At 34.7% G+C, this 195,205-nt stretch carries 191 protein-coding genes, 1 tRNA gene, 1 other RNA gene, 7 pseudogenes, 5 riboswitches and 1 other annotated feature (1 of these 206 running past the window's edge); of the genes and pseudogenes, 167 read left to right on the forward strand and 33 right to left on the reverse strand.

Annotation, left to right across the window (positions count from 1 at the left end; translation table 11 throughout):
- A protein-coding gene (locus BUB48_RS03505) for a DUF3810 domain-containing protein (RefSeq protein ID WP_073024628.1) crosses the window boundary here: on the reverse strand, positions 1-652 show its 5' portion. Its footprint begins 419 nt before the window's first position; the window shows 652 of its 1,071 coding nt (coding positions 1-652); its start codon is at positions 650-652; its stop codon lies beyond the left edge, outside the window.
- Positions 653-806: 154 nt separating this feature from the next.
- Between BUB48_RS03505 and BUB48_RS03510 the strand changes: the two genes are divergently transcribed.
- From BUB48_RS03510 to sdaAA, 4 genes are all read left to right on the forward strand, one after another.
- Positions 807-3,260: a sugar phosphate nucleotidyltransferase gene (locus tag BUB48_RS03510; protein ID WP_139249900.1), complete on the forward strand. Its 2,454-nt coding sequence runs from the start codon at positions 807-809 to the stop codon at positions 3,258-3,260.
- A gap of 156 nt (positions 3,261-3,416) precedes the next feature.
- Entirely contained in the window at positions 3,417-11,411 is a 7,995-nt protein-coding gene (locus tag BUB48_RS03515; protein WP_073024630.1) for a GH36-type glycosyl hydrolase domain-containing protein, read from the forward strand.
- Positions 11,412-11,460: 49 nt separating this feature from the next.
- Positions 11,461-12,117: an L-serine ammonia-lyase, iron-sulfur-dependent subunit beta gene (sdaAB, locus tag BUB48_RS03520; protein ID WP_073024632.1), complete on the forward strand. Its 657-nt coding sequence runs from the start codon at positions 11,461-11,463 to the stop codon at positions 12,115-12,117.
- Positions 12,118-12,128: 11 nt separating this feature from the next.
- Positions 12,129-13,004: an L-serine ammonia-lyase, iron-sulfur-dependent, subunit alpha gene (gene sdaAA, locus BUB48_RS03525; RefSeq protein ID WP_073024633.1), complete on the forward strand. Its 876-nt coding sequence runs from the start codon at positions 12,129-12,131 to the stop codon at positions 13,002-13,004.
- A gap of 115 nt (positions 13,005-13,119) precedes the next feature.
- Here sdaAA and BUB48_RS03530 read toward each other — a convergent pair whose 3' ends face one another.
- The gene (locus BUB48_RS03530; protein WP_073024635.1) at positions 13,120-14,040 is read right to left on the reverse strand and encodes an ECF transporter S component; all 921 of its coding nucleotides are present in this window, start codon (positions 14,038-14,040) and stop codon (positions 13,120-13,122) included.
- Positions 14,041-14,185: 145 nt separating this feature from the next.
- A riboswitch (THF riboswitch) is annotated at positions 14,186-14,300 on the reverse strand.
- 418 nt (positions 14,301-14,718) lie between these two features.
- On the opposite strand from BUB48_RS03530, the gene BUB48_RS03535 reads away from it, so the two are divergent.
- From BUB48_RS03535 to gap, 9 genes are all read left to right on the forward strand, one after another.
- Positions 14,719-17,775 (forward strand): AAA family ATPase, encoded by a 3,057-nt coding sequence (locus BUB48_RS03535; RefSeq protein WP_073024637.1) that lies wholly within the window; start codon positions 14,719-14,721, stop codon positions 17,773-17,775.
- Positions 17,776-17,798: 23 nt separating this feature from the next.
- Positions 17,799-18,209, forward strand: a complete 411-nt coding sequence (locus tag BUB48_RS03540) for a C-GCAxxG-C-C family (seleno)protein (protein ID WP_073024639.1) — start codon at positions 17,799-17,801, stop codon at positions 18,207-18,209.
- Between the two features lie 427 nt (positions 18,210-18,636).
- Complete coding sequence (locus BUB48_RS03545) at positions 18,637-20,673, forward strand: urocanate hydratase (RefSeq protein WP_073024641.1); 2,037 nt, start codon at positions 18,637-18,639, stop codon at positions 20,671-20,673.
- A gap of 5 nt (positions 20,674-20,678) precedes the next feature.
- Positions 20,679-21,953: an imidazolonepropionase gene (gene hutI / locus BUB48_RS03550; protein ID WP_073024643.1), complete on the forward strand. Its 1,275-nt coding sequence runs from the start codon at positions 20,679-20,681 to the stop codon at positions 21,951-21,953.
- Positions 21,947-22,564, forward strand: coding sequence for a cyclodeaminase/cyclohydrolase family protein (locus tag BUB48_RS03555; protein WP_073024645.1), 618 nt, complete (start codon positions 21,947-21,949; stop codon positions 22,562-22,564). Before hutI ends, BUB48_RS03555 begins: the two co-directional genes overlap by 7 nt.
- 91 nt (positions 22,565-22,655) lie before the next feature.
- The gene (locus tag BUB48_RS03560; RefSeq protein WP_073024998.1) at positions 22,656-23,366 is read left to right on the forward strand and encodes an ABC transporter ATP-binding protein; all 711 of its coding nucleotides are present in this window, start codon (positions 22,656-22,658) and stop codon (positions 23,364-23,366) included.
- Positions 23,363-25,738, forward strand: a complete 2,376-nt coding sequence (locus tag BUB48_RS03565) for a COG1361 S-layer family protein (protein WP_073024647.1) — start codon at positions 23,363-23,365, stop codon at positions 25,736-25,738. Before BUB48_RS03560 ends, BUB48_RS03565 begins: the two co-directional genes overlap by 4 nt.
- Positions 25,731-27,062: an ABC transporter permease gene (locus BUB48_RS03570; RefSeq protein ID WP_073024649.1), complete on the forward strand. Its 1,332-nt coding sequence runs from the start codon at positions 25,731-25,733 to the stop codon at positions 27,060-27,062. The genes BUB48_RS03565 and BUB48_RS03570 overlap by 8 nt, the downstream gene beginning before the upstream one ends.
- Positions 27,063-27,246: 184 nt before the next feature.
- The gene (gene gap / locus BUB48_RS03575; protein ID WP_073024651.1) at positions 27,247-28,260 is read left to right on the forward strand and encodes a type I glyceraldehyde-3-phosphate dehydrogenase; all 1,014 of its coding nucleotides are present in this window, start codon (positions 27,247-27,249) and stop codon (positions 28,258-28,260) included.
- Between the two features lie 105 nt (positions 28,261-28,365).
- Here gap and BUB48_RS03580 read toward each other — a convergent pair whose 3' ends face one another.
- A complete protein-coding gene (locus BUB48_RS03580; RefSeq protein WP_073024653.1) occupies positions 28,366-29,724 on the reverse strand; it encodes an alanine/glycine:cation symporter family protein in 1,359 nt (452 codons plus the stop codon).
- A gap of 263 nt (positions 29,725-29,987) precedes the next feature.
- Between BUB48_RS03580 and BUB48_RS03585 the strand changes: the two genes are divergently transcribed.
- The gene (locus tag BUB48_RS03585) at positions 29,988-30,872 is read left to right on the forward strand and encodes a sensor histidine kinase (protein WP_175548344.1); all 885 of its coding nucleotides are present in this window, start codon (positions 29,988-29,990) and stop codon (positions 30,870-30,872) included.
- Positions 30,873-30,997: 125 nt separating this feature from the next.
- Entirely contained in the window at positions 30,998-31,978 is a 981-nt protein-coding gene (locus BUB48_RS03590) for a dipeptidase (RefSeq protein WP_073024657.1), read from the forward strand.
- On the opposite strand, the gene BUB48_RS03595 is transcribed toward BUB48_RS03590, so the two are convergent.
- Genes BUB48_RS03595 through BUB48_RS03605 form a run of 3 tightly spaced genes read right to left on the reverse strand, consistent with a single transcriptional unit; the run spans position 31,968 to position 39,150 of the window.
- A complete protein-coding gene (locus BUB48_RS03595) occupies positions 31,968-33,017 on the reverse strand; it encodes a flavodoxin family protein (RefSeq protein WP_073024659.1) in 1,050 nt (349 codons plus the stop codon). The two genes, BUB48_RS03590 and BUB48_RS03595, sit on opposite strands and share 11 nt — an antisense overlap.
- A 2-nt stretch (positions 33,018-33,019) precedes the next feature.
- A complete protein-coding gene (locus BUB48_RS03600) occupies positions 33,020-34,264 on the reverse strand; it encodes a lactate/malate family dehydrogenase (RefSeq protein WP_073024661.1) in 1,245 nt (414 codons plus the stop codon).
- Positions 34,265-34,284: 20 nt separating this feature from the next.
- The gene (locus BUB48_RS03605; protein WP_139249901.1) at positions 34,285-39,150 is read right to left on the reverse strand and encodes a nicotinate-nicotinamide nucleotide adenylyltransferase; all 4,866 of its coding nucleotides are present in this window, start codon (positions 39,148-39,150) and stop codon (positions 34,285-34,287) included.
- Between the two features lie 190 nt (positions 39,151-39,340).
- Here BUB48_RS03605 and BUB48_RS03610 point away from each other — a divergent pair, with 190 nt between their 5' ends.
- The 11 genes from BUB48_RS03610 to BUB48_RS03660 all read left to right on the forward strand — a co-directional run bounded on the left by BUB48_RS03610 (position 39,341) and on the right by BUB48_RS03660 (position 47,545).
- On the forward strand, positions 39,341-40,123 hold the full coding sequence (locus BUB48_RS03610; RefSeq protein WP_073025000.1) for a nitroreductase family protein: 783 nt from the start codon (positions 39,341-39,343) through the stop codon (positions 40,121-40,123).
- A 13-nt stretch (positions 40,124-40,136) separates the two neighbouring features.
- Positions 40,137-40,991: a bifunctional 5,10-methylenetetrahydrofolate dehydrogenase/5,10-methenyltetrahydrofolate cyclohydrolase gene (locus BUB48_RS03615; RefSeq protein ID WP_278308940.1), complete on the forward strand. Its 855-nt coding sequence runs from the start codon at positions 40,137-40,139 to the stop codon at positions 40,989-40,991.
- A 317-nt stretch (positions 40,992-41,308) separates the two neighbouring features.
- Positions 41,309-41,442, forward strand: a riboswitch (cyclic di-AMP (ydaO/yuaA leader).
- A 6-nt stretch (positions 41,443-41,448) separates the two neighbouring features.
- Complete coding sequence (locus BUB48_RS18790; protein ID WP_084524341.1) at positions 41,449-42,381, forward strand: peptidoglycan-binding protein; 933 nt, start codon at positions 41,449-41,451, stop codon at positions 42,379-42,381.
- Between the two features lie 120 nt (positions 42,382-42,501).
- Positions 42,502-43,584, forward strand: coding sequence for a DNA polymerase IV (locus tag BUB48_RS03625; RefSeq protein WP_073024664.1), 1,083 nt, complete (start codon positions 42,502-42,504; stop codon positions 43,582-43,584).
- Position 43,585: 1 nt separating this feature from the next.
- Positions 43,586-44,641 carry an S-methyl-5-thioribose-1-phosphate isomerase gene (gene mtnA / locus BUB48_RS03630; protein ID WP_073024666.1) on the forward strand — a complete coding sequence of 352 codons (1,056 nt, stop codon included), beginning with the start codon at positions 43,586-43,588 and terminating at the stop codon, positions 44,639-44,641.
- Positions 44,642-44,656: 15 nt separating this feature from the next.
- On the forward strand, positions 44,657-45,601 hold the full coding sequence (locus BUB48_RS03635) for a D-2-hydroxyacid dehydrogenase (protein ID WP_073024667.1): 945 nt from the start codon (positions 44,657-44,659) through the stop codon (positions 45,599-45,601).
- Positions 45,602-45,760: 159 nt separating this feature from the next.
- Positions 45,761-45,958 (forward strand): hypothetical protein, encoded by a 198-nt coding sequence (locus tag BUB48_RS03640; protein WP_073024669.1) that lies wholly within the window; start codon positions 45,761-45,763, stop codon positions 45,956-45,958.
- Between the two features lie 263 nt (positions 45,959-46,221).
- A non-coding RNA gene (ssrS, locus tag BUB48_RS03645) (6S RNA) lies at positions 46,222-46,400 on the forward strand.
- A 93-nt stretch (positions 46,401-46,493) separates the two neighbouring features.
- Complete coding sequence (locus BUB48_RS03650; protein WP_084524343.1) at positions 46,494-46,679, forward strand: spore coat associated protein CotJA; 186 nt, start codon at positions 46,494-46,496, stop codon at positions 46,677-46,679.
- Positions 46,680-46,696: 17 nt separating this feature from the next.
- Positions 46,697-46,969: a spore coat protein CotJB gene (locus BUB48_RS03655; protein ID WP_073024672.1), complete on the forward strand. Its 273-nt coding sequence runs from the start codon at positions 46,697-46,699 to the stop codon at positions 46,967-46,969.
- A 3-nt stretch (positions 46,970-46,972) separates the two neighbouring features.
- On the forward strand, positions 46,973-47,545 hold the full coding sequence (locus BUB48_RS03660; protein WP_073024674.1) for a manganese catalase family protein: 573 nt from the start codon (positions 46,973-46,975) through the stop codon (positions 47,543-47,545).
- Between the two features lie 45 nt (positions 47,546-47,590).
- Here the strand turns inward: BUB48_RS03660 and BUB48_RS03665 are convergent, their stop codons facing one another.
- Positions 47,591-47,896: a hypothetical protein gene (locus BUB48_RS03665; RefSeq protein WP_073024676.1), complete on the reverse strand. Its 306-nt coding sequence runs from the start codon at positions 47,894-47,896 to the stop codon at positions 47,591-47,593.
- A 151-nt stretch (positions 47,897-48,047) separates the two neighbouring features.
- Positions 48,048-48,238, forward strand: a riboswitch (cobalamin riboswitch).
- An 88-nt stretch (positions 48,239-48,326) separates the two neighbouring features.
- Between BUB48_RS03665 and cobT the strand changes: the two genes are divergently transcribed.
- From cobT to BUB48_RS03700, 7 genes are all read left to right on the forward strand, one after another.
- The gene (cobT, locus tag BUB48_RS03670; RefSeq protein WP_073024678.1) at positions 48,327-49,394 is read left to right on the forward strand and encodes a nicotinate-nucleotide--dimethylbenzimidazole phosphoribosyltransferase; all 1,068 of its coding nucleotides are present in this window, start codon (positions 48,327-48,329) and stop codon (positions 49,392-49,394) included.
- A 9-nt stretch (positions 49,395-49,403) separates the two neighbouring features.
- Positions 49,404-49,964, forward strand: a complete 561-nt coding sequence (cobU, locus tag BUB48_RS03675) for a bifunctional adenosylcobinamide kinase/adenosylcobinamide-phosphate guanylyltransferase (RefSeq protein ID WP_073024680.1) — start codon at positions 49,404-49,406, stop codon at positions 49,962-49,964.
- Positions 49,965-49,968: 4 nt separating this feature from the next.
- Complete coding sequence (cobS, locus tag BUB48_RS03680) at positions 49,969-50,718, forward strand: adenosylcobinamide-GDP ribazoletransferase (protein ID WP_073024682.1); 750 nt, start codon at positions 49,969-49,971, stop codon at positions 50,716-50,718.
- The gene (gene cobC / locus BUB48_RS03685; protein ID WP_073024684.1) at positions 50,718-51,311 is read left to right on the forward strand and encodes an alpha-ribazole phosphatase; all 594 of its coding nucleotides are present in this window, start codon (positions 50,718-50,720) and stop codon (positions 51,309-51,311) included. The genes cobS and cobC overlap by 1 nt, the downstream gene beginning before the upstream one ends.
- Positions 51,312-51,392: 81 nt before the next feature.
- The gene (gene cbiB / locus BUB48_RS03690) at positions 51,393-52,340 is read left to right on the forward strand and encodes an adenosylcobinamide-phosphate synthase CbiB (RefSeq protein ID WP_073025008.1); all 948 of its coding nucleotides are present in this window, start codon (positions 51,393-51,395) and stop codon (positions 52,338-52,340) included.
- Between the two features lie 3 nt (positions 52,341-52,343).
- A complete protein-coding gene (locus tag BUB48_RS03695) occupies positions 52,344-53,405 on the forward strand; it encodes a pyridoxal phosphate-dependent aminotransferase (protein WP_073024686.1) in 1,062 nt (353 codons plus the stop codon).
- 58 nt (positions 53,406-53,463) lie between these two features.
- On the forward strand, positions 53,464-54,840 hold the full coding sequence (locus BUB48_RS03700; RefSeq protein WP_073024688.1) for a hypothetical protein: 1,377 nt from the start codon (positions 53,464-53,466) through the stop codon (positions 54,838-54,840).
- Between the two features lie 98 nt (positions 54,841-54,938).
- On the opposite strand, the gene BUB48_RS03705 is transcribed toward BUB48_RS03700, so the two are convergent.
- Entirely contained in the window at positions 54,939-56,105 is a 1,167-nt protein-coding gene (locus BUB48_RS03705; RefSeq protein WP_073024690.1) for an MFS transporter, read from the reverse strand.
- A 235-nt stretch (positions 56,106-56,340) separates the two neighbouring features.
- On the opposite strand from BUB48_RS03705, the gene pckA reads away from it, so the two are divergent.
- On the forward strand, positions 56,341-57,918 hold the full coding sequence (gene pckA, locus BUB48_RS03710) for a phosphoenolpyruvate carboxykinase (ATP) (RefSeq protein WP_073025010.1): 1,578 nt from the start codon (positions 56,341-56,343) through the stop codon (positions 57,916-57,918).
- Positions 57,919-57,975: 57 nt separating this feature from the next.
- Here pckA and BUB48_RS03715 read toward each other — a convergent pair whose 3' ends face one another.
- Positions 57,976-59,085 (reverse strand): M20/M25/M40 family metallo-hydrolase, encoded by a 1,110-nt coding sequence (locus BUB48_RS03715; protein ID WP_073024692.1) that lies wholly within the window; start codon positions 59,083-59,085, stop codon positions 57,976-57,978.
- Between the two features lie 155 nt (positions 59,086-59,240).
- Complete coding sequence (locus tag BUB48_RS03720; protein ID WP_073024694.1) at positions 59,241-60,305, reverse strand: glycosyltransferase family 4 protein; 1,065 nt, start codon at positions 60,303-60,305, stop codon at positions 59,241-59,243.
- 230 nt (positions 60,306-60,535) lie between these two features.
- Here BUB48_RS03720 and BUB48_RS03725 point away from each other — a divergent pair, with 230 nt between their 5' ends.
- From BUB48_RS03725 to BUB48_RS03735, 4 genes are all read left to right on the forward strand, one after another.
- The gene (locus tag BUB48_RS03725) at positions 60,536-61,651 is read left to right on the forward strand and encodes a YncE family protein (RefSeq protein WP_073024696.1); all 1,116 of its coding nucleotides are present in this window, start codon (positions 60,536-60,538) and stop codon (positions 61,649-61,651) included.
- Positions 61,652-61,672: 21 nt separating this feature from the next.
- Positions 61,673-62,680: a YheC/YheD family protein gene (locus BUB48_RS03730; protein WP_073024698.1), complete on the forward strand. Its 1,008-nt coding sequence runs from the start codon at positions 61,673-61,675 to the stop codon at positions 62,678-62,680.
- Positions 62,681-62,853: 173 nt separating this feature from the next.
- Positions 62,854-63,003, forward strand: a complete 150-nt coding sequence (locus tag BUB48_RS17955) for a hypothetical protein (RefSeq protein ID WP_175548345.1) — start codon at positions 62,854-62,856, stop codon at positions 63,001-63,003.
- Between the two features lie 75 nt (positions 63,004-63,078).
- A complete protein-coding gene (locus BUB48_RS03735; protein ID WP_073024700.1) occupies positions 63,079-64,365 on the forward strand; it encodes a glycoside hydrolase family 18 protein in 1,287 nt (428 codons plus the stop codon).
- A gap of 150 nt (positions 64,366-64,515) precedes the next feature.
- Here the strand turns inward: BUB48_RS03735 and BUB48_RS03740 are convergent, their stop codons facing one another.
- Together BUB48_RS03740 and BUB48_RS17960 are read right to left on the reverse strand one after the other, a co-directional pair.
- A complete protein-coding gene (locus BUB48_RS03740; protein ID WP_073024702.1) occupies positions 64,516-64,752 on the reverse strand; it encodes an ATP-binding protein in 237 nt (78 codons plus the stop codon).
- 12 nt (positions 64,753-64,764) lie between these two features.
- Positions 64,765-64,917 (reverse strand): hypothetical protein, encoded by a 153-nt coding sequence (locus tag BUB48_RS17960; protein ID WP_175548346.1) that lies wholly within the window; start codon positions 64,915-64,917, stop codon positions 64,765-64,767.
- Positions 64,918-65,620: 703 nt separating this feature from the next.
- Between BUB48_RS17960 and BUB48_RS03745 the strand changes: the two genes are divergently transcribed.
- The 6 genes from BUB48_RS03745 to BUB48_RS03770 all read left to right on the forward strand — a co-directional run bounded on the left by BUB48_RS03745 (position 65,621) and on the right by BUB48_RS03770 (position 72,652).
- The gene (locus BUB48_RS03745; RefSeq protein ID WP_073024704.1) at positions 65,621-67,546 is read left to right on the forward strand and encodes a DUF1538 domain-containing protein; all 1,926 of its coding nucleotides are present in this window, start codon (positions 65,621-65,623) and stop codon (positions 67,544-67,546) included.
- A gap of 20 nt (positions 67,547-67,566) precedes the next feature.
- Complete coding sequence (locus BUB48_RS03750) at positions 67,567-67,911, forward strand: P-II family nitrogen regulator (protein WP_073024706.1); 345 nt, start codon at positions 67,567-67,569, stop codon at positions 67,909-67,911.
- A gap of 180 nt (positions 67,912-68,091) precedes the next feature.
- Entirely contained in the window at positions 68,092-69,045 is a 954-nt protein-coding gene (locus tag BUB48_RS03755) for an ornithine cyclodeaminase family protein (protein ID WP_073024708.1), read from the forward strand.
- A gap of 436 nt (positions 69,046-69,481) precedes the next feature.
- The gene (locus BUB48_RS03760; RefSeq protein ID WP_073024710.1) at positions 69,482-70,207 is read left to right on the forward strand and encodes a pseudouridine synthase; all 726 of its coding nucleotides are present in this window, start codon (positions 69,482-69,484) and stop codon (positions 70,205-70,207) included.
- A 72-nt stretch (positions 70,208-70,279) separates the two neighbouring features.
- A complete protein-coding gene (locus tag BUB48_RS03765; RefSeq protein WP_073024712.1) occupies positions 70,280-71,305 on the forward strand; it encodes an ArsR/SmtB family transcription factor in 1,026 nt (341 codons plus the stop codon).
- A 165-nt stretch (positions 71,306-71,470) separates the two neighbouring features.
- Positions 71,471-72,652 carry an O-antigen ligase family protein gene (locus tag BUB48_RS03770; RefSeq protein ID WP_073024714.1) on the forward strand — a complete coding sequence of 394 codons (1,182 nt, stop codon included), beginning with the start codon at positions 71,471-71,473 and terminating at the stop codon, positions 72,650-72,652.
- Here the strand turns inward: BUB48_RS03770 and spoVB are convergent.
- Complete coding sequence (spoVB, locus tag BUB48_RS03775) at positions 72,610-74,160, reverse strand: stage V sporulation protein B (protein ID WP_073024722.1); 1,551 nt, start codon at positions 74,158-74,160, stop codon at positions 72,610-72,612. The two genes, BUB48_RS03770 and spoVB, sit on opposite strands and share 43 nt — an antisense overlap.
- Before the next feature lie 124 nt (positions 74,161-74,284).
- Complete coding sequence (locus BUB48_RS03780; protein WP_073024724.1) at positions 74,285-76,339, reverse strand: S-layer homology domain-containing protein; 2,055 nt, start codon at positions 76,337-76,339, stop codon at positions 74,285-74,287.
- A 135-nt stretch (positions 76,340-76,474) separates the two neighbouring features.
- On the opposite strand from BUB48_RS03780, the gene sigI reads away from it, so the two are divergent.
- Positions 76,475-77,218 carry an RNA polymerase sigma-I factor gene (gene sigI, locus BUB48_RS03785; RefSeq protein ID WP_073024726.1) on the forward strand — a complete coding sequence of 248 codons (744 nt, stop codon included), beginning with the start codon at positions 76,475-76,477 and terminating at the stop codon, positions 77,216-77,218.
- Positions 77,211-78,287, forward strand: coding sequence for an anti-sigma factor domain-containing protein (locus BUB48_RS03790; protein ID WP_073024729.1), 1,077 nt, complete (start codon positions 77,211-77,213; stop codon positions 78,285-78,287). The genes sigI and BUB48_RS03790 overlap by 8 nt, the downstream gene beginning before the upstream one ends.
- Before the next feature lie 112 nt (positions 78,288-78,399).
- On the opposite strand, the gene BUB48_RS03795 is transcribed toward BUB48_RS03790, so the two are convergent.
- Positions 78,400-79,443, reverse strand: a complete 1,044-nt coding sequence (locus BUB48_RS03795) for a M42 family metallopeptidase (protein WP_073024731.1) — start codon at positions 79,441-79,443, stop codon at positions 78,400-78,402.
- Positions 79,444-79,573: 130 nt separating this feature from the next.
- Between BUB48_RS03795 and BUB48_RS03800 the strand changes: the two genes are divergently transcribed.
- Positions 79,574-79,996: a thioesterase family protein gene (locus tag BUB48_RS03800; protein ID WP_073024733.1), complete on the forward strand. Its 423-nt coding sequence runs from the start codon at positions 79,574-79,576 to the stop codon at positions 79,994-79,996.
- Between the two features lie 8 nt (positions 79,997-80,004).
- Here BUB48_RS03800 and BUB48_RS03805 read toward each other — a convergent pair whose 3' ends face one another.
- Positions 80,005-80,721, reverse strand: a complete 717-nt coding sequence (locus BUB48_RS03805) for a LexA family transcriptional regulator (RefSeq protein ID WP_073024735.1) — start codon at positions 80,719-80,721, stop codon at positions 80,005-80,007.
- Between the two features lie 197 nt (positions 80,722-80,918).
- A riboswitch (cyclic di-AMP (ydaO/yuaA leader) is annotated at positions 80,919-81,054 on the forward strand.
- A 128-nt stretch (positions 81,055-81,182) separates the two neighbouring features.
- Between BUB48_RS03805 and BUB48_RS03810 the strand changes: the two genes are divergently transcribed.
- Positions 81,183-81,806 carry a GNAT family N-acetyltransferase gene (locus tag BUB48_RS03810; protein ID WP_073024737.1) on the forward strand — a complete coding sequence of 208 codons (624 nt, stop codon included), beginning with the start codon at positions 81,183-81,185 and terminating at the stop codon, positions 81,804-81,806.
- 50 nt (positions 81,807-81,856) lie between these two features.
- Here BUB48_RS03810 and BUB48_RS03815 read toward each other — a convergent pair whose 3' ends face one another.
- On the reverse strand, positions 81,857-82,057 hold the full coding sequence (locus BUB48_RS03815) for an alpha/beta-type small acid-soluble spore protein (RefSeq protein WP_073024739.1): 201 nt from the start codon (positions 82,055-82,057) through the stop codon (positions 81,857-81,859).
- A gap of 271 nt (positions 82,058-82,328) precedes the next feature.
- On the opposite strand from BUB48_RS03815, the gene clpB reads away from it, so the two are divergent.
- From clpB to BUB48_RS03870, 13 genes and pseudogenes are all read left to right on the forward strand, one after another.
- Positions 82,329-84,923 carry an ATP-dependent chaperone ClpB gene (gene clpB, locus BUB48_RS03820; protein ID WP_073024741.1) on the forward strand — a complete coding sequence of 865 codons (2,595 nt, stop codon included), beginning with the start codon at positions 82,329-82,331 and terminating at the stop codon, positions 84,921-84,923.
- 116 nt (positions 84,924-85,039) lie between these two features.
- Positions 85,040-85,381, forward strand: a complete 342-nt coding sequence (locus tag BUB48_RS03825) for a cupin domain-containing protein (RefSeq protein ID WP_073024743.1) — start codon at positions 85,040-85,042, stop codon at positions 85,379-85,381.
- 17 nt (positions 85,382-85,398) lie between these two features.
- Positions 85,399-86,355 (forward strand): RluA family pseudouridine synthase, encoded by a 957-nt coding sequence (locus tag BUB48_RS03830; RefSeq protein WP_073024745.1) that lies wholly within the window; start codon positions 85,399-85,401, stop codon positions 86,353-86,355.
- Between the two features lie 238 nt (positions 86,356-86,593).
- Positions 86,594-86,761: a hypothetical protein gene (locus BUB48_RS17970; RefSeq protein ID WP_175548347.1), complete on the forward strand. Its 168-nt coding sequence runs from the start codon at positions 86,594-86,596 to the stop codon at positions 86,759-86,761.
- Positions 86,762-87,369: 608 nt separating this feature from the next.
- Entirely contained in the window at positions 87,370-87,615 is a 246-nt protein-coding gene (locus BUB48_RS17495; RefSeq protein ID WP_084524347.1) for an ATP-binding cassette domain-containing protein, read from the forward strand.
- 210 nt (positions 87,616-87,825) lie between these two features.
- Positions 87,826-88,206, forward strand: a pseudogene (locus BUB48_RS17500) (hypothetical protein); the annotation flags it as partial.
- Between the two features lie 141 nt (positions 88,207-88,347).
- Positions 88,348-88,566: a hypothetical protein gene (locus BUB48_RS03840; RefSeq protein ID WP_073024747.1), complete on the forward strand. Its 219-nt coding sequence runs from the start codon at positions 88,348-88,350 to the stop codon at positions 88,564-88,566.
- A 288-nt stretch (positions 88,567-88,854) separates the two neighbouring features.
- Positions 88,855-89,127 (forward strand): annotated as a pseudogene (locus BUB48_RS19030) (ABC-2 family transporter protein); the annotation flags it as partial.
- Between the two features lie 109 nt (positions 89,128-89,236).
- A pseudogene (locus BUB48_RS19035) lies at positions 89,237-89,908 on the forward strand (ABC-2 family transporter protein).
- Positions 89,909-90,018: 110 nt separating this feature from the next.
- A pseudogene (locus BUB48_RS18450) lies at positions 90,019-90,260 on the forward strand (IS982 family transposase); the annotation flags it as partial.
- Between the two features lie 236 nt (positions 90,261-90,496).
- Entirely contained in the window at positions 90,497-91,909 is a 1,413-nt protein-coding gene (locus BUB48_RS03860) for a Na+/H+ antiporter NhaC family protein (protein WP_073024755.1), read from the forward strand.
- A complete protein-coding gene (locus BUB48_RS03865; RefSeq protein ID WP_073024757.1) occupies positions 91,875-92,756 on the forward strand; it encodes an RluA family pseudouridine synthase in 882 nt (293 codons plus the stop codon). The genes BUB48_RS03860 and BUB48_RS03865 overlap by 35 nt, the downstream gene beginning before the upstream one ends.
- Before the next feature lie 2 nt (positions 92,757-92,758).
- Entirely contained in the window at positions 92,759-93,658 is a 900-nt protein-coding gene (locus BUB48_RS03870) for an RluA family pseudouridine synthase (RefSeq protein WP_175548349.1), read from the forward strand.
- Here the strand turns inward: BUB48_RS03870 and BUB48_RS03875 are convergent.
- The 3 genes from BUB48_RS03875 to BUB48_RS03885 form a co-directional block, all read right to left on the reverse strand.
- Positions 93,641-94,021, reverse strand: coding sequence for a DUF4363 family protein (locus BUB48_RS03875; protein WP_073024761.1), 381 nt, complete (start codon positions 94,019-94,021; stop codon positions 93,641-93,643). The two genes, BUB48_RS03870 and BUB48_RS03875, sit on opposite strands and share 18 nt — an antisense overlap.
- On the reverse strand, positions 94,018-94,713 hold the full coding sequence (locus tag BUB48_RS03880; protein ID WP_073024763.1) for a DUF421 domain-containing protein: 696 nt from the start codon (positions 94,711-94,713) through the stop codon (positions 94,018-94,020). The genes BUB48_RS03875 and BUB48_RS03880 overlap by 4 nt, the downstream gene beginning before the upstream one ends.
- Before the next feature lie 107 nt (positions 94,714-94,820).
- Positions 94,821-95,240, reverse strand: a complete 420-nt coding sequence (locus tag BUB48_RS03885; protein WP_073024765.1) for a CBS domain-containing protein — start codon at positions 95,238-95,240, stop codon at positions 94,821-94,823.
- Between the two features lie 129 nt (positions 95,241-95,369).
- Between BUB48_RS03885 and BUB48_RS03890 the strand changes: the two genes are divergently transcribed.
- The 6 genes from BUB48_RS03890 (at position 95,370) to BUB48_RS03915 (ending at position 98,647) form a co-directional block, all read left to right on the forward strand.
- Positions 95,370-95,936, forward strand: coding sequence for an RNA polymerase sigma factor (locus BUB48_RS03890; protein WP_073024767.1), 567 nt, complete (start codon positions 95,370-95,372; stop codon positions 95,934-95,936).
- Between the two features lie 2 nt (positions 95,937-95,938).
- Positions 95,939-96,358: an anti-sigma factor family protein gene (locus BUB48_RS03895; protein WP_073024769.1), complete on the forward strand. Its 420-nt coding sequence runs from the start codon at positions 95,939-95,941 to the stop codon at positions 96,356-96,358.
- A gap of 13 nt (positions 96,359-96,371) precedes the next feature.
- Positions 96,372-97,037, forward strand: a complete 666-nt coding sequence (locus BUB48_RS03900; RefSeq protein WP_073024771.1) for a hypothetical protein — start codon at positions 96,372-96,374, stop codon at positions 97,035-97,037.
- Positions 97,038-97,082: 45 nt separating this feature from the next.
- Entirely contained in the window at positions 97,083-97,478 is a 396-nt protein-coding gene (locus BUB48_RS03905) for a GerW family sporulation protein (RefSeq protein ID WP_073024773.1), read from the forward strand.
- A 331-nt stretch (positions 97,479-97,809) separates the two neighbouring features.
- A tRNA-Val gene (locus tag BUB48_RS03910) sits at positions 97,810-97,886 on the forward strand.
- A 266-nt stretch (positions 97,887-98,152) separates the two neighbouring features.
- Entirely contained in the window at positions 98,153-98,647 is a 495-nt protein-coding gene (locus BUB48_RS03915; protein WP_073024775.1) for a GNAT family N-acetyltransferase, read from the forward strand.
- A gap of 445 nt (positions 98,648-99,092) precedes the next feature.
- Here BUB48_RS03915 and BUB48_RS03920 read toward each other — a convergent pair whose 3' ends face one another.
- Positions 99,093-99,380, reverse strand: a complete 288-nt coding sequence (locus BUB48_RS03920; RefSeq protein ID WP_139249902.1) for a winged helix-turn-helix transcriptional regulator — start codon at positions 99,378-99,380, stop codon at positions 99,093-99,095.
- Positions 99,381-99,526: 146 nt separating this feature from the next.
- Between BUB48_RS03920 and BUB48_RS03925 the strand changes: the two genes are divergently transcribed.
- Together BUB48_RS03925 and BUB48_RS03930 are read left to right on the forward strand one after the other, a co-directional pair.
- Positions 99,527-100,330 (forward strand): class I SAM-dependent methyltransferase, encoded by an 804-nt coding sequence (locus BUB48_RS03925; RefSeq protein WP_073024777.1) that lies wholly within the window; start codon positions 99,527-99,529, stop codon positions 100,328-100,330.
- Positions 100,331-100,667: 337 nt separating this feature from the next.
- Positions 100,668-100,943 (forward strand): hypothetical protein, encoded by a 276-nt coding sequence (locus BUB48_RS03930; RefSeq protein WP_139249903.1) that lies wholly within the window; start codon positions 100,668-100,670, stop codon positions 100,941-100,943.
- A gap of 203 nt (positions 100,944-101,146) precedes the next feature.
- Here the strand turns inward: BUB48_RS03930 and BUB48_RS03935 are convergent, their stop codons facing one another.
- The 5 genes and pseudogenes from BUB48_RS03935 to BUB48_RS19045 form a co-directional block, all read right to left on the reverse strand.
- On the reverse strand, positions 101,147-101,950 hold the full coding sequence (locus tag BUB48_RS03935; protein ID WP_175548350.1) for a CAP domain-containing protein: 804 nt from the start codon (positions 101,948-101,950) through the stop codon (positions 101,147-101,149).
- A 30-nt stretch (positions 101,951-101,980) separates the two neighbouring features.
- A pseudogene (locus BUB48_RS19040) lies at positions 101,981-102,238 on the reverse strand (leucine-rich repeat protein); the annotation flags it as partial.
- Positions 102,157-103,371 carry a hypothetical protein gene (locus BUB48_RS03940; RefSeq protein WP_073024784.1) on the reverse strand — a complete coding sequence of 405 codons (1,215 nt, stop codon included), beginning with the start codon at positions 103,369-103,371 and terminating at the stop codon, positions 102,157-102,159. The gene BUB48_RS03940 and the pseudogene BUB48_RS19040, both read right to left, overlap by 82 nt.
- A 1,069-nt stretch (positions 103,372-104,440) precedes the next feature.
- Positions 104,441-105,028, reverse strand: a complete 588-nt coding sequence (locus tag BUB48_RS03945) for an N-acetylmuramoyl-L-alanine amidase family protein (protein ID WP_073024796.1) — start codon at positions 105,026-105,028, stop codon at positions 104,441-104,443.
- Between the two features lie 192 nt (positions 105,029-105,220).
- The gene (locus tag BUB48_RS19045) at positions 105,221-105,367 is read right to left on the reverse strand and encodes a BhlA/UviB family holin-like peptide (RefSeq protein WP_084524369.1); all 147 of its coding nucleotides are present in this window, start codon (positions 105,365-105,367) and stop codon (positions 105,221-105,223) included.
- A 489-nt stretch (positions 105,368-105,856) separates the two neighbouring features.
- Here BUB48_RS19045 and BUB48_RS03960 point away from each other — a divergent pair, with 489 nt between their 5' ends.
- A complete protein-coding gene (locus BUB48_RS03960; protein ID WP_073024799.1) occupies positions 105,857-106,444 on the forward strand; it encodes a hypothetical protein in 588 nt (195 codons plus the stop codon).
- A 232-nt stretch (positions 106,445-106,676) separates the two neighbouring features.
- On the opposite strand, the gene BUB48_RS19050 is transcribed toward BUB48_RS03960, so the two are convergent.
- Positions 106,677-106,892 carry a transposase gene (locus BUB48_RS19050; RefSeq protein ID WP_139249911.1) on the reverse strand — a complete coding sequence of 72 codons (216 nt, stop codon included), beginning with the start codon at positions 106,890-106,892 and terminating at the stop codon, positions 106,677-106,679.
- Between the two features lie 193 nt (positions 106,893-107,085).
- Between BUB48_RS19050 and BUB48_RS03970 the strand changes: the two genes are divergently transcribed.
- The 27 genes and pseudogenes from BUB48_RS03970 to BUB48_RS04095 all read left to right on the forward strand — a co-directional run bounded on the left by BUB48_RS03970 (position 107,086) and on the right by BUB48_RS04095 (position 126,160).
- A complete protein-coding gene (locus BUB48_RS03970) occupies positions 107,086-108,609 on the forward strand; it encodes a methyl-accepting chemotaxis protein (protein ID WP_073024801.1) in 1,524 nt (507 codons plus the stop codon).
- A 403-nt stretch (positions 108,610-109,012) separates the two neighbouring features.
- The gene (locus BUB48_RS03975; RefSeq protein WP_073024803.1) at positions 109,013-109,270 is read left to right on the forward strand and encodes a hypothetical protein; all 258 of its coding nucleotides are present in this window, start codon (positions 109,013-109,015) and stop codon (positions 109,268-109,270) included.
- A 71-nt stretch (positions 109,271-109,341) separates the two neighbouring features.
- Entirely contained in the window at positions 109,342-109,713 is a 372-nt protein-coding gene (locus tag BUB48_RS03980) for a hypothetical protein (RefSeq protein WP_073024805.1), read from the forward strand.
- Positions 109,685-109,984: a hypothetical protein gene (locus tag BUB48_RS03985; RefSeq protein ID WP_073024807.1), complete on the forward strand. Its 300-nt coding sequence runs from the start codon at positions 109,685-109,687 to the stop codon at positions 109,982-109,984. The genes BUB48_RS03980 and BUB48_RS03985 overlap by 29 nt, the downstream gene beginning before the upstream one ends.
- Positions 109,985-110,345: 361 nt before the next feature.
- Positions 110,346-111,203 (forward strand): aminoglycoside phosphotransferase family protein, encoded by an 858-nt coding sequence (locus BUB48_RS03990; protein WP_242944154.1) that lies wholly within the window; start codon positions 110,346-110,348, stop codon positions 111,201-111,203.
- Between the two features lie 511 nt (positions 111,204-111,714).
- Complete coding sequence (locus tag BUB48_RS03995) at positions 111,715-112,254, forward strand: flavodoxin domain-containing protein (protein WP_073024811.1); 540 nt, start codon at positions 111,715-111,717, stop codon at positions 112,252-112,254.
- A 491-nt stretch (positions 112,255-112,745) separates the two neighbouring features.
- Entirely contained in the window at positions 112,746-113,201 is a 456-nt protein-coding gene (locus BUB48_RS04000; protein WP_073024813.1) for an MBL fold metallo-hydrolase, read from the forward strand.
- Between the two features lie 395 nt (positions 113,202-113,596).
- Positions 113,597-113,776, forward strand: coding sequence for a DUF4177 domain-containing protein (locus BUB48_RS04010; RefSeq protein ID WP_073024817.1), 180 nt, complete (start codon positions 113,597-113,599; stop codon positions 113,774-113,776).
- A 33-nt stretch (positions 113,777-113,809) separates the two neighbouring features.
- The gene (locus BUB48_RS04015; RefSeq protein WP_073024819.1) at positions 113,810-114,244 is read left to right on the forward strand and encodes a GNAT family N-acetyltransferase; all 435 of its coding nucleotides are present in this window, start codon (positions 113,810-113,812) and stop codon (positions 114,242-114,244) included.
- Positions 114,245-114,372: 128 nt separating this feature from the next.
- Complete coding sequence (locus tag BUB48_RS04020; protein ID WP_073024821.1) at positions 114,373-114,927, forward strand: histidine phosphatase family protein; 555 nt, start codon at positions 114,373-114,375, stop codon at positions 114,925-114,927.
- A 103-nt stretch (positions 114,928-115,030) separates the two neighbouring features.
- On the forward strand, positions 115,031-115,180 hold the full coding sequence (locus BUB48_RS17975) for a hypothetical protein (RefSeq protein WP_175548352.1): 150 nt from the start codon (positions 115,031-115,033) through the stop codon (positions 115,178-115,180).
- On the forward strand, positions 115,158-115,472 hold the full coding sequence (locus BUB48_RS17510) for an HD domain-containing protein (RefSeq protein WP_084524356.1): 315 nt from the start codon (positions 115,158-115,160) through the stop codon (positions 115,470-115,472). Before BUB48_RS17975 ends, BUB48_RS17510 begins: the two co-directional genes overlap by 23 nt.
- A 688-nt stretch (positions 115,473-116,160) precedes the next feature.
- Complete coding sequence (locus tag BUB48_RS04030) at positions 116,161-116,670, forward strand: AAA family ATPase (RefSeq protein ID WP_073024823.1); 510 nt, start codon at positions 116,161-116,163, stop codon at positions 116,668-116,670.
- A gap of 99 nt (positions 116,671-116,769) precedes the next feature.
- The gene (locus BUB48_RS04035) at positions 116,770-117,246 is read left to right on the forward strand and encodes an NUDIX hydrolase (protein WP_073024825.1); all 477 of its coding nucleotides are present in this window, start codon (positions 116,770-116,772) and stop codon (positions 117,244-117,246) included.
- A gap of 96 nt (positions 117,247-117,342) precedes the next feature.
- Positions 117,343-118,014, forward strand: a complete 672-nt coding sequence (locus BUB48_RS04040; RefSeq protein ID WP_073024827.1) for a hypothetical protein — start codon at positions 117,343-117,345, stop codon at positions 118,012-118,014.
- Between the two features lie 140 nt (positions 118,015-118,154).
- Positions 118,155-118,739, forward strand: coding sequence for a class I SAM-dependent methyltransferase (locus BUB48_RS04045; protein ID WP_073024829.1), 585 nt, complete (start codon positions 118,155-118,157; stop codon positions 118,737-118,739).
- Positions 118,740-119,196: 457 nt separating this feature from the next.
- A riboswitch (guanidine-I (ykkC/yxkD leader) is annotated at positions 119,197-119,299 on the forward strand.
- Between the two features lie 54 nt (positions 119,300-119,353).
- Entirely contained in the window at positions 119,354-119,674 is a 321-nt protein-coding gene (sugE, locus tag BUB48_RS04050) for a quaternary ammonium compound efflux SMR transporter SugE (RefSeq protein WP_073024830.1), read from the forward strand.
- A 91-nt stretch (positions 119,675-119,765) separates the two neighbouring features.
- Positions 119,766-120,473, forward strand: coding sequence for a B3/B4 domain-containing protein (locus BUB48_RS04055; RefSeq protein WP_073024832.1), 708 nt, complete (start codon positions 119,766-119,768; stop codon positions 120,471-120,473).
- A 16-nt stretch (positions 120,474-120,489) separates the two neighbouring features.
- Positions 120,490-121,185, forward strand: a complete 696-nt coding sequence (locus BUB48_RS04060) for a radical SAM protein (RefSeq protein ID WP_073024834.1) — start codon at positions 120,490-120,492, stop codon at positions 121,183-121,185.
- An 83-nt stretch (positions 121,186-121,268) separates the two neighbouring features.
- Entirely contained in the window at positions 121,269-121,400 is a 132-nt protein-coding gene (locus BUB48_RS18795) for a hypothetical protein (protein WP_278308941.1), read from the forward strand.
- 35 nt (positions 121,401-121,435) lie between these two features.
- Positions 121,436-122,173, forward strand: a pseudogene (locus BUB48_RS04065) (damage-control phosphatase ARMT1 family protein).
- A 272-nt stretch (positions 122,174-122,445) separates the two neighbouring features.
- Positions 122,446-123,087: a (Fe-S)-binding protein gene (locus BUB48_RS04070; RefSeq protein ID WP_139249905.1), complete on the forward strand. Its 642-nt coding sequence runs from the start codon at positions 122,446-122,448 to the stop codon at positions 123,085-123,087.
- A 26-nt stretch (positions 123,088-123,113) separates the two neighbouring features.
- Positions 123,114-123,683 (forward strand): bifunctional transcriptional activator/DNA repair enzyme AdaA, encoded by a 570-nt coding sequence (locus BUB48_RS04075; protein WP_073024836.1) that lies wholly within the window; start codon positions 123,114-123,116, stop codon positions 123,681-123,683.
- Positions 123,683-124,159, forward strand: a complete 477-nt coding sequence (locus tag BUB48_RS04080; RefSeq protein ID WP_073024838.1) for a methylated-DNA--[protein]-cysteine S-methyltransferase — start codon at positions 123,683-123,685, stop codon at positions 124,157-124,159. The genes BUB48_RS04075 and BUB48_RS04080 overlap by 1 nt, the downstream gene beginning before the upstream one ends.
- Positions 124,146-124,748 carry a DNA-3-methyladenine glycosylase family protein gene (locus BUB48_RS04085; RefSeq protein WP_073024840.1) on the forward strand — a complete coding sequence of 201 codons (603 nt, stop codon included), beginning with the start codon at positions 124,146-124,148 and terminating at the stop codon, positions 124,746-124,748. The genes BUB48_RS04080 and BUB48_RS04085 overlap by 14 nt, the downstream gene beginning before the upstream one ends.
- A 139-nt stretch (positions 124,749-124,887) precedes the next feature.
- Complete coding sequence (locus tag BUB48_RS04090; RefSeq protein ID WP_073024842.1) at positions 124,888-125,646, forward strand: hypothetical protein; 759 nt, start codon at positions 124,888-124,890, stop codon at positions 125,644-125,646.
- A 46-nt stretch (positions 125,647-125,692) separates the two neighbouring features.
- Positions 125,693-126,160 carry a GNAT family N-acetyltransferase gene (locus BUB48_RS04095; RefSeq protein WP_084524357.1) on the forward strand — a complete coding sequence of 156 codons (468 nt, stop codon included), beginning with the start codon at positions 125,693-125,695 and terminating at the stop codon, positions 126,158-126,160.
- Positions 126,161-126,355: 195 nt separating this feature from the next.
- Here BUB48_RS04095 and BUB48_RS04100 read toward each other — a convergent pair whose 3' ends face one another.
- Complete coding sequence (locus BUB48_RS04100; RefSeq protein WP_073024844.1) at positions 126,356-127,471, reverse strand: aminopeptidase; 1,116 nt, start codon at positions 127,469-127,471, stop codon at positions 126,356-126,358.
- 214 nt (positions 127,472-127,685) lie between these two features.
- Here BUB48_RS04100 and BUB48_RS04105 point away from each other — a divergent pair, with 214 nt between their 5' ends.
- Entirely contained in the window at positions 127,686-128,414 is a 729-nt protein-coding gene (locus tag BUB48_RS04105) for a zinc dependent phospholipase C family protein (protein ID WP_073024846.1), read from the forward strand.
- A gap of 106 nt (positions 128,415-128,520) precedes the next feature.
- On the opposite strand, the gene BUB48_RS04110 is transcribed toward BUB48_RS04105, so the two are convergent.
- Positions 128,521-130,278, reverse strand: coding sequence for a B12-binding domain-containing radical SAM protein (locus BUB48_RS04110; RefSeq protein WP_073024848.1), 1,758 nt, complete (start codon positions 130,276-130,278; stop codon positions 128,521-128,523).
- 188 nt (positions 130,279-130,466) lie between these two features.
- On the opposite strand from BUB48_RS04110, the gene polX reads away from it, so the two are divergent.
- The 56 genes from polX (at position 130,467) to BUB48_RS04390 (ending at position 188,037) form a co-directional block, all read left to right on the forward strand.
- The gene (gene polX / locus BUB48_RS04115; RefSeq protein WP_073024850.1) at positions 130,467-132,185 is read left to right on the forward strand and encodes a DNA polymerase/3'-5' exonuclease PolX; all 1,719 of its coding nucleotides are present in this window, start codon (positions 130,467-130,469) and stop codon (positions 132,183-132,185) included.
- The gene (gene nth / locus BUB48_RS04120; RefSeq protein WP_073025016.1) at positions 132,175-132,837 is read left to right on the forward strand and encodes an endonuclease III; all 663 of its coding nucleotides are present in this window, start codon (positions 132,175-132,177) and stop codon (positions 132,835-132,837) included. The genes polX and nth overlap by 11 nt, the downstream gene beginning before the upstream one ends.
- A 243-nt stretch (positions 132,838-133,080) precedes the next feature.
- Positions 133,081-133,407 (forward strand): hypothetical protein, encoded by a 327-nt coding sequence (locus tag BUB48_RS04125; protein ID WP_073024852.1) that lies wholly within the window; start codon positions 133,081-133,083, stop codon positions 133,405-133,407.
- Positions 133,394-135,340 carry a V-type ATP synthase subunit I gene (locus BUB48_RS04130; RefSeq protein ID WP_073024855.1) on the forward strand — a complete coding sequence of 649 codons (1,947 nt, stop codon included), beginning with the start codon at positions 133,394-133,396 and terminating at the stop codon, positions 135,338-135,340. The genes BUB48_RS04125 and BUB48_RS04130 overlap by 14 nt, the downstream gene beginning before the upstream one ends.
- 17 nt (positions 135,341-135,357) lie before the next feature.
- A complete protein-coding gene (locus tag BUB48_RS04135; protein WP_073024856.1) occupies positions 135,358-135,837 on the forward strand; it encodes a V-type ATP synthase subunit K in 480 nt (159 codons plus the stop codon).
- Positions 135,838-135,858: 21 nt separating this feature from the next.
- Entirely contained in the window at positions 135,859-136,416 is a 558-nt protein-coding gene (locus BUB48_RS04140) for a V-type ATP synthase subunit E (protein WP_073024860.1), read from the forward strand.
- 10 nt (positions 136,417-136,426) lie between these two features.
- Positions 136,427-137,428 (forward strand): V-type ATP synthase subunit C, encoded by a 1,002-nt coding sequence (locus BUB48_RS04145; protein ID WP_073024862.1) that lies wholly within the window; start codon positions 136,427-136,429, stop codon positions 137,426-137,428.
- A complete protein-coding gene (locus BUB48_RS04150; protein ID WP_073024864.1) occupies positions 137,421-137,729 on the forward strand; it encodes a V-type ATP synthase subunit F in 309 nt (102 codons plus the stop codon). Before BUB48_RS04145 ends, BUB48_RS04150 begins: the two co-directional genes overlap by 8 nt.
- Before the next feature lie 16 nt (positions 137,730-137,745).
- Positions 137,746-139,509, forward strand: a complete 1,764-nt coding sequence (locus tag BUB48_RS04155) for a V-type ATP synthase subunit A (RefSeq protein WP_073024866.1) — start codon at positions 137,746-137,748, stop codon at positions 139,507-139,509.
- Positions 139,502-140,890: a V-type ATP synthase subunit B gene (locus BUB48_RS04160; protein WP_073024868.1), complete on the forward strand. Its 1,389-nt coding sequence runs from the start codon at positions 139,502-139,504 to the stop codon at positions 140,888-140,890. The genes BUB48_RS04155 and BUB48_RS04160 overlap by 8 nt, the downstream gene beginning before the upstream one ends.
- A complete protein-coding gene (locus BUB48_RS04165) occupies positions 140,891-141,532 on the forward strand; it encodes a V-type ATP synthase subunit D (protein WP_073024870.1) in 642 nt (213 codons plus the stop codon). It begins immediately after the preceding gene.
- 161 nt (positions 141,533-141,693) lie between these two features.
- Complete coding sequence (lgt, locus tag BUB48_RS04170) at positions 141,694-142,428, forward strand: prolipoprotein diacylglyceryl transferase (RefSeq protein WP_073024872.1); 735 nt, start codon at positions 141,694-141,696, stop codon at positions 142,426-142,428.
- Between the two features lie 200 nt (positions 142,429-142,628).
- Entirely contained in the window at positions 142,629-143,060 is a 432-nt protein-coding gene (gene mraZ, locus BUB48_RS04175) for a division/cell wall cluster transcriptional repressor MraZ (protein ID WP_073024874.1), read from the forward strand.
- A 17-nt stretch (positions 143,061-143,077) separates the two neighbouring features.
- Positions 143,078-144,019: a 16S rRNA (cytosine(1402)-N(4))-methyltransferase RsmH gene (gene rsmH, locus BUB48_RS04180; RefSeq protein ID WP_073024876.1), complete on the forward strand. Its 942-nt coding sequence runs from the start codon at positions 143,078-143,080 to the stop codon at positions 144,017-144,019.
- Between the two features lie 17 nt (positions 144,020-144,036).
- On the forward strand, positions 144,037-144,531 hold the full coding sequence (locus tag BUB48_RS04185) for a hypothetical protein (RefSeq protein ID WP_073024878.1): 495 nt from the start codon (positions 144,037-144,039) through the stop codon (positions 144,529-144,531).
- A 30-nt stretch (positions 144,532-144,561) separates the two neighbouring features.
- Entirely contained in the window at positions 144,562-146,535 is a 1,974-nt protein-coding gene (locus BUB48_RS04190) for a stage V sporulation protein D (protein ID WP_242944160.1), read from the forward strand.
- A 169-nt stretch (positions 146,536-146,704) separates the two neighbouring features.
- On the forward strand, positions 146,705-148,162 hold the full coding sequence (locus BUB48_RS04195; protein ID WP_073024882.1) for a UDP-N-acetylmuramoyl-L-alanyl-D-glutamate--2,6-diaminopimelate ligase: 1,458 nt from the start codon (positions 146,705-146,707) through the stop codon (positions 148,160-148,162).
- 10 nt (positions 148,163-148,172) lie between these two features.
- Positions 148,173-149,555 (forward strand): UDP-N-acetylmuramoyl-tripeptide--D-alanyl-D-alanine ligase, encoded by a 1,383-nt coding sequence (locus BUB48_RS04200; RefSeq protein WP_073025020.1) that lies wholly within the window; start codon positions 148,173-148,175, stop codon positions 149,553-149,555.
- Positions 149,548-150,525 (forward strand): phospho-N-acetylmuramoyl-pentapeptide-transferase, encoded by a 978-nt coding sequence (mraY, locus tag BUB48_RS04205; protein WP_207648316.1) that lies wholly within the window; start codon positions 149,548-149,550, stop codon positions 150,523-150,525. Before BUB48_RS04200 ends, mraY begins: the two co-directional genes overlap by 8 nt.
- A 19-nt stretch (positions 150,526-150,544) precedes the next feature.
- A complete protein-coding gene (gene murD / locus BUB48_RS04210) occupies positions 150,545-151,909 on the forward strand; it encodes a UDP-N-acetylmuramoyl-L-alanine--D-glutamate ligase (protein ID WP_073024884.1) in 1,365 nt (454 codons plus the stop codon).
- Positions 151,909-153,021 (forward strand): stage V sporulation protein E, encoded by a 1,113-nt coding sequence (gene spoVE, locus BUB48_RS04215; RefSeq protein WP_073024886.1) that lies wholly within the window; start codon positions 151,909-151,911, stop codon positions 153,019-153,021. Before murD ends, spoVE begins: the two co-directional genes overlap by 1 nt.
- A gap of 5 nt (positions 153,022-153,026) precedes the next feature.
- On the forward strand, positions 153,027-154,130 hold the full coding sequence (gene murG, locus BUB48_RS04220; protein WP_073025022.1) for an undecaprenyldiphospho-muramoylpentapeptide beta-N-acetylglucosaminyltransferase: 1,104 nt from the start codon (positions 153,027-153,029) through the stop codon (positions 154,128-154,130).
- Between the two features lie 120 nt (positions 154,131-154,250).
- Complete coding sequence (murA, locus tag BUB48_RS04225) at positions 154,251-155,507, forward strand: UDP-N-acetylglucosamine 1-carboxyvinyltransferase (RefSeq protein WP_073024888.1); 1,257 nt, start codon at positions 154,251-154,253, stop codon at positions 155,505-155,507.
- A 63-nt stretch (positions 155,508-155,570) separates the two neighbouring features.
- Positions 155,571-156,281 (forward strand): cell division protein FtsQ/DivIB, encoded by a 711-nt coding sequence (locus BUB48_RS04230; RefSeq protein ID WP_073024901.1) that lies wholly within the window; start codon positions 155,571-155,573, stop codon positions 156,279-156,281.
- Between the two features lie 16 nt (positions 156,282-156,297).
- Entirely contained in the window at positions 156,298-157,014 is a 717-nt protein-coding gene (locus tag BUB48_RS04235; RefSeq protein WP_073024903.1) for a DUF881 domain-containing protein, read from the forward strand.
- A 1-nt stretch (position 157,015) separates the two neighbouring features.
- Positions 157,016-157,744, forward strand: a complete 729-nt coding sequence (locus BUB48_RS04240; protein ID WP_073024905.1) for a DUF881 domain-containing protein — start codon at positions 157,016-157,018, stop codon at positions 157,742-157,744.
- Positions 157,741-158,088, forward strand: a complete 348-nt coding sequence (locus BUB48_RS04245; RefSeq protein WP_175548353.1) for a small basic family protein — start codon at positions 157,741-157,743, stop codon at positions 158,086-158,088. Before BUB48_RS04240 ends, BUB48_RS04245 begins: the two co-directional genes overlap by 4 nt.
- Positions 158,089-158,244: 156 nt before the next feature.
- Positions 158,245-159,327 carry a cell division protein FtsZ gene (gene ftsZ / locus BUB48_RS04250; protein ID WP_073024906.1) on the forward strand — a complete coding sequence of 361 codons (1,083 nt, stop codon included), beginning with the start codon at positions 158,245-158,247 and terminating at the stop codon, positions 159,325-159,327.
- A 140-nt stretch (positions 159,328-159,467) separates the two neighbouring features.
- Entirely contained in the window at positions 159,468-160,007 is a 540-nt protein-coding gene (locus tag BUB48_RS04255; protein WP_073024907.1) for an N-acetylmuramoyl-L-alanine amidase family protein, read from the forward strand.
- Positions 160,008-160,135: 128 nt separating this feature from the next.
- Positions 160,136-161,062: a sigma-E processing peptidase SpoIIGA gene (spoIIGA, locus tag BUB48_RS04260; RefSeq protein ID WP_073024909.1), complete on the forward strand. Its 927-nt coding sequence runs from the start codon at positions 160,136-160,138 to the stop codon at positions 161,060-161,062.
- Positions 161,040-161,789: an RNA polymerase sporulation sigma factor SigE gene (sigE, locus tag BUB48_RS04265; RefSeq protein ID WP_073024911.1), complete on the forward strand. Its 750-nt coding sequence runs from the start codon at positions 161,040-161,042 to the stop codon at positions 161,787-161,789. Before spoIIGA ends, sigE begins: the two co-directional genes overlap by 23 nt.
- Positions 161,790-161,920: 131 nt before the next feature.
- Complete coding sequence (gene sigG / locus BUB48_RS04270) at positions 161,921-162,694, forward strand: RNA polymerase sporulation sigma factor SigG (protein WP_073024913.1); 774 nt, start codon at positions 161,921-161,923, stop codon at positions 162,692-162,694.
- 323 nt (positions 162,695-163,017) lie between these two features.
- Entirely contained in the window at positions 163,018-163,257 is a 240-nt protein-coding gene (locus BUB48_RS04275; RefSeq protein WP_073024914.1) for a YlmC/YmxH family sporulation protein, read from the forward strand.
- A gap of 141 nt (positions 163,258-163,398) precedes the next feature.
- Positions 163,399-163,866 (forward strand): transcriptional regulator NrdR, encoded by a 468-nt coding sequence (gene nrdR, locus BUB48_RS04280; RefSeq protein WP_073024921.1) that lies wholly within the window; start codon positions 163,399-163,401, stop codon positions 163,864-163,866.
- Between the two features lie 69 nt (positions 163,867-163,935).
- Positions 163,936-164,156: a binding site (T-box leader), on the forward strand.
- A gap of 77 nt (positions 164,157-164,233) precedes the next feature.
- On the forward strand, positions 164,234-164,887 hold the full coding sequence (gene epsC / locus BUB48_RS04285) for a serine O-acetyltransferase EpsC (protein ID WP_073024923.1): 654 nt from the start codon (positions 164,234-164,236) through the stop codon (positions 164,885-164,887).
- A gap of 67 nt (positions 164,888-164,954) precedes the next feature.
- A complete protein-coding gene (gene pgeF / locus BUB48_RS04290) occupies positions 164,955-165,779 on the forward strand; it encodes a peptidoglycan editing factor PgeF (protein ID WP_084524361.1) in 825 nt (274 codons plus the stop codon).
- 8 nt (positions 165,780-165,787) lie between these two features.
- Positions 165,788-166,507 (forward strand): winged helix-turn-helix domain-containing protein, encoded by a 720-nt coding sequence (locus tag BUB48_RS04295; protein ID WP_073025027.1) that lies wholly within the window; start codon positions 165,788-165,790, stop codon positions 166,505-166,507.
- Positions 166,507-168,258: a two-component system histidine kinase PnpS gene (gene pnpS / locus BUB48_RS04300; protein ID WP_073024924.1), complete on the forward strand. Its 1,752-nt coding sequence runs from the start codon at positions 166,507-166,509 to the stop codon at positions 168,256-168,258. The genes BUB48_RS04295 and pnpS overlap by 1 nt, the downstream gene beginning before the upstream one ends.
- Before the next feature lie 306 nt (positions 168,259-168,564).
- Complete coding sequence (locus tag BUB48_RS04305; RefSeq protein WP_073024925.1) at positions 168,565-169,389, forward strand: phosphate ABC transporter substrate-binding protein; 825 nt, start codon at positions 168,565-168,567, stop codon at positions 169,387-169,389.
- A 25-nt stretch (positions 169,390-169,414) separates the two neighbouring features.
- A complete protein-coding gene (pstC, locus tag BUB48_RS04310) occupies positions 169,415-170,263 on the forward strand; it encodes a phosphate ABC transporter permease subunit PstC (protein WP_073024926.1) in 849 nt (282 codons plus the stop codon).
- 34 nt (positions 170,264-170,297) lie between these two features.
- Positions 170,298-171,119 carry a phosphate ABC transporter permease PstA gene (pstA, locus tag BUB48_RS04315; RefSeq protein WP_408631037.1) on the forward strand — a complete coding sequence of 274 codons (822 nt, stop codon included), beginning with the start codon at positions 170,298-170,300 and terminating at the stop codon, positions 171,117-171,119.
- Between the two features lie 7 nt (positions 171,120-171,126).
- Complete coding sequence (gene pstB, locus BUB48_RS04320; RefSeq protein WP_073024927.1) at positions 171,127-171,879, forward strand: phosphate ABC transporter ATP-binding protein PstB; 753 nt, start codon at positions 171,127-171,129, stop codon at positions 171,877-171,879.
- A 25-nt stretch (positions 171,880-171,904) separates the two neighbouring features.
- Positions 171,905-172,561 carry a phosphate signaling complex protein PhoU gene (gene phoU, locus BUB48_RS04325; protein WP_073025043.1) on the forward strand — a complete coding sequence of 219 codons (657 nt, stop codon included), beginning with the start codon at positions 171,905-171,907 and terminating at the stop codon, positions 172,559-172,561.
- Between the two features lie 129 nt (positions 172,562-172,690).
- Positions 172,691-174,010, forward strand: coding sequence for a DUF512 domain-containing protein (locus tag BUB48_RS04330; protein WP_073024928.1), 1,320 nt, complete (start codon positions 172,691-172,693; stop codon positions 174,008-174,010).
- 15 nt (positions 174,011-174,025) lie between these two features.
- Entirely contained in the window at positions 174,026-175,342 is a 1,317-nt protein-coding gene (der, locus tag BUB48_RS04335; RefSeq protein WP_073024929.1) for a ribosome biogenesis GTPase Der, read from the forward strand.
- A 17-nt stretch (positions 175,343-175,359) separates the two neighbouring features.
- Positions 175,360-175,962 (forward strand): glycerol-3-phosphate 1-O-acyltransferase PlsY, encoded by a 603-nt coding sequence (gene plsY, locus BUB48_RS04340; protein ID WP_073024930.1) that lies wholly within the window; start codon positions 175,360-175,362, stop codon positions 175,960-175,962.
- An 11-nt stretch (positions 175,963-175,973) separates the two neighbouring features.
- Complete coding sequence (locus tag BUB48_RS04345) at positions 175,974-177,008, forward strand: NAD(P)H-dependent glycerol-3-phosphate dehydrogenase (protein WP_073024931.1); 1,035 nt, start codon at positions 175,974-175,976, stop codon at positions 177,006-177,008.
- A gap of 92 nt (positions 177,009-177,100) precedes the next feature.
- Positions 177,101-178,579, forward strand: a complete 1,479-nt coding sequence (spoIVA, locus tag BUB48_RS04350; RefSeq protein WP_073024940.1) for a stage IV sporulation protein A — start codon at positions 177,101-177,103, stop codon at positions 178,577-178,579.
- Positions 178,580-178,765: 186 nt separating this feature from the next.
- Positions 178,766-179,728 carry an NAD-dependent epimerase/dehydratase family protein gene (locus tag BUB48_RS04355; protein ID WP_139249906.1) on the forward strand — a complete coding sequence of 321 codons (963 nt, stop codon included), beginning with the start codon at positions 178,766-178,768 and terminating at the stop codon, positions 179,726-179,728.
- Positions 179,729-179,730: 2 nt separating this feature from the next.
- Complete coding sequence (locus tag BUB48_RS04360) at positions 179,731-180,804, forward strand: NAD-dependent epimerase/dehydratase family protein (RefSeq protein ID WP_207648317.1); 1,074 nt, start codon at positions 179,731-179,733, stop codon at positions 180,802-180,804.
- 37 nt (positions 180,805-180,841) lie between these two features.
- Positions 180,842-181,621, forward strand: coding sequence for a sugar phosphate nucleotidyltransferase (locus BUB48_RS04365; RefSeq protein WP_073024947.1), 780 nt, complete (start codon positions 180,842-180,844; stop codon positions 181,619-181,621).
- Positions 181,605-182,468: a putative nucleotide-diphospho-sugar transferase gene (locus BUB48_RS04370; protein ID WP_175548356.1), complete on the forward strand. Its 864-nt coding sequence runs from the start codon at positions 181,605-181,607 to the stop codon at positions 182,466-182,468. The genes BUB48_RS04365 and BUB48_RS04370 overlap by 17 nt, the downstream gene beginning before the upstream one ends.
- A gap of 20 nt (positions 182,469-182,488) precedes the next feature.
- The gene (locus BUB48_RS04375) at positions 182,489-183,847 is read left to right on the forward strand and encodes a UDP-glucose dehydrogenase family protein (RefSeq protein ID WP_073024951.1); all 1,359 of its coding nucleotides are present in this window, start codon (positions 182,489-182,491) and stop codon (positions 183,845-183,847) included.
- A gap of 1,009 nt (positions 183,848-184,856) precedes the next feature.
- Entirely contained in the window at positions 184,857-185,411 is a 555-nt protein-coding gene (locus BUB48_RS04380) for a LemA family protein (protein ID WP_073024953.1), read from the forward strand.
- 8 nt (positions 185,412-185,419) lie between these two features.
- Positions 185,420-187,102, forward strand: coding sequence for a DUF2207 family protein (locus BUB48_RS04385; protein WP_073024955.1), 1,683 nt, complete (start codon positions 185,420-185,422; stop codon positions 187,100-187,102).
- Between the two features lie 26 nt (positions 187,103-187,128).
- Positions 187,129-188,037: a DUF4428 domain-containing protein gene (locus BUB48_RS04390; protein ID WP_073024957.1), complete on the forward strand. Its 909-nt coding sequence runs from the start codon at positions 187,129-187,131 to the stop codon at positions 188,035-188,037.
- Between the two features lie 206 nt (positions 188,038-188,243).
- Here BUB48_RS04390 and BUB48_RS04395 read toward each other — a convergent pair whose 3' ends face one another.
- From BUB48_RS04395 to BUB48_RS19055, 3 genes are read right to left on the reverse strand one after another with little or no spacing between them, the layout of a single operon-like run.
- Entirely contained in the window at positions 188,244-188,705 is a 462-nt protein-coding gene (locus BUB48_RS04395) for an ImmA/IrrE family metallo-endopeptidase (RefSeq protein WP_073024958.1), read from the reverse strand.
- Between the two features lie 8 nt (positions 188,706-188,713).
- Complete coding sequence (locus BUB48_RS17980; RefSeq protein WP_175548357.1) at positions 188,714-188,890, reverse strand: hypothetical protein; 177 nt, start codon at positions 188,888-188,890, stop codon at positions 188,714-188,716.
- Positions 188,891-188,893: 3 nt separating this feature from the next.
- Positions 188,894-189,043 carry a helix-turn-helix domain-containing protein gene (locus tag BUB48_RS19055; RefSeq protein WP_084524362.1) on the reverse strand — a complete coding sequence of 50 codons (150 nt, stop codon included), beginning with the start codon at positions 189,041-189,043 and terminating at the stop codon, positions 188,894-188,896.
- 18 nt (positions 189,044-189,061) lie between these two features.
- On the opposite strand from BUB48_RS19055, the pseudogene BUB48_RS04405 reads away from it, so the two are divergent.
- The 13 genes and pseudogenes from BUB48_RS04405 to BUB48_RS04455 all read left to right on the forward strand — a co-directional run.
- Positions 189,062-189,385: pseudogene (locus BUB48_RS04405) on the forward strand (baseplate J/gp47 family protein); the annotation flags it as partial.
- A gap of 167 nt (positions 189,386-189,552) precedes the next feature.
- Positions 189,553-189,873: a phage tail fiber protein gene (locus tag BUB48_RS04410; RefSeq protein WP_073024962.1), complete on the forward strand. Its 321-nt coding sequence runs from the start codon at positions 189,553-189,555 to the stop codon at positions 189,871-189,873.
- Between the two features lie 25 nt (positions 189,874-189,898).
- Positions 189,899-190,381, forward strand: a complete 483-nt coding sequence (locus BUB48_RS04415; RefSeq protein WP_073024963.1) for a putative phage tail protein — start codon at positions 189,899-189,901, stop codon at positions 190,379-190,381.
- Between the two features lie 30 nt (positions 190,382-190,411).
- The gene (locus BUB48_RS04420; RefSeq protein ID WP_073024965.1) at positions 190,412-190,651 is read left to right on the forward strand and encodes a hypothetical protein; all 240 of its coding nucleotides are present in this window, start codon (positions 190,412-190,414) and stop codon (positions 190,649-190,651) included.
- Positions 190,648-191,376, forward strand: a complete 729-nt coding sequence (locus BUB48_RS04425) for a phage tail protein (protein WP_073024967.1) — start codon at positions 190,648-190,650, stop codon at positions 191,374-191,376. Before BUB48_RS04420 ends, BUB48_RS04425 begins: the two co-directional genes overlap by 4 nt.
- Positions 191,376-191,945 (forward strand): hypothetical protein, encoded by a 570-nt coding sequence (locus BUB48_RS04430; protein WP_073024969.1) that lies wholly within the window; start codon positions 191,376-191,378, stop codon positions 191,943-191,945. The genes BUB48_RS04425 and BUB48_RS04430 overlap by 1 nt, the downstream gene beginning before the upstream one ends.
- Positions 191,946-191,956: 11 nt before the next feature.
- Positions 191,957-192,238 carry a hypothetical protein gene (locus BUB48_RS04435; RefSeq protein ID WP_073024971.1) on the forward strand — a complete coding sequence of 94 codons (282 nt, stop codon included), beginning with the start codon at positions 191,957-191,959 and terminating at the stop codon, positions 192,236-192,238.
- Positions 192,238-192,363, forward strand: a complete 126-nt coding sequence (locus BUB48_RS17735) for an XkdX family protein (RefSeq protein WP_139249907.1) — start codon at positions 192,238-192,240, stop codon at positions 192,361-192,363. The genes BUB48_RS04435 and BUB48_RS17735 overlap by 1 nt, the downstream gene beginning before the upstream one ends.
- Before the next feature lie 257 nt (positions 192,364-192,620).
- Positions 192,621-192,980, forward strand: coding sequence for a phage holin family protein (locus tag BUB48_RS18800; RefSeq protein WP_278308943.1), 360 nt, complete (start codon positions 192,621-192,623; stop codon positions 192,978-192,980).
- Complete coding sequence (locus BUB48_RS04445; RefSeq protein ID WP_073024975.1) at positions 192,964-193,701, forward strand: N-acetylmuramoyl-L-alanine amidase; 738 nt, start codon at positions 192,964-192,966, stop codon at positions 193,699-193,701. Before BUB48_RS18800 ends, BUB48_RS04445 begins: the two co-directional genes overlap by 17 nt.
- Positions 193,698-194,006, forward strand: a complete 309-nt coding sequence (locus BUB48_RS04450) for a phage holin, LLH family (RefSeq protein ID WP_084524365.1) — start codon at positions 193,698-193,700, stop codon at positions 194,004-194,006. The genes BUB48_RS04445 and BUB48_RS04450 overlap by 4 nt, the downstream gene beginning before the upstream one ends.
- Positions 194,007-194,290: 284 nt before the next feature.
- Positions 194,291-194,446: a hypothetical protein gene (locus tag BUB48_RS17985; RefSeq protein ID WP_175548358.1), complete on the forward strand. Its 156-nt coding sequence runs from the start codon at positions 194,291-194,293 to the stop codon at positions 194,444-194,446.
- 3 nt (positions 194,447-194,449) lie between these two features.
- Complete coding sequence (locus BUB48_RS04455; protein ID WP_073024979.1) at positions 194,450-194,659, forward strand: MerR family transcriptional regulator; 210 nt, start codon at positions 194,450-194,452, stop codon at positions 194,657-194,659.
- A 292-nt stretch (positions 194,660-194,951) separates the two neighbouring features.
- Here the strand turns inward: BUB48_RS04455 and BUB48_RS04465 are convergent.
- Positions 194,952-195,205 (reverse strand): integrase core domain-containing protein (locus tag BUB48_RS04465; RefSeq protein ID WP_139249908.1); only part of this gene is annotated, 254 nt, incomplete at its 5' end.

Consider the following 195,205-nt stretch of genomic DNA (forward strand, 5'->3'; position numbering starts at 1 on the left):
TCACATTAGCTTCAATAGTAAAGGGTATAAAGATTCCGGCTATGCCTGCATAGGACATAAGCTTTGAAGCCATGACAATTTTAGGTTTTCCATAATTGCCTTTAAATACAGGATACTTTTTTGCTATGTTATCATATATTTTATAGGCATTTGATACTGCATATCTTTTACCTTGTGACAATTCCATAACACCTCTGGAATTCTCCTTCACATCATCTCTGTATGTGTTGGCTTTGTCTATAAGATAAATGCATAATTCCTTCAAATCTTCTTTTGTATATTCCCCATTAGTTAGGTTTAAGGATTGGGATAGGGGTAGTCTATAATAATTCAAACCCCATAATGAAACAAACATGAAAAACAATATGCTGAGTACTGCCACAATTTCTTTTATGAGCTTAAATATCATAGGTTTATTTACTGCGATGATGGATAATAATAATTTTATAAGTGTAATTATGCACCAAAGAAAAAATATATAGAATACAAGTTCTGCTAAAGAAAAGGGAAAGATACCTGTTATTTTGCTCAACGGCTGGCTTATGAACTTGTATATTCTTCTTGAGTATATATTTTCAATAATATTAGGATAAAATTTTGCTGCATAAATCAGCGCAAGAGATATAGGAATTAATACTGCTGTCCATAACATATATTAAACTCCTTCCAGAAAGTCTTCAAAGATTATTATAAACTATACTCATATCATTGTGTTCAAATTCTATGAATATATCCAGCCATAAGGCATAAAATATTTATTGACTTTATTTACTGCAAAAGGAGTGATAAATATTAAGGCTGTAATAATGGCTGGAGGCAAGGGTACAAGATTAAGACCGTTGACATGTGGTATACCTAAGCCAATGGTTCCCGTATTCGATAAACCAGTTATGGAATATACAATTCAATTGCTAAAGGATAAGGGTATACATGACATCGGGGTGACGGTTGCGTATTTGCCACAGGTCATTATGGATTATTTTGGAGATGGAAGCGGTTTTGGAGTAAAACTCAAATATTTTATAGAGGATACACCCTTGGGTACCGGCGGAAGCGTAAGGAATACTGGGGATTTTCTTAATAGTACTTTTGTCGTCATCAGTGGTGATGCTCTTACAAACTTGGACTTGACAAAGACTTTGGATTTCCACAAAAATATGAAATCCAAAGCAACACTTGTTTTGAAAAGGGAGCCAGTACCTATCGAATATGGAGTTGTAATAACAGATAGCCAAGGACTGATAACCCGATTTTTGGAAAAGCCTAGCTGGGGAGAAGTCTTCAGCGATACTGTGAATACGGGCATATATATATTGGAACCTGAAGTCATGGAATACTATAAGCCTGGTGAAAGTTTTGACTTTAGCAAGGATTTGTTTCCAAAACTTCTTAGAGACAAAGTGCCCATGTATGGATATGTAACAGATGATTATTGGTGTGATATTGGGGACTTGGCATCTTATAGACAAGTCCATTTCGATATATTGGATGGTAAAGTTAATTTAGCATTGGAAGCTACTGAATTTCAAAAGGGCATCTGGCTGGCTGAAGGAGCACAAATAAGAAGAAGTGCAACTTTAGTTCCACCTGTTTACATCGGAAAAAATACAATAATAGAAGACAATGTGCTCATAGATTCCTATTCGGTCATATCACAAAACTGTAGGTTAGGTTCAAATAGCAAAGTGAAAAGAAGCGTGCTTTGGAAGAAGATTCATGTAGGGGAAAACTGCGGAATAAGCGGAGGAGTGATATGCTCCAATTCTCTTATTAAAAACAATGTTGATATATATGAAAATTCTGTAATAGGCGAAAACACAACCATACTTGAAGGATGCATAATAAAGCCTGATGTAAGGATATGGCCTGGCAAAAAGATATATGAGAATACAATTGTGAATCACAATATAATATGGGGTACAAAGGCTACAAAGAATATATTTGGTTCCAGAGGAATATCCGGTACTTTGAATTTGGAGTTATCACCGGAACTATGCTCCAGCCTTGGTTCTGCATTTGCGGCAGCTATGGGAAAGAATGCAACTTTGGTTGTAGGAAGCGACAGCAATCCTCAATCCTATATTGCAAAAAGCTCTCTTATTGCAGGCATTCTGTCTGTGGGAGGTCAGGCAATAGTGTTGGATAACTCTATAATATCTATGACACGGTTTGGGGTTGCTTATCATAGAGCCAATGGAGGTGTGCACATACACACTTCCAATGAAAAACCTTGTAGAACATATATTGAATTTTTCGATGAAAAGGGAATAAATATCTCCAGAAGCAAGGAAAGAGAAATCGAAAACTTGCTTAATCAGGATGATTATGATAGATGCAAAGCGGAAGATATAAAGGACATTATGAGGATGGAGAACTTCCAGGAAATATTTATAAGGCAAGGATTGGAAAGGATTCAAAATTTGGATGGTATCAGAAGAAAAAATTTCAAGATAGTGCTAGCTTCCCACTCAGAAAATACAACAGCTATAGCTTATAAATATCTGCAAAACTTAGGTTGCAGCATAAGCTTAGTCTGGGGAAGAGCTGACAATATCATTGACTCCGGTATATATAAGTACATGGCCGGCTTTGTTACAAGGAAAAAGGCAGATTTAGGAGTCATAATAAATGAAAACGGTGAAAGTCTGACACTTATCGATGAAAGAGGAAGGGTGGCTAAAGAAGAAGAGTATCTTCTATTGACTGAATTGGTGGCCATAAAAGGTTATGGTGCAAAACATTTGGTTTTCCCTCATGCATTTCCGGGAGCAGCGGAGGAAATAGCAAAAAATAACGGGGTTAAAATATATAGAACCTCCTCAACACCGGCGGAAATAATGAAGAAAATGATGGAGTTGGGAGATGGAACCAATAATCCTTCTATTCAATTTATACTGAATAATAACGGGGTTTGGGCCATAGGACATATCATCGAATACATGGTTAAAGAAAATACAAAAATCAGCAAGTTAATTGACTCTATACCTGAATATTATTACCTCAAAAAGGAAATAAATTGTGATTGGAAGGATAAGGGAAGGATTATAAGAGAAATTGCCTTTGGTGCCAATCAGGAAGACATTGAACTTATAGAAGGTGTAAAGATTAAAGATTCAAGAGGATGGGCTTTGGTGTTGCCCGATAATGAAAGGCCCGTGTTCAACATATATGCTGAAGGTTATTCTCAAGAAATGGCTCAAGAGTTATCTGCAGACTTAAGTGAAAAGATTAACTTGTTGTTAAGAAATCAGAGGCTGTAAGCCTTTGATTTTTTGTAAAACCATAGGATATATATACTTTAATATGAATTTCCCCAATTAGTTACAAGAAAGGCTTCCTTAGTTATAGAAGATTTACAGTGGAAGTCTTTCTTACAATAAGCAGCAGTCTTTGATTTGGAGAGGTGTAGTGTTTATATGAATGATATAGACATGATTAAAGATGTTATACTTAGTAAAGAAGATCTGCTAGATCATGGTTACCACTTGGGACAAAAGCATATTCTAAAAAAGCGAAAAACATCAACCAGAATGCTAAAAAAGAGGTTAATGGAAAACTATCAAGCAATACTTGAAATCTACAAGGAGCTTGATAGATTAGCCAAGGAGAACAAAGACATGGCGCCGGCTTCTGATTGGTTGCTGGATAACTTTTATAAGATTGAAGAACAAGTAAAGGATGTAATGTTGAATATTCAACAAGAAAGGTATTATAGGCTCAATACTCTTGCTTCAGGGTATCTTATGGGATATCCAAGGGTATATGCCTTAGTACTGGAATATTTTTCACATACCGATGGAAGTATGGATACAAGCTTGTTTATAGACTTCATTAAAGCTTATCAAACTGTACAGATACTATCGATATCCGAAGTATGGGCATTAGCGCTGATGACAAGGATAGGACTGGTAGAGAATATTAAAATAATATGCAATGATGTTTTTAAAGCCCAGATCCAATGGAATAAAGGGGAGGAACATATAAAACTAAAAAGAGATGAACTACTAAATGCAATAGACAATAATTTTGAAATTGAAGGTCGGCTAAACACATCCTATTTGGAGCATTTGCTTGCTCTTTTGAGAAGAACAGGTTCCGAACATGGAGAAATCTTGGATTATATAGAAGGGAAACTTGAAGAGTATAATACCAACATACAAGATTTGGTCCAGTATGAGCATAAAAAATATGCTGTAAGAAAAGTATCAATAGGAAATTCCATTACAAGTCTCCATGCCATATCAACTTTGGATTGGAACTATATATTTGAATCAATATGTGTGGTAGAGGAGATGCTTTCCAAAGACCCGGCAAACATTTATACATCTATGGATTTTGAATCAAGAGACTACTATAGAAAAATAATATCAGAAATATCCGGAAAACACGGTATATCTGAAACAAAGGTAGCAAATGGAGCCGTAAATCTTTCTAAAAAAGCAATGAAGCTGAATGAGCCTTTTAAGAAAACCCATGTTGGTTACTATTTAATTGATGAAGGCAGAAAGGAATTGTATCAGGAACTGAACATTAAGTCAGAAGAAATCAGGCTTAAGTCCATGAAACCGTATTTGGCATCTGTAGTATCTTTTTCAGTGTTGTATATAATATTGACTGTTTGTTTATTGGGAAAGGGTTTACGCTTTGGTGATATAGTTTTGTTGTGCACTTTGCTGCTAATTCCTGCTTCTGAGATAGGAGTAAGTTTGACCAATTATGTGTTCATGAAGTTATATAAACCGACCTTTCTACCTAGGCTTGAATTTGCCCATGGTATACCTGATGAATCAAAGACTATTGTCATAATACCAGCACTTTTAAGCAGCAAAAATGCTGCAATGGAGTTAATAGAAAAGATGGAAGTATACTATCTGGCCAATAAGGATAAAAATCTGTTTTTTGGTTTGATAGGTGATTTCAAAGACAGCGATAGGGAGAATAATCCAGAGGATGAATCCATTGTAGAAGCTGCTATGGAAGGCGTTAAGATTTTAAATGAAAAGTACAAAGAAGGTAGGACTATTTTTTACTATTTTCACAGAAAGAGAGAGTTCAATGACAAACAGAACAAATGGATGGGTTGGGAGAGAAAAAGAGGAGCCATAGTGCAGTTTAATGACTTATTATCCGGAAGAGAAAGCAATTCCTTTGTGTATAAGTCATCAGGTGTGGATGAATTGAAGGATATCAAATATGTAATAACCATCGATTCAGACACAAATCTAATTATGGAAAGTGCAGCAAAGCTTATAGGAACCATTGAACATCCTTTGAACAAACCGGTTTATGATAAAGAGAGAGGTATTGTGACAGAAGGTTATGGCATAATCCAGCCAAGGATAGGAGTAGATGTTGAAGATTCAAATAAGACGCTGTTTTCACAAATTTTCGCCGGTGATGGAGGTATTGAACCTTATACTACAGCGGTATCAAATATATATCAAGATGTTTTTGGGGAGGGTATATTCACAGGAAAAGGTATTTATGATTTATCAATGTTCAATGAAGTAACCAAAGAAAAGATTGAAGATAATACCATACTGAGCCATGATTTACTGGAGGGAAGCCTACTTAGGACAGGTTTAGCGGGGGATATTGAGTTAATAGACGGTTTCCCCGGAAAATATCTATCTCATGCTTCAAGACAGCATAGATGGACAAGAGGAGATTGGCAACTGATAAAATGGATAACGGGGAAAAATCCGTTGACATCACTATCGAGATGGAAGATGGTGGACAATCTGAGAAGAAGCATGATACAGCCTTCTATATACCTATTGCTTCTATTAGGCATCCTTTGTTTGCCATGTTCCGTAATGAAACTGATTCTTGTTCCAATATTTTTATTTCTGTTTCCAAATTTGCTGTGGCTCATTTCTATTATTGAAAGAAAAAGCAAGGATACAAGACAGTATATGCAATTGCTGAAAAAAACTGTTTATCAACTTTTTTTCCTTATGGCATTCTTGCCCTACAACGCATATATGATGATGGATGCAGCAATAAGAAGTTTATATAGAGTTTTTTACTCTCATAGAAACATGTTGGAGTGGGTGACTGCAGCAGATGCTGAGAAAAAGCTCAAGTCAGACCTGAAGGGATATTATATTAAAAGCAAATGCACTATAGTATTGACATTGATTTTTGCTGTAGTTGTGACTATAAAGCAGGTCTTTGATGTGGCTGCCGCTATTCTCCTGGGTCTATGGATATTATCGCCTTACATAGCCTATAAAGCCAGTGAAGATGTTAAAACTCAAAAGCCTGCTCTAACTGACGAAGATAGGGAGAATATACAAAGAATAGGAAGAAAGACTTGGGCTTACTATGAAGAATTGGTACGCGAGGAGTTTAATTATCTCCCACCGGATAATTACCAGGAATATCCGCCTAAAGGAGCCGCACCAAGAACTTCACCCACCAATATAGGATTATATCTTGTATCTACTCTTGCTGCCGCAGACTTGGGCTATATCAATGCAATACAGATGTTGGAAAGAGTAGAAAATACATTGAATACCATTGAGAAGTTGGACAACTGGAAAGGTCATTTATATAACTGGTACGACATTAGAACATTGGAGGTTCTAAGGCCACTCTATGTTTCCACTGTAGACAGTGGTAATTTCATATCCTATTTGATTCTTTTAATGCAAGGACTGGAGGATTATATTGATAAAATTGACAATCCGGAAAAAATCAAGGATATCATCAGCAGGATAGAGGTTATTATTGAAAGAACAGAATTCATTCATTTATATGACAAAAATAAGAACCTGTTCTCGATAGGATATGATGTGGAAAAAGAGAAATTAACTAATTCATATTATGATTTGCTGGCTTCTGAAGCCAGAACCACAAGTTATGTGGCAACAGCAAGGAGAGAGGTCCCATTGAGACATTGGAGAAAGCTAGGAAGAGCTTTGACCTGCATTGGAAAAAACAGGACTTTGGTGTCCTGGACTGGAACCATGTTCGAATATTTCATGCCTGCATTGATAATGAGAAAATTTGATAATACCATATTTGACGAAACCTATAAGGGGGTGCTTCAGGCACAGAAAGAGTATGGTAATAGAAACAATGTGCCATGGGGTACGTCAGAATCAGGATATTATACCTTTGATTTGGACCTTAACTATCAATATAAGGCCTTCGGTGTACCTGATTTGGGTTTAAAAAGGGGTTTAATTGAAGATGTAGTTATATCTCCATACTCAACTGTGATGACAGTCAATTTTGACCCAAAAGGTGCATCTAAGAATCTTAAGAAGCTCATAGAGTTAGGGTTGGAAGGAAAGTATGGATTATATGAGGCTGTGGACTTCACGGTTAAGAGAATTCCTATGGAATCCAAGTTCCAGATAATCAAAAGCTATATGGCTCACCATCAGGGAATGAGTTTGCTTGCCATATGCAATTTTCTCAAGGATGATATCATGATTAGAAGATTCCATAGTCATCCATTGATAAAAGCAGGAGAAGTATTGCTTCAGGAGAGGATTCCGGAGAACATTATCATTACCAAAGAATATAAGGAAACAAGTCAAGACATAAATCGACAGAAAAACTTATATAAAGAAGGAGTTAGAAACTACAGTTCGGTTGAAGTATTACCTCCACCTTGTCAAATACTCACAAACGGCAGATATTCAGTTTTGTTAAACAATAGAGGGGGAGGATACAGCAAACTTGATGGGATTCTCATAAACCGCTGGCGTAACGATGCTATAGAAGGAGGTTATGGGAATTACATTTTCGTGAGAAATATAACCACTGATAAGGTATGGTCAACAACATGGGAACCCTTCAATGATGACCCGGATGGATATAATGTAGCCTTTTATCAGTCAAGAGCTGAGTTTATAAGGATTGATGATGATATAAAGACTGTTACTGAGGTATTTATATCACCAGAAGACAATGTGGAAATAAGAAGGGTTAAGATAGAAAACCACGGTAAAGAGCCGGTGACATTGGAAGTAACCAGCTACATTGAAGTGGTTTTGACTACTGAAGCAGCAGATATAGCTCATAGAGCCTTTTCAAACCTTTTTGTAAGAACAGAATATTTGGAAGAGTACAATAGCATTATGGCAGTCAGAAAGCCAAGGGAGGGCCATGGACAGGAATGGTGGGCTTTCCATAGTTCATTGACAGATGACTCTGGGCTGGAAAATGTGGAGTACGAAACAAATAGAGCTAATTTCATAGGTAGAGGAAGAGACATCGCTAAACCTATAGCTTTATGCCAGTCGTTGACAAATAGTTCTGGAACTGTTCTTGATCCAATAATGAGCATAAGGCGAGTTATAAAAATAAAGGCCGGTGGGCATGGAGAAGTTTCATTTGTAACGGGATGTGCCAACTCCAAGGAAGAAATTCGAGAAATGATAGCAAAATACCAAGAAGCATCGGCCATAGATAGAGCCTATGCTTTGGCAATTACCAGAAGCCAAGTTGAAGGAGCTTATTTAAATCTTGATGCAAATGATATCGTTGGCTTTGAAAAGCTCATTGGGCATCTGGTTTATGGCAGCCCTACAAGAACTTTGCATAAGGAATATATAATTAAGAACAAAAAAGGACAGCCATCTCTATGGCCTTTCGGGATTTCAGGTGATTTGCCTATTATGCTTATAAGCATAAGCGATGAAAGGGACATACCCATCCTCAAGCAGGCCATTAAAGCCCATGAGTTCTTGCGAATAAAAGGGTTTATCATGGACTTAGTGATATTGAACATGGATGAAAGCAGCTATCTTCAACCTTTGAGAACTGCTATAACCAATGCTGTGGAAGGAAGCCATGGTAAACATTTAATAGGCAGACCAGGAGGGGTGTCCATTGTAAATGCAGTGAACATTTCACAAGAAGATAAGGAACTCTTGATAGCTGCATCTACTTTGGTATTTAAGGCTGAAGCCGGTTCAATAGAAAAACAGCTTGTGGATATAGAAATAAAAAGAAAGAAGAGAAGAAATACTATTGATTTATTGAATAACAAAAAATCTGATATTCCTAGATTGAAAAATCTTTTGCTGTTTAATGGCTATGGTGGGTTTAGCCCTGACGGTAGTGAATACATAATGAATCTAAAGAAGGATCTCAACACTCCTGCACCTTGGATTAATGTGGTGTCAAACCCGAACTTTGGATTTATAATCTCAGAAAGAGGCGGAGGTTATGTTTGGGCAGAAAACAGCAGAGAATATAAGCTTACTTCTTGGACCAATGACCCCATAAGCGATAAACCCCAAGAAAAGATTTATTTAAAGGATGATGAAATGGGTATTATATGGTCATTTAGCCCAGAATCAGAAGAAAATATGGAAACATGGACTGTGACCCATGGGTGGGGTTATACAATTCTCAATAAGGATTGCAATGGTCTAAGTCAACAATTAGAAATGTTCGTACCTTGGAAAGAAAAGATTAAGATAAGCATGTTAAGGTTGAAGAATAAAGATGGCAGAAAGAGAACATTGAGGCTTTGCTATTATATGGAGCCGGTGCTTGGGGTAAGTCCAAAGGAAACCAAGCAGCATATAATCGTAGGATATGATTCAGATATAGATGGATTGATAATGAAGAACGGATACAATATTGATTTTCCGGGAAGATTGGCATATATGTCCTCCTCGGAACCCATTATAGAGTATAAGACCAATAAGCTGGAATTTCTTGATTTATTGGAGGAAGCCTCGGAAATTGATTTGAGCATAGGCTATGAACCCTGTGGTGCCATTGAAATAGAGATCACTCTGGGGCCGGAAGAAGAAAAAGTCATGGCCTTTTACTTAGGTCAGAGCAACAGCTATAGTGATATAAAAAATATTATGGATAAATATAAGGATGTATCAGTCGTTGAAGCAGAGTTGGAGAATGTGAAGAGAAACTGGAGAGATATGACTGGTAGAATCAGTGTGGAAACCCCGGATAAATCAATGGATATCATGCTTAATGGATGGCTTATATATCAGACTATAGCGTGTAGACTATGGGGAAGATCCGGGTTCTATCAGTCCGGAGGAGCCTTTGGTTTCAGAGATCAGCTCCAGGATGCCATGAACATAGGCATGATAATGCCGGAATTGTTAAAGCAGCAAATATTGCTCCATTGCAGTCATCAATTTGAAGAAGGAGATGTGCTTCATTGGTGGCATCCAGTAACAGAAGAAAAGGGTGTAAGGACAAGATTCTCAGATGACTTATTGTGGCTTCCCTATGGGGTTATACAATATATCAGATATACAGAGGATAGAAGCATTCTGGACATAGAAATTCCATATGTTAAAGCCGAACCTTTGAAGGAAGGGGAGGATGAACGATATGGAGTAATCCAGAAATCATCAATGACAGGAACTGTATATGAACATTGTGTCAAGGCCATAGATAGAAGTTTGAATTTTGGGGATCATAAACTGCCACTGATGGGCTCTGGAGATTGGAATGACGGAATGAATCTTGTTGGGAATAAAGGAAAGGGAGAAAGTGTATGGCTTGCTTTCTTCTTATATGAGATACTCATGGATTTTGTGCCCATTTGTGAGTATAGGCAGGATATTGAAAGAATGGCACAATATAAGAAGACCATGGAAAATATTAAAGAAGCAATAGAGGAAAATGCATGGGACGGTCAGTGGTATAGGCGAGCATATTTCGATGATGGAACTCCTTTGGGGTCATCAGAAAATAAAGAATGCATGATAGATTCCATTGCTCAAAGCTGGTCCGTAATGTCAGGAGCCGCTTCTCCTGAAAGAGCAGCCATGGCTATGGAGTCGGTGAAAAGGCATTTGGTGAAGGAAGAGGAAAGCATGGTGCTGCTGTTTACTCCTCCCTTTGACAAAACCAACCATAATCCCGGATATATAAAATCCTATGTTCCTGGGGTAAGGGAGAACGGAGGACAGTATACCCATGGGGCCGTATGGACCATATGTGCTTTTGCACAGATGGGAGATGGAAATATGGCTTATAAGATATTCCACATGATAAATCCCATAAACCACGCTCGTACCCCCATTGAATGTTCTTTATACAAGGTGGAACCTTATGCAGTGGCAGCGGATGTATATTCAGCTAATCAACATGTGGGAAGAGGTGGATGGTCTTGGTATACTGGAGCTGCTGGATGGTTATACAAGGCAGGAATCGAATATATACTGGGAATAAAGATAAGGGGAAAAAGATTGGTTATAGACCCATGCATTCCGACATACTGGGAAGGCTATAAGGTGGTTTATAATCACTTTGGAACCATATACAACATAATGATATCAAATCCAAGTAATATTTCGAAAGGTGTCCTGTCCATCACCTTGGATGGTAATGCTATAGTTGGAAATTCCATAGAAATTGCTGATGATAAGAATATTCATCAAGTGAATGTAATAATGGGTTGTTAAAGATAATATGGAATGATATTATAAATGAGAAAGAGGTGAGATTAACTGTATGAATTTGTTTGATATAATTGGCCCGGTTATGATAGGACCATCCAGTTCCCATACTGCCGGAGCTGCTAGATTGGGGAAGCTAGCCCGCAATATATTTGGAGAGGATTTTAATAAGGCAGATATAACACTATACAATTCTTTTGCAAAAACCGGTCAAGGGCATGGCACTGATAAAGCCATTGTGGCAGGAATTTTGGGAATGGATCCTGATGATGAAGATTTGAGAAATGCCATTGATTTAAGCCATGAATCCGGAATAGAAGTAAATTTAATTTTAGAGGAAAGCAAACGAGAGTTGCATCCAAACACTGCTAAGATAATACTATATGGTAAAGATAAAACGATGAGTATAACAGGTTGTTCTCTAGGTGGTGGCAGAGTCATGATACAGGATATAGATGGTTTTAAAACCGAGTTTACAGGCGAGTTCAATACAATTATATCTGTACAGAGGGATAAACCTGGCATCGTAGCATATGTTACATCGTACTTGGCCCAAAAAAACATCAATATAGCTCAAATGAAGCTTTCCAGAAGATCAAAAGGAGATATGGCCTTGATGATCATTGAGACTGACGAAACACCACCAAAGTCTGTTAAAGAGGACCTGGAAAAACATGAAGGAATATATAAAATAGTAATATCAACAATTTAAGGAGGATTAACATGTCTCTGTATACTATGAGGCAGATTATTGAATTAGCTGAAGAAAAAGGTTTGAAGATTTCTGATGTAGCTTTGGAGTTGGAGAGTAAAGAAAGTGGATTATCAATAGATGAAATAAAAAAGAGGATGGCCTATAATTACGAAATAATGAAAAATTCTGTTTCACATGGCATAAGTCAGGTAATGCCTTCTGTAAGCGGACTAACAGGTGGAGAAGGATATAGATTGTGGCATGAAAAGGAGAAAGGATTATCCGGCGAAACCATATTAAAAGCATCCTCAAGAGCCATGGCAGTATCCAATGTAAATGCTTCCATGGGGAGAATCGTTGCTGCACCCACCGCCGGTTCCTGTGGAATAATTCCCGGTGTAATGATGACAGTGGCAGAGAAGCTGGGTAAATCTGAGGATGAAATTGTCAATGCACTGATTACAACTGCAATTGTAGGAAAGATTATTGCCCAGAATGCAACTCTTGCAGGAGCAGAAGGAGGATGTCAAGCTGAATGTGGTTCTGCATCTGCCATGGCAGCGGCGGCAGCAGTAGAGCTGGCAGGTGGTACACCCTCTCAGGCAGGTCATGCAGCAGCTATAGCCCTAAAAGGTATTATGGGACTTGTATGCGATCCTGTAGCTGGATTGGTAGAGGTACCATGCATTAAAAGAAATAGCTTTGGTGCAGCTCAAGCCATATTGGCGGCGGATATGGCCATGGCAGGCATCGAAAGTGTAATACCCGTAGATGAGGTCATCAAGGCAATGGGTGAAGTAGGGCGCTCTTTGCCGGTAGAACTTAAAGAAACGGCTATGGGAGGTATTGCAGCCTCAAAAACCGGCAAGATGTTGGAAGAGAAGCTTATGAAAAAAGAGAATTAGACAAAGAAAAATAATAAAATCACCCAGCAAAGCTGCATATATGCTGCTTTACTGGGTGAATAACTTTTTGCATAGTTAGATAGCAAAAGGAAAAATGTAATGTTGATACATTATTTTACATATTTTTTGAACTGTATTTTGATTCCATGGATGGTCTTTTAATTAATCCATTTAAACTTTGTTGTTTGCTAAAAACTGCTAATAATGTAGCAACAAAATATGCTTTTACCGTATTGCCCAGAACCTCTTCAATTATGCGCGGAATCCAAATCAATGCAAATGGAAGGGCTTTCCATGCAGAATAAATTGTTTCACGCAAAATGACTGTATTAAGGGTCGTTACAATCAATCCAGAACCAATCATGGCAATAAGAAGTTGAGGTATTAGTCCTTCACGCGTATCTGCAAAGAATTTCTTTGATATAAAAAAATCAGCTATTAGCAAAAAAATTCCTAGAACTGCACTACCGATAATCCCTGATGTTACAAGTTTGATGTAGGTTGACAGATTCATAGATGGGTTTTTCATATTAATTGTTCTTTTAATAAGCATTTTGCTTATTAAATGCATTTTGTCTATATTGATGTTTTCTTTTTGAACATGATTGTAGAAATCACTATTAACCCCGTCGGCAGATAAAAACACAATATTGGATATTCCAATTAATAGTAAAATACCAGAGAAAATTCCTACTATAATTCTCATATTTCTGCTGTTTTTATTCTGTAGACTTATCCATAAGGCTCCTCTGATAAATCCACCGGCAGCTGCAACCAGTGTCATGAGAGGTAAATAGGTTCCCATGGGTTTTAATATATAGCCTAAAAAGTCAGATAGTCCGGAAACGATGGCACCATATATGGGACCAAATAATATGGAAGGCATAATAGAGAAAATGCCTGAAATTCCTATACTCATTCCGTTTTGTCCAAACAAAGGTATATAAAAGGAAAATGATGTTTTCAATACCAGTGAAATACTGAGAAACACAGCAGAAATTGTGATACGGCGTAAGTATAAAGATGATTTTTCCAATTTAACTTCTCCTTTCTAGAAATGAAATATCTGATAGAAAGTTATTGTTAATCGGGATTGCTATGTTATTTTCATAAAAACACCTCCTGTTATGCAACACAGCTACATAACAGGAGGTATAATAATTACACCACTTCTCCTATGTAGCAGCGGGATGCAAACCTTGTACCGTAAGCTTGTAAAGCTTTTCGTCCTTCTGACGACTCCCTATTCAGAAGGCACTACAAATCAATGATTCACGCACAAAGTTCTACTCTGCTTACGAATCTAGATTTTCAGTAAGGAACAATAAGAAAACCATGAATCAAAGCATCACGCCTAGATGGTAGTTTCTAAGATGCCATACTTTGATGCCATACCTTTATGTAGTTAAATCCATTTCTGTCATTAATATGGCAATATTATACTATCACACGTTGTATATAGTGTCAAGCCACAGAACAATAGGAGATAGTGTCTACTAAAATTATGGGCATTACTTATACATAGAATTCTTAAAAATAGTGGCTAAGGAGGCTACTGAGAGGTATAATATAGCTGTGTTCTTATATGAAAACCCGTTTCTATTCATTATAGTTTTCATTTGTTACTATATAGCATTGATAAGGTTTTTTGGACAAGACTCATGGAATAATGCCATCTGAGTATTGTGAATGAAATATGCCGGGAGGTGGCTTTATGGACCATTTAAGCGTAAGGCTCTTTAGTACCCCAGCTGTGTTTAAGGGAGAAAAAAGAATTGTTTTTCCAAGCAGAAAAATTGAGGCTTTATTTTACTATGTTTTCGTAAATAAAGAAGCAACGCGAGAAGAATTAGCCAGCTTATTATGGCCTGAGGCCGACCAGCAAACCGGAAGAAAAAATGTACGAAATGGCCTTTACTATATGAAAAAGACCATTGATATGGATGCAATCATATCACCCAATAAATCAATAGTGATGTTTAATTCTAATGTTAAAGTGGATTCTGACATAGAAAAGCTTTTAAGTGATGATGAATGGATTGATGCTTATACAGGAGATTTTCTTCAAGGATTCATTGTAAAAGATGAAGAAGCTCTGGAAAATTGGATACTTGAATCCAGAGAAAAGTATAGAAGTATTTATGTTCAGAAACTATATGAAAAAATAAAAAGAGATTTTAAAAGCAGAAAATATGAAAGTGTAGAGAAGTGTGCAAGGAGGCTTATTGAAGTAGATGAGTATGATGAAAAGGCTTATAGAGTGCTGATTAAGGTTCTTGCTGAAATGAGCATGTATAGCAAGGCTGTAGACGTATACGACAAGCTCTATGAGAAATTAAAAAAGGATTTAGGTATTGTTCCAGATGTAAAAACCAGAACTTTATATAATAATGTGAAAAAAAAGAGAAGTAATATTGAAATATATGAAATAAAAAAAGATAAAAAAATATTTTACGGAAGACAACAAGAACTGTTCATACTGAGTAGCAATTACATAAATTTTTATAATGGTGATGGCTATAGCTCAGTAATGGTTGTAGGAGAAGCTGGAATAGGGAAAACCACATTGAAAGATAAATTTCTTGAAATGATAGAAAAGAACGATATTTTTATATTGGAGTCAAACTGTTATCAGGCTGAAGAAGAATTCCCTTTAAGACCTTGGTCAGGAATTTTGACTAAAGTTGCCGACATAGTGGAGGAAAAAAATGTTAGAATTCCATCTTCCTTGGGCAAAATAATTCAATCTTTTTTCCCTTCGATAGGATTTAATGAAGAAAAATCTGAGGATCATTTGGATTCTGAAGAAAATATATTAAAACAGAAGTTGGTGGAAGAATCAATAATCAGCTTGATTAAGCAAATCTCAGGTATTAAGAAAACTATCATTATATTTGATGATATACAATGGATGGATAATTTGAGCCTGAAACTCTTAGCAGGTATGATGCTTCATCTTGGAAAAGAAGTTTTTTTTCTGATTACATGCAGAAACGGTTTTTCTCAGAGAATAGCTAATTTTATAGCAGATATGATCAGATATGGCAGAATGAAGAAGGTAGAACTCCGGAGGTTTACGAAAGAGGAAGTCATTGATTTTGCAAAGAAAGCACTGCCACATCATTCTTTTAAGGATGATATATATGAAAAAATATATAAAGAAACTGAAGGCAATACCTTTTTTATAGTAGAATATATAAACTCGTTGCGCGAAAACCGTGAAATGGATATAACGTCTGCAAGGATAAATGACATACTAAAAAGCAGATTTATCGGAGTAAGTGAAGATGGATTTAAAATACTCAACATAGCATCTGTTTTTTTCGATGACATATCTTTGGATATTCTTGCCGAGATAAGTGGTATGGACAAGTTGAAACTCTTGGATATACTTGATGATTTGATGAAAAGGTTTATTATAAAAGAATCAAATAATAAAATTAATCCATCATTCATGTTTACCCATCAGAAGCTGAGGGAATTTATATACAATATGCAATCTGCAAGCCGCAGGCAGATTCTGCATAACAGAATCGGAAGATTATTCGAAAATGATTTGACGGGAGATAACAAGGATATAGCGATATACCCCAAATTGATTTATCATTTTTCAAAATGTGGGGATATCGAATCAGCTTTAAAATACAGTATAAAATTAGCAAGTTTTTACCTTGACATAAACCATGAACTTTTTCCCATACTTTATGATGGAAACGGGCAAAGTGCAAATAACTCTTTCCTAAGTTATGAGGACAGCTGTAAATATTTAAGCAACATAGAAGAGCAATTAGCCAAGCTAAAGGAAATGCATGTTGACACATCGGAGGCCAAAAAGCTGGAGGTAGCCTTTTATCATATGAAAGGCAGATATCTAATTAGACATGGACAGTATGAGCAAGGTATTGAGCTCATAAAAGAGATGATTGATAATTCTCTTAGTATCGGAGATATAGGTTATGTTTTAAAAGGATATAGACAGTTGACTTACTATGGTATACAGACGAGAGATATGAAGGTTATGAAAGATAATATAGAAATAGGACTGAATATGGCCAAAGAATATGGATTCGATGCAGATGTATGTATGTTCCTAAGATTATATGGGCTTTATAAAATTATGATTAAGGATTATTACCATGCAGAAGACTTGCTTAATCAGTGTATTGATAAGTTTTATTTCATTGAAAACTCAGAGGATAAATACTGTATGCATATTGCTGCAGCATACAGCTATCTAGGAGATATAAGAAGATATAACATGAAATTTGAAAAGGCTTTGGAATATTATGATATAGCCATATCATTATGTGAGCATAAAATGGAAGGAGGCAGCTTGGCAGTATTCTGCACAAACGCGGGACAGGCAGCCTATGACACAGGAGACTATATCAGAGCAAAAAGCTATTTTCTCAGGGCTTTTCAAATATATAATAAAGTTGACTCTATATGGGGCAGAGCTATAGCAGAGGGATATATGACTCTTATTCTGATAGCTGAGGGCCATTACAAAGAGGCGTTGGAAAGCTTGAAAAGAGCAGATTTATACTCAAGACAAATTAAGAACCCTTATGAAATAGGACTTATATATAGAATAAAAGCAGAGATCAAATATAGGATGGAAAAAAACAGTCAACTGAGCGATGTTTTTTATGATTATCTTCATTTTGACTTAAAGACTTATTGTGAAGAAGGTATCAAATTTCTGGAATGTGGAAATGATGCCTATCAGATAGAAATCTTGAATATGTTCATGAACAACTATGATGCATGAAATGTAGGAGAAAGGGAGATAAAATGTTACTGGATGCAGTAAAAAAGTATTATAATAAGGATTATGACTTGAATTGTGCAGAAGCAATTCTATATGCTGCCAATGAAACATACAAGTTGAATTTAGATAAAAATGCCCTGAAAACCATGGCTGCCTTCGGAGGAGGTATGGCAATTGAAGAAACCTGCGGCGCATTGACAGGTGCATTGGCCGTATTGGGGATATTATTTGTAAAGGATAAGGCTCATGAAAGCGATAGAATAAAAGAACTGGCAAAGGAATTTTTTAAAAGATTTCAATCCAAGCTATCCACCGATAACTGCAAGAAGTTGAAAGAGCTTTATAGGAATGATGAGGAAAGATGCAGCTATATTGTTTTTAATGCTGCAGAGATATTGAATGAGATGATTTTAGAGGAAAATTGCATAAATTGAGAAGGCTTCCTTGGTTGTTATAAATGCTTCCAAAGGAAGCTTTTCTTATAATGCTAGGAAAGTATAAATTTTTAATTTATACTTTCCGTAAAAGCATTTCAAGAAAGGTTTCCTCGATTGTTATAAATGTTTCCAAAGGAAGCCTTTCTTATTGTTAAGGAAACAGACTTTCATTCACAATTAAGAAGCAATCTGCATCGGAAGGACTTGGATGGGAGCAAGAGTTTTGTTTGACGATTTAATGACGTTTCATGTTTATAATAAAATATAAAATCAATTGATTTAACTTATATCTTATAAAATTGAAAAAATGGTATAATATTCAGTAGAGGCTTTTTCAATCATTTAAATTAAGTCACTCCTAATGGTTCATCTTATCTATGGATTACTCAAACATTTAAATAATATGGTATATGGAGGGGTTATCATGATTACAAATCTTGACATTTCTAAGGCTATGACAATTAAGCTGGATGACGAGCTGCCGGAGATGCCTACTTTTGTAGAAGGCATAAGGAGAGCACCGGATCGTGGTTTTACATTGACACCGGAGCAAGCAGAAATCGCTTTAAAGAATGCTCTACGTTATATTCCTGAGAAATATCATGAAAAACTTGCGCCTGAATTCATGGAAGAATTGGTTACAAGGGGTAGAATTTATGGTTACAGATTTAGACCCCAAGGCAGGATTTATGGAAAGCCAATTGACGAATACAAAGGCAATTGCATAGAAGGCAAAGCCTTCCAGGTTATGATAGATAATAACTTGGATTTTGAAGTTGCTCTATACCCCTATGAACTGGTTACCTATGGTGAAACAGGTCAGGTATGTCAAAACTGGATGCAGTACAGACTCATAAAGAAATACCTGGAAGTAATGACAGATCATCAAACATTGGTAATAGAATCAGGCCATCCATTGGGATTGTTCCATTCAAAGCCTACTGACCCAAGGGTTATAATTACAAATGCTCTAATGGTAGGAATGTTTGACAATCAAAAGGATTGGCATTATGCTATGCAGATGGGTGTAGCAAATTATGGTCAAATGACAGCAGGGGGCTGGATGTATATAGGGCCTCAGGGAATAGTACATGGTACATTCAATACAATTTTGAATGCAGGAAGGAAAAAGTTGGGTATAGGACCTAATGAAGACCTGAGAGGATATCTGTTTGTTACATCAGGCTTGGGTGGGATGAGCGGTGCTCAGCCTAAAGCAATAGAAATAGCCAACGGAGTTGGAATAATAGCAGAGGTTGACTATTCAAGGATAGAAACAAGATATAAGCAGGGATGGGTAAGCAAGATAACCTCAGATATTGAAGAGGCATTTAAGATAGCTCAAGAATATATGGAAAAGAAAGAACCCATATCAATTGCATACTATGGAAATATTGTTGATTTGTTGGAGTATGCTGTAAAGAACAATATCCATATACATCTGCTATCTGACCAGACTTCATGCCATGCTGCTTATGAAGGAGGCTACTGCCCACAGGGAGTTACCTTTGAAGAAAGAACCAGACTGTTGAAAGAGGACAGAGAAACCTTCAAGAAATTGGTAGATAAGAGCTTAAGACGCCACTTTGAGCTTATAAAAGAGCTTGTTGACAGAGGAGCCTACTTCTTTGACTATGGCAACTCCTTCATGAAAGCCGTATATGATGCAGGAGTTAAGGAAATTGCAAAAAACGGTGTGGACGAAAAAGATGGGTTCATTTTCCCATCCTATGTAGAAGACATAATGGGACCGGAACTTTTTGACTATGGCTATGGACCATTCAGATGGGTATGTTTAAGCGGTAAACATGAAGACCTCATTAAGACTGATAAAGCAGCTATGGAATGCATAGATCCCAATAGAAGAGCTCAGGACAGAGACAACTGGGTATGGATAAGAGATGCGGAAAAGAATAATCTTGTAGTCGGAACTCAAGCAAGAATACTTTATCAGGATGCTTGGGGCAGGACAAAGATAGCTCTCAGATTCAATGAAATGGTTAGAAATGGTGAGATAGGTCCTGTAATGCTCGGCCGTGACCACCATGATGTAAGCGGTACCGACTCTCCATTTAGAGAAACGTCAAATATCAAAGACGGAAGCAATATAATGGCAGATATGGCTGTTCAATGCTTTGCCGGAAATGCGGCAAGAGGCATGAGCTTAGTGGCACTTCATAATGGTGGAGGAGTAGGTATCGGAAAATCAATTAATGGTGGCTTTGGATTGGTTTTAGACGGCAGTGAAAGGGTTGACAACATTATAAAAGATGCAATGCTTTGGGATGTAATGGGTGGAGTAGCCAGAAGAGCATGGGCAAGAAACGAGAACTCCATTACAACATCCATTGAGTATAATATGACACAACAAGGAAAGGATCACATAACATTGCCCTTTATAGCAAATGATGATCTCGTAAAGGATACTGTAAAAGAAGCATTTAAAAAGATAAAGAGGTAGAAATTATGAAGGAAAACAGTCTAATTATAAAAAACGCTTCAGAACTTGTTACCTGTAGTGGGTTTAAAGCAAAGCGCGGCAAAGAAATGTCTGATATACATGTTATAGAAGACGGAGCTGTTGTGATAGAAGAAGGTATAATAAAGGCAGTAGGAAAGACTGATGAGATATTGAAGCAGCATGATGAGAAAAGCTATCAGGTCATAGATGCTTCGGGCAAAGCTGTATTGCCGGGTTTTGTGGATTCCCATACCCATTTTGTGTTTGGTGGTTATAGGGCAGAAGAATTTTACTGGAGGCTTAGAGGAGACAGCTACATGGAGATAATGCAACGAGGCGGAGGTATTGTAAACTCTGTAAAGGCTACCAAAGAAGCTTCCATGGAAGAATTAATTAAGACCGGCAGTGAAAGACTTGACTCAATGCTTTCTTTTGGTGTAACTACAGTAGAGGGCAAAAGCGGTTACGGACTGGATATGGAAACAGAGATAAAACAGCTTAAGGTTATGGAAGAGCTAGATAAGAATCATCCTATAGATATTGTAAGGACATTTATGCCTGCTCATGCCACTCCTGTAGAATATAAAGGCAAAACTGACGAGTATGTAGATCTTATTATCAATGATATGATGCCCAAAGTGGCAGAATTGAAGCTGGCAGAGTTCTCAGACGTTTTCTGCGAGAAGAATGTATTCTCCATAGAGCAAACCAGAAGGATACAACAAAAGGCAAAGGGGTTGGGATTTAAATTAAAACTCCATGCAGATGAAATAGTTCAGTTTGGCGGCGCTGAGCTGGCTGCAGAGTTGGGTGCTGTATCGGCAGATCATCTGCTGCAAGTATCTGATAAGGGTATCCAGGATATGGCAAGGCAAGGAGTTGTGGCTACCCTTCTTCCCTGCACCGCTTTCAGTCTGAAAGAAAGCTTTGCACCAGGCAGGAAAATGATAGATATGGGATGTGCTGTAGCTCTTGCAACAGATTTTAATCCTGGAAGCTGTTTTACAGAATCCATAGCATTGACATTTGCTTTGGCTACATTACAGATGAATATAAGATTGGAAGAGGCTATCACAGCTTTAACCATAAATGCAGCAGCCGCATTGGACAGAGCAGGAGAAATTGGAAGCCTAGATCCGGGTAAGAAAGGCGATGTGCTGATACTTGAGTTCCCTTCATATAAATTTATTCCTTATCATATTGGAGTAAGCACTGTAGAGAAGGTAATAAAGAAAGGAAAACTAGTCTTTGATAAGAAGAATGGAGGAAGGATATGTTAGCTGATAAAACTGTAAAAGAGTTTCTTCAAGAGACGGCATCAAGCGCACCTGTACCAGGAGGTGGAAGTGTAGCAGCCTTGAGCGCAGGTCTTGCTGCTGCTTTGACAGCTATGGTAGCAAATCTTACAATAGGCAAGAAAGGCTACGAAGGCCTTGAGGAAGAAATGGAAAGGATTGCAAAAGAAGCAGAGCAATACAGGGATAAGTTTATAGAATATATTGACAAGGATTCTGAATCCTTTAACCAGGTTATGGCAGCCTTTAAACTTCCTAAAGAAACAGAAGAAGAAAAGGAAATAAGGAAGGAAATGATACAAAGAAGTTATAAAACTGCTGCATTAGTACCATTGGAAGTAGCCAGAAACGGATTAAAAATCATGGATATAATCGAAATAGTTGTGGTTAAGGGAAACAAGAATGCAGTTACTGACGGAGCTGTAGCTGCAATGATGGCAAGAACAGCTACCCTTTCTGCTTTATACAATGTAAAGATCAATTTAGGTTCCATAAAGGATACGGAGTTTGTTGAAAAGGTATCAAAAGAAGTCGTTGAAATAGAAGAAAAAGTGGTAAAAGTTGAAAAGGAAATATTGGGAAAAGTTGCTCTATAAAATTAAAACCCAGATTTATGTCTGGGTTTTAATTTTATGAATCTTTTTGCCAATTTTTTTCGTCTAAATATATTTGATTGGGGGTGATATTATAGAATCCATAATTACAATAAAAGATGTAAGCAAAATCTATAGAGTAGGTACAGAAAAAGTAGTTGCTTTGGAGTGCATCAATCTGGAAATTCCCAAGGGAGAAATCTGCTGCATACTTGGTACATCAGGATCCGGTAAATCGACATTGCTGAATCTTATGGCTGGCCTTGAGAGGCCTACCACAGGCAGCATCGTGATTAAAGGAAAAAATATTGAGAAGATGAGCGAAAACGGTTTGGCAAGATTCAGACAAAAAAATGTAGGTTTTATTTTTCAATCATATAATTTGTTGCCCTCATTGACTGCTTTGGAAAATGTGAGTCTGCCTTTGGTTTTTAGAGGAGTAAGCAAAAAGATCAGAAATCAGAGAGCAAAAAAATTGTTGGAACAAGTCGGATTAGGAACCCGTATGAATCATAAGCCGAATCAGATGAGCGGCGGTCAGCAACAAAGAGTAGGTATAGCCAGAGCTTTTGTAGCCAATCCGGACATTATTTTTGCCGATGAGCCTACAGGAAATCTTGATTCTAAAACAACTGTGGAAATAATGAATCTGATTACTAATCTTGCAAGAGAGAATAATCAGACGTTGATCATAGTAACTCATGATGTCAATATAGCAAAATATGCAGATCGTATAGTATATATTTTTGACGGAAACATAAAGAAGATAGAAAAGACGGTTAAAGTAGAGGGGGAAGTAATTTGAGAAAAGGGTTAGCTGTAATTATGATTTTAGCCTTGATGATGCAGATAGTATCTTTGGGAATAGTGTTTGGCGATGAGGAAGATAGCTTAAGTATGAGTTGGGATGGTGTAATCAGAGATAAAAATAGTAAAAGCATAAGCACAATCTATGAAAATGATCATTTTTCTATAGATATTCAACTAAAGGTAAAAGGTAATGTTGACACTGATAGCTTGTATATATCTTTTGAAAATAGCTCTTCGTATAAGCTTACTTCATCAAAGCCGGGGGAAGAAAGGCTTTATAAAGCTAAGAAAGATAAAAACACTTTAGATTTAATTTATTTGGGTGGGGGAGAAACTAATCTTTCATTAACAGCCTATGACAATAATGGAAATTATGCTTATCTAAATATTGAGTTGCCTGTATCTGATAGTTCATCAACACCATCATCAACCAGTCGCAACATTCCTAAGCTTGTTATTGCAGGAGGTACCAGCATACCGATTATAAATGCTGGCGAAGAAGCTACCATTCGAATACCATTGGAAAATATATCCTCCACAGCAGCAAAAAATATCCAGGCCACGTTGGAGCTAGATTCGGTGGATAGTCCTTTTGAAATAGAAAAACTAAGTTTAACATATCACATAGATAGAATAAACGGTAAGAAGACCGATGATGCAATATTTGTGGTAAAAGTGGCTGACAATGCGTCAGAGAAAATATATCCTTTAAAGCTGAAGCTAGTTTACTATCCCTTGTCAGGGAAAGATCCGGAAACAGATGAATATACCATCAATGTTCGCGTGCAAAATGCTAAAAAACCTCCAAAACTTGTATTATCCGCTGTTGGTTATGGAGATGAACCTCTTATAGCAGGGGAACAGCGAAAATTAACAGTAGTTCTTAGAAATAATGGAACATTAGAGGCTAAAGATATTAAGGTTAAGCTTCAAGGGTTGAAGACAGATGGCTTTACTTTGCATAATTCTCCTGATATAAAGCAGATACAGGATCTTGAAGGCAACAAGGTAATACAATTAGAGTATGTATTGATTCCTTCAATTAATATGGCTACAGGAAACCATGAGCTGCAACTTAAGGTAGACTATAAGGACAACAAAAAGACCGACTACTCAGAGGAGTTTACTTTCTTTCTGCCTGTAAAAGGTATGGATACTGCCGTATCAGATATAAAGATAGAGAACATACAAGCTCCTCAGGAAGAGATAAAAGCAGAAGAGAATTTCAAAATATCCTTTGATGTTGTAAATTACAATGACATTGAAGCTGATGGAGTAAGAGTCAGTCTCGTTACTGATAAGGAAATTATAAGCAAATCTTTGAATATACAAAGCTTAGGCAAATTAGCAAATAATGAAAGAAAACGAGTGGAGTTTGAACTATACGCTACATCCGAAGCAGTTACAAAGAACTATCCTATACAGATAAATGTGGAGTTTGAGAGCGGTGTAGGAGAAAAGAAGTCAAAAAATACAATCAGTCAGTATGTAGGTGTGTTCGTTGATAGAGGGAATACCAAGGGAACTCCAAGGATTATTGTGGATAGATATAATGTGGAGCCTTCAATCATAAAGGCAGGAGATATTTTTCAGCTTACCATGTCTTTACTGAATACAAGTTCCTATGCAACGGTAAGCAATATTAAAGTGTCATTGGTAAGCGATGACGGAGTATTCAGTCCCGTAAACAGCAGCAACACCATATACATAGACAGTATCGGCCCAAAGGAAAGCATCCAGAATGTGTTCACATTGACTCCTAAGCGGGATGCAGAGCATAAAACCTATGGTATATCAGTGAACATTGATTACGAAGATGAAAAGGGAAATCAATTAAGCTCAAAGGATATGATCAGTGTATCTGTAGTACAACAAGTCAAGTTGGTGTTGGGCGATGTAAGCATGCCTTTTGAGGTATATGTGGGACAAACCTTCCCTGTTTCAATAGAGTTTTATAATATGGGAAAAACTACTTTGTACAATTTGATGATAAAAACAGAAGGAAACTTTACAACACAAAATTCTAATTATTATGTAGGAAATTTTGAATCAGGAAAGACAGAATATTATGATGTAGGCATAACAGCAAATGAACCCGGACCTATAAATGGCAGAATTGTGTTTACTTATGAAAATGCCGTTGGAGAAGTATTCGAGGAAGTCAAGGAGTTTCAAACTAATGTAATAGAAATTCCGATGGAGCCAATGCCGGACATTGGAATGGAAGAAATGCCTGAGGAAAACAAAATAATTAATATAGCGAAGAGTCCGTATTTTATAGGAGGTTCAATATTATTAGCAGTTGGTATTTTCTTCGTCGGAAGGAAGATATATAAAAAGAAGAAAGGTATGACTTTCGATGAATAGCATTGATGTTATCAGCATGGGTCTCAGAAACATGTGGAGGAGGAAGACCAGAACCATACTTACTGTATTAGGTGTTATTATCGGTACTTCCTCCATAGTAATTATGCTGTCTTTAGGAATAGCAATGAATGAGAATTTTAAAAAAGAAGTTGAAAGCATGGGAAGCCTCAATATTATTGAGGTAAGCAGAAATTATGGAATGCGGGAAGGAGGATCCACCAAGGAGGTTAAACTGGATGATAAGGCTATAGCCAAGATAGGTGCTATTGAAGGCGTGGAAGCAGTTACGCCTTTGGAATTCACATATTGGAAGTTTGGAGCCGGGAAATATGTCGGACACGTCAGCGTAATAGGCATAGACACTAAGGTGATGGATAAGTTTAATTTTGAGATTGAAGAAGGTAGGCTTTTAGATGAGTCAGATACCAATGCAGTAGTATTTGGGTCCTATATACCTGAAATGTTTTATAATCCTAAATCAAGCTATTACTATGATAGCTCTTCTTCAGTGAAGCTAATCAGTGATAAGCTTATTATGACAATGAATATGGACTATGGTGAGAGAAGAAGCAGGCAGAGCAGCAGTAATACAGAAAAACTGCCCGAGTACAAGGTCAAGGGTGTAGGAATATTGAAGCAGAGTGCTGGAGAGACGGACTATAATGCATATATGAATATAAAGTACCTGAAAAAAATACAGGAGGAAAGCAACAGAGCTCGGTCAAGGAACTCAAGGGGATGGGACTATGGGGAGTCATCTTCCGACAGCTATAATAATGCCATGGTCAAAGTAAAGGATATAAATAATGTAAAAGAGGTACAAGAAAAAATAAAGGACATGGGTTTTAATGCCTTTAGTTTAACAGATATATTGGAATCCATGCAAAAAACCTCTGCAAGCATACAGGCTATACTAGGAGGTATTGGGGCAGTTTCTTTGCTGGTTGCAGCATTGGGTATTACCAATACCATGATAATGTCCATATATGAGAGAACCAGAGAAATTGGTGTTATGAAGGTGCTAGGAGCCGAACTGGGTTCCATTAGAAGGTTGTTTTTATTTGAGGCAGGATTGATAGGGTTTATGGGTGGCATTCTCGGCATAGGATTTAGTTTAGCTGTTTCATTAATTTTGAATAAGGCTGGTTTGTCATTAGGAAATTTTTTCGGTTATATGGGAGAAGGAAGCAAGGTTTCTGTTATACCATTATGGCTTATGTTGGCTTCTGTAGCCTTTGCAACACTGATAGGTTTGGTTTCAGGATATTATCCCGCTAGAAGAGCTATGAAACTTAGCGCTCTTGAAGCTATAAAAACTGAATAATATATCAAAAACTAAAGAATCATAATGATATAGTAATATAAATCCGGGCCATATTTCAGAAAAGTATGTGGTTATACTTGACAATAGTATATCATATTGTTATAAATAGTATAGCACATTAAATAGAAAACACATTATGTTGCACAATTATATGTTTACATAATCTTAGATTGGAGGATAATATATGGGTATTAAAGTTGCCTTAAATGGCTTCGGAAGAATAGGGAGAATTGTTACTCGCATTATAGCGGAAAAGTGGGATAATAGTGAGTTGGAGTTAGTAGCTATTAATGCCAGAGCTGATGTAGGTACTCTGGCTCATCTATTGAAATATGATTCTGCCTATGGAAGGTTCAATGGAACCGTAGAAGCTCTGGAGGATGCAATGGTCATAAACGGCAAAACTATTAAGGTATTATCGGAAAGTGATGCCAAAAACCTTCCGTGGAAGGATATGGGAGTTGACATCGTGATTGAGTCCACAGGAGCTTATACAAAAAGGGATAAAGCCATGGAGCATATACATGCAGGTGCAAAAAAAGTTGTTATAACTGCTCCTGGAGTAGATGAAGATGCAACTATAGTAATGGGAGTAAACGAAGAAATATATGATCCCAAAAATCATGCAATAATATCCAATGCTTCCTGTACTACCAACTGTCTGGCTCCTGTTGCAAAAGTATTGGATGAAAAGTTTGGCATTGAACATGGACTAATGACCACAATTCACTCCTATACAAATGATCAAAGGATATTGGATAAAACTCACAAGGATCTGAGAAGAGCCAGATCTGCAGCAGAGTCAATAATACCTACAACTACAGGTGCAGCCAAGGCAGTAGGAAAGGTTCTTCCACAATTAAAAGGAAAACTTAATGGATTTGCATTGAGGGTTCCTACACCTACAGTATCAATTACTGATCTTGTGTGCAACTTTAGAAATGACGTTACTGTAGAAGCAATAAATGCAGCTTTGAAAGAGGCTTCAGAAGGTTCTTTGAAGGGAATTCTGGGTTATTCGGAAGAACCACTTGTTTCTATAGATTACAAAGGGGATGACAGATCCTCAATAATAGATGCATTATCAACCATGGTAATGGGAGACAGGATGGCAAAAGTAGTAGCCTGGTATGATAATGAATGGGGATATTCCTGCAGAACAGTAGATTTAGTAGAGTATATAGCAAAAAGAATGTAACTTAAAAAGACATCTGGAATGTCCAGATGTCTTTTTTAAATAAAATAACCCCAAAGTCTCAATAAGACTTTGGGGTTATTTTATTTAAAAGGTATGTTAATGGAGTTATTTCAGATTGCCCAATTTATCATATTTTGATTCATAATCATTGAGAGACTTAACTACCAAGGATACCATACCTAGCAATGCTATTAGGTTTGGTATTACCATTAGTCCGTTAAACATGTCTGCCAGTTCCCATACTATAGGTACATTCATTGTAGTACCAAGAACAATGAACAAGAGTACCATCATTCTATATATAGGAAGACTCTTCTTTCCGAACAAGAATTTCATGTTGGCTTCTCCCAAGAAGTACCATCCAACTATTGTTGTGAAGGAGAAGAACAATAGACATATTGCTATGAAAGGATTACCGAAACTTCCAAAACCTCTAGCAAAGGCTTCTTGAGTCAGAGCTATTCCGGTTAATCCTGAATCTATAGATCCTGTCATGAGTATAACCAGGGCTGTGAATGTACATACCACAAGGGTATCAATTATAACGCCCATAATAGCTACTAGACCTTGTTGTGCAGGATGATCTACCTTTGCTACAGCATGAGCATGAGGTGTAGATCCCATACCTGCTTCATTGGAGAACAATCCTCTGGCTATACCATATCTGAAAGCTTCTTTTACAGTGGCACCTATTAAACCGCCAGTGGCAGCAGCCGGATTAAATGCTCCCTGTATTATCATCTTAAAGGCTGGCAATATCATAGTGAAGTTCTTTAATATGATAATTAAGCCACCTATAATGTACATCAAAGCCATAAAAGGAACAACCATTTCTGCAAAGGAAGCTATTCTGCTGATACCGCCGAAAACTATTAATCCAACTAAAACAGCAATAATTATTCCTGTTGCAATATTCGGTATACCAAAGGCGGATTTAAAAACCTCCCCTATAGAATTGGATTGAACCATGTTTCCAACAAAACCAAGGGCGATAACTATTGTAACTGCGAAGAATCCTGCTAGGAATTTGCTTCCAAAACCTTTTTTTATATAATATGCAGGTCCACCTGTGATTTCTCCGTCTATTTTTTCTGTATGTGTTTGTGCAAGCACAGCTTCTGCAAATATAGTTCCCATACCGAAAAATGCACTAATCCACATCCAGAATACAGCGCCTGGTCCACCGGAAGCTATGGCTGTAACAACACCTGCTAGGTTGCCTGTACCAACCTGAGCTGCTACTGCTGTAGCTAGAGCCTGGAAGGATGATATTCCATCACTGTCTTTGCTCTTATCTTTCTTAAATATACCTCCGAAGGCCTGTTTGAATATGTTTTTAATTCTTCTGATCTGCAGGAACCTCAATTTAAAGGTGAAAAGTATGCCAGTTCCTAACAATAGAAATAGCATTATAGGTCCCCATAAAACTCCGTTGATTTGTTTGACGATTGACAATAAATCCATATAATTCCCTCCTTGTATTGCATGAATAATGCATGATAGATGTAATCTATGATTACACAAAATAATATAGATGTTTTCTATATTATACAATATTGTTATTATATTAACAATTTATAGAAGTCGAATATTATCGGATTTATCCTAATATTTAGCAATATATTTTGCTAATGCTTCATTTTTAGCAGTAATTTATCTAATCATTGGCTCAAAATAAAAATACAGGTATATTTTAATAAATATTGGACATATATATGAAGGGATATATGAGTTTGAAGGCAAGGAGGAATAAGATGGTACAAGCTGCTACAGTTATCTTATATTCATTGTATATAGGAATTATGGCATATATAATCGTCAAAAATTATGAAAATGCTAGAAGGCTTAAAGAAACAAGCGAGAGATTTCTATTGGCAATTCACGATATAAAAAATTACAGTACTAATATAGATGCAACTGGTCAATTGCTTAAAGCGGCTGTTAATAGCAAGTATGGGAGTTTGGCAGCAGATAATTTATCTAGTCACATAGATGTAATAATAGGTAATTGTAAAGAAATGAATGGCTTAATAGAAAGTTTTTCAAGAACCATTAAGTTATGGGAATATAGTGATAAAGGGAATCAAGTCTATGAAGATGTTGTATCGTTGATTGATGAAGCAGTCAAGCTTAGCAAATATTATGCTAAGAAGAAGAATGTCCAATTGGAGGTCAAATCAAGGTGGTCCGAGAAACTTGTTGAGTTGGATAAGATTAAGTTTATAAGAATACTATCAAATCTTATTATGAATGGAGTAAAGTATTCCAGCGAAAATGGAAGGGTTTTAATATCAATGGATGAAGATAATGATTGGATAAGAATTCATGTAAAGGATAATGGAAAGGGCATGAACAAGCAAGAGTTAAGCAGGGTTTTCAAAAAGCATTATAGGGGCAATAGTAAAACGGATGAAGCAGATATTAGTTTTGGAATAGGATTATATGGGTCTAAACAGTTAGCAAGAAGCATGGATGGAAGGATTGAAGCAAAAAGTGTAGAAGGAGAGGGTAGCGAGTTTACACTTATTCTGCCTTTGAAATCTATACATAGAAAAAATATATTGGGCATCACTATACCAAACAAAATACTTAATAAAAAGACTTCTGTATGATATGATACCTCCAAGTAGATAGCAAGATTATCTACTTGGAGGTATCATGTTTTTTATATATCTCTTTTACTTAAGTAATTTATGATTTAATATTATAGTGAATAGAACATATTAGGAGGTATAACATGTATATATTTGATGCTCATTCAGATATTTGGATGAAATCACTGGAGGAAAGAAGGAATGGTAACTGGGACTATTTCATGAATACTCATTTTCCAAAACTTCAAAAAGGGAAAGTATCCGGAGGTATATTTGTAGTATATACAAGAACAGATGAGAAAGTAGATTCGGTCCGCTACTTATGGAAAGAGGTGGGGGGAGTAATGGAAGAAGTAAGATATCTAAAGGAGAATGAAGCTCCTATTGATTTTGTAACGACATATAGAGAAATTGAAGATGCAATTAACAAGGGACATTTCTTTGCATTGATGGGAATAGAAGGATTAAAGGGCATAGAGGATAATATCGAAGAAATACATACATTGTATAACTTGGGTTTCAGACATGCCAGCTTAACCTGGAACGAGGAAAACCATCTGGCTGCAGGAGCATCCAATGAGAATAATGATAAAGGCATTACTCCTATGGGAGAGAAAGCAATTAAACTCATGGAAAAATTAGGCATGATACTGGATGTATCTCATCTTAATGAAAAAAGTTTCTGGGATATTACAGAGATATGGAAAAAACCTATAATAGCTTCCCATTCAAATTCAAAGGCATTATTACAGCATAGAAGAAACATAACTGACGAACAGGCTAAAGCAATAGCCAAATCCGGCGGTGTAATAGGAGTCAATGCTTGCGGAGAGTTTTTGCATAAAGATAAGCCAAGTATAAACTGTTACTTGGACCATATTGACCATTTTGTAAAGGTTGCAGGTCTGGAGGCTGTGGGAATAGGTTTTGATTTCTGTGATTTCCTAAGTGATGGCTCTTTGGGAGATGATGAGGATATAAGCCATAATGTTATGGGCTTGGAAAATGTAGCATATGCTGCTGATGTGTTAGAAGGTTTAAAATCAAGAGGTTACAGCACATCAGACATAGAAAGAATAGCCCATGGAAACTTCTTAAGAGTTCTAAAGGAACTTATATCCTGATAGATTCTATTACATTTAAGGCATATTTTTGTGCCATAGCTTCTATTTCTGGCACATTATATATGGAACCAGGATCGTTTGCCGTTGACATAATGACGAAATAAGGGGGCAGCCTGAATCCTTTATTTATATTCAATGAACCAATAAGCTGCCTGGCCACAGAATCGCTTCCTGAGTTGCCTGAAACAATTACTGAAAATATATATTTGTCATAGAAACTTAACTGCCTGTATAGGGCAGTTATTCTATTTATGACCGCCATAATATTTGCTGAGACAGAGTCGTTGTAATTTGGACAAACCCACATTATTGAGTTTGATTTCTCAATGGCAGGATAAATTTCTTCCACCATTACTCCGCCATAAAAGCAACTTTTCTGTTTGCCAAAATGTATGCAAGTATTAAAGGAGCAGCCGGCACAATCTTTCACATGACCGTTTTCCACATGCTGCTCCATTATGCTCCATTTATCAGAGAGGTGTTGCTTTATCATATTCCATAGGGCCAATGTATTTGAAGTGGATTTTGAACTTGCATGAAGAACCAGCATATTTGGATTATCAAAGCAAGGTTGTTTGTCGCTAAAAAACCTCTGACCTAATTTTTGGCACTGAAGCAGACATATTTCTTCTAGTGAATGATTCAGTGTTTTTTGCCAGGTTTTAAAGTTAAGCAGATTTGCTGTGGCTTCCACTACCGGATGTCCCATAAAGGAACATCCGAGCATGTTGCATTGGAAGATGATATTCTGAGCAGTCCATTTGGTGTTTAACTCGTTTGGACTATGAATGAGAAGTATTGCTTGGGATGACTCCATGCTGTCATTTCCCCTAGTTTTCAGCTCTGATAGGATTTGTGCTATTGAATTATAGAATCCAGCCCCATCCAGTTCTAAAGCAAATATGATCTTTGATTTTGTTAGATCGGGAAGAGCTTTTGAACTTGTGATGAATTCAGCATCATTTTCTCCCAAAGTGTACTGTATCATCTTTTCCAGCATAGAGGATCTCATATCAGAGGCTACTACATAAGTATTCATTATTACATACCACCCAAACTATTATAGGATTCCTTTATCCTTTCAATCAAATCATCAGGCATATTAAGCCTTTCCAATTCGGTACCGCTTTCATTGAGCCTGTTGCGGCAGCCAAAGTATGTTCCGCCAAGATATACGGCACTGTAATGCCATTGGCCTCTTATGGTTGCTAATATAGATAGTGCTCCGGAAGACAAGGCCGGCGCAATATATGGTTTGAAACCAACGTTACGAACTTCCATATTTGAGTTTAATGCTTTGCCAGTAAGCATAATAGATGTGTTATTGTCATAACATTTTATGTTGTCTGCTATAACAAGACCTTTACCGTGAGGACCATAGGCTCTTCCATATTTCTCAAAGCTATGGCCTAAGCCCATTTTTTTTGCGTGATAAGCTGCTCTTGCTCTCATTACTCCAAGACCATAGCCTCGGATTTGATCTGGACCGAGACCTTCATAATCCATTTGACCGTTGGAGTTTATATTGCTTTCAATAAAGGCTTTTTTGCATAGCAAATCTACGGGATCAGATACTACAGCAAATATGCCTTTGAATTTCCCCTGTCTTGCTAGTTTTGCATACTCACTTATTATTTTGCTATTGGCTTCATACTGGGCCATGCGTACATCCGATTGAGAGTTGGAGAGAGGTGGAACTCCCGCGCTGACTGCAAATACAAACATATCACAATCAAATAGGCTATCTTTATCTGTATATACAACTTCCGGCTGAATTGAATTTTCATCTGGATATAATATTTGTCCAGCTTCCATAAGCCATCTGTCAACTTTATTGGAGTCGATATCATATATGCCTATTTTTTCGATAACGTCGCCCCCCATAAGTCTCAATCCTGTAAGCAAAATACCGCCTACATCACCTAATCCCACAATATTTATTCTCCATTTGTCCCTATGTTTTTCTTCCAATATGTGCTGCCAATTGGGATATTGGGTATTAATCCACATGATTTGCCTACATTCTATTTTCTCAATAAGCCATTGAGGAAGCTCATTTCCATATTTGGCATTTGGCATAGTCAATAAACTTATATCTTCTTTAGTAAAATCAAAGAAAGATGTATGGGAAAGGCACCAGGCTCTGTTGAATTTGCCTGGTTCATTTTCTGTTAAGTAATATATTATGCCTTCTTCTTGCATTGCATCTTCTTCTGATATATCATTTCCTAGACCATACTTGCTATTGGATATTATTATCTTATTCATATATCTGTAAAAGTACATATATTAACCCCCTCACTTTGTTATTCCAGACACTTTCGCAGTCTTTTTAATAGTTCCAGATCATTTTTAAGATAATGGGAAGGGCTCATGTTTAAATCGTATTCCATATCCTTGCCTTGATCGGGACATCTTGGAGTAGTAAACACATGTCCCATTGAATACAATGTAAGTTTTCTTTCGTATAAGTCCTGGTATTCCTTTTCCAAGACCGATAGAATATCCATTGAATTTTCGATGGATACCTGGGATAAGTTATATATTGCCTCCTTGTTGGTGTTCTTTATAAATGATGGAGCAGCATAGGGCAAAATATAGTTTATGGAAGGCAGCAGATTTCTTTTTGGATAATAGCCTCTCCACAGGGCATCACCGCCGATAAATGGATACATTGCATTTTCATTGAACCAAAGCCTTAGCTTTGGTATATAATATGCACAATCAACTTCCCTATTTTGTGAATCCATTATTTCTTTTCCTCTGGCAGACAGTATTCCCACGATGATTTTCTGTATGTTGACATTTTCTTCTTTCAGTATGGGATCAAGAGCTTTAATCCTATATCCCTTATGAAGCAAATCATCTACCAAAATTACAGGCCTTCTGAAGGATTGTATCATCCTTACCTGAGATTTTAAGTCAAGATAATAGGGGAAGGCGTCAATCCTATAGCTAATCATATCGGGATTAAAGTATTTTTCTGTATGCATTGATTTTGTAACTGTGTTAGGAATAATATGTTTGTTTAATATCTGCCCGAAGGGCACACATACGCAAGGTCCCAGTACCCTAGGAGTTTGAGGTTCAATGGGTACATTGTTTTCCATGCATATTTTTCTTATTAAGGTCTCGTGAACCATATTTCTGTCAATGGAAAGAACCAGATGTCCTGGGTATAGTTTTGTAAGAGCTTCCTGAAGCTTAGCTCTGGATTTTTTAAGGACTTTTTGAAAAGCCTTATTATATTTAAATGGTTCCTTAATCACCGTTTCCAAATCAAGACTCAATACACAGGGATTGCTCATGTTTACACAGAAGACATTTGAGGTAGATTGAGAAGGAACAGGAATGAATCCCTGAAGCCTTAGCGTTTCATATATATCTTCTTGGGAACCTTCCGCAATAATGCTTCTGTAGATGCAATATTCATAACCTCTGGAAATACAGTATGTCAGTGCTTCTGTAAGGAGTATCTGGTTTAAATCTCTGAATTTGTCATCTTTTGCCGAAACTAATGTATCTATTACAACAATAGGACCGATGGAGTTTTCACGAATGTATTGGGTTATATCTTTATCTCCAAAATCTCTATATAACGTGCTCACATTAGTATCATGGAATATTACAAACCCCAGATTTCTGTTGTTATCATCAATGTCCTTAAGCATCAGTACATTGATTTTTACTTCATTTGATAACTTGATTATTTCATTGATGGACTCGGAAGGGCTTTTGTACAACATTTTATAAATATCTGATAGTATCTGGTCTGTAACTTCCGATGTCACCTTGATATCGATGGATAGTGTCTGAAGAAGCTGTTTATCAGTAGGCTGCCGCTGATAAAAGCCGTTCTCATATATGTATTTCTGCACTAATGGGTCAATTAGCATGGAAATATCTCTGTTTTTGTCTATGTTGTTTCTTATTTGAGTTGAACTGATATCTTCATATTGTGGAGGTAAGGATAACATGACGATATCTCCATCAATGTTTTTTAGTTTTTGATGCAAGGTATCCTTATTATTATCATTTGTTGAGATTCTTCTTTCAAAAATAATATGGTTGAAGCTGTGGATTGAATTTTTGGTCTTTTCATTTGCATATGCGGAAGCATTTCGTATTACATCACTACCTGCAACAATATATACTTCTGTTTCATTAAAGCTTTCTCTAAGAAAAGCAAGATTGTCCGGATTTGCAAGATTGATTGGATATTCGTCTGGGAATAGATATATATCCTTTTCATCTGCAATGGACATGGATATAATATTGCTTCTAAGCAAATGAGGAAGAGTTTGCTTGGACCAGGAAAACTCATCCACAGCAAGATATACCTCATAGCCCATATCACGAATGGTTTTTGCAATTTCCTTATGACTCAAGGAGAAGGGGTCAAAGGTGCCCGGGAAAAAGGCAATTTTATTGGGCTTAGGAATTGCAATTTCACCAAAATTATATATATATTCAGATATAAATCTATATATGCATTGGATACCTGCTGAATAGGTTAGGAACAACAATTCATCTGATGAAGTATCAGACAGCATTGTCAGTATCTTTTTCGCAGTTATTTTAAATATTTCATATTTTTTATGAATATCGTAGTGCTCAGAACCAAATATTTCATTGCCCAGAACCTTGAAAGCTATCTGTTTTATTTTGTTATCAAAATGACCGATTCCGTTCAGCAATATGCCAATAAGTTTTACTAATCTATTCCAATGAGCTTTTTCAGTTTCTTCATATTTGCCAATATAATTCTCATAATTGATTATGGATATGCCTATGGTTCTTAAAAGCAATGTGCTAAGTTGACTGGAAGAAAGCTTTATTTTATCCGACAAATCCTGTATTAACTCGTCCAGTTCTATGGGTTTCAATGTAAGAATCAACTGACCAAGGTATTGTGGAATATATTCAGCGTATTTATAACCATCAATCTCCAGAGCTCTTAACAATTCTATGGCAACTTCGTTCTTCTGTTCTGGTGACAAATGGGGCATAAGGCTTATCAATGTATCTCCTGCCTTGTTTCTTACTATTTCCCAGTAGCTTACCTTTAATATATTGCAAAGGTGCAATGCAGTATGTAGACCTCTGGCACCAGGATTTAACAGCGTATAGTCTAGTAAAATGTCTATGTTTATTTTTTTCATAATCCATTCCGTAGCTGACTTGAGATTATTTAAAAATAAATCAGATATTATGTTTTCGTTGTCTATGATGAGATTATGTTTTGTTTCAAGTCTCAATAGACGGCATATCTTATTCATAATATAGTTTTCTGAAGGAATTGACGAAGCATAAGAATTTTTCAATATAAATTTCTTTAACTTGTTAGAAAAGTTTTTATCCTTCCAATTGCTTAATATCATGAAGCAAAGCTCAGCAGAAGAAAGTCTTACTGCATCCTTTTCTGAATGAAGACATGAAAGAGCATAGTCATATACCAAGCCAATTTTTTCATTCTTTGCAGATGAGGAAGGCAGTTGCTTTGCAGTCTCTAGTTTGTACATGATTTTATCAATATCCTGGGGTTCATACTTTTCATATAGCATAAGGATTATATTTATAAAGGATTCTTCTTGATCTTTTTTGCAATGAGCCAAAAGAGACTTCGTCATTCGGCTCAGAGAGTAGCCTATCCAGGTCTTATGCATAGATATTACTTTGTAGCCAGGATCTAGAAAGAGATTTAGATATTTTTCCAGCAGTTTTGTTCCTGTAAACTCAGGATTTTCTAATATTGCACCTTCAGGGATTTCTTTCCTGAAGGGTTCATCGAAGGAGGCAATTAGCTGACCAATAAGCTCAGCACAATGCTTCCTGATGTCGTCTTCTGGATGTATCAGATTATCATATAGGAATTTCAGTGTAATGAGTTTTTGTTTTTGAGTCAAATACATAGAGTAGGTTTCAAAAATCCTAAGATAGACTCTTAAGTCCTGCCAATCTTTTTTGCTTCTGGCTTCTTCCAGAATGTTATTAAGGGACGCTTCATCCCTTAATCTATACATCATGCTGATATTATGTTTTATGGATAGATATTTGATGTTTTCTATTATTTCATTGCCTTGGAGAAGTGAATGATAAACCTTCTCTTTTTTTGGAGGTTTCAGAGGTAGTGGAGTATCCGGATTTATGGATATACCCAGATGAATTAAATAGTCCTCAAAATCCTTTAGTTTGCCATAAACCCTTTTATATCTTTTAAGTTTTTTATCATCTACATTCTGAAGCTTGTTCAAAATTACGCCAAAGGATTCATCCAGATTAAAAATATGCATTTTGGGTTTTCCCTCGGATTCCATATTTTTTACTCTGAAATCGGAATAAATAAGTAGGAGGGATTCAATGGGCAAATTTTCTAATTCCAAATCCCAGGTAGAATGATTGACAGCTATATGCCTTATATACGTAAGACCTTGTTTTTTTAACCATTGATCCGTGTAGTAATAGTGCAACACGGGCACTTTTTTCAATTCTTTTTCCGTGCAGCCGAATTTGCCTATATCGTGAGCTGCTGCACCACCGGATACTCTTCCTAAGTCCACAGGTTCTCCCAGCATTTTTAGTTGGCGACCTATATAAGTGGCTATATAATGGACACCGCATACATGATCTATGGTGTTATAGCCCAAGTGCTCGTAAGCAAGTTTCATAAGCTCATAAATATAGTCTGATTTATATGCTTTAACAAATCTGTTATATTCTGCAGGATCTTCAAGTTGGTTCTGCTCTTCCAAAGTAAGAAATGTAAGAGGATAACGGCTCATAAATGTATTATCTTTGGAATTTTTCTGCTCCTCTGAAACTATCCTCAGAATTTTTAGATAAAGGGTGGCAGCTTTGACAGTTTTATCATCTGCTTTAAAATAAGAAGCATTAGGGAAAGATTTGCTTAAACAATATTGATAGAATATCTCAAGCCATTCATCAGTAGTTTTACTGCATTGGCATATTTCATTCAACATATTTTCAGAAAGCTTTAATACAGCTTTGCAGCTAAAATCCTGTTCTGCAAAAATGAGGTCGATATTGTTTTTGAAAGCAAGTGAATTAATATGGCTTTTTATGAAAGAACTGGCAAAGCCATTTTTGTTTAGCCATCTGGTGTTAAGCAGTGACATTGAAATTTTACTGTGAAGATTTGATGAAAGGGACATATTAAGCAACCTCCCATGTAAATCGAGGATTAATGTATTAATAGTAATTATATGTATTTTTATTATGTTTGTACAGAATACTGTGACAAATTTTGCTGTATTATAGATTGCATTGTTGCTATGTATTTCTATGAAAATCAGAAGGAATGAAATGTTTAATGTAGAATATTATTGCAAAGGAGGTATAGAAATGAATAATGTTATTGATGTGATGATGAATAGAGTATCTTTGAGAAAGTATGATGAAAGACTTGTAGCAAAAGAACACATTGACATCATATTGGAATGTGCCATGAGAGCACCTACGGCAGGAAATATGATGTTGTATTCCATAATTAAAGTGGAGGATCAAAAGAAAAAAGATGTGCTTAGTAAAACTTGTGATAATCAACCTTTCATAGCTAAAGCCCCTTTAGTTTTAATTTTTTTGGCGGATTATCAGCGATGGTATGACTATTACATTCATTCTCAAGTATCTGACTATTGCAAATCAAAAGGAGTAAAATTTGAGGGCCCCAGTGAAGCAAATCTAATGCTTGCCACCTGTGATGCCATAATTGCTGCACAAAATGCGGTTATTGCAGGCGAGGCTCTTGGTATTGGTTCCTGCTACATTGGAGATATAATGGAAAATTACGAAACCCATAGGGAATTGTTTAATTTACCAAAATGGGTATTTCCTGTTGGGATGCTCTGCATGGGTTATTATCCTGAAGGTTATAATAAGGTTAAGAGGGAAAGATTTGATGAAAAGTACATCGTATATACTGATACATATGATGAAAGTTATAAAGATAACATCAAAGATTGCTTTAAGAATATAGAAAGGCGCTTTAATGAAACAAACGAATTTGGCGCTAAAAACATGGGACAAGTGCATTATGCAATTAAAACAGGGGCCGAATTTTCAAAAGAAATGGCAAGATCAGTGAAAGTGGCATTAAAAAACTGGAATAGTGAGATTATAGAATAAGGAGGCATAAAAATTGGGACATGTGCTGAATTGCAAAGAAGCCGCAAAAGTTTTTCTTGATAATATTAAGATGGAAAGCGAAAAGCTTAGAGAGAAAGGAGTTAATCCTTTATTGGCCATTGTGAGAGTTGGAAAAAGAGAAGATGACATAGCCTACGAAAAAAGCATCCTGAAAAATTGTGAAAAAGTCAATATAACAGGACAAGTCCATGAATGTGATGAAAACATTGACATGGAGAGTTTTACAAAACTTATTCAAGGATTAAACCAGGATAGGTTTGTTCATGGTATATTGGTTTTTAGGCCTCTCCCAAAGCATTTAGACGAAAATGTTATTAAACATATAATAGATCCAAATAAAGATGTGGATTGTATGAATCCATTGAATTTTGCCAGGATATTTGAGGGAGATTTGGACGGATACTTGCCATGTACTCCTGCAGCGGTTATGAATATAATAAAGTACTTTAATATAGATGTAAAAGGCAAAAAAGTGGTGGTTTTGGGAAGAAGCATGGTAGTTGGAAAACCTTTGGCCATGATGTTACTTAAGGAAGATGCTACTGTGACCATTTGTCACTCAAAGACGGAAAATCTGAAAGAAGTGGTGTCAAGCGCCGATATCGTTGCCGCTGCCATAGGAAAAGCAAAGTTTATTGGAAGTGATTACATAAAGAAGGATGCCATTGTAATAGATGTGGGAATAAACGTGGATGATAATGGGAACTTGTGCGGCGATGTAGATTTTGAAGCAGTAAAGGAAAAAGCATCTTTAATCACTCCGGTTCCAGGCGGTGTTGGTTCTGTTACTACATCTGTTTTGCTTAAGAATGTTATAAATGGCGCAAAGAGGATTCATAAATCATAACATACAAGAAAGGTTTGTTTGTGAACCTTTCTTTTTTCTATAAGACATAGGAAAGTCTAAATTTTTAAATTATACTTTCCATAAAAACTTTTCTTATAGCAAAGTATAAATCTGCCTCAAAAACCTTTCTTGTGCATAAACTTACATTATTATGCACTATAAATGTAATAATGTGGGAAGTATCTTTAAATAAGGATTATGTAATATCTGGCTATTAATTATTATAGATTATTAGAACCTTTGAAATCACTAACTTCATAACAATCGAGCTCCTTCTTTGACAAAGTTGGACATACACGTTATAATGCTATTTATGTAAACCAAACTTGCTGAATCCCAGCTTTGCTGGGTACGGAGGAACCAATCAGAGGGGTTAATCCAAGTAAACTTGGTAGGAAACCTTCTTTCCCGAGCCCGTCAGCTAACTTCGGAAGCATAATAGAAGGAGTGAATACTTATGAAAACAATATTGAAAAAAGTTTCGGTTTATGCAACTGTAGCAGGATGCATAGCTATCCTGACAATGGGTGTAAATGCAGATACGTTAATAAAAACAGGCTCAAGAGGAAGTGAAGTATACACAATTCAAACAAAATTGAAGAATTGGAGTTATACCAATGCAAATCCTGATGGAATCTTTGGAAACAATACCAAAGAAGCAGTGAAATATTTCCAGAGAAAAAATGGACTAACTCCCGACGGAGTGGTTGGTTATTTGACATTATCAAAGCTGGGAATGGCTAATGTGAACTCCACATTGAAAAGCGGAAGCAGAGGGGATGCTGTTAAAAAACTTCAATCAGCATTAAATAATAAAGGCTACTCTGTTGGAATTGCAGACGGAGTTTTCGGAAGCAAAACTTATAATGCTGTTGTAGCTTTTCAGAAAGCAAACGGTTTAACACCGGATGGTATTGCAGGTCCCATAACTCAGACTAAATTATATCTTTCAACAACCACAACAACAGCGGCTACAACGGCTTCAACAGCAGCTTCCAGGGGGACAACCTCAAGAGAACAGATGGCTACAGATCTTTACTGGCTGTCAAGAATAATAAATGCAGAGGCAGAGGCTGAACCATATAAAGGAAAAGTTGCAGTGGGCAATGTAATAATGAACAGAGTAAATTCATCTTATTTCCCTAATACAATAAAAGGTGTTATTTTTGAGTATTATCAAGGAATACCACAGTTCAGTCCCGTTGCAGATGGAACGATATATAATGAACCCAATGCAGAAAGTATTGCTGCTGCAAAAGAGGCACTAAACGGTTCAAGACCTGTAGGAAACAGCACATACTTTTTCAATCCTGCCAAATCAGCAGGAACATGGATAGTGAAGAACAAAACTTATGTTACCAAAATAGGTAATCATGTGTTTTATAAATAAAGACAGACAATACGGACAAGGTAAAAGCCTTGTCCTGTTTTTTGCTTTCATTTTAGTTGTATGAAGTTAAATGATTTAGTATACTTTTATTAACAATAATCTCTGAGCAGGTGCATTGAATTGGACAAGAGAGTGATAATACATGTGGATATGGATGCATTTTTCGCTTCAGTGGAGCAAGTGGATAATCCAAAGCTGAAGGGTAAACCTGTAATAGTGGGTGGCGATGGACCACGAGGTGTTGTAAGTACATGCTCCTATGAGGCTAGAAAATATGGGGTACATTCTGCCATGCCAATGTTTATTGCAAAGCAATTATGTCCAAAGGGCATCTATCTGCCGGTTAGGCATAACAGATATTCAGAAGTGTCTAAAAAGGTTTTTGAAATTCTTCATTCCATTACAGATTTAGTTGAAGCTGTATCAATCGATGAAGCATATCTGGACATAACCAATTTGAATGAGAATCCCATACAAATAGTAAATATAATAAAGAAAAGGATAAAGGGAAGACTTGGATTAACACTTTCTGCAGGTATATCATATAATAAATTCTTGGCTAAGATTGCTTCAGATTGGAACAAGCCAAATGGCCTTAAAGTCATAACGGAGGATATGGTGCCGGAGATTCTAAAGCCTTTGCCAATTAGCAAGGTCCACGGAATAGGAGAGAGATCCATTGAGAGATTGAATGAAATAGGCATATACACCATAGAACAGCTTCTTAAACTTACAGAGGACCAGATGATATATTATTTTGGGAAATATGGCATTGAAATATATAATCGTATAAGAGGAATCGACAACAGACTGGTATCCACCGAAAGGGAGATGAAATCCATAGGAAGGGAGACAACCTTCCCAAGTGACACATCTGATAAGGAGATATTAAAAGAAGTATTGACGGATTTCGCAGAAGAGTTGACAAATTCCTTGTTGGAAGAATCCATATATGCCAAGACCATTACAGTAAAGATCAAGACTCAGGACTTTAAGACCCATACAAGAAGCAAAACTCTAAAGGATTATACCAATAGCTTTAAGGAAGTGAAACAGACTGCCTTTGAAATATTGGACAATTATAATATAGATAAGGGTATCAGGCTCATAGGCTTATCCTTATCAAATTTTACCAATGTAAGGTATCAGCAATTGTCCATATTTGATTGGGTAGTAAATATAAAAGGAAAAGAGGAGGTATAGAGTGGATAATTCACAGGACTGCGTTCTTTCTATAAAATGGGAGAACGATAATCTAGTCATATTGGACCAGACAAAGCTGCCTGAAAAGGTGGAGTACATAACTTTACAAACTATAGAAGAAGTATGGGATGCAATTTATAAGCTGAAAGTAAGGGGAGCCCCTGCAATAGGCATTGTAGCAGCTTATGGATTGTATATATCCGTCAGAAACTCCAAGGCTGCAGATTTTGAAAGCTTTTACCAAGAATTGAGGAAAAACTCGGATTATGTTGCCTCATCAAGGCCAACGGCTGTAAACCTTTTCTGGGCTTTGAAGCGTATGGAGAAAAGAGCTTTAGACAGCAAAAACAAAACACTGGAAGAGATTAAGATGGATTTATTGAATGAAGCCCATGCCATAAGAGATGAAGATGAAGCCATGTGCAAATCCATAGGTGAGAATCTGCTGACATTGCTGAAGGATGGCATGACTATTCTTACCCATTGCAATGCAGGCGGCTTGGCAACTGCAAGGTATGGTACAGCTTTGTCACCAATCTTCCTTGCAAAGGATAAGGGATGGAATATTAAGGTTTTTGCAGATGAGACAAGGCCTTTGCTTCAAGGAGCCAGGTTAACTGTATGGGAGCTTATGCAATATGGTGTGGATGTAACATTGATATGCGACAATATGGCCGCTCATGTCATGAGCAAAGGATGGATCGATGCAGTTATCACAGGCTGCGACAGAGTGGCTGCAAATGGAGATGCAGCCAATAAGATTGGTACATATGGCTTGGCAGTGCTGGCTAAAGCTCATAACATTCCATTTTATATAGCTGCACCAAGTTCCACAATAGATATTGATACTCCAGATGGTGGCAAAATAGTAATTGAAGAAAGAAGCGAAGAAGAGGTGAGCTGCGGTTTTGGAAAGAGAACTGCTCCAATAGGTGTCAAGGTGTACAACCCTGCATTTGATGTGACGCCAAATCATCTTATCACCGCAATAGTTACAGAAAAAGGCATTTTAAGACCCCCTTATAAAGAAGCCATTGAAATAATATTGAAGAAATAAATAAGGAGGATGCTGATGAAGAAGGTTTTGATTTATCACAAGGTGTCAGGAAGACATCTGGAGTACATGAGGGATAAACACCCGACATATGATTTTTATGTTTGTACTCAAAAAAGTGATATGGAAAAGCATATTGTAGATGCAGATGTATTGATATCCTTTAAGTGCAGTGAAGAAATGCTTGATATGGCACCTAACATAAAGTGGTTACAAGCATTAAGTGCAGGTGTAGACAGCTTTCCTTTGGAAAAAATCAAAAAAAGAGGAATAATCCTCACCAATGGCAGAGGTATTCATAAGATACACATGTCAGAATATGCCATTGGGGTTCTTATAATGCTGGCGAGAAACTTCCACATAATGTTTAAGAATCAAAAGAGCCAAAAATGGGATAGCTCAGTTCATCAAGGAGAAATCAATGGGGCTACATTGGGAATATTAGGCTTAGGGAGCATAGGCAAAGAGATTGCAAGGAAGGCAAGTTTACTGGGAATGCATGTTATAGGTGTTAAGAGTGCTTCCACGGATGTGCCCTATGTTGAAAAGGTATACAGTCAGGAAGAAATGTATGAAGTATTCAGACAGAGCGATTATATCATAAACCTTCTACCAGGTACCAAGAATACGGAAATAATAATAAACAAGAAATATTTTGACCTTATGAAAGAAGATGCATGCTTCATAAACATGGGAAGAGGAAGCACAGTAAATGAACAAGATTTTATCGATGCTCTTAAATCTGGAAAAATAAGATATGGAGTATCCGATGTGTTTTATCAGGAACCTTTACCGGAAGACAGCCCTTTCTGGAATCTTGATAACCTCATAATTACTCCTCATATATGCGGCCAATCAGATAGATATTTTGACAGAGCATTGGAAATCATTGAACCAAATCTCTTAGCCTTTGAAGGAAAAGGAGAGTTTGTGAATTTGGTAGATTTGGATAGAGGATATTAAGAATTGCTATGAGTTGTGAATTTGGGTTAGCATTGGTATTTTAAAAATAAATGAAGATAATTATTCGCCAAATCACTTTCTTATAGGAATAAAAATGTACGTAAAGGAGATGGGGATCGGAACAGGACTTATTACAATACAGTTGAAGTCGCTGCATTTTTGCTGAAGAAGTATAAATTAAACAATGATTATATATACAGGTATTATTATATAACAGGTAAGGATTGTTCGAAGATAATGTTGGACCACAAGGAATGGCAAATTTTTAAATATAAAGTATCTAAACAGATGGATGAAGTTAAACTTGATATTAATAAAGAACTGTTCATCATTGATAAAATTGCAAAAATAACATGATATGCACTTATTAGAAATATATTTGGAATTATTGAGGCTAATGTTTAATGAGTTCAGAAGAAAAGGATAATGTATATTTGAACATAAGAGAAAAAGATTTTTCAAATAAAATATGTAAAATTCCTTAATGTTTTGATTTTGAAACATGGTGGCAGTATAAAAAGCAGAGAAATTGTTATATTAAATATAAAGAGAAATATTTACAACTTGGCTTATATTGATTTTTATGGATGACTTATTTATACTATAACTATAGATATTAGATTTACCTGAGATGTTAGTCAGGGATAAAACCTTAACCTACAGATAGAATACGGGAGCTTGGGTACCATTATGGAAATCGAGCCTTCTTTAAAAGTTGGTGGATTGAAGTAGTGGTCAGAGCACCCACCTGTGTGAGTGCAGGTGTAAGGTTTATATCTGACGGCATTTTGGGTCATAAGTCAGCAGGCGTAAGCCTGCTGTTTTGTTTTTTGTAGCAAAGCTTTCACCTCCTGAATAATATGGTATGGAGATCTGTTAAGGAGGGAGATAGATGAAAAAGTACAATATGCATGTTTCACCTCAGATGATGGGACCAGGTTTCAAACTGGCCAGAGCCTATGTTCCATTCCAGGTAATGGACAAAATTTATGAACCTTGGAAAGGACTTATGAGGGGTACAATCTTTCCTGAACTCTACGACCCATACCCGAAAAAAAAGAGATCTGAGGAAGATTAAAAAGGGAGGTTTATATAATGAAAATAAGTAAGGATAGGCTTGAGCTTCTAAAGGAGATAATGGCTCTGGATTTTTCCTTAATTGAGCTGAATCTATATCTTGACACTCATCCCGAAGATGAAAAAGCTCTCATGGTCTTTAAGCAGTATAGCTGCAAGTCGAGAGAATTAAAGGAAAAGTATGAGAATCAATTCGGTCCACTGACTGCTTCCAATGGAGCCAACAGAGAATGGAAGTGGATAGAAGATCCATGGCCATGGGAAATTGACTATGAGATGGGGGGAAGATAATATATGTGGATATATGAAAAGAAGCTACAATATCCGGCATGGGTTGAAGGCGGCGATTTGAATATAGCAAAGTTGCTGTTTGCCCAATATGGAGGACCAGACAGTGAACTTTCAGCAGGTATCAGGTACCTTACACAAAGAACTACAATGCCAATACCACAGGCAAAGGCTATATTAACAGATATTGGCACTGAAGAATTAGCCCATTGGGAAATTATAGGTACTTTGATACACAAAATAATAGAAAAGGCTACTCCAAAGCAATTAGAAGAAGCGGGAATAGGTCCGCATTATATCCAACACGGCAAAGACCTTTATCCACATGATGCTGCTGGTGTGCCTTGGACCGCAGCATATATACAGGCCCTTGGAGACCCAATAACAAATTTGCATGAAGACATGGCAGCAGAGCAAAAGGCAAGGACCACCTATGAGCATTTGATTCAATCAACCAATGATAAAGGTGTTATTGAAACCCTGAGCTTCCTGAGACAAAGAGAAGTTGTTCACTTCCAGAGATTTGGTGAGGCTTTAAGATTGGTTCAAGAGTATTTAGACAGAAAAATGTATTATTAATAAATCCGGCTGAGGGAGCCGGATTTATTAATTTATTTTTAATTTTTAGCATTTGCAACGATTGCTTGATTCTAGAACTTCATCCAGTATGGTTTCGCAATCTACTATTACAGTGCATATGCAATGAACATCTACAAATTTAAACTTATCATGGTAACGGAATACTGCCAAATCGCCTATTACTGCTACTAGGCATACATCTTCTAAAATACAGTCTTCGCATGTATCCAGTATGATTGTTACTCTATTATTTTCATCCTTTGCCAGCATGCAAAGCAGCTCTCTTATGTTATCTGGGAAATTCTTGATTTTAAATTCTCTACATTCTTTTTTGCAATAATCTTTGCCCATATACCATTCACCTCCTAATTTTAGGTGTCACTCACCTCTAATATCATAATATCTTTTGATGCTTAAAGTGTTACTGGTCTGTGGAAAATTTTCGGATTCAGAGAGAATAGGTTATGACATTGACAGTCCTTTTCAATAACATTATAATGAACTCAATAGAATAAGTTTTGGTGCCTTGGGATATTATACGTACCGAGGTTAAAAGGGAAAGCAGTGAGAAGCTGCTGCAGCCCCCGCTACTGTATATGGGGATGAAATCCAACTTAGCCATTGGGAGACCGAGAAGGCTGGAGAGTAAGATGAACCATGAGCCAGGAAACCTGCCAAATGCTATGTTCAACCTTCGGAGGGAGGGGATGATTGATTATGCATATTCCCACACTTCTGGTGTGGTTTTTTGTTTTATTTTTAGATTGAGGAGAGGATTGATTTGGATAATCTGGAGAAGATATTGTCGGACATAAAGGGAGCCGATGAAAATAGCAAAGCAAAAGCAAAAGAGAGATTGGATAATTTGGCGAAGCCTTTAGGAAGCTTAGGACATCTTGAGAGCATAGCAATAAAGATTTCCGGGATAACAGGAAAGCTTGATAATCCTATGAAAAACAGGCATCTTATTATCATGTCTTCCGATAACGGTATTGTGGAGGAGGGAGTAAGCTGCTGCCCTCAGAATATAACACTCATTCAAACTATAAATATGTTGAGGGGGATTACAGGAGTTGGAGTGTTGGCTAAACATGCAGGGGCAAAGCTTAAGGTAGTAGATATAGGAATCAATGCAGATGTGGAGTACCCAGGGTTATATAATAAAAAAATAAGAAAAGGTACATGGAATATTTCAAAGGGACCGGCCATGACAAGAGAAGAAGCCATAAAATCCATAATGATAGGTATAGAAATGGTTGAAGAGTCTGTAAGAGAAGGGGCAGAAGTTCTAGGTACTGGAGAAATGGGCATAGGAAATACCAGCACTAGCAGTGCAGTATTAATTGCTTTTACGGGAGCAGATGCTGATATGGTGGTAGGAAAAGGTGCAGGACTTACAGAGGAAGCCTATGAAAATAAAAAGAGAGTGATAAAACAGGCTTTAGAGATTAATAATCCTGATAAGAATGACCCCATTGACGTTCTAGCAAAGGTTGGAGGTTTTGATATAGGTGGTATGGCAGGATGCTTTATAGGAGCAGCTTATTACAGGATCCCCATACTGATAGATGGATTGATATCTGCTGCTGCAGCTTTGCTGGCCTACAGGTTGAATCCTTTAGTTGTGGATTACATGTTTCCCACCCATTGCTCTGCAGAGCCTGGATATAAGAGGATTATGGAAGAATTAAAGCTTCAGCCAATGCTCAATCTGGACATGAGGTTAGGAGAAGGAAGCGGCTGTGCTGTTGCTTATGATATCTTAGATGCTGCCAATGATGTAATAACCAAGATGGCAACCTTTGAGGAAGCCACCATCGTAAATGATTTTTTGGTTGATATAAGGTAGGGAGAAATTATGGGAAAATGCGTTCTTATAACCGGAGGTGCCAGAAGCGGTAAAAGCAGATTCTCAGAGAAATTGGCAGCGGAATATGGAGATAAGGTGATTTATATTGCTACTGCCGTGCCTTTTGATAGTGAAATGAAAGATAGAATAAAAAAGCATAGAGAATCGAGAAACAAAGCATGGTTTACTGTAGAAACCTATAGAGATGTTCAAGATGTCATATATAGATATGAAGAAGATTATAGTTGTTTTTTGCTGGATTGTATAACAGTAATGGTTACCAATCAATTAATGGAATATTTTAATTATGATTTGGAGAACGCAACTATAGAAGACTACAACAAGGCTGAGGAAAGTATAAAAGAACAGATCATGGCCATGCTGAATGCCATAAAGGCATCTTCTGCAGATGCCATATTGGTTACCAATGAAGTTGGTTGGGGAATCGTTCCTGAGAATCCAGTGGCAAGGGCATTTAGGGATATTGCAGGGAGAATGAATCAAATCATTGGAGAAAGGTCAGACGAGGTATACTTAGCTGTATCAGGCATACCCATCAGGATTAAGTGATGATATGAGAAGTTTGATATTGATGATGCAATTTTTTACCAGGATACCTATCAAAATAGACATAAGTGCTAAAGAAGAAGACTTTTCAAAGGGTATAGTTTTTATGCCTCTTGTTGGGTTAATTGTTGGATTATTTAACTATGGCATATATTCTGTTGCCGATCATTTTCTAGGCGAAACTCTTGCTCTGGTTTTTTGGTTTGCAGCAAATATATTTATTACAGGTGGCATACATCTGGATGGCCTTGGGGATACCTGTGACGGTTTGTTTTCAGCCAGAGACAAGGAACGCATTCTGGAGATAATGAAGGATAGCAGGATAGGTACCAATGGAGTCATTGCCATAGCATTGGATTTTACATTTAGATTGAGCATCTTGTCAGCCATGCCATACAAGGATATGGGAATTGCAATAATTTTAGCCCCTATGGTTGCTAAAACTCTTGTTCTATTGCTTATGGGTATATCAAAATATGCAAGAGCTAATGGTGGCATGGGAGGACTTTTTTATTCTCACATGTCCATAAAAAGGCTTATCCTTGGTATTTCATCAGGCATTATAATGATTTTGCTTTTTGGTTCTTTGAAAGGCCTTGTAGCGATGATAGGTAGCACTGTCATAATAATGGCCTTTAGAAATTTTGTAATATCAAAAATAGACGGTATGACAGGTGATACTTTGGGAGCTGCCAGTGAACTGGCTGAAATAAGCTTTATGATGTTTATATATGTTTTGGAAAGGAATATATTCTAATGCTAAAGTTATATATTATAAGGCATGGTGAGACGGATTTAAATAAGCCTGGAGTTTTTTTTGGCAGTAAAGATATAGAATTGAATGAAGCAGGAAAAAGGCAATGCAGGGAGCTAGAAAAGGCTATGGAAAACATCGAGTTGGATGTTATCCTCTCCAGTCCCTTAAAAAGATGCATGCAAACGGCTCAAGGAATTGCTTCCACCAAAGGTTTAAAAGTAGATATTGTTGAGGAAATGAGAGAGATGGACTTTGGCCTGTGGGAAGGATGCCACTATCATGATGTTGCCAGACTTTACCCAGATGATTGGAAAAAAGGTATAGATGATTGGAAAAACATGTCTCCTACAAAAGGAGAATGTTTTAGAGATTTTTATTTTAGGGTAAAAAATGCTCTTGAAAAAATCATTAGAATTTATTATGGAAAAAATGTGGCACTCATAACCCATGGAGGTTGTATGAGAGTCATGATTTCAGCATTGTTAGGGCTTAAAGAAGACGGATTCTGGAATTTTTATTTTGAACATGGAAAATACAGCCTATTGGAAATAGAACAAGGCCACTGCACCATAAAGAAAATAAATTGCATTTGAAGGATAATGGGTAAAATCGACTAAGCAAGGAGTAGTATGAAAATGAGTAAAATATTTGGATTTTGGAGGCATAGATAGATGATTAAGATCTGGATTGCAAACATAATGGATCTGATCTTTGGTGATCCCTATAATATGCCTCATCCTGTAAGGGTTATTGGTTCATATATAAGTTGGTTTGAAAAGATAATAAGAAAGATATGTAGAAGCGACAGCGCTTTAAAAATAGCAGGAATTATCCTTACAATTTCAACTGTGGCAATAGGCTATGGAACAATATATTTTATATTGAAGTTTTCAATGAGAATTGGCCTATGGCTAAACTTTATGCTAAGCGTTATTTTTATGTATTATTGCATAGCAGGAAAGTGCCTTCAAAAGGAAGCATACAAAATAATGAGTGTGTTATTCCAGGATAACTTGCCTGAGGCGAGAAAGTTATTGTCCTATATAGTTGGAAGAGATACAGGTAGGCTCGATGAAGAGGGTATAGCCAGAGGGCTTATAGAAACAGTATCTGAAAACACAAGCGATGGCATCATAGCTCCTCTTTTTTATATGTTTATAGGAGGTCCGCCATTGGCAATGGCATATAAAGCCATAAATACACTGGATTCTATGGTGGGATACAAAAATGATAAGTATAAGGATTTTGGATGGGCTTCAGCGAAGCTTGATGATATTGCTAATTATATACCTGCTCGTCTTACAGCTATTTTTATGGTGGCAAGCGCATTTATTTTAGGTAAGGATTATAAAAATTCCTTTAGGATTGTTTTGAGGGACGGGAGAAAGCATTTAAGCCCCAACAGTGGTTATCCTGAGGCAGCAGTTGCGGGAGCTTTAGGAATAATGCTTGGAGGAGCTAATTATTATTTTGGTAAGCTTGTAGTTAAACCCACTATTGGTGATAAATCAAAGGTTATAGAGGCTAAGGATATAAAACATACGGTAAAGATTATGTATGTCAGTTGGCTTATGGCTTTAATACTCTTTTCAATCGCAGCTTACCTACTAAAGGGGATATAAAGTATGAGTTTTCATGGTGGTAATATATATGATTATAATAATATAATATATGATTTTAGTGCAAACATAAACCCGGCAGGTGTTCCTGAAAGCTTTAAAAAAGCTCTAAGGGATAACATGGATGTGTTTGCCAGATATCCTGACACTGAGTACAGAGCTTTGGTGAGGAGCATAAAAGATTACTTATCTTTGGATGATGATGCCTATGTGTTGCCAGGGAATGGGGCTGTTGATCTCATATATTCTATTTTAGACAGCATGGATTATAATAAGCTTTTTACAATGGGGCCTACCTTTTCTGAATATAGGAAAGCAGCTATAAAATATAATATCCGGTATGAGGAAGTTTTCTGCTATAATCATGATTTTTCTAAAATAGATATTGAATTATTTTTAAACATAGTTGAAGAAAGATCCATAATTATTTTATGCAACCCAAACAATCCCACAGGTTTTTTAATTGATATAGCAACCCTTGCTTACATAGCTGCTCAGTTAAATGAAAAGAACTCAATTTTGATAATTGATGAAGCATTCATTGAATTTACTGATGATTATCCGCATAGTTCATTTTTATCAAAGATGTATGATTTTGGAAATGTTGTTTTAATAAGGGCGGCCACAAAATTTTTTGGTATGCCGGGTATAAGGTTAGGTTATGCTATAACATGCAACAGGGCAATATGGGAAAGAATAAAAAAAATCCAACAGCCTTGGAGCGTCAATGCAGCAGCAGTTATTGCAGGTAGCTGTATTTTCGGAGATAAGGATTATATATCCAAATCCCATGAGTGGATAAAAGAGGAGAGATTATATCTGTACAATGAGTTATCTAATTTAAAAGGGCTAGAAGTTTATTCGTCAAAAGCAAACTTCCATCTTCTTAAGATAACTGAGAAAAGTATGGATGCTTATAAGTTAAGAAATGAGTTGGTGAAACATGGTATTTTAATAAGAACTCCTGATGGATTTTCTTATTTAACGTCTAATCATTTTCGACTTGCCGTGTTGGATAGAAAAGCCAACAGTTTTTTGTTATCTGTTCTGTATGAGGTTTTATTGTAGCAGTTGTATGAATCTCCGAATACTATGGTATTATCATAGTTTTCGGGGAGTGATGTAAATGTCCATAACTGCAGCACATTGGATTTATTGTATTATGGTTCTGGTCATATTGGGTTTCATGTTGGCTAGAAAAGAAACTATAATTCCGTGCATTGTAGGAGTTTTTCTAATTGGTTTAGTGGCGAAAGGTTCCATAAGTGGTGCCGCAAGAGCCATATTTGATTCATTTATTGTTGCCGGTATTGAATTGATCAGTGTTATAATGATTATTTCAGTTATTGTTGCTATGGCGAAACTGTTAGAGGAAATAGGTGCCAATTACTTAATGGCAGCTCCTATAGCAAAGATAATAAAAACTCCTGATGCAGCTTTTTTTACAATAGGTATAGTGATGTTGCTAGCATCATGGTTCTTCTGGCCTTCACCAGCTACAGCATTGATTGGTGCAGTTCTGCTGCCTGTTGCCATAAGAGTTGGCTTACCGGTTATAGGGTTTGCTGTAGCAATGAATATTTTTGGTCATGGTATTGGATTGTCAACAGATTTTATAATCCAGGGAGCCCCTACTATAACTGCAACATCTGGAGGGGTTCCGGTAGTTGATGTTATGTATGAAGGAATACCCCTTTATGTTGTTATGGCTGTTGTAACAGTGTCAACTTCATATATAATCCTTAAAAAAGATATAAAAACTGGAAACATTGTTAAACCACAAGTGGAAATGTATAGTGTGGAAAATACGATAAAACATCCTAAGATTGCAAAATGGGCTGCAATACTTGTACCTATATTGTTTTTGCTGGATATTGCTGCCATGTTTGCCTTTGATCTGGTGGGAGGAGATGCTACAGCTCTTGTAGGCGGCACTGCTGTCATTGTACTTTGTGTTTTGTGCGTATCCCTATATAAGAAGGAAGCTTTAGAGAAGATTGCAGAGTATATCAAAAAAGGTTTTGCTTTTGGAATGGAGATATTTGGGCCTATTTTACCTATTGCAGGCTTTTTTTATCTAGGAGAAGTAGGACCTTTTACAACTGTATTTGGAGATTTTCTTCCTGAAGGTTCAATGGGTATACTATCGGATATGGGACTTCTTCTTGCATCCAGCGTGGCTTTGAGTAAGCCTATTGCAGCTATTCTTGAAACTGCTGTAGGTGCAATAACAGGCCTTGATGGTTCTGGTTTTTCTGGCATGAATTTAGCCGGATCCATCGCAAAAGTGTTCGGTACAGCTATTAATGTCAACATAGCAAGGTTATGTGCGCTGGGACAGATAGCAGCCATTTGGACTGGAGGTGGCACAATCATACCATGGGCTGTTATTCCGGTTGCGGCAATAACAGGAATAAAACCTGCGGATATTGCAAGAAAAAATCTGTTGCCTGTTATTATAGGATTTGTGGTGACAACCATAGTAGCAATATTTATATTATAATGCATAGGAAAGCATATATTTCTTAAATTTATACTTTCCATTGAATGTACTTCAAGAAAGGCTTCCTTGTTTTTAAATGATAATATATGAAGCCTTTCTTATAATGAGGAAGGGCTACTTCCTCTTTTTTTCTTTAATGTCAAGGCAATCAATAAAGCAGTGAAGCATATGACAGACATAATTTGGTACAGAGTGAATATGCCGAATCTTTCTATGATAATTCCTCCACCCATGTTTCCTATAAGAGCTCCAGCTCCAAAAATTAAAGCTGACATTAATGCTATGCTGAAAGATCTAGCTTCAGATGGTATTATGCTAGACATGTAATCTAAGGCTCCTGCCATAAAAAGCGGGAAGGTAAAGCCTTGGAGAAACTGAATAGCTATTATAAAAGAAACATTATTCCAAAGGGTGCATAAGAAAAAACGCAATGAGAATATCAACAGTGATAATAAATAGGTATTTATAGAACCGATTTTGTTAATAATCTTGCTTGATATAAAGAAAATCGGTATCTCGGACATTGCTATTACAAACCATAGTAATCCAAGATTCTGTGTATTTCCTCCTGTTTCCTGCAGCAGGACACCAACATAACTGCTGTTTGCACCATATGAAATGCTTGCTATTGTTACAGAAAGTAAGAACACTAACAGACTTATGTTTCTTAATACTTGCAAAGGTTGGGCTTTGCTTTTTTCTTCTCTGGGAGTTTCATCTTTAAAATTCAATCTGCATAAAGAAAATACTGCAAATATGCTAAAAATTGAGTATAAATAAAAGGCTATGTTGATAGATGTTCTTGCGATGATAATACCCAATAAAAATGAGGATATGGCATAACCTGCAGAGCCCATCAAACGGACTTTTCCAAACTTTATATTATTGTACTTATATATAATCTTATAGCATAAGGAATCCATAAGAGAAGATATACAGCTTTGAAAAGCTACGAAAACTACGGTTGATAGTATGATAAATCTATATTCATAAGACTGAACAAGAAGTACAATAGCAATTGCGCTGGCGATAATAGAAATATATAATGACTTCTTAATGTTTAAATATTTATCTGTTATATAGCCCCACACAGGTTGACATAAGACATTAACTAAAGAGTTTAAGGCAAAAACAAATCCCATCTGAACATAAGAAAGCTTACGATCTTGCAAATATAATAATAAAAATGGGCTGTAACAAGCTAAACACCAATAGGCAGAAAAATATAAGCATGATAGTTTTATGTAAATAGAATTATTTTTCAATTATTATCACCTCATTAAGTCATGAAATAATTATAACAGATGAATTTCATAAGATAAATATAAAATCTGCTAAAATTGGTATTTTAATCATTAGATATATTTTTCAACCCTGATAATTATATAAATATTATTAAAAAGTATAGCACAAATATTTAATTATGATATAATATATAAGGTGAAAATACAAATATTAGCTTTTTAGGGGGTAAAAAACTTGAACAGGCTATATGCTTCTATGGATGGAGTAGAAATTCAGTGTAGCAAGATACATTATAATTTGCCTATAAAACAATTGATTGATGTTGCAGTTGAAAAAGAAGGCTGTGTTATTGCCAGCAATGGAGCTTTATGTGTAAACACAGGGAAATACACAGGAAGGTCACCTGAGGATAGATTTATTGTGGACACACCATCTGTTCATGAACATGTAAATTGGAACAAAGGCAATATACCCATGACAAAAGAGAATTTTGACAAACTGTTTTCAAAGGTTTTAGATTATATAAAATCAAAAGAAGTATTTTTATTCGATGGTTTTGTGGGGGCAGACAAGGAATATAGGATGCCCATAAGAGTCATAAATGAATTTGCATTTCAGAATTTATTCTCTCAACAAATGTTTATTAAACCGAAGAAAGAAGAACTGGAAAACTTTCAACCAGAATTTACTGTTTTTGCAGTTCCTGGGCTGCAGGCGGATCCAGCAGTAGATGGAACCAGGTCTGAAGTTTTTATTGTACTTAATTTTGAGAAGAAGGTAGTACTCATAGGAGGTACAAAATATTGCGGTGAAATAAAGAAATCTATTTTTACGGTAATGAATTATCTTCTTCCATTCAAAGGTGTTTTACCTATGCACTGCTCTGCAAATATGGGCAAAAACGGTGATGTAACCTTGTTTTTCGGATTGTCTGGAACAGGAAAAACCACATTATCTGCTGATGACGATAGAAAGCTCATAGGCGATGATGAACATGGCTGGACAGATAAAGGGGTTTTTAATTTTGAGGGAGGATGTTATGCAAAATGCATAAAACTATCTAAAGAAAATGAACCTCAAATATGGGGAGCAATCAGAGAAGGAGCATTGCTGGAAAATGTGGTAATCCATGAAGTTACTGGAGAGCCGGATTATGATGATGACAGGTACACAGAGAATACCAGAGCTGCATTCCCTGTTGAGCATATAGACAATGCAGTACTTGAGGGTATGGGTGGCATACCAAAGACTATAATATTTTTGACCGCTGATGCCACGGGAGTTCTTCCACCTATATCAAGGCTAACAAAGGAGCAGGCCATGTATCACTTTATGTCCGGTTATACCAGCAAGCTGGCAGGAACGGAAAGGGGAATAGTAGATCCTAAGGCTACATTCTCAGCTTGCTTTGGAGCTCCATTTATGCTTCACAGGCCTCAGGTTTATGCTCAGTTATTAGGAGAGAAAATTGATAAATATAATGTAAAAGTGTTCCTTGTTAATACAGGTTGGGCAAGCGGTTCTTATGGAATAGGAAGCAGAATGAAGCTAAAATATACAAGAGCCATGGTAAGGGCTGCTATAAACGGTGATTTAGATAATGTAGAGTATATTACTGACCCCATATTCCATCTTGCAATACCTAAGGAATGTCCTAATGTACCAAATTTAGTTTTAAATCCGCCAAACACATGGTATAGTATTGACGAATACTACAGAAAGGCTAACAGTTTGGCAGAAAGCTTTAGAAGCAATTTCAGACAGTTTAAGGATGTTCCGGAAAGCATACTAATCGGTGAACCAGAAAAGATGCTGGAAGAGTATATAATATAACAAAGGAATAATATAAAAGGGATGAGTATGATGGAGAGTCGTACCCATCCCTTTATTCTACTTAATTTCCTGTATAAGTTTTTCAATGAGCAATGCGGTTTTTTCAAGACTGTCTATGGTTATGAATTCTTCAGTGCTGTGAGAGTTGGTCATTCCTATTCCAAGAGTGACTGCCTTTATGCCTGACTTGTTTAATATGTTTGTATCACTACCTCCACCTGTTGATTTAGGTTTATAGTCTATACCTGCATTTTTCATAGCGGACTCAACAATTTTCAATATTGGGTCATCCAAATCTATTGAAAAGGCATCATAGCAATCTTGAATATCTATATCAAGTTTAGCGTTTTCTGTGTTGCATGCATCTTCAAGACATTTGATCATATGCTTGACCTGATTATTCAGTTTCTGAACATCGAGGCTTCTTGCTTCTGCTTCCATTTCTACTAAATCACATACAATATTGGTTGAATGACCTCCTCTGATTATTCCTACATTAGCTGTTGTTTCTTTATCTATACGACCTAACTTCATATTGCTTATGGCTTTTGCTGCTATTGCTATAGCATCTATACCTTTTTCGGGATTGAGGCCTGCATGGGCAGCCTTACCTTTTATATAGGCATTTATCAGCTTCTGTGAAGGTCCCTGTATAATAACAGTTCCAACTTCGCCGCTGCTGTCGAATACAAAGGCATGCTTAGATTGAAGCCTTGAATGATCCAGATATTTTGCCCCCAAGAGGCCGATTTCTTCACATATGGTGAATACTACTTCAATGGGACCATGGGGAATATTGCTTTCTTTTATATACGTAACAGCTTCTAATATTGTTGCAATACCTGCCTTGTCATCTGCTCCAAGTATGGTGCTTCCATCGCTTCTTATGACACCATCTGTTACTTGAGGTTTAATGTTGAGACCAGGATTAACTGTATCCATGTGGGCAGAAAGCATAATGGGAGGTACATTTTTAGTGCCTTTCAGCTTGGCTATTAGATTTCCAGAGTTGGAACCTGCCTTTTTGTCAGCATCATCTATGTATGTTTCAAATCCTAACTTTTCAAGTCTGCCTTTCAGTTCAAGGGCTATGTATTTTTCATCTTTGCTTACGCTATTGATTTTTATAAGATCCAAAAATGTGTTTATCAATCTTTCTGAATTCACAGAAGTCCCTCCTAGTTTTATATTCTAACTTAATTTATTATTGATTATTTCTATTTATGCTATGTATTTCCTCCATAAATATAGCAGGGTCTGTTGCATAATCAGGATTTTGCAACAGACCCTTAAGATATTATTGATAAGTTAATGTGATATCATTATCTTTGCTTTCGGGAATGTATTTCAAGAGCTCTTTGATATACGTTATAAGTTTCTTTTGCCATTGTTCTTGCATCAAAATGCATTTCTGCTATTCTTCTTGCAGTTTTTTTTGCTTTTGAAAGTTCTTCACGGTTTCTATGGAAAAATAGTATATCTTTCATAATCAGTGAAACATCATGTTCGGCATATCCATGTTTTAATGAACCGCTAAGCTGAGGCATTTTACCTTCTTCAAACCAATCTTCTCTGACTATGCCTCCATATCCTTGACCAACTAAAATTCCAACATTTCCACAGGCCATAGCTTCCCTCAAAGCTCGGCCACGAGCAAAAACAATATGGCTGCGACAAAGGTAAGGTAATGGATCATGTACCCAACTGTAGTTTTTCAAACCACCAACATCTGCGCCTACAGCATGCCCAATAATCTTTGCATCTACATTTATTCCCTTTTTTTTCAGTATTCGAACTGCTCTGGTAAGGTATTGGGCACCCTGTGATGCTTCACCATTAGTTCTGCCCATCCAGATAATTCGCAAGGGTCCTTTGACACTAATGTTATCCAATGGCTTATAGTGTTCTAGATCAATACCATTGAAGATAATCTGGATCTTATCCTGATAGTCACTGCCTGCTGACTTTGCAACCTCGGGTCCAATTGCAATAATACAGGCTGCTTTTCTCATTGAGATTGGATGAAGCTTACTCCAATTTAACGAACTATGGAGGGTTATAACAAATGGTATATCAAATTTATCCGATACTTTCATTGCTGCAGAAAAAACCAAGGGAGAATGGGCATGTACCAGAGATATATTCATATCACTGATTTTATCCAACAAATCATCATCAGATTCATAAAAAAAATGCTCTATTCCTTTTAGAGACTTCATCATAGCCTGTAGATCCGCATCAGTTAATTTAAACTTATTTATGGTTCTTTCATTATGAATAAAACCTATAACAGCTTCTACACCAAGTCTTTGAAGATATATGGCCAGTTCACGGACATGGGTGTATACACCACATTTCGCAATGATGGACAACAGTAAAACTTTCATGTATGTCACCTCTCTTGATAATATTAATATGCGGAAATACATGCTATGGGACCAGTAACTCTTATCAAAATGAAAACATATTGTATTTTAAATTATTTTACTAGAGGTTGCATATATGACAGAAAGCCAGTAACTCTTGTCTTATTAGAGACATAATCTATTATAGAGAAAGTGATGATAAAAGCATACATAGGTTAGGATATTGAAATATCATTAAGGAGATGTATGTTATGGGTGTGTCAGGATGTTTATGTGCAGAGTTGTTAGCAGGAATTGATGAAGGCAGCGCAATTGAGATAAAGACTTCATGTGATACTTTTGTAGGCAACTTGGTAGGAAATATAACAGGAAATGTAGTTCAACTGATAAAGGCGGATAATACGATAATTAACATCTGCTGTAAAGATATATGTTCTATCAGAAAACTGCCAATTTTGCCATTAGCCTATGTTGCTATTTTTGATGGTAGTAACGGAAATACTGTTGATGTAATCAATACTAATACTGATACAGTTATAAAAACCATTACTGTAGGAAGAGGACCAACAAGAGTGGCAGTTACTCCTGATGGGTCTAAAGCTTATGTGGTTAATAACATAGATCGTACTGTGTCAGTTATAGATACCTTAAGCAATAGTGTTATATCGGTGATACCAGTAGGTGACAACCCTCAAGGAATAGCTATCACCCCTGATAATACAAAAGCTTATGTAGCTAATCATGTTAGCAATACACTTTCGATTATAAATGTAGCTGATGACATAGTAACAGGTACAATCAGTATGGATTCCCCCTTTGATATAGCCATCACACCAGATGGTACAAGAGGGTATGTGGTTAACTTAGATAATAATAGTGTTACTGTTATAGATATATCAATAGATTCAATAATTGATACCATAACCTCTGTCGATGGAATAGGTGACAACCCAAGTGCAATAGCTATTATGCCAGACGGTACTAAAGCTTATGTGATCAATTCGGGCAGTGATAATGTATCTGTCATTGACTTAGCAACCAATACGGTTATCGATACTATTATGGTAGGGGATTTGCCTCGTGCAGTAGCCATCACACCCGATGGAACGAAAGCATATGTATCAAACGGATTTAGTAATAGTATATCTGTTATTGACACAGCAACCGATACGGTAGTTATTACAATTATGCTAGGGGATCCGCCTGATCCATTGGCAATAACACCCGATGGAGCCAAAGTATATGTGTCTTTGCAATCCACTACAAATGTTGCCATAATTGGGGTTATAGACAATTTATTACATGGTACCATAACAGTTGGAAATGAACCTATTGGTATAGCTATGGGTTTTGTGGCTGTGTCATAAAAAAATAGGTGGAACTTTGAAATGAAGAAGTATTTAGTAGGATTATTATGCAATAATTTAGCACCTATTAATTATTATAATTTAGCCGAAGATTTATCCATTGAACTTATTAAGTTCACAAGAAGTGGAATAGACTGGGAAAAACAAGAGATTAAAGGAATAATGTTCAATAGTGGTAAATGGGAGGAAAAAGTAACAAGATTCCCTGATTCTATATATAATCGTTGCTATACAAGTTCCACTGTAACTACTGATAAGTTAGAAAAAGTAATTGGTAGTGGAAAGGTTTTTAATAGCTTTACTAGATTTGATAAGTATAAAGTCTATTCAATTCTAAAAGAAAGTGGCTTAGAAGATTTAATGCTCCCTACATATCAATATACCAGGGAGCATTTGTTGAGTATGCTTCATGAGGAAGGAACTGTGCTGATGAAACCAGTAAAAGGTGCTATGGGACATAAAATACTCAGGTTTACCTTTCAGAGCAATGAATATAAAGTTTATATTCAAACATTTTATTCTGTTAAAATTATTAAAAGTGCTGATGATTTAATCATATTTATAGATAAACAATGCACCCCAGAAAAATATATAATTCAGCCTTTTATCTCATTTGCTTCAATAGATGGGCATGTATTCGATATGCGAATGCTTGTACAGAAGAATAAAAAGGGAGTCTGGAATATTACAGCAGATATGAGCAGAGTAGCCTATAGAAATTTCTTTATAACCAATCTAACCTATGATGTTCTAAGAATTCATGAAGTTTTTGAGAATGCTGGCTTTGATAAAACTATTTTACTTGAATTAAGAGATATTAGCATACGAGTAGCTGAAATTCTTGAAGAAAAATTATGCTTTTTAGGTGAAATCAGTGTGGATTTTGGAATCGAATCCAATGGCAAGTTGCGGATTATCGAAGTGAATGGCAAGCCTGAAAAGACGGTGTTTGGCCGAATAAGTGATGAAGCATTGCAGAAGGTGTTTATAACACCTTTGGAATACGCTGCCTATCTGGCAGAAAACTAGTAATACTTGTCTCATTACCAGTGTATATGTTCTAAAAGAATATTGAAAATTAGCAGAAGTTCATTGATGATTTTATGTCATACGGAGTTGAATTATGGGTTGTGGAACACAATATCATTTATCGGACAAAGAGGCTATAGTAGTGTAGCAATTATTTCAGACGGTACTGAATTATGGCGCTAAAGTATATGTGTCAATACAGTACAAATGTAACCTTAGTTGATGTTGTAGATGATTCAGCACGTGGTGCTGTAACAGTTGGTTCAGATCCAACTGGTATAGCTATTGGCATGGTGCCTGTTATAGAGATAATTGACTATTAATCCTTTAACAGTTTTTCGTATGATGAATATTATGATAATAAGGTCCACCAAGAATTATTGTTAGGGGATGTTAAAATGACTGTTTATGTGGTTAAAAGAGGAGATACTCTATGGTCCATTGCCAGGCAATTTGGAGTATCGATAAATGCGATAGTTGAAACCAATGGCATTGAAGACTTGTCTCATTTGGTGGTTGGTCAGTCATTAGTTATACCTAAAGAGGCACGAAACTACATCATCAGGCCAAGAGATTCCCTGTGGAGTGTAGCAAGAAGGTTTGGGACCACCGTTGAAAGGCTTGCCGAGTATAACAGAATATCAAATCCGGCCTTGATTTACCCGGGATTGGAAATTAGGATACCAAGCGAAAATAAGAACTATGGATATATGGAAATCAATGCATATGTAGAGCTTGAGGCAGGAGCAGCAGCTGTAGGATATGTAGAAGAAGTAGCACCGTATTTGACATATATAAGTTCCTTTAGTTATCAGGTTAATGAAGACGGCACATTAAACAATATAAATGATGAGGCCATGATTCAAACAGCAAGGAACAATAATATAGCATCGTTGATGATAATAACCAATTTAAGAAACGGTAATTTTGACACCCAGCTTGCCCATATAATTCTTAGTAATGAAACTATACAGCAAAATTTAATAAATAATGTGTTGGCTATAATGAGAAATAAGGAATATTATGGGTTAAACATAGATTTTGAAAGAGTAGCCCCAGCTGATAGACAGCTCTATAACAGCTTTTTACGAAGAATTACAGACCAGCTTCATAACAGTAATTTCATTGCATCTACAGCTCTAGTGCCCCAAAATACAGACGTTACAGCGGGTGCCTGGCATGGTGCCCATGATTATAGAGCCCATGGAGAGATAGTAGACTTTGTAATATTGATGACCTATGAATGGGGATGGTCGGGAGGACCGCCTATGGCAGTAGCACCAATAAATGAAGTTAGAAAAGTTTTAAATTATGCTGCTTCAGTAATACCAAGGAATAAGATTTTAATGGGAACACCACTGTATGGATATGATTGGTCACTGCCTTACACACCCGGAGGAGAATGGGCGAGAAGAATAAGCCCCGATGAAGCTGTAAGGTTGGCTGCTAATGTTGGTGCAGAAATTCAATTTGATGAAACTGCCAAATCACCTTATTTTAATTATAGAGATGAAAATGGTGTAGAACATGTTGTATGGTTTGAGGATGCAAGAAGTATGAAAGCCAAAAATGAAATGGCAGCAAATATGGGACTTAGAGGCATAAGTTATTGGGTGTTAGGAGAATCCTTCATACAAAACTGGGCTTTGCTTGATAATATGTTTAATATAGTTAAGGTAATATAGTTGTCAGTGCCATATAATAAATAGTAAGAAATGCATATGAATAGATTGGCAGAATAAAAGCATAAGCTTCTCTAAAGTGGTAGTTCTAAACTGAAAAAGACAAAAAAATCGTCAGAGGCCAAAGTTTGTGGGAGTGATGAAAATCTACGATTAAATTAGAGTATCTGCACTCCCTTTTAATATAGTCAAAAGTAAAGTAAGCGACATATCAGTATGAGTGGGTTTCTGAAATATGATTTTTACTTCCTTATCCATGTCAATGCCTTTGTCGCATATAGATACTTCAGCATGACTTCCGTTGGATTTGGATGTCATTTCAATGTCGGTACTTTCCGGACTGAATTTTATTGCATTCTCTATTAGATTTACCCATACATGGCTCATCATTTTTTACTTGCATTAATCTGAATAGTTCAAAGATTGATTTACAACTCCAGACGCTTTTTCTATCTGGGGATTTAAGAGAAGGATTGCCTTGCGGATCTGCTCATCTAAAAAGAAGGCAGACTTATCAAGAAGCATATCTGTGTTTTCCACATTTGATAAAAGCATTATGTTGCTGAACATCCTCGTCAAGCGTTCAGTTTATTCAATGATGATATCTGAGTATTCTTCTCATTGCTTTTCTGTAAGCGTACTTTTCTTAAGTTGTCTTGCAAAACCTCTGATAGATACAATGGACGTTTTGAACTCCTGTGAAATATTGCTTATGAAGTCGCTGCGGAGTTTTTCAATGCCCCCAAGTTCTGTTGTCATCTCATTAAAGCTGATGGTCAATCGGTTTATTTTACGGGAATCTTTGAACTGGAACCTTTATATTAAAATTCCCTAAAGGAACCTCATAGCATGAATTAAAAGTGAGAGAAATCCAGATGAATCCATTCGGAGCTTAAGGGAGGGGGTTCTATGTATTATTATTTTACTATTCATGCTTGTTCTGACACCGTTGTTATTTGGTATGTGGGTACAACATAAGGTTACAGCTACATATAATAAATGTAGCTGAATTTTGATGGAAATAAACCTGATTATTACCAATAATTTTTACATGATCATTGCTATAAGGCACAGAGATAGCTGTTGATAAATAACATTTTGCAATAACATGGGAAAGTACTAAGTTCTTCTAATCATCATATAAGTCATGTTCTCTGTTGTTGTGCACATTGTTAGTTAAGTATCTGTGAAATCCTAAAGTTCGAGTTAATAGGGCTGTATTCTAGGTTTAGAATTTGGTGAAATTTCAGGAGGTAAAATGAAAACGATTAGAGTATTAAAAGAAACATTTTTATCAACCATTCCACTTGCTGTTATGATAATAGTTGTATGTGGGTTTATAGCACCCATGGAAAGTGCATTAGACTATTTTAAACTGGTTGTTGGTTACGTCAGCGTGATTTTAGGGCAAACGCTTTTTCTATTAGGTCTGGATATCAGTATTCTTCATATCGGCAAGTTAGTGGGAAAATCGCTTATAAAACTAAGAAAACCAGCATATATAATATTTTTAGGTTTCTTGTTCGGTCTTATTGCTACAGTTGCAGAACCGGCTCTGGCTGTTCTGGCTCGACAAGCAAACATGATCATGCCTGTCATTAACAGTAATGTGTTGATTTTGGTTTTTTCTGCCGGCATTGGTATGTTTTCCGGCTTTGCGTTGCTCCGTATAATGAAAGATATAAATATTAAAGCTGTGTTTACCCTATTGTATATTCTTCTGTTTCTGACCATTATATTCGTTCCTGTAGAATTTGTCGCCTTGGCTTTCGATGGAAGTGGTGCTACCACTGGCGATGTATCTGTGCCATTCATCTTGTCTCTTGGTATGGGTGTTTCCTCCACCATGTCAAAACGAAAGACAAATGATGACGCCTTTGGTATCATCGGAATAGCATCGGTAGGTCCCATTTTAGCGGCGTTTATCTATGGTATCATTCTCAGGGCATTAAACGGAGGTAATCTTCCTCCAGCAGGCATGTATGATCCGGGTGCGGCTGAAAGCTTTGCTAAAATAATTATATCCAATCTTGGTGAAGTAGCTCTGGCACTGCTCCCAGTACTTATCTTTTTCCTCCCGTTCCAAATTTTCTTGGTGAAGCTGCCCAAAATGGAGTTCATTAAGATTATGCTTGGGTCTGTTATTGTCTATATCGGTCTGATTATTTTTCTGTCAGGCATTGATTTTGGATTTGCTTTTGCAGGAAAGTATATAGGAGGGATATTTCTTGATATGAATCGTCCTGGATGGTTTAAATGGTTGCTGCTTTTGATCGGTTTTGTGCTCGGTGCAGCCATCACGCTGTCGGAGCCGGCAGTTACTGTATTGGCAGATCAACTAGAAGAAATAACTAACGGCCATATTAAGAAGATGACCATACGTACAACACTGGCGATTGGTATTGGGTTTGCCTCACTGTTGGCACTTATAAAAATTCTGACGCAAATAAACATCCTTTGTTTCCTGGTACCGCTGTATGCACTTGCTATCATCATGATGAAATTCACTTCTCCATTGTTTGTAGGTTTAGCTTTTGATTCTGGTGGGGTTACGGGCGGTGCACTTACTTCTGCGTTTCTCACACCGCTCACATTGGGGGTAGCTCAGGGAGTTGGTGCAATGGTCGGTATAAATGCACAATCTATATTGACCAGCGGTTTCGGAGTTATTGGATTTATATCAGTTACGCCTTTGATTGCAATACAGGCATTGGGAATTGCATATGAACTACGTCAGAAAAGGTATCAAAAACTTGCTGAAGAAGATGAGTTTATGGATCTTAAACCGCTGTTTCAAGAAGAGAATGTACCTGAGCACATATATGTTGGAGAAATGGCACAATTAAGTATAAGCATAAGCAGTTCAACAACAAAAAAGAAGTCAATAGGAATCGCCTTTTGGGTAATAATCGCTGGACGTAAAACAAAGGATGCTCTGTTGTCAGCCCTTTTGGAAAAGAATGCACATCTAGCCAATATAATATATGGCAGAGGCACTGCTGAGGCTAGTTATCTGCAAAATGTCCTTGGATTAGTTCCGGAGGAACAAAAGACGATGATATTGTGTTTGCTACCTGACAATAAATCTGATGAGGTAAAGGAAATGCTAGAAGAAAACTTTCATTTTGACCAACCCAACACCGGTATCGCATTTACCATACCTATCGAGCATTTGTCGTTTTAGTGAAGGGAGGATGATAAATCATGGAAAACGGCAGTAAAATGAAGGCCCTTTTTATTATTATAAATGCCGGATATGCAAATGAGGTTGTGAGTTTGCTGCGTGAGGCAGGTGCTAAAGGGGCAACCATTTTAAATTCCCGTGGAGAAGGAGTGCAACATGAGTATTTTATGGGCATTACAGTAGATTCCGAAAAAGAATTGATTGTTTGTGTAGTGGAGGAAACTACTGCGGAAAAGGCTATGATAATGATGAAAGAAAGGAAGGGCGTGCAACCCCATGTCCGAAGCGTTTGCTTTACCATGCCTATTGATACAGTAGTCGGTCTCAATATGCCTTTTCTGAATCCGGCAGATGATAAAGAATAAAATGAATTTTTGAGGACTTAAAATATGTAATTACTACTTAACATCTGAAATACTCAATGCCTGAACAAAAGGATTTTCTAGCTTTTTGTCGAATATAGTGGAAAGTGATGGTAGGAAATGTTCAAATCCTTGTACATATTCCTACTAACATTGACAAAAGATTAAGAAAAGGTGATAAAAGTGATATATCTTAATGAGAAAGCTCTGTTTGACTTGGCAGATTACAATGAGTTGATTTCTGTTATAGAAAAATCTATGAGTGTCTATGAAGAAAAGCGATTTGTTATGCCCGATAGAATAAGCGTTTCTAATGGAAATGAAACATATCTGTATATGCCTTGCTTTACAGATGAAGTTAAAGGTACCAAAATACTTACAATATATCCTAATAATGCGCAAATAGACATCCCCACAATCCAAGGGGTAGTGCTTTTAAATGACAACCGCACTGGTAAAATAAGGTGCATAATGGATGGAGCAGCTTTAACAGCATTAAGGACTGGTGCTGTAGGAGCTGCAGGCATAAAGCATACCACCAATGAAAATTGTCAGGCTTTAGGTGTTGTTGGTACTGGAGTTCAAGGCTTCTATCAGTGTGTGTTTGCTGCCAAGGTGCGTGATATTAAGAAAATAAATGTATTCAATAGAAGTGTTGCTAAGGCAGAGGCATTTAAGCAGAGATTAAATCAGGTATTAGGCAATACCGAAATAAATGTATGTGATAATACAGAAAAGCTCATAGAGGCTTCAGAAATAATTATAACTGCAACAACAAGCTTTGAGCCTGTTCTGCCTGATGACGGGAGTTTGCTTGTAGGCAAGCATTTTATAGGCATTGGTTCTTATAAACCTCAGATGAGAGAGTATCCTAAGGCACTGTTTGATGTAGTTGAAAGAGTGTTTGTAGATATTGACTATGCCAAGGAAGAGAGTGGAGATTTATGCAAGCCTCTTGAGGAACACTGGATTTCTGAAGATAAGATAAGCACTCTGGGCTCAATAATAGGAAAAGAAAAACCAGAATATGGAACAACCTTATACAAATCGGTAGGAGGAGCAATATTCGATGTTTATGTAGGAGATTATTTTATGAATAAGGCTGAAAAAAATGGCATAGGTCAGATTCTTTTTTAGTTAGATAATAAATGCCACACATTTTATGCTTTGGAGAAAAACAACAGAAAATATACAAATATAAGCATATAAAAACTGATAGCTCCCTTTATGGTATGCAGAGAAAGCAATAAAACTGTTTACTGTAAGGAGGAGCATATTTTATGGGATGAAAAAGCTAAATTTCAATTGATGATAAGTTAAAACATACCCTAATTTGTTTTTAAAGAAAAGAATCAATAATTCTATTGCTTCTATGATTGGGGTTAATGAATTAGCTTTAAGAAGGTGAATATGCAAGTTGGGTGCCCATGTTTTAAATTTTACAGTGTTTAAAATAATTTGCTTATGTAAAATCAGTAAAACCTCTTTTCTGTTATTATTTAAAATCCATTGGAGGAATTGTTGTGAAGTTGTTGAACATACTAAGTATATTCATATGCTACGGAGGGTTAATATGGGCGAGCTTCAGAGATTAGACAAAGTGCTGGCAAATTTGGGTTACGGCAGTAGAAAAGATGTAAAGAAAATGATAAAAAACGGTGCTGTAGAGATTGAAGATATTGTTGCAGTGGATCCAGAGATAAAAATAGATCCAGAAACACAAACAATTAAGGTAAATGGAAGAAAGATAGAGTATAGAAAATATATTTATTTGATGCTCAATAAGCCACAAGGCGTAATAACTGCCACAGAGGATAGGAGACTCCATACAGTATTGGACTTGATAGATGAAGAGTACCTTAAATTCGAGCCCAGTCCTGTAGGGAGATTAGATAAGGACACAGAAGGATTGCTGCTGCTGACAAATGATGGAATGTTGAATCATAATCTGACATCACCACGAAAGAACATAGATAAGGAATATTATGCTGAAATAAGCGGCAGAGTTGGTGTAAAAGATATAGAAGACTTCAATAGAGGAGTTTTATTGGACGATGGATACAAAACAATGCCTGCAGATCTAAAAATATTAGAGGAATCAGAAGTATCAAAAGTAATTATTACGATAAAAGAAGGAAAATATCATCAGGTGAAAAGAATGTTTGAAGCTGTTGGGAAAAAGGTCATATATCTTAAAAGATTGAGCATGGGTAATCTAAAATTAGATGAAAATCTAAGACCTGGTGAATATAGAGAACTTACAGAGCAGGAAATTGAAGGTTTAAAATCTCTGATATAATCAACTATTGTATAGAAAGTTTTTTGATGATATTATTATATTAGACAAGTGTCGAATTAAGGGGGTGTTGTTGTGCCGCTTGAAGTATATGGTGATTTAGAGTCTCCAGTAGTAAAGGTCTTTTATTCATCTGTTATTGAGTTGATATGTGCTGTTCATTTGCTTACTGATCCTGCACATCATCAATATGAAATCAAGTGGGCGGAAGAAATGCTTTCTGTTCTAAGTGAGGACGAGCTTGATGCATTGCAAAGTATAAAGTACTATCCAGCGGGAGGCATTGAATTTCTTAATTATGTACTTGAGACCAAGGAGCATTTCAGCATAGAAAGATTCATTAATTATATAGAAAGTACCGATGAAACAGACTTCTTCTTTTACCTGCTCAATGAAGGCATTGATAAAGACAAGATTCATAAAGCCTTTATTAGCAAAAATGAAAGATATAAGATTCAAGAAAAGATTAAATGGATTGTTGAAGATAACATATTAATGTATTTTTTTGACAAGCCTTGTGAAATTAAGAGCAAAGCATTAAAAATTCTTAAAGCCATTTATGAGAAAGGGTTTCAAGACAGGTTCCAGAAAAACAAAGACAGACTAGAAGATGGAGTGGATTATGTTAATAGCTTTATTGATAAAGACAATATAGAGATGGCCTTAGAAAAAGTTACTGGAAAGCCTAAAAAGCTTTTTACGGGTTTTAAGGAATATTACATAATACCTTCTTATTTTGTTTCTCCAAGGCTTATTAGAGTTTATTCAGACGAGAAGCTATATATGGTTTTTGACTGCAGGCTTACAAGGGATAAGAAGGAGGCACTTCTGGAAGAGCTTTCTAATATGCTAAAGGTAATTGATGATAAGTCTCGCATGGAGATACTGAGAATATTAGTTAACAGCAAAAGCTATGGTAAAGCGCTGTCTGATATGATTGGCATTTCAACACCTACAGTATCCCACCACCTTGAGGTACTGAAGCAGGCTGGGCTTATTAAAGAAGAAAAAATAAGAAATATAAAATACTTCTATGCGGATAAAGACCAGTTGAAGAGTATTATTGATGATATCAATAAATATTTTTTTAGTGCGGAATAATAGGAATTCAAAGGCTTCCAATGGAAGCCATTATTATTGTGCGGAAAACCTGCTATAGTTTTGCATATAAAAAGAAGCTATGGGAAGTTTTACTGTTATTCATAGCGGGTGCTAATGATAGGAATCAATTTCTTAATACATTATTTACACTAGGAAGGCAATAAAATGGAAAAAATCATTACTTTATGTATAATGGTAACAATGGCATCTGGAGTTTTGATGCCTCCCCTTGGCTTTTTGTCAGTGTTGGGAGTATTGATACTTTTTATCATATGGGATCAGACCAATGGAATACTACGTAACATTGTTCTTAACAAGCAACTAGTTATATTTCTAATATTTATGTTTATATCTGTGTTTTTTTCAAATTTGAAGTATTCAAGTATAGCTTTTTTCATCATATTAATATTAGAAATTCTATATTATTCAATGGTTATATACTATATTAGCAAAAAAGGAGTAAACAGTTTGTTCAATGCTTTGAACTACATTGCCATTATAGCTTCATCATATGGCATATATCAATTTATTTCGGGAAAGCTGCAAGTAAATAAGCATTGGACAGGATATAGTGAATCCTTATCATCAATATGCAGGGTTTATTCTACCTTATACAATCCTAATGTGTTTGCTGCCTATTTAGTCATTTCCATCTGCTTTATTATATGTTGGATTATTACTATGGACAAAAGCCATTTAAAGAATGTGTCATTGATACTTTGCTCAATTTCGTTGATATTTACATATTCTAGAGGAGCCTTTGTTTCTTTGTTGGCTGCATTAATAATCGTATATTTGATTAAGAGAGATAACAGGCTGATTATATATGGTGTCTTGATGATTATGTTCTTTGTAATATTCAATAATGGTACAGCATACGAAAGGATAGATATAGCCAATATAAACAAAGACAGCAGCAGTCTATATCGGTTGGAAATATGGAGAACCAGCTTCCGTATATTTATGGACAATCCCATATTTGGTAATGGAATAGGCACATTATGGTATTCCATAAGCAATATGTCAAGCAGGTTATGGGGTGTTATATATCATGCCCACAACTTATTATTGCATTTTGCTGCGGAAACAGGGGTTCTAGGTTTAATATCCTTTTTGTGGATTTTTGAGAATCTCACTACAACATCCTATAAAGCTGTTAAGAACACTGAAGACAGTATTGTAAAATTTGTTGCTCTAAGCACTATAGGAAGTTGTACTGCAATAATGGTTCACGGTTTGATCGATGCCACCGTGGTGTTACCTACTTTATCCCTTATATTGATGAATTACTATGGACTTTCCTGTTATGCTTTAGGGATTCTAAAGCTTAATACATTGAATACCTGATGAAGTTTTATGGTTCCCGATGTAAGAAGCAATACAAAGTATACTATGAGGCCTATTACATAGGAAAGTATCATGTTATATTTAAAGGTTGTGTTTGAAACAATATAATGGTTTGAAAGCCAAATTATAATCAACATAGGTATGGAACAAGCCAGAGGTTTTATGATGCATCGCAACATGTTGAATTTTATAGTTGTGTTCTTTTTAAGTATTCTCAGGCATCTTAATACCACAAAAAGTGAACTTAGGGCAAATCCTAGTACATAGCCATATACATTTAATTTAGGTATAGGCATAAGTACAACAATGCTTATTACCATAATAACTATATTCATTATAGTAGATTCCAGCACATATTTTTGAAGTCCGATACCGTTCATGATAGCCATTAGGATGAACAACCAGTACTCCAAAACACATGATATGGAACACCAAAAAAGTAGTTTATCTGCTTCAGGACAATTGAACAATACATCACACAGTTCTTTGGGATGCATCATGAATGCAATGGTTGCTGCAAAACCAACTACAGAGGCTATTGTCAGTGAATCATTGCATTTTTTATTTAAAGCAACCCAGTTTTTAGATGTATATGAGAAGGCTGCAGAAGGAATAAGTGTAGTGGATAAAGAACCTACTATAATCATTGGAAAATATATTAATGGAAGTATCATTCCTGTCAGTTGTCCATAAAGGGATAGAGAATGTTGCTTAGAAAAGCCGGCTTTTACCAACTGGGCTGGAATCAGTGCCGCATCAAGCATATCCATGATGGTGTTTATTGCCCCGCTAAGGGATAGGGGGATTACTATCATAAGTATATTGCTTACAATATGTAAGGTAGAGTCTGTCCTGGTTTTGCTTGTCAATGAATATTTATTTTTCCTATATAATATAAAAAGCAAAAGCAGACTTATTATTTCACCTGCAACCATTGCTGTCATGGCTCCTGCGCATACATATTCTATTCCAAAATCAATGAGATAGTTAGTTGTAAAAATTAATACAATAAGTCTAATAAATTTCTCAATGATATCCAAATAAGCCGGTATTTTAATTTTTTCAATGCCATAGAAGTAGCCCTTGAGCACGGCGCCTAAAGCAATGAAAACTATGGCTGGGGAAAAAATTATTACAGAAATAAAGGTACGGTCGTCTTTCAATATTTCTCTGGCAAAAAAATCTGCGTTGAAGGAAATGATGCAGCTGAAGGCAATACTCCATAGTGCTGACATCAGTAAAGATACTTTTATAATTTTATATATGTTTCTATAATTGGCTTTAGCTTTATTCTCTGCTACCAGTTTAGATATGGAAGTGGACAAACCTCCTGATACCAAACTAATAAAAAGCATATAAAGAGGTATTATAAGCTGATAGACGCCCATGCCTTCAGCCCCAATTGATTTCGATAGGAATATCCTATATACAAATGATAATATTCCAGTTAGAAGATTTGCAATTGTAAGTATCAATGCCCCCTGAAGATAAGTCATGTTACTTGACATAAAGACATCCAACCCCCTTTCACTATATAATAATATTTACTGCTACATCGAAATATTAATAATATGCAAAAGAAAACAGCCCTGGCGGGGGCTAAAGGGCTGTATCACTGTATAGAGTATTAATTTATTTTATTTCTATCACTTCAATGACTTTTCCATTTATTAGATTTACTTTTATTAAACTGTTAATGGCCAAGTTTGAAGGATCTGCATCTTCATCAAGCATATGGAAGGATGTGTCTTCTGTGATATCGAATTTTACTCTTGAGTTGTCTATCAATAAAGTAATGCATTTTACTTTATTCTGAGATATATCAATATCTTTGATTTTACCTTGGTAACTTTCTTCATAGTTAACGGCCTCTATTTTTATAACTTTATTGTTTAAAAGCTCCAACTCAGTTTTCATACCGAATTGCAAGTCTGAAAGCCTTGATTCTATGCCATCAACAAGTATTTTTACATCATCGGCTAAAGAGTAGGTAGTCAGTTTATTATCATGCTTAAGTCTTATTTGATTTTTGGATTCATCTACGAACTGAATAGTACCTTCTGCTTTTTTTGCATCATAATCTGCTGATATTTTTTCTACATAGTCATATATTATAGTTAGACTTACTTTCATACCTTCTTTTAAATCTTCTAACTCTTTTTCCTTATTGTTAATATATACTTGCACATTTTCTGACAATTCATATTTTGAGAAAGCAGATCCTGATTTTGCTTTGATGTAAATGCAATCATCATCAATTTTGGAAAAATATCCTGTCGCAGTAGTTGTTTCATCTATATTCTCGATAGGTTTCCTTGCTATGATGTTGCCTTTTTCATCAGCAAAATACACTCTGCTTAATTTATCAAACTTATTCAACTTGACCACATCATAGGGGTATGTTAAAGCTTGAGTTGAAATTGTATTTTTATCTGGTGCTGTTTCGACAACAGTAGCTTCAATTATGTAGTTTGAGTTAACTTTGTATCTTTCTACATTTTCAATTTCAATGGAATAGCCTCCTGTATTCTTTTTGCCCATATAAGCTACAAGATAAATTTCATCATCATACTCATAAGCTTCATATCCTTTAGAAACTCTTTTTACATCGATTTTATTCTTTATGGCATCGGGCAACTTGTTGTAATTTACACTGGAGAATTTTACATCTTCACGATTATCATATTTTGATTGATTTTTATCTTCTACCTCACCTATCACTTCGATAAATATAACTTGCTTTGAATTGTTAAGAACAATTTCCAGCACATCACCTTTTTCCAGTGAATCAATATTTGTATATTCCTTGTCTTTATAAACTATAACATCATTTATGGTCTTATATGATACTGTCTTACCATTCTGCTTGACAGTAAGTTTGTCATCAATATAGGATTGGAATATCACTTTAGCTTCATTTTCATTCTCATAAATGTCACCATTAAGGTAATCTTCTGCTCTGTCAATGCAAACAGCTATTTCTGCTCTGGTCAATGGTTCATTTGGCTTGAATTGCTTATTTTCGTTTCCAGTCATAATTCCCAGTTCATTGATTACATGAACATAACCTCTTGAGTCTTTTGGAATAGCATTGGCATCTTTGAAGTCGAGCTTGCTGTTCATATGTTTTTCAGCTTCTTTAGTTAAGCCCATGGCTCTCACAAGATACTTTGCCAATTCATGCCTCTTAATGGGTTGGTTTGGGTTAAAGTCTTTGATTTCTTCAGGGAGCAAAATTCCCTCTTCAACAGCTACATAGAGATAACCCCAACCCCATTTGATGCCCCACTGCTTCTGATACTTGGCTAGGGATGAATGAATTTTATCATTCTTCTCAGCATCCTCCTTATAATCTGTAAGTTTCAGTATAAGAGTCAATGCTTCCAGGTTTGTCACTTTATTTTGAGGTCTAAAGCTTCTATCTCCATAACCGCTTATTATTCCTTTGGCACCAAGTTTTTCAATGGACTTCAATGCCCATGAAAATATATCTTTATACTGCTCTGAATCAGAAAACATAAATTTAATCTGACCTGGAGCTATTTTTATTGTCATATTATTAGCGATTTGATTTTTTTCCTTCCCTTTAGCCTTGCCATTATCAGCATGAGCCAACACAAGTGGGGTAAAAGAAGAAAGGGCTATTGCAGTTGATAAGCATATTGCTGTCATCTTTATTTTCTTCATTGTCAATCTCCTCCTAATCAGTTTTATTTATCTATTTGCTATATAATACGGGAGACAGTATAATTTTAGGTAACATAAAGTTTGAGCCCCAAAAAATGTAGTTTTTCGTATCTATATAATAGAAGTTAGGTGATAATGTTGCTCAAAAATCCATTTAAGAAACAAAAGGATATTAATGAAAGAATTGGCATCATCAAAAACGGCGATAACTCCGAAAGAAACATGCTAATTGAGGATTACAAACCTTTCATTATAAATATAGTAAGCAAAGAAACAGGAAGATTTGTATCTGATGGGGATTGCGACGAATTAAGCATAGGGTTGATGGCTTTTAACGAAGCCATAGATAGATTTGATATACATAGATCCAAATCTTTTTTTAGTTTTGCAGAGAGGGTAATAAAGAATAGATTGATAGATTTTTACAGAAAAGAAAAAAAGAATTTGGAAACAATACCTATTTCCTATCTAAATGAAGCATATGATAATGAAAATATAGAAGAGAAGTATTTTGCCGATAGCAGTCAAATGGAAGCTCAAGATGTTTCGGAGGAGATGGAAGATTTCAAAAGGAAACTGTCGGCCTTTGGAATATCACTGGAGGAACTGGTAGAGAGCAGTCCAAAGCATTTAGATACCAGAAAAAATGCTGTAAAAATTGCTTCTTGTATAGTGAAAAATGATATTCTTATGAAAAAAATAATAGATAGTAAAAAAATGCCTGTAAGTGAAATAGAGAAGCATTTAAATGTCAGCAGAAAAGTGATACATAAAAACAAAAAATATATTCTTGCTGTATGTCTTATATTAACGAGCAAAAATGAAATTATAAAAAGTTATGTTGATAACTTGCTTAAGGAAGTGGAATGCAATGAATAAGGGTGTAGTGTTAAAAGTCAAAAAGGGTAAAGCCATAATAATGGCAGAGGACTGTTCATTTATAGAAATAAAAAGTTTTAATGGCATGTATGAAGGTATGGAGGTTTGCTTCAAAGAGGGAGATATACTTAAGAAAAAAGTTGCCTTAAGAAGCAATAGATACATTGCTGCAGCCAGTTTCATGCTGCTTATTTTTTCCAGCTACCTTCTGTTAAGTTTCTATCAAGAAAACATAGCTGCTTATGCATATGTAGGCATTGATATAAATCCAAGCATAGAGATTGCTTTGAATAAAAAGGGTAAAATTATTAATGCCAGAGGACTAGATGAAGAAGGTAAAGAAATATTGAAGAATGTAGACGTACAAAAGATGGACAGCGTTGACGGAGTGAAAGCCATAATTACAAAGACCATAGAGATGAATTATTTAGAAGAAGGAAATACAAACGAAATAACAGTTTATGCTATTATGGATCAAAAGGGCAGCGATAACGGAAATCAACTGGTTGAAAAGGTTGAGAAGGCAATAAAGGAAGAAGTGGTATCTCACAGTATTGAGGGTAATATAATAACATTTGTATCCGACAAGAAAGTGAAAAAAGAAGCAGACAAGAAGGGAATGTCAGTTGCCAAGTATATTTCTGAAAATGAAAAAGAGGTTGTATCTATATCAACAGAAGATGAAGATAGTAAAAAGAATGATGTGAAAAAACATAATAAAGAAAATAAAGATAATAAAAAGAAAAATGCATTCAAGTCTAGTGATAGAGATAAACATGATAATAATAATCAACTAAAGAATAAAGATAAGTATAAAAATGATAAAGACAAGGAAAAAGAAATTTTAAAAGATGATGATAAGAAAAAGAGTAATAAAAATGATATAAAGAAAAATGACAATACAACGAAGAAATATGAAAAGGACAACAAAGGTAATAATGGGGAGAAAATAACCGTAAAAGATGATAGAATGGACAAGCAAAAAGAGCAACAGAAAAAAGGAAACATCAAGGGAAAGAATAACAGCAAAAATAAGAATGCCAATAAAATCAAAAGAAAATATAAATAGTAATATGCCTTCCAACTTGAATGGAGGGCTTTTATGTGTAAACCCTCCGCAGCATAGGCATGCGGAGGATCAATGATTTTTTATTAAAATCTATCGGGTTAAATAGAAGATTTTAGTAATTTAAAGGTTTTGATAGTATATATTTTAATGCAAGCTCAGCGGTATTAGCAATTGAATCTTTATGGGTTCGCTCATAAGAATGAGAAGCATAGATTCCAGGTCCAATGAGACCGAACTTTATATCGAAACCTGATCTTATAGCAGCACCGGCATCTGATCCGTAATGGGGATAAATATCTACTTTATAATCTATATTATTGTTTCTTGCCAGTTCTACCAGGTGATTTCTCAGGCTAAAATCATATGGTCCCCCACTATCTTTTGCACATATGGATACAGAATATTCACTGGAGTTTTGTCCGGTTCCCGGGGCACCCATATCAAGGCATAACAGCTCTTTTATGCTTGGTATTAATCCCACACTTGCCCCGTGACCCACTTCTTCATAATTGGTTATCAGTATTTGCACAGAATCCTCAAGAGTAATCTTATTGTCCATAATATGCTTGCATAAACCAAGGAGAATAGCGACACAAGCTTTATCATCCAAATGCCTGGATTTTATAAAACCGCTGTTGGTGTATTGAAATCTTGGATCAAAGGTTATAAAATCTCCAACCTCGATACCTAGATTTTGCACATCATCTGCAGAAGATACTTTTTCATCGATAACAATCTCCATGTTTTCCAAATTTCTTTCCAAGGTCTTACAATCTTCATGAATATGTACCGATGGTTTAATGGAGTAAACTGTGCCTGTATATATGGAATTATTTGCTGTATGAATAAAACAGTTTTCACATTCAATGGAACTCATTGTATAGCCACCAATAGGTGTAAACGCTATCCTGCCATTATCTTTTATCTTTTTTACCATTGCTCCTAATGTATCAATATGGGCAGCTAATGCTTTGTTTGGCGTAGGGTTTTTGCCTGGTATCAATGCAGATAAGGAGCCTTTATTGGTAAAACTTGTATTAATTCCAAAGGACTCAAGTTCCTCTTTGACAATGTTCATAGCAGCATTTGTCCATCCGGAAGGACTTGGGGTTTCACATATTTTTTTCATTATTGATATTACATAATTTATATTCATTCCTTTCACCTCCACAATAATGACAGAATTATTATATCATAATTAAACATATATTAATACCAAATAAAGGTACAGAATTTTTTTACAAATAAAACTAATTATGTTATAATAAATAAAAGGAGGGTTTTGTATGAAGTTCTGCAATATCAATGCTGGTATGTCCAAAACCATGCAAAAAGAAATAACAGAAGAAGATACTGCTCTATACTATGGCAGTGGTTCTATACAGGATTTATTGGCTACACCGGTGCTGTCAGCCCTAATGATCGAAGCTGCTGTATCTGTGGTGGATCCTCTTTTGCCCGATGGATATATGACCATAGGCAAATATTTGAGCATTGAGCATTTAGAACCAACGGTAAAAGGTATGACGGTCACAGTAAATGCATCCATAATTGAGATAGAAAACAACAAGATAACTTTTGCAATCAAAGCTTATGACGAGCTAGGGCAAATAGGAAGCGGCATTCATGAAAGATATATAGTAAACTACAGCCTGCTAAAGCAGAAAGTAAGCCAGAGGACTGAAAGACTAACACCTCAACCTAAATAAAGACACATTTATTTAATCTTGAATTCTATTCTCACAGCCTTACCTATGATATTAATGTCAGTGGAGTTTAGTATTAAAGGTTCACATTCGTAATTGTCACCATATGCGATAATATTCTCATCATCAAGATAAGCTATTCGCCTTAAATATGTTTTGTTTTTGTATGTAAATAAGACAATATCTCCATTTCGAATGCTATCGGTTATAAATATAAGAGCCAGGTCTCCTTTTAGCATTCTCGAATTTGACATAGAGTCATCCTGAACAATGTAATAAACAAATTCTTCCCCAGAGACATTAAAGCCTTTATTTTGAAAAACAGGCTCGTATTTATAATCAACTATATCATTTTTGCTGGGAAAGTTATGGATGGAAGTAATCTTATCGATAACGGGGATCTTTCTTACAGCTTTAGATAAAGCTGAAGATATTGTGTTATCAGCTTCTTCGTGTTTATGTTCCACAATCTTTTCTTTAGAAGGTTTTGATGGTTTCTTGTCACCATCTTCTTCAAAGTACTGAGAAAAATAAGATGGTTCAAGCAAATCTATGGCTATACCCAGAGCCTTTGAAATGTTCTCAATAACCTTATGATTAGGAACCTTTTTCCCCGATTCAATATCTGCCAAATACTGTTCAGTGACTCCTGATTTTTTGGCAAGCTCTTTCATACTCAAGTTCTTCTTGGTTCTTGCGTTTTTTATGTTAATGCCGATAATACTCATTTTTAAACCTCCATTAATTATAAATTAAAAAAAGTATGTAAGGCATAAAAAAATTAACTTGCGTCTACACAATGTTTATATTATCATAATATCAACCCACATAAAAGTGTGGAAAGAAATGTAAAGTTTTTGTAACAACTTAAATTATTATTCATTTTTTAAGATAATTATAGTATAATAACTTAAATAAATAAATACACACACTTTCGCTGAATTCCTTTAAGGAAGCGGGGGAACCAATTATTTGGGGTGAATCCTATTTTATAATAGGTAGGGCCATTCTCTTTCGGCCCGAATCCGTCAGCTAACCTCGTAAGCGTGGGAAGAGGAGGTTTGGGTGTATAAGGTTATACGCTTTGATTAGTGTATGCAAAACCTTAGCCGTGGATTCCTCCACGGCTATTTTTATAACTCCTACCTCCCCTGACAATGGCAATTTTACTAAAAAAGGAGGTATTTTGATGGTAGTTGTTAATAAGACCAGTGTGGAGTTAAATCATTTTATATTGAAAAAGCTGTTGAGAGTGAGAAAGGCAAATCCAAGTGATCTTAATGAAATTTATGCCATAGCATGTTCAGTAGGAACATCAGAAAAGATATCAGAGCAAGGGTTTCTAGTGGATGATTACAAGTCAAATCCGAAGTATTATAAGAAGAAGCTACTTAAGGCTATCACAAATCTGGAGCACTTTTATGTAGCTGAATATGATAAAATATATGGATTTATGATGACATATACAAAAGAACAGTGGCTGGCAGAAAATCCAGATTGGATTGAAGATGTATATTGGAGACCTGATTTTGATAGAAGCAAGTTGGACAATTTCGTTGTTGTAGACAAAACTGCAATTAAGGCAGACTTAACAGGGCAGGGAATAGGCAGCTTGATATATACAAGATTATTGGCAGATCTAAAAGATGAAGGTATTAAAAATATTTTCGCAGAAACAATCATAAGCCCTCAGCCTAATTTTGCTTCTCTCCAATTCAGGAAAAAGCAGAAATATACTCTTGCGGGAATGAGATACGAAAATTATAATGGTAATTTGTATACAGATCTTATTTATCACAAGATAGTTGAATAGAGTATAAAAAAGCACCCCCGAAGGGGTGCTTTTTTATATAATATATTCAATTATCTTCCAGACATGCTTCTTTCAGCCTGTTCTATCATTTTCTTAACCATGTTTCCGCCTATTCTTCCAGCGTCTCTTGCGGATAAATCTCCATTATATCCTTCTTTAAGATTTACACCTACTTCAGATGCTATTTCATATTTCATTCTGTCAAGAGCGGCTGTAGCTTGAGGTACTACTTTACGGTTTGATCTTGCCATTAATATCACCTCCTGCTATTATATTTTACTTTTTTGTATAAAATATTAGTGTTATATTTTGCTTGCAAATCAAATCTTTTCATTGTTAATTATGGGTAATGGAAGAAATAAATACTTTTTTGAAGGAAGGGGTAGATATTTTATGAAAATGATCTGATTAATAGAAATTTATCATATTTTAGTGGTGAATCAGTATTTATGAATAATTACGAATGTGTTATAAATAATATATAAAAGTCAAAGAAAGTCAAAGTCAAAGGAGTTAAGATTTATGGATATAAATAAGCTAACACAAAAAGCTCAGGAAGCCGTTCTGGAATCTCAAAACCTAGCTATAAAACTTAATCATCAATCCATTGATGTAGAACACTTACACCTAGCTTTAATTTCCCAAAAGGACAGCCTTATCTCAAAAATATTGACTAAGATGAATGTTCCAATTGATTTTTATTATAAGGATTTAAATGATGAGTTATTCAGGATGCCCAAAATTTATGGTGCCAATGCAAGTGTTACAGTGACAAGGAGATTTGAGGAAGTTTTTATAAAAGCAGAAGAAATTGCTCAAAAATTTAAAGATGAATTTATCAGTACAGAGCATATTTACATGGCTATAATCGAGGAAAGGAACACTCCTTCAGCAAATATAATTAAAAAATACGGAGTGACAAAAGATAAGTTTCTTAAAGAGCTTTCTGCCATCAGGGGCAATCAAAGAATAACAAGTGCTAATCCTGAGGAAACATATGAGGCGCTGAAGAGATTCGGCAGAGATTTGGTGGATGAAGCCAGAAAGGGAAAGTTGGATCCTGTCATAGGAAGGGATACGGAGATACGAAGAATTATAAGGATATTATCAAGAAGGACAAAAAATAACCCCATATTGATTGGAGAGCCTGGGGTTGGTAAGACAGCAGTAGTAGAAGGGTTAGCCCAGAGAATCATGAAAGGAGATGTGCCTGAGAGTCTTAAAGGGAAAACCATATTTTCCCTTGATATGGGAGCACTTATTGCAGGAGCCAAATACAGAGGAGAGTTTGAAGAGAGGTTAAAGGCTGTACTAAAGGAGATAGAAAGCTCAAACGGAAGTATTATACTTTTCATTGATGAGATACACAACATAGTAGGAGCTGGAAAGACAGAAGGAGCCATGGATGCAGGAAACCTTTTGAAACCTATGCTGGCAAGAGGAGAGTTGCACTGTATTGGTGCAACTACTATGGATGAGTACAGGAAGTATATAGAGAAGGATGCTGCACTGGAGCGCAGATTCCAGCCTGTGATAATCGAACCTCCAACCGTTGAAGATACAATTTCTATTCTCAGAGGTTTGAAGGAGAAGTTCGAAATACATCATGGTGTAAGAATACAGGATAATGCATTGATATCTGCTGCAGTGTTGTCAAATAGATATATAAGTGACAGATTTCTCCCAGATAAGGCTATTGATCTGGTGGATGAAGCAGCAGCAATGCTGAGAACGGAAATAGACAGCATGCCTGCGGAGCTTGATGAGATAATGAGAAGAATAATGCAGTTGGAAATAGAGAAAGAAGCATTGAAGAAGGAAGACGACAAACATTCTATGGAAAGGCTGGAGGCGTTGAATAAGGAACTGTCGGATTTAAAAGCTCAAGGCGATTCTATGAAAGCTCAATGGGAGTTAGAAAAAGGAAATATTAAAAACATAAGAGATATAAAAAAGGAAATAGAGAATGTAAAAAGCCAAATAGAGAAAGCAGAACGGGAATATGACTTGAACAAGGTTGCAGAATTGAAATATGGCAAGTTAACTGAATTAGAGAAAAAATTAAATGAAGAAAAGAATAAGCTTGAGAGTTTGCAGAAAGGAGAGCAACTTCTTAAGGAAGAAGTAACTGATGAGGAAATTTCAGAAATAGTTTCTAAATGGACTGGAATACCTGTAACCAGGCTCATGGAAAATGAGAGAGACAAGTTATTGAGGCTGGATGAAATATTGCATGAGAGGGTTGTGGGTCAGGATGAAGCAGTGACAGCAGTGGCAGATGCTGTGATAAGGGCAAGGAGTGGTCTTAAAGATCCAAGAAAACCTATAGGCTCTTTCATATTCCTGGGACCTACAGGGGTTGGAAAAACAGAGTTGGCAAGGACTCTTGCTCAGGGCTTATTCGATTCGGAAGATAATATGGTCCGCATAGATATGTCAGAATATATGGAGAAATTCTCTGTGTCAAGATTAATTGGTGCACCTCCCGGATATGTTGGTTATGAAGAGGGAGGACAGCTGACGGAAGCAGTAAGGAGAAAGCCTTATACGGTGATACTCTTTGATGAAATTGAAAAAGCACATCATGATGTCTTCAACATCCTGCTTCAGATTTTGGATGATGGAAGATTGACGGACAGCCAAGGGCATGTGGTGGATTTTAAAAACACTGTCATAATAATGACTTCCAATATTGGAAGCGAATATCTGCTGGAAAGCTTAAACAATGAATCCGTCATAGATGACAAGGTGCAATCAGCTGTCATGGCTGAAATGAAAAAGCATTTCAGACCTGAGTTTTTAAACAGAGTTGATGATATAGTATTTTTCAAGCCTTTAAAGAAAGAAGAGATATTTAAGATTATAGAGCTACAGTTTAATCTCGTTGCAGGAAGGCTGAAAGATAGAGACATTCAAATTGAGTTAGGGGAAGATGCCAAAGAATATATTTTGGAAAACTCCTATGATCCTGTTTATGGGGCGAGACCTATCAAGAGATACTTGCAGAAAACTATAGAAACATTTATTGGGAGGGCTTTGATTGCAGGAGACATAGCAGAAGGCGATAGGATTGTCGTAGTTAGACATGAAGATGGACTAAGTTTCAATAAAATATGATCATAAATATCTATGGGATTTTAGCCCATAGATATTTTCTCTTATAAATGTCTTTGCCTTTTTAATATGATATAATTTTACAATAAAATAATATAATTATTTGAGGAGGGAAACATATGAGTACAATAATAAAAAATCAGGAATCAATCGAATGGCTTAAAAATCCTATGCATAGAGATGTGTATCTTAAGCATCTTGCTACCTCCCAAGACAATGATAGAATATCGACTCATATAGTTCGCATTGAGAAAGAAGGGGAGATTGTACCTCATACCCATAAAGTTCTGGAGGTATTTTACTTGATGAAAGGACAAGGCTCAGCACTGGTGAACGGAGAAAGGGTAGATGTAAAAGCGGGAGACTGTATCATTGCTCATCCAGGGGAAGAACATGGGCTTATAAATACAGGAGAGGAAGAAATACTATTATATGCGGTATTTTCACCTGCAAATTGTTAAATCAAGGCGGAGATTAGATGAGAGAAATTAGAATAACAGAAAACGAATCAGGACAAAGATTGGATAGGTTTCTAAGAAAATTGATGAAGGATTCCAGCTTAAGTGAGATATACAAAGGTATAAGGAAAGGCAACATAAAGGTTAACGGCAAAAAGTCCAAAGAAAATTACATGCTTGATGTTGATGACATAATTAGTTTCAAAAATTTTGAATTTGAACCAGAGGCAGCAGTGAAAAAGATAGCAAATAAACCTGGAAACATCAATGTGGTTTATGAGGATGAGAATATAATAGTTGTGGATAAGCCTGCAGGGCTTTTGAGCCATCCTCAAAGTTCAAAGGATAATGATACTCTTATACATAGGATTCAGTTACATATTCAATCAACTTCAGGGCCCACTCTTTCTCCAACTTTTTCTCCATCTTTATGTAATAGGTTGGATAGGAATACTGCCGGTCTGGTTATAGCTGCCAAAAACTATAAGAGTTTGAAGCTTGTAAATGAAATGATACGAGATAGAAGAATCAAAAAGCTATATCTTTGTGTGGTAAAGGGAAGCACCGATTCAAAAGGAGAAATTTCAGGCTTTTTGAAAAAAGATGAGAAAAGCAGGAAAGCTTTGATTGAAGATGGAGGAAGAGAATCAGTAACATATTATGTAAAAATGGATGATAATGGACAGTACTCTCTGCTTTTGGTGGAATTGGTAACTGGAAGATTTCATCAAATAAGAGCCCATTTATCAGGTATAGGCCATCCAATCATCGGAGATGTGAAATATGGAGACAAGAAGATAAATGACTATTTCAAAAATAAATACTGCTTGGATCATCAATTGCTTTTGGCCTATATGATAAAAGTAGAGGATGCCTCTAATGAGCTTGATTATCTGAGTAATATGACTTGGTACAGCACCATACCTGAGATATGTAGAAACGTACTGAAGGATCTCTTCAATAGGCAAACCCTTTAGGAAGTTGGAATATAATCGAGGACTTCAGGGAAAGTTTGCATCCTATCAAGTTTAAATAGATGAGAATGGCTTTTGCGGTCTTAATTGATGTTTTGGGAAGGTTAAACACCGTGAAAATTTGCAGAAAATGCTGTATAATCTATATATAAGCATAAGTTAGAAGCTTAAGAATTCGGAGGTGTTTATCAAGGTTGAAAGCAATTTATTATTATCAAAGTCAGAGATGAAGCGAGGTGTTATGATGGAGGATAATAATAAAGCATTACTTTCAAAACCGGAAGCATACCAAAACATTATAAAGCTAATAAGACTACAAGAGCGGTTGTCTTCTGACGAGACATTATTAAAAGCAAAAAAAATGCAAAATGGAAGTAAAAGCTGTACAGCAGTTAATCCCATAATATAAATTATCAAAGATAATAATTAAATTGATATAATGAATTGCATGAAGGGTTTCCTTGGATTAATTTAATCCAATGGAAACCCTTCGTTTTAGAATATTGTTACCTTGATTTTGTACAAAGAGGTAATCGCTTTTCAAGCGTGTGGATACTTTTGATTTCACAACAGTTTTAGACATAGAGAGGTTCGGAAAGTCTTTGACATGTTTTCTTATGTCGGTCAGCACATAATGTATGATAAGGATGAGCAATGTAAAAGCAGCAGTAACGTTTACACTTTAATTGAAAAAGTAGCTTCCATGTCAGATATTCTGCTTAGCAGAATTTACTTTTTGAAAAAAGTCAAATATGCTTCATAAATTAGTGAAATGTTACAAATATTGCTATTAAATTAATTATATGTTAATGCATATCATGTAGATTTTTCCAGCACAGCAATCTGAATGGTTATATCATGTTTTTATAGCATAGGTCTCTTTTGATGTAGAGATTATAACGGTTATAAAGAAATTTGGGTAATTAAAATACATAAATAGCTTTTGGTATTTCCTACTAAGATCATCTATAAATAATAAACTATGATTTTGTTAGTATTGTACCTGAGGTGATATGTATGCCAATAATAGAAGTAGAATCTCTTACAAAATGTTATAAGACACTTCAAAAAGATTCAGGTATAAAGAACTCATTAAAAAGTTTATTTAAAAGAGAATATAAAAATATTTTAGCATTAGATAATATATCTTTTAATGTTGAACAAGGAGAAATGATAGGATTAATAGGGCTAAATGGTGCAGGAAAAACAACATTGCTTAAATGTTTAGCTGGGTTGATATACCCTTCAAAAGGAGAAATATAGGTTTTAAACACTAATCCATGGAACAAAGAAAAACAATTCTTAAAAAAGATTGGTTTTATTATGGGGCATAGAGGACAGCTTTCTTTAGATTTATCTGCTATTGACGCATTAAAAATTGAAAAGGAAATTTATGAAATTGATGATTTATGGTTTAAAGAAGAGCTAGATAAATTGTCGAAGTTAATGTGAGTTGATCATCTCCTTAAAACGCAATTAAGGAAAGTTTCATTAGGAGAACGTATGAAACTTGAAATTATATCAGTTTTGCTTCATAAACCGGAAGTAATTCTATTGGATGAGCCTACGATAGATCTTGATTTTGTAGCGCAAGATAATATAAGAAAATTTTTAATTCAATATAATAAGGAATATGACAGCACAATGATAATTACAAGTCATAACTTTGCTGATATAGAGAGATTATGGCCGAAAATTTTGTTCCTAAATTACGGCAAACTAATATATAATAAAAAGTTAGATAATTTTAAGAAGCAGTATGCATCAAAAAAGAAAACAATTATAGTTAATTATAATGAGTATATTAATTTTGATATTCCTGTAGAATTCATCATAAAACAAGATGAGTTTTAAACAATATTAGAAGTTCCCCTGGAGAAATTTAAAAATATAAAAGATATATTAGGAAGTCAAGAAGGTGTGACACAAATTACAGTTGAAGAGGACAAGTTGGAAGATATATTATCTAATATGCTATTAGACTAGAGGTGGATAATGAGAGCTTTAAAGGCAATAATTGCTGCTAGTTGGAAAGAAGAATGGATGTATAGGCTAAATATTATAAGTCAAATATTATTTGGAAGTGTGCCAATTTTAATTAATTTTTTATTATGGAAATCAATATTTTTTTATAGAAATGGGCATTCAATTGGTAATTATGACTACAATGATATTGTTAGCTATTTTAGCTTATTTTATTTAACAAATGACTGAAAGTTGTTCTTTATCCTCTGAATTGGGAGATGACATTCAAAGGGTAAATTAAATATTCAACTATTAAAGCCTGTTTCATTTGTGAAAATGAAGTTTTGGTCTTTTATTTCAAAAAAGATTATTCCACCCTTGTGGAGATTCATACCTATAATATTATTTTTCCTGATAAGTAAAGTAAAAGTTGAGGTTTATTTAAAGTATCTGCTGTTATATGTATTAGCATTTATTATTCAATTTATAATTGGATTCATATTAGGAATACTAAGTTTTTGATTTGAGGAAAATACAGCAATACTAGATTTTTATAGAAATATAACATTGCTACTTAGTGGTGCAATAATTCCATTGGAATTTTTCTCGGATACATTTTTTAAAATAATAACTTTATTGCCATTTCAATTGACTTTATATTTTCCTATTGAAATTTTATTGAATAATCAAGAACCGTTAGTAATTAGAAATGGTTTGTTATTACAATTGCTTTGGGTGCTAATTTTAGGGATGTTTGCTATTTATTTGTGGGAAAAAGGAAGAAAGAAATATTCAGGGTATAATATGTAAGTGAAGGGATAATATATGAGATATATTAATATATTTTCAAATTGTTTTTTAGATTAACTTTATTAAAGATATGCAGTATAGGGCGCATTTTGTAACTCAAATAGCTTTAATGTTTATAAATAGCATTACATCGCTTGTTAATATTTTAATTTTAATGAAGGTTACACCGAGTATTGGTGGATGGAACAAAGCACAAATGCTGTTATTGCAGGGCACAACTTGGATTGTAGATTCTTTTTTTGGAGGACTATTCTTTTTTAGCTTGATTCGAATTCCTAATATTATACAAAATTATGATATAGATTTTATACTTCTAGAACCAATTAATACTATGTTTTATGTATCTATGAGATATATGAATTTTGGCATTCTTTTGGTTCTGTATGGGGAATAGTTATGATTATATTTGTGACTATAAGATATTCAATACCTATTACTAATTTATTATGGTTCATTTTTCAATTAGTTCCCTCTATATTCTTAATTCATTGCATGTTCTTTTTTATCATAAATGTCGCTGAGATTTGTTAGAATTAAGGGTTTGATTCAAATATTTTGGTCCATTATGGAATTGGGTAAAAATCCAGAGGGGATTTATAAATCATGGCTAGGCCTTATTCTAGTGTTAGTGATTCCGGTTTTAATGATTTATAACTATCCAGTTAATATTTTATGGGATGGATTTAATTTGGGTTATATGGGGAGAGCAATAGTAGAAGCTATTGTTTTGATAACAGCAAGTAGCTACTTTTGGCAGAAATCTATTGTTAGTATCTATTAATGAGGAAATCTACATACTAATTAAACTCGTTGTGCCAGCTTTGAGTTACCCAAAATCTACGAATGAAAAGCTTTAACATATTATGTAACCTATCATCAATAACCATAAAAATGATAGGGGTCATATATATACTGAGGTCAGATAGAAAATATTTTATAAAAAAATTGGAGATTTAAAAGACCTTATTACTGTCGCTTATGTCATAATTGACGATATTTACCAGGAAGTATCTACAACACATATTAAGAATCGTTGTAATATCAATGTTTCTAAGATGAGTGATAGTGAAATAAATATCTTAAGTATTGTTTATGAATTACTAACCATTGATTCAGAAAATGACTGGCTTGGTTGTGTATCATCTTGTTGTTGTAACCTTTTGTAGGCCTATTTGTATAGCTGTACTTAAAGGCATCTAAACTTGCATTTATATCTAAAGTAACTCTTTCATTTTTTTGTTGTGACGAATGCATATTATGCTATAAAATTATAATTAGGTTTATATTTATATACTGCTTTTAGGATCATAATGGTTATAATCATGTTTAAAGAATGTTGTATAAAAATATCAGTGAAGAAGAGGAAATAATGAAAAGAATACCTTATATTCAATGCGTTGTTGTAATTAGCGTATTGAGTATTTCCTTAATAATTAATATATTTGTTTTGAATAATCCTTTATATTATGGATTTATTTTTGGTATGGCAGCAGCATTCATTGTTGGCATTATCAATGGCTATGATGCTAAAGCACTGATTTCATATGCCTATTCTGGTTTCAAAAAAAGTGCAAAGGTTTTGATAATGTTATCAATGATAGCTATGCTTATAGGGCTGTGGAAAGCAGGCGGGATAATATCTGCCATGTTGTATTACAGTTTCGGTTTGATAAACAGGAAGTTTTTTCTGGTATCATCTTTCATAATTTCATCCATAATAGGGATGATTATGGGAACTTCCTCAGGAACGGTGAGTACTGTTGGAATCGTGTTAATAGGGTTGGGAAGCGCCATGAACATACCGTTGCCGGTAGTAGCTGGAACAGTGGTTTCTGCTGCTTTTCTTGCAGATAGAAGTGCACCCATATCAAGCGTATTCAATCTGGTGGCTACCATGACAGAAACGGATCCTCATGAGAATTTCAGGTATTTCATGAGGACATTGCTGGTTGGGGTTGTCTTATCCTGTATCTTTTATTATTTTTTAGGGTTAAGATATACAGATATGAGTTATGCTTCTGTATACTTTGAAGACTATAAGATTCTGTTAAATCAATATGTCAATATAACTCCATGGTTATTGATACCGCCCATTATCCTATTTGTTCTCTATGCATTTAAACTTGCTTCTGTATACATAATGGGGATCTCGGTGTTCATAGGTGCGGTATTTTCCATTCTGTATCAAAAAATATCCGTAATAGAAGCTATTCAGGCAGCCATAATGGGATATCATCCTGATATGCCTTCAGAATACAGCATGGTACTTGCAGGAGGAGGGCTCATATCTTTCAAAAACATGCTTCTGGTGCTAATTTTTGCAACATCTCTCAATGGCATATTTGAAGGTATAAGAATAGTGGAAACATTGTTAGAGCCAATATTGAGGAGGATAAGAACTCAAAGAGGACTTATGTTGTTTACAATAGGGTTTAGTATCATTTCTGCATTGTTTATGTGTAATCAGGTAATATCAATAATCATACCTACAGGATTATTGCTTAATAGATATAAAGATAAGAACATTGATAGAAAGATTTTTGCCAGGTTGCTTTCAGACTCCGGAGTCATGGCATGCTCCATAATTCCGTGGAATGTTGCAGCTTTGACTCCTGCTGCTATTATGGGTGTAGACGTGGTGAGTTTTATGCCTTATGCGTTTCTGTCGTATGTGATGCCTATAATAGCAGTATTAAATGTGATGTTTTTCAGCAATCTAAATCTAAGAGAAAAAAGAGGTAGAATCAGTGAAGACACATGTTGTGAAGTTAAAAGCAAATAGAAAGACATTGTCAGCATACCTAAAGGAAGATATGAATTTATCCTCCAGAAAGGCAAAAAAACTTCTGAAAGATGGTATAGCAGTGAATAATAAAAAAGCTTATGGAGATATGAAACTGAAGGATGGAGACATATTGTATATAGAAGAAGATAAATCAAGAGACAATATTTTGCCAGAAAAGATGGAGATATCTGTCTTGTACGAAGATGAACATATACTGGCAGTCAATAAGCCGCCATATATGGTAATTCATCCTACAAAGACACATATGGAAGGAACTTTAGCTAATGGAATAAGATTTTATTTTGATGAAAGAGGAATAGAAGAACCTGTAAGATTTTTTAATAGGATAGATATGAATACCTCAGGAATTGTACTTATAGCCAAGAGTTCTCAAGCCCATAGCCTTTTAGACAGGTATTCGGCAAAAACAATGGAAAAGAAATACATAGCTATTGTTTCAGGACATATTGAAAAGAAGGAAGGAAGAATATCCCTTCCAATTAGCAATGAAGCGGATCAAGAAGGCAGAAGAAATATTTCAGACCAAGGCAGTTTGGCTATTACAGACTATAAGGTATTGGAAGAGTTTGAATCATCTTCTTTGATATCAGTATCAATAATTACAGGCAAGACACATCAGATAAGAGTTCATTTTAGCAGTATTGGGAATCCACTGTTGGGAGATAGGCTTTATGGAGGAGAAAATGATATGATAGATCGGCAAGCACTCCATGCTTCTGAGCTGAATTTTCTTCACCCCATATATAAAAAGCCCATCAGTATCAAAGCTGATCTACCAAATGATATGCTTCTGCTGTTGAAAATGCTTAAAGGGGAGGCATAATATTGAAAGAATATAATAGTTACATTATAGATGAAGAATATAGTGGCAAAAGCATAAAGGAGTACTTAACTCATCGTTTATTTATTTCTCACAGGACTCTGGTCAAGTTGAAGAAAGGCACATTTATACTTCTAAATGATAAACCTGTTTTTGTCACAGAAAAACTGAAAAATGGCGATAAGCTTGATATAATACTCATGGATGAAGAATCTGAAAACATAATACCTGAAGCTATTGATCTGGATATTGTATATGAAGATGACTACATGATAATCATTAATAAACTGCCAGGCATGCCTGTTCATCCTACAAGAGGACACTTTACAGGAACAGTGGCAAATGCTCTGGTTTATCATTATAGAAAAAGTGACAAAAACATTAAGATTCGTCCCATAAACAGGCTTGATAAAGATACATCTGGGTTGGTGATGTTTGCAAAGAATCCCCATATTCAACATTTGATGTCAATGGAAGGATTTCGTTTAAGAAAAAAGTACATAGCTGTTGTTGAAGGGAGTATTGAGGAAGACAAAGGTATAATTGATTTGCCTATAAAAAGAGAGGCATATGATACTATTAAAAGGATAGTACATGAAGAGGGACAGAAGGCTATAACTGAATATGAGGTAATAAAAAAGAATGAGAAAGCCAGTTTATTGAGTATCCATCTTATTACAGGACGAACACATCAAATAAGAGTTCACATGTCCCATATAGGTCATCCTCTTTATGGAGACAGACTATATGGAGGAAATGCAGATCTGATAAAAAGACAAGCTCTTCATGCTGAAAAGCTAGTTTTTCAGCATCCAGTAAATCAAGGAAATATGGAAATAACAGCGCAATTGCCTTATGATATGGAAGCTCTATGTGAAGTTTTAGGATTACAAAATGTTTTGTAAAATAGCATATTCTTTCTGAGGTATGTTTTTAACAAGAAGCTTCAATACTGACAATTTTGCTTCTGACAATGTTCTATCTTTGTTTTCAACAAAAACTTCCAATTCAGAAAGGTGGTAACTTATGTTGTCAACTTCAGCATGGTCTATAAACATAGGCCATTTTTTTTCATACTTTTCCCATTGAGCCTTAAGCTGCTTTTCTTTTAAGCCCGCTTCTTCCCACCTATCCATAAGAACGTGATTCTCAATTTCTAATATTAAGTTTTCAAGAACATCTGAATCATTTTCAAGCATTTCTATTGTAGATAAGCTGAGAAAGATGATTATCACAGTTACTAGGCATGTATATATAAGAGGCTTCAATTGCTATACCCTCCTTTTGCTTTATCCCTCAACATGTATACAAACTTATTATCTTCAGAAATATATGCATACAGTACATCCCGGGGTGATTTTATACCATTTATGCTAAGCTGTTTATTTAGCCAGTTCATATCATGCCCTGAAATGGAAAGGTTGTGGCAATTGATGCGACCGTCAATTATCAGAGAAATTGGCAATCCTTCATATTGATGCTTTATATTAAGATCTTCTCTTATCACCGGTTTTTTGTCTGTTTTTAATAATATGCTAATCTGGCCTCCAGTTTCCAATATGGCATACTCAACATCCTGAATATCGAAAACATCCTTCAATCTAAGCTGTTCCATCAGATCATCTATATTGAATCTTTGCTTTCTAAGTTCATTTTCAAGTATTTTGCCCTTCTCTATAACAATGCTGGGCTTACCCGATATTATTCTTCTTGCCAATTGGCTTTTGAGTGATATGTAAGAAAGCATAGCTTCACAAACAAACAATGTCAATATGGGTATTATACCGGCGAGAAGGGGTATACCAGTGTTACCCATGGGTATTGCAGCCAAATCTGCTATAATTAGAGCAACAACCAATTCAGAAGGCTGCAGTTGGCCTATTTGCCTTTTACCCATAAGACGCATTATTATTACTATTAAGAAATATAATATTATTGTCCTGATAAAAACGATCAACAACATAAACACCTTGCTTTCTGTAAATACATTTTAACCTGACAATTAATTTATATTCATAATAAACTATATTGAATAATAGCCTCTGGTTTCAGACCAGAGGCTAAAAATTAGGAAAGGGTATCCTTTGATATGTCATGAAGGGCTTCGCCGGCTTCATCTTCATATTTGCCTTCTACTGCCAGGTCCCCTATTGATACTATACCTACAAGGTTTCCATTATCAACTACAGGGAGTCTTCGTATCTGCCTCTTGGCCATTATATCTGCAGCTTCGTGAACTTCGGTATCAGGGCTTATGGCTTTAATATCTTTTGTCATAACATCACATATTTTTTGGTTTGGATCTTGTCCTTTGGCTACAGACCTCACAACTATATCTCTATCTGTAACAATACCAACCAATTTATTGTTATCAACTACGGGAACTGCACCTACATCTACCGTATTCATTATATTTGCTGCATCTTTTATGGTAGCATCCGGGGGAACAGCTCTAACATCAGTTGTCATCAAATCTCTTATCTTCAAACAAATCACCCCTTTATACTGAGTTTGATTATATTTTCTCCATTGGTCTTTTAAAATAATATAAAAAAAAGTAGTGCAATTTGAAACTTTTTCTATATTTGGGTTGTATTTTTATATGGGGGTGATGGTGTGGTAGAGAAAGTTGATAAGGACTTGCTAGTAGGTTGCCGAAATAGAGATAAAAAAGCTTTTACAAAGTTATGCAAAACCTATGAAAGATATCTTTTCACATTATGCCTTAGTTATGCGGGAAATAGTCATGACGCTTTGGATTTAGTGCAAGAAATATTTATTAAGGTGTTTAGATTCATTGATAAATATGATATAAACAAACCATTTCACCCATGGATTAGAAAGATAGCAGTAAATACATGTTTGAATTTCAGAAGAGCAACAAGCAATGTATTATCTATACATGCCGTCACCGACAATAGCTCTGCGTGGGCAGATATGCTTGTGTCAAATGAAAACCTGGAAGACGAAATAGAAAAGATAGAATTGAAAAAAACCATGAAGCAGTTATTAGAAAAGCTGCCGCCAAGGCAGAGAATGGTAATTGTCTTAAGATATTTCGAAGATCTGACGTACAATGAAATTTCTATGGTTATGAATGAGCCTCTGGGAACAGTGAAAACAGATTTGTACAGAGCCCGTTCAGCACTTAAGCAATTTTTCGTTCAGAGACAGGGGGTGTAAAAATGGAATGCAAATTTGACAAATCACTGCTGCAGGCTTTAATTGATAATACCATAGAACCTCTGGAATTAATTTTTCTTGCAGAGCACTTAAAGGTTTGCCAACAATGCAGGAATGAGTTAGAGGAGCTTTATTCTGTTGATCAGGCCATAAAATCTTTATTTAATGATGATTTTGAATATGGAGATAAGCTTTCGGTTATAACTGAGCTTACAGTGCATAACATATATGCACAAAGTGAGGAGAAGATGAAATTAAAAGATATCATCAGCGATACTGTAAGAATGAATAACATAATTATAGAAAACTCCACCAGATTTCTTAAATATGTTCCTGGAATACTATTTATAAGGAGAAAAGCTAGAGAGAAATATAGATACGTTAGGAAGAGTATTTCATTAATAGGGAAAAATGCAAAATAGGGGAGGAGAGCATGTGGCTGTATTGATATTTATAGGTAAATTTCTTCTCATATTGTTAATTATACTAATTGCTTTAATTGTTCTGTTGTTATCAGTGCCCTTTGGATACTATATAAATCTTAAGTATGAACAAGGGGTGGTGATAAATATAAAAGTGCTTTGGGGTAAGCTTCTTGGTATTAAAGGTACATATGATAATATGGCAGGCTTTGTAGCAAAAATTATTATTTTTAATAGAGAAAAGTCTTTAAATGCAAAGAAAGATACAGAAGATAAATCTATTAATATAAAGAAGAATAAGGATAAGCATGAGAAAAACAGCAAACTTAATATAAAAGAACTACTAGACAAGAGTTTTTTGCAAGAGATAATTTCATATATCAAGAAAGTTGTGGCCATAATTAAGCCTAAGGTTATTAATGGTAAATTTGTATTTGGATTTGACGATCCCAGCATAACGGGATGTCTTTCAGGATTATTATATTATCTGAATGAAATATTGCCAAAGGCTGACTTTCATGGAGAACCTGTCTTTGACCAGGAAATAGTATTTATGGATATGAACATTGAAGGTAAGATTATTCTAAGTTCTATTGTGATCGAATTTATTAAATTAGTTCTGAAAAAAGATGTAAGAAGAAAACTAAAAAATCTTAAAAATGTTGAAACTTTTGGTTAATATCAGATGTAAATATTAATAGAAAGATGGAAAGGAGAAATAGTTATGGATAAATTGCTTATCGATACTAGTTTGGAACTTGCATTTGAAAAGCTAAAAAATTTCTTAAAAACAGAGACAGTTATAGGAGAACCTATAACTGTTGGAGAAGTTACTTTAATACCTATAGTAACTGTTTCTTTTGGATGCTCAGGAGGTGCTGGTCAGGGTACAGATGCCAAGGGATCTGAAGGTGGCGGTGGAGGTCTAGGAGTTGGTGCAAAAATATCACCTGATGCTGTGTTGGTTATTAAAAATGGAGAAGTCAGCTTATTGCAATTAAAACAGAAGCAAAACCTTGATAAATTATTAAATATGGTACCGGAACTAATAACCAAGATTAACATCAATAAATCAGAAAATAAAAACAGTGATGAAAGCGTAAGCAAAACAGAAGAATAAGCCCGCAGGGGCTTTTTCTTTTTGGAGTTATTTGGTTTGAAATACTTAAAAATGAAATGGCTCCCAATTAAGCAGATGTTTTGTTGGAATCATGAAATAAATATTGGAAAAGTTGATAGCATAATGTATTGGATTAAATGAGGATTTACTGAACATTAATGGTGACCAAGGAGGTAAAGATACTATTAAGTCTAATGCTGATAAGGCAATATTGGTTGATATTGACGATACTATAGCAGCATTTGACGTGGGTATACCGGAAATGATAAAGCAAATATAGCTATTGAAAAATACGTTAGCATAATGTTATAATATAACTCGGAAATCATAGGGGCGGTTAGCTCAGCTGGTTAGAGTGCCACGTTGACATCGTGGAGGTCGTTGGTTCGATCCCAATACCGCCCACCATGTATATTTAGCAGCAAACAGTAGATTTGGTCTACTGTTTTTTTATGCCTTTGGACAGAGTGTTCATATGTATTTGATAATAAACATTTTGTGTTGATGTGGTCTCTGTAACAATATTGACTGTTTTCAAGTTAATAAAGAAAAAGACTTTTCAATGCTATATTGAATATATTAATATAATTGATATAAGGTACAGCAACTTATTGCATAATTGTAAAATAAGACGGATTAAAGATTAATAAAATCATTAAGGGAGATGCATAGCTTTGGAAGAATTATTATTGAAACCACGCACACTTGAACATGTAAAAATCTTTTGGGAAAAATCTCAGGATGAAGAAATTGAGAGACTGTTTCCATTTAACAGAGGTACACTAAGCGATGCAATCAAATTATATGAAGAATCATTAAAGCCTGGTGCAAGAAGCTTTGGAAAAGTTATCTATATAGATGGTGTATATATAGGGGACGTATGGTGTTATGGAATAGATGAGAATGATGATAAACGGGCATTTGTAAGCATAGTCATATTTGATAAAACATACTGGGGCAAGGGAATTGGCAAACGTGCATTAAAGCAATTTTGTCAACTTGTTTTTGAAAGGTATGCTATCAATAAATTATGCGCATTTACTTATATAGATAATAAAAGGTCAATAGGTTCCTTGGAAGGTTCTGGATTTAAAAAGATGGAGGACTTCATAGAAGATGGCGTTGTATCATGCTATTTTGAATTATCAGCTTGTGAAGAAAGTCTATAAATATATGTAAAAATCATAATGATTAATGAATATAAAGTATTCACTTTCTTCTTATTTTATGTAATAAATAAGGACATTGAATAGAAATGATACTAACTTTTGAGTGATAAATATATAAATATTATACATTGAGTTATTATACAACTGGTTAGAGTGTCACGTTGGTATCGTGGAGGTCGCTGATTTGATCCCAATACTGCTCACCATACATATATGTTAATAAACAGTAGATTTAGTCTACTGTTTATTGCACCTTTAGGACAGAGTGTTCATATGTGCATGCCAATAATAAGACTTGATTTGGCGTAGTCTATGAAAAAGAACTTACTATACTACGGGATAGAAGAAGAGAAAGATTTTTCTATTTTGCATTATAGATTAATTATAGTTGCAATTATATATTAGTTGATTCTAATGAATTTTTCCTTCCCCATTCATTCATTAATTAATTAATTAATTCAACTAAAGGAATTAGGGTTTTACCCTTTTCAGTTAAAGAATATTCAACTTTTGGTGGTATCTGTGAGTATTCAATCCTATTGATAATGCCATTATTTTCTAATTCCTTTAGTTGCTGACTTAATACCTTATGACTTACTTCAGGTATACGCTTTTTAAGTTCACCATACCTTATATTTTCAAATCTTATAATATTCCATAGAATAAGTATATTCCATCGCCCTCCGATTATGTCAAGGGCATATCTAATAGGGCAATCATATTTATTAACCAAAATATCTTCCTTTCTTATCAACTTGTTTGTAAGTATCTAACAAAAAAGTAAGTACTTTTATATTAGATTATGTTATGTATAATATCACTATAGCATATTTGTCCACTACCTATAAAAGTAATATCTAATCTAAGAGGGGGAGTTTTATGAATTCAGTAGTAAACTGGTATGAAAAATATGACGAAGATAGCAGGCTTACAACTAATAAAGCAAGAAGAGTTGAGTTTATTGTTTCTACCAGGATATTAGATGGCTACATGAATCCTGATGATTACATATTGGATGTAGCAGCAGGTACTGGAATTTATACGTTTTATTATGCTAGAAAAGGACATAATGTACTTGCAACAGATTTAACACCAAAACACATTCAAATTATTAATAACAAATTGAATGATGAATATAAAGGGTTTCATATAAAAGCTGAAGTAAACAACGCAATAGATTTGTCCATGTTTGAAGATAATCAGTTTGATACAGTATTGTGTTTTGGGCCTATTTATCATCTTATTGAAGTTGATGACAGAAAAAGATGTATAAATGAATGTTTGAGAGTATTGAAAGAGGGTGGAATACTTGCTATAGCTTACATTAATAAACATTATATTATTCCTCATATTCTGGCAGAATACAATAAGAATGTATTACGTGATAGTGTAATAAAGAAAGTAATTGATAATGGAGTAATAAAAGCTGGAGAAGAAGATTGCTTTTGGACAGATGCATATTTTTCTAGTCCAATTGAAATGGAAGAATTTTTAGATGAATTTAATGTAAAAATAATCGAACATGTAGCAACAGACGGAATAAGTACTTTATTGGGAAGAGTAATAGATGATATGACTGAAGATGAATATAAAACTTGGATTGATTATCAGCTTAAAACTTGTAGGGAAAAAAGCATATTAGGGATAAGTAATCATGGACTAATTATATGCAGAAAAATATAGTTTTTATTAGAAGTAAAGCACTGATTCTTAATTTCATTTTGAATGTTTAGCGTGTAGTGCAAATTAGTATGTAGTTTTTATATATTATGCATTTTCATGATTGATTGAAAATATTATACCTGTGGGAGGGGTTAATAGCATGGTAAATAGAAGTGAGATTGCTCTAAATTCAAGTTTTGGTAGAGTAATTAACAATATGTTTCTGACACATAGCGAAGGAAGCAAAATGTAGTGATACTTTTTCCAGGAGAAGATAATTCCACGAGAAGATAATTCCACAGATGTACCAACCTTGCACTATGCGAGGAAAGCAGCTTTACTGGCTGGCTGTGATGTTATGAGTTTAGAATACGGATATAGAATTAACTATAAAACGATATATCAACCTGAAATAATGGATGCAGTAACAGTTGAATGTCATGAGGTTATTAGGAGTTGTGTAAAAAAGGATGCTAGAAATGGGTTGGCAAGCTATAGTAATATTGTTTTGATTCAGGTGGAAAATGCAGTACATTCCTTAGAGATAGATGATGATTATACGCAGATTATAAGGATATTAGAATATATTACGGATAGATGTTCTGACTCCATTAAAGGAAATATGGCTGTGTAAAAATTTTACTATAATTTTTCTATATAATGAAATCCGTATTGTGGCAGTAGTAAACATATCTGCACTTTCTAAGTACGAAGTATGTATTTTTGAAGTGATAAGATAGATACTTAAAGCTTTTCAACTTTAGGATGAATGTGGCGGAGAGTTAGGAACTCACCGCCATGTTTCATATTTTTAAACAGTGAGAAATAAATCCTGCTTTATTTACTTCCAAAGTTTTGTGTAGCGTAAGCACCTGATATACCTACACCAAGTTCGTTACAATCTGTAGTCAGCAAATTTTGACGATGCCCCGATGAATTAATCCATCCATCCATAGCATGAAATGCGTCAACACCTGCACTATTCATGTAGATGTTTTCTGCACATGCTTGCCATTTATATCCTGCGGCGGTTATTCTATCCCATGGTTCTAAGCCGTCCGGGTTAGTATGACTGAAGAAGTCTCTTAACTCCATATCTTCACTGTGGGAGCGTGCAGCAGCTTCCAGCTTCTCATTCCAAAGGAACGGAGGTAAACCATGCACGGCTCTGAAGGCATTGGTTAGATAAAAAATGAGTGTTTCGTTGGTTTCTACATCAAAACTCGGAAGTGTACCGATTGAAGCTGCATACTCCTTGTTATTGTCGTTTTTATCTGTGTAAACTGTTCCATCACCTATATAAGTAGATAAATCCGTGGTGTATAGGAATTTCGCTTTATTATTTTCGTAATACACTGCAAGGAAATTTTTATAATCATGACTACCATAAAATCCCCATTTACCTTTAGATGTTTTATAATATACCAGACTATCCTTACTAATCCCAGCTTCAAGCTCAGTCTGCCCTAGTTTGATGGTTGTAAGTCCTATTGGGTCTGTTTCTGATAGGTCTGTTCCTGATGGGGTTATACCTACGAATTTGTAGCCATATTGCGATGCTATGTATTCTCCTATGAGCCCATTTATACCGTAGATAACAACATCTGGATTTGAGCCACTAAGAATATCACCTACTATCATTTTTACACTGCGAGGAATCGTTATTTTTTGAAGTTCTTTCATATCGTTAAACGCGCAACCATTAATAGTTGTTACGCCTTCCGGTATTACAACCTCTGAAAAATGACATCCACGGAAAGCATCAACACCGATAGTCTTAAGATTTGATCCGAATTCTATTTCTTCCAAATAAATACTGTATGCAAAAGCACCGCGTGCTATTTCAGTTACACTATCAGGAATTTTATATGTCTTATCTGTCTTGTATAATGGGTAAGCAATGAGTTTGGTTTTGTTTTTATTAAACAGTACTCCATCAACTGCGGTAAAACTAGTGTTATTTTTTCTACAGTAAATTTACCTAGATTATTATTATAAAAGGCGTAGTCATCTATGGTATTAATGTTCTTAGTAATAACCAGTTCGGCACCAGAAGCGTGTCTAGTAATGCTATTCCCTTCATCATCAAACAATTCATAAGAATTACGACTCATATTCGTCACATTAGAGTCAGAAGCAGTGTATACTTTATTGGGTAGAGTTGGTACAGTTATTTCTGTTTGTTTGGTCTGCTTAGCAGTTTCATTTGGTTTAGTTGTTTCTGTTTGTTTAGCTGTCTCAGTTTGCTTAGCAGTTTCGCTTTGTTTTGTTGTTTCTGTTTGCTTAGCTGTCTCAGTTTGCTTAGCAGTTTCAGTCTGCTTAGTTTTCTCTGTTGTTTTTTTTGTCTCTGTTTGCTTTGGTGTTGCAGTTGGTGTATTTTCCTTCTTTGAAGTAGACGAAAAATCATCAAAGTCTAAACTGATGTCAGCATTTAATTCATTTAATAAGTCATCCAAAGACGCTTCTAAGTCATTTAAAGAGGATTCGAAATCCGAGAATAATGCAGACCAAAAGTCCTCACTTAAGGGATCAGGTTCTACACCTGTGTATTTAATTCCCGGGACAATAACTGCCTGATTTGCAACGCTATCCCAATACACGTTGAATTGGGATGCTGTACCGGAGAGTTTCTGTGCAAATTCACGCAGTTGAAGATAGTTGGTATTGCCGTCAATTAGATAGGTATTATCAAATGTGATAACGGTGTCGTCTAATTTGAAGGGCGTGTTGCTTTTCCTTACATTGTCTGTGTTTTTTAAGGCTGTTGGGGTAGCAGTACCATTGTATGCCTTTCCTGTTTGGATAACCGCATACTTACCATCCCATCCCACATTGAACTGTGCAGCAGTACCATTCAATAATTCCGCAATGGCACGTAGCTGTAAATAATTGCTTCCATTTATACTGTAAGCTTGTGTCACAGATACGGGTTTGTCATTCATCATAAAACTTGTTTTGCTTGGGATCGCTAAGAGTTTATCATTTGTTGCTATTACCATGTTGGGAAAAAGACTAATTGCTATGCACAGTGCCAAAAAAATACTTATAAATCTTTTTTTCATTTTTTAACCTCCTCTATATAGCAGTTTCTACAAATTGTATCAAAAATTAATCTAAAAAAATGTTCTTTGCATGAAATATGCTTTTTTTTGCATGAAATATTAGAAAAGCAAAAGAAACGGCATATTTTTAACTCGAGCCACCGGGTATGAGGAAATATATCAAGCTGCAAATAAGCAATATAATTTGGACAGAGTGTTCATATTTGATTGCGATTACAAAGACTTCTTACATATACTATGGAAGTGGGGTTACATGTTAAATATGCTTATGCACCTCATATTCAGATAAGAACTTTGTGGAAAGATAATTTAATAGGAGATGAATATATAAAAAACTTAAACATGGATAGAGGATTGTTATACAAATGAAATAAAAACTATGGCCATGTATCCTGTAAATTATAAGACTTCTTTACCTAAATCCAATATTGGCATAGAACGATTAAAACGAATTGTTGAAAAAGAAGAAAAGCTAAATAAATATGGTTTGGGGAAATAAAGAAAGCCCTAAATATCTTGAATATGATTTAATAAGTACAATCAAAAAGGCTTGGTTTTTGCTTTAACGAGAGTGTGAAACTTTTTCTGTAAATAGCTTTCTATGACAATATTTAGAGGTGGAACTTTTCCTATTGAGGAAGCTCCACCTTACTTACAATATAATTAAATTTATTGGGCATGTAAATGAAGCCCTATAAAAAGGGCGATTTTTATTAAGGATATTATCATATTCAAGCCTACCATTATATATGATTGGAAGTTCAACATAAACCTTTTCACAGTATCCTCTTTATATTCTGTTTTGTATTATTATAAATACTGTTTTGTATTATTATAAATACTAGTGTTCCAAATATAATTTATATTCTTGCTAGACAAGAAGATTAGTTATACAGTTTATATAATATCATTGCCAGACTTATTATGAAAGCTATATACATATAAGTCTGGCAATAATATTTTAGATTTGATAATTTACTGTCCTAGGCTCCTATGCACAATTATTAAATATTCAAGCCTGCCTACTCTCACAATGGCATACACTTGCTGGAATTCCTTTTTCAAAACTTTATCCAAAGTATTCTTCAAGGGCCTCTTTTATAGCTGTTGCAAAATCTAAAGAGGTTTCATATATAGGGCGGTTTAGAGCTTCCATAGCACTTTCATTATCAATGAACTCTACTTCTACCAGGGCTCTAGGATAATTCTTATTGGAAGGGTACCTTAATATACCTAAACTCCCTACTTTTGTCTTGGTATCATCCTTGACACCTCTATTATTTGTTCCTAAATATTCTACTACCTTATTTTGAATTACTTCAGCAAAATGTTTATCCTGTGATCTGGTTTTTGCATATATTGTTTCCGTACCTGAACTTTTTTTGTTATGCGAATTCCAATGTATACTTATGACAGCATCCACATTATTATCAAATCCAATTTTCCAACGCTCATTAATTCCCATATCAACATCAGAATCTCTGGTCATAATAACAGTAGCTTCAGTATAGTTCTCAATATAAGATGCTACTGATTCTGCAAACATTAATGCAAGATCTTTCTCATAAACCTTTTCACCATCAAGTATTCCCTCTGCACCGCCATCTTTGCCCCCATGCCCCGGATCAATTAGTATTTTTTTATTTCTTAAACTCATAATCAAACTCTCCTTTATATTTTACTTTACTTTGAGATTTCATAACCGGTTATTTCTTTCTCGCTATATACAAACAACTTTTGCGGAATAATGTAAACCATTCTTAATATAATTTGAATAAAATTTTTCTTTTCTCAATAATAAGCACACTTAGACATATGGCAGGAAACTAATCTTTGAAAATAAATTCTTTTATTCTAATACGTCTTTTTTATTCTCTTCAACTAAATTTAACTTTTCTGATAAATTAAATATAATGATTTGATATTTAATCTCTCTTTTTTCCTGAACTATGTTTCTCTTATCCTGATTCCTGAGAATATAAAATATAAGAGCTATAGTAAGTACTGCCTATATTCCATGAATAGAGGCAAATCCTATAATTTTATCATCTGATTATTTCGCCCTTGTCTCTTATGTATAACTTCTTTTAATTATTTGATGTTCTATGCTGGATGGATTAACAGCTTGTATGCTAATTCCAAGCTTTTTTGTGATTTATTTTTCTTATAAATTATTGATAAATTCCAGAATATAATGTTCTTTTGCTTCTTTACTAAGGACTGAATTAATATGGATATCATAATAGAATTTTCTATATTTACTACCGTCTTGACAGGTATCATGTCAAGATTTAATTCATATACACTATGCATGAACTTAGTTCTATGTTTATGGTAGTGATTTTTTTTAGACCGTAAAAAGAGCAGATATAATCTTCTACATAACTTGATATTTCAATACAATTATGTTAATATATGGATTGTATTTGATATTGTTTTTATTTTTGATTTCTAATGCTTGATAATTAGAGAGGTGATCGGTGAATTGCGTAAATCAGGATATATTCTGATTTTTGTATTGCTTGTATTTGTTGGTTCCATAACATATATTCTTCATGCCAACTATCGTAAAATTGCAGCCAATGCTTTGACAATAAATGAACTGCGTTATAGAATAACAGAATTGGAAAATGAAAATTCAGATTTGAGAAAAGAGCTTGAAGCTCAAGCAGAAGCCCATGAGAGGGAACATGAACTCTTTCAATCAATGGCTTTTTTATCCAAGGAATTTGTGGATGCCTGCGTCAGCGGCAATAAAGAGGTTTTGACAAAGCTGCTATCTGATGAATTTACATTAAAAGACAACGAAAGAGAAATAATGGCAGTGTATAAATATGAAAATGAAAATATAAGCGAACGTTTATATAGTAGGGATTCTGAATATATTTACAAAGACATGCTTATACAGGGATATAATTATGATGTGGAAAACGATATTTTTTATATTTTTTTGAGAGAATTTTATGTTGATAAGCATGGTAAGCCTGCAGACATTCTTCCAAGCTATAAACATTTAGGCTTTAAAAGGCTTAATGATGAATGGAAAATTGTAATATTAGAACATGATGTATAATATATGCTTGCTTAAACTAAATGTGTGAAACTTTTTTGTAAATAAGGTGGAACTTTTCCTATTGAGGAAGTTCCACCTTATTTACAATATAATTAAACTTCCAGGGTATATCAATAAAGCCCTATTGAAAGGACAATTTTCTATGAAGAAGATTATCCTATTCCAGCCTGCCCTCATACATGATTGAAAGTTAATCATAAATCTTTCTCCAGTTTCCAAGGGGGAGTGACCATTACTTTGGAGCCTCAAACGTAGTGAGATACAGTGAGTCTAGAAAGGTTGTATAACTTGGAAACACGCTTCTCCGGCTGTTCAGACTTTCTAAGGCATTAGGATATTTATTGTCCCATTTCTCCTTTACAGTTTCCATGTTTTCGCGCCCCAGATCTTTATCTGGAGCCTGATATATTGTTTTTAATTTGCTGTAAAAGCCTTTCTTACTATCTATAGTACAACAATTTTATTGCTTTGTTCAATGCTAATAAAGCTTCTTTAGTTTTACTTTAAAATAGCAAAAATTAGTAAATATTATGGCTAATAATATCAAACTTTGTAGAAATATATCGTTTATTGTAGTATAATAGACAACATTAATAACTTTGCGAAATATTTAAAATTATTATCTTCAGGAGGGGCTGCCTATGATAAAACAAAACCTTATGATCACAAGTGATGAAGTTGCAAACAAATTTACAACTAATATTTTACTTTTTACAACTATAGCTTTTCCTACGTTAATTTTCCTTGGATGGATAGGTCTTTTCCCTTTTGATTTAGTTAAGCTAAGTGTATACTGTCTAGTTGGAACAATAAGTTCTGTTTCTCCTTTTCTACTAAGAAAGCTAGGTGTTAGTAATAGCTTTTTAAAATACTATGTAATTGTCATGTCCGGGGTGACTGTAGGTGCACTCAATCTAAACTATCAGGTAGGTATTTATATGACGTTAATATTACCTATTGCAGTAAGTTGTATTTATTTTGACAAAAAGCTTACTCTAGTGGCTTCTTGTGTACAGGTTGTAATTACTGTTGTTACAAATTATCCTAGAATAACATCAAATCCTTTTTATTATGATGATCCAATTGGCAATTATATTGCTATAACAGCAGGTCAGTTCATTGAAATTTTCATTCTTTCTGTGATCTTCATATGGATAGCTAAGAGAACAAGAAACATTCTTAATAGTTTATCTAGTTCAGAAGAACAATCCCTAGTATATATCAATCAACTAAAAGATATTATGAGTCATTCTAAGAATGCTTCTGAAACACTATCAACTTCTGTAAAGCAGCTTTTACAGGCAATTGAACAAGCTACCGCTTCAAATGAGAATATTAATCATAATGCAGACAATGCTTCTATCGGGTGCGAACAGAATTTACGATACATAGAAAATACCAATAATACTGTTGCGAATATATCGGATGCTCTTGAATCCATCTCATCTAAAGCTCAGAAATTATTTGAAATATCTCAAGATACATCTACAGCAACAGAAGAAAACGAAAAGATAATTAACCAAGCAATAAGCTACATGGAAGAAATTGAATTGTCTACAAAGCAAAATAAAATTATCATAAATAGTTTAAGCCTTAGTTCAGAGGAAATTGGTAGAATTATAGAGATTATTACCGGTATTACAGAACAAACCAATCTCCTAGCGCTAAATGCAGCAATTGAATCCGCAAGAGCTGGTGAACATGGTAAAGGTTTTGCTGTAGTATCTGGCGAAATTAGGCAACTTGCAGAAAAATCATCAAACGCAGCTAAAGATATTTCAAACCTCATAAGTCAGATACAAGAAGATACTACAAAGGCAGTAAACTCTATAGACCAGAGTTCTGCAACTATTAAATCAGGAATTGATTTAGTTAAAAATGTAGGAGAATCTTTTACAAAATTGAAAAACCTACAAGAAACTTCAAATCAAGAAATTCAAGAGATTACAAGGAGCAGCAACCAAACATCAATATATGGACGTGAAATTGCCGAAGTTATCACCAATACAAAATCAGTTACATCTAAGTCACTTGAGCAAATAAAATCAATTGCATCGGATACATCAGTTCAATCATCAATAATGCAGGAAATATTGTCTTCATTTAACGTAATTAATAATATTGCTGATGATTTGCTAAGTTTAAGTAAGAGTGTTAACCTCTGATCTTTACACATTATCAAATAATACTCCGTGAAGATAAGCTTTCCTAATTCACGGAGTTTCTTATTGCTAAATTATCATAAAATATAACGCTTATTATCATGCAAAATACTCACTAAGTTATCTTTTACAGGGTTAGTCAAAGTTTACTCATTATCGTAAATCTCTAGGATCAACTTCCTTTGAGGAGGATTGTACCTGAGGTAGTATGATAAAAACTGAGAATTACTTATTTATTGATGTGTATGCAAGGATGATTAGAATGCATTATTAGAAAAAAGATTAATTAATGATTTCAAAAGGCAATACGGAAAGATCCTTTATGCTAACATAAATGAATAAGGTATAAATTAAGGCACTTTGAAAAATAAGTGTCTTTTATTTTGCATAAAAGTGAGATGGTTGCATGGCGGATAATTTCGGCTTTAAAATTGGTGTTGAGGGCGAAATAAGCATTCTTGTTCCTGAAGTTATATTACTATATAAATCACTAAACAGTAAAAATAGTGATTATCAATATGATTATAATATGGTGATAAACAAACTCGATAAAGAAAGATATGATTGTTTTGTAAATGTTATAAAATGGCATATGCCAAAGGTCATAAATGGATTAAGTAAGAATCCAATTAATATATCAATACATACAATTTATATTGTATAATACAAAAGTAGAAAATTATCATTAGCATAAATGTTTATAATATATTATATCTATAGGAGGGGGTTAATAGGATGATAAATAGAAGTGAGATTACTCTAAATTTAAGTTTTGGCAGAACAGTTAATAACATGTTTCTGGCACATAGCGAAGGTGGTAAGAATATAGCGATACTTTTTCCAGGGGGAGATAATACCACAGATGTACCAACCTTGCACTATACAAGGAAAGCGGCTTTGCTGGCTGTCTGCGATGTTTTGAGTTTAGAATACGGGTATAGAGTTGATTATGCCACGATAGCCCAACCTGAAATAATGGATATAGTAACACTTGAATGTCATGAGGTTATTAACCGTTGTGTAAAAGAAGAATATGAAAGGATTTTTTTTAAGCAAAAGTATTGGACACTTTTTTTCTTTGAGAATTGCAGGGCAATTAGACAGTAAAAGAGTTAAACATATATGTTATACACCTATTGATTCACATGTAAACGAAATAGTAAAAAATGAATGTATAGTTTTTACGGGAACAAAAGATAAATGGCTGACAAAGAATGCTAGAAATGAGTTGGCAAACCATAGTAATATTATTTTGATTCAGGTAGAAAATGCAGTGCATTCTTTAGAGATAGATGATGATTATAAACAGAGTATAAGGATATTAGAATATATTACAGATAAATGTTCTGACTTAATCAAGGATAATATGGTTGTGTAGAAAATGACCTTACCCAGAAAAAATAGATACAAAGAATGGCTAGTTTTCTTTGTATCTATTCAATTTGTAATTAAGCAATAAAAAGCAACTTTTCAAAATCTGTTGGAGACTTATATTTAGGTCTCGAGTGAAGTCCCATGTGGTTATAAAAAACATCTATTAAGCAAATGCTGCTAAAGGACCTTAAGATCTTGTTTTGAACCTTGTTAAATTGAACGCATCAGTAAAATATGCATGGTAATAGAAGAATCACACGAAATAAACTATTAAAAATTGTTAGTTCAAAGGAGATGTTTTTAATGCGTAATTTCTTTATTGTTATTAAAGGTGAATGTAAACGTTAATATTTAATTTTATATCATTGATACCAATTACAAAAGGTTGGTCAGAGGATAAGAAATATTGTGCTATTGGAGCAGATGGCACAAAATATTTATTACGCATTTTTCCCAGAAAAAATTATAACCGTAAAAAAGTTGAATTTGAAATGATGCAACAAGTTGCGGCTCTTGGTGTGCCTATGTGCCAGCCTATTGAATTCGGAACTTGTGATGATGTTGTATACTCTTTACACAGCTGGATAGATGGAAAAGATGCTGAAGAAAAAATTACTTATTTCCCTGATAAAGAGCAGTATGTTTATGGACTTGAGGCAGGTCGGATACTGAAAAAAATTCATTCTATTCCTGCTTTATTAATACAAGAAAGTTGGGAAAATCGCTTTAATGGTAAAATTGACCGAAATATTAAAATGTACAGTGAATGCCCTATAAAATATGAAAAGGGACAAGTGTTTATATATTATATAAATGCAAATCGCCAGTTACTGAAATACCATCCCCAATGCTTTCATCATGGAGATTATCATATCGGAAATATGATGATCGACAATGATGGAAATCTGCAAATTATAGACTTTAATCGTTATGACTACGGAGATCCTTGGGAGGAATTCAATTGTATTGTTTGGAGCGCTCAAAAAGCACCCTTATTTGCTTCAGGAATCTTAGATGGTTACTTTGATAATGATGTGTCGTTGGATTTTTGGCGATTATTAATATTATATATTTCAAGCAACACACTTTCATCTATTTCCTGGGCAGTTTCTTTCGGACAAAAAGAACTCGACACAATGATAAATCAAGCAACGGATGTGTTTAATTGGTATGATAGCTTGAAGAATCCTGTTCCAACTTGGTATAAAAGTATCATTGTATAAATAATTAAAAATATCAATCTGGAGTTATTAACGCTAATAATATGAGTTATATTCAGCAATAAAATAAATAGGGAGATTTGATATTATTAATTATGAGTATTTTTGACTTTGAAATCAATTATCTTATATTATTTTATAATTGAAATGTAATTCATATAATGTCAAATTAGAACTGACCTATGCTAAGATAGTTTGCATGCCCTTTTATTGTAATCTTATTGTACATAGCCGATAGATTTTCAATTTGTAATAAAACTTCATTTTTTAAAAAGTAAACAGTAGCTTATGTCTACTGTTTTTAGATTTTTAAGAGAGTGTTTATATGTATTTGATAAAAATAAGCTTTAATGATTGAAGACTATGAAATATGAATTTTCAGATCGTGAAGCAGATTATCAGAAAGGATTTTCAATTTTGTATGGAATATATTAGTGTAGCAGATATAAGGAATATAAAGTCGTTGAGTAATCCACATTTATGTGTAATAATAGTTAATTTTGTGAGGTGGATAATGAAGAAGGTAGCTGTTGTGTACAAATCTAAATATGGAAGCACAGAAAAATATGCAAAATGGATTGCGGAAGATACATGTGCTGACATTTTTAAAGTTAATGAGATAAAGTTAGATAAATTAGGAGAATTTGATACTATTGTATATTGTGGTGGAATTTATGCTGGTGGTATACTTGGATTTTCTTTTATAAGAAATAATTATTTCAAGTTTCGTGATAAAAAACTGATTGTGGTTGCAGTTGGTGCTACTTTAAAAAAAGATGAGGCAATAGAAGAGGTTAAAACACAAAACCTTACGGATGAAATGAAGGGTAATGTGGAGTTTTTTCTGTTAAGAGGCGGACTTAACTATAAAAAAATGAATTTTATTGATCGATTTTTGATGTTTCTATTGATAAAATCGGTAAAATTTAAAAAGGCTGAGAAACTTGATGATGATACTAAGGGGATTATTTCTACCTATGGCAAAGTGGTTGATTTTACAAACAGAAATGCAATTGCACCAATTATCGATGCCATAGTAAAGGAACGTGTCTAATATGCGATTAAGCAGCAGGGGGTATAATATAGAGCAGCCTAGAATGATTATAAATACAACTATTACAAAAGATGATTATAGAAAATTCTTATATATTGCAACTTTTAGAAGGAATAAAGTAATAATTCCTCTAATAGGGTTAATCTCTTTAATTGGGAGTATGATAGTAACTTTGGATAGGTGAGGGAAAAAAGATGTAGATGATCTTTATGCTTTTAGAGAGTTTATCGTTGATAAATTTCAAAGTAGATATAAGCATATATAGCTGTGAAATCTGCAGCATAAAGGTAACTTGCTTTGTTGTCTTAATTAAATGTGCATCGGTATAAAATAGCAAAGTAAGTATTATTTGGATGACAAGAAGTGAAAAAATGAGATTTAAGGTTTTAGGAAGTGGCGGAATGCAGCAAATTCCAAGAGCCTGTTGTAATTGAAGAGTATGTACAGAAGCAAGAATAAAGGGGTTTCCATATAAGAGAAGAACCCAAAGTTTGTATTTATATGATATACATGCAGTTTTTGATACTCTTGAATGTATTAGCGAGGAATTAAATTCTTTTGATATTTATTCTGTTTCTTACATTTTTTATACACACTTTCATCCTGACCACACTATGGATTGTAGAATTATTGAAGAAATAAGGGAAGAAAAAGCAGATAAACTTGATCCCATAATTGTAAATCATCCTAAAAGCGGTATTGATATCAGCTTCAATAAAAGAACACCCATACTTAATCTGTTTGAACAAGCAGGATATCGCACTTTAAATAGTGATGAAACCATAAAGGGTAATGATATATTAGTTATGCAAATCACGCTGGATAATAAGTTTGCTTGTGGATATCTAATTGAGAAAAATAATAAAAAGCTTTTTTATTGCCCATGCCATGCAATGCATATTCCAAAGAATATGGATGTTTTAAAAAAATTGATGTTATGTTGCTAGGTTGTGGGTATATAAACTACATTGATGATGTTTGCACAAACTTTAAACGAGATATCATTCCTTTGATAGAACACTATCAGCCAAAAAGAACTATATTTACTCATTTGGAAGAATCCGATGGTATATCATATGATGAATATTGCCAGTTGGAAAAACAATATGCATTTTTAAATATTACCTTTTCTTATGATGGAATGGAAATTGAAGTATAAATATATACACCAGCTTATATATTGTTAGGATGCTGCGAAGATGGTGTGGAACAGGTTATCAGAAGGAGCTTTTAGTTCCCTATTGACTATGTTATTATAGCTGATATAGCAATATGAACTTCTTGCGTAATGGTGTTATATTGTGGAATTAAATATTATTTATGTAGTGAAAAGGGATCAATCATGTGGGAGTACACAACCGTAACTTTCAATAGTCTTTTTGATGCTGAAAAAACCTTAAAAAGAAAAAGTGATAGAGTTTTTGAACAGTATGGAAAAGACGGCTGGGAGCTTGTCAACTTTCAGTGTGTAGGTGCATTTGGTTCTATGATGGTATTTGTGTTCAAAAGAGAAAAGAAATAAGAATAAACATAAGAATTGGAAAGGGGTAAACATATGAAATATGACATACTAAAGGTAAGTGATATTGAGAAAACCATTCCTTTTTATATAGAATACTATAATGAGGTTGAGGGGGCACAATGGACAGAAGAAACAGCATATAAAAGAATACATCAGGTTGTTACAACTGAAGATTCATATGGCCTTACCCTCAGTATTGATAATTCAATTATAGGATTTGCAATGGGATACTTCGTACAATATGATGATGGAAAGTCTTATGACCTGATTGAAATAGTAATTTCACATAGGTATCAAAGAAAGGGAATAGGAACAATGTTTATGAAAGAACTGGAGAGAAGAGTTAAAGAGCTTGGTGCATTCTTGATTCAAATGGAAGTTGTAAATGATGAAATGCATAATAATTTTTATGGTAAATTAGGTTATAGAGATGTTAAAAATTTAATATTGAAATCAAAAATAATATAATTTTAGTGATTGAACAAATTAGATTTGATATTTGCATTAATAAGATATTTTCTTTAAAAATAAAGTAGATATTACTTGTTAAAAATATTCCAATAAATACAAAGAGGAGACTGAAATGAGGTGATTGGATGAAGACTCATATATATTTTGTCAGGCATGCTCATTCTATATATACACCAGATGAATTAGGAAGACCATTATCTCAACGGGGCTTGCTTGATGCACAGATTGTAACTGATTTGCTTAAAAGGGAAAATATTGATCGTGTATATTCAAGTCCATATAAACGGGCAATGCAAACTGTGGAAGGTATTGCTAAATACATAGATAAAGATATCGTTATAGTTGATGAATTCAAAGAAAGAGTTTTATCGGAAAAGCCTGTAGAAGATTTTACTAGTGCCATTACAAAGCTGTGGCAAGATTTTGATTTTTCATGGGATGGTGGAGAATCAAACCGAATGGCTCAAAAAAGAGGTGTCAATGCCACAATACGGTTATTAGAAAGCAATGAGGGGAAAAACTTTGTCGTAGGTACACATGGTAACATCATGGTGCTAATCATGAATTATTTTGATAAAAAGTATGGATTCAGCTTTTGGAGTGAACTGGAAATGCCGGATATATACAAACTATCATTTAACAGCAAAGAACTGGTAGATGTGCAAAGAATTAGGAAATGACCTGTAAAATTCTTTCGATCTCGTGAGAAAGTTAAATTTAATTAGGCGTGGTTTTATGGATGTCTGCCCTGGTTATGTTATTATAGAAAAAGGAGGTAAATCATTGAGTAAAATTTTATCAGATTTAATGATGAGAATTAATATAACTGGAGATATCCAAAAAGATATGGTGGAATTATTCAATTTTTATGAGCGTCAGGATATTGCAGAACATTCCATGAAAGTAGACCATGAAGCCAAAAAATGCATATAATTTTGGAATGGATGAACACAAGGCATTTGTAGCTGGTTGTTTGCATGATCTATGTAATCTGTTTTCTGATGATAAGAAGATTGCTATTTGCAATGAACTTGGAATAAGCATTTTGCCCGAAGAACACATAGATCCATCCCTTTTACATTCGAAAATATCTAAAGTTATGGCAGCAGAACTATTTTCTGTAGAAGACAAAGAGGCTTTAAGTGCTATAGAATGTCATTCTACATTGAAGGCAAATGCGGATATTATGGACATGATATTGTTTGTAGCTGATAAGATTTCATGAGACAATAGACATAATCAATTCTTTGTTAAAGATATCTTTAATGGTTTAGAGAAATCTTTGGAACAAGGAGCTTTTGCATATTTGAAATATTTGCATGATAATAGAAAAGATATGAAAGTTTTTCATCAATGGGCTTTGGAAGCATATAATGACTTATTAGCAAAGCTTGAATAAAATGGCTTGTTAGTTAACATTGCTGCTAACCTCACTTAAGTGGGAATTGAGAATGTATCGATATAGCAGCTTGGTAAGAAGCTATAGCAAAATGTCTCAAAAGGACAAGGAATACTATAAGCATAAATGGTCTATGGTTCAAGATTTAGTTAAATTATGATTAAAATTGGGTGCAAAAGTAAGTAATGGTAGTTATAATTATAATGCATAGTTTATGTTATGAACCAGCAATTGTAATATGCAAGCAATTAAGTATTTTTTTGGAAGGATTTTCATTATGTATAATATGTTAATATGGTAGAAGAAAAATATACGGATTTTTATAAAATAGCATGCTTAGGAAGCAAAATTATAGTTGAAAAAGGATAATTAGATATGGATTAAGATAGATTCTATTATTAAGTATTGGAAAGATTTTGTTACTCAAAAGGCAGAAATTATAAAATATATATTCAGATGTTATAAAATCGTTTCTAATGACATTATTTGAAATCATAACTTAGGAGAATGTAATGTGAAAAATCCTATTTTCATAAATGGAACCATGGGCGTGGGAAAAACAGCAACATGCAGAGAATTGCAGTTACTCTTGCCAAATTGTGTTTTTCTTGATGATGATTGGTATTGGGACGCGTCTCCTTTTATTGTGAATGATGAAACAAAGAATATGGTATTGGATAATATCTCATATCTTATAAATAACTTTATTACATGTTCAGTATATGAAAATATTATTTCCTGTTGGGTAATGAATGAGCAAAATATTATTGATGATGTATTATCCAGATTAAATAAAAATGATTGCAAATTGTATAAATACTCCCTGGTGTGTTCAGAAGAACCATTAATTTCGCGAATTAAAAAGGACATAGAGATGGGAATAAGGAGCGAAGATATCATTAAAAGAAGTGTTGCAAGATTGCAAAACTATTTTGAAATGGATACACAGAAAATTGATGCTAGCAATATTTCCGGCAAAGAAGCAGCAGAAATAATATACAATGGCGTGTGTCATAGACCATAGTTATTATGTTAGCACATACTATAAATTGAATCAAAACTGATATAAGTTTATATATTTGGTAGGGAAAATATCGAATAATTAGTAAAGAAGGGATGCAATATGAATCTAGAAGTTAAATTTTATGATGAGATTGAGGATGAAAATTTGAAGTTTGCGGTAATTATGGCTAGATACGATAGCAAATGGATTTTCTGCAAACATAAAGAAAGAGATACATATGAAATACCTGGTGGTCATAGAGAAACAGGTGAATCTATATTTGATACTGCAAAACGTGAACTACAAGAAGAAACAGGGGCAATTGATTTCGAATTTGAACCTGTTTCTGTATATTCAGTAACAGGAAAGAGCCGTGTCAATAGTAAAGGAGACGAAACTTTTGGAATGCTGTTTTATGCAGAAGTTCATTCTTTTAAAGACAGGTTAGAAGATGAGATTGAGAAGATTGAGCTTTTCAGTAATATGCCAAATAATCTAACATATCCGGAGATTCAGCCTTTTCTATACAACAAAGTGATTGAAACAAAAATTAATGATAATGGCCTTAAATCTTTCGATTCTGAGAAAATTGAATGATATTTTAATAGATATTCATTGGTTATAATATTATTGGTTTTATAGTTAAACCATATTGAAATCAGGCTGATTGGAAATAAAACAAAGAGGGGCATTATGAGAATTAATTTATTGACAGTAATATTGACTTTAACTTTTTTACTCAATGGATGTAATAGTAAAAATAATGAATGTCCATTAGAGTTTTTTCAAATAGGCAATGAAAAAGTAGAAATTCTCAATCCCGATGATATTAAAAGTGTAGTTAAAGAAAAAATTATTGATAAGGGAGTTAGCGCCTTTATATTTATTGATAGAGAAAATAATGAACTAAAAGGCAGTATTAATCTAAATGGTAAATATTATTATGTAGGACAAGTGTCAATGGAGAACACTCCGGAAGATTTAATTGGAATTGAGGAAGTACAGGTATTCGGGAAGAAAGCTGTAAAGATTTACGGAATATTGGGTGCAAATTATGCTCAGGTATACTATTGGTTTTTTCATAAAAAACCGGAAGAGTCTATTATACAGATAAATGGTAATGCCATAGAAATCGATTTAGACGATGATGGCAAGAATGAAATTGTCTCAACTCTAGGTACAGTTTCGGAAGCAAGGATATACATTCTGAAGGAAGGCAGAGTTTATGCATCTGATATCAATGAATCAATTGGCGCAGAATCGGTAGTTTTGAAAGATACAGATAAGAAGTTGCTTGAAGTATATTTTGAGCCTAATAAACCAGAGCAATATATATACCATAAAGGTTCCTTAATAAAAAAATAAAACATATACATATTGAAGGCATAATAAACCATGGTGAGAATACCCTACTGGCTAAGTTGCTTTTATTCTTTAGATGCAATTAAATTTCCAATGGCTTTATATAAGGCTAGTCGGTTTTTTAGTCAAGGGGAGGAAAATAAATGTCATCAGAGCAATTTCATAAAATAACCAAGGGAGAACCACCAAGAGAGTTGGCAAAGAAAATAATAAAATATATAAATAATGATTGCTTAATTTTGGATTGTGGAAGTGGTGCAGGTAACGATGCAATTTTTTTTGCTTCACAAGGCTATAAGGTAATTGCACTAGACAAAGAAACAAAAGTTCTTGAAAATAGATTGAAGAGTTTATCTGACATCAAAGATAGAATAACTGTTATAGAATCAGATATTATGGATTTTGAATTTAAAGAAATAGGTTGCTTCTATTCCAGTTTGACATTGTCATTCTTGAGCAGAAAAAACTTTTATATACTTTGGAGCAATATTAGACATAAATTAAAAAAGCATTCAGTCATTGGAATTAATATATTTGGAAACAGAGATGAGTGGTTTAGGGAAACAGATGATATGACATTTATGGATAAGGAAGAGTTTGCATCTCTTTTCACAGGTTTTACGATTCTTGAATTTTTGGAAAAAGAGAAACTTGGAACTTGCATGGGTGAAAATGGAATGACTAAAGACAAGAAGTGGCATATATTTGAGTGCATTGCAAAATTATAATTAGATTTTTGTGTCTGTTATTTCTATCGACCTGTAATCATGCAAAAAACATGAGACTTCGATAGAGTATGAAATCAGCCAAAATCAAGTTATAGAAATTTTACCTGTTGCAAACAATATAAGCATGGTGAAATAAGAATCAAGTAAATATGATATGTGAACGTGTATCTAAACTACCTATGAGGGATTGAAACTTAGCTATGGCTACAAATAATCCATTACCATAAGTGAGTATCAGTACTACCTATAAGGAGTAAAATTATCAATATGCTATAAAAGAAAAGATGAAAAAGTATTATTGATTTACACAAAAAAGCTTATATTTCATTTTCTAAAGCAAGTATATGCAGATGAATAACTATATTGCTATAGGAGTTGACATTATTCAATATATAAGTGGATATTGACTAGTTATATATTTTTTGCTATTATTTTGGTACAAATAAAAACTGAATAGTCAAATGTTTTATAGGGTTCCGCAGTTTTAGTACAACTGGTCTGGTCCAAGATAAAACACACAGCTTGTGCTGTGACCACGGAGGGATAAAAGCCTGGGAGATATTTTATGATATCACCTAGGCTTTTTTGTTTAAGCAAGATAATGGGGTGAAAATATGGAATGGCTAATGTTGATCATTGCAGGTCTACTTGAGATGGTGTGGGCTATAGGAATGAAATATTCTCAGGGGTTTACAAAACTATTGCCGAGTGTACTTACAATTCTGGGAATGATGGCTAGCTTTTATTTCCTATCCTTATCCTTAAAGAGTCTTCCATTAGGGACTGCATATGCCATCTGGACTGGAATTGGTACAGTAGGGACTGCAATCTTAGGAGTAATGCTGTTTGAAGAGCCTGTTAATGCCCTGAGGGTAATATGTATCGGATTTATTGTAGTTGGAATAGCAGGGTTAAAGGTTGTATCTTCTCATTAATTGTATTTTCCAAAACGAGATGTGAAAATATGATTGATGGAATTGTGTTATAATACTATGAAAACTGATAGAGAGATTAGGAGGTAATCTAATGAAAAAATTCATAGTTGAAGATGAGTTTTGGAACCTGTTTCCTGATGCAAAGATTGGAATTGTCGTTTGCCATGATATAGATAATTCAATAAAAGATAAAGAGAAATACAAGGCTATGATTAGCGATGCAGAGAAAGAAGCACTGAAATATTTGAGCAATCCGGAGTTTAGCAGCAATGAGGTTATACAAGTATGGAGAGAAGCATTTAAAAAGTTTAAAACCAAGAAAGGTGTAAGGTCATCCATTGAGGCATTATTGAAGAGGATCCATAATGGGAACCATTTAGGGACCATTAATCCTTTAGTAGATATTTATAACTCTATTTCATTGAGATATGCACTACCTTGTGGTGGTGAGGATATGGATAAGTTTGTTGGAGATATAAGATTGACTAAGGCAGTTGGAGATGAAGATTTCATTACATTAGGAAGCGATAAAAGCGAGCCTCCTTATGAAGGAGAGATAATATATAAAGACAATGCTGGAGCAATCTGTAGATGCTGGAACTGGCGTGAATCAGTAAGAACCATGCTTACTGAAAGCACTAGAAATGCTTTTTTGTGCATCGAGTTAGTGGATGAAAAAAGGTTACAAGATCTAGGGAGTGCTTTGAGAGATTTAGCACAAATGGTACAGGAAAATTTGGGCGGAACAAGTAAAATTTCAATTCTTGATATAAACAATAAAGAGATATCAATAATGTAAAGGGGAGAAGAAGGCAATGAATAGATTTAGCTACAAAGATATTTACATTGAAGATGGAAAAAGGGTATTAGAGATAAATATACTTCCGGAAAAGTATTGTAATTTTGATTGTATATTTTGTCCCATAGGAAGGTCTGAAAACAAGGTAGATACTCAAAAGTCTTTTGAAGGAATGGACAGTGCATTAAGGGAATTAGATAAGATTATAGAAATTTCAAAAGCTGAATTAGTCTTCATAAACTCCAAGGGAGAAGCCTTTGTAAATGATAGGATTGACGATGTCATTGAACTTATAAAATCCAAAGGTTTGCCTGTAAGATTGCTTTCAAATGGATATTTGTTAGGCAAAGATGAATATAAGAATATTGCAAATAAATGTGATGAGGTTATTGGAGAGATAAAGGTAGTAACAGAAGAAGATTTTAGAAAAGTTCAAAGGCCCATTGAAGGATATACATTGGCTGAGTATATTTCAAACATGGCTTCCTTCAATAAGCAGTATAAAGGAAAATTCATATTTGTAATTACTATCATCAAGGGTTATAACGATGATGAAGAGTCGGTCAAGAAGCTAAAGGATATAATTAAGGAAATATCTCCTGATAAAGTAATTATTGAAAGAATGGAAGATGAAAGGTTCAAGAAGAAGCTTGGAATTTCTGATGAAAGATTTGAAGAAATAAAGAGAAGTCTGGGTATGGTGGGAAATTAGTATAAGATTAATAATTATGCTTGCTGATTAAACTTGACTTTGTGGGATTTTATTGAGCAGTTTAAGGGAAAAGAGGTGAAATTATGAGAATACATGATAAATGCTTGTCATGTGTAGTAAATCAAGTTATTAAAGTTGCAAATATTACAGGTGTTGATAAAAAAGATGAGTTATATAGAGAAGCTTTTACTTATCTTAGTAAATTGGATTTCTAAACAACCACACCTGAAATTATTGGAGATATTTTTGCATGATAAAAACCCATACTAATAATCAAGATCCATATAGGGAGACCAGAAACTACTATAATAAGTTGCTTTTAGAACTGATACCTGAGTTTGAGAAGAAGATTGAGCAGGGCAAAAACTCATTTCAGTTAGCAATGCGATATGCCATTATTGGCAATGTTATTGATTTTAATCCTATTCATAATATATTGCTAGAAGATATTTTTAATTGCTTTGAAAAAGTGGAAGAGTTTCAGCTGGCAATAGATGATTCTAAAACACTAGATGAAGATGTATTGAATGCAAAATACTACTATATTTAGGCGATAATTGCGGAGAAATCTGCATGGATAAGATTTTTATAAAAAAAAATCGAAGAATTGAATTTTAATATTAAGATATTATTTGGAGTAAGAGGAAAACCCGTTGTAAATGATTCTATAGCTGAAGACGCATTTGCTGTAGGAATTGACGAATATGCAGATATAATAGATAATGGAGATGGTTCTCTTGGTACTGTTCTTAATAGGACAAGCCATGAATTCAGAGAAGCTTATAAAAAGGCGGATATAGTAATTGCTAAAGGACGAGCAAATTATGAATGCTTGAGCGAGGAAAACAAAAACATTTATTTTTTGTTAATGACAAAATTTGATGTAATTACAAGCGATATTGGTGTTGATGTAAATAAAATGATTTGTATGAAAAGCAAAGTTTGGAGGAGCAATCAAAGTAACAATTTATTTAGTGCTAAACAGTAGATTAGGTCTACTGTTTATTTTTATGCATCTCAAAAAATCATAAATGGCCTATACCTGTTTTTCTATAGATATAAGCATTAAAGTGGTGATTTGAATGAAAGATGAAGGGATTATTTCTATTTAAATAGAATATCTTTATGTAGTCAATGGAAACTAAATAATCTACATCATATGTTGTTTAGTATAAAATTACTTAATGAAATTTAGGAAGAAATTCGGTTCTATTTTATATAAAATATGTTTGTAATAAAACTGTTACTGGAGGGATTACAATGAAACAAGTTTATGCACCGGGATGTGCATTAATGATTTATAAGCCACATCTTGCTAAAAAAGTACTTAAGTTTTTGAATGAGGAATTAGGTGATATTCCTGAACACCTGATTTGCTGCAATCATGAACCTAATCTTGAAAGTGATACAGTTGTAATAAATACTTGTCCAGGTTGTGACAGGCGATACCGAGAGCTTTACGATGGAATATCCACTGTATCGCTATGGGAAGTATTGGCTTGGAGCAAAAATTTTCCGTTTCCTGATTATAAGGGTATGGAAATGGCTATACATGATGCCTGTCCAACTCGTACCGAAACCAGAGTACACTCTGCAATAAGAGCACTTCTTGAAAAAATGAATATAAAAGTAGTTGAACCAAAAAATAGTGGAACTAAAGCCACTTGTTGTGGCGATAGCTTCTATGGGGCTTTACCTGTAGAACAAGTGAAAGATCAAATGAAAAAGCGTGCAAATGAAATGCCATGTGAAAATGTAGTTGTATATTGTGTTTCATGTATTAAATCAATGCATATAGGAGGGAAAAGACCTCGCTATATTGTGGACCTTTTATTCGGAGAAGAAACAGAAATTGGTACTTATGAACCTGATGAATGGCATGATGAATTGAAAAATTCATAGATGAACATTAAATTGGGATGAAACTTATGGAGAATTCTAAAACAATTTCTGATTACCAGAAATGGCAAGCGATTGTCAGTTGTGATAAAAACTATGATGGTATCTTTTACTATGGAGTAAAGACTACAATGATTTTCTGTAGACCCTCGTGCAAATCTAAAACTCCCATACAGGACAATGTAGTGTTTTTTGATAACGCAGCCCAGGCCATAGCAGAAGGATTTCGACCATGCAAAAGATGCCGTCCTGACAAATTGTTTTTTGAGCCTGAATTAGAAATTCTTAATAAAGCTATAGATTTATTTCATGTAACTTATAATAAGCAAATTAATTTGGAGTATGCTTCAAGGCAGCTTGGAGTAAGTATAAATCATTTGATAAAGATTTTTAAGCAATATACAGGCTTGACTCCCATGCAGTATATTTCAAGAGTGAGAGTAGACAAAGCGAAAATGTTGCTAAAACAGGAGGGCATAGGAATACCTGAAATCGCTTATGCTATAGGCTATGAGAGCTTGTCAAGCTTCTATAAATGTTTCAAAGATCAAACTGGATATACACCAAATGAATACAGAAAGCACCGGGGTGACTTATAATGTCCATATTTTTTTACGATTTTGATATCGGTAAAATCGGCATTGGAGAAAAAGATGGGAGAATTACCAATTTGTATTTTACAGCTGAAGGAATACCTCAAAATATCAAAATGCATGAGTCTCCCATATTAAAAGAAACGTATCGGCAGCTTAATTTATATTTCCAAGGTAGACTTAAAAAATTTACTGTGCCCCTTAATCCTGAGGGCACAGTTTTTATGAAACAAGTTTGGGCAAGTATTTGTGAAATACCATATGGTACCACAATAAGCTATAAGGATTTAGCTATCAATCTGGGCAAGCCCAATGCAGCCCGAGCTGTAGGACATGCAAATAGCCGCAATCCAATTCCCATACTAATTCCATGCCATCGTGTTGTTGGTGTAAATGGAAGGCTTACTGGTTATAGCGGGGGGATTGAATTGAAGAAGAAACTACTTGAGTTGGAGATGGCAAAGGGATATGGAAATTTTTAGATATGGCCAAAATGAAATAGAATATTTAAAGAGAAGAGATAAAAAGCTGGGTGCAGCTATTGATAAAATTGGGATGATAGAACGTAAGATAATACCGGATCCATTTATTGGGCTTGTTTCAACAATTGTTGGGCAGCAGATTTCAAGTAAAGCTGCGGAAACTGTATGGAACAGATTGTGCAATCTTCTTAGTGAAATTACACCGGAAAATGTTGCAGAAGCAAGTTTAACTGATATTCAAAGATGTGGTATGACATTAAAAAAAGCTGGATATATAAAAGAAATTGCAGATGCTGCCTTATCTGGCAAGGTAGATTTCAACTTGCTTCATACTTTAAGTGATGTTGAGATAATAAAAAAGCTCACTTCACTTAATGGAGTTGGTGTTTGGACTGCTGAAATGATGCTGATTTTTTCACTTTGTCGTCCTGATGTTGTAAGTTATGGAGATTTAGCAATTCGCAGGGGAATGATGAATTTATATGGACTTAAAGAGCTAACAAAAGAACAGTTTTATAGATATAGAAAGAGATACTCACCTTATGGTTCTATAGCGTCATTATATCTGTGGTCACTTTCAGTGATTTAATCTTTATGACCAAATTAGAATTATATTTTATGGGATTGCTCGTAGTCAGAGTTTTTGATTATATAAGAAGCATAGGAACTACACGGGAGCATTGTACGTCAAACATACTGAATAGATTAAAGTTGTGGAGGAATAAAAAATGAAGAGAATCAGAATAATGCTCCTGATATTTATGACAGTGCTAAGCCTTGTTTCTTGTTCAAATAAAGTTCAACTCCAGGAGAAAGGTAAAGCAATATTAAACGCAAAGATTGTTGATATCAATGAAACATCTTTATTAGTTGCAAATGTGGCTAAGGATGCGAGTTCTTCGGATATTTATCAAGTGAATATAGAAAATACACATATTAAAGATGCTGATGGAAGTGATGCAGGTATTGCAGATCTAAAGCCAGGTATGTTAATTGATATAGCTTTTGACGGAACCATAATGGAAAGTTTTCCTATGAGGCTTGGTACCATTAGTAGCGTATCTATCAAAAGTAAGGGAGAAGATATTGCAGGATTATATAAGAAAGTGATAGATGATTTGTACGCAGTAGATCCGGGATTGAATTACAATATCAGTATTCTTGCTTTTGATTTTACGAAAGTTACTAACCTAACAGAGACAGAAAAGGCAGCTCTAATATATCTTATAGGAAATAGTTATAAAATGGAAGCTTTTGCATCTACTTATGATGAACTATGTGAACAGGGATATATAGATAAGGATAAAATGTATTTCGAGAAGGGATTATTAATTACCATAGAAGATACAGCCATATCTAACAAAAACTTTATGTTTAATGCATCAAAATGGCGCAGTGGATTAGGGGCATACTTTTTTAATGACTGCACAGCTGCAGAATCTGGAGATAGTTGGATTTACACTATAGGAGCAGAAATGATATCATAATACTAGTGTTTTCATAAAAGTTTATCTATGCTTAGGAGGACTGACTATGAAATATAGAAAAGTTCAATTAAACTCCCAGGACAAGAATCTAAAACATCTCCTGGTGCAAATTGCAAAATGGCATAATGATACACCAAAAATATGGATACCTGATTATGAGCCCACAGATGAAGAATTAGAGCAAACTATGGGGAGTATACGCAGCACAAAAGATGAAGATTTATTCCTGACCATTGTAGAGGACGAAAAAGGGCAAGCCCAAGGTTTTATCTGGGCATATAGAATGGAAGAAACATCTGATTGTGTTATGATAAAGTCACTGTATGTGACAGAGGAGTTTAGAGGGCATGGTATAGCAACAAAGCTAAAGGGTTTATTAGAAGAATGGTGCAGAGACATAGGTGTAAAAACTATAAAAACTACAACTCATTATAACAATAAGAATATGCTTGCATTGAACATAAAGTTAGGATATGTTCCTGGTATGGTTCATATGTGCAAAAACTTAGTGTAGGTGGTAAAGATATGTACATAGTGTGATAAAAAGATAATATGTATAATAAGAAAATTGCGATGTGTTATTCTATCGCAATTTTTATAATGCTAGGAAAGTATAAATTTAATAATTTTATACTTTCCTAGCATTTCAAGAAAGGTTTCCTTGGTTGTTTTAAATGCTTCCAAAGGAAGTTTTTGTTACTTCTTACACTTATTTCAAATTTTCTGGATTCAAACATTCTAATTCCTTTAATACAAACCTGCCATCTTTTCTTATCAACACATCATCAAACCAGATTTCTCCACCACCATACTCAGGAGTTTGGATAAATACCAGATCCCAGTGTATGGCAGATTTATTTCCATTGGGGCATTCGTCATAGGAACTGCCGGGTGTAAAGTGGAAGCTGCCCATGATTTTTTCATCAAACAGAGTATCTTTCATAGGTTTTGTAATATAGGGATTGACACCTATGGCAAACTCCCCTACATAACGGGCTCCTTCGTCTGTATTAAATATTTTGTTTATTCTCTCTGTGTCATTAGCAGTGGCCTTTACTATCTTTCCTTTTGAGAATTCAAGTCTTATGTTTTCATAAGTATAACCCTGGTATTCAGAAGGAGTATTATATGTAATGTAACCTTCAACCGAATCCTTGACAGGTGCTGTAAATATTTCTCCATCGGGAATATTTACCTTGCCGGAGCATTTTATTGCAGGAAGACCTTTTATTGAGAATGTCAAATCAGTATTTTTGCCTGTGATCCTTACTTTATCTGTTTTTTCCATCAGTTCTTTCAAAGGGTCCATAGCTTTATCCATTTTTGAATAATCAAGACAGCATACATCGAAGAAGAAGTCTTCAAATTTTTCTGTGCTCATGCCAGCCATTTGCGCCATGGAATTGTTGGGATATCTCATTATGCACCATCTGGTATGAGGAACTCTTATGTCAGAATGAACAGGCTTAGACCAGTTTTTCATATATATGCTCAATTTGTTTTCTAGAATATCAGACCACTCAGAAGAGTTTAGTGCACCTCTTATACCTATGTATGCCTGCATCTTCTTCATTCTTTCCGCTTCCAGAGATGATATGGCCAGCATATGTTCTTTATTGGTACCTTTAATCAAGTCCTTCATTATTTTTCTGCTTTTTATGGTAACAAATGGATTGCCTCCTGCCTTATAGCATTCTGATATCAATTCGGAAGCTAACTCCAAACCTGAATCAAATACTTCAATGAGAAGATTTTCCCCAGGCTTGATGTTTATTGAGTAGTTTATGAGGTTTTTTGCTAATTGAGATATTCTTGGATCTTTCAAATTTATCCCTCCAGGTAAGTTTAAAATCATATTTCATTTTAATGAAATTATAACACAATGTAATAAATGTATATAGAAAAATATTGAGGAAATCATATCAATATAGCATTTCAAAAATCAATTGGAAATCTATAATACTCTAACTGTGTTTAATATCTTGCAGTTTGTAGTATGCTTTTAATTTTTTAATTATGATGTAAATGGAGTGAGAAAAATGGATATCATTGAAAGAATATATGGCAAAAGCTTTAAAACTATACTTTGGGTTATCAATCCTTTTAAAAAATATTTTGTTGAAACTCTATGTGAGGTTCATATGTTTATAAATAAGAGGGCGTTGGAAATAATGAAAAATGACGGATATGTAGAAGCCTATGATTTTCTCAGCGAATATCTTCATCAGATAAATACTGGAGTTTATTGGGCAGATCAGGATTTCAAAAGCAGAGAGCATTTTTACAATCCCTATACCTATAAGGGATTATATGGTTGTAAGAACTCAAGACAGAGATTTGGCCGTTACTATGGTTGTGCTAAGGTTTATTGGGATTCGGGAGATAAGGAAATGGCTATGACTTACTTGGGTGCAGCAGTACATCTTGTTCAGGATTCTACTGTTCCTCAACATGGTAATGTTCATCTTTTAAAAAACCATAGAAATTTTGAGAACTGGATAAAAAAGGTTCACGATAATTTTGAGAGTTTTGCTGCAATAAAAGATGGCATCTACCTTGACAATCCATATATGTATATCGAAAAAAATGCTAGAGATGCCATTGCCATATATAGGCGATATTCTACCATCAGAGATAGGCAAGAAAGATATTACAGAATTGCTGGACAAATATTTCCTATGGCTCAGAGGACTACAGCAGGTTGCTTTTTGAATTTCTATAATGACATCATAAAGCCAAAGGGGACAATTGACATGTTGAAAAATTAAGGCACCTATTTGGTGCCTTGTAAATCAAAAAACACATTAAATGAACCATATGACCTCCGAAAAAACATCAATATATTATATGTTATATATAAGGAAAATGGTTACTCTATAAGCTTAACTCGATAAACTCATCGAGATCAAAGGATACAGCTCTTTTTTCTTCATCACTCTTAGGGTTTTTTATAAGCAAGACTATGTACCTGCCTTCTTTTAAGTCACCTAACACATCAATATCGAATATCTCAAACTTAAGATATTTAAGTTTTTGTCTTATATCCATATTTTTTAGTTCAGGGATAAATCTATCAATATTAAAATCCTTTTTTAAGAAGCTGCTAACTGTATTTTTGATCTGAGAATGATCATATCTTTTTATGAAGCTTGGCATATTGCCTTCCAAGGAACTGAAGAAATCGTATTTTAAAAGCTCATTGAACATAGTAGTTATTCCTATGTTGTTTTTTACAAAGAAGTATAGCATTTCATAATGTTCAGATATTTTCAGGGATTTGTCATAAGCATTTTTCTTGTAATAAAAGGTTCCTAATTCTTTAAAGAACTTAAATGGATTACTAAAGTAGTAGTCTATAAGATAGGACAGACTTTTGTTAAACCTGCCTGAATTGCTGAAAATCTCTACAAGCTCTTCAATCATCTTCAAATCCAAAATATCCTTATAACTTAACCACTTTGTTGACAGCACTTCATAGGGAGGATGGTCATTATATTGGATTCCGTGTTTGTCAGCATCCATCCTGAGTCCAGAACCTCTTAAAAGTTTAAGAAATCCTAGTTGAAGCATTTGAGGTTTTAATGAAAAAACATTATTGAAAGATTTTTCAAAGCTTTTAATATCTTCAAAGGGAAGGCCTGCTATTAGATCAAGATGTATATGGCAATTTTCTAAAGCAATAAGTGCTGATATTTTTTCCTTTATTTCATCAAATCTTTCATATCTTCTTATGGCCTCTAAAGTATCATTATTGGTAGATTGGATTCCTATTTCAAACTGGAATATTCCCTTGGGTGCTTTTTTTACTGTATATAAGAAATCAGAATCAATGAGTTTTGGAGATATTTCAAAGTGAAAATTTGTATGACCCTTTTTTGAAAGTATGTATTCCATTATTTCTATACTTCTTTTTTTGTTGCAGTTGAAAGTTCTATCAACAAGCTTTACCTGTTTTACCTTATTAGAGATGAAAAGATCAATATCTCTAAATACCCTTTCCAGAGAAAAGTATCTTACACCGGTTTCCAATGATGACATACAGTATTGGCATTTAAAAGGACAACCTCTTGAAGTTTCATAATATATTATCTTATGCTCCAAATCTGCGAAATCGTTATAAGGAAATGGTATTTCATCAAGGTCGGATATAGGACTCCTGGAGTTATTTACTTGTATTATTCCATTTGAATTAAAGGCCAAACCTTCAAGATGATCAATATTTTTATCACCTTTTATAAAGCTATTGGCAAATTGGAAAAAGGTTTCTTCACCTTCTCCAAATATAATGAAATTTATCCATGGATTTTCTTTCATAGTGTATTCAATATCATAAGAGACTTCAGGGCCACCTAACACTATTTTAGAATGAGGCATTATTTTTTTCAAACTGGCTCCAAGCTTCATGATAAGTTCCCTGTTCCAAATATAACATGAAAATGCCAATATGTTGCTATTAGTTTGATATATTTTTCTTATTATGTTATCAAAGCTGTCATTTATACTGAATTCTAAAATGTCGGCTTTTATACCCTTTTTATGTAGGTAACTTTTTAAATATCTTACTGCTAGATTAGAGTGGATGAACTTAGAGTTAATAGCTATTAGAGAGATTTTTACAGTATTATTCATCATGTTCCTCCATTAATGTTTTGTTCAGTATTAATTATAGCAATAACTGCAAATAATTATATATGTTTATTTTATATTTTCATTGATTGCTTCTCCTTTGGTTCATAGAAAATAGTCAAAATTAAGAAAAAATAATTATTGATGACTGTTGAAAATTTGCTAAAATGTAGATAAAACTGGGAGGTGATAAAATGGATAAGAGGGAAATAAGCAGAATATTGGAAGAAATAGGTCTTATGCTGGAGATTAAGGGAGAGAATCCCTTTAAGGTTAGAGCATATACAAATGGGGCGAGAATTGTTGAGACGTTAGAAGGAGATATAGGTGACTATATAGTTGATGGAAAAATAATAGGAATAAAAGGTATAGGAGAGGCATTATCTGATAAGATCCTTGAGTTATATGAGACAGGTAAGTTGGAGTACTATGAGAATCTTAAAAATTCCATACCTTCAGGGCTTTTTGATATTTTAAAGATACAGGGTATAGGACCGAAGAAGGCGAAAGTATTATATGAAAAATTGGGAATAACTAATGTTGGTGAGTTGGAATATGCTTGTAAAGAAAATAGATTAATTGGGTTGGATGGTTTTGGAGAAAAAACTCAGAGTAAAATCCTAAAAGGCATTGAGGATATAAAAAAGTTTAGCGGTCAATATTTGTATGGATATGTTGTAAGCGTTGCAGAATCAATAAAGAACAAGTTGTTGGAATCACCATTGGTTATTAGATGTGATATAGCCGGAAGTCTCAGAAGAAAGAAGGAGATAGTTAAAGATATAGATATTCTAGCCAGTTCAGATAAGCCTTTGATGCTTATGAATTATTTTACAACTTTTGAAGAGGTTGATAAAATTTTATCAAAAGGAGATACAAAAACTTCAGTTAGATTGAAATTGGGGATAATGATGGATTTGAGGGTGGTAGAGGATTTTCAATATCCTTATGCTTTACATCATTTTACAGGGAGTAAGCAGCATAATACAGCCCTTAGGCATCGAGGAAAGGCAGCAGGTATAAAAATAAATGAATATGGATTATTTAAAGGTGATGAATTGATTCCATGTAAAGATGAACAGGATATATTTAATGCGTTAGGTCTTGATTATATTCCTCCAGAGCTTCGGGAGAACACAGGAGAGATAGAGGAAGCAGAAAAGAGAAGTTTGCCAAAGCTAATAGAGTATAAGGATATAAAGGGAGCATTCCATATACATACTAATTATAGTGATGGTTCTTCAAGCATAGAAGATATGGCGGAAGCTGCAAGAAGAATGGGTTTATCATATATAGGCATATCCGATCATAGCCGTTCTGCTTTTTACGCAAATGGGCTAAAAGAAGACGATATTAAAAGACAGATAGAAGAGATTGAAAGATACAATGCCAAATGTAGTGACTTTAAAATATTCAAAGGCATTGAAGCGGATATATTGCCTGATGGATCTCTGGACTATGATGATGAAATTCTTTACCTTTTCGATTTTGTAATTGCTTCTGTTCATTCAAATCTGGGAATGTCAAGAGATAAGATGACGGCTAGAGTAATAAATGCTGTTAAAAACAGGCATACCACCATTTTGGGACACATGACGTCAAGAATTTTATTGGCAAGAGAGGCATGTGATATGGATGTATATGCTGTTATAGATGCAGCAGCAGAAAATGATGTAATAATTGAAATAAACTCTGATCCTCATAGATTGGATTTGGATTGGAGGTATATTAAATACGCAAAATCAAAAGGTGTTAAATTTGGAATAAATCCTGATGCTCATAGTATTGAAGGCTTAAACAATATTAGATTTGGTGTAGGTATTGCCCGTAAAGGCTGGCTGGAAGCTGGGGATATAATAAATTCTATGAGTTTGAAAGAATTGGGGGATTATTTTGAGAGACATAGAAGATAAAGCGCTAATAGTATTGGAAAAATTGAAAGAACTTTATCCAGAAGCTAAATGTGAACTGAATTTTGGAAATACATTTCAACTTTTGGTAGCGACTGTACTCAGTGCTCAATCAACGGATAAAAAGGTAAATGAGATTACAGCAGAACTTTTTAAGCAGTATAGGACTCCTGAAGATTTCCTAAGCATGACACAAGCTGAGCTGGAGGAGAAAATTAAAAAGATCGGATTATATAGAAATAAGGCTAAGAACATAATTCAAATGTGTCAAGAACTCATAGCAAGATTCGGTGGAGAAGTGCCGGACAATATGGAGGATTTGGTTTCTTTGCCTGGTGTAGGCAGAAAAACTGCTAATGTGGTGTTAAGCAATGGATTCGGGATTCCTGCCATAGCGGTGGATACCCATGTTTTCAGAGTTTCTAACAGGATAGGGTTAGCTCATAGCAATAATGTCGATGATACAGAAAGGCAACTTATGTATAGCATACCTAAGGATAAATGGTCATTGGCACATCATCTGCTCATATGGCATGGAAGAAGAATTTGTGAAGCAAGAAAACCAAAATGTGACATATGTCCCATAACAGATGATTGTGATTATTTTAACAAAAAGAGCAATAAAACCGCAAATGTCATATGTAAACTTAAATAATAATTCATTTATTGCATATAAAGAAGTATAAGCAGTTTGCTATATATTTTTTGTTTGTGATATAATTTTAATAATTCAAATTTTATAGTAATTGTATTATTATTTATACAATTTAATGAAGGAGTTTTTATTTTAGTGACGAATTAATATTATTATTTAACTAGGAGGTAAATGTTTCTATAGCTTCTGTATTTAGAAAACTACCTTCATAAAAATGCACAACTTGAAATAGGGGGTGAGGCGATGGCGAAAGAGGCAATTGGATTAGTAAAGGATGCAGAAGCGAGAGCTAAGGCTTTAATACAAGATGCTATTCAGGCTTCGAGAAAATCAAAACAAGAAGCTGAAATTTCAGCTGAACAGGAATACAATAATATCATTTCTCAAGCCAAGGAAGAAGCAGAAAGAATAAAAAATAAAGCCATAAAAGAGGGAGAATCAATAGCAGAACCCATATTAAAGAAAGGAATTGATGAAGGAAAAGCACTAAATAATCTTACAAGTAAAGACTTGGATTCAGCAGTCAACATTATTATCGAGAGGATTGTGAACGCAAATGGCAATAGTTAAAATGAGTAATTTCAGCTTGTTTGCCTTTGACTCAGAAAGGGAAAATCTTCTCCATGAGCTTCAAAAATTCAAGTATGTTCATTTCCTTGATTTAGATGAGGATGAATCCCTTAAGGATGAGGGTTTACAAAGCGTTGAAATTCCTGAAACTGTGGTAGCAATTGATGAAGAGATAATGAAGGTAAAGTATTCCATCGATTTATTGGCCAAACACAATGTTGGAGATAATTTTGTAGAGGCTTTGAAGAAAGGCAAGGAAAACTTTAGCTTTGTAGAGCTTGAAGAGATAGCATCCAAGATTGACTACCATGGAGTATATGATAAGTTGAAAAAAATTGACACAAATAAAGAAGCCTTGAAGCAGGAAGTCATAAAATTAACTGCCCTAAAAGACGATTTAAGTCATTGGATTAAGATTGATACTCCGATAAAGGATTTGGCTTCTTTTGAGCAAAGCCAGATGTTTTTAGGCACAATACCCAAAAAGTTAAAGCTGAAAATTCAAAATGAGTTAGTGGAGACAGAATTAACTCATTTCGAAATCATCAGCGAAGATAAGGACAATCTTTATGTAATAGTCTTGACATATGGCTTTGAAGTTGAGAAAGCTAAGGATATATTGAGATTCAATAGCTTCTCTGCAATAAAGCTAACTGGTGAAGACACGCCGGAGAAGGAAATTTCTCGAATAGACGAAAGAATTAAAGCGTTGGAAGCTGATATTTCTGACTATGAGAATCAATTAAAAGATTTAACAAGCAATCTTAGGGATTTACAGATTGTTTATGATTATTTAATGAATGAAAAGCTAAGAGTCATTTCTTCAGAAAAGTTTTTAATGACAGAAAACGTTAATATCATCAAAGGATATATCCCTACAGAAATGGTAAGTGAATTTACAGAAACAGTAAAGGCAGCGCTTAATAATGTTTATTATCTTGAAATTAAAGAAGCCGATAAGAATGACCCAAAAGTACCAATACTACTTGAGAACTCTAAGCTTGTAAAATCTTTTGAATCAATAACTAACATGTATTCTTTGCCTAAGTATAATGAAATAGATCCTACACCGTTTATAGCACCGTTCTACATGTTTTTCTTTGGCATGATGCTGGCTGATGCAGGATATGGTATAGTGATGCTTATTGCTGCGGTAGCTGCGCTTAAACTATTTAATCTATCTGAAAAGCAAAAAGATTTTATCAAATTTTTCTATTATTTAAGTTATCCAACAATATTTTGGGGTTTAATATATGGATCCTTTTTTACCGGTGCTATACCTCTACCAGCATTGATCAATCCTAATACTGAATATTTTAAAGTGCTGATATTATCTGTAGTATTCGGTATAATTCATCTGTACTTTGGTTTGGGATTAAAGGCTTATCAAAGTATTAGAGAAGGGAAATATCTTGATGCGTTGTTCGATGTAGGTTTTTGGTACATGGCATTGACAGGTGGAATTGGTTTCCTTGCTGGTTCATTAATTACTTTGCCGATTATTATTAAGAACATATCGTTAATTGTTATGATAGTAGGTATGGCAGGAATAGTGCTTACATCTGCCAGGGATTCAAAAACCATTGTTGGTAAAGCAGCCGGAGGTCTTTATAATCTGTATGGTATATCAGGTTATGTAGGGGATTTTGTATCCTATTCAAGGCTTATGGCATTGGGTTTATCCGGTGGATTTATCGGCAGTGCAATGAATATGATAGCAGGAGATCTTTTTAATTCAGGTGTAGTAGGAATTATTATAGGGGTTATCATATTTATTGGCGGACAATTTTTCAATATTTTCTTGAGTGCATTAGGCGCATATGTTCATTCTATGAGGCTCATCTTTGTAGAATTTTTTGGAAAGTTCTATGAAGGTGGAGGTATTCCATTTAAACTGTTTAGAAGCGAACCCAAATATATAAACTTAAAATAGGTTAGGAGGAAGAGTAAATGAGTATTTCAGAATTTTTCATTCAATATGGTGGAGTATTTTTTGGAGCGCTAGGTGCCGCAATAGCAGTTTTGTTGGCAGGAATTGGTTCAGCAAAGGGTGTTGGTATGGTAGGTGAGGCAGCTGCTGGGCTTGTCATTGAAGAACCAGAAAAGTTCGGTAAAAGCTTGGTTTTACAGCTACTACCCGGTACTCAGGGCCTTTATGGATTCGTTATAGGACTTTTGGTGTTAGGTAAATTAAAAGTAGATATGTCTTTTCTTGAAGGTTTGTATTTGCTTGCTTCATGTTTGCCTATAGCTGTGGTTGGTTTACTTTCTGCTATAGCACAGGCAAAAACTGCTGTTGCAGGCGTAGCAATTCTTGCAAAGAACGAAGAACAAACCACAAAAGGTATTATATATTCAGTAATGGTTGAAACCTATGCGTTATTGGCTTTTGTTACATCTTTAATTCTAGTTAACAGTATTAGCTTCTAGAAAATCTGAGGAAGTGAAGATATGTCAAATTTAGAGAATTTAATTAATAAAATCATTGAAGATGCCAAAAAAGAAGCTGATAAGATATCTCAAGAATCAGCTAAGGTAAGGCAGGATATTTTAAACTCTAGAATAAATGAGGCTAATGAAATAAGAAAGAAGATATTAGAAAAGGCTGAAAATGAAGCAGCCATGATCAAAGATAGAATAATTTCCAATGCTGAACTTAAGGTAAGGGATGAAAAGCTTAAGGCAAAGCAGCATACTATTGATAGAGTCTTTGAATTGTCTAAGGATAGATTGAAAGAACTATCGGGAGAAGAATATGTAAAGTTCTTAACCAATAATTTGAAATCCTTAAATCTAAAAGGGACAGAAGTTTTAATTATACCTGAAAAGATGAAGGAAAAAGTAAAGGCTATTGCATCTTTGCCTAAGATTTCTAATGATGAAACAGTAGATTCAGGATTTATATTGAAAGACAATGATGTGGAAATTAATTTCTCCTTTGATTCACTGGTAGACTATTTGAGGGAAGAGCTTGAATCGGAAATAGCAAAACATCTTTTTAAGGAATAGGAGTGATTTCATGGATAGGATGGATTATATCCAAGCTGTAACTAGAACCAGAGTCCTTGAAAAGAAGCTCCTATCAAAAGGCAGAATAGATAGGATGATTGAAGCTAGAGATATTGGAGAAATTTTCAAAACTCTTAATGAAACTGAATACTCAAGTGCAGTTGCTGGAGTATCCAGAGATGAAGATTATGAGAACATACTTTCTTATGAGTTGAAGAGAGTATACAAATTAATGCGAGAAATTACTAAAGACCAAGTTGTTGTAGATCTTATGGCATTAAAATACGATTATCATAATCTGAAAGTTCTAGTTAAGGAAAGAATGCTTAATAAAGATCTATCCAAGCTATATATATCAATAGGATCTACTGATTTTAAAAAGATAAAGGATGGTTTTATAGAAGGCAATCTAAGAGATGTTCAGCCTGAATTTAGGGAAGCCATAGAAGCTGTCTTAAAAGATTTTGAGATAAATAAGGATCCTCAAAGGATAGATATAATTTTGGACAGATTCTATATTCAACATTTGTATAAGATGGCTGAAGCTACTGGTATCAAGCTCTTTATAGATTATGTTAAAGATATGATAGATTTTATAAATATCAAATCTACCATAAGGTTGAAAAAACAGGGGAAGGATATGAACTTTCTCGAGGAAGTTCTATTTCCAAATGGGAACATAGATAAAGATTTGATATTGATGAGCTTTAGTGATTCTATAGAGAACATGATCACCAGGTTTAAAAATTACAGAATTGGTTCAGGATTATTGAAAGGTTTAGAATCATATAGAGTTACAAATCGATTATCTGATCTTGAAAAATTCATGGATAATTATTTGATTGATATTAATAAACCATCAAAGTATGTGAATTTCGGACCTGAGCCCATTTTTTCTTACTTAGTGGCTAAGGAAGCAGAAATAAAAACATTGAGAATTATTATGGTTTCAAAGCTGAACAAACTTTCTCCTGAAGCCACAAGGGAAAGGGTGCGTGATTTATATGTTTAAAATTGCTGTAGTTGGAGACAAGGATTCCATACTTGCTTTTAAAGCGCTAGGGGTAGATGTCTTTTCAGTTTACGATAGTGAAGAAGCCAGAAAGACAGTTGACACTATTGCTCGTAATAACTATGGTATTATATTTATCACTGAACAGATAGCTAATTTGATACCAGATACCATAGAGCGATACGATAAAGAGATAATCCCTGCGGTAATACTCATACCGAGCAATCAAGGAACACTGAATATAGGTATGAGCAGGATAAACAAGAATGTTGAAAAAGCCGTAGGATCAAATATTTTATAGAAGGAGAGGGCTTATCTTGAAAGTTGGGAGAATTATTAAGGTATCTGGCCCCTTAGTTGTTGCAGAGGGGATGGATGAAGCTAATGTATATGATGTAGTTCATGTTTCAAATAATAGGCTCATCGGTGAGATAATTGAGATGAGAGGAGATAGAGCTTCTATTCAGGTATATGAAGAAACAACAGGAATAGGACCTGGAGACCCTGTATATACAACAGGAGAACCTCTATCTGTTGAACTTGGACCAGGCTTGATAGAAGCCATGTTTGATGGAATACAGAGACCTCTTGAAGAGTTGAGGTCAATAGCAGGAGATTTTCTTTCCAGAGGAATAGAAGTAAAAAGCCTTAATAGAGAGAAAAAGTGGTATTTTAAGCCAGCTGTTAAGGTAGGTGATAGGGTAGAACAAGGTGATGTTATTGGAACAGTACAAGAAACTCCAATAGTTCTACATAAAATAATGGTACCTGCCGGAATATCAGGCGTTGTAACAGAAATTAAAGAAGGCGAATTTACAGTAGTAGATGATGTTTGTACTCTTGATGGGAAAATTAAACTTCAAATGATGCAGAAATGGCCTGTAAGAAAGGGAAGAGGATACAAGAGAAAATTGAATCCTACAGTTCCTCTATTAACAGGACAAAGGGTTATTGATACATTCTTTCCTGTGGCTAAAGGCGGAACGGCTGCTATTCCAGGACCTTTCGGTTCTGGTAAGACAGTTGTACAACATCAGCTTGCAAAATGGGCTGATGCTGAGATAGTTGTGTATGTAGGTTGTGGTGAACGTGGAAATGAGATGACAGATGTTCTTATGGAATTCCCGGAGATAATTGATCCAACTACCGGTGAGTCCTTGATGAAGAGAACAGTTCTTATAGCAAATACTTCAAACATGCCTGTTGCAGCCAGAGAGGCATCTATTTATACAGGAATAACCATAGCTGAATACTTCAGAGATATGGGTTATTCAGTAGCAATAATGGCTGACTCTACTTCCAGATGGGCAGAGGCTCTAAGGGAAATGTCAGGAAGACTTGAAGAAATGCCTGGAGATGAAGGTTACCCTGCATATCTTGCATCTCGTGCAGCTGAATTTTATGAAAGGGCAGGAAAAGTAGTTTGCTATGGAAGCGATAACAGAGAAGGTGCAGTAACAGTTATAGGTGCGGTATCACCTCCAGGTGGAGATATTTCCGAACCTGTTTCCCAGGCAACTTTAAGAATCGTTAAGGTTTTCTGGAACTTGGATTATGCACTATCCTATAAGAGGCATTTTCCAGCAATAAACTGGCTTAATTCCTATTCTTTGTATCAGTCTAAAATTGATGAGTGGATGAATCAAAATGTAGATCCTGAATTTGCATCCAATAGAGCCAAAGCCATGAGTTTGCTTCAGGATGAAACAGGACTTCTGGAAATAGTTAGATTGGTCGGTAGAGATTCTCTTTCAGAGGAAGATCAATTAAAGCTTGAAGCAACAAAATCCATAAGAGAGGATTTTCTACAGCAAAATGCTTTCCACGATGTTGATACCTTCTGCTCGTTGAAGAAGCAGAATAAAATGCTCAAATTGATTCTAAACTTCTATGATCAAGGAAAGAGAGCATTAGAACAAGGGGTCTACTTAAAGGATATCCTTAATTTGGATGTTAGAAACAGGATAGCTCGTGCTAAATATATTCCAGAAGAAAACATAGATGAGATAGACAAAATCAACGAAGAATTAATAGCCAGCATAGACAATCTAATAAGCAAGGGAGGTATCCTTGATGCTTAAAGAATACAGAACTGTAAGGGAAGTAGTAGGTCCCTTGATGGTAGTAGAAGGGGTAGAAGGAGTAAAATACGAAGAGTTAGTTGAGATAGAAATGCATAACGGAGAAAAGAGACGTGGCAGAGTTTTGGAAATCAATGAAGATAAGGCCATGGTTCAACTCTTTGAAGGTTCTAGCGGAATCAACTTAAAAAATACCAAAGTAAGGTTCTTGGGCAAACCATTGGAACTGGGAGTTTCTCCGGATATGATAGGAAGAGTATTTGATGGAATGGGACGTCCAAAAGATAACGGACCTAAAATTATACCTGAAAAAAAGATTGATATAAATGGTGTGCCCATGAATCCTGTAGCCAGGGATTATCCCAATGAGTTTATACAAACAGGAATTTCATGTATTGATGGATTGAATACCCTTGTTAGAGGACAAAAGCTTCCTATTTTCTCTGGGTCAGGATTACCGCATAATGAAGTTGCAGCTCAGATAGCAAGACAGGCTACAGTATTGGGTACAGAAGAAAAATTTGCTGTTGTGTTTGCAGCCATGGGAATTACATTTGAAGAAGCCGAGTTCTTTATTAATGACTTTACTAAAACTGGTGCCATTGACAGGGCAGTATTGTTCATAAATCTGGCTGATGACCCGGCAATAGAGAGAATTGCAACACCTCGTATGGCTCTTACTTGTGCCGAATATCTTGCATTTGAAAGGGATATGCATGTATTGGTTATCCTAACAGACATGACAAACTATGCTGAAGCATTGAGAGAAATATCAGCAGCCAGAAAGGAAGTTCCCGGTAGAAGAGGATATCCTGGATATCTATATACAGACCTTTCCACCATATATGAAAGGGCAGGAAGAATAAGAGGTAGAAAGGGCTCCATTACTCAGATACCTATATTAACAATGCCTGAAGACGATATTACTCACCCAATACCGGACTTAACAGGATATATAACAGAAGGACAGATAATATTGTCAAGGGAATTATATAAGAGAGGGTTACAGCCCCCTATAAATGTTGTACCTTCCCTATCAAGACTTAAAGATAAAGGTATAGGAAAAGGAAAGACAAGAGAAGATCATGCTGATACAATGAATCAGTTATATGCGGCGTATACTTCAGGAAGAGAGGCAAGAGAGTTGGCAACAATTCTTGGCGAATCTGCTCTTTCCGAAGCAGATAGAGCTTTTGCTAAATTTGCTGAAGAGTTTGATAAGCGCTATGTTAATCAGGGCTACTATACAAATAGAAGTATAATCGATACCTTAGATTTGGGATGGGAATTGCTAAAGATTATTCCAAGAAGTGAGCTCAAGAGAATCAGGGATGAATACCTTGATAAGTATTTGCCACAAGATGATAAAGGGGCTGAGTAGATGGCTAAGCTGAATGTTAATCCTACTCGTATGGAGATGTCCAATCTCAAGAAAAGATTGGTTACAGCCAAGAGAGGGCATAAACTCCTAAAGGATAAACAAGACGAGCTTATGAGGAGATTCATCGAATTAATTAAAAAGAATAAGTCCTTAAGGATGGAAGTAGAAAGGGAACTTCAGGAATCGTTCAAGGACTTTCTCATAGCCAGCGCAGTTATGTCTCCTGAAATGCTTGAGGAAGCAGTAGCTTATCCTAAGGAAAGCATTACAGTTGACATAAAGAAAAAGAACATAATGAGTGTACATGTGCCGGTTATGAATTTTATCAGAAAATTTGATGGTGATGAAGGCAGCATTTATCCTTATGGCTTTGCCCAAACTTCATCTGAATTGGATGATGCAATATCAAAGTTATACGGGATCATGCCAAAATTGCTGGAATTAGCAGAGGTAGAAAAGGCCTGCCAGCTTATGGCCAATGAAATCGAAAAGACAAGAAGAAGGGTAAATGCCCTTGAATATAGAACAATACCTGATTTGGAAGAAACCATCAGATATATCAGAATGAAATTGGATGAAAGCGAAAGAAGCACTATAACTCGTCTTATGAAGGTAAAAGATATGATAAGCAAAGAAGCATAGGGATTACTAATAATACTATAAAAATCTGCGGCTTTATATGTCGCGGATTTTTTCTTTTAAACTTGACATTGCCAAGTTGTTAAACTTATAATCATAAACAGCCGAATAATATCAAAAACTATGTAGAAGAAACGTTACTATGAAGAATTGGAGGGGTTCCAGTGAATCCTGTTGCATTTGAGATTTTTGGAATATCCATAAGATGGTATGGTATCTTGATTTCTTTAGGGATGCTAATTGGAATATTTCTAGCATATTCTGAAGCTAAAAAACAAGGTTATAATCCAGATGATATTATTGATTTGGCATTGTGGGCCATACCTTCCGCATTGATTGGTGCAAGACTTTATTATGTAATTTTCCAATGGGAGTACTATAAAGGAGATATATTGAGAATAATAAATACAAGAGAAGGTGGCCTTGCAATACATGGCGGGCTAATTGGAGGAATTCTGGCAGGATATTTGTTTACCAGAGTCAAGAAGATGCCTTTCTGGAAAACTGCAGATATAGTAGCACCTTCTATTGCATTGGGTCAGGCTATCGGAAGATGGGGAAATTTCATCAATGGAGAAGCGCATGGTGGACCTACTAATCTACCTTGGGCTATCATGGTTGATGGTGTGAAAGTACATCCTACTTTTTTATATGAATCTTTATGGGATTTCGGTTTGTTTTTATTTTTGATATTTTATAGAAAGAAAAAGAAGTTTGATGGAGAGATAATCCTGCTATATGGAATCATATATTCTGCAGGGAGATTTTGGATTGAAGGATTAAGGACAGATAGCTTGATGTTTATGGGTATGAGAGTAGCACAATTAGTAAGTGTAGTGATAATCATACTTGGGTTGATTGCTTATAGCAGATTGCGAAGGAATAATAAAACAAGTTGATATATTGCATATGAAAATAAATATAAATCAAAAAATACAAATAGTGCATTTGAATATAGTTCTAATGCACTATTTTGTTTTTTAAATATAATTTTCGTATATATTGGAAGGATTTTTAAATAATGTAGAGAATTATAGTAGTGGTACGAAGTGGAGTAAAGTGGTAGATAGTGAAGTAAAATAGTAAAGTGGTGGCAGGGATGTTCATAGGTGAGTACAGGCATAGTCTTGATAATAAAAACAGACTGATAATGCCTGCAAAATTTAGAGATGAGCTAGGTTCAAGTTTTGTCATGACTAAGGGTTTGGATAATTGCCTTTTCATTTATTCCATGGAAGAGTGGAGGAATATTGAGAATAAGCTCAAGACATTGCCTATGACCAATAAGGATGCAAGAGCATTTGTGAGATTTTTCTTTGCCGGAGCCACTGAATGTGAAGTTGATAAACAAGGTAGGGTATTAATACCAGCTAATTTAAAGGAATTTGCAAAAATTGATAAAGATGTCGTGATCATTGGGGTATCAACAAGGCTGGAAATATGGAGCATTGATGAATGGAATAAATTTAACAATGATGCAAATATTAGCTATGAAGATGTAGCTGAAAAGATGTCGCAGCTGGGAATATAGGGATAGAAGGTGATTATTTGAATTTTGTTCATATTCCGGTTTTGTTAAAGGAATGCATTGAAGGATTGAATATAAAAAAAGGCGGTATATATGTTGACGGAACTATTGGAGGTGCAGGTCATTCAAAGGAAATAGCAAGGTTTATGGGAGATGGCACATTAATAGGTATCGATCAGGATATAAATGCAATCAATGCAGCGAGAGACAGATTAAAAGATTATGGAGATCATGTAAAACTTGTAAATGATAATTTTAAAAATATGAAGTCCATTGTTCAAAGTTTAGGCATTGAAAAAGTCGATGGTATATTGCTGGATTTGGGAGTATCGTCACATCAGCTGGATGAGGAAGAAAGAGGATTTAGTTATATGAAGGATGCAGCTTTGGACATGAGGATGGACAGAAGCAATCCCTTAACTGCAGAGATAATTGTTAATCAATGGTCAGAAGAGGAGATCCACAACATAATTAAAGAATATGGGGAAGAAAGATGGGCTAAAAGGATAGCGGAGTTTATAGTAAAAGAAAGGCAAAAAAATAAAATTACCTCTACATTACAGCTGGTAGATATAATTAAATCTGCTATACCTGCTTCTGCCAGAAGGGAAGGTCCTCATCCTGCCAAGAGAACATTTCAAGCTCTCAGGATAGCAGTAAATGATGAACTTGGTATACTTGAAAAGGCAATTAAAGATGGAGTGGATTTACTGAAACCGGAAGGGAGAATATGCATAATTACATTTCACTCCTTAGAAGATAGGATTGTTAAAAATACATTCAGCAAATTAGAAAAACCATGTACCTGCCCCCCAAGAATACCGCAATGTATATGTGGGCAAGTGCCTGTGGTGAGAATAGTGACCAGAAAACCTGTTATACCTGGAGAAAAAGAATTGGCTGAAAATCCTAGGTCAAGAAGTGCTAAATTGAGAGTAGCAGAAAGATTGGTTCTAAAGTAGAGTAAGGGGGAATAAAAATGTTAGTAGCAGATAACAGAGCATATGATTACAGCAGAGAAAACTATATAAATGACATACCCCATTATGAAGAGAATAAAAAGACTGGAGTTAAAAAGGCTAAAAAGGCAAAGCAAAAAGTTGGCATCCTGCCTATCATATTGGTGTTCTCAATGAGCATCATAATGATATCCAGATACGCCTATATAGCTGAAATTAACTTCAATATTAGCAAACTTGAGAAGGAGTATAAAGAAATACTTAAGCAAAACCAAGCAATGACAGTAAGCTTAATGAGCACCATAAATCTCCAAACACTGGAAGAAGTTGCTTTAGGTGAACTTAATATGCAATATCCCGGTCCTGATCAAATAGTGTATGTATCAGCGGCAAAACCTGTTGTAGAAGCAAACAACGATGAAAAGGAATATTTTTCAAAGGAGGATCTTGAAGAAAATAAATATATAGCTAAAGCCAAACTTCTTATAAATAGCTTTATCAGTCTGTTGGATTAAGTTTCCCTAGGGGGTGCTAGCTTGGCAGGAGTGGCAAAAAAGATTAAGAGAAGAGTATTGTTTTTATTGGCTTCATTTACTCTATTATTTTTTTTACTTACAGTGAGATTATTTCAAATTCAAATAGTTAATGGTGCAGAATATCAGCAAAAAGCTATTGAACAGTGGACCAGGGATGTACCCATTCCCTCTAAGAGGGGCATAATATACGACAGAAACGGCAAAGAGTTGGCAACCAATGCACCTGCTTATGAAATATATGTGAGGCCTGTAGAAGTTACGGATAAAGAATCTGTAGCTCAGACACTTTCCGAGGTTTTGAAAATGGATAAGGAAACCTTGATGAATAAGGTGTCTGCAAATAAAGATACGGTAATAATAAAGAAAAAAGTAGATTCTGATACGGTAAAGATCCTTAGAGAAAAAAATATCAAGGGTCTAATTTTTGTTGATGATAGTAAAAGATTTTATCCGCAGAGTAATTTTGCTTCTTATGTATTAGGTTTTACCAATTATGATAATCAGGGCCAGGATGGAGTGGAAGCAACTTTTGAGAAGTATCTCAACGGCTTTCCTGGGAGAGATATAAAAATGACTGATGCACAGGGAAGAGAGCTTCCTGAAAGCGACAGAAAGTATTATGAACCTCAAGATGGTTTGAATCTTATACTTACAATAGATGAAGTTATTCAACATTTTGCTGAAAAAGCGGTGGAAAATGCTTTAGTAGAGAATAAGGCTAAGAGAGTCACAGCCATAGTTATGGAACCAAAAACAGGAGATATTCTTGCTATGGCAATCAAGCCTGATTATGATAATAATAATCCAAGAGAGGTTCCGGAGGATCTAATTGATCAATGGGATTCCATGTCATCAACGGAGCAATACAATGCTTTGTTTAAAATTTGGAGAAATCCTGCCATTTCAGATACCTATGAGCCTGGGTCCACTTTTAAGACCATTACAGCGGCTGCTGGATTGGAAGAAGGTGTAGTAAAGCCGGATGACAAGTTTTACTGCTCAGGTTCTGTTGTAGTAGCAGGTAGAAGATTGAAATGCTGGAGAAGTTATAATCCACATGGAAGTGAAAGCTTTGCAGAAGGGGTTCAAAATTCTTGTAACCCTGTTTTTATAGAAGTTGCTCAACGATTAGGAAAAGAGAAATTTTATAAATATATTCAAGCTTTTGGCTTTGGTTCCCCTACTAATATAAAATTATTAGGAGAAGCTTCAGGAATTGTAAGAAATGTAAATTCAATTGGTCCAGTTGAATTGGCTAATATTTCATTCGGTCAGGGTATTACAGTTACTCCTATTCAATTGATTACAGCTGTTTCAGCCATCGTCAACGATGGGTATCTTATGGAGCCGAGAATAGCTAAAAAGCTTGTAGATAATGAAGGAAACACAGTACATGAGTTTCAACCTCGCGTAGTGAGGCAGGTTATTTCCAAGGAAACATCTGCTACCATGAGGCAGATACTTGAATCGGTTGTAACTGAAGGTTCAGGTGGAGGTGCCTACATACCAGGTTATAAAGTAGGAGGAAAAACGGGCACTGCTCAGAAAGCTGAAAACGGTAGATATGTGCCAGGAAAATATGTATCTTCCTTTGTAGGTTTTGCTCCTGCAAATGATCCTAAGGTAGTAGTTCTAGTGGTAATTGATGAGCCTGGCGGTGCAAGTTATTATGGTGGTGTTATTGCAACTCCAGTAGTTAAAAGCATAATATCTGACACGTTGAGGTATTTGGATGTTAAACCTCAATACACTGAGGAAGAAGCAAAGAAGCTGGCGAAGGAAAAGGTTACAGTTCCGGAAATAAGAAATATGAAACTAAAAGATGCAATAAAGTTATTGGAGCAAAACAAACTGAAATATAGATTGGAAGAAGAGCAAGGTGAACCTGAACAAGATTCATTGGTACTAGATCAGACTCCAAGGGCCAATGCTAAGGTCAATGAGGGAACAGTAGTAATTATATATGCAAAGCCAAAAGAATAAAAGAACAGTTAGTATAATGGCAAGATATAAGGCAACGGAGTTAAAGAGATTCTTTAATTCCAGTTGCCTTTTTACCAATACTAAAGCATAATATTATAGTAAAAGATCAATAATGTATAATAATTACATATATATTCCAATAATTAAAAATATTTATGAGGTGAGATTATTGAAGCTTTCCAAACTATTGGAGGATATTAATGTATTGAGATACTCTGGAGATTTGACAACAGAGATAAAAGGAATAACATATGATTCGAGACAAGTAAAAAATAACTATATGTTTATTTGCATAAAAGGGAGCAGCTTCGATGGACATGATTATATAGATGAGGCAGTAGAGAAAGGTGCTGTAGCCATAATTGTGGATAAAAGTATTGAAAAAGACAAAGTAGCGATGGTTCAGGTGGAAAACTCAAGGATGGCCATGCCTATAATTGGAGCCAACTTTTATGGAAGGCCTACTGAAAAGTTAAAACTTATTGGTGTTACAGGTACCAATGGAAAAACTACTACTACATATCTAATCAGATCAATACTACAACAGGCAGAAAAGAAAACAGGATTAATTGGAACTATATCCATTGATTTAGGACAATATGTGATAGAGTCTTCAAGAACCACTCCAGAATCTTTGGATTTGCAAAGAATTTTCCATGATATGGTTTCTAATAATGCTGAATATGCAGTTATGGAAGTTTCATCTCATTCTTTGGAGTTTGGTCGCGTGGATCAGTGCCAATTTCAAATAGGAATATTCACAAATCTAACCCAGGATCACCTGGATTTTCACAAGAATTTTGAGAATTATAGAAAGGCAAAGGAAAAACTGTTCTATAAAACAAAGAAAGCAAATATTATCAATATTGACGATGAACATGGAAGAGTAATATACAGGAATATAATGGATTTTGATGTTCCTGTTATAACATATGGAATAGATTATGTGGCAGATATAATGGCAAAAGACATAAAAATGGATGATAGTGGCATAGAATTCAAGTTGGTTACTCCTGATTATGAAACAGTAATTAGAAGCAGTATTCCGGGAAAATTCAGTGTATACAACTCGTTGGCAGCTGCTAGTGCTACTTATGTTGAAGGAATTGATAAAGATATTATTTCCAAGGGAATTGAAAATCTGAAGTTTGTTCCTGGAAGATCTGAAGTACTACCTATAAATAAACCCTATAAAATGATTATAGATTATGCACATGCTCCAGATGGGTTGGAAAACATATTAAAATCCATCAGGAACTATGCAAAAGGAAGAATTATAACCGTATTTGGCTGTGGTGGTGACAGAGATAAGGCTAAAAGGCCAATTATGGGAGAGATTGCCGGAAGGTTATCGGATTATTGTATAATAACCTCAGATAATCCAAGAAGCGAAGATCCTAATGAAATAATAGCTCAAATAGAAGAAGGCATTAAGAACATATCTTGTGATTATATATGTATAGAGAATAGGAAAGATGCGATTAAGCATGCAATGATGATGGCAAAGCCTTCAGATATAATATTGCTGGCAGGTAAGGGCCATGAAACATATCAGGTATTGAAGGATAGAGTCATTGATTTTGATGAGAGAGTGGTAGTAAAAGAGCTTATCGAGGAGGGCATATAGTGTGGAACCAATGAATATTGTAGAGATTGCAAGGGCATTGAACGGTAAGCTTATAAACTGTGAACATAATATAATCGTAACTGGTGTAAGTACTGACAGCAGGAAAATCAATAAAGGGCAGCTTTTTATCCCAATCAAAGGATTGAATTTTGATGGACATGATTTCATTGAAAAAGCTATTGAAATGGGTGCAGTAGCTTCATTATCCCAATATGATTTAGGAGCTAGGAATTTCCCATATATTATTGTAGAGGATACTCAAATAGCTCTAATGAAGCTGGCTAAGTATTACAGATCAAAATTCAATATACCGGCTGTTGCCGTGACAGGCAGTTCAGGCAAGACTACCACAAAAGAAATGATAGCTTCGGTTTTAAGCGAAAGTTTTAGTGTATTAAAAAATGAAGGAAATCTTAATAATACAATAGGATTACCAATTACCGTTTTTGGTATAGAGAAGCATCATGATATATGTGTGTTTGAGATGGGAATGAATAGATTCGGTGAAATTGAAAGCTTAGCCGCTATTGTTAAACCAGATGTGGCTGTGATTACAAATATTGGGACAGCTCATATTGAGTATTTAGGTTCTCGTCAGGGCATATTTGAAGCTAAGAAAGAAGTATTTAAATACTTTACGAAAGAAAATACTGCCATAATAAATGGCGATGATGATATGCTTTCAACAATGACAAATACTGAATACAATGTAATCAAATATGGATTAGAGGAACATAACACTTTTTGTGCTAAAAACATAAAGCAACATGGAGATGAAGGCATGGAATTTTCCTTATGTATAGATGGGAAAAAAGAAAACTTTTTTGTTCCGCTAATAGGAGTGCATAATGTATATAATGCCCTTTGTGCTATTGCTGTAGGATTAACTATGAAGATGAACATAGAAAAAATCAAGAGCGGCTTGGCAAAGTTTGCTCCTGGGAAGATGAGAATGGAGATTTTTAATACAGATGATGGCATAAGAGTAATAAATGATTCATATAACGCAAATCCTGACTCAACATCAGCAGCCATTGAAGTGCTGAAGAATATGCCATGCCATGGGAGAAGAGTATTGATCATTGGAGATATGATGGAATTAGGTGATTACTCAGAGATAGGGCATAAGAGAGTGGGAGAAAAGGCAGCGGAATCTAATATTGATATAATAATTACAATAGGTGAGAAAGCTAAGGATGTTTGCAAGGGAGCCTTAAATAAAGGTATGGGAGATAGGCAGATTTATCATTTTAAAGATAATGCTGCTGCTATTTCTCAACTAATATCAATATTGCTACCTAAAGATACAGTTTTGATAAAAGGCTCTAGAGTCATGAAGCTGGAGGAAATAGCGGATTTCCTTAGAGAGAGGAGACTTACAAAGGATGAGTAATTTTTTTGTCAATGAATATAAAATGTTTATTATATGTATCATTTCTTCTTTTGTATTGGCATTGATTGCGGGTCCGGTATTGATACCTGTCCTTAAACGATTAAAATTTGGACAGAATGTAAGAGATGATGGTCCTCAAAGCCACTTGAAGAAAGCCGGCATACCCACAATTGGAGGTTTAATATTTATTATTCCAGCTACTATTGTATGTCTTTCTTTTTCAAAGGATAGAGATATGCTTCTCATTTTGATTACAACTTTATTATATGGAGCAATAGGCTTTGCAGATGATTATATAAAAATAGTTAAAAAAAGGTCATTGGGACTTAAGGCTTGGCAGAAAATAGTTGCGCAATTAGCTGCTGCATTATTTCTAGGTTATATAGCCGGAGGTACCAGCCAGACAGGTACAGAAATATTGGTACCGTTTTTAGGAAAATTCATAGATCTGGGAATATTCTATATACCTTTTATTGTATTTATTATTGTAGGTACTGTAAACAGCGTAAACTTAACAGATGGGTTAGATGGACTTGCAGGTGGAATTACAGTGGTTGTATTAGGTTTTTTTGCTGTTGTGGCTTTAACCTTAAGGCACGTTGGAGTCCTAGTTTTTTCAGGAGCTTTTATAGGAGCTATCCTAGGCTTTTTAAGATTTAACTCCCATCCCGCGCAGGTATTTATGGGTGATACGGGTTCTTTAGCATTAGGTGGAGCAGTAGTTTCCCTTGCAGTAATCTTGAAATTGCCTTTGTTTTTAGCTATTGTGGGAGCCATCTATGTGGTTGAAGCCTTATCAGATATTATACAAGTTGTTCATTTCAAAAGAACAGGAAAAAGAATATTCAAAATGGCTCCAATTCATCATCATTTTGAGTTATCTGGATGGGCTGAATCAAAGATTGTATCAGTTTTCATTATTATTGAAATTATACTATGCCTCATAGGTATTTTGGCTTTTAATTTATAAGAAAGGTTGGTCATGGGATATGGATATAAAAGATAAAAATGTACTGGTGCTTGGTGCTGCCATAACAGGAATACCTACTGCATTAGAACTTTACAAAATGGGCTGTCATGTAGTTTTAAATGATTACAAGCCTTTATCAGAATTGGATGAATACATACATGAGCTTGATAATACATCTATTGAAATTGTTACTGGAGGACATCCTTTGGAACTGGTTGGCAATTGCGATTTTATTGTTATAAGTCCTGGAGTTCCTACAGACTTACCTATTGTAAAAGAAGCACAGAAACAGGGTAAGGAAGTAATAAGTGAAATAGAGTTGGGATATAGAATGACAGAAACTTCCATAGCTGCAATTACTGGTACCAATGGAAAAACCACTACAACCGCACTATTGGGAGAAATAATGAAAGAAAGCGGAAGAAAGACTTTTGTGACAGGTAATATCGGAAATCCAATGATTTCCGAAGTCAAAAACGCCACTTCCAATGATATATTTGTCTTGGAGGTAAGCAGTTTCCAACTGGAAACAACTGTTTATTTTAAGCCTAAAGTAAGTTCCATACTAAATATAACACCAGATCATTTAAACAGACATAAAACATTAGAAAATTATATAGCAGCAAAAGCAAAAGTATTCACAAATCAGGACGAAGGAGATTATACAATTCTAAATTGGGATAATATGGAGACAAGAAGTTTGGCTTCATTGCCTAAAAGCAAAGTGCTGTTCTTCAGTCGAAAGGAGATTTTACCTGAAGGAGCATATGTAGAGGATGGTTATCTGACCATATCTTTAAATGGAAAAAAGGAGAGCATAATAGATACAAAGGATATATATATACCAGGCAAGCATAATTTGGAAAATGCTCTGGCAGCATCTCTGATGGCTTATTGTATGGGAGTAAAGGCAAATGTTATCAATAAGGTACTTAAGGAATTTAAGGGTGTTGAGCATAGAATAGAATATGTATGTGAAATAGATGGAGTAATATACTATAACGATTCTAAAGGCACCAATCCGGATTCATCCATAAAAGCCCTTGATACTATGACCAGACCTACTGTCTTAATAGCTGGAGGTATGGATAAAGGCTCAAGTTTTGATGAGTTTGTATCTTATTTTGAAAATAAAGTAAAGGCTTTGGTACTGTTCGGAGAGACAGCAGACAAGATAAAAGCTGCAGCAGAAAAAGCAGGTTTTAAAAATATATATAAGGTGTCTGATTTGGGAGAGGCGGTTTATAAAAGCAAGGAACTGGCTTCCTATGGAGACTGTGTTCTTTTGTCACCTGCCTGTGCAAGTTGGGATATGTTTAAGAACTATGAAGAAAGGGGTAGAATTTTTAAGGACCTAGTAAGGAAATTAAGGGGGGCTGATTAATGCCTGCAAGAAAAAAGGGGAATATTGACTTTACTTTGTTAATAACAGTTTTTATTCTACTGGCTATAGGAATAACAATGGTGTTCAGTGCCAGTGCAGCATCTTCTTATTTGAAACATAATGATAGCTATAAATATCTGAAAAGCCAGGGATTATATGCTATTATCAGTATAATTGCCATGCTTATTATGAGCCGAGTGAATTATAGGATATTGGGAAGGTATGCATTGTTTTTTGTTATTGTCAGCTTCATATTGCTTATTGCCATTTTTATACCCGGTCTTGGTTATGGAGCCAAAGGGGCAATGAGATGGATCAGAGTAGGACCACTGACTATGCAGCCATCAGAGTTTGCAAAAACTGCGCTAATTATATTCATGGCAAGGAGTCTAGCCAATAAAAAAGATAAAGTGAGACAATTTGTTCAAGGAGTTGTTCCTTATATAATTCTGATGGCAATATACTTCTTGTTAATTATTCTACAACCAAACTTAAGTATGGCAGGAAGCATATTGATCATTACATTTGCAATGCTGTTTGCAGCAGGAGCTAGAGTATGGCATTTGTTAGTTTGGGGTATTCCAGTTATTCCGGCATTAATATATTTAGTTACAAAAGAAAGTTATAGGCTGAATAGATGGTTGTCTTTTAGAGATCCATGGGCGGATCCTTTAAACACAGGTTACCAGGCTATTCAATCCTTGTTAGCTCTCGGTTCTGGAGGTTTATTTGGATTGGGACTTGGTAACAGCCGACAGAAGTTTTTCTATATACCTGAAGCTCAAAATGATTTTATATTTTCAATTATAGGTGAAGAACTAGGTTTCATTGGGGCATCAACTGTATTGTTTTTATTCTTGTTTTTAATATGGAGAGGTATCAGAATAGCTCTTCACGCTCCTGATATGTTTGGCTGTCTGCTTGCTACTGGAATTACATGTATGATCGGCATACAAGTAGTTATTAATATTGCTGTTGTAACGGTATCCATGCCAACAACAGGAGTGACTCTCCCATTAATAAGCTCAGGCGGTACTTCTTTGCTATTTGTTATGTCTAATATAGGTATTTTGCTTAATATTTCAAGGAACATAAAAACTGAGGGGAGTTGATGCAAATGAGAGCTATTTTGACTGGAGGAGGAACAGGAGGACATATATATCCTGCCATATCCATCGCAAGAGGAATCTTAGAAAAATATAAAGATGCAGAAATTCTGTTTGTTGGAACGGAAAAAGGAATGGAGAACTCTATAGTTCCTAAAGAAGGTTTTCCGCTAAGAACTATTAAGGTAAGAGGCTTTCTAAGAAAATTGACATTTCAGAATGTAGTGGCAATAAAAGAAAATATGGTGAGTTTTCTGGAATGTAGAAAGATCATAAAAGAGTTTAAGCCTGACATAGTAATCGGTACTGGAGGCTATGTTTCAGGTACTATGGTGATGACTGCTGCTTTAATGGGTATACCAACCATGATTCATGAGCAGAATGCTTTTCCGGGAGTTACCAATAGAATACTATCCAGATATGTGGATAAGATAGCATTGACCTTTCCTGAAGCCTCAAGGTACTTTAGATATAAGGATAAAATTATGGTTACGGGAAATCCACTAAGAGGAGAAATTACGAAAATCACAAAGTTGGAAGGTATGAGGGCTTTGGGATTTGATGAGAATAAGCCCCTTCTATTAATAGTTGGGGGAAGCAGAGGTGCAAAAAAAATTAATGAAAGCAGTATGCTTGTAGCGGAAGAATGCGAGAAAAAAAGGGAATTTCAACTGCTTCACATGACTGGGGAAAGTCAATATAAGGATGTAATAGAGCAATACGAAAAGAAGAATATCCCTCATGACACTTCATACCTTAAAGTCATACCATATATTCACAATGCTCCCTATGCATATGCAGCAGCTGATCTATTGATAAGCAGATGCGGTGCTGGCCTCATCTCAGAGATTACAGCTCTTGGCAAGCCTTCAATATTGATTCCCTATCCATATGCGACAGATAACCATCAAGAATATAATGCACGAGCGTTGGAAAAATCAAATGCAGCTATTGTTATATTGGAGAGTGAACTAAATGAAAAAGTACTTTTAGACAAAGTTAAATATCTATTGGCTAATAAAGAAAAGATGAGAGAAATGACAAATAATAGTAAAAAAATGGGAAAACCAGAGGCGACTTCAGCTATTGTCAAAATAATTGAAGGACTATTATAATGGTGGATATTATTATGTTATAATTAATAAAAGAGTGAACTAGCTTCAGTAACACCTTTGGGAAAAATGCATATGATGTTAATATGATTACTATAAGCACTTCCTGGAGGTGTCGCAAATATGGGCATGTATGTCATCAATGGTGGACATAGGCTTGAGGGCGAATTAAAAATTGAGGGCTCAAAGAATGCTGTGCTGCCGATTTTAGCAGCATCAATAATAAATGGTAGAGAATCAATTATTCATAATGTTCCATATCTTAAGGATGTAAATACATTACTTGGTGTGCTTGAGACAATCGGGTGCACTTGCAGTTTTCAAGGTAATACAGTTATAGTTAATTCAAGAGGGGATTTGGATATTAACATTCCAGATAAGCCTGTGAGAGAAATGAGATCATCCATTATACTTATGGGTGCAATGCTGGCAAGATTCAAAAAGATAAACATTACTTTTCCAGGAGGCTGCGAAATTGGATTGAGACCAATTGACCTGCATTTGTCGGGTCTTAGACGTTTAGGTGCCAAAGTAGTGGAATCTCATGGATATATTCAGTGTGAATGTGATAAACTGTATGGTAATGAAATACATTTGGATTACCCTAGTGTAGGCGCCACAGAAAACATAATGCTGGCTGCTATTTCCGCTGAAGGGGTGACAACCATACAGAATGCAGCAAGAGAGTCGGAAATAGTAGACCTTCAGAATTTTTTGAATAAGATGGGAGCTAAAATAACTGGTGGAGGAAGCAGCACCATAAGGATAGAAGGGGTAAATCAATTCCATGATGTTGAACACACTGTTATACCTGATAGGATTGTAACCGGAACTTATGCAGTAGCTGCTGCCATAACAGGAGGAAAAGTGATATTAAGAGATATTATACATGAACATATTAAACCCATTATTTCTAAATTAGAAGAAAGTGGATGTGAAATTTATAGATATGACAAAGATATCAGCATAAGCTGCAACAAGAGGCCTAATGCAGTAGATATTATAAAAACTATGCCCTATCCTGGATTTCCTACAGATATGCAGGCCCAGATGATGGCACTTATGTGTACTGCGAAGGGGACCAGCGTTTTTATAGAGAATATATTTGAAAATAGATATAAACATGCAGAAGAACTCATAAAAATGGGTGCAAACATAAAGATCGAAGGCAGAGCTGCAATAGTCAAAGGCGTTACTAAGCTGACAGGAGCTCATGTATATTCTCGTGACCTCCGAGGTGGTGCTGCTTTGGTTTTAGCGGGCTTAGCAGCTGAAGGTACTACAATAGTAGATAATGTGGATGTTCATATAGAAAGAGGATATGAAAACTTGGATAAAAAGTTGAACAGTCTGGGTGCAGATATAACAAAGGAGAAATAATGATTGCAGCTATGCTGCAATTAAATTTAATCTTTGTGTAGTACAAGCCTTAGAGGTGAGAACATGAAATCTTTTTTTAAAGTTTTTATTTTAGTTTTTACATTGGGAATAGTTGCTGCTTTCTTATTATCTTCTGATTTATTCTCAATTAAAAACATATATGTTACAGGTAATAAAACTGTGCCTAAGAATGAAATAATAAAGCTGTCAAATATTCAGTACAATCAAAATATATTTAAGCTAAACACAAAAGAAGTAATGAAAGGCATTTTTGAAAATCCTAAAATTAAAGCAGTTAGGATTAAGAGAGTATTGCCTTCCAGCATTGCATTAGATATTATTGAAAGGGAAGGTGTAGCTTTAATACCTTATTTAGGTTCATATATCAATATTGATGAAGAAACTGTTATAATTGAAGTTATAAGCTTAGAAGATAATTTGCATCTGCCTAAAGTTCATGGAATAACTTTTAGTGATTTTAAGATAGGGGAAAAGCTTAAAAGTGAAAACCAAGAACAATTGGATAATGTTATGGAAGTCTTAAAATATCTGAAGAATGTAAAAATGACAGACATGATTGAAACAATTGATGTGGGAGACTCATCTAATATTATTATTACAACAACAAATAACATTCGAGTATACTTGGGAAATAATAAATTGGATTATAAAATCAGCATGGCAAAGTCTATTATTGAGGACTTAAATAAAGATAATGAAGTAGGTATAGTAGATATGAGACATGAAGGTAATCCGATTTTTAAGAGAGATTAAGCCGGGAGGTTTATCAATGAAAAACATAAAAACTTATCTAGCTATGGGTTTGGTGTGCCTAGTTCTGGGAGTAATGATCGCTGTGCAATTTAAAACCGTTAAAAATAATCTGGGTCCGGTAACCGAATATAGAGCAAGAGAATTAGCATCCCAATTGAAAAGAGTTACTACAGAAAGAGATAATTTAATAGAGTTGAAAAACCAATTGGAAAAGCAGCTGCGAGAATACGAAAATGCAGAAGCTGAAGGGAATTTGGCAGCAAAGTTTTTAAATGAGGAATTAAACAAAGCCAGAATAATTGCTGGGCTTGTAGATGTAGAAGGACCTGGTATTACAATGACGGTAGATGACTTGAAGTTTTCAGAGCACTACAATTATAATATCATTAGTTACACAGATTTATTGGAGTTGGTTAATGAACTAAATGCGGCCGGGGCAGAGGCTATTTCAATAAATGATCAGAGAATTATATCAACAACAGAGATTAGACAAGCAGGACTTCATATAAACATTAACACAGTGAAGTTTGCACCTCCTTTTACATTTAAAGCCATAGGAGATCCAAAAACTCTTGAAGCAGCTTTAAGGATGAGGGATGGTGTTGTTCAAAGAATTGAAAACAAGGGCGTAGCCATATCCATTACTCAACATCAATCTGTTGTAATTAAAAAGTATGATGGTGTAATTGATAAGAAGTATTCAAAAGTAGTAAAAGAAGGAGAAACCCAATAACATGAAAAAAGGATTATCCGCATATTATTTATTTGCCATTGGAATTATATTAGGTTTTTTTCTCACTGTACAATTAAAATCCGATATTACATCTTTGGGTATTATAACAATACCTAAGCTGTTAGCCTTGGAGAAGGATGTAAGCAATATAGAAGTAGAAATTGAAAATCTTAATAAATCTATAAATGAATTGGAGCAAAAGCTTAAAGAATATGAAACCAGCTTGAGTGAGAGCGGAAGCATATATAATTCAATGATGGAAGAATGGAAGAAAATAAGGAATTATGCAGGATTGGAGAAAATTTCTGGTCCAGGTATTATAATTACTATGAATGATAGTAAAAAAGAAATTGGAATCATGGATAATCCAGAACTATATGTAATTCATGATATTGATGTACTGGAAGTTGTAAATGAACTGAAAGCAGCTGGAGCAGAAGCCATTTCAATAAACGGTGAAAGGATATTGGGAACATCTAATATAGAGTGTGGCGGACCCATAATAATAATAGATGGGAAGAGACATGCGGCTCCCTTTATAATTAAAGCAATTGGTGACCCCAAGGTTCTTGAGGCATCAATACTCGCACCAGACAGTTACATTGATTTAATGGAATATACAGGTATAGAAATTGATGTAAAAAAAGCAGAAAATATAGTGATGGATGGATATAAGGCTCCTTTGAAACTTAATTATCAGAAAAGCATAAAAGAAGGTGAAAGTAAATGATTATACCATTATTGGGTTTATTACTGGGAATATTTATAGGTTTACTCTCTCCTTTTACAATACCTATACAATATTCAACTTATATGTCCATAGCAATACTGGCAGCTTTAGATTCAGTTTTTGGGGGTGTGAGGTCCTCTATGGAAAACACCTTTGATATTGAAATATTCATTTCAGGTTTTTTTGCTAATGCAGCTTTAGCCGCAATATTAACATATATTGGTGATCAACTTGGGGTTCCAATTTATTATGCTGCTATATTTGCTTTTGGTGTCAGGCTGTTCCAAAACTTTGCAATTATAAGAAGATATATATTAGCTAAAATGAAAAAAAATAGTAAATAAAAATTTTATAAAAATAAAGGAAAATAGGCATTTGCGTTGAACAATATATTATTAAACAATATATTAGTTGAACTAGCAAAAAATGTGAGAATGGATCTTATTGCTATAAAATAGGCATTATTTCTTTAATTATGGATGTAATAGGGAGGTCGTAATGTGCTCGAGTTTGATGTTGAAGTTAATTCAGTAGCTCGTATAAAGGTTATAGGTGTAGGAGGCGCTGGAAATAACGCAGTAAATAGAATGATTGCTGCAGGTCTTAAAGGGATAGAATTTTATTCTGTCAATACAGATAAACAAGCTTTATATATGGCACAAGCACCTAATAAGCTTCAAATTGGGGAGAAGCTGACGAAAGGGCTGGGTGCCGGTGCAAATCCTGAGATTGGTAGGAAGGCAGCGGAAGAAAATTATGAAGACATAAAACAAGCCTTGGAAGGCGCAGATATGGTTTTTGTTACAGCAGGTATGGGTGGAGGCACAGGTACAGGAGCTGCTCCAATTGTAGCCAAGATATCCAAAGAACTTGGAATATTAACTGTTGGAGTTGTGACCAAACCTTTCGGTTTTGAAGGTAAAGTAAGAAAGCTTCAAGCAGAAAAAGGTTTGATGGAACTTAAGGAGCATGTTGATACACTGGTTACAATACCGAATGATAGATTGCTACAGATAGTTGATAAAAAGGCTTCAATAATGGATGCCTTTAGGATTGCAGATGATGTGCTAAGGCAAGGTGTGCAAGGTATTTCCGATCTAATAGCAGTACCAGGACTTGTTAATTTGGACTTTGCAGATGTTAAGACCATAATGCAGGGAAAAGGACTTGCACATATGGGTATTGGGCATGGCAGCGGTGAAAACAGAAGTGCCGATGCAGTAAAACAAGCTATACATAGTCCTCTTTTGGAAACTTCAATAGAAGGAGCCAAGAGTGTTCTTCTTAATATAACAGGTGGACCAGATCTTGGAATATTTGAGGTTAATGAAGCAGCAGAACTGGTATTCCAGTCTGCAGATCCGGATGCAAACATTATATTTGGTGCAGTTATAGACGAGAATTTGAAGGATGAAATAAGGATTACTGTTATTGCTACAGGCTTTGATGAGTTTGGAGTCAAGCCACGGCAAAATGATGACAATGAAGATGAAGTAATAGATAAAAAACCTGAACCATATAAATCAAATTATAGTGATGATGATCTTGATATTCCGCCGTTTTTAAGAAACAGATTCAAATAAGAATAAGAAAAGATTTTAAGGTTTCTTTCATGTTAATCTTTAACAGGAGGAAGCCTTTATTTTTTTTGTAAAATTTTTGGAATAAAAAAATTGCAAAGCAATATATATGTATTATACATAATTTTAGTGTGGTGATGTTTATGCCTAAAATTTACATCGATTGGGGTTATGGAGTAGGTTACGAGGATTTTGATTGCTATGAAATAGCAAAAAATATGTTTGATAAGCTCCAAAATAATGGTATTCCAGTCAACATAAGATCAAGAAGTGGTAATAAAGTAAGTCTTGAGGACAGACTTAGCCTAATTGAGCGTTCTAATGCAGATATATTGATTGTTATAGATGTAAATTGGTCAGATAATACAAACCAAAAAGGCATCGAAACTTATTACAGAGATAGCAGCAAGAGAGGGGAGTTGCTCGCAAAAAAGATACAAAAAGAGTTGGTAAAGGCTACTAAGCTATATAACAGAGGAATAATTAGCTGTAATAATAAAACACATCCAAATATAATACGACTAATAGAATCCAATGAAACTGCCGTTGTTTCATTAATAGGATTTTATTCAAACCCATATGAAAGATTGATAATGGAGCAGAATCAATATAAAAAAATGATATCTGATGGTATTTGTGATGGTATATTAGAATACTTGAAGATAAAAGGGATTTTTATGTAGATTTATAAAATGCATTTTTTTATTTCGACTTCCCAAAATGACAAATATTTTCCATATATGTTTCTATAATTATAGTAGATATGATTTAGTTTATAACTGATTTTGAAATAGCAAAGGTATGTTTAGATATGATCAAGTATGTATATGGGGATATAATTTTTGTGGAAAATTTACTAATGAATTATTTGATATTATTTAGTACTGCCAAGTTAACAAAAATATCTTATAAAAGAATAAACATTATCATTGCTTCCATAGCAGGTGCTATTTATGCTGTTTTTTATTATTTTCCGGGCTTTGAGTATCTCTATACCTGGCTTTTGAAGATTATATTTTCATTATTTATCATCGTTGTGGCTTTTAATCCATACACCTTTAAAGAATTTGGAAGAATTATATTAGTATTCTATATTGTCTCGCTTATATTTGGTGGTGCAGCCTTCGGTATATATTATCTTGTAAATGGTGTCAGATATTCTTATAAAGGCATATTTTACATGGAGAGTTTTCCTGCAAAGCTTTTGTTTTTATCAATAATATGTTCTTACATAATTGTAAAGTACTCATGGGGATATATTATATCAAAGATAAAACGAGAGAAGATACTATTGGAAATATCCATATTAAAAGATAACAAAAGAATATGTTTGATGGCATTAGTAGACACAGGGAATTCTTTAACAGATCCTATAACTAATCTACCGGTAATTGTGGCGGAATATGAGGCTATAAAAGAAATATTACCAGAAGAAATTCAAAAGATATTTGAGCATAACAAGGAAAATAATTTAAATGTCATAGCCTCAGTTTTGTCTAGGTCTGAATGGATGACAAAGTTCAGATTTATACCATTTAAATCTTTAGGTACTGAAAATGGAATGCTGATAGGGTTTAAACCTGATGCAGTTAGCATTGAAGATAAAAGATCAAAAAATTATGTTAAAGATATTATTATTGCGATATATAATAAAAATCTATCTAAAGATGGCGAATATAGAGCTTTATTGCATCCTGAAATATTAAGCAATTATAATGGGGGGAAAAAAAGTGCATAAATTATTCAGATTGTTAGGCCTTCAATTAATACTACTGATAGTGAAGATTAAACAAAGAATAAGAAATACCGATGAAAGCTGGATTCACTACATTGGTGGTAATGAAGCATTGCCTCCCCCGTTAGATATGGATGATGAAATTGCTTGGATATCAAAGCTCAATGAAGCAGGAAGCAATGCTAGATCAGTATTGATAGAAAGGAATTTAAGACTTGTGGTGTACATAGCTAGAAAGTTTGAAAATACTGGTGTTGGAGTAGAGGATTTGGTTTCTATAGGCACTATTGGATTGATAAAAGCGGTAAACACCTTCGATCCTGATAAGAAAATTAAGCTTGCTACATATGCTTCCAGATGTATAGAGAATGAGATACTTATGTATTTGAGAAGAAACAGCAAGGTGAAATCAGAGATATCTTTTGATGAACCATTAAATATAGATTGGGATGGAAATGAACTATTGTTATCAGATATATTAGGTACAGATAATGATTTGATATACAGATATTTGGAAGATGAAACCGACAAGGAATTGCTTGATATCGCACTGAAAAAGCTAAATGAAAGAGAAAAGAGAATAATGGAGTTGAGATTTGGCTTAAATGATGGAGTGGAAAAGACTCAAAAAGAAGTGGCAGATATGCTCGGAATTTCACAGTCATATATTTCAAGGCTGGAGAAGAGAATAATAAAAAGGTTAAAAAAAGAGATAAATAAAATGATATAGAATCAATTTGCAAATATCCAGATATATATATATCTGGATATTTTTTGATATGAATTAACCTATTTCAATGAATAAAAAAGATAGCTATGGTAATAATTTAAATGTCTACTAAATGAAAAGGGTGTGCCTGTATGATGATTAATAAGGTTGAAATATGTGGTGTGAATACTTCTAAGCTCCCAGTTTTGTCTAATGCAAAAATGATGGAGCTTTTAAAAAGAATAAGACAGGGTGATAAAGAAGCCAGGGAAGAATTTATAAAATGTAACCTCAGGTTGGTATTAAGTGTTATACAGAGATTCAATAACAGAGGTGAATATGTAGATGATTTGTTCCAGGTAGGTTGTATAGGGTTGATTAAAGCTATAGACAATTTTGATTTGGATCAGAACGTTAGGTTTTCTACTTATGCAGTACCTATGATTATAGGTGAGATAAGAAGATATTTAAGGGATAATAACTCTATAAGGGTAAGCAGGTCTTTAAGGGATATTGCTTATAAAGCTTTGCAAGTAAGAGATAAATTGATAAATGAAAATTCAAAAGAACCTACCGTATCTGAAATAGCAAAGGAACTTGATTTACCGGTTGAAGAAGTGGTTTTTGCGTTGGATGCCATACAAGACCCACTATCCTTGTTTGAACCCATATATCACGATAATGGGGACGCTATTTATGTAATGGATCAGGTAGCGGATGATAAGAACAAGGATGATAATTGGGTTCAAAGTATTGCATTAAGCGAAGCAATGAAAAAGCTTAATGATAGAGAAAAACTTATACTTAATCTAAGGTTCTTCCAGGGAAGAACGCAAATGGAAGTTGCAGAGGAAATAGGTATATCTCAAGCACAGGTATCTAGGCTTGAGAAAACTGCTTTGAGTCATATGAGAAAGTATATATAGATTGATTTAGAAATAAGAATATGTGTAGCTGCACATATTCTTATTTTTCGGGAAAATAGTTTGTTTCTTATGTAGTAAATCTTGGTATAATTAATTATGCGTTTAAATTATTTTCAAGGCTTCTGGCTCATTTCATGATAAGTTCAAGCAATTTTAAAAACTTTTCCAGAGAAATAAATAAACAACATAGTTCATAGTTTACAGTACATGGTTTACAATCCATGTCTCATAAGGCATAGTTCAAATACACAAATTCAGGTTCTATTTCTGATGCATGTCTTATATATTTTAATAGTATATGTATCAGAAATGGGGGTGTTAGTGTGTTTAAAGCATCGGAGTTAAGACAGAAAGAAATTATAAATATGTCGGACGGTAAAAGGCTTGGCTTCGTGTCAGATGTAGAAATAAACATGGAAACAGGAGCTATTGAAGCCATTATAATTCCTTCGGAAAGCAAATTGTTTAGAGTGATAGCCAAGGATAATGATATTGTTATACCTTGGGAAAATATAAAGAAAATTGGGGTAGATGTTATATTGATAGATAGAAACTCGCAATGACTATTTATAATATAAACCCATCAGAATTATGCAAATTATTAAAAGTAAACCAAACTTCTATATGTGTTATTAACATGATTATAGTATAATTATTATATACATTGACTTTATAGTGGTAGAAACACATTAGGAGGAATTGATATGAAGTGTCCCTATTGCGGTTGGAATGAAAGCAAAGTTGTTGATTCAAGGCCCGCTGATGAATATACTGTTATAAGAAGAAGAAGGGAATGTGAAAGTTGTTCCAAGAGGTTTACAACTTATGAGAAGATAGAAGAAATGCCATTGATAATTGTTAAAAGGGACGGAAGAAGAGAGCTTTATCAAAGAAATAAGATCATTAATGGAATCCTGAAAGCCTGCGAAAAGAGACCGGTATCTGTAAAAGATATTGAGGAAATGGCGGATAACATTGAAAAGGAATTGTATAATACAATGGATAAAGAAATCGAAAGCAAGAGAATAGGTGAGATGGTTATGGCCATATTAAGAAAAGTTGATGATGTAGCTTATGTTCGTTTTGCTTCTGTTTATAAGCAATTTAAAGATATTAACACATTCATGGAAGAACTGAATAAATTGATTAATGAGAATTCGCAAATTCTTTAAAAGTATATTGACATATGATTGGTGGACAATTATAATTTAATCATACTATATTAGTCGGAATTAAATATATTAAAGGCTATGAATGGGAAGTGTAGGTAATTAACATACTTTTTCAGAGAGAGATTGCCAAGGCTGGAAGCGATCTTAAAAGTATTTACCGAAAGTGCGCCCAGGAGCTTTAGGCTGAAATTTATTAGGTCGTTACGGAAGCATCCGTTATAATTGCGTGGGTATGTTGGTACCCATAGAGTACAGATAAGAGTGGAACCGCAGAGTATACTGCCTCTTAATAGGATATTTTCCTATTAAGAGGTTTTTTAATTATGGAGCAACCATAATCACCATGAAAACATAAAGGAGTGAAATCATGCTTAAAACATTAAGAGAAGACATCAATGTAGTGATGGAAAGGGATCCGGCGGTAAAAAGCAAGCTGGAAGTTTTACTATGCTACCCCGGTTTACATGCCATCATCATGTACAGAATAAGCCACTTTTTTTATAACAAAAGACTATTTCTTATTGCAAGACTTATATCACAATTTGCCCGTTTTTTAACCGGCATAGAAATTCATCCCGGGGCAGTGATAGGCAGAAGATTGTTTATTGATCATGGCATGGGGATAGTCATAGGAGAAACAACGGAAATTGGCGATGATGTTACTATATACCAAGGAGTCACCCTTGGAGGCACTGGTAAAGATAAAGGAAAAAGGCATCCAACAATTCATAACAACGTTACTATAGGTTCAGGAGCAAAAATACTTGGACCTATAACCGTAGGAAGTAATGCAAAGATTGGAGCGGGTGCCGTGGTTTTAAGATGTGTACCGCCTAGCACCACAGCGGTAGGAGTTCCTGCTCATACAACCAGAAAAGCAAATGAAGTAGTGAAGATAGATTTAAATCATACCGATTTGCCGGATCCTGTAGAAAACAGAATTAAGGAACTGGAAGAAAGAATCAAGATACTTGAAGAAATATTGTTGAATGTTTCAGAAAGTGTCAAAAAAACCAGTTGATTACCAATGAGGATAAAGGCTAATATAATGTTATTGGAATCAATAATACTATATTAGTTTGGAGTGAATGATAGAAATGGCATTTGAAATCAATAAGTCAGGAAACTTAATATATTTAACCATCCCTGAATTTTCGAACACGGGGATAGTGAGACATTGTTTTACCACAAAGCAAGGAGGAGTAAGCAAGGGCATTTATGCTTCTTTAAATACTTCTCCTTTTAAAGATGAACCTATAGAGGTAACAAACAAAAATTTAGATTTAGTATGTAGTGCCATAGGAATAGATTATAAAAAGTTGATTATGTCAAAACAGGTACATGGTGATAATGTGTTGATTGTCGATGAAAACTTCTTGAAAAAAAAATCGTCCCATGATCAACCAATCCAAGGATACGATGCTTTGGTAACGAATTTGCCCAATGTTCCTTTAATGACTTTTTATGCAGATTGTGTTCCAATATACCTTCTTGATCCTGTCAATAAAGCCATCGGTCTTGTGCATTCTGGATGGAGAAGCACAGTTTTGCATATCGTAAAGAAAACCATTGAGAAAATGAAAATGATATATAATACAAAGCCAGAGGATTTATTGGCAGCTATAGGTCCTTCCATAGAAAAGGATTGCTTTGAAGTGGATGAAGACGCGGCAGAAATGTTTAGAAGGAACTTTAGCAATCATTCTGATATCGTATTTGATAAGTCATCAGGGAAGTACCTGATTGATCTATGGGCAGCTAATAGAAAATTGCTTTTGGAGTCAGGGGTAAGGCAGTATAATATCAATGAAAGCAGAATGTGTACCAAATGCAATGATGATCTATTTTTCTCTTATAGGAGGAATAAGGGAAGAAATGGCAGCATGTCAGCCATTATGGGGTTGTATTATTGATAGGGGGTATGGAAGTGAAAGTCCATGTTATCGAAGATGATTATGGCATTCAGGAGCTTTTACGATATAATTTAGAAAAGAACGGGTATGAGGTCATTATCTCTGATAATGGATATGAGGGTTACAGTATGGCACTGAAAGAAATGCCTGATATAATTCTACTTGACATTATGATACCTGGCACAGACGGATTAGAAGTATGTAAGATGATAAGGATGAATGAGCTAACAAGGAATATTCCAATTATTATGGTTACTGCAAAAGGTGAGGAACTTGATAAAGTATTAGGTTTGGAACTGGGAGCAGATGATTATGTAACAAAACCTTTCAGTGTAAAAGAGCTTATTGCACGAATAAGGACTGTTTTGAGAAGAGTTAAAAATGACGAAAATTTTCTCCAAGAATCAGAAAATCAGAAGAGTAAAATTTCCTTTGGAAACCTTGAAATAGACGTGGATAAATATGAAGTAAAAATTAACGCAAAGAAAATAATACTCACGCTAAAAGAGTTTGAACTTCTTAGAATAATGGCTGAAAATCCTGGTAAAGTGATGACTAGAGATTTCCTTCTTGATGCTGTGTGGGGATATGAATTTGGAGGAGAGACACGAACCGTGGATGTTCATGTTAGCAATTTAAGAAGGAAACTGTGGGGAGATAATGAGGAAGGAATGATTAAAACTGTAAGAGGAGTAGGTTATAAATTTGAAGTTCCAGGTGATTTGTAATGGGTAAAAAGATATTCTTATCCTTGCTTTATGTGTTGCTTATTGGTTTTGCTATCAGCGGAATATTATCATATGTTACCATCAGGTCTACATATAACAGTGTTGTGGAAGACAAACTAATATCCAATTCTCTTTTTATAGCTGAGTTGATTGCTGAGCGATTGAGTGGTTATGGTTTTAAAGACATGGATGAATATATAAAGCAAATTAGGACATATGATGACATTAGGATAACGTTGATTGATATGCAAGGTAATGTTCTAGGAGATTCTGATGAAGATATATCAAAAATGGATAATCATATTGATAGGCCGGAAGTCAGAAAAGCAATAATGGGATACTATAGCCTTGAGAGAAGATATAGTGGTACTATTAGAGCTGATTATATATATTACGCCACAGCTTTGACATATGACGGTCAAATGATTATTGTCAGGCTTTCCATGCCTTTGAAAGATATTGAGATAATTACAAGGAAATATTTATATAATCTATTAATGGCCTTTATATTTGGCTTGGCCATAGCTTTGGTTATTGGATATGTTTCAACAAGAAAAATAGTTGAACCTTTATCAAAAATTACACAGACATCTGATGAAATAGCGAAAGGAAATTTCAATGTTAGGGTGAAAATATACGGTAATGATGAGATAAGCAGATTAGCTGAAACAATTAATAATATGTCTCAACAGCTGCAATATTATATAAATGGATTAAACACAAGAAATAAGGAAATGGAAGCAATATTGAGCAGCGTAGCAAGTGGAATAATAGCCATAGACAATCATTGGAGGATACTTTTTATAAACAAAAAGGCAACGGAAATATTGGACATTGAAGATAAAGAATTGATAGGAAGGCACCTTATGTTTGCATTGAGGAATCACCAAATACAAAAATATTTGGATGATACCGTTGAAAACAAAGCCTATAAAGAAACAGAGATAACGCTCAATTATCCTCAAGAAAGAATAATTCGTTTATATACCAATCCCATTTTGGAAAGGGATGGATCATATCCAATTGGTGTTATAATAGTGCTTCAAGATATAACCCACGTGAGGAAACTTGAAAAAGTTAGAAGCGAGTTTGTAGCTAATGTATCCCATGAGTTGAAAACTCCATTGACTTCAATAAAAGGGTTTATTGAGACATTAAAAGAAGGTGCTATAAGGGATGAAAAGATAGCTTTAAGATTTATAGATATAATAGATGCAGAGGCGGATAGGCTTGTCAATTTGATAAATGAAACTTTGTTTCTTTCAGAGTTGGAGAGCAATAAAGAGGAGAAAGCAAAAGAGAAGATTGAGATAAAATCAGCCATTGACGAAATAATACCTTTGTTTAAATCTAAAGCAGAAAGCAAGGGAATTATTATAGAGAAATCAATAAAGGGAGACATTGGTGTCATATTTGGGAGCAAGGACAGATTCAAGCAAATGCTTATTAACCTTGTTGATAATGCGGTTAAATACTCCAATGAGGGAGGGAAAATAACAATACAGGGATATTTAGAAGAATCCAGAAAAGTTATCGTAGTAGAAGATACCGGTATTGGCATTCCGGAAGAAGATTTGCCAAGAATATTTGAAAGATTTTATAGGGTTGATAAGGCAAGGGTGAGGACCGGTGAAGGAGGGACAGGCTTAGGATTATCCATTGTGAAACACATAGCCATGAACTTTAATGCAGACATATCTGTAGAAAGCAAATTAGGAAAAGGGACTAAATTTATAATAAGATTTCCTTAATAAGAGAGAGCTTTGATGATAAAAGTTGATCAAAGTTCTTTTTTTTATAAGCCATAGTAATGCTTAATTCCATCTTAATATAAACTTGATCTAATGGCTAAGGCCTCCTTGATTGATATAAACGCTTTCAAAGGAAGCCTTTATTATGAAGAAAAGCATGCTTTAATTTGTAGCGGGGATGCAAATAACTAATGAATGCTCCAGATAGGAAGCAACAGTTTTTTACATGGAATTTACAATGGAATAATAGAGCATTAACATAATTAAGTTATTATCAAAGTGAAAAAGCTAAGAGGAGGAGTAATAATGGTAAGGGGAAAAGTAAAATTAATTTTATGCTTAATAGTTGTAATGACACTGATAATGACAGCATGCTCAGGACAATCAGATACTGTCGAAACCGAGAAAAAAATACTTATAAATGGATCTACTTCTGTACAGCCGCTAATTGAAGAACTGGCTTCTGCATACAAAGAAAAACATCCTGGTGCAATTATAGATATACAATCAGGTGGTTCGGGTGTAGGCATCAAATCCGCCATTGAAGGTGTAGTTGATATAGGAATGTCCTCAAGGGAGTTAAAATCCGATGAAAAAATGCTAAAAGAGTTTAGAATCGCTACTGATGGTATTGCTGTAATATTGAATCCGGAAAACCCGATAAATGATTTAACCATTGAACAGCTGAAAAAGATTTATACTGGGGAAATAACCAATTGGAAAGAAGTTGGAGGCAAAGATGCAACCATAACAGTTGTAACAAGAGAAGAGGGTTCTGGAACCAGAGGAGCATTCACTGAGCTCATTGGCGTGGAAGAAATACTAAACTCATCTATAACCCAAGGTTCCACAGGCGGGGTTATGACTGCTGTAGGAAGTGATGAAAATGCAATAGGATATGCTTCCTATGGAAGTGTAAAGAACAGTGCTAATTTAAAGATTATAAGCATCGATGGAATCCCATGTGATGAAGAAAACATATATTCTGGAGCTTATAAGATTTCGAGACCTTTCTTAATGGTGACCAAGGAGGAACCGACTGGAATAGCTAAAGACTTTATAGATTTCATTCTTAGTGACGAAGGACAACAGATAGTTGAAGATAACAATTATCTAAAAACTAATAGATAACTAGTTTCAAAAGGGGAAGAGCTTAATGAGATTAAGTGAAAGAATAATTGAAAAGATGCTTGTGATCTGTGCCGCCATAGCCTTATTAGGGATAGCTGTTATTGCAGTATTTATAACAAAAGAAGGTTGGCCAATAATAAGCAAAATAGGCATAAAAGCTTTTTTCCTTGGAAAGGATTGGACCCCAACTAAGGGGGTGTATGGTATTTTTCCAATGATTATTGGGTCTATTTATGTCACCATAGGTGCTTTGGCAATAGGAGTACCTATTGGCATCAGTTGCGCCATATATCTTGCAGAAATTGCGTCTCCAAAAGTTTCAGCAATTATTAAGCCTGGCATTGAACTTTTGGCAGGTATACCGTCAGTTATATATGGATTATATGGTATGACAGTTATAGTTCCTATTATCAGGGATTTATTCGGCAATCAAGGTTTTAGTGTTTTGGCAGGCAGTATTGTTTTGGGCATTATGATACTGCCTACCATAATAAACATATCCAAGGATTCCATTGAAGCAGTACCAAAGGAGTATAAGGAAGGCTCCTTGGCCTTGGGATCATCCCATTGGCAGGCAATTATTAAGGTCATACTACCCTCAGCCAGATCAGGAATCATATCATCTATAATACTTGGTATGGCAAGAGCCGTAGGAGAAACTATGGCTGTCATAATGATAACAGGCAACAGTACAATGATTCCTGAAAGCATATTATCACCTGTAAGAACGCTTACAGGGAACATCGGAATAGAAATGGGATATGCCAGCGGAGAACATCAAAAAGCCTTGTTTGCAACAGGAATTGTGCTGTTTATCTTCATAATGTGTTTGAATCTATTGGCTAAGCTCATACCTAAAAAGGCAGGTGCGTAAATTGAATGATATTAAAATTATAACCAGCTCAAGAATAAAAGAAAGAGTGGCTTTCTTCTTATTGTGGATTTTTTCAATATTTACTGCAATTATTTTGGTACTTATTGTAAGCGACATTATAATAAAAGGAGCACCGCATATATCATTAGATTTTTTGCTGGAAGAGCCAAGGAAAATGGGAAAGGAAGGCGGAGTTTTTTCAGTAATAGTTTCTACTATTTATATTGTTGTCTTATCAATAATTTTTGCTGCACCTATAGGAGTTGCAGCTTCAGTGTATCTGGCCGAATATGCAAAAGAGAGCACTATGCTTAACATCATTAGATTTGGAACTGAAGCATTGGCAGGAATCCCGTCAATAATATATGGCTTATTTGGTTATTCATTTTTCGTGTTTTTTCTGGATCTAAAGTATTCCATATTATCAGGAGCTTTAACACTTACTTTAATGATTTTGCCTACAATAATAAAGACATCAGAAGAGGCTATCAAAGCTGTACCAAAATCTTATAGAGAAGGCAGCCTGGCATTGGGAGCCACGAAACTACAGACTATCAGAAAAATCATAATACCTGATGCAATACCTGGCATATTGACGGGCTTAATACTCGGGATAGGGAGAGTTGTAGGTGAAAGTGCTGCAGTTTTATATACAGCGGGGAGTTCCTTGGGTATACCGGATTCTATTTTCAGACCTGGTAGAACTTTATCAGTACATCTTTATACTTTAGCTTCAGAAGGTATATCTATAGAAAACACCTATGCGACAGCTGTAATACTAATTGCTTTAGTGTTTATCATAAACTTTTCAGCTAATACACTGATAAATAGGATTTTTATAGCCAGAAGGAGATAGGAAAGCTATGGGGAGCGTGAAAATTAGAGTGAAAGATACAAATTTATATTATGGCAACCATCATGCATTAAAGAATATAAACATGGATATATATGATAAATCTGTTACTGCTTTAATCGGACCTTCGGGATGTGGGAAGTCGACTTTTCTCAGATGCTTGAACAGGATGAATGATTTGATTCCAAATGTAAGAATAGATGGTGAGATACAAATAGCAGGCAATGATATAAACAAATACGATGTCATTCTTCTTAGAAAAAAAGTTGGAATGGTGTTTCAAAAACCAAATCCATTTCCCATGTCTATATATGAAAATATAGCCTATGGACCGAGAATACATGGTACCAAGAACAGAAGCAAACTTGATAATATAGTAGAAAAGAGCTTGAGAGAAGCAGCCTTATGGGATGAAGTAAAAGATAGGTTAAAGTCTAATGCTATGGGCTTATCCGGTGGTCAGCAACAGAGGCTTTGTATAGCCAGGACCATTGCAGTGGAGCCAGAGATATTGCTTATGGATGAACCTACCTCCGCATTGGACCCTGCCTCAACAATGAAAATTGAAGATTTGATGGAGAATCTGAAGAAGCAATACACGGTTATCATAGTTACACATAATATGCAACAGGCAGGCAGGATATCAGATTATGCAGCTTTTTTCCTCAATGGAGAGATTATAGAATACGACAAGACAGAGAAAATATTCTATAAGCCTATGGACAAGAGGACGGAGGATTATATAACAGGCAGGTTTGGTTAATATTTTATAGGAGGTATAATAATTGATGACCAGAAATCATTTTGATAATGAATTACAAGAACTAATTAAAGATATGATTAAGATGAGCAGTATTGTAGAGGAAGCATTAACTGATTCTATAAATGCATTAAAGAAACAAGATATTGAGTTGGCAGATAAGGTAATAGCACAAGATGATCTAGTAGATAAAATGGAATTGGAGATAGAGGATAAATGCTTAAAGCTTATTGCATTGCAGCAGCCCATTGCTAAAGATCTGAGAATAATTGCTACTGCTTTGAAGATTGTTACGGATTTGGAAAGGATAGCAGATCATGCTGTTGATATAGCAAAGATCACAAAAAGACTATCTGGTGAAAAGTATATAAAAGAACTGATAGATATACCGAGGATGGCTTATATAGTCACAGGTATGGTTAAAGACAGCATAGATGCCTATGTTAAACAGGATGTAGATAAAGCAAGAGAAGTATCTAAGAGGGATGATGAAGTAGATGGGCTTCATTCTCAAATTTTCAGAGAACTGCTTATACTTATGATGGAGGATCCAAGAAAGATAAATCAAAGCACATATTTTTTATTCATTAGCCAGAGTATCGAGAGAATAGCTGATCATGTTACAAACATCTGTGAGTGGATAATATATGCAGTGACAGGTGAGCATGTGTATTTAAATGAATGAACATATAGTAGAAGGCAGGTTTGTTGGGGATGGTACAGACCTGTTTTTTGTTGTCTAAAATAATGTTGTGCTTAATGTTGCCAATGGTTATAATATATAAATAGTACGGAAAAGGCAGGAGGAAAACATATGCCATGTTATAGCGTAAACATAAAGGATGTTGTAAAGGACAGCATTGCAGATGAACTGGGAATACAAAAAGATGATAAACTTCTAAGCATAAATGGCGAGGAAGTAAATGATATAATAGAGTATAAATACCTAATAAGCGATGAATATCTGGTTGTGGAAATAGAGAAACCAGACGGTGAGATATGGGAGCTGGAAATAGAAAAGGATTATGATGAAGATTTGGGATTGATATTTGAAGGAATAATTGACAAACCTAAATCTTGCCATAATAAGTGTATTTTCTGCTTCATAGATCAATTGCCAAAGGGTATGAGAAAAACATTGTATTTTAAAGATGATGATACAAGACTATCATTTCTTCAGGGCAATTTTTTAAGTTTAAGCAACATGAGAGATAAAGATATAGATAAAATCATAAAATTCAGGATAAGCCCTATAAACATATCAATACATACAACAGATATGGAACTAAGGAAGAAAATGCTCAATAATAAAAATGCAGTTAGGCTTCTTGACTATATGAGAAGGCTAAAAAACGGTAAAATAGAAATGAAGGGTCAAATAGTGTTATGCCCGGAGATAAATGATGGTGGGCATTTGGATAAAACCATCAAGGACTTATATGAGTTTTATCCTGAACTAAGCTGTGTTGCCATCGTACCGGTAGGTTTGACCAAATACAGGGATGGATTGTTTCCTTTGAAGCAATATGATGAAAGTGCTGCATCAAAGGTTATTGATCAAGTGGAATCATTGCAAGAACACTATCTGAGAAAATTAGGAACCAGATTTGTATTCTTGTCTGATGAGTTTTACCTAATTGCCAATAGACCGATACAGCCTTATGATAATTATGAGGGATTTTCTCAAATAGAAAACGGTGTGGGAATAATTGCACTTTTCAATGCTGAACTTGATACTTCTTTAGCAAAAATTCAGCAACATGAAGAAGTATCAGGTAAAGGTACAATCGTGACCGGAGAATATGCTATGCCTATATTGCAGAAGGCTTGTGGCAAGATTATGGATAAAATACCTGGTCTTATTTTAAATGTAATAGGAATAAAAAATGAATTTTTCGGTTCATCTGTTAAAGTGTCTGGACTTGTAACGGCAGGAGATATAATATCTCAACTTAAAGCTAAGAATATTTCAGGGAATATATTTATACCTGATAATATGCTGCGAAAAGGAGAACCAGTATTTTTGGATGATCTGACCATAGAAGATATCGAGAAAGAGTTAGATGTGAAAGTTATTATATGCAAACAAGACGGTAGCGATTTAGTTGAAAATATTCTAAAATACTGTAGATAGAATGGAGGTTTTATAATGGCAAAACCTGTTGTGGCTATTGTAGGAAGGCCCAATGTAGGTAAATCAACACTTTTCAATAGAATAGCAGGCAAGAGAATATCCATAGTGGAAGATGTTCCAGGAGTTACAAGAGATAGAATATATGCAGAAGCAGAGTGGCTGGGAAGAAAATTTATTATGATTGATACAGGAGGATTGGAGCCTTATGCCCAGGATATTATTATGCAGCAGATGAAAAGGCAGGCTGAGATAGCGATAGAAACCGCAAATGTAATTATATTTGTGGTGGATGGGCAAGAAGGCGTAACAGCTACTGACCAAGAAGTAGCCAATATGTTGAGAAAGACAAGCAAGAAAGTTATTTTGGCATGTAATAAAATCGATTCACAAAAGTATAAGGATAATATATATGAGTTTTATAATTTAGGCATTGGTGAACCTATAGGTATTTCTGCAGGTCAGGCATTAGGCTTGGGAGATTTGCTGGATGAAGTGGTAAAACTTTTTCCACATGAGGGTGAAGAAGAATATGATGATTTTACAATAAAGGTAGCATTAGTGGGCAGACCTAATGTAGGAAAATCATCTATAATAAATAAAATTTTAGGAGAAGAAAGAGTTATAGTTAGCAATATTCCAGGTACTACAAGAGATGCCATAGATACTCCTTTTGAAGCAGGAGGTCAAAAATATGTTTTAATTGATACTGCGGGCATGAGAAAAAAAGGAAAGATCAATGAATCCATTGAAAGATACAGCGTTATAAGATCTCTTACGGCGATTGAAAGGTCAGATGTTTGTATATTGGTAATTGACGGAGAGACCGGCGTGACAGAACAGGATAGCAAGATAGCAGGATACATGCACGAGCAAGGAAGAGGAGCAATCATTGTAGTAAATAAATGGGATCTAGTAGAAAAAGATGATAAGACCATGAATAGATATAAAGAGAATATATTAAAAGAATTATCCTTTATGAGCTATGCGCCTATAATGTTTGTTTCTGCTCTTACCGGTCAACGTATTTCAAAAATATTGGAGATGGTGGATTTTGTTTCAAATCAACATGCAATGAGAGTACAAACAGGATTGCTTAATGATGTAATAAATGAGGCAGTATTGATGAATCAACCATCTGTATCGGGAGGAAGAAGATTGAATATACTCTATAGCACTCAGGTATCTGTAAAGCCTCCTACATTTGCTATATTTGTCAATGACCCTGAGCTTATGCATTTTTCTTATGAGAGGTATTTGGAGAATCAAATAAGAAAATCCTTTGGTTTCCAGGGAACACCAATTAGATTTTTAATTAAAGGAAAAAGCAAGTAATAGGGGGATATTATTAAATGACCACAAAAATAATAATCATAAGTATAATAGCTTATTTCTTGGGAAATATCTCCGTATCCTATATGATTGCCAAATGTTCCAAAGGAATTGATATAAGGAAGTATGGTAGCGGTAATGCTGGAGCAACCAATGTTTTAAGAACTTTAGGTCCAAAGGCAGGATTTTTTGCCTTTTTAGGGGATGCACTGAAGGGTGCCATTGCTGTAGTAATAGGGAACTTAATTGGAGGAGAAAATGGGCAAGTAGCAGCGGGTATTTTTGTGGTAGTAGGGCATAACTGGCCAGTATTTTTGGGTTTTAAGGGTGGCAAAGGAATAGCCACAACCATAGGAGTCATGAGTGCTATTAACCCATTGATGGTGGCTGTTATAGTACCTATAGGTATTGTAATAATTATAATTACAAAATATGTATCCTTGGCTTCCATATTGGGTATGATAATATTCCCTCTTCTAATGCTAATATCAGGACAGCCGATTAATCTGGTTGTTTTCAGCTTCTTGCTATCGGCTATGGCAATATATAGGCATAAATCAAACATCATAAAACTCTTAAATGGTACTGAGTCCAAGATAGGAGATAAAGCAAAGAAAATCTAGGAGGGGTAGAATTGAGCAAGATTTCTATAATAGGTTCTGGAAGCTGGGGCACAGCAAATGCCATTTCCCTTGCTAATAAAGGATTGGATGTGAAGTTGTGGGTAAGAAATAAAGAATTATTGGAAATCATGATGGGAAAAAGAGAAAATACCACATATTTACCTGGTGTTAAACTTCCAAGTAATATTAAGGTATCTAATGATTTGGAATATTGCTGCAAAGAAGCGGATATTATTGTATTAGGGACTCCATCCCATGCGGTGAGGGATACTGTTCAGAACATAAAAAAGTATATAAACGACGACCAATATATAGTCAATCTTGCCAAAGGAATAGAAAACGACAGTTTGTGCAGGATGTCACAGATAATAGAGGAATATCTTCCATATAATCCGATTGCAGTATTATCGGGACCTAATCATGCAGAAGAAGTTGCAAGAAACATGCCATCTGCTACAGTAGTATCTTCTAAGTATAAAAGGGTAGCTGAGTTTATACAGGATACTTTTATGACTCCTTGGTTTAGAGTATACATAAATCCTGATATAGTTGGTGTTGAAATTGGAGGAGCTTTAAAAAATATAATAGCTCTTGGGGCAGGTATCTCAGACGGATTAGGTTATGGAGACAATACAAAAACGGCTCTTATGACAAGGGGCATAGTTGAGATTGCACGGCTTGGTGTAGCCATGGGAGCACGACAAAGCACATTTAACGGATTATCTGGAGTTGGAGACTTATTTGTAACTTGTACCAGTATACACAGTAGAAACAGGAGGGCTGGAATAGCAATAGGACAGGGAAAGTCCGTAGAAGAGGTATTGAACTCAACAAAAATGGTCGTTGAAGGAGTGCGAACCAGTAAGTCTGCATATCAACTATCAAAAAAGCTGAATATTGAAATGCCAATAACTCAAGAAATTTACGGTGTTTTATTCCAAGGGTTTAATGTAAAAGAATCAGTAATGAAGTTAATGACAAGGAATAAAACTCATGAAATGGAAGATTTGATGGAAAAAGAACCAATAGTTTGGAAAGATGCTTAACAGGCATCTTTTTTTGTAATATTCTTATCTACTTTACATATATATATAATGCAATATTTGATGGTTATAATCCTTTGAGAGGGGGTAAAATCGTGGAGGAATTTGATTTATATCGGAATATTGCCGAGAGAACAGAAGGAAGCATATACATAGGTGTAGTAGGGCCAGTGCGTACAGGCAAATCAACCTTTATTAAAAGATTTATGGATTTGCTTGTTATACCAAATATTGAAAATGAATACAAAAGAGATAGAACAAAGGATGAGTTGCCCCAAAGTGCTAATGGAAGGACAATAATGACCACCGAGCCCAAGTTTGTACCAAACGAAGCTGTTGAAATGACTCTTGAAGGCAATGCCAAATTTAAAGTAAGACTTGTTGATTGTGTAGGATACCTTATTGAAGGTGCCATAGGACACATGGAAGATGGTAATCCAAGAATGGTCAATACGCCATGGTTTGATAATGTAATTCCATTTGAGGATGCAGCTGAAATAGGAACCAAAAAAGTAATAAATGATCATTCTACTATTGGATTAGTAGTTACTACCGATGGAACCATAACGGATATCCCGAGAAGGAATTACATACAGGCTGAAGAAAGAGTAATAAATGAACTTAAGCAAATTAATAAGCCTTTTGTGATAATACTGAACTCTGCAAAGCCAGATAGCCAGGAAGCTGAGGAGTTAAGAGAATCATTAGAGGTTAAATATGAGATGCCTGTGTTGCTGGTTGATTGTCTCAACATGGAAATGAGAGATGTAGATAATATTCTATCAAAGGTATTGTTTGAATTCCCGATAAGGGAATTGAATTATCATATGCCAAGATGGATAGATTCCTTAGAAAATGATCACTGGTTGAAAAAGGAGATAATAGATGGAATACTAAACAGTACAAAAGATATTTATAGAATCAGAGAAGTTGCTTCTTCTACAGAAAGCCTATCTGTTGTTGATAATTTGGAAAGCGCTAGTATCAGAGATATGGATCTTGCAAGGGGAACGATAGATGTTAGGCTTAATCTTAAGGAGGGGTTATTCTACCGCATATTAGGAGAGGTATCCGGATATAGTATAGAAGGAGACTATCAGCTTGTTTCCTTAATGAGAGATCTATCAAATGCAAAGAAAGAATATGATAAAATTAAGGATGCTATAAAGGATGTAAAAGAAGTCGGCTATGGAGTTGTAGCTCCTTCTGTAGATGAGATAAAACTTGAAGAACCTGAGATTGTAAAGCATGGAGGTAGATTTGGAGTAAGACTTCGTGCCAGCGCACCATCATTGCATATAATAAAAACAAATATTGAGACAGAGGTATCTCCTATAGTAGGCACAGAAAAGCAAAGTGAAGAATTCATTAGATATTTCATGGATGAGTTTGAAAGCAATCCGGAAAGAATATGGGAAACTAATGTGTTTGGTAAACCATTGTATGATATGGTAAAAGAAGAACTTCAAAGCAAATTATATAAAATGCCAGATGATATTCAAGGAAAGATGCAATTGACTTTGGAAAAAATAGTGAATGACACCAAAGGAAGCATAATATGTATAATTATATAATTACTTAATTAAAAAGCTCGATTTCGAGCTTTTTGTTTTTTGTAACAACTTATGGCAATGTCCCATATTTTAACAAGGGGAGTGAAAATAGAGTAGCTTCATGGTAACACAATCCAGTTTATGTCATATGATTGCAATACCTGAGTAATTAGAACTGAAAAAATTATATATTGGAGGGAGAATGTTTTGGGTTCTTTTGACGGTAAAAAAGTTCTAATAACCGGAGCCAATGGATTCTTAGGTTCTCATATTTTAGATAGGATGATAGAGCAAAAGTCAGATTTGTCTGTCATCGTGCGTGAAGGCTCTGACTTGTGGAGGATAGAAGATCAACTGGGCAATTTTGATATATACTATGCAGATATAAGAGATTCTTATGCTGTGTGCAATTGCATAAGAAAAATTAAGCCAGAAATAGTGTTCCATATGGCGGCATATGGAGTTGATTCATCAAAAAATCATATGTATCAAGCTATAGACATAAACATACTTGGTACAGTCAACTTACTTCATGCATTGAGTAAAACAGGCTGTGAGAAGTTTATGAATACCGGCACAAGTATGCAGTATGGCAACAAGGAAGTTTTGATTGATGAAAACTCAAATTATACGCCTAATAATATTTATGGCAGTACAAAAGCAGCCTCAACGATATTGGCACATCAAATAGCGGCTGATATGGATATAGACGTGACAACTATCATACCTTTTGGAATCTTTGGAGAGAAAGAAGGAAGTCACAAATTATTCACACAAGTCATATTATCTATTCTCAATCATAAAGAAGTAAACCTGACTACCTGTCTACAAAAAAGAGATTACTGTTATGTGGAGAATATAGTAGATGGATTTCTGACGGCAGCAATGACAAGAGAAACTCGAGGTATGACTCTCAATATAGGTAGTGGTATAGCATTGCCTTTAAAGCACTATGTAGAATTAATAGCTGAAAAAATAGATATGGATGCAAAATTAAACTATGGTGCATTGGAATACAGAAAGAATGATTTATGGAATCCACAGGTTGATATTAGAAAAATCAAGGAAGTTCTAAACTGGTACCCTGCAATATCCCTTGAAGAAGGTATTGAGAGAACCATTGATTGGTATAAAAATAATTATCATTATTATGATGTAAGAGGTAGATAGTTTTGAAAAGTTTAGAAGTCATATATAAAGATATTGAAAAAATATATATAAACACAAAGAACTGTATAGGTGATAAAGGTGGTCGCACATGGATTATTACCGGAAGTGGAGGATTTATAGGATCCTATTTTCTTGATTTTATTGATTATTGTAACAAGTATGTTTTTTCTACACCTGATAAAGTTATTTGCATAGACAACTATAGGACCAGCTCCATAAACAGGATTATGCATTTAACTGACAATGATAATTTTCTGTTTTTAGATAAGGATATATCGAAACCAATAGAAATTACACATGATGTGGATTATATTGTCCATGCTGCTAGCATTGCTTCCCCGAGCTTTTATAGGAAATATCCCATTGAGACCATAGAAGCCAATGTATGGGGATTAAAAAATCTCCTTGACATTGCAAAATCAAAGAGCATTAAAAGCATGCTTTACCTTTCCAGCAGTGAAATTTACGGAGATCCGGATTCAGCAAATATACCTACAGATGAAGCTTATAATGGCAATGTGTCATGTGTTGGACCAAGAGCTTGTTATGATGAGTCAAAACGGTTGGGTGAAACCCTATGCATTAATTATTGGAAACAGTATGATGTTCCAATAAAGATAGTACGACCATTTAATGTTTATGGTCCAGGTTTGAGAATTGATGATAAGAGAGTTATATCTGATTTCTTTAAAGGAGCCCTATATGACAAAAAAATAGAAATTTTAAGCGATGGAAGACCGACAAGAAGCTTTTGCTATATAAGTGATGCTGTTACAGGTTTTATCAAAGTCCTGATGTCCGAGTATAATGGAGAGGCTTTTAATATAGGAAATGATGAACAAGAAATAAGCATGAAGCAATTGGCAGAAAAAGTTGCTGAAGTTGTTGGAAACACAACAATTATATATGATAAAAGCAATGATAAGGATTATCTTATAGACAATCCGCGAAGAAGATGTCCTGATCTAAGGAAGGCAAGAAATCTTTTAAACTATAATCCTTCTGTAAATTTGGAGACAGGCTTAAAGAGGCTTTTAGCCTGGTATAGTGACACATATAAGATGACTTTGTACTAATATGTATTAGAGGAAGTTGTCTACAGGAGGTGAACGTATGAAGGTAGTCATTCTTTGCGGGGGAAAGGGAACCAGAATCAGAGAAATAACTGAAGATATTCCTAAGCCCTTGATAATTATAGATGGCCGTCCTATGGTATGGCATATAATGAATATATATTATCATCATGGTTTTAATGATTTCATACTACCTATAGGCTATAAAGGGCAAAAGATAAAAGAGTATTTTATCAATAGTCCGTGGATGAATTATGATATGATTATTGATAACAGAGAAGGTGATTTTAAAATTACTTTTTTGAGAGGTTCCAACAAATGGAGAATAACCTTTATAGATGCCGGGGAGGAATCAATGACAGGCAGCAGGATAAAAAAGATTGAACCATACATTGAAGATGATGAATTCATGCTCACATACGGAGATGGGCTGGCAGATATAAACATACAAAAACTATTGGAATTCCACAGGGAAAAGGGAAAGATTGCGACTATGACAGGTGTAAAAGCCAAAAGTCAATATGGAATCTTGAAAATATCAAATGGTATAGCTGAAAAATTCGTGGAAAAACCGGAAACAGATCAGATAATAAATGGTGGTTTTTTTGTTATGCATAAGGAGATATTCAAATATATTGATGATGAAAAAGGCAACTGTGTATTTGAGAAGGAACCTTTGGAAAAGCTTGTGGAGGATAAGCAATTGGCAGTATATTTACACCAGGGTTTTTGGGCTGCAATAGACACATACAAGGATTATATTGAGCTTAATGAGAACTGGGATTTTATTAAGAAAAGAATATATGAAAATAAGGACTGAGATTATGGATATTGCTTTATGTACTATTATATCAAAATTAAGAATTCATCAGTTTTTGGCACTTTATGAATCGATAATAAAAAACAGGATGGCGGCACATTTATTTGTATTTTGTGTGGATAGAGAATCCTATGATCTGCTCAAAAAAATGGGCATTTCAAAAGCTGTTATAATAGATTTTTCAAAGCTTGAAGATAAAACCTTAATTAACCTTAGAAAAGAGAGGAAAATATATGAATATTGTTGGACTATAAAACCAGTTGTAATTGAATATATATTTAAGAAACATTCTAAAATCAAAAAAATACTATACGTTGATAGTGATATATACTTCTTTTCAGATCCATTAAGCATTATCAATAGAATTAAAAAATGGTCAGTGATAGTTACTACACACAGAAGCTCAAAAAATATAAATGGAGGATTTGTATGTTTTAAAAGAGATAAAATTGGGTTGGAGGCTCTTAAATGGTGGAAGAGGCAATGTTTTAACTGGTGTTATGACTATTTTGATAATGGAAACTTTGGCGATCAAGGTCATCTTGATAGGCTGAAGAAACATTACAGAAACATTTATTATCTTGAACATCCTGGATTTAATGTAGCATCATGGAACGAGCATCTATATCAGATTAAAACTTATGATGACAGAGTATATGTAGATAACGTTCGAATGGTATTCTATCACTTCAGTGGACTTAGAATGATAAACAAAACAGATTATATAATGCTTTGGCAATTTGAGCCAAAGGGTTATGTATATGGACACTATATAAATGTGTTGAGAAAAAAGATTGAAGAGATTGAAAATGTGTCACCAGGTTTTACTGATAATATTTTTAAATAATAGAAGACAGGGGTAATGACATGAATATATCAATTATTGGAACTGGTTATGTTGGATTGGTTACAGGAGCATGTCTAGCAAAAAAAGGTCACAATGTTATTTGTGTTGACAGAGTAGACAACATTGTAAATAGTATTAACAGTGGTAGATCGCCTATTTTTGAAAATCATCTGGAAGAGCTTCTTTTGGAGGTTGTAGGATGTAAATTGAAAGCTACCTCGGATATAAAATATGCAGTCGAAAATTCAGAGGTATCGATAATAGCAGTAGGCACTCCATTTTCAGAGGGGAAAATAGATTTAGAATATGTAAAGGAAGTGGCCTATGATATAGGAATGATTTTAAAAGAGAAAGAAGATTATCATGTAGTTTGTGTAAAGAGTACTGTAGTACCTACAACTACAGATACTGTGGTCATGAGAATTTTAGAAGTAGCATCTGGAAAAAGATTGGGTGACTTTGGACTTGTGATGAATCCGGAATTTTTAAGGGAAGGAAATGCTGTTGAAGATTTTATGAATCCGGACAGGATAGTAATAGGTGCCATGGATGATAAAAGTTTTGATGTTTTCAGTAAAATATATAAAGGTTACTTTGATGCGCCTATTGTTAAGACAAATCCTAGAACAGCTGAAATGGTAAAATATACTTCCAATGCTTTACTGGCAACTTTGATTTCTTTTTCCAATGAAATTGCAGCAATTTCTGAGGAAATTGAGGATATTGATGCTGTAGAAGTACTAGAAGGAGTCCATATGGACAGGCGTCTATCTATGAATATTGAGGGGAGAAACATTAGACCTGATATAATAAAATATCTAAAGCCAGGTCGTGGTTTTGGAGGAAGTTGTTTCCCTAAGGATGTTAAATCTCTGATTACATTTTCTGAAAAATTAGGTTATATGCCTAAGATATTAAAGTCTGTAATTGAAGTAAATGAATCTCAGGCAGAAAGAATAATATTGAAGCTCAAGAATGAGATTGGAGATATCAAAGATAAAACAATAGCCGTGCTGGGATTAGCTTTCAAAGAGGGGACTGATGACATAAGAGAGTCTCAATCAATTAAACTCATTAGGAAACTTATGGAAGAAGATGCAGTATTAAAGTGTTATGATCCTGTGGCTGTTGAAAATGCAAAAAAAGAGTTAGGAGAGCAAAAAAATTTAGAGTTCTACAATGATTATGAAAGTGCTTTGCATAATGCAAATGCAGCTGTAATAATGACAGACTGGGATTCAATTTTAAATATCAATATTGATGTGTTTACAAAATTAATGAAAAATCCTGTAATAATTGATGGATGCAGAATGTTTCACGAGAAGAACTTAAGAGCAAATGATATAAAATATGCTGGAATAGGATGGAGAAGGTTATAATTTAGTATATTATTTTTAATAATTCTATTACAATGTGTTAATTGCATCGAGGTTACTAAATCTAGTAGAATATGATTTTTCTACTAGATTTTTATTTATTATTCCATTTAATAGCTTTCAAAAATAGCTTACAAAAGTAAAGTTAAATGTGAAATTACCTCATCGAATAATGAAAAACTATATTTCATGTCAAAAAAACCTCATTTCATTCAGCGGGCAGTTTTTAAATTGAGTTTGTGATAGATTTAATACAGGGAAAGGTTACTTGTACAGTAGACATTAATGAACGGGGGAAATAATATGAAAAAGTATCAGTACTCTTTATTACAATGAACCTAGCAGTTTGCGTCGGTGAAGATGCAGTCAGTCTTACATAATGAGATTTGGAGAATCAAGCAATATCGGAACAGTTTTAGAAGCAGGTTTTGTTTCTACAAGTTTTGCTTATATCATTATGGATGTTCCGTATGTTTTCAGTGTCGTTGCAGAGCAACATGGAATTATATATTAGCTGGATCTGATTCTTCTATCGTCGTTATACCTGCCATGAAAAATGACTTAGAGGTTTATGAATGGGATGAGAATATAGTAAAAGAAGTATATGGGATGAGAATATAGTAAAAGAAGTATATTGAGGAAGTCTATTGTTCCACTTACACTGACATAGAATTAGCTGCTTTTGAAAGTGATGTCAATATGAATAGCAATACGGTATGTTGATATGATTTTTATAGAAAAATGAAGATAGCATAGATTAAATGGTTCAAGTGGTAAAACTTTACAATGGTGACATGACAGAACAATATGTGATTACATTTATACACAGTGCCGATAATGAGTTTGTCTTACCATAAATGATCAGCGAGATCAGCAATAGTATTACTTTGTCACCATAGGCATAAAAACTGAAAATGAAGTTGTGGCTTGATTTCCAGCTATATAAGAAATAAAATGGACAGGTAAGCAAACTTAGCCTACCTGACAAAAAATTTAAGAGGAGGATTATATTATGTTGCCAATTTTTATTGCAATTATCGTAATTGTTGTGGTAATTGCTCTATGGGTAATTTCTACGCAACGTAAACTGGTAGCTCTTGATGAGAATGTAAGCAATTCCATGAGCCAAATTGGAGTGCAGCTATCAAGCCGTTTTGATGCATTAACGGCTCTTTTGGATTTGACAAAGGGCTATGCAAAACACGAAAGTGAAACATTGATTGAGACCATTAAATCGAGAAGAAGCGTTATTACGGCAAAATCTACGCCGGAAGATGTTCTACGCCAGGAAGGAATTATTTCTGAAGCTTTGGGCAGGATTGCTATGGTAACAGAACAATATCCTGAATTAAAGGCAAACCAAACCTATATCAAAACAATGAATGCAGTGGAAACCTACGAAAACATGGTACGAACAAGTCGTCTTATCTACAACGACAGTGTAACAAAGCTTAACCGAGAAATTCGAATGTTTCCTGCATGCTTAATTGCCAGCATGTTAGGATTTAAACAAAGAGACTATCTGGAGGAACAACCGACCAAGACGGATATGCCAAGCATGAAATGAGGTGCTCTATGAGAAAAACAGTTAAAGTTTTGATTTTTTGCTTTGTCTTGCTGTTTATCTTGCCTTTCCCTATTTTTGCAGCAAATCATGTGGACACCATTGATATACAAGCTATCATTTACGATGATGGTTCTATGGGCATCATCCAAAACTGGGAAGGTAGCTTTGAAGAAGGTACAGAAGTCTATATCTCTATGAACGCACCTGATTATCTTACTATCAGCGGTCTAAGAGTATCAGACCAGAATGGTACATATGATACTGTAGAGGATTGGAATATTGACTGGAGCTTTGAAGAAAAATCTAAAAAATGCGGAATCAACCAAACAGACGGTGGATATGAAATATGTTTCGGTATAAGCCAATACGGTGAAAACCATTATACCATGGAATATAAGCTGGATAATGTGGTAGGTGGTTACAGTGACAAAGATGGTGTCAATTTTCGTTTTGTCAATGACAAAATGAACACAACTCCTACCCATGTTACAGTTGAAATACAGCTTGCTGATGGAACACCCATTACTGATGATAATGCGGATATATGGGGTTTTGGCTTTGATGGACAGGTGTTATTTGAGAACGGCAGTATCGTTGCTCGCACAGATACGCCCCTATTATCAGAAAATCATGTGACTGTAATGTTTGCAATGGAAAAGGGAATACTGTCTCCCTTACGGCAAGAGCCTGGAAGCTTTGAAGAAGTGCGTGAAGAAGCATTTTTAGGCAGCGATTACGATAGTTCTGGGAGAATATCCCTATTAGCCATATTGATTTCTATGCTGCTATGTATAGGACTTCCCTTAGGGTTGACCATACTTATTGGAAAAATAAGTAAGAAAAGAAAAGAAAAAAAGAAAAAAGATTTATCAGAAAGATTTGGTTATTTTAGAGATATTCCTAACGAGGGCAATCTAAGTGCCACCTATGTGTTAGGGAGAATGTTTGATGTTTGTGAGGACGGAGCCATTCTCGCCACAAGTATGTTAAGATTGATCCAGCTAGGATGTCTCTCGCCAGTGGAAACTCAGCAAGTAGGCTTTTTGGGCAAGACTGAAGAAGTTGTCAGCCTGTGCCTTATGGGCAGCAACCATGAAAAAATGAATGAATATGATGAGTATTTATATACGGTGCTAGAGGGGGCTGCCGGTTCTGATGGCATTTTACAGCCAAAGGAGTTGGAATGCTATGCAAACCAAAATTACAGACTGCTTCGCGCATATATAGATAAACATGATAGTGCAGGAAGAGCCTATTTAAGTAAAAAGCAGTGTCTTAAACGCTGGAATGTTCCTGCAAGGTTAAAGGATCTGACACCGGATGGAGAGAAAGAGCTGGGGGAGCTTATGGGCCTCAAACGATATCTGGAGGATTTTTCACTGATTGCTGAGAGAGGTATTAAGGAAATACCCATTTGGAGAGAATTGCTCACCTATGCTATGCTATTTGGTATAGCAGATCAGGTGGCAAAACAAATGAAAGAGTTATATCCGGAAATCTCTATGGAATTGACGTATTACAGTCAAAGTTTGGATACGGCTTATTCCTATCACTACTTGTTATATAACAATATGAAAAGAGCTGAAAATTGGAGAGAGCAGAAAAAACGCAGCGGCGGAGGTGGAGGATTTACTTCCTTAGGAGGGGGTAGAGGTTCTATCGGTGGCGGTTCCGGTGGCGGAACAAGATAATTATGTTAACAAAGGAGGAAATGATTATGGGCTTATTTTCTAAAAAACCTCCTTGCCCAATCTGTGGAGGTAAGATTTCATGGTTTTTGCCATCGAAAATTGAGGGCCAGTATATATGTGACACTTGTTACAGCAAAATAGACATGGATAATGATAAGAAATGTAATCTAACAATGCAAGGATTTAAGGAATACTTAGCATTTTATGATGAAAACCAACATTTAAAAAGCAAGTTTGCTGTTTCTGAAAAGATTGACTTTGGCATTTGGGATACAAAAATCATATTCGATTATCAGAATAAACTGTTTTGCATGAGCAAAAATCCAGATAAAACCGTTTTTGAAGGCAAGCATTTAAAGTCCTTCATTATTAAAGAGGACAATATTCCTCTGTTTGAGGGTTCGTCAGAGGGCATACGCTGTTATACCAGTACCGTACCGGAACGGGCTATGGCACTTGCACCTCAAATAGCTCAATATATGATGAGCAAACAGCTGGCTCGTGCTATTGACAAGATGGATGATGGTAAAGAAAACAGGACAGCACCTATTCAGCTTTTTGATATTCCGGAACCCTTCAAGGCTTTTAACGTGGAGCTGTATTTAGATCATCCATACTGGACAGTGATCAAGTGTGATATGGATGGACCTCGATTCTCCCATGAACATCCAAATGTAAATGACTATATCAGAGACTATCAGGATAGCATTAAGGAAATTGAAAAGTTGGTTAAAGCACTCAAGACAGTAGCTTTTCCGGGAACAGTTGAAATATCTGTGGCCTTTGGTACCACCAGTGCACAAGGAGTGCAAAAATCTGTTGCACCATCTGTAGATCCTATAGAGGAAATTAAGAGGTACAAGGCTCTTATGGAAGAGGGCATAATTTCTCAGCAGGAGTTCGAGGCAAAGAAGAAACAGTTGCTGGGTATATAATGAAATGCAGATATGAAAGAAAAGTACGGTCTGCTCCGGACAACCTTATGGGATTAAAAAACTATCCAGCGCAGGCCGGTACTTTTTAATAATGTATTAACTTTTTCGGCTGTTATTCAAGATAAAGCAATAAACTATGGATTTATTATTTATTAGAGCCTACTCTGGTTGTTTACATTAACCATGCCATCTATATTTGACTTGTGCTATAAATGTTTATAAATAAAAAATATTATGTATTCCCCTATACTGTGTGAGATGCCATATATTGCTTTAAAATGATCTAATGTTGTATCTATAAAATCTTCTGTTACTTCCAAAAACTCTGCTAGTTCAGCTTTGTTAGTTACTCCGGCATTGAATGCATCTATAAACTGTTCTACCCTAATAAGCTTTTTAACAGCCCAACGACGAGCTTTATACTCTTGTTTTCTGTTTTGGATTTTTGATTGATCTAGTATATCACCTGCAGTCGTGCAGTAATGACCAATTTCCTCTGCTAAGATACAAGTTCTTTCTGCTGTTGTTTTGAGATTCTTATTCAACAGGATTATATTAGATTTATGCTCATTAGTATAAAAATCTTTAACTTTAAAAGGTAAATTGGCAGCATCATCAATTATTATATATTGGCTGAACTCTTCCAATAGCTTTTCGTAAGCGCTCATAGTATCACCTACTGTTCTTTATGTTTTGCTAAAGCAATTTTTATTGCCAGTTCAATTTTATTCATATCATCCTCACTCAGTGGACCTTCATGTCCTACTGCATGAGCTGCTCTTGTAAGGATTTCTTTTTTATCATCTTTGCTTATATCCTTAGATTCCATTTGCTTTGGTACATCATAACCCATAAGTCAACTTGGGTTCACATTAAAATGATTTGCTAAAACTTCTATTGTAGTGATTTTAGGAGCCATTTCTGCATTTGAGTATCTTGAAATAGTTGCAGGGCTTAAATGCACTATTTCTGCTAAAGAATATACTGTTTCGTTGTGTGTTTCCATTAGTTCCTTGACAAGTTACAACGACCAGCAAAAGCAGGGAATAAGTATCATTATGAACAGTGGGCTAAAGAAGTTGTGGGAGTAGGTGGAGTAAGAGTAATACCTAGATGGAACGGTCCACTCACAGTAAAAGTAATAATAATTGATTCTAATGGGAAACCAGCAAGCCAAGAACTAATTGATAATGTATTTAACCACATAGAAGCAGAAAGGCCTTTCGGGGCAGATGTTACAGTTGTATCGGCTAAACCTGTAGAATTAAATATTTCAGTTAATTTAGTCTTAACTGATGGATATACAGAGCAACAAGTCAAGAATTATATAAGACAAAATATAACATAATACCTGAAATCTATCGATTTTAAAACAAATTATATAAGCTATGCACAAATAGGAAGTATTATCTTAGGCACAGAAGGTGTATTAGATTATAGTGATTTAAAAATTAATGGAGATATATCAAACATAACTATAGGTGAGGAAGAAGTTGCTATAATGGGGGTGATTTAATGAACCATATGACAACATATTTGAAAAATAAAGTTTTGAGTGACAACCTACAAAATGTTTTTGTAGGTCTTTTTAATGAGGAAATAGAGGTTAAAACATCAAGTTATGTGAGACAACCGGTTACATTTACGGAGCCAAATGAAGGTCAAGCTAGCAACAATGCAGATATATTATTCCCAATAGCAGGAGAAAACTGGGGCCCCATAACTCATATAAGTATATTTGACAGTGAGATAGGAGGCAATCTTCTTCGGAAAGCTCCAGCGGAATTTATTAAAACCATTGATATTTCATCTCAATATAAAATACCTAAAAATTAATTGATTATAAGGATTAAGTGATAGTATGAATATAAAACGTAGATGGGATGAAGTAAATACTCTAACATGGAATGATATAGGTCTGTATCAATGGGGAAGATTAGTTTTAGTATTTATAGAAACAGATAGTGGGGTAGAAATAAAAGGAGTAAGAGTTGATTATTCCCCATCAATAATGAGAACTATTACTGAAATGGTAGTTAATGTAGTTGTATCTATAAGGGACTATAAAGGCGTTATGATTGAGTACCTTCCTTGGTATGAGAGGAAATCTATTGTATTTGATGCTATCTTAAATGCCTATGACAAGGAGTTGAGAAGATTAGAGCAAGACATAGATGTTGTTGGAAGGAATATGCTTCTGGATACAGCTATAGAAATGTTACACATATATGAGAGAGATCTAGGTATTCAATCTAGGAAGGACCTAGAATATGACCAAAGGAGAGAGCAAATTTCTTCAAGGTATAGAGCGGTATTTGATCAAACAACCGAAGAAACTATATAAGAAGTCGCTAGTGCTTATAGCAATGGTGAAGTGGAAATTAACAAAACTGATACTCCAGGAGTTTTTAAAATAAAATTTGCAGGCACTAAAGGGATTCCTAATAACATGGATGGTTTAAAAGAAGCTTTAGATATTATCATACTTGCACACTTAGGTCTGACATATACATTTACTTTCAATACATGGGAGTTTGTATATCAAAAGACTTGGGGAGATTGCTTAAATATGACATGGAATGATTTAAGATCATTAAATGGGGTGAGTAAATGAAGTACACAAATAATTATAACTTAAAGAAACCAGAGCTTACAGATTATGTGAATATAGAAGACTTTAATGAAAATGCTGATATTGTTGATGAGAAACTAAAAGAAATAGATAACAAAGTAGGAAACATAAAAATACCCGTAACTTCTGTAAATGGGAAAACGGGAGCTGTAGAGTTGACTGCATCCGGTGTAGGAGCAGAAACACCTGCTGGAGCACAGCAAAAAGCTAACACAGCAGCTAATACGGTTCAAACTAACTTTAATGCACATAAAAATGAAAGTGCGTCTACCTCTGCAAAAGGCCATGTACAGCTAACTGATAGCGTATCATCAACTTCAAAAGATACAGCAGCCACTCCCAACTCTGTTAAAACTGTGAATGATGCATTGACTTCACACCTCAATGATAGTACAAAATACATAACCAGTGCAGAAAGAACTAATTGGAATAATAAGGCAGTTCAGGCAACGTATACTGTTACTTTAGATACATCTTGGTCAGGATCATCTGCTCCATATACAAAAACAGTGACAATTAGTGATATTTTAGAAACCGATAATCCAATCATAGATGTAACAATGAGTGGAACATATGCAACCGATACAGCAAGACAAGAAACATGGGCTAAGATTTATAGAGCAGTCACAGCAGCTAACTCAATAACTTTTTCCGCTACAGAAAAGCCTGCTGTTAGTATTCCAATTCAAATAAAGGTGGTGAGATAATGGGAGAAGCAATTTTAGTTAGACATGGCGGTGGAGGTAATGTAAATTTTCCTGACGGTTGGAATGAGCAAGCAATAGGTAAAGCATATGAAGCCATAACTAAAGCAGATCCAATTATGCTAAAAAGGATGGGCTTGTGGGAAAGCGGGGTTAATAAAGTTAATGACCCTGACATATTACCGCCAATTGTAAGATGTTTAGAATGGAGTACAGACGATACTTATTTAACAGTAGGGCACGTATATTCAACGTATATAACTATATATAAAGGAAATGGGGATACATTTACGAAAATAGCTAATCCTCTTACTTTACCTACTTCTATTGTGTCAAGTGTAAGATTTAGTCCTTCTGATGGTACGTATTTAGCAATAGGTAACTCTTCTCAATCTATAATAATTTATAAATCAGACGTATACGATTCTATTCAAAAAATAACAAAGAAGAATCAATATTTTACTTACTCTCCGCCTGAATGGAAATTTGGTATTGCTATGGAAACTATATCAGCAGGAAATGTAGGGAAGGTGATTTTATTCCCTAAAATATATAATTTACCAAGTTTATAGGAGGGATAATTTTGACGTTTTATTTAAAGATTGATGAAAATAATATTATTAGAGATGCTATAGAATATCCTTTTGAAGGATATACAGAAGTACATTTAGAAGAAACACACTTGCCTGCGGGAATAAATGGCGGATGGTATAGGTGGAACGGTGCTACTTATGAACTAGATGAAGAATTAAAAAGACAAGCCGATGAGAGAATAAAAGAATTAAGAAGGCAAGAAAATACAGATATTATAGCAGAGGTTATTGATAATTATACTCTCGAACTGATTGAGAGGGGGATGTTGTAATGAGTATTTTGATTGAAAGTTTAAAAAGGCTTTACAATGCTAATAAAGTTACAATAGAAAAGTTACAACAGATGATTGATGATGAAAGAATTTCCAAAGATGAGTATAGATACATTATTACTTAGAAAAATATTGTAGCACAACATTTAGCAGGGTGTATTTTTTATGCCCTGCTACTATTTTGGAGGTGCGATATGGATGTAGAACTGTTAAAAAGTATTGAAGAATTTACAAGCAAAGCTTTTACTGGAGCGAAGCCCATTATCGGAGCCATACTTAGTTTTATAACTTATGTCATGTTTCCGTAAAAAGCCTACATGATATCTTTGGCTGCGGTACTTGCGGCCGCTTTTCTTGATATTGTTACTAAAAGTATAGTATTATAGTTAAAAATGGCGGTTATAGAAAGGCCATAAAAAGTAAAGAACTGTTTTCTAAATCGTTATGGAATGGAACTGAGAAAAAAATAATAGCTTACTTGACTATAGCGATCCTCACAGGATTAAGCTATAGGGTTATATATCTGAAGAAGGCTGGTATATTTCTAGCATCCTTTGTATACTCAGTAATGTTCATGAGAGAGTTTCAATCAAATATAGAAAACCTTATTGAAGCTGGTGCTGATCTGCACTGGCTTTTGTTATTTTCAAAAAAGAAAAATAAAGAACTTATGAAGCCCTATGAAGAAGAATTAGATAAGCCTAAAAGCGAGGTAAATGGAGATTATGAAAAAAGAATTTAAAATAGAAAAGAAGTTGTCTCCCAATAAGTATAATGGGCGAAATGGTTGGAAGCCTGATATGATAGTAAATCATATCACGGAAGGCAGTTTTGAAGGTTCAGTTAGTTGGCTATGCAATCCTAAGTCGCAGGCATCTGCTCATTTTGTAGTGGCTAAAGACGGGAGGATTGTGCAATTAGTAGAACTTAAAGACAGTGCATGGGCTAATGGTACATCTACTGATATTAGTAAGAACAACCATTGTAGCAAATCTACACTTGAAAAAGTCAGGTTCAGAAAAACTAATGCTAATTATTACACTATATCAATAGAACATGAAGGCTTTTCAGGACAAGGACAAGGAAGATTAACTGATATTCAATTAGAAGCTACTATATGGCTGCATAGATACATTATAAATGAAGTTAAAAGGATATATGGCATTGAGATACCTTTGGATAGAGACCATATTGTAGGTCACTATCAAATAGATCCTATAAGAAAACCGAATTGTCCTGGACAGAATTTTCAATTTCAAGAAATCATAAAAGCATTGAGAGAGGATGTGGTTAATATGACATTAGAGAAATGGAAAGAAGAAATGGGAATAAAATCTATAGATAATCTAGCTAAAAAAGGTATTGTAAATAATCCTGAGGAATGGAAGAAAAGCTTGGGTGAAAATGTTCCTCAATGGTTATTCTGGTCCATGATTGATAGAATTGCAAAGGAGGTTAAATGATGAATATAGATATAATTGCAAAGGTTATTATTCCAATACTAGGAGCTATCATAACATATTTGATAGTTCCTTTTATTAAGCAAAAAACTACAAAAGAGCAAAGAGGAAATATCTATAACTTGGTAAAAATAGCAGTACAGGCAGCAGAGCAAATGCGTGATGCAGGATTGATAAATATACCTAAGAAGGAATATGTAATAGATTATTTGAATAGCAAGGGTATAAATATTGGTATACAGGATCTTGAAGTTATGATTGAATCAGCGGTACAGGAGCTATATTTAGCTAAAAAGGCTCTGGAATAAAGGGGTAGGCTTTAGTGCTTGCCCCTTATTTTTTGTGGGTGCGAGGAAAATTTTTATAAAAAAGGAAAAAATATTTAAAAATACTTGACCATAGTAAAGTATCTTAGTATAATAATTGAAAGGAGGTGAAAAAGTGGTTGAAAAAGTAAAAGACTTACTGGAAATTCTGGTTCTAATCCTCACAGCGTGGCAGCTGATTAAAGAACTCAGAAATTCTAAGTAAGTCTCCCAGGGAGGGAAACCTCCCCAACCCTAAATATATTATATCACAACCACGTTAATATATGAAAAGAAATCTTATAACAATAATACTGGTGGCATTGGTACTTCTGCAGATAATTGATGGAGATTTTGCTGCGCCAGGAGTATTGGACTATATTAAGTTTGTGCTATTAGCTTTAGCTTTAGTATTAAACATAATAGTGTCAAGGAGGAAATAGGGAATGTTTTCATTCAATAGCAGAGATGATCTAGCAAAGTTTATTCAAGAAAACACTGTAAATACAACGGAAGCAGCAAAACTCATGGGATGTACACGACAGAATATAGCTGATTTAATAAAGCGAGGGAAACTTACTCCTATAAAGGTTATGCCGGATGATAAGTTATTTTGGAAAGACGATATAATAGCGAGAGTTAAGAAAAATGGGTAACCGAAAGGCTACCCTGATTTTTTATTTTTTGGAGGATTTATGAAACTTATGTAAAATATTATAATAAATTTGAAATATATACAATTGGTGGTAAGGATGTGCAATAATGAATAAAGTAAATATAAAACTTAACAAAATGTTTATCGAATGCAAGTATCCTAAAAACCTATTATTTAATGATATGTCAAAATTGATTTCAATTCAGAGAAATACAATGGATATATTTAACGCTTATGATTATGATAAAAATGTGGACCTATGTCAATATTTTAGACACAAAAACTCGGATTTACTATGCTGATTTTCTAGCCATATCCTCACATTGCTGAGGGGTAATATACCCAATGCTACCATGGATTCTCTTTCTGTTGTACCAGGATTCTATGTATTCAAAAATTGCCAGTCTTGCAGCATTAAAATCGTAGTAGGTTACTAGGTTAACCTCTTCCTTTTTTAGGGCAGCATGAAAAGACTCAATACAGGCATTGTCATAGGGATTTCCCTTAGAACTGAATGAGTGAATGAATTTAATTTCTGATATATATT

Origin of the sequence: Lutispora thermophila DSM 19022 (genome assembly GCF_900142105.1) — a bacterium.
Classification (GTDB): Bacteria; Bacillota; Clostridia; order Lutisporales; family Lutisporaceae; genus Lutispora; species Lutispora thermophila.

Bases quoted from the DNA above. Each gene is read 5' to 3' on its own strand.
- BUB48_RS03510 (WP_139249900.1), top strand. From the start codon at position 807: ATGGCTGGAGGCAAGGGTACAAGATTAAGACCGTTGACATGTGGTATA.
- BUB48_RS03515 (WP_073024630.1), top strand. From the start codon at position 3,417: ATGAATGATATAGACATGATTAAAGATGTTATACTTAGTAAAGAAGAT.
- sdaAB (WP_073024632.1), top strand. From the start codon at position 11,461: ATGAATTTGTTTGATATAATTGGCCCGGTTATGATAGGACCATCCAGT.
- sdaAA (WP_073024633.1), top strand. From the start codon at position 12,129: ATGTCTCTGTATACTATGAGGCAGATTATTGAATTAGCTGAAGAAAAA.
- BUB48_RS03535 (WP_073024637.1), top strand. From the start codon at position 14,719: ATGGACCATTTAAGCGTAAGGCTCTTTAGTACCCCAGCTGTGTTTAAG.
- BUB48_RS03540 (WP_073024639.1), top strand. From the start codon at position 17,799: ATGTTACTGGATGCAGTAAAAAAGTATTATAATAAGGATTATGACTTG.
- BUB48_RS03545 (WP_073024641.1), top strand. From the start codon at position 18,637: ATGATTACAAATCTTGACATTTCTAAGGCTATGACAATTAAGCTGGAT.
- hutI (WP_073024643.1), top strand. From the start codon at position 20,679: ATGAAGGAAAACAGTCTAATTATAAAAAACGCTTCAGAACTTGTTACC.
- BUB48_RS03555 (WP_073024645.1), top strand. From the start codon at position 21,947: ATGTTAGCTGATAAAACTGTAAAAGAGTTTCTTCAAGAGACGGCATCA.
- BUB48_RS03570 (WP_073024649.1), top strand. From the start codon at position 25,731: ATGAATAGCATTGATGTTATCAGCATGGGTCTCAGAAACATGTGGAGG.
- gap (WP_073024651.1), top strand. From the start codon at position 27,247: ATGGGTATTAAAGTTGCCTTAAATGGCTTCGGAAGAATAGGGAGAATT.
- BUB48_RS03580 (WP_073024653.1), bottom strand. From the start codon at position 29,724: ATGGATTTATTGTCAATCGTCAAACAAATCAACGGAGTTTTATGGGGA.
- BUB48_RS03585 (WP_175548344.1), top strand. From the start codon at position 29,988: ATGAGTTTGAAGGCAAGGAGGAATAAGATGGTACAAGCTGCTACAGTT.
- BUB48_RS03590 (WP_073024657.1), top strand. From the start codon at position 30,998: ATGTATATATTTGATGCTCATTCAGATATTTGGATGAAATCACTGGAG.
- BUB48_RS03595 (WP_073024659.1), bottom strand. From the start codon at position 33,017: ATGAATACTTATGTAGTAGCCTCTGATATGAGATCCTCTATGCTGGAA.
- BUB48_RS03600 (WP_073024661.1), bottom strand. From the start codon at position 34,264: ATGTACTTTTACAGATATATGAATAAGATAATAATATCCAATAGCAAG.
- BUB48_RS03605 (WP_139249901.1), bottom strand. From the start codon at position 39,150: ATGTCCCTTTCATCAAATCTTCACAGTAAAATTTCAATGTCACTGCTT.
- BUB48_RS03610 (WP_073025000.1), top strand. From the start codon at position 39,341: ATGAATAATGTTATTGATGTGATGATGAATAGAGTATCTTTGAGAAAG.
- BUB48_RS18790 (WP_084524341.1), top strand. From the start codon at position 41,449: ATGAAAACAATATTGAAAAAAGTTTCGGTTTATGCAACTGTAGCAGGA.
- BUB48_RS03635 (WP_073024667.1), top strand. From the start codon at position 44,657: ATGAAGAAGGTTTTGATTTATCACAAGGTGTCAGGAAGACATCTGGAG.
- BUB48_RS03650 (WP_084524343.1), top strand. From the start codon at position 46,494: ATGAAAAAGTACAATATGCATGTTTCACCTCAGATGATGGGACCAGGT.
- BUB48_RS03655 (WP_073024672.1), top strand. From the start codon at position 46,697: ATGAAAATAAGTAAGGATAGGCTTGAGCTTCTAAAGGAGATAATGGCT.
- BUB48_RS03660 (WP_073024674.1), top strand. From the start codon at position 46,973: ATGTGGATATATGAAAAGAAGCTACAATATCCGGCATGGGTTGAAGGC.
- BUB48_RS03665 (WP_073024676.1), bottom strand. From the start codon at position 47,896: ATGGGCAAAGATTATTGCAAAAAAGAATGTAGAGAATTTAAAATCAAG.
- cobU (WP_073024680.1), top strand. From the start codon at position 49,404: ATGGGAAAATGCGTTCTTATAACCGGAGGTGCCAGAAGCGGTAAAAGC.
- cobS (WP_073024682.1), top strand. From the start codon at position 49,969: ATGAGAAGTTTGATATTGATGATGCAATTTTTTACCAGGATACCTATC.
- cobC (WP_073024684.1), top strand. From the start codon at position 50,718: ATGCTAAAGTTATATATTATAAGGCATGGTGAGACGGATTTAAATAAG.
- BUB48_RS03695 (WP_073024686.1), top strand. From the start codon at position 52,344: ATGAGTTTTCATGGTGGTAATATATATGATTATAATAATATAATATAT.
- BUB48_RS03700 (WP_073024688.1), top strand. From the start codon at position 53,464: ATGTCCATAACTGCAGCACATTGGATTTATTGTATTATGGTTCTGGTC.
- pckA (WP_073025010.1), top strand. From the start codon at position 56,341: ATGGATGGAGTAGAAATTCAGTGTAGCAAGATACATTATAATTTGCCT.
- BUB48_RS03720 (WP_073024694.1), bottom strand. From the start codon at position 60,305: ATGAAAGTTTTACTGTTGTCCATCATTGCGAAATGTGGTGTATACACC.
- BUB48_RS03725 (WP_073024696.1), top strand. From the start codon at position 60,536: ATGGGTGTGTCAGGATGTTTATGTGCAGAGTTGTTAGCAGGAATTGAT.
- BUB48_RS03730 (WP_073024698.1), top strand. From the start codon at position 61,673: ATGAAGAAGTATTTAGTAGGATTATTATGCAATAATTTAGCACCTATT.
- BUB48_RS17955 (WP_175548345.1), top strand. From the start codon at position 62,854: ATGGCGCTAAAGTATATGTGTCAATACAGTACAAATGTAACCTTAGTT.
- BUB48_RS03735 (WP_073024700.1), top strand. From the start codon at position 63,079: ATGACTGTTTATGTGGTTAAAAGAGGAGATACTCTATGGTCCATTGCC.
- BUB48_RS03740 (WP_073024702.1), bottom strand. From the start codon at position 64,752: ATGATGAGCCATGTATGGGTAAATCTAATAGAGAATGCAATAAAATTC.
- BUB48_RS17960 (WP_175548346.1), bottom strand. From the start codon at position 64,917: ATGCTTTTATCAAATGTGGAAAACACAGATATGCTTCTTGATAAGTCT.
- BUB48_RS03745 (WP_073024704.1), top strand. From the start codon at position 65,621: ATGAAAACGATTAGAGTATTAAAAGAAACATTTTTATCAACCATTCCA.
- BUB48_RS03750 (WP_073024706.1), top strand. From the start codon at position 67,567: ATGGAAAACGGCAGTAAAATGAAGGCCCTTTTTATTATTATAAATGCC.
- BUB48_RS03760 (WP_073024710.1), top strand. From the start codon at position 69,482: ATGGGCGAGCTTCAGAGATTAGACAAAGTGCTGGCAAATTTGGGTTAC.
- BUB48_RS03770 (WP_073024714.1), top strand. From the start codon at position 71,471: ATGGAAAAAATCATTACTTTATGTATAATGGTAACAATGGCATCTGGA.
- spoVB (WP_073024722.1), bottom strand. From the start codon at position 74,160: ATGTCAAGTAACATGACTTATCTTCAGGGGGCATTGATACTTACAATT.
- BUB48_RS03780 (WP_073024724.1), bottom strand. From the start codon at position 76,339: ATGAAGAAAATAAAGATGACAGCAATATGCTTATCAACTGCAATAGCC.
- sigI (WP_073024726.1), top strand. From the start codon at position 76,475: ATGTTGCTCAAAAATCCATTTAAGAAACAAAAGGATATTAATGAAAGA.
- BUB48_RS03790 (WP_073024729.1), top strand. From the start codon at position 77,211: ATGAATAAGGGTGTAGTGTTAAAAGTCAAAAAGGGTAAAGCCATAATA.
- BUB48_RS03795 (WP_073024731.1), bottom strand. From the start codon at position 79,443: ATGAATATAAATTATGTAATATCAATAATGAAAAAAATATGTGAAACC.
- BUB48_RS03800 (WP_073024733.1), top strand. From the start codon at position 79,574: ATGAAGTTCTGCAATATCAATGCTGGTATGTCCAAAACCATGCAAAAA.
- BUB48_RS03805 (WP_073024735.1), bottom strand. From the start codon at position 80,721: ATGAGTATTATCGGCATTAACATAAAAAACGCAAGAACCAAGAAGAAC.
- BUB48_RS03810 (WP_073024737.1), top strand. From the start codon at position 81,183: ATGGTAGTTGTTAATAAGACCAGTGTGGAGTTAAATCATTTTATATTG.
- BUB48_RS03815 (WP_073024739.1), bottom strand. From the start codon at position 82,057: ATGGCAAGATCAAACCGTAAAGTAGTACCTCAAGCTACAGCCGCTCTT.
- clpB (WP_073024741.1), top strand. From the start codon at position 82,329: ATGGATATAAATAAGCTAACACAAAAAGCTCAGGAAGCCGTTCTGGAA.
- BUB48_RS03825 (WP_073024743.1), top strand. From the start codon at position 85,040: ATGAGTACAATAATAAAAAATCAGGAATCAATCGAATGGCTTAAAAAT.
- BUB48_RS03830 (WP_073024745.1), top strand. From the start codon at position 85,399: ATGAGAGAAATTAGAATAACAGAAAACGAATCAGGACAAAGATTGGAT.
- BUB48_RS17970 (WP_175548347.1), top strand. From the start codon at position 86,594: ATGATGGAGGATAATAATAAAGCATTACTTTCAAAACCGGAAGCATAC.
- BUB48_RS17495 (WP_084524347.1), top strand. From the start codon at position 87,370: ATGCCAATAATAGAAGTAGAATCTCTTACAAAATGTTATAAGACACTT.
- BUB48_RS03840 (WP_073024747.1), top strand. From the start codon at position 88,348: ATGAGAGCTTTAAAGGCAATAATTGCTGCTAGTTGGAAAGAAGAATGG.
- BUB48_RS03860 (WP_073024755.1), top strand. From the start codon at position 90,497: ATGAAAAGAATACCTTATATTCAATGCGTTGTTGTAATTAGCGTATTG.
- BUB48_RS03895 (WP_073024769.1), top strand. From the start codon at position 95,939: ATGGAATGCAAATTTGACAAATCACTGCTGCAGGCTTTAATTGATAAT.
- BUB48_RS03905 (WP_073024773.1), top strand. From the start codon at position 97,083: ATGGATAAATTGCTTATCGATACTAGTTTGGAACTTGCATTTGAAAAG.
- BUB48_RS03925 (WP_073024777.1), top strand. From the start codon at position 99,527: ATGAATTCAGTAGTAAACTGGTATGAAAAATATGACGAAGATAGCAGG.
- BUB48_RS03930 (WP_139249903.1), top strand. From the start codon at position 100,668: ATGAGTTTAGAATACGGATATAGAATTAACTATAAAACGATATATCAA.
- BUB48_RS03935 (WP_175548350.1), bottom strand. From the start codon at position 101,950: ATGATAGTAGGTGATATTCTTAGTGGCTCAAATCCAGATGTTGTTATC.
- BUB48_RS03940 (WP_073024784.1), bottom strand. From the start codon at position 103,371: ATGAAAAAAAGATTTATAAGTATTTTTTTGGCACTGTGCATAGCAATT.
- BUB48_RS03945 (WP_073024796.1), bottom strand. From the start codon at position 105,028: ATGAGTTTAAGAAATAAAAAAATACTAATTGATCCGGGGCATGGGGGC.
- BUB48_RS03970 (WP_073024801.1), top strand. From the start codon at position 107,086: ATGATAAAACAAAACCTTATGATCACAAGTGATGAAGTTGCAAACAAA.
- BUB48_RS03975 (WP_073024803.1), top strand. From the start codon at position 109,013: ATGGCGGATAATTTCGGCTTTAAAATTGGTGTTGAGGGCGAAATAAGC.
- BUB48_RS03980 (WP_073024805.1), top strand. From the start codon at position 109,342: ATGATAAATAGAAGTGAGATTACTCTAAATTTAAGTTTTGGCAGAACA.
- BUB48_RS03995 (WP_073024811.1), top strand. From the start codon at position 111,715: ATGAAGAAGGTAGCTGTTGTGTACAAATCTAAATATGGAAGCACAGAA.
- BUB48_RS04010 (WP_073024817.1), top strand. From the start codon at position 113,597: ATGTGGGAGTACACAACCGTAACTTTCAATAGTCTTTTTGATGCTGAA.
- BUB48_RS04015 (WP_073024819.1), top strand. From the start codon at position 113,810: ATGAAATATGACATACTAAAGGTAAGTGATATTGAGAAAACCATTCCT.
- BUB48_RS04020 (WP_073024821.1), top strand. From the start codon at position 114,373: ATGAAGACTCATATATATTTTGTCAGGCATGCTCATTCTATATATACA.
- BUB48_RS17510 (WP_084524356.1), top strand. From the start codon at position 115,158: ATGAAGCCAAAAAATGCATATAATTTTGGAATGGATGAACACAAGGCA.
- BUB48_RS04035 (WP_073024825.1), top strand. From the start codon at position 116,770: ATGAATCTAGAAGTTAAATTTTATGATGAGATTGAGGATGAAAATTTG.
- BUB48_RS04040 (WP_073024827.1), top strand. From the start codon at position 117,343: ATGAGAATTAATTTATTGACAGTAATATTGACTTTAACTTTTTTACTC.
- BUB48_RS04045 (WP_073024829.1), top strand. From the start codon at position 118,155: ATGTCATCAGAGCAATTTCATAAAATAACCAAGGGAGAACCACCAAGA.
- sugE (WP_073024830.1), top strand. From the start codon at position 119,354: ATGGAATGGCTAATGTTGATCATTGCAGGTCTACTTGAGATGGTGTGG.
- BUB48_RS04055 (WP_073024832.1), top strand. From the start codon at position 119,766: ATGAAAAAATTCATAGTTGAAGATGAGTTTTGGAACCTGTTTCCTGAT.
- BUB48_RS04060 (WP_073024834.1), top strand. From the start codon at position 120,490: ATGAATAGATTTAGCTACAAAGATATTTACATTGAAGATGGAAAAAGG.
- BUB48_RS18795 (WP_278308941.1), top strand. From the start codon at position 121,269: ATGAGAATACATGATAAATGCTTGTCATGTGTAGTAAATCAAGTTATT.
- BUB48_RS04070 (WP_139249905.1), top strand. From the start codon at position 122,446: ATGAAACAAGTTTATGCACCGGGATGTGCATTAATGATTTATAAGCCA.
- BUB48_RS04075 (WP_073024836.1), top strand. From the start codon at position 123,114: ATGGAGAATTCTAAAACAATTTCTGATTACCAGAAATGGCAAGCGATT.
- BUB48_RS04080 (WP_073024838.1), top strand. From the start codon at position 123,683: ATGTCCATATTTTTTTACGATTTTGATATCGGTAAAATCGGCATTGGA.
- BUB48_RS04085 (WP_073024840.1), top strand. From the start codon at position 124,146: ATGGAAATTTTTAGATATGGCCAAAATGAAATAGAATATTTAAAGAGA.
- BUB48_RS04090 (WP_073024842.1), top strand. From the start codon at position 124,888: ATGAAGAGAATCAGAATAATGCTCCTGATATTTATGACAGTGCTAAGC.
- BUB48_RS04095 (WP_084524357.1), top strand. From the start codon at position 125,693: ATGAAATATAGAAAAGTTCAATTAAACTCCCAGGACAAGAATCTAAAA.
- BUB48_RS04105 (WP_073024846.1), top strand. From the start codon at position 127,686: ATGGATATCATTGAAAGAATATATGGCAAAAGCTTTAAAACTATACTT.
- BUB48_RS04110 (WP_073024848.1), bottom strand. From the start codon at position 130,278: ATGATGAATAATACTGTAAAAATCTCTCTAATAGCTATTAACTCTAAG.
- polX (WP_073024850.1), top strand. From the start codon at position 130,467: ATGGATAAGAGGGAAATAAGCAGAATATTGGAAGAAATAGGTCTTATG.
- BUB48_RS04125 (WP_073024852.1), top strand. From the start codon at position 133,081: ATGGCGAAAGAGGCAATTGGATTAGTAAAGGATGCAGAAGCGAGAGCT.
- BUB48_RS04130 (WP_073024855.1), top strand. From the start codon at position 133,394: ATGGCAATAGTTAAAATGAGTAATTTCAGCTTGTTTGCCTTTGACTCA.
- BUB48_RS04135 (WP_073024856.1), top strand. From the start codon at position 135,358: ATGAGTATTTCAGAATTTTTCATTCAATATGGTGGAGTATTTTTTGGA.
- BUB48_RS04140 (WP_073024860.1), top strand. From the start codon at position 135,859: ATGTCAAATTTAGAGAATTTAATTAATAAAATCATTGAAGATGCCAAA.
- BUB48_RS04145 (WP_073024862.1), top strand. From the start codon at position 136,427: ATGGATAGGATGGATTATATCCAAGCTGTAACTAGAACCAGAGTCCTT.
- BUB48_RS04150 (WP_073024864.1), top strand. From the start codon at position 137,421: ATGTTTAAAATTGCTGTAGTTGGAGACAAGGATTCCATACTTGCTTTT.
- BUB48_RS04160 (WP_073024868.1), top strand. From the start codon at position 139,502: ATGCTTAAAGAATACAGAACTGTAAGGGAAGTAGTAGGTCCCTTGATG.
- BUB48_RS04165 (WP_073024870.1), top strand. From the start codon at position 140,891: ATGGCTAAGCTGAATGTTAATCCTACTCGTATGGAGATGTCCAATCTC.
- mraZ (WP_073024874.1), top strand. From the start codon at position 142,629: ATGTTCATAGGTGAGTACAGGCATAGTCTTGATAATAAAAACAGACTG.
- BUB48_RS04185 (WP_073024878.1), top strand. From the start codon at position 144,037: ATGTTAGTAGCAGATAACAGAGCATATGATTACAGCAGAGAAAACTAT.
- BUB48_RS04200 (WP_073025020.1), top strand. From the start codon at position 148,173: ATGAATATTGTAGAGATTGCAAGGGCATTGAACGGTAAGCTTATAAAC.
- mraY (WP_207648316.1), top strand. From the start codon at position 149,548: ATGAGTAATTTTTTTGTCAATGAATATAAAATGTTTATTATATGTATC.
- murD (WP_073024884.1), top strand. From the start codon at position 150,545: ATGGATATAAAAGATAAAAATGTACTGGTGCTTGGTGCTGCCATAACA.
- spoVE (WP_073024886.1), top strand. From the start codon at position 151,909: ATGCCTGCAAGAAAAAAGGGGAATATTGACTTTACTTTGTTAATAACA.
- murG (WP_073025022.1), top strand. From the start codon at position 153,027: ATGAGAGCTATTTTGACTGGAGGAGGAACAGGAGGACATATATATCCT.
- murA (WP_073024888.1), top strand. From the start codon at position 154,251: ATGGGCATGTATGTCATCAATGGTGGACATAGGCTTGAGGGCGAATTA.
- BUB48_RS04230 (WP_073024901.1), top strand. From the start codon at position 155,571: ATGAAATCTTTTTTTAAAGTTTTTATTTTAGTTTTTACATTGGGAATA.
- BUB48_RS04235 (WP_073024903.1), top strand. From the start codon at position 156,298: ATGAAAAACATAAAAACTTATCTAGCTATGGGTTTGGTGTGCCTAGTT.
- BUB48_RS04240 (WP_073024905.1), top strand. From the start codon at position 157,016: ATGAAAAAAGGATTATCCGCATATTATTTATTTGCCATTGGAATTATA.
- BUB48_RS04245 (WP_175548353.1), top strand. From the start codon at position 157,741: ATGATTATACCATTATTGGGTTTATTACTGGGAATATTTATAGGTTTA.
- BUB48_RS04255 (WP_073024907.1), top strand. From the start codon at position 159,468: ATGCCTAAAATTTACATCGATTGGGGTTATGGAGTAGGTTACGAGGAT.
- spoIIGA (WP_073024909.1), top strand. From the start codon at position 160,136: ATGATCAAGTATGTATATGGGGATATAATTTTTGTGGAAAATTTACTA.
- sigE (WP_073024911.1), top strand. From the start codon at position 161,040: ATGGGGGGAAAAAAAGTGCATAAATTATTCAGATTGTTAGGCCTTCAA.
- sigG (WP_073024913.1), top strand. From the start codon at position 161,921: ATGATGATTAATAAGGTTGAAATATGTGGTGTGAATACTTCTAAGCTC.
- nrdR (WP_073024921.1), top strand. From the start codon at position 163,399: ATGAAGTGTCCCTATTGCGGTTGGAATGAAAGCAAAGTTGTTGATTCA.
- epsC (WP_073024923.1), top strand. From the start codon at position 164,234: ATGCTTAAAACATTAAGAGAAGACATCAATGTAGTGATGGAAAGGGAT.
- pgeF (WP_084524361.1), top strand. From the start codon at position 164,955: ATGATAGAAATGGCATTTGAAATCAATAAGTCAGGAAACTTAATATAT.
- BUB48_RS04295 (WP_073025027.1), top strand. From the start codon at position 165,788: ATGGAAGTGAAAGTCCATGTTATCGAAGATGATTATGGCATTCAGGAG.
- pnpS (WP_073024924.1), top strand. From the start codon at position 166,507: ATGGGTAAAAAGATATTCTTATCCTTGCTTTATGTGTTGCTTATTGGT.
- BUB48_RS04305 (WP_073024925.1), top strand. From the start codon at position 168,565: ATGGTAAGGGGAAAAGTAAAATTAATTTTATGCTTAATAGTTGTAATG.
- pstC (WP_073024926.1), top strand. From the start codon at position 169,415: ATGAGATTAAGTGAAAGAATAATTGAAAAGATGCTTGTGATCTGTGCC.
- pstB (WP_073024927.1), top strand. From the start codon at position 171,127: ATGGGGAGCGTGAAAATTAGAGTGAAAGATACAAATTTATATTATGGC.
- phoU (WP_073025043.1), top strand. From the start codon at position 171,905: ATGACCAGAAATCATTTTGATAATGAATTACAAGAACTAATTAAAGAT.
- BUB48_RS04330 (WP_073024928.1), top strand. From the start codon at position 172,691: ATGCCATGTTATAGCGTAAACATAAAGGATGTTGTAAAGGACAGCATT.
- der (WP_073024929.1), top strand. From the start codon at position 174,026: ATGGCAAAACCTGTTGTGGCTATTGTAGGAAGGCCCAATGTAGGTAAA.
- plsY (WP_073024930.1), top strand. From the start codon at position 175,360: ATGACCACAAAAATAATAATCATAAGTATAATAGCTTATTTCTTGGGA.
- BUB48_RS04365 (WP_073024947.1), top strand. From the start codon at position 180,842: ATGAAGGTAGTCATTCTTTGCGGGGGAAAGGGAACCAGAATCAGAGAA.
- BUB48_RS04370 (WP_175548356.1), top strand. From the start codon at position 181,605: ATGAAAATAAGGACTGAGATTATGGATATTGCTTTATGTACTATTATA.
- BUB48_RS04375 (WP_073024951.1), top strand. From the start codon at position 182,489: ATGAATATATCAATTATTGGAACTGGTTATGTTGGATTGGTTACAGGA.
- BUB48_RS04380 (WP_073024953.1), top strand. From the start codon at position 184,857: ATGTTGCCAATTTTTATTGCAATTATCGTAATTGTTGTGGTAATTGCT.
- BUB48_RS04385 (WP_073024955.1), top strand. From the start codon at position 185,420: ATGAGAAAAACAGTTAAAGTTTTGATTTTTTGCTTTGTCTTGCTGTTT.
- BUB48_RS04390 (WP_073024957.1), top strand. From the start codon at position 187,129: ATGGGCTTATTTTCTAAAAAACCTCCTTGCCCAATCTGTGGAGGTAAG.
- BUB48_RS04395 (WP_073024958.1), bottom strand. From the start codon at position 188,705: ATGAGCGCTTACGAAAAGCTATTGGAAGAGTTCAGCCAATATATAATA.
- BUB48_RS17980 (WP_175548357.1), bottom strand. From the start codon at position 188,890: ATGGGTTATGATGTACCAAAGCAAATGGAATCTAAGGATATAAGCAAA.
- BUB48_RS19055 (WP_084524362.1), bottom strand. From the start codon at position 189,043: ATGGAAACACACAACGAAACAGTATATTCTTTAGCAGAAATAGTGCAT.
- BUB48_RS04410 (WP_073024962.1), top strand. From the start codon at position 189,553: ATGAACCATATGACAACATATTTGAAAAATAAAGTTTTGAGTGACAAC.
- BUB48_RS04415 (WP_073024963.1), top strand. From the start codon at position 189,899: ATGAATATAAAACGTAGATGGGATGAAGTAAATACTCTAACATGGAAT.
- BUB48_RS04425 (WP_073024967.1), top strand. From the start codon at position 190,648: ATGAAGTACACAAATAATTATAACTTAAAGAAACCAGAGCTTACAGAT.
- BUB48_RS04430 (WP_073024969.1), top strand. From the start codon at position 191,376: ATGGGAGAAGCAATTTTAGTTAGACATGGCGGTGGAGGTAATGTAAAT.
- BUB48_RS17735 (WP_139249907.1), top strand. From the start codon at position 192,238: ATGAGTATTTTGATTGAAAGTTTAAAAAGGCTTTACAATGCTAATAAA.
- BUB48_RS04445 (WP_073024975.1), top strand. From the start codon at position 192,964: ATGAAAAAAGAATTTAAAATAGAAAAGAAGTTGTCTCCCAATAAGTAT.
- BUB48_RS04450 (WP_084524365.1), top strand. From the start codon at position 193,698: ATGATGAATATAGATATAATTGCAAAGGTTATTATTCCAATACTAGGA.
- BUB48_RS17985 (WP_175548358.1), top strand. From the start codon at position 194,291: ATGAAAAGAAATCTTATAACAATAATACTGGTGGCATTGGTACTTCTG.
- BUB48_RS04455 (WP_073024979.1), top strand. From the start codon at position 194,450: ATGTTTTCATTCAATAGCAGAGATGATCTAGCAAAGTTTATTCAAGAA.